186 protein-coding genes, 1 pseudogene and 2 riboswitches are annotated in these 207,329 nt (G+C 69.9%); of the genes and pseudogenes, 90 read left to right on the plus strand and 97 right to left on the minus strand.

What is annotated here, in order from left to right; genetic code table 11:
- Positions 1-138 precede the first annotated feature (138 nt).
- The 17 genes from ACWIDW_RS10120 to ACWIDW_RS10200 all read right to left on the minus strand — a co-directional run bounded on the left by ACWIDW_RS10120 (position 139) and on the right by ACWIDW_RS10200 (position 15,457).
- Positions 139-2,253, minus strand: coding sequence for an MMPL family transporter (locus ACWIDW_RS10120; RefSeq protein ID WP_454124976.1), 2,115 nt, complete (start codon positions 2,251-2,253; stop codon positions 139-141).
- 231 nt (positions 2,254-2,484) lie between these two features.
- Complete coding sequence (locus ACWIDW_RS10125; RefSeq protein ID WP_454124977.1) at positions 2,485-3,642, minus strand: flagellar hook protein FlgE; 1,158 nt, start codon at positions 3,640-3,642, stop codon at positions 2,485-2,487.
- Between the two features lie 10 nt (positions 3,643-3,652).
- A complete protein-coding gene (locus ACWIDW_RS10130) occupies positions 3,653-4,078 on the minus strand; it encodes a flagellar hook assembly protein FlgD (RefSeq protein ID WP_454124978.1) in 426 nt (141 codons plus the stop codon).
- 15 nt (positions 4,079-4,093) lie between these two features.
- Complete coding sequence (locus ACWIDW_RS10135; protein ID WP_454124980.1) at positions 4,094-5,509, minus strand: flagellar hook-length control protein FliK; 1,416 nt, start codon at positions 5,507-5,509, stop codon at positions 4,094-4,096.
- Positions 5,506-5,928, minus strand: a complete 423-nt coding sequence (locus ACWIDW_RS10140; RefSeq protein WP_454124981.1) for a hypothetical protein — start codon at positions 5,926-5,928, stop codon at positions 5,506-5,508. Before ACWIDW_RS10140 ends, ACWIDW_RS10135 begins: the two co-directional genes overlap by 4 nt.
- Positions 5,928-7,220: a FliI/YscN family ATPase gene (locus ACWIDW_RS10145; RefSeq protein ID WP_454124983.1), complete on the minus strand. Its 1,293-nt coding sequence runs from the start codon at positions 7,218-7,220 to the stop codon at positions 5,928-5,930. The genes ACWIDW_RS10140 and ACWIDW_RS10145 overlap by 1 nt, the downstream gene beginning before the upstream one ends.
- Positions 7,217-7,822 carry a FliH/SctL family protein gene (locus ACWIDW_RS10150; protein WP_454124985.1) on the minus strand — a complete coding sequence of 202 codons (606 nt, stop codon included), beginning with the start codon at positions 7,820-7,822 and terminating at the stop codon, positions 7,217-7,219. The genes ACWIDW_RS10145 and ACWIDW_RS10150 overlap by 4 nt, the downstream gene beginning before the upstream one ends.
- The gene (gene fliG, locus ACWIDW_RS10155; protein ID WP_454124987.1) at positions 7,812-8,810 is read right to left on the minus strand and encodes a flagellar motor switch protein FliG; all 999 of its coding nucleotides are present in this window, start codon (positions 8,808-8,810) and stop codon (positions 7,812-7,814) included. The genes ACWIDW_RS10150 and fliG overlap by 11 nt, the downstream gene beginning before the upstream one ends.
- Positions 8,807-10,441, minus strand: a complete 1,635-nt coding sequence (gene fliF / locus ACWIDW_RS10160; RefSeq protein ID WP_454124988.1) for a flagellar basal-body MS-ring/collar protein FliF — start codon at positions 10,439-10,441, stop codon at positions 8,807-8,809. Before fliF ends, fliG begins: the two co-directional genes overlap by 4 nt.
- On the minus strand, positions 10,441-10,743 hold the full coding sequence (fliE, locus tag ACWIDW_RS10165) for a flagellar hook-basal body complex protein FliE (protein ID WP_454124989.1): 303 nt from the start codon (positions 10,741-10,743) through the stop codon (positions 10,441-10,443). The genes fliF and fliE overlap by 1 nt, the downstream gene beginning before the upstream one ends.
- Complete coding sequence (locus ACWIDW_RS10170) at positions 10,743-11,135, minus strand: flagellar basal body rod protein FlgC (protein WP_454124991.1); 393 nt, start codon at positions 11,133-11,135, stop codon at positions 10,743-10,745. The genes fliE and ACWIDW_RS10170 overlap by 1 nt, the downstream gene beginning before the upstream one ends.
- On the minus strand, positions 11,132-11,473 hold the full coding sequence (locus tag ACWIDW_RS10175) for a flagellar basal body rod protein FlgB (protein ID WP_313355775.1): 342 nt from the start codon (positions 11,471-11,473) through the stop codon (positions 11,132-11,134). Before ACWIDW_RS10175 ends, ACWIDW_RS10170 begins: the two co-directional genes overlap by 4 nt.
- A 109-nt stretch (positions 11,474-11,582) precedes the next feature.
- A complete protein-coding gene (locus ACWIDW_RS10180; RefSeq protein WP_313355774.1) occupies positions 11,583-11,849 on the minus strand; it encodes a hypothetical protein in 267 nt (88 codons plus the stop codon).
- Positions 11,846-12,250, minus strand: coding sequence for a flagellar export chaperone FliS (gene fliS / locus ACWIDW_RS10185; protein WP_454124993.1), 405 nt, complete (start codon positions 12,248-12,250; stop codon positions 11,846-11,848). Before fliS ends, ACWIDW_RS10180 begins: the two co-directional genes overlap by 4 nt.
- A gap of 2 nt (positions 12,251-12,252) precedes the next feature.
- The gene (gene fliD / locus ACWIDW_RS10190) at positions 12,253-13,635 is read right to left on the minus strand and encodes a flagellar filament capping protein FliD (RefSeq protein WP_454124994.1); all 1,383 of its coding nucleotides are present in this window, start codon (positions 13,633-13,635) and stop codon (positions 12,253-12,255) included.
- A 69-nt stretch (positions 13,636-13,704) separates the two neighbouring features.
- On the minus strand, positions 13,705-14,562 hold the full coding sequence (locus ACWIDW_RS10195) for a flagellin N-terminal helical domain-containing protein (RefSeq protein WP_454124996.1): 858 nt from the start codon (positions 14,560-14,562) through the stop codon (positions 13,705-13,707).
- Positions 14,563-14,650: 88 nt separating this feature from the next.
- The gene (locus ACWIDW_RS10200) at positions 14,651-15,457 is read right to left on the minus strand and encodes a sigma-70 family RNA polymerase sigma factor (protein ID WP_454124998.1); all 807 of its coding nucleotides are present in this window, start codon (positions 15,455-15,457) and stop codon (positions 14,651-14,653) included.
- 192 nt (positions 15,458-15,649) lie between these two features.
- Between ACWIDW_RS10200 and flgN the strand changes: the two genes are divergently transcribed.
- The 9 genes from flgN to ACWIDW_RS10245 are packed head-to-tail and all read left to right on the plus strand — an operon-like array spanning position 15,650 to position 22,540.
- Positions 15,650-16,132, plus strand: a complete 483-nt coding sequence (gene flgN / locus ACWIDW_RS10205) for a flagellar export chaperone FlgN (protein ID WP_454124999.1) — start codon at positions 15,650-15,652, stop codon at positions 16,130-16,132.
- Between the two features lie 5 nt (positions 16,133-16,137).
- A complete protein-coding gene (gene flgK, locus ACWIDW_RS10210) occupies positions 16,138-17,547 on the plus strand; it encodes a flagellar hook-associated protein FlgK (RefSeq protein WP_454125000.1) in 1,410 nt (469 codons plus the stop codon).
- 10 nt (positions 17,548-17,557) lie between these two features.
- Positions 17,558-18,439, plus strand: coding sequence for a flagellar hook-associated protein FlgL (gene flgL, locus ACWIDW_RS10215; RefSeq protein ID WP_454125002.1), 882 nt, complete (start codon positions 17,558-17,560; stop codon positions 18,437-18,439).
- Positions 18,436-18,807 (plus strand): flagellar assembly protein FliW, encoded by a 372-nt coding sequence (locus ACWIDW_RS10220; protein WP_454125004.1) that lies wholly within the window; start codon positions 18,436-18,438, stop codon positions 18,805-18,807. The genes flgL and ACWIDW_RS10220 overlap by 4 nt, the downstream gene beginning before the upstream one ends.
- A gap of 28 nt (positions 18,808-18,835) precedes the next feature.
- A complete protein-coding gene (gene tsaB / locus ACWIDW_RS10225; RefSeq protein ID WP_454125006.1) occupies positions 18,836-19,423 on the plus strand; it encodes a tRNA (adenosine(37)-N6)-threonylcarbamoyltransferase complex dimerization subunit type 1 TsaB in 588 nt (195 codons plus the stop codon).
- The gene (gene rimI, locus ACWIDW_RS10230; RefSeq protein ID WP_454125008.1) at positions 19,420-19,947 is read left to right on the plus strand and encodes a ribosomal protein S18-alanine N-acetyltransferase; all 528 of its coding nucleotides are present in this window, start codon (positions 19,420-19,422) and stop codon (positions 19,945-19,947) included. The genes tsaB and rimI overlap by 4 nt, the downstream gene beginning before the upstream one ends.
- The gene (gene tsaD / locus ACWIDW_RS10235; RefSeq protein WP_454125010.1) at positions 19,944-21,011 is read left to right on the plus strand and encodes a tRNA (adenosine(37)-N6)-threonylcarbamoyltransferase complex transferase subunit TsaD; all 1,068 of its coding nucleotides are present in this window, start codon (positions 19,944-19,946) and stop codon (positions 21,009-21,011) included. Before rimI ends, tsaD begins: the two co-directional genes overlap by 4 nt.
- Positions 21,008-21,445, plus strand: coding sequence for a hypothetical protein (locus ACWIDW_RS10240; protein ID WP_454125012.1), 438 nt, complete (start codon positions 21,008-21,010; stop codon positions 21,443-21,445). Before tsaD ends, ACWIDW_RS10240 begins: the two co-directional genes overlap by 4 nt.
- 3 nt (positions 21,446-21,448) lie before the next feature.
- Positions 21,449-22,540: a hypothetical protein gene (locus ACWIDW_RS10245; RefSeq protein WP_454125014.1), complete on the plus strand. Its 1,092-nt coding sequence runs from the start codon at positions 21,449-21,451 to the stop codon at positions 22,538-22,540.
- Here the strand turns inward: ACWIDW_RS10245 and ACWIDW_RS10250 are convergent, their stop codons facing one another.
- On the minus strand, positions 22,541-23,722 hold the full coding sequence (locus ACWIDW_RS10250; protein WP_454125016.1) for a THUMP-like domain-containing protein: 1,182 nt from the start codon (positions 23,720-23,722) through the stop codon (positions 22,541-22,543). It lies immediately after the preceding gene.
- Between the two features lie 319 nt (positions 23,723-24,041).
- Between ACWIDW_RS10250 and groES the strand changes: the two genes are divergently transcribed.
- The 5 genes from groES (at position 24,042) to ACWIDW_RS10275 (ending at position 29,603) form a co-directional block, all read left to right on the plus strand.
- Positions 24,042-24,338, plus strand: coding sequence for a co-chaperone GroES (gene groES, locus ACWIDW_RS10255; RefSeq protein ID WP_099196502.1), 297 nt, complete (start codon positions 24,042-24,044; stop codon positions 24,336-24,338).
- A gap of 226 nt (positions 24,339-24,564) precedes the next feature.
- Positions 24,565-25,707, plus strand: coding sequence for a hypothetical protein (locus ACWIDW_RS10260; protein WP_454125018.1), 1,143 nt, complete (start codon positions 24,565-24,567; stop codon positions 25,705-25,707).
- Positions 25,708-25,800: 93 nt separating this feature from the next.
- Entirely contained in the window at positions 25,801-26,010 is a 210-nt protein-coding gene (locus ACWIDW_RS10265) for a hypothetical protein (RefSeq protein WP_454125020.1), read from the plus strand.
- Positions 26,011-26,040: 30 nt separating this feature from the next.
- Positions 26,041-27,972 (plus strand): dynamin family protein, encoded by a 1,932-nt coding sequence (locus ACWIDW_RS10270; protein ID WP_454125022.1) that lies wholly within the window; start codon positions 26,041-26,043, stop codon positions 27,970-27,972.
- Entirely contained in the window at positions 27,972-29,603 is a 1,632-nt protein-coding gene (locus tag ACWIDW_RS10275) for a dynamin family protein (RefSeq protein WP_454125023.1), read from the plus strand. The genes ACWIDW_RS10270 and ACWIDW_RS10275 overlap by 1 nt, the downstream gene beginning before the upstream one ends.
- Positions 29,604-30,066: 463 nt before the next feature.
- Here ACWIDW_RS10275 and ACWIDW_RS10280 read toward each other — a convergent pair whose 3' ends face one another.
- The 3 genes from ACWIDW_RS10280 to ACWIDW_RS10290 all read right to left on the minus strand — a co-directional run bounded on the left by ACWIDW_RS10280 (position 30,067) and on the right by ACWIDW_RS10290 (position 35,468).
- On the minus strand, positions 30,067-30,933 hold the full coding sequence (locus ACWIDW_RS10280) for an IniB N-terminal domain-containing protein (RefSeq protein WP_454125025.1): 867 nt from the start codon (positions 30,931-30,933) through the stop codon (positions 30,067-30,069).
- A 149-nt stretch (positions 30,934-31,082) separates the two neighbouring features.
- A complete protein-coding gene (locus tag ACWIDW_RS10285) occupies positions 31,083-33,608 on the minus strand; it encodes a LuxR C-terminal-related transcriptional regulator (protein ID WP_454125027.1) in 2,526 nt (841 codons plus the stop codon).
- 21 nt (positions 33,609-33,629) lie between these two features.
- Positions 33,630-35,468 carry an Hsp70 family protein gene (locus ACWIDW_RS10290; protein ID WP_454125029.1) on the minus strand — a complete coding sequence of 613 codons (1,839 nt, stop codon included), beginning with the start codon at positions 35,466-35,468 and terminating at the stop codon, positions 33,630-33,632.
- Positions 35,469-35,631: 163 nt separating this feature from the next.
- On the opposite strand from ACWIDW_RS10290, the gene rarD (ACWIDW_RS10295) reads away from it, so the two are divergent.
- Both rarD (ACWIDW_RS10295) and ACWIDW_RS10300 read left to right on the plus strand, forming a co-directional pair.
- The gene (gene rarD, locus ACWIDW_RS10295; RefSeq protein ID WP_454125031.1) at positions 35,632-36,579 is read left to right on the plus strand and encodes an EamA family transporter RarD; all 948 of its coding nucleotides are present in this window, start codon (positions 35,632-35,634) and stop codon (positions 36,577-36,579) included.
- A gap of 119 nt (positions 36,580-36,698) precedes the next feature.
- Positions 36,699-37,958, plus strand: a complete 1,260-nt coding sequence (locus ACWIDW_RS10300; RefSeq protein ID WP_454125033.1) for an ABC transporter substrate-binding protein — start codon at positions 36,699-36,701, stop codon at positions 37,956-37,958.
- Between the two features lie 117 nt (positions 37,959-38,075).
- Here the strand turns inward: ACWIDW_RS10300 and ACWIDW_RS10305 are convergent, their stop codons facing one another.
- The 4 genes from ACWIDW_RS10305 to ACWIDW_RS10320 are packed head-to-tail and all read right to left on the minus strand — an operon-like array spanning position 38,076 to position 42,201.
- A complete protein-coding gene (locus tag ACWIDW_RS10305) occupies positions 38,076-38,861 on the minus strand; it encodes an ABC transporter ATP-binding protein (protein WP_454125035.1) in 786 nt (261 codons plus the stop codon).
- Positions 38,858-39,832, minus strand: coding sequence for an ABC transporter ATP-binding protein (locus tag ACWIDW_RS10310; RefSeq protein ID WP_454125312.1), 975 nt, complete (start codon positions 39,830-39,832; stop codon positions 38,858-38,860). Before ACWIDW_RS10310 ends, ACWIDW_RS10305 begins: the two co-directional genes overlap by 4 nt.
- 40 nt (positions 39,833-39,872) lie before the next feature.
- Positions 39,873-40,850: a branched-chain amino acid ABC transporter permease gene (locus ACWIDW_RS10315; RefSeq protein ID WP_454125037.1), complete on the minus strand. Its 978-nt coding sequence runs from the start codon at positions 40,848-40,850 to the stop codon at positions 39,873-39,875.
- Position 40,851: 1 nt separating this feature from the next.
- Positions 40,852-42,201: an ABC transporter permease subunit gene (locus ACWIDW_RS10320; RefSeq protein WP_454125039.1), complete on the minus strand. Its 1,350-nt coding sequence runs from the start codon at positions 42,199-42,201 to the stop codon at positions 40,852-40,854.
- Between the two features lie 273 nt (positions 42,202-42,474).
- Here ACWIDW_RS10320 and guaB point away from each other — a divergent pair, with 273 nt between their 5' ends.
- The 4 genes from guaB (at position 42,475) to ACWIDW_RS10340 (ending at position 47,401) form a co-directional block, all read left to right on the plus strand.
- Positions 42,475-43,977 carry an IMP dehydrogenase gene (guaB, locus tag ACWIDW_RS10325; protein WP_454125041.1) on the plus strand — a complete coding sequence of 501 codons (1,503 nt, stop codon included), beginning with the start codon at positions 42,475-42,477 and terminating at the stop codon, positions 43,975-43,977.
- Positions 43,978-44,150: 173 nt separating this feature from the next.
- Positions 44,151-44,426: a DUF2277 domain-containing protein gene (locus tag ACWIDW_RS10330; RefSeq protein ID WP_454125043.1), complete on the plus strand. Its 276-nt coding sequence runs from the start codon at positions 44,151-44,153 to the stop codon at positions 44,424-44,426.
- Positions 44,427-44,603: 177 nt separating this feature from the next.
- The gene (locus ACWIDW_RS10335; RefSeq protein ID WP_454125045.1) at positions 44,604-45,959 is read left to right on the plus strand and encodes an MFS transporter; all 1,356 of its coding nucleotides are present in this window, start codon (positions 44,604-44,606) and stop codon (positions 45,957-45,959) included.
- Positions 45,956-47,401, plus strand: coding sequence for a pyridoxal phosphate-dependent decarboxylase family protein (locus ACWIDW_RS10340; protein WP_454125047.1), 1,446 nt, complete (start codon positions 45,956-45,958; stop codon positions 47,399-47,401). Before ACWIDW_RS10335 ends, ACWIDW_RS10340 begins: the two co-directional genes overlap by 4 nt.
- 666 nt (positions 47,402-48,067) lie before the next feature.
- Here ACWIDW_RS10340 and ACWIDW_RS10345 read toward each other — a convergent pair.
- Entirely contained in the window at positions 48,068-48,913 is an 846-nt protein-coding gene (locus tag ACWIDW_RS10345) for a DUF559 domain-containing protein (RefSeq protein ID WP_454125048.1), read from the minus strand.
- A 271-nt stretch (positions 48,914-49,184) separates the two neighbouring features.
- On the opposite strand from ACWIDW_RS10345, the gene ACWIDW_RS10350 reads away from it, so the two are divergent.
- The 5 genes from ACWIDW_RS10350 to guaA all read left to right on the plus strand — a co-directional run bounded on the left by ACWIDW_RS10350 (position 49,185) and on the right by guaA (position 58,017).
- Positions 49,185-50,303 carry a GuaB3 family IMP dehydrogenase-related protein gene (locus ACWIDW_RS10350; protein WP_454125313.1) on the plus strand — a complete coding sequence of 373 codons (1,119 nt, stop codon included), beginning with the start codon at positions 49,185-49,187 and terminating at the stop codon, positions 50,301-50,303.
- Positions 50,300-51,103 carry an SURF1 family protein gene (locus ACWIDW_RS10355; protein WP_454125050.1) on the plus strand — a complete coding sequence of 268 codons (804 nt, stop codon included), beginning with the start codon at positions 50,300-50,302 and terminating at the stop codon, positions 51,101-51,103. The genes ACWIDW_RS10350 and ACWIDW_RS10355 overlap by 4 nt, the downstream gene beginning before the upstream one ends.
- Before the next feature lie 158 nt (positions 51,104-51,261).
- Positions 51,262-55,872, plus strand: a complete 4,611-nt coding sequence (locus ACWIDW_RS10360) for an ExeM/NucH family extracellular endonuclease (RefSeq protein ID WP_454125051.1) — start codon at positions 51,262-51,264, stop codon at positions 55,870-55,872.
- Between the two features lie 79 nt (positions 55,873-55,951).
- Positions 55,952-56,434: a DUF3817 domain-containing protein gene (locus ACWIDW_RS10365; RefSeq protein ID WP_454125053.1), complete on the plus strand. Its 483-nt coding sequence runs from the start codon at positions 55,952-55,954 to the stop codon at positions 56,432-56,434.
- On the plus strand, positions 56,431-58,017 hold the full coding sequence (gene guaA, locus ACWIDW_RS10370) for a glutamine-hydrolyzing GMP synthase (RefSeq protein ID WP_454125055.1): 1,587 nt from the start codon (positions 56,431-56,433) through the stop codon (positions 58,015-58,017). Before ACWIDW_RS10365 ends, guaA begins: the two co-directional genes overlap by 4 nt.
- A 58-nt stretch (positions 58,018-58,075) precedes the next feature.
- On the opposite strand, the gene ACWIDW_RS10375 is transcribed toward guaA, so the two are convergent.
- From ACWIDW_RS10375 to ACWIDW_RS10385, 3 genes are all read right to left on the minus strand, one after another.
- On the minus strand, positions 58,076-58,735 hold the full coding sequence (locus ACWIDW_RS10375) for a DNA alkylation repair protein (protein ID WP_454125057.1): 660 nt from the start codon (positions 58,733-58,735) through the stop codon (positions 58,076-58,078).
- Between the two features lie 98 nt (positions 58,736-58,833).
- Positions 58,834-59,106, minus strand: coding sequence for a GlsB/YeaQ/YmgE family stress response membrane protein (locus ACWIDW_RS10380; RefSeq protein WP_454125059.1), 273 nt, complete (start codon positions 59,104-59,106; stop codon positions 58,834-58,836).
- Between the two features lie 175 nt (positions 59,107-59,281).
- Positions 59,282-60,214 carry a Bax inhibitor-1/YccA family protein gene (locus tag ACWIDW_RS10385; RefSeq protein WP_454125061.1) on the minus strand — a complete coding sequence of 311 codons (933 nt, stop codon included), beginning with the start codon at positions 60,212-60,214 and terminating at the stop codon, positions 59,282-59,284.
- Between the two features lie 87 nt (positions 60,215-60,301).
- On the opposite strand from ACWIDW_RS10385, the gene ACWIDW_RS10390 reads away from it, so the two are divergent.
- Complete coding sequence (locus tag ACWIDW_RS10390; RefSeq protein ID WP_454125062.1) at positions 60,302-61,285, plus strand: glycerophosphodiester phosphodiesterase family protein; 984 nt, start codon at positions 60,302-60,304, stop codon at positions 61,283-61,285.
- 9 nt (positions 61,286-61,294) lie between these two features.
- Here the strand turns inward: ACWIDW_RS10390 and ACWIDW_RS10395 are convergent, their stop codons facing one another.
- Positions 61,295-61,687 carry a YccF domain-containing protein gene (locus ACWIDW_RS10395; RefSeq protein ID WP_454125064.1) on the minus strand — a complete coding sequence of 131 codons (393 nt, stop codon included), beginning with the start codon at positions 61,685-61,687 and terminating at the stop codon, positions 61,295-61,297.
- A 52-nt stretch (positions 61,688-61,739) separates the two neighbouring features.
- Here ACWIDW_RS10395 and ACWIDW_RS10400 point away from each other — a divergent pair, with 52 nt between their 5' ends.
- Positions 61,740-62,711, plus strand: coding sequence for an ABC transporter ATP-binding protein (locus tag ACWIDW_RS10400; RefSeq protein ID WP_454125065.1), 972 nt, complete (start codon positions 61,740-61,742; stop codon positions 62,709-62,711).
- A complete protein-coding gene (locus ACWIDW_RS10405; protein ID WP_454125067.1) occupies positions 62,708-63,727 on the plus strand; it encodes an ABC transporter permease in 1,020 nt (339 codons plus the stop codon). The genes ACWIDW_RS10400 and ACWIDW_RS10405 overlap by 4 nt, the downstream gene beginning before the upstream one ends.
- Positions 63,728-63,755: 28 nt before the next feature.
- Here ACWIDW_RS10405 and ACWIDW_RS10410 read toward each other — a convergent pair whose 3' ends face one another.
- Positions 63,756-64,154: a pyridoxamine 5'-phosphate oxidase family protein gene (locus tag ACWIDW_RS10410; RefSeq protein WP_454125068.1), complete on the minus strand. Its 399-nt coding sequence runs from the start codon at positions 64,152-64,154 to the stop codon at positions 63,756-63,758.
- Between the two features lie 71 nt (positions 64,155-64,225).
- On the opposite strand from ACWIDW_RS10410, the gene ACWIDW_RS10415 reads away from it, so the two are divergent.
- From ACWIDW_RS10415 to ligD, 3 genes are all read left to right on the plus strand, one after another.
- Entirely contained in the window at positions 64,226-66,763 is a 2,538-nt protein-coding gene (locus ACWIDW_RS10415; protein WP_454125070.1) for an ATP-dependent helicase, read from the plus strand.
- 63 nt (positions 66,764-66,826) lie between these two features.
- Positions 66,827-67,969: an SseB family protein gene (locus ACWIDW_RS10420; RefSeq protein ID WP_454125072.1), complete on the plus strand. Its 1,143-nt coding sequence runs from the start codon at positions 66,827-66,829 to the stop codon at positions 67,967-67,969.
- A 104-nt stretch (positions 67,970-68,073) separates the two neighbouring features.
- Positions 68,074-69,135 carry a non-homologous end-joining DNA ligase gene (gene ligD / locus ACWIDW_RS10425; RefSeq protein WP_454125074.1) on the plus strand — a complete coding sequence of 354 codons (1,062 nt, stop codon included), beginning with the start codon at positions 68,074-68,076 and terminating at the stop codon, positions 69,133-69,135.
- Between the two features lie 21 nt (positions 69,136-69,156).
- Here ligD and ACWIDW_RS10430 read toward each other — a convergent pair whose 3' ends face one another.
- Positions 69,157-70,191 carry an ATP-dependent DNA ligase gene (locus ACWIDW_RS10430; RefSeq protein WP_454125076.1) on the minus strand — a complete coding sequence of 345 codons (1,035 nt, stop codon included), beginning with the start codon at positions 70,189-70,191 and terminating at the stop codon, positions 69,157-69,159.
- Positions 70,192-70,278: 87 nt separating this feature from the next.
- Here ACWIDW_RS10430 and ACWIDW_RS10435 point away from each other — a divergent pair, with 87 nt between their 5' ends.
- Positions 70,279-70,782, plus strand: coding sequence for a hypothetical protein (locus tag ACWIDW_RS10435; protein WP_454125078.1), 504 nt, complete (start codon positions 70,279-70,281; stop codon positions 70,780-70,782).
- A 14-nt stretch (positions 70,783-70,796) separates the two neighbouring features.
- On the opposite strand, the gene ACWIDW_RS10440 is transcribed toward ACWIDW_RS10435, so the two are convergent.
- Positions 70,797-71,456, minus strand: coding sequence for a TetR family transcriptional regulator (locus ACWIDW_RS10440; protein WP_454125079.1), 660 nt, complete (start codon positions 71,454-71,456; stop codon positions 70,797-70,799).
- 143 nt (positions 71,457-71,599) lie between these two features.
- Between ACWIDW_RS10440 and sucC the strand changes: the two genes are divergently transcribed.
- The 5 genes from sucC (at position 71,600) to ACWIDW_RS10465 (ending at position 76,407) form a co-directional block, all read left to right on the plus strand.
- Positions 71,600-72,766, plus strand: a complete 1,167-nt coding sequence (sucC, locus tag ACWIDW_RS10445) for an ADP-forming succinate--CoA ligase subunit beta (protein ID WP_454125080.1) — start codon at positions 71,600-71,602, stop codon at positions 72,764-72,766.
- A 32-nt stretch (positions 72,767-72,798) separates the two neighbouring features.
- A complete protein-coding gene (gene sucD, locus ACWIDW_RS10450; protein WP_454125082.1) occupies positions 72,799-73,701 on the plus strand; it encodes a succinate--CoA ligase subunit alpha in 903 nt (300 codons plus the stop codon).
- A gap of 173 nt (positions 73,702-73,874) precedes the next feature.
- Positions 73,875-74,480, plus strand: coding sequence for a hypothetical protein (locus tag ACWIDW_RS10455; protein ID WP_454125084.1), 606 nt, complete (start codon positions 73,875-73,877; stop codon positions 74,478-74,480).
- Between the two features lie 116 nt (positions 74,481-74,596).
- Positions 74,597-75,169: a copper chaperone PCu(A)C gene (locus tag ACWIDW_RS10460; RefSeq protein WP_454125086.1), complete on the plus strand. Its 573-nt coding sequence runs from the start codon at positions 74,597-74,599 to the stop codon at positions 75,167-75,169.
- Positions 75,169-76,407, plus strand: coding sequence for a Dyp-type peroxidase (locus ACWIDW_RS10465; RefSeq protein WP_454125087.1), 1,239 nt, complete (start codon positions 75,169-75,171; stop codon positions 76,405-76,407). Before ACWIDW_RS10460 ends, ACWIDW_RS10465 begins: the two co-directional genes overlap by 1 nt.
- Positions 76,408-76,506: 99 nt before the next feature.
- Here the strand turns inward: ACWIDW_RS10465 and ACWIDW_RS10470 are convergent, their stop codons facing one another.
- Both ACWIDW_RS10470 and ACWIDW_RS10475 read right to left on the minus strand, forming a co-directional pair.
- A complete protein-coding gene (locus ACWIDW_RS10470) occupies positions 76,507-77,253 on the minus strand; it encodes an SDR family NAD(P)-dependent oxidoreductase (protein ID WP_454125089.1) in 747 nt (248 codons plus the stop codon).
- 69 nt (positions 77,254-77,322) lie between these two features.
- Entirely contained in the window at positions 77,323-78,762 is a 1,440-nt protein-coding gene (locus ACWIDW_RS10475) for an NCS2 family permease (protein ID WP_454125091.1), read from the minus strand.
- A gap of 91 nt (positions 78,763-78,853) precedes the next feature.
- Between ACWIDW_RS10475 and ACWIDW_RS10480 the strand changes: the two genes are divergently transcribed.
- The 8 genes from ACWIDW_RS10480 (at position 78,854) to ACWIDW_RS10515 (ending at position 89,300) form a co-directional block, all read left to right on the plus strand.
- Positions 78,854-80,122, plus strand: coding sequence for a cell division protein PerM (locus tag ACWIDW_RS10480; RefSeq protein ID WP_454125093.1), 1,269 nt, complete (start codon positions 78,854-78,856; stop codon positions 80,120-80,122).
- Between the two features lie 4 nt (positions 80,123-80,126).
- Positions 80,127-80,708: a phosphoribosylglycinamide formyltransferase gene (gene purN, locus ACWIDW_RS10485; protein ID WP_454125094.1), complete on the plus strand. Its 582-nt coding sequence runs from the start codon at positions 80,127-80,129 to the stop codon at positions 80,706-80,708.
- A 38-nt stretch (positions 80,709-80,746) separates the two neighbouring features.
- Complete coding sequence (gene purH / locus ACWIDW_RS10490) at positions 80,747-82,354, plus strand: bifunctional phosphoribosylaminoimidazolecarboxamide formyltransferase/IMP cyclohydrolase (RefSeq protein WP_454125096.1); 1,608 nt, start codon at positions 80,747-80,749, stop codon at positions 82,352-82,354.
- A 94-nt stretch (positions 82,355-82,448) separates the two neighbouring features.
- On the plus strand, positions 82,449-83,963 hold the full coding sequence (locus ACWIDW_RS10495) for a DNA-3-methyladenine glycosylase 2 family protein (protein WP_454125098.1): 1,515 nt from the start codon (positions 82,449-82,451) through the stop codon (positions 83,961-83,963).
- Complete coding sequence (locus ACWIDW_RS10500) at positions 83,960-84,457, plus strand: methylated-DNA--[protein]-cysteine S-methyltransferase (protein ID WP_454125099.1); 498 nt, start codon at positions 83,960-83,962, stop codon at positions 84,455-84,457. Before ACWIDW_RS10495 ends, ACWIDW_RS10500 begins: the two co-directional genes overlap by 4 nt.
- 252 nt (positions 84,458-84,709) lie before the next feature.
- Positions 84,710-86,611 (plus strand): ABC transporter ATP-binding protein, encoded by a 1,902-nt coding sequence (locus ACWIDW_RS10505; protein ID WP_454125101.1) that lies wholly within the window; start codon positions 84,710-84,712, stop codon positions 86,609-86,611.
- Entirely contained in the window at positions 86,608-88,416 is a 1,809-nt protein-coding gene (locus ACWIDW_RS10510) for an ABC transporter ATP-binding protein (RefSeq protein WP_454125102.1), read from the plus strand. Before ACWIDW_RS10505 ends, ACWIDW_RS10510 begins: the two co-directional genes overlap by 4 nt.
- Positions 88,417-88,535: 119 nt before the next feature.
- Positions 88,536-89,300 (plus strand): hypothetical protein, encoded by a 765-nt coding sequence (locus tag ACWIDW_RS10515; RefSeq protein ID WP_454125104.1) that lies wholly within the window; start codon positions 88,536-88,538, stop codon positions 89,298-89,300.
- A gap of 12 nt (positions 89,301-89,312) precedes the next feature.
- Here ACWIDW_RS10515 and ACWIDW_RS10520 read toward each other — a convergent pair whose 3' ends face one another.
- Positions 89,313-89,771: a GNAT family N-acetyltransferase gene (locus tag ACWIDW_RS10520; protein ID WP_454125106.1), complete on the minus strand. Its 459-nt coding sequence runs from the start codon at positions 89,769-89,771 to the stop codon at positions 89,313-89,315.
- 128 nt (positions 89,772-89,899) lie between these two features.
- Here ACWIDW_RS10520 and ACWIDW_RS10525 point away from each other — a divergent pair, with 128 nt between their 5' ends.
- Entirely contained in the window at positions 89,900-92,116 is a 2,217-nt protein-coding gene (locus ACWIDW_RS10525; RefSeq protein WP_454125108.1) for an NADP-dependent isocitrate dehydrogenase, read from the plus strand.
- Between the two features lie 77 nt (positions 92,117-92,193).
- On the opposite strand, the gene ACWIDW_RS10530 is transcribed toward ACWIDW_RS10525, so the two are convergent.
- On the minus strand, positions 92,194-93,660 hold the full coding sequence (locus ACWIDW_RS10530; protein ID WP_454125109.1) for a L,D-transpeptidase family protein: 1,467 nt from the start codon (positions 93,658-93,660) through the stop codon (positions 92,194-92,196).
- A 175-nt stretch (positions 93,661-93,835) separates the two neighbouring features.
- Between ACWIDW_RS10530 and ACWIDW_RS10535 the strand changes: the two genes are divergently transcribed.
- Together ACWIDW_RS10535 and ACWIDW_RS10540 are read left to right on the plus strand one after the other, a co-directional pair.
- On the plus strand, positions 93,836-95,017 hold the full coding sequence (locus ACWIDW_RS10535; protein WP_454125111.1) for an ROK family protein: 1,182 nt from the start codon (positions 93,836-93,838) through the stop codon (positions 95,015-95,017).
- Between the two features lie 150 nt (positions 95,018-95,167).
- Positions 95,168-95,947 (plus strand): glucosamine-6-phosphate deaminase, encoded by a 780-nt coding sequence (locus tag ACWIDW_RS10540; RefSeq protein ID WP_454125113.1) that lies wholly within the window; start codon positions 95,168-95,170, stop codon positions 95,945-95,947.
- Positions 95,948-95,971: 24 nt separating this feature from the next.
- Here ACWIDW_RS10540 and ACWIDW_RS10545 read toward each other — a convergent pair whose 3' ends face one another.
- From ACWIDW_RS10545 to ACWIDW_RS10565, 5 genes are all read right to left on the minus strand, one after another.
- Positions 95,972-96,367, minus strand: coding sequence for an NUDIX hydrolase (locus ACWIDW_RS10545; protein WP_454125115.1), 396 nt, complete (start codon positions 96,365-96,367; stop codon positions 95,972-95,974).
- Positions 96,360-97,721, minus strand: a complete 1,362-nt coding sequence (locus tag ACWIDW_RS10550) for an FAD-binding oxidoreductase (RefSeq protein WP_454125117.1) — start codon at positions 97,719-97,721, stop codon at positions 96,360-96,362. The genes ACWIDW_RS10545 and ACWIDW_RS10550 overlap by 8 nt, the downstream gene beginning before the upstream one ends.
- Before the next feature lie 22 nt (positions 97,722-97,743).
- The gene (locus tag ACWIDW_RS10555) at positions 97,744-98,115 is read right to left on the minus strand and encodes a YrdB family protein (RefSeq protein WP_452322487.1); all 372 of its coding nucleotides are present in this window, start codon (positions 98,113-98,115) and stop codon (positions 97,744-97,746) included.
- Between the two features lie 9 nt (positions 98,116-98,124).
- On the minus strand, positions 98,125-99,765 hold the full coding sequence (locus ACWIDW_RS10560; protein ID WP_454125119.1) for a sigma-70 family RNA polymerase sigma factor: 1,641 nt from the start codon (positions 99,763-99,765) through the stop codon (positions 98,125-98,127).
- Positions 99,766-99,977: 212 nt separating this feature from the next.
- Positions 99,978-101,165 (minus strand): N-acetylglucosamine-6-phosphate deacetylase, encoded by a 1,188-nt coding sequence (locus tag ACWIDW_RS10565; RefSeq protein WP_454125120.1) that lies wholly within the window; start codon positions 101,163-101,165, stop codon positions 99,978-99,980.
- A gap of 143 nt (positions 101,166-101,308) precedes the next feature.
- Positions 101,309-101,391: riboswitch (ZMP/ZTP riboswitch) on the plus strand.
- A gap of 36 nt (positions 101,392-101,427) precedes the next feature.
- On the opposite strand from ACWIDW_RS10565, the gene glyA reads away from it, so the two are divergent.
- On the plus strand, positions 101,428-102,702 hold the full coding sequence (glyA, locus tag ACWIDW_RS10570; protein WP_454125122.1) for a serine hydroxymethyltransferase: 1,275 nt from the start codon (positions 101,428-101,430) through the stop codon (positions 102,700-102,702).
- 117 nt (positions 102,703-102,819) lie between these two features.
- Positions 102,820-103,701 carry a bifunctional methylenetetrahydrofolate dehydrogenase/methenyltetrahydrofolate cyclohydrolase gene (locus ACWIDW_RS10575; protein ID WP_454125124.1) on the plus strand — a complete coding sequence of 294 codons (882 nt, stop codon included), beginning with the start codon at positions 102,820-102,822 and terminating at the stop codon, positions 103,699-103,701.
- A 21-nt stretch (positions 103,702-103,722) separates the two neighbouring features.
- Here ACWIDW_RS10575 and ACWIDW_RS10580 read toward each other — a convergent pair whose 3' ends face one another.
- Positions 103,723-104,448, minus strand: a complete 726-nt coding sequence (locus ACWIDW_RS10580) for a DUF6882 domain-containing protein (protein WP_454125125.1) — start codon at positions 104,446-104,448, stop codon at positions 103,723-103,725.
- A 100-nt stretch (positions 104,449-104,548) separates the two neighbouring features.
- Here ACWIDW_RS10580 and ACWIDW_RS10585 point away from each other — a divergent pair, with 100 nt between their 5' ends.
- The gene (locus tag ACWIDW_RS10585) at positions 104,549-105,913 is read left to right on the plus strand and encodes a short-chain fatty acid transporter (protein ID WP_454125126.1); all 1,365 of its coding nucleotides are present in this window, start codon (positions 104,549-104,551) and stop codon (positions 105,911-105,913) included.
- A 26-nt stretch (positions 105,914-105,939) separates the two neighbouring features.
- Here ACWIDW_RS10585 and ACWIDW_RS10590 read toward each other — a convergent pair whose 3' ends face one another.
- The 7 genes from ACWIDW_RS10590 to ACWIDW_RS10620 all read right to left on the minus strand — a co-directional run bounded on the left by ACWIDW_RS10590 (position 105,940) and on the right by ACWIDW_RS10620 (position 113,769).
- A complete protein-coding gene (locus tag ACWIDW_RS10590) occupies positions 105,940-107,169 on the minus strand; it encodes an MFS transporter (protein WP_454125127.1) in 1,230 nt (409 codons plus the stop codon).
- Positions 107,170-107,221: 52 nt separating this feature from the next.
- Positions 107,222-108,025, minus strand: coding sequence for an HpcH/HpaI aldolase family protein (locus ACWIDW_RS10595; RefSeq protein WP_454125129.1), 804 nt, complete (start codon positions 108,023-108,025; stop codon positions 107,222-107,224).
- Positions 108,010-108,798: a fumarylacetoacetate hydrolase family protein gene (locus ACWIDW_RS10600; RefSeq protein WP_454125131.1), complete on the minus strand. Its 789-nt coding sequence runs from the start codon at positions 108,796-108,798 to the stop codon at positions 108,010-108,012. Before ACWIDW_RS10600 ends, ACWIDW_RS10595 begins: the two co-directional genes overlap by 16 nt.
- Positions 108,795-109,961, minus strand: coding sequence for a 3,4-dihydroxyphenylacetate 2,3-dioxygenase (hpaD, locus tag ACWIDW_RS10605; protein WP_454125133.1), 1,167 nt, complete (start codon positions 109,959-109,961; stop codon positions 108,795-108,797). The genes ACWIDW_RS10600 and hpaD overlap by 4 nt, the downstream gene beginning before the upstream one ends.
- Before the next feature lie 123 nt (positions 109,962-110,084).
- Positions 110,085-111,605, minus strand: coding sequence for a 5-carboxymethyl-2-hydroxymuconate semialdehyde dehydrogenase (gene hpaE, locus ACWIDW_RS10610; RefSeq protein WP_454125135.1), 1,521 nt, complete (start codon positions 111,603-111,605; stop codon positions 110,085-110,087).
- Positions 111,605-112,285, minus strand: a complete 681-nt coding sequence (locus tag ACWIDW_RS10615) for a GntR family transcriptional regulator (protein WP_454125137.1) — start codon at positions 112,283-112,285, stop codon at positions 111,605-111,607. Before ACWIDW_RS10615 ends, hpaE begins: the two co-directional genes overlap by 1 nt.
- Entirely contained in the window at positions 112,282-113,769 is a 1,488-nt protein-coding gene (locus ACWIDW_RS10620; protein ID WP_454125139.1) for a fumarylacetoacetate hydrolase family protein, read from the minus strand. The genes ACWIDW_RS10615 and ACWIDW_RS10620 overlap by 4 nt, the downstream gene beginning before the upstream one ends.
- Positions 113,770-113,903: 134 nt before the next feature.
- On the opposite strand from ACWIDW_RS10620, the gene ACWIDW_RS10625 reads away from it, so the two are divergent.
- From ACWIDW_RS10625 to ACWIDW_RS10650, 6 genes are all read left to right on the plus strand, one after another.
- On the plus strand, positions 113,904-115,289 hold the full coding sequence (locus ACWIDW_RS10625) for an MFS transporter (RefSeq protein WP_454125140.1): 1,386 nt from the start codon (positions 113,904-113,906) through the stop codon (positions 115,287-115,289).
- Between the two features lie 49 nt (positions 115,290-115,338).
- A complete protein-coding gene (locus ACWIDW_RS10630) occupies positions 115,339-117,195 on the plus strand; it encodes an FAD-dependent monooxygenase (RefSeq protein ID WP_454125142.1) in 1,857 nt (618 codons plus the stop codon).
- A gap of 203 nt (positions 117,196-117,398) precedes the next feature.
- A complete protein-coding gene (locus tag ACWIDW_RS10635; RefSeq protein WP_454125144.1) occupies positions 117,399-118,349 on the plus strand; it encodes an ABC transporter ATP-binding protein in 951 nt (316 codons plus the stop codon).
- Between the two features lies 1 nt (position 118,350).
- The gene (locus ACWIDW_RS10640; RefSeq protein WP_454125146.1) at positions 118,351-119,109 is read left to right on the plus strand and encodes an ABC transporter permease; all 759 of its coding nucleotides are present in this window, start codon (positions 118,351-118,353) and stop codon (positions 119,107-119,109) included.
- A 9-nt stretch (positions 119,110-119,118) separates the two neighbouring features.
- Positions 119,119-120,198: a sensor histidine kinase gene (locus tag ACWIDW_RS10645; RefSeq protein ID WP_454125148.1), complete on the plus strand. Its 1,080-nt coding sequence runs from the start codon at positions 119,119-119,121 to the stop codon at positions 120,196-120,198.
- Positions 120,192-120,812 carry a response regulator gene (locus tag ACWIDW_RS10650; protein ID WP_454125150.1) on the plus strand — a complete coding sequence of 207 codons (621 nt, stop codon included), beginning with the start codon at positions 120,192-120,194 and terminating at the stop codon, positions 120,810-120,812. Before ACWIDW_RS10645 ends, ACWIDW_RS10650 begins: the two co-directional genes overlap by 7 nt.
- A 12-nt stretch (positions 120,813-120,824) precedes the next feature.
- Here ACWIDW_RS10650 and ACWIDW_RS10655 read toward each other — a convergent pair whose 3' ends face one another.
- A complete protein-coding gene (locus ACWIDW_RS10655) occupies positions 120,825-122,516 on the minus strand; it encodes a thiamine pyrophosphate-binding protein (RefSeq protein ID WP_454125152.1) in 1,692 nt (563 codons plus the stop codon).
- Between the two features lie 240 nt (positions 122,517-122,756).
- On the opposite strand from ACWIDW_RS10655, the gene ACWIDW_RS10660 reads away from it, so the two are divergent.
- Positions 122,757-123,890 carry a YihY/virulence factor BrkB family protein gene (locus ACWIDW_RS10660; RefSeq protein WP_454125154.1) on the plus strand — a complete coding sequence of 378 codons (1,134 nt, stop codon included), beginning with the start codon at positions 122,757-122,759 and terminating at the stop codon, positions 123,888-123,890.
- 30 nt (positions 123,891-123,920) lie between these two features.
- Here ACWIDW_RS10660 and ACWIDW_RS10665 read toward each other — a convergent pair whose 3' ends face one another.
- The gene (locus ACWIDW_RS10665; RefSeq protein ID WP_313357913.1) at positions 123,921-124,736 is read right to left on the minus strand and encodes a class II glutamine amidotransferase; all 816 of its coding nucleotides are present in this window, start codon (positions 124,734-124,736) and stop codon (positions 123,921-123,923) included.
- 134 nt (positions 124,737-124,870) lie between these two features.
- On the opposite strand from ACWIDW_RS10665, the gene ACWIDW_RS10670 reads away from it, so the two are divergent.
- The gene (locus ACWIDW_RS10670) at positions 124,871-125,377 is read left to right on the plus strand and encodes a phosphoribosyltransferase (RefSeq protein ID WP_454125156.1); all 507 of its coding nucleotides are present in this window, start codon (positions 124,871-124,873) and stop codon (positions 125,375-125,377) included.
- A gap of 17 nt (positions 125,378-125,394) precedes the next feature.
- Here the strand turns inward: ACWIDW_RS10670 and ACWIDW_RS10675 are convergent, their stop codons facing one another.
- The 8 genes from ACWIDW_RS10675 to ACWIDW_RS10710 form a co-directional block, all read right to left on the minus strand.
- A complete protein-coding gene (locus ACWIDW_RS10675; protein ID WP_454125158.1) occupies positions 125,395-126,918 on the minus strand; it encodes an ATP-dependent DNA ligase in 1,524 nt (507 codons plus the stop codon).
- 205 nt (positions 126,919-127,123) lie between these two features.
- Positions 127,124-127,894, minus strand: a complete 771-nt coding sequence (locus ACWIDW_RS10680; RefSeq protein ID WP_454125159.1) for an enoyl-CoA hydratase/isomerase family protein — start codon at positions 127,892-127,894, stop codon at positions 127,124-127,126.
- 154 nt (positions 127,895-128,048) lie between these two features.
- A complete protein-coding gene (paaE, locus tag ACWIDW_RS10685) occupies positions 128,049-129,197 on the minus strand; it encodes a 1,2-phenylacetyl-CoA epoxidase subunit PaaE (protein ID WP_454125315.1) in 1,149 nt (382 codons plus the stop codon).
- A gap of 28 nt (positions 129,198-129,225) precedes the next feature.
- On the minus strand, positions 129,226-129,849 hold the full coding sequence (gene paaD, locus ACWIDW_RS10690; RefSeq protein WP_454125161.1) for a 1,2-phenylacetyl-CoA epoxidase subunit PaaD: 624 nt from the start codon (positions 129,847-129,849) through the stop codon (positions 129,226-129,228).
- On the minus strand, positions 129,843-130,688 hold the full coding sequence (gene paaC / locus ACWIDW_RS10695; protein ID WP_454125163.1) for a 1,2-phenylacetyl-CoA epoxidase subunit PaaC: 846 nt from the start codon (positions 130,686-130,688) through the stop codon (positions 129,843-129,845). The genes paaD and paaC overlap by 7 nt, the downstream gene beginning before the upstream one ends.
- On the minus strand, positions 130,685-130,993 hold the full coding sequence (gene paaB / locus ACWIDW_RS10700) for a 1,2-phenylacetyl-CoA epoxidase subunit PaaB (RefSeq protein ID WP_454125165.1): 309 nt from the start codon (positions 130,991-130,993) through the stop codon (positions 130,685-130,687). Before paaB ends, paaC begins: the two co-directional genes overlap by 4 nt.
- Entirely contained in the window at positions 130,990-132,003 is a 1,014-nt protein-coding gene (paaA, locus tag ACWIDW_RS10705) for a 1,2-phenylacetyl-CoA epoxidase subunit PaaA (protein ID WP_454125166.1), read from the minus strand. The genes paaB and paaA overlap by 4 nt, the downstream gene beginning before the upstream one ends.
- A 74-nt stretch (positions 132,004-132,077) precedes the next feature.
- Positions 132,078-132,497 carry a pilus assembly protein CpaE gene (locus ACWIDW_RS10710; RefSeq protein WP_454125168.1) on the minus strand — a complete coding sequence of 140 codons (420 nt, stop codon included), beginning with the start codon at positions 132,495-132,497 and terminating at the stop codon, positions 132,078-132,080.
- Between the two features lie 145 nt (positions 132,498-132,642).
- Here ACWIDW_RS10710 and ACWIDW_RS10715 point away from each other — a divergent pair, with 145 nt between their 5' ends.
- Positions 132,643-134,754, plus strand: coding sequence for a RecQ family ATP-dependent DNA helicase (locus ACWIDW_RS10715; RefSeq protein WP_454125170.1), 2,112 nt, complete (start codon positions 132,643-132,645; stop codon positions 134,752-134,754).
- Positions 134,755-134,811: 57 nt separating this feature from the next.
- Positions 134,812-135,264, plus strand: coding sequence for a MepB family protein (locus ACWIDW_RS10720; protein ID WP_452322518.1), 453 nt, complete (start codon positions 134,812-134,814; stop codon positions 135,262-135,264).
- Positions 135,265-135,288: 24 nt separating this feature from the next.
- Here ACWIDW_RS10720 and ACWIDW_RS10725 read toward each other — a convergent pair whose 3' ends face one another.
- Positions 135,289-136,092 (minus strand): PaaX family transcriptional regulator, encoded by an 804-nt coding sequence (locus tag ACWIDW_RS10725; RefSeq protein WP_452322519.1) that lies wholly within the window; start codon positions 136,090-136,092, stop codon positions 135,289-135,291.
- Positions 136,089-136,679 (minus strand): GNAT family N-acetyltransferase, encoded by a 591-nt coding sequence (locus tag ACWIDW_RS10730; protein ID WP_452322520.1) that lies wholly within the window; start codon positions 136,677-136,679, stop codon positions 136,089-136,091. The genes ACWIDW_RS10725 and ACWIDW_RS10730 overlap by 4 nt, the downstream gene beginning before the upstream one ends.
- 29 nt (positions 136,680-136,708) lie before the next feature.
- Between ACWIDW_RS10730 and ACWIDW_RS10735 the strand changes: the two genes are divergently transcribed.
- From ACWIDW_RS10735 to ACWIDW_RS10750, 4 genes and pseudogenes are all read left to right on the plus strand, one after another.
- Positions 136,709-137,743: an alpha/beta hydrolase family protein gene (locus ACWIDW_RS10735; RefSeq protein ID WP_454125172.1), complete on the plus strand. Its 1,035-nt coding sequence runs from the start codon at positions 136,709-136,711 to the stop codon at positions 137,741-137,743.
- 545 nt (positions 137,744-138,288) lie between these two features.
- A pseudogene (locus ACWIDW_RS10740) lies at positions 138,289-138,978 on the plus strand (DUF222 domain-containing protein); the annotation flags it as partial.
- An 85-nt stretch (positions 138,979-139,063) separates the two neighbouring features.
- Positions 139,064-139,288, plus strand: a complete 225-nt coding sequence (locus ACWIDW_RS10745; RefSeq protein WP_454125317.1) for a hypothetical protein — start codon at positions 139,064-139,066, stop codon at positions 139,286-139,288.
- Between the two features lie 133 nt (positions 139,289-139,421).
- Entirely contained in the window at positions 139,422-140,309 is an 888-nt protein-coding gene (locus tag ACWIDW_RS10750) for a hypothetical protein (protein ID WP_454125174.1), read from the plus strand.
- 11 nt (positions 140,310-140,320) lie between these two features.
- On the opposite strand, the gene ACWIDW_RS10755 is transcribed toward ACWIDW_RS10750, so the two are convergent.
- From ACWIDW_RS10755 to ACWIDW_RS10780, 6 genes are all read right to left on the minus strand, one after another.
- Positions 140,321-140,824, minus strand: coding sequence for a hypothetical protein (locus ACWIDW_RS10755; protein WP_454125176.1), 504 nt, complete (start codon positions 140,822-140,824; stop codon positions 140,321-140,323).
- 84 nt (positions 140,825-140,908) lie between these two features.
- A complete protein-coding gene (locus tag ACWIDW_RS10760; protein WP_454125177.1) occupies positions 140,909-141,577 on the minus strand; it encodes a DUF4166 domain-containing protein in 669 nt (222 codons plus the stop codon).
- A gap of 11 nt (positions 141,578-141,588) precedes the next feature.
- The gene (locus ACWIDW_RS10765) at positions 141,589-142,197 is read right to left on the minus strand and encodes an SRPBCC family protein (protein ID WP_454125179.1); all 609 of its coding nucleotides are present in this window, start codon (positions 142,195-142,197) and stop codon (positions 141,589-141,591) included.
- Positions 142,198-142,745: 548 nt separating this feature from the next.
- Positions 142,746-143,066, minus strand: a complete 321-nt coding sequence (locus ACWIDW_RS10770; protein ID WP_344820465.1) for a metal-sensitive transcriptional regulator — start codon at positions 143,064-143,066, stop codon at positions 142,746-142,748.
- A gap of 21 nt (positions 143,067-143,087) precedes the next feature.
- Positions 143,088-145,298: a heavy metal translocating P-type ATPase gene (locus tag ACWIDW_RS10775; RefSeq protein WP_454125181.1), complete on the minus strand. Its 2,211-nt coding sequence runs from the start codon at positions 145,296-145,298 to the stop codon at positions 143,088-143,090.
- A 71-nt stretch (positions 145,299-145,369) separates the two neighbouring features.
- Positions 145,370-145,630: a YHS domain-containing protein gene (locus ACWIDW_RS10780; RefSeq protein WP_344820467.1), complete on the minus strand. Its 261-nt coding sequence runs from the start codon at positions 145,628-145,630 to the stop codon at positions 145,370-145,372.
- 244 nt (positions 145,631-145,874) lie between these two features.
- Between ACWIDW_RS10780 and ACWIDW_RS10785 the strand changes: the two genes are divergently transcribed.
- The 5 genes from ACWIDW_RS10785 (at position 145,875) to ACWIDW_RS10805 (ending at position 149,671) form a co-directional block, all read left to right on the plus strand.
- A complete protein-coding gene (locus ACWIDW_RS10785) occupies positions 145,875-146,243 on the plus strand; it encodes a DUF6153 family protein (protein ID WP_425562787.1) in 369 nt (122 codons plus the stop codon).
- A gap of 91 nt (positions 146,244-146,334) precedes the next feature.
- A complete protein-coding gene (locus tag ACWIDW_RS10790; RefSeq protein WP_454125184.1) occupies positions 146,335-146,943 on the plus strand; it encodes a DUF305 domain-containing protein in 609 nt (202 codons plus the stop codon).
- A 179-nt stretch (positions 146,944-147,122) separates the two neighbouring features.
- The gene (locus tag ACWIDW_RS10795) at positions 147,123-147,929 is read left to right on the plus strand and encodes a F510_1955 family glycosylhydrolase (RefSeq protein ID WP_454125186.1); all 807 of its coding nucleotides are present in this window, start codon (positions 147,123-147,125) and stop codon (positions 147,927-147,929) included.
- 587 nt (positions 147,930-148,516) lie between these two features.
- On the plus strand, positions 148,517-148,918 hold the full coding sequence (locus ACWIDW_RS10800; RefSeq protein WP_454125188.1) for a four-helix bundle copper-binding protein: 402 nt from the start codon (positions 148,517-148,519) through the stop codon (positions 148,916-148,918).
- Positions 148,919-149,074: 156 nt separating this feature from the next.
- Positions 149,075-149,671, plus strand: coding sequence for a DUF305 domain-containing protein (locus tag ACWIDW_RS10805; RefSeq protein ID WP_337338537.1), 597 nt, complete (start codon positions 149,075-149,077; stop codon positions 149,669-149,671).
- Between the two features lie 250 nt (positions 149,672-149,921).
- On the opposite strand, the gene ACWIDW_RS10810 is transcribed toward ACWIDW_RS10805, so the two are convergent.
- Positions 149,922-150,269, minus strand: coding sequence for an ArsR/SmtB family transcription factor (locus ACWIDW_RS10810; protein ID WP_454125190.1), 348 nt, complete (start codon positions 150,267-150,269; stop codon positions 149,922-149,924).
- Between the two features lie 91 nt (positions 150,270-150,360).
- Between ACWIDW_RS10810 and ACWIDW_RS10815 the strand changes: the two genes are divergently transcribed.
- On the plus strand, positions 150,361-151,680 hold the full coding sequence (locus ACWIDW_RS10815; protein ID WP_452322608.1) for an FAD-dependent oxidoreductase: 1,320 nt from the start codon (positions 150,361-150,363) through the stop codon (positions 151,678-151,680).
- Positions 151,681-151,953: 273 nt separating this feature from the next.
- Here the strand turns inward: ACWIDW_RS10815 and ACWIDW_RS10820 are convergent, their stop codons facing one another.
- Entirely contained in the window at positions 151,954-152,349 is a 396-nt protein-coding gene (locus ACWIDW_RS10820) for an arsenate-mycothiol transferase ArsC (protein WP_452322531.1), read from the minus strand.
- A 20-nt stretch (positions 152,350-152,369) separates the two neighbouring features.
- Positions 152,370-153,044 carry an arsenate reductase/protein-tyrosine-phosphatase family protein gene (locus ACWIDW_RS10825; RefSeq protein ID WP_454125193.1) on the minus strand — a complete coding sequence of 225 codons (675 nt, stop codon included), beginning with the start codon at positions 153,042-153,044 and terminating at the stop codon, positions 152,370-152,372.
- A gap of 48 nt (positions 153,045-153,092) precedes the next feature.
- Here ACWIDW_RS10825 and ACWIDW_RS10830 point away from each other — a divergent pair, with 48 nt between their 5' ends.
- The 7 genes from ACWIDW_RS10830 to ACWIDW_RS10860 all read left to right on the plus strand — a co-directional run bounded on the left by ACWIDW_RS10830 (position 153,093) and on the right by ACWIDW_RS10860 (position 159,754).
- The gene (locus ACWIDW_RS10830) at positions 153,093-153,854 is read left to right on the plus strand and encodes an MIP/aquaporin family protein (protein WP_452322533.1); all 762 of its coding nucleotides are present in this window, start codon (positions 153,093-153,095) and stop codon (positions 153,852-153,854) included.
- 11 nt (positions 153,855-153,865) lie between these two features.
- A complete protein-coding gene (locus ACWIDW_RS10835; RefSeq protein WP_452322534.1) occupies positions 153,866-155,266 on the plus strand; it encodes an FAD-dependent oxidoreductase in 1,401 nt (466 codons plus the stop codon).
- Between the two features lie 106 nt (positions 155,267-155,372).
- Positions 155,373-155,732 (plus strand): Cd(II)/Pb(II)-sensing metalloregulatory transcriptional regulator CmtR, encoded by a 360-nt coding sequence (gene cmtR, locus ACWIDW_RS10840; protein ID WP_428907926.1) that lies wholly within the window; start codon positions 155,373-155,375, stop codon positions 155,730-155,732.
- Complete coding sequence (locus tag ACWIDW_RS10845) at positions 155,690-157,639, plus strand: heavy metal translocating P-type ATPase (protein WP_454125195.1); 1,950 nt, start codon at positions 155,690-155,692, stop codon at positions 157,637-157,639. Before cmtR ends, ACWIDW_RS10845 begins: the two co-directional genes overlap by 43 nt.
- Complete coding sequence (locus ACWIDW_RS10850) at positions 157,639-158,250, plus strand: cadmium resistance transporter (protein WP_452322536.1); 612 nt, start codon at positions 157,639-157,641, stop codon at positions 158,248-158,250. The genes ACWIDW_RS10845 and ACWIDW_RS10850 overlap by 1 nt, the downstream gene beginning before the upstream one ends.
- Complete coding sequence (locus tag ACWIDW_RS10855; protein ID WP_454125197.1) at positions 158,247-158,780, plus strand: signal peptidase II; 534 nt, start codon at positions 158,247-158,249, stop codon at positions 158,778-158,780. The genes ACWIDW_RS10850 and ACWIDW_RS10855 overlap by 4 nt, the downstream gene beginning before the upstream one ends.
- Positions 158,781-158,833: 53 nt before the next feature.
- On the plus strand, positions 158,834-159,754 hold the full coding sequence (locus tag ACWIDW_RS10860) for an arsenic resistance protein (RefSeq protein WP_452322609.1): 921 nt from the start codon (positions 158,834-158,836) through the stop codon (positions 159,752-159,754).
- A gap of 104 nt (positions 159,755-159,858) precedes the next feature.
- Here ACWIDW_RS10860 and ACWIDW_RS10865 read toward each other — a convergent pair whose 3' ends face one another.
- From ACWIDW_RS10865 to ACWIDW_RS10895, 7 genes are all read right to left on the minus strand, one after another.
- Positions 159,859-160,086, minus strand: a complete 228-nt coding sequence (locus ACWIDW_RS10865) for a hypothetical protein (protein WP_282846356.1) — start codon at positions 160,084-160,086, stop codon at positions 159,859-159,861.
- On the minus strand, positions 160,083-160,607 hold the full coding sequence (locus ACWIDW_RS10870; protein ID WP_282846354.1) for a helix-turn-helix domain-containing protein: 525 nt from the start codon (positions 160,605-160,607) through the stop codon (positions 160,083-160,085). The genes ACWIDW_RS10865 and ACWIDW_RS10870 overlap by 4 nt, the downstream gene beginning before the upstream one ends.
- A gap of 397 nt (positions 160,608-161,004) precedes the next feature.
- Positions 161,005-161,385, minus strand: coding sequence for a hydroxyphenylacetyl-CoA thioesterase PaaI (gene paaI / locus ACWIDW_RS10875; RefSeq protein WP_452322540.1), 381 nt, complete (start codon positions 161,383-161,385; stop codon positions 161,005-161,007).
- A 5-nt stretch (positions 161,386-161,390) separates the two neighbouring features.
- Positions 161,391-163,472, minus strand: a complete 2,082-nt coding sequence (gene paaZ / locus ACWIDW_RS10880; RefSeq protein WP_454125199.1) for a phenylacetic acid degradation bifunctional protein PaaZ — start codon at positions 163,470-163,472, stop codon at positions 161,391-161,393.
- Positions 163,469-164,323, minus strand: a complete 855-nt coding sequence (locus tag ACWIDW_RS10885) for a 3-hydroxyacyl-CoA dehydrogenase family protein (RefSeq protein ID WP_454125201.1) — start codon at positions 164,321-164,323, stop codon at positions 163,469-163,471. Before ACWIDW_RS10885 ends, paaZ begins: the two co-directional genes overlap by 4 nt.
- Positions 164,320-165,078, minus strand: a complete 759-nt coding sequence (locus tag ACWIDW_RS10890; RefSeq protein WP_454125203.1) for an enoyl-CoA hydratase/isomerase family protein — start codon at positions 165,076-165,078, stop codon at positions 164,320-164,322. The genes ACWIDW_RS10885 and ACWIDW_RS10890 overlap by 4 nt, the downstream gene beginning before the upstream one ends.
- Positions 165,071-166,261: a thiolase family protein gene (locus tag ACWIDW_RS10895; protein WP_454125205.1), complete on the minus strand. Its 1,191-nt coding sequence runs from the start codon at positions 166,259-166,261 to the stop codon at positions 165,071-165,073. The genes ACWIDW_RS10890 and ACWIDW_RS10895 overlap by 8 nt, the downstream gene beginning before the upstream one ends.
- A gap of 219 nt (positions 166,262-166,480) precedes the next feature.
- Between ACWIDW_RS10895 and dhaK the strand changes: the two genes are divergently transcribed.
- The 3 genes from dhaK to ptsP are packed head-to-tail and all read left to right on the plus strand — an operon-like array spanning position 166,481 to position 170,652.
- Positions 166,481-167,473, plus strand: a complete 993-nt coding sequence (gene dhaK / locus ACWIDW_RS10900) for a dihydroxyacetone kinase subunit DhaK (RefSeq protein ID WP_454125207.1) — start codon at positions 166,481-166,483, stop codon at positions 167,471-167,473.
- A 51-nt stretch (positions 167,474-167,524) separates the two neighbouring features.
- Positions 167,525-168,172 (plus strand): dihydroxyacetone kinase subunit DhaL, encoded by a 648-nt coding sequence (dhaL, locus tag ACWIDW_RS10905; protein ID WP_454125209.1) that lies wholly within the window; start codon positions 167,525-167,527, stop codon positions 168,170-168,172.
- Positions 168,169-170,652: a phosphoenolpyruvate--protein phosphotransferase gene (ptsP, locus tag ACWIDW_RS10910; protein WP_454125211.1), complete on the plus strand. Its 2,484-nt coding sequence runs from the start codon at positions 168,169-168,171 to the stop codon at positions 170,650-170,652. Before dhaL ends, ptsP begins: the two co-directional genes overlap by 4 nt.
- Before the next feature lie 58 nt (positions 170,653-170,710).
- On the opposite strand, the gene ACWIDW_RS10915 is transcribed toward ptsP, so the two are convergent.
- Genes ACWIDW_RS10915 through pdhA form a run of 3 tightly spaced genes read right to left on the minus strand, consistent with a single transcriptional unit; the run spans position 170,711 to position 174,347 of the window.
- Positions 170,711-172,129, minus strand: a complete 1,419-nt coding sequence (locus tag ACWIDW_RS10915) for a dihydrolipoamide acetyltransferase family protein (protein WP_454125213.1) — start codon at positions 172,127-172,129, stop codon at positions 170,711-170,713.
- On the minus strand, positions 172,126-173,247 hold the full coding sequence (locus tag ACWIDW_RS10920) for an alpha-ketoacid dehydrogenase subunit beta (RefSeq protein WP_454125215.1): 1,122 nt from the start codon (positions 173,245-173,247) through the stop codon (positions 172,126-172,128). Before ACWIDW_RS10920 ends, ACWIDW_RS10915 begins: the two co-directional genes overlap by 4 nt.
- Entirely contained in the window at positions 173,244-174,347 is a 1,104-nt protein-coding gene (pdhA, locus tag ACWIDW_RS10925; RefSeq protein ID WP_454125217.1) for a pyruvate dehydrogenase (acetyl-transferring) E1 component subunit alpha, read from the minus strand. The genes ACWIDW_RS10920 and pdhA overlap by 4 nt, the downstream gene beginning before the upstream one ends.
- A 153-nt stretch (positions 174,348-174,500) precedes the next feature.
- Here pdhA and ACWIDW_RS10930 point away from each other — a divergent pair, with 153 nt between their 5' ends.
- Complete coding sequence (locus ACWIDW_RS10930) at positions 174,501-174,938, plus strand: Lrp/AsnC family transcriptional regulator (RefSeq protein WP_454125219.1); 438 nt, start codon at positions 174,501-174,503, stop codon at positions 174,936-174,938.
- A 4-nt stretch (positions 174,939-174,942) separates the two neighbouring features.
- On the opposite strand, the gene ACWIDW_RS10935 is transcribed toward ACWIDW_RS10930, so the two are convergent.
- Positions 174,943-175,593 (minus strand): HAD-IA family hydrolase, encoded by a 651-nt coding sequence (locus tag ACWIDW_RS10935; RefSeq protein WP_454125221.1) that lies wholly within the window; start codon positions 175,591-175,593, stop codon positions 174,943-174,945.
- Positions 175,594-175,612: 19 nt separating this feature from the next.
- Entirely contained in the window at positions 175,613-177,019 is a 1,407-nt protein-coding gene (locus tag ACWIDW_RS10940; protein WP_454125223.1) for an amidase, read from the minus strand.
- Between the two features lie 191 nt (positions 177,020-177,210).
- Between ACWIDW_RS10940 and ACWIDW_RS10945 the strand changes: the two genes are divergently transcribed.
- Both ACWIDW_RS10945 and ACWIDW_RS10950 read left to right on the plus strand, forming a co-directional pair.
- On the plus strand, positions 177,211-178,659 hold the full coding sequence (locus tag ACWIDW_RS10945; RefSeq protein ID WP_454125224.1) for a glyceraldehyde-3-phosphate dehydrogenase: 1,449 nt from the start codon (positions 177,211-177,213) through the stop codon (positions 178,657-178,659).
- A 42-nt stretch (positions 178,660-178,701) separates the two neighbouring features.
- Positions 178,702-179,748: a winged helix DNA-binding domain-containing protein gene (locus tag ACWIDW_RS10950; protein WP_454125225.1), complete on the plus strand. Its 1,047-nt coding sequence runs from the start codon at positions 178,702-178,704 to the stop codon at positions 179,746-179,748.
- Between the two features lie 143 nt (positions 179,749-179,891).
- Here ACWIDW_RS10950 and ACWIDW_RS10955 read toward each other — a convergent pair whose 3' ends face one another.
- Positions 179,892-181,334, minus strand: a complete 1,443-nt coding sequence (locus ACWIDW_RS10955) for a helix-turn-helix domain-containing protein (protein ID WP_454125227.1) — start codon at positions 181,332-181,334, stop codon at positions 179,892-179,894.
- Between the two features lie 108 nt (positions 181,335-181,442).
- On the opposite strand from ACWIDW_RS10955, the gene ACWIDW_RS10960 reads away from it, so the two are divergent.
- Positions 181,443-183,314 (plus strand): phosphoenolpyruvate carboxykinase (GTP), encoded by a 1,872-nt coding sequence (locus ACWIDW_RS10960; RefSeq protein WP_454125229.1) that lies wholly within the window; start codon positions 181,443-181,445, stop codon positions 183,312-183,314.
- Between the two features lie 85 nt (positions 183,315-183,399).
- Here the strand turns inward: ACWIDW_RS10960 and ACWIDW_RS10965 are convergent, their stop codons facing one another.
- Positions 183,400-185,352 (minus strand): ABC transporter ATP-binding protein, encoded by a 1,953-nt coding sequence (locus ACWIDW_RS10965; RefSeq protein ID WP_454125231.1) that lies wholly within the window; start codon positions 185,350-185,352, stop codon positions 183,400-183,402.
- A gap of 91 nt (positions 185,353-185,443) precedes the next feature.
- Between ACWIDW_RS10965 and ACWIDW_RS10970 the strand changes: the two genes are divergently transcribed.
- A complete protein-coding gene (locus tag ACWIDW_RS10970) occupies positions 185,444-186,475 on the plus strand; it encodes an LD-carboxypeptidase (RefSeq protein WP_454125233.1) in 1,032 nt (343 codons plus the stop codon).
- A gap of 3 nt (positions 186,476-186,478) precedes the next feature.
- On the opposite strand, the gene ACWIDW_RS10975 is transcribed toward ACWIDW_RS10970, so the two are convergent.
- The 12 genes from ACWIDW_RS10975 to ACWIDW_RS11030 form a co-directional block, all read right to left on the minus strand.
- Entirely contained in the window at positions 186,479-187,705 is a 1,227-nt protein-coding gene (locus tag ACWIDW_RS10975) for an alpha-hydroxy acid oxidase (RefSeq protein ID WP_454125235.1), read from the minus strand.
- Positions 187,702-188,427 (minus strand): ABC transporter ATP-binding protein, encoded by a 726-nt coding sequence (locus tag ACWIDW_RS10980; RefSeq protein WP_454125237.1) that lies wholly within the window; start codon positions 188,425-188,427, stop codon positions 187,702-187,704. The genes ACWIDW_RS10975 and ACWIDW_RS10980 overlap by 4 nt, the downstream gene beginning before the upstream one ends.
- Positions 188,420-190,165 (minus strand): branched-chain amino acid ABC transporter ATP-binding protein/permease, encoded by a 1,746-nt coding sequence (locus ACWIDW_RS10985; protein WP_454125239.1) that lies wholly within the window; start codon positions 190,163-190,165, stop codon positions 188,420-188,422. Before ACWIDW_RS10985 ends, ACWIDW_RS10980 begins: the two co-directional genes overlap by 8 nt.
- A complete protein-coding gene (locus ACWIDW_RS10990; protein WP_313355210.1) occupies positions 190,165-191,043 on the minus strand; it encodes a branched-chain amino acid ABC transporter permease in 879 nt (292 codons plus the stop codon). Before ACWIDW_RS10990 ends, ACWIDW_RS10985 begins: the two co-directional genes overlap by 1 nt.
- A 21-nt stretch (positions 191,044-191,064) precedes the next feature.
- Complete coding sequence (locus ACWIDW_RS10995) at positions 191,065-192,237, minus strand: ABC transporter substrate-binding protein (protein WP_454125241.1); 1,173 nt, start codon at positions 192,235-192,237, stop codon at positions 191,065-191,067.
- Between the two features lie 143 nt (positions 192,238-192,380).
- Positions 192,381-192,737 (minus strand): Fe-S protein, encoded by a 357-nt coding sequence (locus ACWIDW_RS11000; protein WP_454125242.1) that lies wholly within the window; start codon positions 192,735-192,737, stop codon positions 192,381-192,383.
- A gap of 31 nt (positions 192,738-192,768) precedes the next feature.
- Positions 192,769-193,245: a 6,7-dimethyl-8-ribityllumazine synthase gene (gene ribH / locus ACWIDW_RS11005; protein ID WP_454125243.1), complete on the minus strand. Its 477-nt coding sequence runs from the start codon at positions 193,243-193,245 to the stop codon at positions 192,769-192,771.
- Positions 193,242-194,510: a GTP cyclohydrolase II gene (ribA, locus tag ACWIDW_RS11010; protein ID WP_454125245.1), complete on the minus strand. Its 1,269-nt coding sequence runs from the start codon at positions 194,508-194,510 to the stop codon at positions 193,242-193,244. Before ribA ends, ribH begins: the two co-directional genes overlap by 4 nt.
- Positions 194,507-195,175, minus strand: coding sequence for a riboflavin synthase (locus ACWIDW_RS11015; RefSeq protein ID WP_454125247.1), 669 nt, complete (start codon positions 195,173-195,175; stop codon positions 194,507-194,509). The genes ribA and ACWIDW_RS11015 overlap by 4 nt, the downstream gene beginning before the upstream one ends.
- On the minus strand, positions 195,175-196,317 hold the full coding sequence (ribD, locus tag ACWIDW_RS11020) for a bifunctional diaminohydroxyphosphoribosylaminopyrimidine deaminase/5-amino-6-(5-phosphoribosylamino)uracil reductase RibD (RefSeq protein WP_454125249.1): 1,143 nt from the start codon (positions 196,315-196,317) through the stop codon (positions 195,175-195,177). The genes ACWIDW_RS11015 and ribD overlap by 1 nt, the downstream gene beginning before the upstream one ends.
- A gap of 46 nt (positions 196,318-196,363) precedes the next feature.
- Positions 196,364-196,506, minus strand: a riboswitch (FMN riboswitch).
- A gap of 58 nt (positions 196,507-196,564) precedes the next feature.
- On the minus strand, positions 196,565-197,428 hold the full coding sequence (locus ACWIDW_RS11025) for an Fpg/Nei family DNA glycosylase (RefSeq protein ID WP_454125251.1): 864 nt from the start codon (positions 197,426-197,428) through the stop codon (positions 196,565-196,567).
- A 150-nt stretch (positions 197,429-197,578) separates the two neighbouring features.
- Positions 197,579-198,142, minus strand: coding sequence for a GNAT family N-acetyltransferase (locus ACWIDW_RS11030; RefSeq protein WP_454125252.1), 564 nt, complete (start codon positions 198,140-198,142; stop codon positions 197,579-197,581).
- An 85-nt stretch (positions 198,143-198,227) separates the two neighbouring features.
- Between ACWIDW_RS11030 and rarD (ACWIDW_RS11035) the strand changes: the two genes are divergently transcribed.
- The 4 genes from rarD (ACWIDW_RS11035) to cydC all read left to right on the plus strand — a co-directional run bounded on the left by rarD (ACWIDW_RS11035) (position 198,228) and on the right by cydC (position 207,050).
- Positions 198,228-199,184, plus strand: coding sequence for an EamA family transporter RarD (gene rarD, locus ACWIDW_RS11035; protein WP_454125254.1), 957 nt, complete (start codon positions 198,228-198,230; stop codon positions 199,182-199,184).
- 9 nt (positions 199,185-199,193) lie between these two features.
- Positions 199,194-202,760 carry a transcription-repair coupling factor gene (gene mfd / locus ACWIDW_RS11040; protein ID WP_454125255.1) on the plus strand — a complete coding sequence of 1,189 codons (3,567 nt, stop codon included), beginning with the start codon at positions 199,194-199,196 and terminating at the stop codon, positions 202,758-202,760.
- Positions 202,761-202,780: 20 nt separating this feature from the next.
- Complete coding sequence (locus tag ACWIDW_RS11045) at positions 202,781-203,584, plus strand: alpha/beta fold hydrolase (RefSeq protein WP_454125257.1); 804 nt, start codon at positions 202,781-202,783, stop codon at positions 203,582-203,584.
- Between the two features lie 136 nt (positions 203,585-203,720).
- Positions 203,721-207,050 carry a thiol reductant ABC exporter subunit CydC gene (cydC, locus tag ACWIDW_RS11050; protein WP_454125259.1) on the plus strand — a complete coding sequence of 1,110 codons (3,330 nt, stop codon included), beginning with the start codon at positions 203,721-203,723 and terminating at the stop codon, positions 207,048-207,050.
- The last annotated feature ends 279 nt before the right edge of the window (positions 207,051-207,329 follow it).

Genomic DNA, 207,329 nt, shown 5'->3' on the forward strand with positions numbered 1-207,329 from the left:
CCGCGGGGGGGGGGGGGCGGCGGGGGGGCGTGGCCGGGCCCCCCCCCCCCCCGCCCCCCGCCGGGGGGGGGGGCGCCGCCCCCCCCCGCGGCGCCGCCCCCCCGCCCCCGCCCCCCACGACCGGTCATCCCGGGCTCGTCACCGGGTGACAGAGGCATGCTCACGAGGCTCATGGCTCGATTCTTCCTCCGAACCGCTCGCGGGCGAAGGGACCGGACGGCTCGGCCACCAGATCCGGTCGCCGACGAGGGCGAAGATCGCGGGCACGATCACGGTGCGCACCACCAGCGTGTCGACGATCACGCCGACCCCGACGATCAGTCCGAGCTGTCCGAGGGTGACCAGGGGCAGCACGCCCAGGGCGGCGAAGACGGCTGCCAGCACGATGCCGGCGCTGGTGATCACGCCACCGGTGTGGGTGACCGCCTCGACGATGCCGCCGCGCGTGCCGTGCGTGGCCGCCTCACCGCGGGCGCGGTGCACGAGGAAGATCGTGTAGTCGACACCCAGGGCCACGAGGAACAGGAACGCGAGCAGCGGCACCTGCAGGTCGAGGGCGTGCTGACCGAGCAGCACCCGGCTCAGCCAGGCACCCGCGCCGATCGCGGCGACCGCACTGGCGAGGTTCACCAGAAGCAGCAGCACGGGCGCCACGAGCGAGCGCAGCAGCACGAGCAGCACGAGGAAGGTGACGACGAGCACGAGCGGCGCGATCAGCAGCAGATCCTGCTGGTTGCCGGCGCGGGCGTCGACGTCGGTGGCCACCGCGCCGCCCACCAGGGCATCCGCGTCGGGGACGGCGTGCACGGCGTCACGCAGCTCGGCGATCTGATCGAGGCTCTGCGTCGTGCTGGGGGCGTACTCGCTCGTGACCATCAGCTTCGTCAGCGAGCCGTCGGTGCTCTCGCCGATCGGATGCGCGCGCACCACGCCGTCGACGTCGTCGATCGCGGCGAGCACGTCGTCGGCGTGGTCGCTGTCGGTGACGATGAGGATCGGCTGCGCCTCGCCGGCGGGGAAGTGTTCGGAGAGCACCTCGAGTCCGGTGGCCGACTCGGACTGCACACGGAACTTCTCGATCTGGTCGAGTCCGACCGAGGTGCCCAGGAGGCCGGTCGCCATGACGGCCAGCAGCGCCACGCCGCCGATGAGGCTCAGCGCGGGCCGGCGCACGACCCGGGTGGCGAGGCCACGCCAGGCGCGCCCCTGGGCGCGGGTCTGACCGGGGCGCGGCACGAACGGCCAGAAGATGCCACGCCCGCACACCGCCAGCAGCGGCGGCAGCAGGAACAGCACGGCGGTCAGCGCGATGACCAGGCCGATCGCGCTCGAGACGCCGAGCCCGTGGGTGCCGGGGATGACGGCCAGCACGAGGGTGAGCAGCGCGAGCACGACCGTGACGTTCGACGCGAGGATGGCGGGCGCCGTGCGACGCCAGGCGATGCTCAGCGCGCGACGGTGGTTCTCGGTCTCGAGCAGCTCCTCGCGGTAGCGCGAGATGAGCAGCAGGGCGTAGTTCGTGCCGGCGCCGAACACCAGCACGCTGATGATGCCCGCATCGAACTGCAGGTTCCAGGCCGCACCCGCGGCGGCGGCCATGCGGCCGGCGAGACCGTCGGCGAGGGCGACGACGACCAGCGGGATCAGCCACAGCACCGGGGAGCGGTAGGTGATGATCAGCAGCACGGCGACGATGAGGATCGTCACGAGCAGCAGGGTGAAGTCCGCGCCCTCGAACGCCGATGCGACGTCGGCGCCGAAGGCCGGTCCGCCGGTGACCTGCGAGGTGAGGCCGTCGATCGGGTTGTCGGCGAGATCCGCGCGGATGTCGCCGATCACCTCCGCCGTGGCGGTGTTCGTCGCGCCGACGGTGATCGGTGCGACCAGCAGCGCGGCCTCGCCGTCTTCGCTCACGAGAGGGCCGGTGGCATCGGCATCCGTGTGCTGGTCGAGAACGGGCAGCAGATCCTTCAGGCCGGCGAGGTCGGCATCCGTGAGAGCCGCCCCGTCGTCCCGCGTGGTGACGACGAGCACCGACTGGCGGTCCGCGTTCGGGAACTCGTCCAGCAGCGCGCTGGCACGCCCGGATTCCGAGGTGGGCGGGGCCGCGGTGTTGCCTTCGGGCGCTTTGGCTGAGCCGAACGCCCCGAACAGCAGCACCATCACGAGCAGGACGAGACCGAGCGAGACCCACGCGCCACGGCGCGAGGTCAGCCGGTCGGAGAAGGAGGGGCGAACCGCAGAATCAGGCATGCTTCCACTTCACCAGCGCCGCGCGCGCGGCACATCGCGAGCAAGGGTGAAGTGCGTCTCAGCCGAAAGGATGAGACGCGCCCGGCAGAACACGCGCCAGCTGGGCCCGAACGGCCGCCTCGCGTGGGGCGAGGCAGCCATTCGGGCCCAGCCGACGGAAGGGAGGGCCGGATGCCGGATGCCGGATGCCGGACAGACAGGCGGGAGGGCCGGATGCCGGAGGCGCCGGACTCAGCGCTTCAGGTTGGTGAGCTCCTGCAGCACCTCGTCGCTCGTGGTGATGATGCGGGCGTTCGCCTGGAATCCGCGCTGCGCCACGATGAGGTTCGTGAACTCCTGCGACAGGTCGACGTTCGACATCTCCAGGGCGCCGCTGATGATGCCGCCCATGCCGTCTTGGCCGGCCTGTCCCACGGTGGCCTGGCCGGAGTTCGCGGTGGGGCGGAACTGCGACGACCCGACCTTCTCGAGCCCGCCCGGGTTGGTGAAGCCGGCGAGGGCGACGCGGGCGAGCACCCGCGATTCGCCGTTGCTGAACGTGCCCATCAGGCTGCCGTCCTCGGTGAGCGCGTACGACGAGAGCGTGCCGGCGGGGCGTCCGTTCTGCTCGGTGATGGCGACGGTGCTCACGTTGCTGAAGCCGGTGAGCTTCGTCAGGTCGACGGTGACACCGCCCGAGACGATCTCGTCGGGGCCGGTCAGCTGGCCGTTCGCGAGCGTCAGAGAGACCGTGCTGCCGCCGGACTCGACATCCCAGCCGCCGGCGGTGCGGGTGAACGTCAGCCGCAGCGTCGTGGCGTTGCCGCCCGTGTCGTAGACCTGGACGTCGCGCACGAGCTGCTCGTTCGTCGCGGTCTCGGCGGGCAGGTTGCCGGTCACCCCGGCGCGGGTCGTGCCGACGGCGGGCACGACCGCGCCGACCGGCAGGGTGATGCTGCCCAGCGCCTGGCCGCCCGTGATCACGCCGTTCTGCGCGGTCCAGCCCTGCACGAGGGCTCCGTCGGCGCTAGTGAGCCGGCCGGCCGCGTCGAACGAGAAGCCTCCGTTGCGGGTGTAGAGCGTCTCGCCCCCGGAGCGCACCATGAAGAAGCCGTCGCCGGCGATCATCAGGTCGGTCGGAACGCCCGTCGGCTGCGGGGCGCCGGACGAGAAGTTGGTGCGGATGCCGGCGAGCTGCACGCCGAGACCGACCTGGGCGGGGTTCGAGCCGCCGGCGTCGGCCCGCGGGCCCATCGAGTTCTGCACGAGCTGCGAGAGCGAGTCCTGGAATTGCACGGCGGACGACTTGAACCCGACCGTGTTGACGTTGGCGATGTTGTTGCCCGTGACGTCGAGCATGGTCTGGTGGGTGCGCAGGCCGGAGATCCCGGAGAAGAGCGAGCGGAGCATGGTGAGCCTTTCAGGAGGAGGTGAGAGTCAGTCCGGAGAGGGCGTCGAGCGGGACGTTCTTGTCGCCGATCGTGACGGAGGGGACGGAGCCGGCGAACGACACGGAGGTGACGACGCCGGTGTGCGAGACACCGTCGGCGTCGACGTACTGCGCCTCGCGGCCGATGAGCGCGGCTGCTGTGTGGCGCATACTCAGCGCGAAGCTCTCGGACGTCATCGACGTGAGCTGCGTGAGCTGCTCCATCGAGGCGAGCTGCGTGGTCTGCGCGATCATCTCGTTGGTGTTCATCGGCGAACTCGGGTCCTGGTTCGACAGCTGGGTGACCAGCAGCTTCAGGAACACCTCGGAGTCGAGGGTCTTCTTCTGGGTGACCGGGGGCGTCGTGCTGCCGGTGTGCACGCCGGTGGTGGTTGTGACGGGTTCGACGGAGGTCATCGTGCTCCTTGTCTGTCAGGCGTACACGTCGATGCGCGAATGCGACGACGAGGGGTCAGTAGGGCCGGTCGGCTGCGTCTGGCCGACGGATGCCGGACGCGGGCCCTGTCGTGGCTCGGCGGCGCCGGTGTGTGCGCGCTGCTGGTCGCCGCGCGCCTGCGCGTCTGCGCGCGTCTGCGTCTCGGAGCGCCCCGCGTCGGGTCGCGCCTGCGGGTCGGGTGACGACCCCGAGTCTCGTGCGGAGACGTCGACGGATGCCCCGGGAGCTGCGACCGACAGGTCGCGGCGCAGATCGGCGAGGATCACGCGCAGAGCGTCGCGGCCGGCGTCCGAGGGGGAGTGCAGTTCGAGACGGATGCTGCTGCCGACGATGTGCGCGCGGACGGTGACCGGTCCGAGGTTCTCGGGCGACACGGTCAGGGTGATGCTGTGCTGCCCCTGCGGCGACCGCGCCAGGGCGATCACCGGCCCGCTGAGCTGCGGCAGCAGGGCGGGGCGGGCGGAGCCTGCGGCCGGCGCCTCGGCGGCCGTCGCGGCGGGGAGAGGAGCGGATGCCGCGGTCGCCGCCGACGGGGCCGCGGCGCTCTCGGCGACAGCCGGAGTGCCGGTCGCGACCTGGGCTGCACCGCTGCCCTGCCGGGTGAGCGCTGCGCCGTAAGGTGCGGCGAGCGCAGCCGCCGACGGGTCGTGCGCGCCGGATGACGAGGCACTGAGGGTGCTCGCGGCGAGCGGGGAGCCCGGAGTGCGCGGCGCCGAGATTCCGGTGATCGCGTCGGCGTCCCCGCCGCGATCGGCCTCGCCCTGTCCCGGCTGCGGCATCGTGCCTCCGGCGGCCGTGGCGGATCCCCGGGCGGGCATGCTGCCCGCCCCGAGTGCGGCCGTGTCGGCGCTCGCCTCGCTGTCTGCGGCGGCGGTGCTCGGAGCCGCGGTGCCGGGCGCCTGGCCGGGCGCGGCCACGGCGACCGCGGCGTCTGCGCGGACGTGCTGCGCACCGCTGGATGCCGCCGCCGAGACCGCCGCATCGGCCGCAGCCGAAGCGGGCATCGGCACGCTCAGCGCGCCGTCCTCGGCGGCCGGTGCCTTCTGAGCGGTCGTGTCGCCGGCGCCGAGCAGCTGGTCGGTCGACGCGTCTGGCACCAGGATGCCGATCGGCACGCGGGCCGCGCTGACATCGGGCGAACCGAGCAGAGCGCCCATCGCGATCCGGTCCGCGGTCTGGTCGTCCGCTCGGTCGACCTGCGTATCCTTCGGCTGCGAGGTGGTCGGCTGCGAGCTCGTCGGCCGCGAGTTCGATGGCTGCGCGCGCTCGGCACCCGGTGCCTCCGCCTCTCGGACGGCTGCGGCGAAGTCCTCCGCCGACCCACCGGTCGGGCGGGGCCCGGGGGCGGCGCTGCGGGCGGGGGAGGGGGCGACCGCGATCGGCAGGCTCATGAGGTCTCCTCGGCCCCGCGACGCAGAGCGATCTCGTCGAGGTCGTGCTGCTCTGCGCGCAGCGCGTCGGCCCGCATCCGCGCCACGTGGGCTGCGGCGAGCCGATCGAGCCCGCGCACCTCGCGGCGCACCTCGCTGTGGGTCGACTGGGCGTGCTCGACGGCCTGCTGCTGCACGTGCGCCAGCGACTCGAGGTCGGCGAGCATGCTGCGACCGGCGACACGTGCCGCGGCCATCGCGGCCAGAGAGCGCACGTCGACGGCATCCGAGTCGGTCGCCGCCAGCGCGGCGCGCAGGTGACGCTCGCGCGTGCGGGTCTGGTTCTCTTCGATGACGGCGCGAGACAGCTCCTGCGCGGCCGCGCGCTCCTGGATCGACCGCACGCGCAGCAGTCCGGCGAGAGAGAACGAGCGGGTCATCACGCACCTCCGAGATCTGCGACGAGTCGTTCCAGCCGGTGCCATGCCTCGGCCGACGTGGTGATCTCGTCGAGCGGCTGGGTCAGGAAGGCCGCGATCTCGCGCTCGTGTGCGATCGCCGCATCGACCTTCGTGTTGGCCCCTGCCTGGTAGGCGCCGATGTCGATCAGGTCGTTCGCCGAGCGGCGCGCGGCGAGCACGGCCCGAAGCGTCGTGGTCATGGCGCGGCGGTCTGCCGAGGTGATCTTGCCGGCCACGCGCGACACCGACGCCAGCACGTCGATCGCGGGGTGGTGCCCCGAGAGCGCGAGGGCCCGGTCGAGCACGACGTGCCCGTCGAGGATCGAGCGCACGGCGTCGGCGATCGGCTCGTTGTGGTCGTCGCCGTCGACGAGCACGGTGTAGATGCCGGTGACCGAGCCGCCCCGGTCGGTGCCGGCCCGCTCGAGCAGACCGGCGAGGATCGAGAAGGTCGACGGCGGGTAGCCGCGGGTGGCGGGCGGCTCGCCGGCCGAGAGGCCGATCTCGCGCTGCGCCATCGCGACGCGGGTCAGCGAGTCCATCATGAGGATCGCGTGGGCGCCCTCGTCGCGGAAGCCCTCCGCGATGCGCGTCGCCGTGTACGCGGCACGGATGCGGGTCATCGCCGGCTGGTCCGAGGTCGACACGACGACGACCGAGCGTGCCAGGCCCTCCGGGCCGAGGTCGTCTTCGAGGAACTCGCGCACCTCGCGACCGCGCTCGCCGACCAGGGCGATCACCGTGGCATCCGCGTCGGTGCCGCGGGCGATCATCGACAGCAGCGACGACTTGCCCACGCCCGACCCGGCGAACAGGCCCACGCGCTGGCCGCGGCCGACGGCGATCATGGTGTCGAGCACCCGTACGCCCAGCGGCAGCTGGCTCACGATCCGGTCGCGTCCGAGGATCGACGGGGCCGCGTGATCGAGGTCGACCATGGGCGCGGCGAGCGGTCCCTTGCCGTCGATCGGACGGCCCAGGCCGTCGAGCACCCGACCCAGCAGAGCCGGTCCGATCGGCACGCGCAGGCGGCCGCCGCGGCTGCGCACGGGCATGCCGAGAGTCAGGCCCGATGTCGAGGCGAGGGGCATGCAGCTCAGTCCGTCGGGTCCGCTGGCGACGACCTCGGCCTCGACGCCGTCTCCCAGCTCGACCAGATCGCCCACCGCGCCGTGGATGCCGCGCACCTCCACCCCGAGGCCGCGCACGCGTGACACCGTGCCGACCCGCTCCGGGCGGGCGGCGTCGAGCACGCCCGCCCAGCCGCTCACGACGACACCTCGTCGAGGGCGCGCCGCGCGCGCTGCAGCGCCGCGCCGATCCGGGCGTCGACCATCCCGTCGTCGAGCACAACCACGGCATCGCCTGCGGTGAGCGTGTCGTCGACGGCGAGGGGGAGGCCGGGCGGCACAGCGGTGTGCTGGCGGAGCAGCTGCTCGTCGGCGGTGCTGAGCCGCACCTCGACCGGCCGATCACCGTCGCCGGCCGACAGGGCCCGGCGCAGAGCGCTCAGCGCGGCGAACTCCCGGTCGGCGAGCGCTTCGCCCACGATCGTCTCGGCGAGCTCCACCGCGAGCGCCGACATCCTCCGCTCGTCCGCCTGGGCGAGCGCGTCGGCGCGAGCCGACAGCGCGTCGGCCGCGGCGTCGAGAGCGGCGAGGGCGGATGCCAGGGCGCGGGCGGCCTCGGCATCCGCCTGCTCGCGCTCGGCTCGCGCGGCCGCTGCGGCGGAGGCGGCAGCGGCAGAGGCCACCCGGAAGCCCTCGGCGTGCCCGTCGGCGTAGCCGCGCTGCCGGGCCCGGCGGCGCTCGGCGTCGGCGTCGGCGTCCCGCAGGCGCGGGAACACCGCCGGGGCGAAGGCGTCAGTAGACATACTCGTCCTCGTCGGTGCGCTGCACCGAGATCTCGCCGGCGGCCTCCATGCCGCGCAGCATGTGCACGATCTCGGCGCGTGCCTCTTCGATCTGCGAGATGCGCACCGGTCCGAGGCTGCGGCTCTCGAAGTCGAGGTTCTCGCGGTTGCGCTCCGACACGTTGCGGCGGATCACCTCGGCGATGCCCTCGTTGGCGCCCTTCAGCGCCAGTGCCAGCGTGCGGATGTCGACTCCGCGCAGCACGCGCTGGGCATCGCGGTCGTCGAGGCGCACGATGTCGGCGAAGGTGAACATGCGCGAGCGGATGTCGTCGGCGAGTGAGCGGTCGCGGTTCTCGATGCTCTCGAGCAGCGCCTTCTCGATCGCCGCATCCGAGCGGTTGATGATCTCGACCAGCGGCTCGACACCGCCGAGGCGCTCGGGGGCGTCGCGTGTCGCGAGCAGACCCGTGCGCGCCTTCAGCGATTCGGCGACGATCGCGATGGCGTCCTGCGTGGCGGTGCCCATCGTCGCGATCGCGTGCGCGACGTCGGTGCGGGCGGCTTCGGGCAGGGCGGCGAGCACCGCGGCCGCGCTGTCGGTGGGCAGGTGGGCGAGCACCAGGGCGACCGTCTGCGCGAGCTCTCCGTCGAGCAGGCCGGCGACCTGTGCGGGGTCGGCCGCAGCGAGGAAGTCGAACGCCGAGTTCGTCGAGCCGACGCGGCCCAGCAGCGCGGCCGCGCGCTCGGAGCCGAACGACGCCTCGAGCAGGCTCGCCGCGATGTCGCGTCCACCGCGCCCGGGCGGCAGGTGCCCGGCCGCGATCCGCTGGAAGTCGCCGAGCGCCTGGGCGGTGGTCGTCGCGTCGAGGGTCTGCAGGCCGATGATCTCGGCCGTGATCGCCTCGGCCTCGGCCTCGGAGAGATGCCTCATCACCTCGATCGCCGCGGCGCGGTCGATGTTCATCAGCACGACGGCGGCCTTCTGCCGTCCGGTCAGGGTCTTCATACGCCCGCCCGTTCCGAGAGCAGCGTGCGCAGCAGCTCGGCGGTGCGCTCGGGGTCGCGACGGCTGAGCGTCTCGATCTCACCGCGGCGGCGCTCGAGGCTGACCTGCGCCGGCTCCGCCTCGAACTCGAGCTCGGCCAGCACCTCGGTGGCGGGAAGTGGAGCGGGATCGGGAGCGGTGAGTGGCAGCGGCACGGTCAGCGGCGACTCGAGGGACGCGGCGCCGGCGTACGCCGCCACAGACGGAGCGCGCTCTCCGAACATCGCGTCGAACTCGTCGGGCTCGCGTGCCTTGCGGCGGGCGCGCACGATCAGGAAGACGACGACGGCCAGCAGCGGCGCCGCGATGGCGACGACCGTCAGCGCCGTGCCGAGCAGGGCCATGCGCTGCTCGTCTTCGGCCGCCTTCTTCGATGCGTCGAGGGCCGCCTGAGCGGCCTTCGCATCCTGCTGGCTGAACGGCACCATCTCGACGGTCAGCTGGTCGCCGCGCGTGCGATCGATGCCGGCCGCGGCCGCGACCAGGTCGCTGAGCTGGCCCGATCCGATCTCGTCGCCCACCCCGGCGTCGACGGCGACCGACACCGACTGGCGGGTGATGGAACCCGCCGGGGTGCTGGTGGTCTGGGTGGCCTTGTTGATGAGGTTGTTGCGGGTCTCCTCGGTCACCTCGTACGTTCCCAAGCCGTTCGACGGCACGGCGATGTTGTCGGGCCCGAGCACGCCGGCGCCACCCTGTCCGCCGCTGCCGGTCTCGGTGCGCGTGTGCTCCGACGACGAGGCGCCGCCCTCGATGGGGGTGTAGGTCTCTTCGAGTCGCTCGTTGACCGACCTGTCGACCTCGGCGACCACGGTGACGGTGGCGTTTCCGGGGCCGACCACCTTGTCGAGCAGCTCCTGCACGCTCTTGGCGACGCGAGTCTCGTAGTCGCCGGCCTGACGATCGACTCCGCCGGTGGCGCCCATGCCCACCGACGACAGGGTGCGTCCGTTCTGGTCGACGACCGCGACGTTCTCGGGCTTCAGGCCGCTCACGGCCGCCGAGGTGAGATGCACGATCGCCTCGATCTGGGTCGCGTTCAGCGCCGAGCGACCGGTCTCGATGAACACCGACGCGGTCGGGTCGACGGTCTGCGAGACGAACACGCTCTCCTCGGGGATGGCGAGGCGCACCGACGCGGCCGAGACGCCCTTGAGCGACGAGATGGTCGCGGCGAGCTCGCCTTCGATGGCGCGCTTGTAGGCCACCGACTGCTGGAACTCGGAGGTGGTCACGCCGAGGTCGTCGAGCAGCGAGTAGCCCTCCGAGCTGTCGCTCGGCAGTCCGGCCGCCGCGGCGGCAAGTCGCTGGTCGTACACGTCGGCGTCGGGCACGAGCACCGTCGCCCCGCCGTCGGTCAGCTGGTACGAGACGGATGCCGATCGCAGCTGCTCGACGACCGCGTTCGCGTCCGAGGCGCTCAGTCCCGTGAACAGCGGCGACATGGTCGGGCGCGAGGCCCAGCTCAGCAGCGCCGCGATGCCGAGCGCGAGCACCGCGAGGCCGATGATCGCGATGGTGCGCTGCGCCATCGTGAAGCCGGCGATCGCCTGCCGGGCGCGCTGGAAGATGTTCGTGACCGCAGTGGGCATCAGGCCTGCATCCGCATGATCTCGTTGAACGCGTCGACGCCCTTGTTGCGCACGGCGGCGACGAGCTCGAGCGTGACGGCGGCGCGGGTCGACGCGATCATCGCCGAGTGGATGTCGTCGAGGTCACCCGTGACGGCGGCGACCTTCAGTGCGTCGGACTGCGACTGCAGGCCGCGCAGCTCGTCGACGGCGCCGGTGATGCTCGTGGCGAACGACGCGTCGCTCGTGCTGCGGGTCGGAGCCGAGGTCAGCGAGGTGGGCAGCGCGGACGAGAGGGCGTCGATGCTCGAGAGGGCGTCCATCAGCTGCGTCCGATCTGCAGTGCTGCCTCATACGCGTTGCGCACGCGGTCGACGGTGCCGGCGCTGGCCTGGTAGCCGCGCTGCGCCATGATCAGCTGGCTCATCTGGTCGCCGAGGTCGATGTCGGGGTAGCGCACGTACCCGTCGGCGTCGGCGAGCGGGTGGTCGGGCTGGTGCACGAGCCGCCCTTCGGCGCTGCCGAGCTCGGTTCCCGCGACGTACACGCCGGGGGAGTGGGGGCTGTTCTCGACGGCGATGTACCGCTCCTGGAACGCGGGGGCGGCCGGGGTGACGGCGGTGTTGATGTTGGCGATGTTGTCGCTGAGCGCGTCGAGCCACTTGCGGTGCGCGGTCAGTCCGGTGCCGGCGATGCCGATCGCGTCGAAGGTCATGACGTCCTCATCGCTGCACGCACCGACGAGAACGAGCCGTTGATCGCCTGCGTGGCGAACTGGTAGCGCAGCATCGTGTCGATGCTCGAGAGCGTCTCGGTGTCGAGGTTGACGTTGTTGCCGTTCAGGCGGGTCGGCTCGAGCGACTCGCCGACGGTGGCGGATGCCCGGCCGTGGCCGGCTCTGACGGCTTCGGACAATGCGTCCTCGAACTGCACGCGCTTAGCGTGGTAGTCGGGGGTGTTGATGTTGGCGATGTTGTCGGCGATCGCGCGCTGGCGCAGCGACAGGCCGTCGAGCGCGCTCGAGAGCGCGGACATGGTCACAGAATCGAACACGAACCGGCTTCCATCCGTCAGTGGGGTGAGGCCTATCCGTGGCCGATTCCTGCGAGCGATCCCTGCTCGTCAGGCTCTATCGACCGATCGTGCGAATGCGTTAGGCGACTCAGCCGACGACGTCGAGATACGCCGAGGCGTCGGCGGCGGCATCCGGAACCCGACGCAGCGTCACGAGCTGGTCGGCGATCGCGTCCTGATGCCGGCGGATCTCGGCGATCCGCTCCTGCTGATGCAGCAGCAGCGCGCAGGCGCGATCGGCGAACACGGCCGGCATCGGCGTCGTGGGCGGATGCCACGGCTCTGTCACATGCATGTCTTCGTAGAGCTCGCGTTCGAGGCGATCGAGCTCATCGGCCCATTCCGCGACGCTCATGCCCGGGCGGCGGCCGTCTGCTCGGCCGGCGTCATCGACTCGGCGGCGCTGTGCCAGGCGTCGCGCAGCGGGGCGACCAGCTCGGCGCAGGTGCGGGTGCGCTCGGGGTCGCGGCCGATGTTGGCGCCGATCAGGGTCTGGGTGAGGAAGGTGTACACCCCGCGCAGTCCGGCGCTGCCGTCCCACGTGTCGGTGAGCGAGGAGGTCAGCTCGGCGACGATCGACTGCGCGTGCTGCAGCTGGGTGTTCGCCTCGGCCCAGTCGCCCGTCCGCTGCGCCGCCTCGCCGCGCTCGATGTCGAGCAGCAGGCGGTCGTACAGCATGGTGAGCAGACGCTCGGGGCCTGCCGAGAGGATGGCGAGCTCGCGATACCGCTGCTGTGCCTTGAGGGCGGCGTTCATGTTCAGGATCCCTTCTGCGGCGGCGTCAGTGCCGACAGCTGCGAGGTGAGATATGACGACTGCGACTGCATGCGCGCGAGCTGCACCTCGAGCTGGGCGTAGGTGCGCTCGAGTGTGGCCTTGCGCTGCGCGAGGCGCACGTCCCACCGCTCGACCTGCTCGCCGAGCGAGTCGACCTCGTTCTGCTGACCGGTGATGCGGGCGGTGAGCAGCCCGTCGTACTTGTCGGAGTAGCTCTTCGCGACATCCTGCACGCGGGTGGCGACGCCCGAGAAGACGGCGCTGACCTGCTCGGGGTTCTCGGCGAGAGCCTTCGTGAACCGCTCCTGGTCGAACGACAGCACGCCGTTCTTGTCGATCGAGATGCCCATGCTCGAGGGCGAGATGCCGCCGACCGGGTACTGCACGGCATCCGCCAGCCCACGCCGCAGGGCGCGCACGGTGCTGTCGCCGGTGAAGACGCCGAGGGTCGTCGTCTCGCCCGAGCCGGACGGCACCGTCGCGGTCGATCCCTTGTCGATGCCACTGAGGATCTTCGCGATCTGCGCGACGAACGCCTCGTGCGCCTTCGCCTGGGCGGCGCTATCGGTCGCGACGCTGATCGTGACCGGTTCGGTCGACGCGGCGGTCACCGTCACGTCGACACCGGGGAGAAGGCCCGTGAAGGTGCCGTTCGCCGAGGTGACGACCTGCTCGGCGGTGGTGCCGGCCCACAGCCGCACCTGCGCGTCGGCTCCGGTCGAGACCGTCGCGGCGCTCGGGTCGGCCAGGATGTCGACCGCGGTGCCCGCCTGGGCTGCGGCGATGTCGCCGCGCAGCACGGTGAACGATCCGGCCGCTCCGGGATCTGCGGCGTTCAGCTGCAGGCGGTACAGGGGAGTGCCGTCGGCGGCAGACCCGGCGCTGACCGCCGTGGCCTTCACTCCGAAGCCGGCCTGCGTGATCGCCTTCGCGACGTCCTGCATCGACGTCGACGCCGCGGTGACCTCGACGCGCTCGTCCTTCGAGTTCTGGAGCGTGATGACGGGCGGCTGATCCGGCCACGCGGCGAGCGGTGCCGACACGATCGAGTGCCGCTGCGCGACGCGATCGACGACGATGTCGATGGTGCCGGGGGTGGCGTCGGCTCCCGCGGTGACGGTCACCGCGCTCGACGTCGACGTGGCGGTGAAGGCGGTCATCGCGCCGGGAAGGCTCGCGGCCTTCGCCTTGGTGGCGAGATCCTGCAGCGAGGCGTTGAGCGACTGCAGGTTCGAGATCACGACGCCCTTGTCGGCGATCTTCGACTTCAGCAGATTCTTGGGGATGGAGTGCACGTCCATCAGCGACTTGATGAGCTCGGTCGTGTTCAGGCCTGAGACGAGACCGTCGAGCGAGAGTGCCATGCCAGCCTTTCGGAGGGGGTGACCCCGGGTGAGCGTTCGGGTCGCTCACCCGGGGACGGTCGATCAGGATCAGCGCAGCAGCTGCAGCACGCCCTGGGTCGACTGGTTGGCCTGAGCCAGCATGGCGGTTCCGGCCTGCGACAGGATGTTCTTCGCCGTGAACTTGACCATCTCCGACGCCATGTCCGTCTCGCGGATGCGGCTCTCGGCAGCCGACAGGTTCTCTGCCGAGACCTTGAGGCTGTTGATCGTCGACTCGAAACGGTTCTGCGCGGCGCCGAGGCCGGCGCGCGCGGTGGAGATGCTCGTGATGTGACCGTCGAGCGCGGTGATCGTCGTGAGCGCCGCCGCCGCGTCGGCGAAGCCCGTCCCTGCGAGCGTAGTGACCGCCGCGCCGATCGTCGCCACGTCTGCGCCGGTCAGGTCCACGGCGATCTGGTCGTTGGCGGCTGCGCCACCGGCACCGACCTGGAACGTGAGCTTGCCTGCACCGTCACCCGCGGTGGCTCCCGTCAGCAGCGAGATGCCGTTGAAGTTCGTGGAGCTACCGATCCGGCTGAGCTCGGCGCCGAGGGCGGTGACCTCGGTCGCGATCGCGGCGCGCGACTTGTCATTGTTCGAGTCGTTACCGGCCTGCACCGCGAGGTCGCGCACGCGCTGCAGGATGGAGTGGGCCTCGGTCAGGGCGCCTTCTGCGGTCTGGATGACCGAGATGCCGTCCTGGGCGTTGCGGGCCGCGACGTTCAGGCCGTTGACCTGCGAGCGCAGGCCCTCGCTGATCGCCAGACCGGCTGCGTCGTCGGCAGCGCGGTTGATGCGCAGACCGCTCGAGAGCTTCTCGAGCGACTTCGACAGGTCGTTCTGCGTCGACGACAGGTTGCGGTAGGCGTTGAGCGCCGACACGTTGGTGTTGATCTGCATACCCATGATGTGTTCCTCCGTGATGGGATCCGTACGGAGCCCGTCCGTGGGCTCCACCCACACCTATCGGCGTGCGGAGGCGGGTCGTAAGTCGTCAGGTCGTGGCGACCTCTGGCGTCGCGAGAGCGCGCGCGATGCGTGCCCCGCCGCTCTCGGCGATGCGGGCGAAGAAGCCCTCGCGCACCGACGCCGAGACGCGCGACGTCGTCGGCGCCTCCTGCCCGTCGCGGTAGTACCGTTCCAGAGCATCCCGCAGCAGACGGATCGCCTCGGCGCGCTGCTGCGACACGGCGGAGTGCGAGACGCCGAGCTCTTCGGCGATCTCCTTCACCGGGCGCTCGTCGATGTACACGGCGTGCACGATCGACCGCATCCGCTCGGGCAGCGCCGCGATGGCGTGCTCGAGAACAGTGCGGCGCTCGGCGACCACGGCCGACTCCTCGGGCAGCGGCATGATCGAGGCGAGGTCCGACTCGTACACCTCGTCGAGCGTCGTCACGGTGCGCGCGGCGTCGGCGAGGGCGCCGGTCACCTCGTCGTGCGAGACGCCCATCGTCGTCGCGATCTCGGCGACGGACGCCTGACGGCCGAGCGCCGCCGACAGCGTCTCCTGCACCGCGGTGGTCTCTTTGATGCGACGACGGATGCCGCGGGTGGCCCAGTCCATCGAGCGCATCTCATCGGCGAACGCGCCGAGGATGCGCCGGCGGGCGTAGGCTCCGAACGGCACGCCCAGCGACGGGTCGAACGCGTCGGCCGCAGTCACCAGCGCGAGGGCACCGGCCGACGCCAACTCCTCGCGCGGTACGTGCGTCGCACGCGCGTGCGTCTCCGAGGCGAGGTATCCCACCAGTGGCAGGTTCTCTTCGATCAGGCGATTGCGCTCGTCAATCGTCGGCATGGCAAGGTCCTCCGTACGAATACCGGAGCAGGAAGCTGCTCCCGTATGGCCGGGTCCCCCCCCTACCATGAGATGAATGATATCCAGATGGGGAGAAATCCCCATAGTGCGATTGATAACGATCCGAGCAGTGCGGCCGATAGCTAATTCCGATCGGCCGTTCGGCCTGTCGTTCACTGGGGAAGAGGGCCAATGGGAGCCAACGAGTTGTCGATGCAGCTGTGGCGCGAGCGCGAACTGCTCGAGCTGCTGCTGTTCAAGCTCGAAGAGCAGGAGCTGCTGCTCGCCGCCGGCCGCTCACGGTGGATGCACCTCGCGACCCGCGAGATCGAGCAGGTACTCGAGGGGCTCCGCTCGGCGAGCATCGCCCGCGTGGTCGAGGCGGAGGCGCTCGCCGCAGAGTGGCACGCGCCGGAAGGCGCCGGCATCCGGCAGCTCATCGACAGTGCGCCGGTGGGGGCCTGGCGCGACGTGCTCACTGAGCACCTGAGCGCGCTGATCAGACTGGCCGATGAGATCGGCCGGCTGCGCGACGCGAACTCCGAGCAGCTGCGAGCGGTCATGCGCGCCACGCAGGAGACGATCGCCGGCCTCGGCGACGACACCGGCGAATACACCACCCACGGTGAGCGCGCCCGCGAGAACTCCGCGCGCATCATCGACACGGAGATGTGAGGAACATGTCGACTTTCAGTGGGCTGGGCACCGCAGCCAGCGCTCTCGCCGCGGCGCGTCGCGGGATGGACGTCGTGGGGCAGAACATCGCCAACCAGGCGACCGCGGGGTACACGCGCCAGCGGGTCAGCACGTCGGCGATTGCCGCGGTGGCGCAATCGGGCAGATTCAGCATGGGCGCGCTTCCCGGTCACGGCGTCTCGGTCGACGGGATCGCCCGCCTCGGCGACGCGCTTCTCGACGCACGCGTCCGCGACACGGCATCCGCGGCAGGATTCTGGTCGGCCCGCGCGCTCGCCGCGACCACCGCCGAGACCGCACTCGCCGAGCCGAGCGCGCACGGTCTCTCCGCGCGACTGACCCAGTTCTGGAACTCGTGGCAGGACCTCGGCAACACCCCTGATCAGGGCGCGGCCGCGGCGACGGTGCTGCAGTCGGCGGCTGAGCTGACGACACAGATCGCCGGGGGGTACCGCGCGGTGGCGACCCAGTGGAGCGATGGCCGGCAGGCCGCCGAGCGCTCGGTGGCGCAGATCAACACCGCTGCATCGCAGATCGCCCAGCTGAACACCGAGATCCGCGACGCGCTGAGCGCCGGCCGCTCGGCGAACGAGCTCATCGACCAGCGGGATGCCCTCGTGCAGACCACGGCCCGGCTGACCGGCGCCAGAGGCACACTCGAAGCCGACGGCACCATGACGGTGCGCATCGACGGCAACGCCCTCGTCTCCGGAGGGGATGCCCGGTCGCTGACGCTCACCGGCCCCACCGCCATCGACCAGCCCGGGGCGCTGTCGGTGTCGTGGAGCGGACCCAGCGGCTTCCCCGTGTCGATCGACGGCGGTGAGCTGGGTGGGATGCTGAGCGTGCTCGCACCCGCCAAGGACGGCGGCACCCTCGCCGGCCTCGCCGAGTCGTACAACCGGGTGGCCACCGCGCTCGCCGCGAGCGTCAACGATCAGCACCGGCTCGGCGTGACCGCCGGCGGCCAGAACGGCGGCGACTTCTTCGCGCTGTCGGCGACGGGGCCCGCGGCGCTCGGGCTCACCGTGGCGGTGCAGCAGGCATCCGACCTCGCCGTCGCGAAGCCGGGCGGCGGTCCGCTCGACGCCGGCAACGCCGACACGATCTCTCAGCTCGGCCGCAAGCCCGGCGGGCCCGACTCGATCTGGGGCGATGTCGTCGCGGCATTCGCGGTGGGCACGGCGGGCGACATCCAGCGGGCGAAGCTCTCGGACGTCGCGTCGGTCACCGCGATCGGAGCCCAGCGGTCGGTCGCCGGCGTCGACAGCGACGAGGAGACCATCAGCCTGCTGACGTACCAGACGGCTTATCAGGCTGCGGCGCGGGTGCTCACCGCGGTCGACGAATCGCTCGACGTGCTCATCAACCGCACCGGCCTCGTGGGCCGCTAGGAGGACGACCATGATCTCTCGCGTGACCGCGTCATCCATGACGCAGACGGCCATGCGCCAGCTGCAGGCGAACCTGTCGGAGCTGTCTCGTCTGCAAGAGCAGGCGAACTCGCAGAAGGCCTTCCTCGCGCCCTCCGACGATCCGAACGCGGCGGCCACCACGCTGCGCCTGCACGCCGAGCAGCGTCGCACCGAACAGCACGCCCGCAACATCGACGACGGCATCTCCTGGCTCGCCACCGCCGATTCGGCGATCAGCGCCAGCACCGCGCTGCTCGCCCGTGCCCGCAACCTCACCGTGCAGGGAGCGAACGACGGGGCGCTGGACGCGACGGCGAAGGAGGCCATCGCGGTCGAGCTCGAGGGCATCCGCGATGAGCTGCTCGCGCGGGCGAACACCACGGTGCTGGGCCGCTCGGTCTTCGCCGGCACCTCCGACACCGCCGCCTTCGACTCGAACGGCGTGTTCAGCGGACTTCCCGGCGCGGAGGTCGTCCGGCGGGTGTCCGACGACGCGTCCATCCGCGTCGACAGCGACGGCGCCGCGGTCTACGGCAGCGGAGCGGACTCCGTCTTCGCGCTGATCACGAACATCGTCGCCGACCTGCGTGGCGGACAGAACGTCGGCCCCCGGCTGAACGAGATCGATCAGCGGCGTGATGCGATGCTGAGTGTGCAGGGCTCGGTCGGCGCCCGGCAGTCGCAGATGGAGCGGGCGAAGGAGGCGACGGTGCAGGATTCGGTCTCACTCGAGGCGCGACGAGCCGCGGTCGAAGACGTCGACTCGGTCGAGGTGCTCGTGAAGCTGCAGGCGCAGGAGCTCGTCTACCGTTCGGCGCTCGCCGTCACCGGCCGTGTGCTGCAGCCCTCACTTCTGGAGTTCCTGCGATGACCGCGCTTCTCGATTTCGTCACCCCTCCGCTGGGTCTCGCCCCGCACACCCGCTTCCGGCTCGACCCGATCGACGGTGCGGAGGGACTCTTCTCGCTCGACGCGCTCGACGACGACGCACTCCGGCTCTACGTGGTCGACCCGCAGACGGTCGTGGCGGACTACTCGCCCGTCCTGACCGATGAGCACGTCGACGCCCTCGGCCTGACGGCGCCTGATGACGCGCTGCTGCTCGTCGTCGCGAGCCGCACCGCAGACGGCGTGCACGTGAATCTGCTCGCTCCCATCATCGCCAACAAGGCCACCGGCGCGACCGTCCAGGTCATCCTCGAGGGGCAGGACTACCCGCTGCGCGCCCTGCTCAGCTGATCGGCACCGCGCCGACTAATCTGAAAGGGTGATCCTCGCCGTCGACACCTCGCTCGGAACGGCCGTCGCCGTCATCGACGCCGACGGCCGCGTCGTCGCCGAGGCGGGCACCCCGGATCCGCTCGGCCACGCCGAGGTGATCGGCGATCTGCTCGCGCAGGTCGCGCGCCCCGGCATCACGCACGTCGTCGCGGGCATGGGTCCAGGCCCCTTCACCGGGCTGCGCATCGGGATCGCCGCAGCGCGCGCCTTCGCGCTCGGCCGCGGCATCCCTCTCGTCCCGATCCCCAGCCACTTCGCCATCGCCCTCGACGCGAACGCCGACGGGCCGCTCGAGGTCGTCACCGACGCCCGCCGCCGCGAGATCGCGGTGAGCGTGTTCGACGGGGTGGATGCCGACGGCATCCCGCATCTCACCGGACCGACCCGCCTCGAGAAGCGCGGCGTCGAGCGCGACGAACCGGTGCACGAGAGCACCGAGCTGTCGGCTGCGGCACTCGCCCGGGTCGGCGCCAGGGCGATCGCGGCCGGCCGCGTGCTGGCCGACGCCGAGCCGCTCTACCTCCGCTCGCCCGACGTGGTGCAGCCGGGCGCCCCGAAGCGGGTGAGCTCATGACTCTGCGCATCGCGACCCTCGACGACCTCCCCGCCATCATGGATCTCGAGCGGCGCGGCTTCCCCACCGACGCGTGGAGTGAGCAGACGATGGGCACCGAGATCTCGAGTCTGCACAACGTCTATCTCGTCGATCTCGAGGAAGAGCGCGTCGTCGGCTACGGCGGAGTGCGCGCTCTGCAGGGGGCGGCCGACTCCGACATCCAGACCATCGCTCTCGACCCGGCGGTTCGCGGCCGGGGGAGAGGGCGTGCGCTGCTGCGGGCGCTGATCGCGACCGCCGTCGAGCGCGGGGCGCGTGAGCTGTTCCTCGACGTGCGCGATGACAACGACGTCGCGCGGGCGCTGTACTCCTCGGAAGGCTTCGTCGAGCTGGGGCGGCGGCCCGGGTACTACCAGCCCGGCGACGTCGACGCGGTGGTGATGCGCCTCGACCTGCGCTCGTGGGCGGAGATCGCTGCGCGCGAAACGCAGGAGAAGGCCCGGGCCGCGAATCCGGATGCCGCAGAGGAGACGAGCGCATGACCGGCCCCTTGGTGCTCGGGATCGAGACGAGCTGCGACGAGACGGGCATCGGCATCGTGCGCGGCCGGCAGCTGCTGTCGAACACGATCGCGTCGAGCATGGACGAGCACGCCCGCTACGGCGGCGTCGTGCCGGAGGTCGCCGCCCGCGCGCACCTCGAGGCGCTGCAGCCGTCGATCGAGCGCGCGCTGGCCGAGGCCCGGGTGACGCTCGACGAGCTCGACGCGATCGCCGTGACCAGCGGCCCCGGCCTGGCCGGAGCCCTCATGGTCGGCGTCGGCGCGGCGAAGGGCCTTGCCGTCTCGCTGGGCAAGCCGCTGTACGCGGTCAACCACCTCGTCGGGCACATCGCCGCCGACATCCTCACCTCCGACGACCGCGCGACCGCGCCGCTGGAGTATCCGACCATCGCCCTGCTCGTCTCGGGCGGGCACACCTCGCTGCTGCACGTGCGCGACCTGACGACCGACGTCGAGCTGCTCGGCGAGACGGTCGACGACGCCGCGGGCGAGGCCTTCGACAAGGTCGCCCGGCTGCTCGGCTTGCCGTATCCGGGCGGGCCGCAGATCGACAGGGCGGCCGCCGACGGCGACCCGACGGCGATCCGCTTCCCGCGGGGGCTGTCGAAGGCATCCGACATGGCGAAGCACCGCTACGACTTCTCGTTCTCGGGGCTGAAGACGGCGGTCGCGCGCTGGGTCGAGCGGGCCGACTCGGCGGGCGAGCAGGTGCCGGTGGCGGATGTCGCCGCGAGCTTCCGCGAGGCGGTCATCGACGTGCTCGTCACCAAGGCGCTCGCCGCGTGCGAAGACCGCGGCGTGCCGCGATTGCTGCTGGGCGGAGGCGTGATCGCCAACCAGCGGCTGCGGGAGGTCGCCCTCGAGCGGGCCGCGGCCGCCGGTGTGGCCGTGCGCATCCCCCCGCTGTCGCTGTGCACCGACAACGGGGCCATGATCGCGGGCCTCGCGGCTGAGCTGATCGCGAACGGCCGCGGGCCGTCGGCGCTCGGGTTCGGCGCCGACTCCACGCTGCCGGTGACCGAGATCCAAGTGAGCCCGGCATGAGCGATCCGCGCATCGAGCAGCCCACCCCCGAGGTCGAGAGGCCCGACGGCGGTGCCGCGGTGCCCGGTGCGTCGAAGGGGTACGGCAGGCTGCCGACGGCGCCGGTGCCCGTCGAGCGCACCGCGGCCGCGCATCCGGATGCCGACGAGCCGACCGCGGAGTGGGAGCCGTCGACCGGGGCGACGCCCGTCGACGACGCGCGTCTGGCGCCCTGGGCGCTGGTGGCGGCGATCGTCGCGCTCGCGACGTCGATGTTTGTGGGCTGGGGCATTCCCGTCGCGATCATCGCGGTGATCGCGGCGATCATGTCGCTGCGCCGTCCGATCGAGAACCGCTCGCTGGCGTCCTGGGCGCTGGTGCTCGGTCTGTGTGCCACGCTGTTCAGCGCGGGGTGGCTGCTGTGGGCCGCGATGCAGCTCGAGAATCTAGGGTGAGTGATGCTGAACCAGGCCGAGAGCTCACGACGACGTGAGCTGCAGCGCCGGGCGTTCGCCGTGGGCGGCGGCGCGAACGACGCCGAGCTCGCCGAGCTTCGGGAACTGGATGCCCGCGCCGCCGCCGATCCGGTGGTCGCGCCGGACACGGTTCCCGCGGCTGGTGATTCCGCCTCTCCGGCGGAGCGGGGCGAGCCGGAGCCGCGCGATCACGATCGGTCGCTGAACGAGCACCCTCCGGTCGAGCACGGGCTGATCGACGCACCGCAGGACGCGGTCGGCGTGCCCGACGCGCACGAGCCGTCCGCACCCGCCGACGCCGACGCCGCACCGAGGCGCCGGCGGCCGAGCATCCCGCTGCTCGTGCTCTCGACGCTGATCGCACTTCTGCTCGGTTTCGGCGGCGGCTGGATGCTGCTGAACCGCGACCGCACCCCCGCCATGTCGGCGGAGCAGGCGAAGGCGATGGCCGAGATCGAGAAGACCGCGCGCTTCGACCCCGGCTCGATGACCTACCTCGGTGAGCAGTACGACGCCGCGCTGTGGCGCGCGACCTCGAAGGACGGTGAGGAGATCTGCCTGGCCATCCACGTCATCGACCGGAACGGCCACCAGTGCATGTCGCCGACCGATGAGGACACGCCGTTCGCCCAGCCGGTGGGCGTCTCGCTGAACCGCTCCGACGGCGACGTGCAGTGGTCGTACTGGGCGACCCTCGTGACCGACATCACCGGACGCGAAGTGCTGATCGTCCAGCGGTACGACATGGCGGCCGGCTTCGACTGGGAGGCGCAGTACACCGAGGATGAGCGGCGATATATCCGCGTGCTCGAAGCCGACGGGGTCGATCCGACTTCGCTGCAGATCCTCGGATACGACGACGACGTGCCGATCTTCCTCTCCCAGGACGGGCGCACGTGCATCCTCGTCTCCGATCCGGCGAACGATGCCGTCGCGAAGGCCTGCGATCCCTCCGACGGCGTCTACTCCCTGCAGGTCGACGACGTGAGGTACGAGATGCACGAGTCGAACTCCCGAGGTCCGACGCTGACGATCATCCGCACTCCGGGCAGCACGGGCGCGTCGGGCGGCTGATCAGACCCGATCGGCGAGGATCGCCACCCGGCCGGATGCCGTGCGGGTGAGGATCAGCGTCGCCGCCTCGGAGCCCTTCAGGGCCAGCTTCTTCCGGAACGCGGCGGGGTCGATGTCCATGCCGCGCTTCTTGATCTCGAGACGCCCGATGTCGTGCGCGCGCAGCGCCTGGTTGATCGTCTTCACGTGCGCGGGCATGGTCTCGCGCACGCGGAACGACTGCACGAACGGGGAGGTCAGCGCCGCGTCGCCGGTGAGGTACGCGATCTGCTCATCGATCATCCCCGCATCCAGCATCCGGCCCACTTCTCCGATCAGCCGCGCGCGGATCACCGCGCCGTCCGGCTCGTGCAGGTAGGCGCCGAGCGGACGCACCGGCTCGTCGGCGGCATCGGCCGCCGCCGTGATCTCGTGCGTCTCGCCGGCCTGCATCACCAGGGCGGAGCGTCGGATGCCGTCCCGCGCGAGCTCGCCGCTCCACAGCACGAGCTCGACGACGCTTCCGTCGGCGCTGACCCACTGCGCCTCGACGTCGTCGGGGATGAGGTCGCGGTCGAGGCCGGGCCCGAGCTTGATGCCGGTGGGATGGCGCCTCGCGACGTCGAAGCACCAGTCGAGCGACGGCGACCAGTCCGCGGCGGAGGTGCGCGTCGTCTCACTGTGCCCGGCCGTCCGCCGAGCGGGATCCAGCCAGACGGCCCCCTGATCAGGAACGTTGTCCTCGGCGACGCCCCGACGGACGGTCGCTCCGGGGAACGGCGCCAGGTTGTACGCGGCGATGGCCGAGGTCACCTCATCGACATCCACCGCGTCGACGGACAGTCCGGCGCCGGCGAACGCGAGGCTGTCGCCGCCGATGCCGCAGCCGAGGTCGGCGACGCGGGTGATCCCGGCGCGCCGCAGCCGCACGGCGTGCATGGTCGCGACGCTCAGGCGGGTGGCCTGCTCGAGGCCGGCCCGGGTGAACAGCATCCGGTCGGCGAATTCGTCGAACTTCGCCCGCGCCTTCACGCGCAGATGGGCCTGGCCGACCACCGCCGAGACGAGATCGGGGGAGTGGCCGGCCGCGCGCAGCCGCGACACGGATCGAGCGACGTCGGCCGATGACTCGACGGCTCCGACCTCGTCGAGCAGCGCGAGACCCTCACGCGTGAGCAGCGCGGTCAATTCGGACATCTCCACCCGCTCAGCCTACGGCGCGTGCGCTCGGCGCCGCGTGTCGGCGGCTGGGCCCAAATGGCTGCCTCGCCGCGTGCGTTGCAACCATTCGGGCCCAGCGCGCGCGGAGCGTCGTCGAGGCTCTTCGTCGGCTGGGCCCATATGGCTGCCTCGCCGCGTGGGTTGCGACCATTCGGGCCCAGTGCGCAAAGCGCGACAGGGCCTGAAGGGGCTGGCACTCGCATTGCATGAGTGCCAGACGTCGGCATACACTGGAGTTAGCACCCTCACCTCGAGAGTGCTAATGATCTTCTGAACTCAGTCACGAAAGAAGAGGTACACCGTGTCGGTTTCCATCAAGCCGCTCGAGGACCGCATCGTCATCCAGCAGGTCGAGGCAGAGCAGACCACCGCAAGCGGTCTGGTCATCCCCGACACCGCCAAGGAGAAGCCCCAGGAGGGCCAGGTCGTGGCAGTGGGCCCCGGCCGCATCGACGACAACGGCAACCGCGTTCCGCTCGACGTCGCCGTGGGTGACCGCGTGCTCTACAGCAAGTACGGCGGCACCGAGGTGAAGTTCGGCGCCGATGAGTACCTCGTGCTCTCGGCTCGCGACGTGCTCGCCGTCGTCGTCCGCTGACGCGGTTCGACACCAGCTCCCAGAGGGTCCGGATGCCATGGCATCCGGACCCTCTGTCGTACCCCCGGGCGTCTGCCGACCCCTATCGATCCCCGTGCCGACCACGCCGATGCCCCCGGCCCGCCCCTACAGCCCTCGGGGCGCCCCCCGATGCCGCGAACGGGCCGTGGTCGCACACTCGTAACACGCGCCACCTGGCACATTCACGATGAAGGGGTAATCGATCATGGCTCTCGACGGCAACGCCAACACCTCCGGATCCCAGTGGAACCTGGGTATCGCCAACTCCGGAAACACGGACGACCACAGCGACAACTCGGACAACAGCGACAACTCGGTGATGGACAACTCGGACAACTCCGACAACTCCGTCACGGACAACTCCGACAACTCGATGACCGACAACTCGGACAACAGCGACAACTCCGACAACTCGGACAACTCCGACAACAGCGACAACTCGGACAACTCCGACAACTCGGTGACCGACAACTCGGACAACAGCGACAACTCCGACAACAGCGACAACTCCGACAACTCGACCAACGACTCGTACAACGACAACTCGGACAACTCCGACAACTCGGTGACCGACAACTCGGACAACAGCGACAACTCCGACAACTCGACCAACGACTCGTACAACGACAACTCGGACAACTCCGACCACTCGTGGCGCGACAACTCGGACCACTCGGTGACCGACTCGTACAACACGCTCTACGACAACTCCGTCACCACCGGTGTGCGGCAGTTCAACACGGGCTTCGGCGACGTCAGCCTCGGAGCCGGCGGCGGTGGCATGGCAGCCATGGCGGGCACGGGGTCGCTCAGCATCGACGGAAGGACCACGCTCAACGACCAGTCGGTCAACCAGAACATCTCGGCGGGCGGCGACGTCAGCCAGCACTTCGGGCAGAGCAGCAACATCGCCTCCGGAGACGGCTCGGCTGCCGCCGGCGGTGACGCGACGGTGATGGACGTCAACACCGACATCAGCATGGGCGATGTCTGGACGGGCAACACCTGGAACACCGATTCGTTCAACGAGGACTACTCGCAGGACTGGTCGTTCACCGACTCGTTCAACGACAACTCCGACAACAGCGACAACTCGGACAACTCGGACAACTCCGACAACTCCGACAACTCGGTGGTCGACAACTCCGACAACTCGATGACGGACAACTCGCAGGACTGGTCGTTCACCGACTCGTTCAACGACGAATCCATGGTCGACAACTCGAACACCTGGACGGCCGACGACTCCTTCAACGACAACTCCACGTCCACGACGGACATGGACCTGACGCTGAACGACTCCAACGTCGACAGCCCCTTCGGGGACGCGTCCGACGTCGCCTTCTGAGCGATCGAGCGTCGCACGACCTGCCTGGCCGTCCCTCTGGTGGGCGGCCAGGCACACCAGTAAACTCCTGAGCACTCGATGGGAGTGAGAGCCATGTCTGACGAACCGGCCACCAGCCCATCGGACGACGCGCCCTGGGGAGAAGCGGGTCTTTTCGATCCCTTCGGCGCCGACGCCTTCACTCAGGAGATCGCGAACATCTCGGAATCCGATTGGCACCTGGACGCCGACGAGATATGGGGAGATCTCGACGGCGGTCAGGCCGACCCGGGAGACCTGCCCGATCCCGGGCTGTTCGCCTGATCCACATCGGGGCCGAGGGAGGGAGCGCACGTGCCGGGAGAGCATCCAGCTGGGGAGGCGAGGATCGTCGACATCATCCACGATGTCGGCGATCTCGCCGCGTCTGCGGGCCGGAGCGACCTCGCCGCCCGACTCGCGAGCACACAGCACCGCCTGGAGGACCCGGCGGTGCGCGTGATCGTCGTCGGCGAGTTCAAACAGGGCAAGAGCAAGCTGATCAACGCGCTCGTCAACGCTCCCGCGTGCCCCGTCGACGACGACGTCGCCACGAGCGTTCCCACCACGGTCGGCTACGCCGAGCAGCCCTCGGCGTGGGTGATCGAGCGGCCCTCGGGTGCGGCGGCCGAGCCGCAGCGCCGGCAGATACCGCTCGAAGACCTCGCGCAGTACGTCTCCGAGCACGGCAACCCCGGAAACGAGCGCGGCATCCTGTCGGCCGAGGTGCTGCTTCCTCGCGAGATCCTGCGCGGCGGACTCACGCTGGTCGATTCGCCGGGAGTCGGCGGCCTCGAGTCGTCGAACTCGCTGGCCACGCTCGCCGCGCTCTCGTCGGCACACGCGGTGCTGCTCGTCTCGGACGCCTCGCAGGAGTACACCGAACCGGAGGTGCAGTTCCTCCGGCACGCCATGCGCATCTCACCGAACGTCGCCGCGGTGCTCGCCAAGACCGACCTGTACCCGGAATGGCGGCGCATCGAGGAGATCGACCGCACGCACCTCAGCGGCAGTCAGGACATCCCGATCTTCTCGGTGTCGAGCGATCTGCGACTGCTGGCCGCGGAACTGCAGGATCGTACGCTGAACGACGAATCGGGCTTCCCCGCGCTCGTCGCTCATCTGCGGCGGGACGTGCTCGGCCGGGCCGAGACCATCCACGAGCGCGGGGCCGTGCACGATCTCATCTCGGTCGTCGAGCAGCTGGAGATGTCGCTGCGTGCTGAGCTCAACGCGCTGCTGAACCCCGAGGACACGCCGCGCATGATCGCCGAGCTCGAGGCGGCGAAGGCGAGAGCGGATGACTTCCGCGGGCGCTCCGCCCGGTGGCAGGTGCTGCTGACCGACGGCATCGCCGACCTCGTGGCCGACATGGAGCACGATGTGCGCGATCGACTGCGCAAGGTGCAGCGCGAGGCCGAGCACGCGATCGACGAGGGCGACCCCGGTCCGATCTGGGATCAGATCCGCGAATGGCTGGACCAGCGCGTCACCGCCGCCGTATCGGAGACCTTCGTGTGGACCGACGAGCGATCGCGCTGGCTGTCCGAGGAGGTGGCCGAGCTCTTCAGCCAGGATCAGGCCGACATCCCCGTCAGCGACGTCTCCGACATCCGCGGCGTCCTCGACCCGGTCGAGGACATCGCCGGCCTCGAAGCGGGCCAGCTCAGCGCGGGGGAGAAGATCTACATCGGCGTGCGCGGCTCGTACGGCGGCGTGCTGATGGTCGGTCTGGTCACCGGACTCGTCGGCATGGCCCTGATCAATCCGCTCTCGCTTCTGGCCGGGGTGCTCGTCGGACGCCGGGCGTACCGCGAAGACATGGGCAACAGGCTGAATCGCCGCCAGCAGGAGGCCAAGATCATCGTCCGGCGCTACATCGACGAGGTCACGTTCCAGGTGGGCAAGCAGCTCAAAGATCGTCTGCGCCTGGTGCAGCGCACCGCACGCGACCACTTCGGCGCGCTCGCAGAAGAGCTGCACAGCTCGCTGACGGATGCCCTGCAGCGGGCTCGTCAGGCGGCATCCGGGTTCACCTCCACTCGCGACCAGCGCGTTCTGGTGCTGAAGAAGCGTCTCGCCGAACTCGAGCACGTGCGCCGGAGCATCCCCGCCCTTCCGCCGGCGCCCGCGGCGATCGGTCAGCCGCCCCGGGCGGCCGCGCAGGCGATGCCGGCGGCGCACCAGCCGGTCGCCCGGTTCACCGCCGCCTCCCGGGCGAGCGTCGGCGAGAAGGCGGGGGAGTGATGCCGACAGGGGTCATCTCCGACACGGAGGAGCTGCTGCAGACCGCGCGATCCGTGTACGTCGGCGATCGCGACGCCCTCGCGCTGGTGGATCAGCTCGAGGCGCGGCTGCACGAGCCGCTGCGCCTCGCGATCGCCGGGATGGTGAAAGCGGGCAAGTCCACTCTGCTCAACGCGATGCTGGGCGAGCGGATCGCGGCGACCGACACCGCCGAATGCACTCGCGTCGTCACCTGGTACCGCTACTCGCCCACGCCCCGACTCACCATGCACCTGCGCGACGGCACGACCGCACGCATGCCCGTCCGCCGTGAGGGCGGACTGCTCGCCTTCGACCTGGGCGGGCGCACCGCGGAGGACATCGAGTGGATCGACGTGGGCTGGCCCCTCGAGGGGCTCGCCTCGCTCATCCTGATCGACACGCCGGGTATCGCGTCGCTGTCCACCGACACCTCCGCCCGCACCGCGCGCTTCCTCACCCCCGAGGATGCGCCATCGGCGGCGGATGCCGTCGTGTACCTCATGCGTCACCTGCACGGCTCGGACGTGCGGTTCCTCGAGGCTTTCCGGGACACCGCCGCCGGAGCAGGCGCGAGCGTGTGCGCACTGGCCGTGCTGTCGCGTTCAGACGAGGTGGGATCGGGCCGCATCGACTCGCTGCTCTCGGCCCGCCGGGTCGCGTTGCGCTACGAGCGCGACGGCGACCTCGGCGCGCTCGCGCTCGGAGTCGTGCCGGTCGCGGGTCTGCTCGCCGAAGGGGCGCGCACCCTGCGCGAGAGCGAGTTCATCGCACTGCGCGAGCTCGCCGGCCTCGAGCGGAGAGAGCGGGAGAGTCTGCTCGTCTCGGCCGACAGATTCGTGCGCGAGAGCCCGGCCACCGGACTCAGCGTCTCGGTGCGCGACGGGCTGCTCAGCAGGTTCGGCATCTTCGGGGTGCGTCTCGCGACCGCCGTCATCCGGGGCGGCGTGTCCACCTCGTCCGAGCTGTCGGATGCCCTGGTGCAGCAGAGCGGGCTCATCGAGCTGCAGGACGCCGTGCAGCGGCACTTCCGTCCCCGCGCGGATGTGCTCAAGGCCCGCAGCGTCGTGCTGCAGCTGCAGGCGCTCGTGCGGCGGGCGCCGAAGCCCGGCTGCGAGGAGGTGCTGGCCGGGATCGAGCGCTTCACGGCATCCGCTCACACGCTGCGCGAACTCGCGCTGCTCGCCGAGGCGAGGGCGCACGGACTGCCGCTGCCGGCTCCGCAGGCGCAGGAGGCCGAGCTCATCCTCGGCGCCGCCGGTGTCACGGCATCCGCTCGCCTCGGACTTGCGGACGACGCGTCGCCGGAGGAGATCTCGCGTCGCGTGAACGAGCAGATCGACCACTGGCGCCGCCTGAGCGCCGACCCGACCGCGGATCGGGGCGCTCACGACGTGATCAGCGCGGTGCTGCGCAGTCTCGCCGAGGTGGCGTCACAGTCCGGCGGCGCCCGGACCCTCCGGCCCGCGGCGCACGTCGACCCGTCTCGCCGACCAGGCGATGCCCTTGGGCAGGACGCTGCTGAGCAGGGCGAGGAGCACGAGGGCCGCCTGCGCCGCAAGAAGAGGCTGAAGTGGTTCTCCCTGGGAGCCCAGCGCCACCCACTCGGGTGAGAGCACGACCAGCAGGGCGAGCACGGCGAAGGTGAGCAGCTGCCACCAGCGCACCTGAGGGCGCCGCCCCATGAATGACACCAGCAGAGTGATCTGCAGAAGCAGCACGGCGATCAACGCACCGAACACCACCCAGAACACGATGTCGGCTGCCGTCTCGTACGCCTGCTCGCTGCGGCCGGCTGTGACGGTCTTCGCCGACTCGGTGATCAGCGGCAGCAGATCCTTGCGGATCACGAACAGGTACACCGCCGTGAACCCGCCGAGCGCGAAGCTGACGATCCACAGCAGCTGGCTGACCCGGATGGAGAACGGCGGGGGCACCTTCACCACCACCGGCGCCGCGTTCGGGTTCGCCAGCGGTGGGCGAGCCGGCAGATCTCGCGAGCGGTACGGCGTGAACGCTCCGGCCGCGGCATCCCGTTGCCGGGACAGCGCAGCCGGATCCGAGCGCCGCGCCGCGTCAGTCATCCTCGACCGGGATGTCGACAGGCTGGTCGTTGAGCGCTGCGCTCGCCGCGTCGGAGTCGTTCGAATCCGCAGCGCCTCCTGCGGTCATGTCGCTCTCGAGCAGGTCTGCGGGCTCGGGGACGTCGGCCGGAGGAGCAGGCGCGGGCTCCTGCACGACCACGGGGGTCTCGCCTCCCGCCTGCGCGGCGGCGTCGACGGCCGTCCCGACCGCGGCGGTCGCGGCATCCGGAACATCGGAGTCGGCGTCTGGCGTGGCGGGGTCCGCGGTGGCGGGATCGGGCAGCGGAGCCTCGTCGGGGACGTCGTCCGGTGCGACGTCGTCGTCGGGCGTCCCGTCCGTGCCGGTCTGGTTGAAGCTGCCGGTGTTGGTCTCGTTCCCGACCGACACATCGCCTATCGTCACGTCGACATCCGAATCCACGACGGTCGCGTCGCCGCCGGCGGCGACGGCGTTGTCGCCGGAGGCGACCACGGCAGCCTGATCGAACACCTGGGTGACGTCGCCGCCCTCCGTCCAGATGTTCTGATTGACCGACTGGTCGAGAATCGTCGAGCGCGCGTCGATGTTCGTCGTGTACTGCTGGATCATCCGCACGATCTCGCGCACGGCCCCGTCGCCGTGGGTGTCCACCGGCGCCGGCGGGGGTGGCGGGGGAGTCGACTGATTGATGACGTGCGGATGGTCGACGATGACCGGTCTGACCGCTGCGACGTCGGCCATGCACACGTCCTCCAGCCCGTGCCGCGCCAGCGCGGCCTCGGGCGATGCGACGAAGCCATCCGCGGCGTCGGGGTCGCGCAGCAGGCTCAGGATGAACGCGATGAGCGCGTCCGCGATGGTCTCCACTGGCGATGTCATCTGCAGCCCCTTTCGACTTCGGCCGGATCAGCCGTCGCTGCTCCCCAGCAGCCAGGGTCCCGGGCAGCCGGGAACGATCGGTGAATCGCATGCTATGCGGGGCGGAACCCGCGAGGCATCGGGGGTTGGCCCGATACCCGCATAGGGGCTCACGGGGGTTGGGTCGCGCGCCCCGCGCCCGTGTCGTTCTCGCCGAGCAGTAGGCGCAGTCGCGCGAACATCTCCGAGCGCGAGGCCGCGCCGAGACGACGGCGGATGTGCGCGATGTGGTGCTCGGCGGTGCGTGGCGAGATGAAGATCGTCTGGCCGATCTCGGCGTACGTCTTGCCCTGGAGTACGAGCCGCGCGACCTCGATCTCCCGGTCGCTGAGCACCTCCTCGGCCCCGGTGCGATCGGCGGCGTCCGCGTCGCCGCCGGTGGTCGCCTCGGGTCGTCTGGTGCCGTCGGTGGGGTGCATCTCTCGAGCGCATGCCAGCAGCTGGGCCGCGACCCTGCGGTCGGTGGTGCGGGCGGCGCCGTGACCGGCGAGCCGCGCGGCATCCCACATCAGCCCGACCCCGGCCAACTCCTCGGCCGCGGTCATCACCGCGTCCGCCGCCACGGAGCCGGCGAGCACGTCCGTCCAGACGCGGCCCGCTTTGGCCATCCCCGCCGCCACTCGGCTGTGCGGTGCGGCGGCGACGAGCGCCTTCGCGTGCGGCGTCAGCCGATCGGGTCGGCTGAGCAGGATGCCCTGCTGGATGACCGCCCAGTGCAGATGCGCCGCCCACAACGGCGGGCTGCCCAGTCTCTCGACCATCTGCAGCGCTGCGCGCACCTGCGGCTCGACGCGATCCGCGTCGCCGGCTCTCGTGCCTGCGGTGATCAGCTCTGCGATCGGATGCAGCAGGTACAGGTCGATGTCGGCGCGAAGCAGCACCGCTCTCGCGCGCTGCCAGGCGGCGTCCAGCCCGGACGCGTCCTCGTATCTGCGGGCGAGGGCGACGCGCACCGCCTGAAGCAGGAGGGCGTCGCGGGTCGCGAGCCGCGCGACGTCTGCCGCCTCGACGCGCTGAAGCAGCTCCCGCGCCTCGGCGGGATGTGCGCGCTGCACGGCGACCCAGGCGCTCCACAGCAGCAGCCGCGCGCGCGCCCAGGGACCTCCGTGGTCACCGTCGATGGCCTCCTCCAACACGGACTGCGCCGTGACCAGCCGGCCGAGGTTCAGCGCGACGACCGCCGCGACCACCGCGGGGAGCTCGCACAGGGCATCGCTGCGCCCGGTTCTCGTGTACATCTCGGACGAGCGCACCAGATCGGCCAGCGCCGACTCCGCCGCCTCCGGGCCCGTCGTCGCCTGCAGACCGCTGCGCAGCAGCGCCGCGGACACGCCCATCGCGGTGGGCAGTGCGGGCGGCATCGTCGGGGCGGGAGGGGTCGCCTCGCCGATGCCGAGGGCGGCGATGGTGGCGTTCGCGAGCGTCACCTCGTCTGCGGGCGGAACCACCTGGTGCACGCGGTGCGCCTCGCGCATCATGGCGCGCGCCGACCAGGCGGCCGCGGCGACCGCACTGACCTGGGTCGGCACGGTGTCCGCGGAGAATGCGATCGCGTGCTCGACGGCGGCCGACGCCTCGTCGAGGTCGCCGCTCGACCAGGCGGCGCCGGCGCGGCGCGCCGCGAGGGGGAGCTCCGGTGCGCCGGAGCGGATCGCCGCGGTGTAGAGCGCGGAGGCCTGTCGAGGATCCCGGGGCAGCATCCGATCCGCGGTCGAGACGAGCGCCTCGGCGACTCGCGAGTCCCGCAGGGCAGGCAGCCCGTCGGGGTCGCGAAGGGATTCGGGATGTCGGATGCACAGGTCGATGAGGCGCCGTGTCGGCAGCGCCTGCCGCACCGCGGTGCGCACGATCGGGGCGGCTTCGCCGCTGCGCACCAGCAGTCCGTGCGCGTACCCCTGCAGCACCCAGTCGTCGGGCTCGCCGGCCGCGGTGTGGATGGCGCCGGGGGCCGCGATGCACACCTCCTCGATCTTCAGTCGCAGAGCGTCGTCGATCGAGTCCAGGCGGTGCATGATCAGCTCTGCGACCGAGCCGTCCAGGCCCGCGTGATCGCGATCGTGCGCGCAGTCCCGCGAGTCGTGATGCTGCACGGCGGCCGCCGCGAGCCAGGCCACGCCGCGGGTCGTGCGCACGATGTGCTCGACGCACCGCTCGGGCAGTCGCTGTCCTCGGGCGTCGAGATGGTCGAGGATGTCGGCTCGGGTGACATGACCGAGCACGATCGCCGGCGCGTGCTGCTCGAGGCGCGCGGTGATGGCGCGCAGGGCGGGCTTCGCGGGCCAGGGACGGTGCGCGACGATGAGCGCCGCGTCCGGGTCGTCCGCACGCTCGCCCAGATGCCGCAGCTGCGTGTCCGAGAGCAGATGCGCGTCGTCGACGAGCAGGATGTGCTGCGCGGGGACATCGGCGACCTCCGGTGAGCTCTCGTGCAGCATCCGCACGTCTCGGGCCTGCCGGGTGAACAGCTCGTACAGCTGCTGCAGACCGCTCGACTTACCCGCGCCTGCCGTTCCGATCAGCGCCGCACGAGGGGTGCGGCGGCCGATCGCACCGCGGGCCGCGCCCATCTGACGGTCCCAGCTGATCGGCGGGACGACCCGATCCGGGTCGTCGAGTGTGGCAGTGGACGGGGTCATGATCGGGGCACCGGTCTCGGATCAGAGGGCAGCGGTCTCGGCTGACGGGTCGGATGCCGTCTGCGACGACTGCGTCTGCGGCTCCGGTGCCGTATCGGCGCTGGTCTCCGGGGCGGCGGTGGAGGCAGGCGTCGCGGCCGGCTCAGGGCCGGGAGCCGGTTCGGGCGTGGGCTCGGATGCCGGTTCCGGTGTGGGCTCAGGCGTCGGCTCCGGCGTGGGCTCAGGTGTCGGCTCCGGCGTGGGCTCGGGCGTGGGTTCGGGTGTCGGCTCGGGTGTCGGCTCCGGGCCCGCCGACGGTGTGGTCGGCGTCTCGGCCGGCGGCGTCGACGAGGCCGTTCCGCCGAGCGGCGTGGACGGGGCGGTCGACGAGTTCGGCCGGGTCGAGCCGTCGCGCGCGCCGGATGACGGCCGATCGACGGCCGATCCGCTGCGGGGCGCGGGCGCCGCAGGCTTGCGGGGGTCGACATCCGACGATCCGTCCGACGCGAAGGGGGCGCTCTCCTTCTTCTTCTCTGGAGTGCTCGGCTCGACGGCGGCTTTCGAGGCGGCTGCGACGGAGTATCCGGATGCCGGTCGCAGCACCGAGACCGCTCCGCCACCGGATGAGGCGTCGTCGGCGGCACCCCTGGCACTGTCCGAACCGCTGCCGAGCGGCGTCGTCGCGGCGAAGACGATGCCGGCGGCGACGATCACCGCCCCTGCGGCCAGGGTGGCCGCTGCACCGTAGGGGATGTGCACGCGCAGCGGGCGCCGGCGCACAGCCTGGCGAACAGAGGACGGTTCGGGGGCCGGCGGCACGAGGACCGCATGCTCCGCCTGCAGGCTCTCCCATGATCGGATCGCAGCGGCCATGGCAGCTGCGAGCCCCGGGTCGCAGGGAACGATGAGCGGTACATCCAGCCGTGCCGACAGCATCTCGGCGACCAGGGGGACACGTGCGCAGCCGCCGATCAGGATGACCTCATCGAGGTCGGCGACCGACAGGCGCTCGGCCTCCAGCGCCTGCTCCACCACTTCCACCGTCCGCGCGACGGGTCCCGCCGCCATGCCCTCGAGCTCGGATCGGGTGACGCGCACCGAGGCGCCCTGCCCGCCGAGCGAGACCGGCAGCGACACGTCGGAGCTGTACGAGAGCCTCTCCTTCGCGTCGATCACCGCCTGACGTGCCGCGAGCAGCTCGGAGCGCGTGCCGTCGGTCGCGGAGCTCTGCGGGAGCATCCCGAGCACGTGCTGCAGCAGGGCGGAATCGATGTCGACTCCGCCGATGTCGCTCACCTGGGGCGGGCCGAGCACCCGTCCGCCTCGCAGCAGCGTGGCCTCGAAGGCCGTGCCGCCGAGGTCGTAGACGCAGATCGTGTGCGCACGCGCATCGGTGCTCGCGTGCCGCTGCGCCACCACCGGGGCGGCAGGCACGAGGGTCACGTCCAGGTCGAGTTCGCGCAGGCTCGCCTGCATGGCATCCGCTCGATGACCCCACCACGACGTCGGATGCACGAGGACGATCGCCGCAGCGGGCGCGCCCCGCTCGGCAGCCACGGTGCCGGCGATCCACAGCACCATCCGCGCGAGCAGATCCTCGGCGCCGATGGTGAAGCCGCTCACGACGAGGGGAACCGCATCCCCGATACCGCGCGTGAATCCCTGCACGAGCCGCTCGGGCCGATCGCGTCCGTGCTGCACGGCTTCGGTGCCGAAGATCGCGTCGCCGTCCTCGGTGATGAACGCGAGCAGCGGGATGTCGGCGCGCTCGCCTTCCACCGCGAGTGGTGCCACCTGCAATTCCTCGTGCGCTGCGGCGCCGGCGATGACCGTTCTCACACTGGTCGTGCCTACGTCGAGCGCGAGTACGAACTCGCCCATCAGTACCGCCGATTTTCCCCAGTATCCATCCCTTGGATGCGGCTCACTATAGGCCGATCCTCGACCGAGCGAAAGGGTGATCTACTCGGATGGGCGGGTGGCGCGCGCGCGTCGGCCGGTCAGCGAATCGCGCCGACGGCTCGAGGCGGAATAGGGTTCTCAGGTGACCTCTGAACCGCCCGCTCGCGCTGCCGGAGTCGCGCACGCGGCACGCGGCGGGATCGCCTACACGATCGGCGCCTATCTGCTCTGGGGCGCGCTGCCGCTGTACTTCCTCGCGCTCGCTCCCACCGGACCGTGGGAGGTCGTCGCGTGGCGGGTGCTGCTGTCATTCGTGTTCTGCTGCCTGCTGCTCACGATCATGCGGGGATGGCCGGCGTTCATCGCCATCGTCCGTCAGCCGCGGCTGCTGGGTTGGACGGCCTTGGCCGGAGTGCTCATCTACGTCAACTGGCAGGCGTTCCTCATCGGCACGCTCACGGGGCACGTGATCGAGACGAGCCTCGGGTACTTCATCAACCCGATCTTCACGGTGCTGCTCGGGGTCTTCGTGCTGCGCGAGCGGGTGCGCCGGCTGCAGTGGATCGCGATCGGGGTCGCCGCGCTCGCCGTGGTCGTGATCGTGATCGCCTACCGGGCGTTCCCGTGGATCGCGCTGACCCTCACCGCGTCGTTCGGCATCTACGGGCTCGTGAAGAAGCAGATCGGTGCGGCGGTGGATGCCACGAGCGGACTCACGCTCGAGTCGTTCTGGCTGATTCCGATCGCGGTCGTCACGCTCATCGTCGTCGGACAGACCGACGGCATCACGTTCGGTCAGGTCTCGCCGCTGCACACGCTGCTCGTCGCGGGCGCCGGCATCGCCACCGCCGTGCCGCTGCTGCTGTTCGCCGCGGGCACCCGGCGGATCGACCTGAGCCTGGTCGGGATGCTGCAGTTCATCACCCCGGTCATGCAGTTCATCGTGGGCTGGGCGCTGCTCGGTGAGCCCATGCCGTTCGAGCGCTGGATCGGCTTCATCATCGTCTGGATCGCGATCGCCGTGTTCGTCGCCGACCTGCTGCTGCACGGCCGCCGCACACGCACGGCCGCGCCCGTCGACCTCGTCTGAACGGCGGCCGCCCGCGACGTGCCGATCGTTAGGCGACCGAGACAGAACCCGTGCAGGCGAACCAATAAGGTGAGATCACCCGAAGTGGAAACCCACGTTCAGTTACGCAAGGGAGCAACATGAACGCAATGAAGGGCTCGCGCTCCGCGAGGATCTTCGCGGCGGCTGCGATGGTCAGCGCCTCCGCACTGATCATCGCGGGCTGCAGCAGCACGCCCAACGACAACGACAACGGCGGCGGCGACAAGCCGGCCGGCGACCTCACCCTGAAGCTCGGATCGCTGCTGCCGCAGACCGGCTCGCTCGCGTTCCTCGGCCCGCCGATGGAGTCCGGCGTCGGCCTGGCGGTCAAGGAGATCAACGAGGCGAACGCCGGCATCAAGGTCGAGCTCACCGCCGAAGACGAGGGTGACACCGACACCAAGGCGTACGAGACCTCGATCACCAAGCTGCAGGGCGCGGGCGTGACCGCGATGATCGGCGCCGCGGCATCCGGTGTCTCGCGACTGATCCTCGACGGCAACGTCAACGCGGGCATCCTGCAGATCTCGGCGTCGAACACCGGCCCCGACTTCACCGATTGGGACGACAAGGGACTCTACTTCCGCACCGCGCCCAGCGACCTGCTGCAGGGCGAGGTGCTCGGCAACCTGATCGCCGAGGACAACCGCAAGACGCTCGGCATCATCTACCAGAACGACGCCTACGGCACCGGCCTCGACGCCGCCATCAAGGAGACGTTCGAGAACGCCGGCGGCAAGGTCGTCGCCGAGGCGTCGTACAACGTCGGCGACGCGCAGTTCGACGCCCAGGTCGAGACGATCAAGGCGCAGAACCCCGACGCCGTGGCGATCGTGTCGTTCGACCAGTTCAAGACGATCGGCCCGCTGCTGGTGAACGCCGGCATCACCGCCGACAAGTTCTACATGGTCGACGGAAACCTGTCTGACTACGGTGACGAGATGCCCGTGTCGCTCGAGGGCGCGCAGGGCACCAAGGCCGGCCCGGTTCTCGAAGACGACTTCGTCGAGCGCCTGCAGACGTACTGGACCGGCGAGGGCAACCCCGAGGTGAAGGACTTCACCTACGCCGGTGAGGCCTACGACGCAGCCGTCCTGGTGGCACTCGCGTCGCTCGCCGCCGGCTCGACCGAGGGCGCCGACATCGCTGCCAAGATGCAGGAGATCTCGGGCGGCTCGGGCGACGGCAAGAAGTGCACCTCGTTCGCCGAGTGCGCCAAGATCATCAACGACGGAGGCACCGCCGACTACGACGGCTACTCCGGCGAGGTGACCTTCGACGAGGCAGGCGACCCGCAGGGCGCCACGATCGGCATCTACAAGTACAAGGCCGACAACACCATCGAGCGCACCAACTGACACCGCTCACACGGAAGGCCCCGGATGCTCGCATCCGGGGCCTTCTTCACGCCCGAAGCGTCGGGCGGGCATGGATGAGGGGGTGGATGCCGGGCATCCACCCCCTCATCGGTCGCGTCAGGCGGCGTCCTGGCCCAGGGTGCCGAGATACAGGCCGATCACCTTCGGGTCGTTCAGCAGGTCGCGGCCGGTGCCCTCGTAGGCGTCGCGGCCCTGGTCGAGCACGTATCCGCGGTCGCAGATCTGCAGGCAGCGACGCGCGTTCTGCTCGACCATGACGGTCGTCACACCGGCTTTGTTGATGTCCGAGACACGGATGAACGCGTCGTCCTGCCGCACGGGGGAGAGGCCGGCCGAGGGCTCGTCGAGCAGCAGCACCGACGGGTCCATCATCAGCGCGCGCGACATCGCGACCATCTGGCGCTCACCACCCGACAGCGAGCCGGCCCGCTGATTCAGGCGCTTGCCCAGCTCGGCGAAGATGCCGCTGACGAATTCGAGACGCTCGGCGTAGATCTTCGGGTTCTGGTACAGGCCCATCTGAAGGTTCTCGGCGATCGTCAGCGAGGGGAAGACGTTGTTCGTCTGCGGCACGAAGGCCACACCGCGCTTGACGAGCTTGTCGGCCTTGAGACCGACGATGCTCTCGCCGTTGACCGTGATGTCGCCCTGTCGCACGTTCACCATGCCGAAGATCGCCTTGAGCAGCGTCGACTTGCCGGCGCCGTTCGGGCCGATGATGCCGATCAGCTCGCCCTGACGGGCGACGAGGTTGGCGCCGTTGAGGATGTTCACCCCGGGCAGGTAGCCCGCGTGCACGTCCTTCAGCTCGACCACCACACGGCGGTCGTCCGATGCCGGCGTGTCGTCCGATGCCGGCGTGCTCGTCGAAGGGTCGGTCATCTCTGCTCCTCTTCCGCAGCGGCGTCCAGCTCGGCTTCGGCCTCCGCCTCGATCTTCTCCCGGATGCGCGCGGCTGCGGCATCCGAGACATCGCCCGGCATCACCGGGATGCGGCCGGTGACCACTCCCAGGTCGACGTCCTGATGCGCGCCGAGGTACGCGTCGACGACGGCGGGATCGTCCATGACGGTCTCCGGCGGCCCCTCGGCGACGACGCGACCCTCGGCCATGACGATGACCCAGTCGGCGATGTGGCGCACCATGTGCATGTCGTGCTCGACGAAGAGCACGGTCATGCCCTGCTCCTTCAGATCGAGGATGTGATCCAGCAGCGACTGCGTGAGAGCCGGGTTCACGCCGGCCATCGGCTCGTCGAGCATGACCAGCTGCGGATCGCTCATCAGCGCGCGGGCCATCTCGAGCAGCTTGCGCTGCCCGCCCGACAGCGAGGCCGCGAAATCCTTCTCCTTGGCGTCGAGCTTGAAACGGCGCAGCAGCTCGCGGGCGCGCTCTTCGATCTCCGCCTCCTGCCGGCGCCAGAGCGCCGGGATCAGGCTCGTCCAGAAGCCCTCGCCGCGCTGCTTCGTGGCGCCGAGCTTCATGTTCTCGAGCACCGTCAGCAGCGACAGCGACTTGGTGAGCTGGAAGGTGCGCACCTGGCCCATCCGGGCCACCTTGAAGGAGGGGATGCCCGACAGGTTCTTCCCGTCGAAGCTCCACGTGCCGCTGTTCGGCTTGTCGAAGCCGCAGAGCAGGTTGAACAGCGTCGTCTTGCCCGCACCGTTCGGGCCGATCAGCGCGGTGATGGCGCCCCGCGGCACCTCGACGTGCTCGACGTTCACCGCGGTCAGTCCGCCGAAGTGCCGCTCGACGGCATCCACGATCAGGATCGGGTCGACCTTCGCCACGCCGGGCGCGGCCGGTCCCTTCGCCAGTCCGGTGGTCTTCGGCCGTCGGACGCTGCCGGTCACCGGTGCCGCATCGGCGCCGGGAACCTTCTCGGGGGTGTTCTCACTTGACAAAGGTCATCTCCCTCTTGTCTCCGAGGATGCCCTGCGGGCGGAAGATCACGAGCAGCATCAGCGCCACACCCACGAAGATGAACACGAGGGTCGACGCCTGGCTCGACGACATCGGCAGGATGCCGGTGCGGGCCATGCTCGGCAGCAGGTTGGCGAGGAACGCGAAGACGACCCAGAAGAGGATCGCGCCCAACGTCGGGCCGAAGACCGTCGCGGCGCCGCCGAGCAGCAGGATCGTCCACAGGAAGAAGGTCAGCGAGGTCGTGTAGCTGCCCGGCACGACGGCCGAGGGGAGCACGAAGACGATGCCGCCCGCAGCGCCGATCACGCCGCCGACCACGAGCGCCTGCATCTTGTAGGCGAACACGTTCTTGCCGAGCGAGCGCACGGCGTCCTCGTCCTCGCGGATGCCCTTGAGCACCCGGCCCCAGGGGCTGCGCATGAGCGCCCAGACCAGCAGCACGGCGACGCCCAGCAGCACCACGCCGAACACGCGGTTCCACAGGTCGTTCGCCGTGTACGTCCACGGACCGAACCCGTAGGTGCCGTCGGGGAACGGGTTCGCGTCGCGGAAGCCGCCGTTGTACTGCGCGAGCCCGTCGGCCGAGTTCGTCCACTCGTCGAAGACCTGGGTGGTGAACAGCAGACGCACGATCTCGCCCGCCGCGATGGTCGCGATGGCGAGATAGTCGGCGCGCAGGCGCAGCGTCGGGATGCCGAGCAGCACCGCGAACAGCGCTCCGCCGAGCAGGCCGATCAGCATGCCCACCCACCACGGCAGTCCGAAGCTGAGCACCGAGATCGCGTAGCCGTAGCCGCCCACCGCCATGAAAGCCGCCATGCCGAAGTTCAGCAGGCCGGCGTAGCCGAAGTGCACCGCCAGGCCGGTCGCGGCCAGCGCGTACGCGATCGTGACAGGGCTGAACAGGTAGACGGCCGTGTTGGAGAAGATGCTTCCGAAATCCATGTCAGCCCAGCCTTTCCTTGCGTCCGAGCAGACCCTGCGGCCTGACCAGCAGGATCACGATGAGCACGACGAGCGCGCTCGCGTACTTCAGGTCCGACGGGATCCACAGCGTCGACACCTCGACCGCCATGCCGACGATGAGCGAGCCGACCAGAGCGCCGAACGCGGTGCCGAGACCGCCGAGGGTGATCGCGGCGAAGATGAGCAGCAGCATCTGCATGCCCATGTCCCACTTCACGCCGGGGCGGAAGTACGCCCACAGGATGCCCGAGATGGCAGCCAGCAGACCCGACAGGATCCAGACGTAGCGGATCACCCGGTCGACGTCGATGCCCGAGGCCGCCGCCAGCTGCGGGTTGTCGGAGATGGCCCGGGTCGCCTTGCCGATGCGCGTGCGGGTGAGGAACCACGCGACGGCGAGGATGACGACGATGCTCACGCCCATCGCGACGAGGTCGATGTACGACAGCGAGACCGGGCCGAACTGGACGGGCGCGGGGCTCGAGCCGGGCAGCTGGCGGGTGCCGCCGCCGATGAGGTACTGGAACAGGTACCGCAGCGCCAGCGAGAGGCCGATGCTCACGATCATGAGCTGCACGACGCCGAGGCCGCGGCGGCGGAGCGGACGCCACAGGGCTGCATCCATTCCCCAGCCCAGCAGTCCGCCCGCGATCACCGCGGCGATGATGCCGGCCCAGAGGGGCGCCTGCCACACCGTCGTCGTCACCAGCGCGACCAGGCCGCCCCACGTCACCATCTCGGCGTGCGCGAAGTTCGACAGTCGGGTGGTGCCGTAGATGAGCGCCGCCCCCATGGATGCCAGTGCCAGCAGAAGCCCGAAGTTCAGACCGCCCACGAGGCGCGAGAGCAGCTGGTCGAGCAGCGACACCGTGATGCGCTCGCCCTCACCGAGGAACAGGTTGACGATCTTCGTGCCGGTCAGGCCGAACTCCGCCTCGAACTCGCCGCTCGTGCCGGCCACCGGCGCGACGCCGTCGGGCAGGTTCTCGGCATCGACGATCACGCCCTCCGGAAGGGTGTCCTCGTCGACCGCGATCGTGTACTTGTCCTTCTCGGGCACGTACAGTCGCCACTTGCCTTCGGCGTCGGTCTTGGTCTTGCCCTCGAAGCCGCCACCCTTCACCGACAGTCCGACGCCTTCGATCGGCTCGTCGTCGTAGGTGATGTTGCCGGCGAAGTAGAAGTCGGTGACCTCCTGGCCGTCCGGTGTCGTCTCCGCGTGCGCGGCACCGGCCGGCGCGCCGAAGACGAGGAAGGCGGCGAGCAGCGTCGCGAGCAACGCGAGCACACCGTTCCGGGGGCGCTGAAGCGCCACAGTTCTGAGTCCCACGCATCCTCCACATCGAGTGCATCGAGCGACTTCGGGTCGTCGCTCCGCTTGGACGTCGCACTGAGCGTATCCCCTCGTCGGCACCGAGCACAGCATCCGTGTCCTGATCGGAATGTCGGGAGTGTCCGCGCCAGGCGTTCTCGGTGTTCTCGGAATAACACGGGCTGCGGCGCGCTTAGAATCTATACACCGCGGGTCACGCCACCTCCGGTCGCAGACGTCCCCGCGCACTCGCCATTCGATCGCGCCTCCGGCGCAGAGGAGCACGCTTCCATGCAGCAGCACGACCCGTTCGGTTTCGTCGGACTCACCTACGATGACGTGCTTCTCCTTCCCGGGCACACCGACGTCATCCCCAGCGAGGCCGACACCTCGTCGCGGATCACGCGGCGCATCTCGGTGGCCACCCCGCTGCTCTCCAGCGCGATGGACACCGTGACCGAGGCGCGCATGGCGATCGCGATGGCGCGTGAGGGCGGGATCGGCATCCTGCATCGCAACCTGTCGATCGCTGATCAGGCGTCGCAGGTCGACCGCGTCAAGCGCAGCGAGTCGGGCATGATCACCGACCCGATCACCACGACTCCCGACGCGACGGTCGAAGAGGTCGACAACCTGTGCGCGCGCTACCGCATCTCCGGTCTGCCGGTCGTCGATGAGGCCGGGCACCTGGTGGGCATCATCACCAACCGCGACATGCGCTTCGTGTCGGGCTTCGAGCGTCAGACCACGCTCGTCAAAGACGTCATGACGAGCGAGAACCTCGTCACCGCCCCGGTCGGCGTCGCCGCCGGCGAGGTGATCGCCCTGTTCGCGAAACACCGCGTCGAGAAGCTGCCGCTGATCGACGCCGACGGGACGCTCGCCGGCCTCATCACCATCAAGGACTTCGACAAGAGCGAGAAGTACCCCCTCGCCACCAAGGACGACCAGGGTCGTCTGCGCGTGGGAGCTGCGATCGGCTTCTTCGGCGACGCGTGGGAGCGCGCCGAGGCGCTGCGGGATGCCGGAGTCGACATCCTCGTCGTCGACACGGCCAACGGCCAGTCGCAGGGCGTCATCGAGCTCGTGAAGCGGCTCAAGGCCGACACGAGCTTCGAGCACATCGACATCATCGGCGGCAACGTCGCGACCCGCGAGGGCGCGCAGGCTCTCGTGGACGCCGGGGTCGACGCCGTCAAGGTCGGCGTGGGCCCGGGCTCGATCTGCACCACGCGCGTCGTCGCCGGCGTCGGCGTGCCGCAGGTGACCGCGGTGTACGAGGCCTCGCTCGCCGCCGGCCCTGCCGGTGTGCCCGTGATCGCCGACGGCGGTCTGCAGTACTCCGGCGACATCGCGAAGGCGCTCGTCGCCGGCGCCGACGCCGTCATGCTCGGCTCGCTGCTCGCCGGCACCGACGAGTCGCCGGGCGAGATCGTCTTCCAGTCGGGCAAGCAGTTCAAGCAGTACCGCGGCATGGGCTCGCTGGGCGCGATGCAGACCCGCGGCAAGCAGACCTCGTACTCGAAGGACCGCTACTTCCAGGCCGACGTCCCCAGCGACGACAAGCTGATCCCCGAGGGCATCGAGGGGCAGGTGCCGTACCGCGGGCCGCTCTCGGCCGTCGCGTACCAGCTGATGGGCGGTCTGCGTCAGTCGATGTTCTACGTCGGCGCCCGCACCATCGACGAGCTCAAGGCCCGCGGCCGTTTCGTGCGCATCACCGCGGCCGGACTGAAGGAGTCGCACCCGCACGACGTGCAGATCGTCGTGGAGGCACCCAACTACAAGAAGTGAGCCGAAGGCGGGTCACGGCCGCGAAGCGGACTTGACGCGGTTCGGCTCGGGTTGAGCGAGCGAAGCGAGTCGAAACCTCATCCCGCGGGTCGCGGCTCGTCTGATGGAAGGGGGCGGATGCCACGGCATCCGCCCCCTTCCGCATGTGCGGACTCGGGCGTACCGTGAACGGCATGTGCCGCAGCATCCACACCCTCCACAACTTCGAGCCGGCGGCGACCGCTGACGAGGTGCACGCCGCAGCCCTGCAGTACGTGCGCAAGATCGCCGGCACGACGAAGCCCTCGAAGGCCAACCAGGAGGCCTTCGACCGCGCTGTCGCCGAGATCGCGCACGCGACCAGGCATCTGCTCGACGACCTGGTCACGACCCGGCCCCCGAAGAACCGGGAGGAGGAGGCGGCCAAGGCCCGCGCGAAGGCCGTCGCGTCCGGCCGCTACGCCGCCTGAACATCCGTTGTGACGCCGGGCCGGCTGACCGGATCCGCCACCGCCCCGGACGTAGGACATCGACCGGACGCAGGACCGGCATCCGCTTTCCGATCCTGCGCTCGCGTGTTCTCCTGCACCGGATCAGGGCGCGGTCGCGCCGGACTCGCGCCGCGGCCCACCACTAGAGTGAGCCGCATGCGCTCAGCGTCGAACACGCTCACTCGCGGACAGATCACCCGCTACGCCATCGGCTCGCTCGGCACCGGGGGATTCTCCACGCTGCCCGGCCTCGTGCTGGTCTACTACCTCACCGACTCGCTGGGCGTGACGGCGCTCGCCGCCGGCGCGATCGTCACCGGCGCCAAGGTGTGGGACGTGCTGATCGACCCGGTCATCGGCGGGCTCAGCGACACGGCACTCGCGCGCTCGGGATCGCGTCGCGGGCTCATGCTGATCGGGTCGATCGGGCTGCCGATCGCGTTCGTGCTGACCTTCGCCGTGCCCGCGGGAATCGGTCCGGTGGCGTCCGCCATCTGGGTGCTCGTCGCGTTCATGCTCGCAGCGACATGCTTCAGTCTCTTCCAGGTGCCGTACATCGCGCTGCCCGCCGAGCTGACCGACGACTATCGCGAGCGCACGCGACTGCTCACCTGGCGCGTGGTCGTGCTGACCGTGGCGATCCTGCTGTTCGGTGCGGGCGGTCCCGAGATCCGCGGCATGTTCGACGACGACCCGCTGCTCGGCTACCTCGTGATGGCGGCGGTGGCCGCCGTGCTGCTCGGCGTGGGGCTGCTCGTCGCCTCGACCGTCGCCCCCACCCGCCCGATGCTGCCGGTGTGGCCCGGCGCGTCGATCGCGATGCACTACCGCGACGGGATCGACGCGCTGCGCGAGAGTCAGCCGTTCCGTGTGCTGCTCGGCACGTTCATGCTGCAGGGACTCGCGACGGGGCTCATGCTCGCCGCGGCGCAGTTCGTGGCGCGCTGGGTGCTGGGAGATGAGGGCGCCGTGACGCCGCTGTTCGTCGCGCTGATCGCTCCGGCCCTGCTGATGGCGCCGGTGTGGAAGCTCGTCGCCGACCGCGTGGGCAAGGAGCGCGCGTTCCGGATCGCGAGCACGATGTTCCTCGCCGCCACAGTGGTGCTCGGGCTGATGGTCTGGATGCCCGGATGGTGGATCCTCGCGCCGGTCGCTCTCGCCGGCGCGGCGTACGCCGGCATGCAGACGCTGCCGATGGCGATGCTGCCCGACGTCATCGCGCATGATCGCACCGCCGGCGGCCGCGACAATCGTTCCGGCGTCTTCAGCGGCGTGTGGACGGCGGGCGAGACGACGGGGATGGCCCTCGGCGCGACCGTGCTGTCGATCGTGCTCGCGGTGACCGGCTACATCGAGACGACGGCCACGGTCGAGGTCGCGCAGCCGGGTGCGGCCGTGGCCGGGATCGCCGTGGCGTTCAGCCTGCTGCCCGCAGCGCTCATGCTGCTCAGTCTCATCGCCCTCGCCCGCTACCGGCTGCGGGAGCACGACATCATCGGGACGTCTGCGTGAGCGACATCCTCGATCGGCTGCGTCGAATGCGCGCCGCCGACGCGCCCACGCACGGGGGCCGCGTGCTGTCGTACGTGTACGACTCGGGTCTGGGTGAACTCGACGAGCTGGCCGACGCCGCCGCCCGTCTCGCGCGACCGCTGAACGGCCTCGACCCCACGGTGTTCCCGTCGATCGCAGCGATGGAGCGCGACGTGATCGGCTTCACCCGCCAGATGCTGCACGGCGGCCGATCCGTCGTCGGCACCGTCACCAGCGGCGGAACGGAGAGCTGCCTGCTCGCCGTGAAGACGGCACGCGATCTATGGCGACGCGCTCATGCCGGGTCGGTCGGCCGTCCGCGGCTCGTGGCACCGGCCACCGCGCACGCCGCGTTCATCAAGGCGGCGCAGCTGTTCGACCTCGAGTTCGACGCCGTGCCGTGCTCGCCGGACGGGGTGGTCGCGGCATCCGATCTGATCGACCGGCTCGACGACGACGTCGCCCTCGTCGTCGTGTCGGCGCCGTCGTACCCCACCGGCATGCTCGATCCGATCGCGGAGGTCGCGGCCGCGGCATCCGCTCGGGGCATCTCGTGCCATGTCGACTCCTGCTTCGGCGGATTCGTGCTGCCGTGGTGGCCGGGACTTGCCGCATGGGACTTCCGGGTGCACGGGGTCACGAGCATCTCGGCCGACCTGCACAAGTTCGGCTACGCGCCCAAGGGCGTATCGGTGCTGCTGCAGCGCGGACGGCGCCGCCACCGCGCGCAGTTCTTCGCCACGACCGGCTGGGCGGGCTATCCCGTCGTGAATCCGACTCTGCTCGGTTCGCGTTCGGCGTCTCCGCTCGCGGCGGCGTGGGCGATCACCCAGCATCTCGGAGACGACGGGTACCGGCGTCTCACGGGCTCGATCCACCGGGTCGCGCTCGCCGTCAGGGCCGCGGTCGACGGCATCACGGGTCTGCGGGTGATCGGCGACCCGTCCGGGCCGGCGATCGCGCTCGGCTCGGACGCCGCATTGCCCACGTCCGAGCGCGTGGACCCGCACCGCCTTGCCGACGCGCTGGTGGCGCATGGATGGAAGATCCAGCCGCAGCCGGGACTCGTGCAGACCAACGGGGTGCGCATCGCGCACAGCGCCCACCTCACGCTGACTCCCGTGCTCGAGCCGCAGGTGGGCGAGTTCACCCGGGCACTCGCGGAGGCCGCCGACGAGGTGCGCGGCCGGCCCGCCGCCGACCCGAAGATGATGCTGGCGGCGCTGCGAATGCTGGGTTACGGCGAGGGCGGGCGTGTTCCCGGTCCCGCCGCGGCGTGGCGGCTGCTGCGGCTCGCCGGCGCGGGGTCGGTGTCGGCGGATCAGCCGATGGCCATGCTCATGGCACTGATCGAGCGGGCTCCGCGGCCGGTGGCCGAGGCGCTGCTGACCGAGCTGCTCGCGCGCCTCTCCGAACCGTGAGGTGAGTGCCTGTCGCGCGGCGACAGGCGGCGCAGGCCTCGGCGCGGCTGCTCGGCGACGCCGCGCTGGGGTAGGCGAACACGGGCAGGTAGGCGGAAATCTGGCGGATCGGCTTACGTCGGTGTGTTCGCCTGCGTTGGATGCGTTGCGTTGGATGCGTTGGATGCGTTGGATGCGTTGGATGCGCCGGATGCGCCGGATGCGCCGGATGCGCCGGATGCGGCTGGATGCGTCGTGGCGCCGGGACGGCAGATGCAGACGGCGCACTGCTGGCGGCTGCGGCGTGCCGGTGAGTGGCCTTGCGCCGTCGTGACTCGCGCTGCGCTGGAGGTAGGCGAACCCGCGGAGGTAGGCGAAAATCCGGCGGATCGGCCTACGTCGGCGTGTTCGCCTACGTCGGATGCGTTGGATGCGTCGCGCCGTGCCGTGCCGGGATACCAGATGCGGACGGAGCACGGCCGGCTGCCGGGACGAGCAAATCGGCATCCCGTCCCCTCGCCCTCGCCCGTGCGCTGTCGCGCCGCGCCGGAGGTAGGTGAACACCGGCAGGTAGGCGGATATCCGGCGGATCGGCCTACGTCGGTGTGTTCGCCTACGTCGGATGCGCCGGGCGCCGGATGCCGCCTGCGCCGGAGGGCCTGGATGCCGGAGGCGCCGAAGGGGTGCTCAGCGGCGGGATGCCAGGTGCAGACCCTGCGCGATCGCATTCATGAGCGTCTCCATCACGTATCGCGCGTCGAACATGATCTGCTGGTAGTCGAATCGGAGCACGGTGTAGCCCAGCAGCGCGAGCCGGGCATCCTGGCGCAGATCACGCCGCCTGTCTTTGGCCTTGCTGTGGAACTCGAAGCCGTCGAGCTGCACGATGAGTCGCTCGCCGATCAGGGCATCCACCGGATGTCCGTCGATGACGACCTGCTGGCGCACCTCGACGCCGCAGGTCAGCGCGATCCGCACGAACGTCGTCTCGACGCCCGAGTCCGACAGTGCGCCGACCATCTCGAGCACCTGCGCCGGTCGCAGGGCTCCCCACTGCGTACGCTGCAGCTGCACCAGGGTCACCGACCCGGTGCGCAGCGCCGACTCCCACACGGTGGCGGCCTCGGCGGGGTCGAGGCATCTCGCGACGTGGAAGAGCACGTTCAGCAGCGGCTCCTCGGTGCTGAAGGGCGCGACCGGCAGCGGCCCCTGCGCCCAGTGCACCTGCAGGCCATCGCGCGCGTGACGGGATGCCGTCGGGGCGACCGCGACATGGGTCTTCTCGGCATCCGGAGTCCAGAACCCCTTCTCGCGCGCGGCCGTGACGCATGTGATCCGGCCGCCGGCCTGCGCGGCCGCGCGGCGCTGCGGGGTGCAGTCGGCGCTGACCAGCCACGACCGGCGCACCCGCGCAAGGGTTCCCGCGTCGATCGCCGCGCGCACCGTCCAGGCGGAGTAGCCTGCCGCGCGCACTTCCGAGCTGTGCGCGACGCCGTGCCGGTTCTCCAGCCACGTCAGCAGGGGAGTTCTCATGACGCACGAGCTTGCCTGGTCCGGGCATCCGACGCGCCGGAAACAGGGCGAATGTGGACGGAACGGATGCCGGCGGCGGTTGTGCAGGAAGAGTGGGCCTCCGGCGCACTCGGCCGAGGTAGGCGAACACGCCGACGCAGGTGAATGAACGCTCTCGACCACCGACGCTCGCGTGTTCGCCTACCTCGGGTGAGCGCGGCCGACGGCCACTCAGCGCGCCGCACCGATAAGCCGGGCCACAGGGCACCACGGGTAGGCTGGACGGGTGAGCATGGACATCGAGATCGGCCGAGGCAAGCGCGCGCGCCGCGCGTACACGTTCGACGACATCGCGGTGGTCCCATCGCGACGCACCCGCAACCCCTCCGACGTCTCGACCGCGTGGACGATCGACGCGTTCTCGTTCGACATCCCCGTGCTCGGCGCCCCGATGGACTCCGTCGTCAGCCCGGCGACCGCCATCGCGCTCGGCAGGCTCGGCGGCCTCGGTGTGCTCGACCTCGAGGGCCTGTGGACGCGCTACGACGACCCGCAGCCGCTGCTCGACGAGATCGCCGCGCTGCCCGCCGACAACGCGACGGTGCGGATGCAGCAGCTGTACTCCGAGCCGATCAAGCCGGAGCTCGTGAAGCAGCGCCTCGCCGAGATCCGCGAGGCGGGCGTCACCGTCGCGGGCTCGCTCACCCCGCAGCGCACCCAGGAACTGTACGAGACCGTCGTCGCCGCCGGCGTCGACCTGTTCGTCATCCGCGGCACGACCGTCTCGGCCGAGCACGTCTCCAGCGCCGTCGAGCCGCTCAACCTGAAGAAGTTCATCTACGACCTCGACGTGCCGGTCATCGTCGGCGGCGCCTCCACCTACACCGCCGCCCTGCACCTCATGCGCACGGGAGCGGCGGGAGTGCTCGTCGGCTTCGGCGGGGGAGCGGCATCGACCACGCGCGTGACCCTCGGCATCCACGCCCCGATGGCGACCGCCGTGTCGGACGTCGCCGCGGCCCGCCGCGACTACCTCGACGAGTCGGGCGGACGCTACGTGCACGTCATCGCCGACGGCGGCGTCGGCACGTCGGGCGACATGGTCAAGGCACTCGCGATGGGAGCGGATGCCGTGATGCTGGGTGTCGCGCTGTCGCGCGCGACGGATGCGCCCGGCCAGGGCTTTCACTGGGGCGCCGAGGCGCACCACCCCGAACTTCCCCGCGGGCGTCGCGTCGCCGTCGACCGCGTCGCCGACCTCGAGCGGATCCTGTTCGGCCCGGCCCCGGTCGCCGACGGGACCGCCAACCTCATCGGCGCGCTGCGCAAGTCGATGGCGACCACCGGGTACTCCGACCTGAAGGAGTTCCAGCGGGTCGAGGTCGTGCTCGCGCCGTACGAGCTGGGATGACCGAGCAGCAGCCCGCCGCGGCGCAGGAGTTCCCGCCCACGCTGCGCGAGGTGATGCTGCGCCGGCGCTGGATCGGCGTGCTCCTGCTCTGCCTGGTGATCGCCGGTGTCTTCGCCTGGCTCGGCCAGTGGCAGCTCGCCCGCGCGATCGACACCGATCCGCCGCCGCCCGGCGCGACCGAGCAGGTGCGACCGCTCACCGACGTGATCGAGCCGGGTCAGTACCTGCCCGAGCCGCTCGGCGGGCAGAAGGTCACCACGAGCGGCGAGTGGGTGGCCGAGGACTTCATCGTGATCTCGTCCCGGTTCAACGGCGACGACGACGAGGGGTACTGGGTCACCGGGCAGCTGCGGGTCGCCGATCGCACGTCGCTCGCCGTCGCGCTCGGCTGGGCGCCGACTCGGGAGCAGGCGGATGCCGCCGCCGACGCCCTCGCCCGCCAGGATGCCGCCGAGATCGAGCTCACGGGCCGGCTGATCGACGATGAGGGTGTCGAGCTGCCGCCGGCCGACGACATCCACGCGCTGACGCGGATGTCTCCTGCGGCGTTGCTCGGTCAGTGGCACGATGTCGAGCGGCTCGACGTGTACCGTCCGTATCTGGCATCCCTCACCGCTCCCGCCGGACTCGTCGACATCGACTCCCCGGCACCCGAGGAGAAGTCGCCGGTCAACTGGCTGAACGTCTTCTACGCGGCCGAGTGGGCGATCTTCGCCGGCTTCGCCTTCTATCTCTGGTACCGCCTGGCGAAGGATGCCTGGGAGCGTGAGGTCGAGGACTTCGAGGACGCGCGCGCCTGAGGCATCCGCGCGATGGCCGTCCGATGACGGCAGGGTGAATCCTCTTGCCCGATGTCGGAAGTCGGGCCTATGGTCACTGTCATGCGCGTGCACGTGCTCGCGCGTCTGACGGCGGATCCACAAGATCTCCGGCCAATCCAGAATGAGGAGACGCATTCATGATGCACACCCCTGCCGACCGGAACGCGGGCGTTCCGGTCGCCCATGAGAGGAAGCGGGGGCGCATCGCCGCGCTCGCGCTGACCACGGCGTTCACGATGAGCATGGGAACGCTCATCGCCGCGCCGGCCTTCGCGAATCCCGCCGGCACCGGCGTCGTGATCAACGAGGCCTACCTGTCCGGCGGCAGCGCCGGCGCCGCGTTCAAGAACAAGTTCATCGAGCTGTACAACCCGACCGACAAGGATGTCGTCCTCGACGGGATGTCACTGCAGTACCGCTCGGCTACAGCCCCCGGCCCGTCGAGCGGCGTCGTCGCGCTGAAGGGCACCATCAAGGCCGGCGGATACTTCCTCGTGCAGGCGAACAGCAACGGCACCGCCGGCGCTGCGCTGCCCACGCCCGATCAGACCAGCTCGCTGACCCCGAGCGGAACGACCGGCACGATCGCCCTCGTGCAGGGCGCCTCGGCCGTGACCCTGCCCGTCGGCAACGCCGCCGGCGCGGAGGGCATCGTCGACCTGCTCGGCTACGGCTCCTCGAACACGTTCGAGGGCACGGTCGCCGGTGCGCCGGCCGGCAACACTGACGTGAAGTCGCTGAACCGCACCGACGGCAAGGACACCGACGACAATAAGGCCGACTTCACGCTCTCCGCGACGATCACGCCCACGGGCTCCGGCGGAAGCACCGAGCCCGAGCCCCAGCCCGAACCGGAGCCCGGTCAGAAGGTCGCCATCGCCGACGTGCAGGGCACCGGCGACGTCTCCCCGTACAAGGGCAAGACCGTCACCATCGAAGGCGTCATCACCGCCGACCACCGCGCCGGCGGCTACAAGGGCATCGTCGTGCAGACCGCAGGTTCCGGCGGAGCCGACGACAAGACGCCGAACGCATCCGACGGCATCTTCGTCTTCCTCGACGGCAAGACCGTTCCCGGTGCGATCGGCGACCTCGTGTCGGTCACCGGCGTCGTCGACGAGTACTTCGGCCAGACGCAGATCGCCCCTTCGGCGGCATCCGGCGTCTCCGTCGTGACCGCGGGGGTCGGCGTACCCGCCCTCACCCCGCTGCCCACGAGCGTCGTCGGCACGGCGCGCGAGGCGTACGAGAACATGCTCGTGCTGCCCACCGGCGACTACCTCGTCGCCTCCAGCCACCAGCTGTTCAACTTCGGAACGCTGTGGCTGAACCCGGGCGAGCTCAACGTCAAGAGCACCGAGCTGAAGCGCCCCGGCGCCGAGGCGGATGCCATCGCCGCGTCGAACCGCGCCGACCGGATCCTGCTCGACGACGGATTCAACATCCAGGTGACCAACAAGGACCACCTGAACGACCAGCCGTACTTCACCAAGGACGCCGTGGTGCGAAACGGCGACGCGGTCGACTTCGGCGGCAAGGGACTCGTGCTGCAGTACGGGTTCGACGACTGGCGTCTGCAGCCGGTGAAGCCCCTCGACAGCGCATCGCCGGCGGCCGAGAAGTTCGGCTTCACGACGAAGAACCCGCGCCCCGAGGTGCCCTCCGTGGGCGGCGACGTGAAGATCGCGTCGTTCAACGTCTACAACTACTTCACCACGCTGGTCAGCGAGAACGCCGACGCGCGCGGAGCGAAGACCGCGGCCGAGTTCGCGATCCAGAAGTCGAAGATCGTCTCGGCCATCAACAGGCTGGATGCCGACGTCGTCTCGCTCATGGAGATCGAAAACTCGGTGAAGCTGGGCAAGCCGGCCGACACCGCCCTCGCCGATCTCGTCGACGGGCTGAACGCCGAAGCGGGCAGCGGCGTGTGGGCGTACGTGCCCACGCCGAAGTCACTGCAGAACGCGTCGACCACCGACTTCATCACGAACGCGATCATCTATAAGGCGAAAGAGGTGAAGACCGTCGGCGCCGCGCAGACCATCGACGACGAGACGGTGTGGGGCAACGCCCGCGAGCCGATCGCTCAGGCCTTCGACGCCCACGGTCGCACGATCATCGTGGTCGCCAACCACTTCAAGTCGAAGTCGGGCAGCGGCGCGCAGCCGGCCGACGGACAGGGATTCTTCAACGCCGACCGGGTGAAGCAGGCGCAGTCGCTGCTCGCGTTCACCGACCGGCTGAAGAGCGTCCACGGCGACGACATGCTGCTGATCGGCGACTTCAACGCCTACGGTCATGAGGACCCGATCGACGTGTTCACGTCGAAGGGCTGGGTCGACACGGTGCCCGCGCATTCGCCGGGCAGCTACACGTACACGTTCGACGGTGAGCTGGGCTCGCTCGACCACGTGATCGCCTCGCCGTCGCTCGCCCGCTCGATCATCGGTGCGGACGCGTGGACGATCAACTCGCCCGAGTGGAGCGACCGCGGTTATGCGTACGGCGCCACCGAGACGGGCACGCCGTACCGCTCGAGCGACCACGACCCGATTCTCGTCGGCGTCTCGGCGACCGAGCCGCCGGTGAGCATCGACATCGCCACGATCAACGACTTCCACGGTCGCATCGAGGCCGACGGCAAGGCGGCCGGCGCAGCCGTGCTGGCCGGTGCGGTGAAGTCGCTGCGCGCGGCCAACCCGAACACGATCTTCGCCGCGGCCGGCGACCTGATCGGCGCGTCGACGTTCACGTCGTTCATCCAGGACGACAACCCGACCATCGACGCCCTCAACGCCGCCGGCCTCGAGGTGAGCGCCGCGGGCAACCACGAGTTCGACCAGGGCTGGGCCGACCTGCGCGACCGCGTGCAGCAGCGAGCCGACTGGGAGTACATCTCGTCGAACGTGTTCCTCAAGGGCACCGATGAGACCGCCCTCGCCCCGTCGTGGGTGAAGGAGGTCGACGGCGTGCGCGTCGGCTTCGTCGGAGCTGTGACCGAAGAGCTCGACTCGCTCGTGTCGCCGGCCGGGATCGCCGACCTCGACGTGCGCGACATCGTCGACTCGGTGAACACGGCAGCGGCGAACCTGCGCGACGGCGACGACGCCAACGGCGAGGCCGACGTGATCATCCTGCTCGTGCACGAGGGGGCGACCACGGTCTCCGTCGACAGCATCACTCCCGAGTCCGCGCTGGGCAAGATCGTCTACGGCGTCGGCGACGACGTGAACGCGATCGTCTCGGCGCACACCCACCTCGCCTACAACCACGTCATCGACGGCCGTCCGGTCGTCTCGGCGGGCCAGTACGGCGAGAACATGGGCGTGATGAACCTGAAGGTCGACCCGAAGAAGAACGAGCTCATCTCGATCACGAACGAGATCCGTCCGCTGGCGGGCAACTACCAGCCGGTCGCCGAGGTGCAGGCCATCGTCGACGCCGCCAAGAAGGAAGCCGACGTGCTGGGCGCCATCAAGGTGGGCGACATCACGGCGGACTTCAACCGTGCTCGACAGGCGGACGGCAGCGAGAACCGCGGTGGCGAGTCGACGATCGGCAACTTCGTCGCCGACGTGCAGAAGTGGGCCACCGGCGCGGATCTGGCGCTGATGAACCCGGGCGGCATCCGTGCCAACCTCACCTACGCCTCGTCGAACGCGAACGATCCCGACGGCAACGTCACCTACCGTGAGGCGGCGACGGTGCAGCCGTTCGCCAACACTCTCGTCACCACCCAGCTCACCGGAGCACAGCTCAAGGCCGTGCTCGAAGAGCAGTGGCAGCCGGCGGGTGCGAGTCGTCCGTTCCTCAAGCTCGGTGTCTCGGAGGGGCTGTCGTACACGTACGATCCCACCGCGGCGCAGGGCGCGCGGATCACCTCGATCACGGTGAACGGTGCAGCCGTCGACCCGGCCGCCTCGTACACGGTCGCCGCCAACTCGTTCCTCGCCGCCGGTGGAGACAACTTCGCCACGCTGGCGAAGGGCACGAGCCCGAAGGACACCGGCAAGATCGACCTGCAATCGATGGTCGACTGGTTCGACGCCAACAAGACGGCGAGCCCCGACCTCGACCAGCGTGCCGTGGGCGCCTCGATCACGCCGGCGCCGGGCGCGGAGGGATACACGGCGGGCGATGTGGTCACCGTGTCGCTCTCGTCGCTCGCGTTCAGTGCGGGGGAGCAGGTGCCCACGACGGTCGAGCTGTCGCTCGGCGGCGTCTCGGTGGGATCGGCGGCGGTCGACTCCACCATCGTGAGCACCACCGACGAGATCGGGCGGGCGAGCATCCAGTTCACCGTCCCGGCAGGGTCGGCGGGCCAGCCGCTCGTCGCGACCCCGAACGTCGGCGCCCCGGTGACGCTGCCGTTCACGGTGGCGGCCGATGAGCCGGAGCCGGGACCGTTCGAAGGCACCATCCAGACGGGGTCGTCGAAGGTCAGCGCCGGGGGCACCCTCGCGGTGACCGGTGAGCGCTTCACGCCGGGTGAGACCGTGACCGTCGAGCTGCGACCCAAGAAGGGGCAGGCCGTGCAGGTCGGCACCGTGCAGGTCGCAGACGACGGGACGTTCTCGACGACGGTGCGCGTGCCGAAGAGCACCCAGCCGGGCAAGTACACCCTGGCCGTGATGCAGGCCGACGGCGACGCGGCCACCGCCACCGTGCACGTCAACCGTGCCGGCGGACTGGGCGGCATCATCCAGCAGATCGTCGACTGGATCTGGGGCCTGATCACCGGCTGGTGAGCACGACCCTGACAGCGGGGCCGCCGGGCACGAGTCCGGCGGCCTTCGCCGTTTCGGCGCGGCGGCTAGAATGGAGGGCATGCCCGAGCCCAGAGTCGCCAGCTTCCCGGCGATCCGCGGAGCACTGAAGTTCTACCAGATCGCCTCGATCATCACCGGCGTCATGCTGCTGCTGCTCGTGACCGAGATGGTGCTGAAGTACACGCCGATCCACCTCGAACTCTTCCTCGGCGGATCCGGTGGTCCGCTCTGGTTCGCCGACGTCGTCGAGACCGCCAGCGGGCTCGAGTCGACCGGCGACGGATTCAACGTGTCGCAGGGCATCCTCATCGCGCACGGCTGGTTCTACGTCGTCTACCTGTTCGCCTGCTTCCGCATGTGGAGCATGATGCGCTGGCCGTTCATGCGCTTCATCCTGCTCGCCCTCGGCGGCGTGATCCCCCTGCTGTCGTTCTTCATGGAGGTGCGCGTCGCGCGCGACGTGAAGGCCTATCTCGCCCAGCGTGAGGCCGCGGATCCAGCCGCGACGCCTGCGCCCACCACCACGGAAGGTGTCCGTTGACCGAGCAGACCGAGACCCAGCAGCGCCCCGCGCTGGTCGTCGACTTCGGAGCGCAGTACGCGCAGCTGATCGCCCGCCGCGTCCGCGAAGCCGGGGTGTACAGCGAGATCGTGCCGCACACCGCCACCGCGGACGAGATCGCGGCGAAGAACCCCGTCGCGCTGATCCTCTCGGGCGGTCCGTCGTCGGTGTATGAAGACGGTGCACCCAAGCTCGACCCGGCCGTGTTCGAGCTCGGCGTCCCCACGCTGGGCATCTGCTACGGCTTCCAGTACATGGCGCAGACACTCGGCGGCGAGGTCGCGCACACCGGCCTGCGTGAGTACGGCGCGACCGACGCGCACATCTCCGCCACCGACAGCACGCTGCTCGCCGGTCAGCCCGCCGAGCAGAACGTGTGGATGAGCCACGGCGACCAGGTGTCACGCGCTCCCGAGGGTTTCGAGGTGCTCGCCACCACCGAGGCCACGAAGGTCGCCGCGTTCGCGGACGAGGAGCGCAGGCTCTACGGCGTGCAGTGGCACCCCGAGGTCAAGCACTCCGACCACGGTCAGGCCATCATCGAGAACTTCCTGCACCGCGGCGCGGGTCTTCCCGCCGACTGGAACAGCGACAACGTCATCGCCGAGCAGATCGAGCGCATCCGCGAGCAGGTCGGCGACGCCCGCGTCATCTCGGCACTCTCCGGAGGTGTCGACTCCGCCGTGTCGACCGCTCTCGTGCACAAGGCCATCGGCGACCAGCTCACCGCCGTCTTCGTCGATCACGGTCTGCTGCGCAAGGGCGAGCGCGAGCAGGTCGAGAAGGACTACGTCGAGTCCACCGGCGTGCGCCTGATCACCGTCGACGCCGTCGACACCTTCCTCGGTCACCTTGCCGGGGTGACCGACCCCGAGACCAAGCGCAAGATCATCGGCCGCGAGTTCATCCGCGCGTTCGAGCAGGTGCAGCGCGACCTCGTCGAAGAGGCGAAGGCCACCGGCGGGGCGCCGGTGAAGTTCCTCGTGCAGGGCACCCTGTACCCCGACGTCGTCGAGTCGGGCGGGGGAGCGGGCACCGCGAACATCAAGTCGCACCACAACGTGGGCGGCCTGCCCGACGACCTCGACTTCGAGCTCGTCGAGCCGCTGCGCGCGCTGTTCAAGGACGAGGTCCGCGCGATCGGACGCGAGCTCGGCATCCCCGAGGCCATCGTCGGCCGCCAGCCGTTCCCGGGCCCCGGCCTCGGCATCCGGATCATCGGCGAGGTGACCCGCGAGCGTCTCGAGATCCTGCGCGACGCCGACGCGATCGCCCGCGAGGAGCTCACCCGGGCGGGCCTCGACGAGACCATCTGGCAGTGCCCGGTCGTGCTGCTCGCCGATGTGCGCTCGGTGGGCGTGCAGGGCGACGGCCGCACCTACGGCCACCCGATCGTGCTGCGTCCCGTCTCGAGCGAAGACGCGATGACGGCAGACTGGACCCGGCTGCCCTACGACGTGCTCGCGAAGATCTCGAACCGCATCACCAACGAGGTGCGCGAGGTGAACCGCGTGGTGCTCGACGTCACATCGAAGCCGCCGGCGACCATCGAGTGGGAGTGAGAGAAGGGGCCGCGAGAGCGGCCCCTTCTTCGTCTCCCGTGCGCCCTGACACGGTCGCTCAGCCGAGGTGCTTCAGCGCCTCGCGTCGCGACAGCGCAGACAGCTCCGGATGCTGCGACACGAAACTCCTGACCCAGTCCGGATCGTGCCTGCCGAGGTCGCGCAGCGCCCAGCCGATCGCCTTGCGGAGGAAGAACTGCCGATCGGCTACATTGGCGAGGATCGCGTACTCGAGCACATCGCGGTCGGTGGCGTTCCGCCGGCCGAGCTGGGAGATGATGGCCGCGCGACGCACCCACGTATCGTCATCGTCTGCCCAGACACGCATCTCGACCGCCATCCAGAGGGGATCGACGTCGAACAGCTCCCGCAGTCGATGGGCGGCCTCGTCGACCAGATCCCACCAAGCTCCGGTGCGGATCATCTCCTCGTGCACGTTCAACAGCGTCACGTCGCCGCGCAGGGGTCGCAGCGCCATGACGGCGAGCGCCGCGTAGCGCTCCTCGCGGAACTCCGCCTCGCGCCACAGGGCCAGCGCGGTCTCGAGCAGCACGGCAGCATCGGCGTCCCGACATGCAGCCCGCACCGCAGCCCGCACGGCCGGCATCCGCACACCGAGGAACGGCAGCGCGGATCTCATGTACGCCTGCTGGCCGGGAGCGAGCGCGGGGTCGGCGGCCGCGCGAAGCGCCTCCCTGATCTGCTCGACGAGTGCCATCGGACAAGAATCTCAGAGAAAGTCCGGTCCGTCATCGATCGGTGCCCGCACAGGAAAGAGGCCGCTGCCCGAAGGCAGCGGCCTCTTTCCTGGGGAGGTCAGACGCGGCGGCGGTCTCCGCGGCCGACGATCAGGCCGTAGATCAGCAGCACGATGATCGAGCCGCCGATCGCGAGCAGCCAGCTGCCGAGGTCGAAGAAGCCTTCGACACCCTTGCCGAACAGCACGCTGCCCAGCCAGCCGCCGAGCAGCGCGCCGACGACTCCGAGCAGAAGGGTGACGATCCAGCCGCCGCCCTGCTTGCCGGGAAGGATCAGCTTCGCGATCGCGCCGGCGATGAGTCCGAGGAGGAGAAAGGCGAGGAAGCCCATGATTGTCTCCGATCTGTGAGTGATACCGGGGGTTCCCGGATGAATCAACCCTGCCCGATCGCTACGAGTGTGCGTCATCCCCTTGTGCACATTCCTCGGATGCGGTAAAAGCTCGCGGACAGACAAAACGGGCCGCCCTCCGAGGAGAGCGGCCCGTTCGCGAAACAGCTGCTGATCAGTCGTTTCCGCGCAGGATCGCGAGGATGCGCAGGATCTCGACGTACAGCCAGACGACGGTCACCATGATGCCGAAGGCGCCGAGCCAGCCGTACTTGCGCGGGGCACCGTTGCGCACGCCCTGCTGGATCTGGTCGAAGTCCATCACCAGCGAGTAGGCGGCCATGAACACCACCAGCACGCCGATGATGAGGCCGAGCGGGATGCCGAAGATCTCGGCGCTGTAGAGGCCGAAAGCCTGACCGGCGGGCAGGACGCCCGTCCACATCAGCACGAGGTTGAGCACCGAGAAGACCAGGTAGCCGAGCATCGCGATCATCACGATCTTGGTCATCTTCGCGCTGGCGCGCACCTTGCCGCTGGCGAAGAGCGCGAGAGTCACGCCGACGACCGCGATGGTCGCGAGGGTGGCCTGCATGACCACGCCCGGCCAGATGATCTCGAAGTAGGCCGAGATGGCACCGACGAACAGGCCCTCGAACGCCGCGTACGCCCAGATGAGGGCGGGGCGCACCTTCTTGCGCGAGGTGAACGTGACGACCATGGCGAGCACGAAGCCGCCCAGTGCGCCGACGAGCCACGGGGTCATGTCGGCGTTGCCGCCGGAGTTGACGAAGCTCGTCGCCGTCCACACCCATCCGGCGACGGCCGTCACGAGCAGGATGGCGAAGAGACCGGCGGTCTTCCACACCGTGTCCTCGACCGTCATCCGGTCGGTCTCGAGGGCGCCGGCGGACGGCGAGGTGTACATTCCCTCCAGCTGCGCGTTGGCGGCGGCATCCATTCCCGCGTGCTGGAACGACGCGGTGCCGGCGGCTGCGCCCGGCGCGGGCGGCGGCGCGTAGGTGCCCTGAGACGAACCGGGATAGGACGCGACATTTCGCGGATCCTGCTGTTGGAACGCCGGGTTGTTGAATGCGAAATTGCTCATGGTGGCCTCTGCTCCCGAGGGATCGGTCATCTCTTTCCTCAAAGATACTCGCGGCAACCTATGGAATGGGTGCTTTACGCTGTGAGCGTGCCCAGGAGAAGACCGCTGATCATCGGGCATCGGGGCGCCCCCGGCTACCGTCCCGAGCACAGCCGATCGTCGTACGAGCTCGCCCTGGTGATGGGGGTGGATGCCGTCGAGCCCGACGTCGTCGCGACGAAGGACGGCGTGCTCGTGCTGAGGCACGAGAACGAGATCTCCGGAACCACCGACGTGGCGGATCATCCGGAGTTCGCCGGACGCCGCACCACCAAGCGCATCGACGGCGTCTCGCTCACCGGCTGGTTCACCGAGGACTTCACCTGGGCCGAGCTGTCGACGCTGCGCACCCGCGAGCGGCTGCCGAAGATCCGCCGCTCCAGCGCCACATTCGATGACGGGCAGCCCATCCTGCGCCTCACCGACCTGCTCGACCTCGTGCGCGCCGGGTCGGACGAGCACGGACGTGAGATCGGCATCGTGCTCGAGATCAAGCACGCCACCTACTTCGACAGCATCGGACTCGACCTCGCGCCGCTCATCGAGCGCGACCTGCGGGCGGGCGGCTGGGCCGACGGCGATCTGCCGCTGATCATCGAGTCGTTCGAGTCGACCATCCTGCATCGACTGCAGAAGACCGGCATCGCGGCATCCTTCATCTACCTGATCGAGGCGACCGGCGCGCCGTTCGACCTCGTCAGCGCGCGGGGCGACGACGCGCCCGACTATGCGTCCGCCGTCACGCCCGACGGTCTCGACCGGCTGGCAGGGTCAATCGACGGCATCAGCGTCAGCAAGAGGATGCTGCTGGCGTCGGGGAACACGATCGTCGCCGACGCGCATGCGCGCGGTCTGCGGGTGTTCACCTGGACGTGCCGCCCTGAGAACACGTTCCTCGACTCGCGGTTCCGCATCGGCAAGGCGAAGTCGGCGTTCGGCGACTACGAGGCCGAGTGGCGAGAGATCGCCGACACGGGCGTCGACGGGGTGTTCGTCGACCATCCCGACCTGGGACTCGCGTTCTTCGGCTGAGCCGCGAGCTCACCGCTTGAAGGCACCGCCGCGGCTGGGCACGATCTCCTTGCCGAGGGGCATGAGCGACACGGGCACGAGCTTGAAGTCGGCGATCCCCATCGGGATGCCGATGATCGTGATGCACAGCGCGATGCCGGAGAGGATGTGGCCGAGGGCGAGCCACCAGCCGGCCAGGATCACCCACACGATGTTGCCGAGGATCGATCCGAGCCCCGCCTTGGAATGATCGACCACCTGACGCCCGAACGGCCACAGCGAGTATCCGGCGATGCGGAACGACGCGATCGCCCACGGGATGGTGATGATCGGGATGCACAGCACGATGCCGGCCAGGATGTACCCCAGCCACAGCCAGAATCCGGCGAAGATGACCCAGATGATGTTGAGGATCGTGCGCATGGCCTGATTCTGTCACCTCTGCCCTGGGCTCGCTGCCCTAGGCTCGGGTCTCATGGACGGAGTGGTCGCGCAGGGGGTCAAGCGGTCGTTCGGGTCGGTGGATGCTGTGGTCGATGCCACCTTCCACGCGCTGCCCGGTCGTATCACGGGGCTGGTCGGTCCGAACGGCGCGGGTAAGACGACGCTGCTGCTCATGCTCGCGTCGCTGCTCGCCCCGGATGCCGGTCGCATCAGCATCGACGGCGTGGATCCGGTCGCCGATCCGGCGGCGGTGCGGCGGATGCTGGGCTGGATGCCTGACACCCTCGGCGCCTGGCCGTCGCTGACGGCGCGGGAGAGCATCGTCACGACGGCACGGCTGCACGACATGCCGCCGGCGGATGCCCGATCGCGCGCCGACGAGCTGCTCGCGCTCGTAGGGCTGACCAATCACGCCGGGTCGCCCGCACGGGTGCTGTCCCGCGGCCAGAAGCAGAAGCTCGGCCTCGCCCGTGCTCTCGTGCATCGTCCGCGGGTGCTGCTGCTCGACGAGCCGGCATCCGGACTCGACCCCGAGGCGCGGGTGCAGCTGCGCATGCTGCTGCGCGACCTCGCCGCGCAGGGCACGACCATCCTCATCTCCAGCCACGTGCTGTCAGAGCTCGAGGAGGTCGTCGACGACACCGTCTTCCTCGTCGCGGGCTCTGTCGTCGCCGCGGCGCCCGCCCCGGCCACGCGCACCTACCGGGTGCGGCTCGCGGTCGGCGAGGCGCCGGGGGCGGTGGCGGATGCTCTCGGCGTGCCGCGCGAGCAGGTCGGTGCCGACCGCGGCGACGCGCTGCTCGTCGTGGCCGACGACGCGGGCGCCGTCGGGGCGCTGCGCACCCTCGTGTCCGCCGGTCTGCCGGTTCTGGAGTACGGGCCCGCGCAGAGCGCCCTCGAGGCGTCGTTCCTCGCCCTCCGGCATCCGGGATCGCCGCCGGCGTCGGCACCCGCACCACCTCCGCCGCCACCGGCGGCACCGCAGGAAGGAGCCGCGTCGTGAGCGCATCCCGCATCCTCACCATCGCCCGGCTCGAGCTGACTCAGCGGCTGCGCAGCGTGGGCTGGTACGTGCTGCTCGGGATCTTCGCCGTGCTGCTGCTGGGCATCACAGCCCTGTCGTTCCTGGTCTTCTCGAACAACGAGCTGCCCGGCGCGGGCGTCTTCTCGATCATCGTCAACTTCGTGCTGCTGCTGGTGGTGCTCGTGTCGCCGACGCTCAGCGGCAACGCGATCAACGGGGATCGCGACGCGGCGACCCTCGCTCCGATCCAGGTGACCGCCGCGACCACCGGCGACATCATGCTGGGCAAGCTGCTGGCCGCCGTCGCGACCGGGTGCGCGTTCCTGGTCATCGCCGTGCCGTTCCTCGCCGCCGGGTTGATCGGCGGGGGCGTCACGCCGGGGATGTTCTTCGTCTCGGTGCTCGTGCTGCTGGCCGAGACCATCGTGGTCGCCGCGATGGGGGTGGGGCTGAGCGGGCTCATCGCGCGTCCGCTGTTCTCGATCGCCGCCACCTACCTCGTCGTCGCAGCGCTCGTGATCGGCACGCTCATCGCCTTCGGGCTGGGCGGCGCGGCGCTGCGCACCGAATACACCCAGCAGGAGCGCATGTGGGACGACTCGGGCGAGCCGATCTGCGACCAGTGGCAGGAGTACACCTACGAGCAGCCGCGGTTCGATCTGGTCTGGGGCTTCCTCGCGGCGAACCCGTTCGTCGTGCTGGCCGACGCCACGCCGACGCCGTTCGTCGACGGCTACCCGCAGGACCTGTTCGGGCAGGTGAAGTACGGCGTGCGGATGGCTCAGGTGCGGCCCGAACCGCAGCAGTGGGATCCGTGCGAGAGCGGCGGGCCGGTGGCCTCGCCGACCCCCGAGGAGCAGATGCGCGGCACGGTGCCGAGCTGGTTCGTCGGGCTCGGCATCCAGCTGGTGATCGCCGGCGGTCTCTTCGCCGGCGCCTGGTCGCGCACGCGCACGCCCGCCCGTCGGCTTCCTCCGGGAACACGCATCGCCTGAGGCGGGCCGGGCGCGCCGCCCGTGATGCTCAGTGGCGTCGGCGCACGCGTCGGCCGGAGATCGAGCTCGGCGTGAAGCGCAGCGGCAGCGACCTGTCGCCCTCGGCCCACGGGCTGCGCCGCGAGGCGCCGGGCACCGCAGCCAGCTCGTCGTCCGTCATCTCGGAGACGGTTCCGCTCAGCAGCACGCTCCAGCCGGACCCTGCGAGATCGTCGTGATGATCCACTTCGAAGGCCACCCGCAGCGTGCTCTCGGTCAGCGCGCTGAGCAGCCCGGTCGGCGCGGTCCGGATGACGACGTCATCGCCGTCGACGAGGTAGTTCACCGGGATGATCTGCACGCGGTCATCCGCGACGAAGCCGACCCGTCCCACGGTCGTCGCCCTGAGCAGCTCGCGGCAGTCCTGTTCGCTCAACTCGGTCATCATCTCGGCACCGTCCTCCCGGCTCGCTCCGAGCGTACCCCGGTGTCGGACGCCCCGAATAGACTCGAAGTGCCATGACCGACGTCCCTCTCATCGTCCCCGCATCCTCCGGCCACCGCCCCTCCGACGGCCGCGACGAGCTGCTCGCCGGACTCAATCCGCAGCAGCTCGAGGCGGTGACCCATCGCGGCAGCGCGCTGCTCATCGTCGCCGGTGCCGGGTCGGGCAAGACGAGCGTGCTGACCCGCCGAATCGCCCTGCTGCTGCGCCAGCGCGAGGCGTGGCCGAGCCAGATCCTCGCGATCACGTTCACGAACAAGGCGGCGGCCGAGATGCGCGAGCGCGTCACCGGTCTCGTGGGCGACGTCGCCCGCGGCATGTGGATCTCGACCTTCCACTCGGCGTGCGTGCGGATCCTGCGCCGCGAGGCCGAGCAGTTCGGCTTCACGAAGTCGTTCACGATCTACGACTCGGGCGACTCCCGCGCGCTGCTGAAGAGACTGGTGAAGGATCACGACGCCGATGCGTTCGGCATGACTCCCGGATCGGTGCAGTCGCGCATCTCGAAGCTGAAGAACGAGCTGACGGATGCCGAGGGCTTCGCCCGCCAGGCCAATCTCAGCGACCCCGCCGAACGGAAGTTCGCCGACGTCTTCGCCGACTACCAGCGTGCGCTGCAGAAGGCGAACGCCTTCGACTTCGACGACCTCATCGGCCAGACCGTCTACCTGTTCCGCGCCTTCCCGCACGTCGCCGATGTGTACCGCCGTCGCTTCCGGCACATCCTCGTCGACGAGTACCAGGACACGAACCACGCGCAGTACGCCCTGATCCACGAGCTGACCCGCCCGGTCTCGGGAGCGAGCGCCGAGGCGGATGCCTTCGAGATGAACGGCATGATGATCTTCGAGCCGGACCCTTCGACAGGCCCTTCGACAGGCTCAGGACAGGCCGCAGGGACCCAGGGGGCGGCTGATTCCGAGGGTGCGTCGCTGACGGTGGTCGGCGACTCCGACCAGTCCATCTACGCCTTCCGCGGCGCCGACATCCGCAACATCAGCGAGTTCGAGCGAGACTTCCCCGGCGCGAAGGTCGTGCTGCTCGAGCAGAACTACCGGTCGACGCAGAACATCCTGTCGGCGGCGAACGCCGTGATCGGCAACAACTTCGACCGCAAGGCGAAGAACCTGTGGAGCGACCGCGGCCCCGGCGAGAAGATCGTCGGCTTCACCGGCTACTCGCAGCACGACGAGGCCCAGTTCGTCGCCGACGAGGTCGAGGCGCTGCGCCGTGCGGGCATCCCGTACTCCGAGATGGCCGTCTTCTACCGCACCAACTCGCAGTCGCGTGCGCTGGAGGAGATCTTCATCCGCTCGGCCGTGCCGTACAAGATCATGGGCGGCACGAAGTTCTACGAGCGCGCCGAGATCAAGGACGCCCTCGCGTACCTCGTCGCCGTGGCGAACCCGGCCGACGAGATGGCGGTCCGTCGCATCCTGAACAAGCCTCGGCGCGGTATCGGCGACGTCACCGAGACGTCGATCGCGCGCTTCGCGGAAGAGCACGGGCTCAGCTTCCGCGACGCCCTGCGCAATGCCCCGCTGCTGGGTGTGGGCCCGAAGATCCAGGCCGCGATCATGCAGCTCGACGCGGTGCTGAACCAGGCAGCCGAGATCCTCACCCCGTCGTCGGGTGAGGTGCCGCCGGCGACCTCCGTCGCCGAAGGGCTCACCGTGCTGCTGAACGGCAGCGGCTACTTCGACATGCTGCGCGCCAGTCGCGACCCGCAAGACGAGGCGCGGCTCGAGAACCTCGACGAATTCGTCGCCGTGGCGCGCGACTTCGCGCGCAACAACCCCGACGGTGCGATCGCCGACTTCCTCACCGAAGTGGCGCTTGTGTCGGATGCCGACGACCTCGACGACGAGTCGGGAGTGGTGTCGATGATGACCATGCACACCGCCAAGGGGCTGGAGTACGACGCGGTGTTCGTGACCGGCGTCGAGGAGGACCTCATCCCGCACCGGATCTCCGCGGGCGAGCCCGGCGGGCCGCAGGAGGAGCGTCGGCTGTTCTACGTGGGTCTCACCCGGGCGCGCAAGCGGCTGCACCTGTCGCTGGCGATGACCCGCGCGCAGTTCGGCGAGGTCTCGGTCGCGATGCCCAGCCGGTTCCTGCAGGAGATCCCCGGCGATCTCATCGACTGGCGCCAGTCGCCGGGCGACGTGAACTCCCGCGGCGGGATGCAGTCGCGCGCGCTGAACGCCCGCCGGTCCGGCGGCTGGGGCGGCGGAGGAAATGGGTCCCTGCGGCCTGTCCTGAGCCCGTCGAAGGGCCTGTCGAAGGGCTCGCCGAAGCCGCTGCCCAAGGGCGGCGGGCTGAAACCGCTGGCGACGGCGATGGACCGGTTCCCGAACAAGGTCACCGGCAAGGTGCGCGACAACGGTGATCTCGAGCTGGCATCGGGCGACCGGATCCGCCACGACGACTTCGGCGAGGGTCGCGTCGAGGCAGTGACCGGCGAGGGTGCCAAGCGCATCGCGCACGTGCGTTTCGACTCGGCAGGGCAGAAGAAGCTGCTCATCAAGATCGCGCCGATCACGAAGCTCTGAGACGCCCGGAGCCCTGCGGCGCCGGGCGGCTCGCGCGCATCGCGTGCGGTTAGGCTGACTCCCATGGCCCTCTTCTCCCGCCGCAAGAAGTCCGACGACCAGTCCACCGCCCCGGCGGCACCCGCAGCCGAGGCCGAGACCGTCGACGAGCCGGCAGCCGAGGCGGCGGCCGAGCCGGTGCCCGAGGTCAGCATCTCGGTGCAGGCCTTCCGCGGGGTCGGCGCCGACGCCGGTCCCGAGGTGAGCCTGCCGACCGACAGCACGACCGAGGGCCGGCCGGAGCCTGCACGACCCTCCTCGCCCTCGGCTCAGCGCCTTCCGGGGGAGCAGCAGGACACCCCCGGCACTGAGCAGACCGCGCCGCGCCTTCCGCTCGCGCCGGCCATGCCGCCCGAGCAGACGCACACGGTCGACGGGCTCACCGACAACGTGCTGCTTCGCGAGGCGCTCGCCGAACTGCAGGAGGGGGCGACCAACGAGCAGCTGCTCGGCGTGATGCGACAGTCGCTCCAGGGTCATCTCTACCTGCGCGTGCACGGAGACGCCCGCGAGCAGATCAGCTCGGGGAAGCCGCTCTCCGTCGGGGTCATCCGCGACGGCGAGCGCTCGTTCATGCTCGCGTACAGCTCCGGCCGCGCTCTGCAGCAGTCGCTGGAGGGCGTCGAAGACGCGGCGGCGACCTCGGCGATCGCCCAGCCGTCGACAGCGGTGTACCAGCAGGTGATCGCCGGCGGCTTCACCGGCATCATCATCGACAACTCCTCCGCGCCGCATCGGGCGGTGTTCCCCACCGAGCTGCTGCAGAAGGCGGTCGAGCAGGCGGACGAGAACATGGCGGTCAAGAGCACGCTGGCCGCGCCCCGCGACGAGCAGAGCGCCGTCCGCGTCGCCGAGGCGCTCGCCCGCACCCGCTGCTGGGTCGCCGTCAACGACGGCTCGAACGGTCAGCCCGTCGGCATAGCCGAAGCCCATGCGACCGACGGACGCCGGTTTCTGCAGGTGTTCTCGCACCCACTCGAGGTCGTGGCACTCGGACGCAAGGATCAGCCGCTGCCGTTCCAGCCCGAGCAGCTGGCGAAGGTGCTCGGCGAGCACTCCGGGCTCGCGGGCGTGCTGGTCGACATCGCGGGTCCGTCGATCGCGATCGAGCGCGACGCGCTGAGCGCCGTGCTGGTGCTCGGGCTCGAAATCGGCGACGACGACTGATCGACCTGCGCCGGGCAGCACCTTCGCAGCGGCCGCGCATAGCCGCGTCGCTCGGCGGTCGCCAGCCCCTGTGCACGGCGTCGCCCGCGCTCTAGTGTCGGAGCATGGCCTCTGAGCGAGTGAAGCTGACCGTGCAGGATCCCGACGGCGAACGCGTCGTCGACCTGTCGAGCCCGAACAAGGTGGTCTGGCCCACAGATGACGGCGACGGCATCACCAAGGCGGAGTACGCCGACTACGTGCAGCAGGTGTCGGGCGCGTTTCTGACATCCACCGGCCACCGACCGGTGTCGCTCGAGCGGTTCCGCGACGGCATCCGGGGCGAGCAGTTCTTCTCGAAGAACCCGCCCAAGGGGACCCCCGACTACGTCGAGTCGGTGATGTGCACGTACAACAGCGGGCGCCGGCATCCGCAGCTCGTGCTTACCCGCCCGAGCGCGATCGTGTGGGCGGTGCAGATGAACACCGTCGTGTTCCACCCCTGGGCATCCCTCGCCGCCAACACCGACAACCCGGTCGAACTGCGCATCGACCTCGACCCGCAGCCCGGCACGGGCATCGAGCAGGCCATCCCCGCGGCGATCGAGCTGCGCGAGGTGCTGCGCGAAGCCGGGCTCGACCCGTTCATCAAGACCAGCGGCAACCGCGGCCTGCACGTGTTCAGCCCGATCGTGCCCGAGTGGGAGTTCCTCACCGTGCGCCACGCGGTGATCGCCGCCGGGCGCGAGCTCGAGCGCCGGATGCCCGATCAGGTCACGACGAACTGGTGGAAGGAGGAGCGCGGCGAGCGGATCTTCGTCGACTTCAACCAGGCGAACCGCGACCGCACCATCGCGGGCGCGTACAGCCCGCGGGCCCGGCCCAACGCGCCGGTGTCGACGCCGATCCACTGGGACGAGCTCGACGACCTCGACCCGACGCGGTTCACGGTGCGCACCGTGCCCGCGCGGCTCGCCGACATCGGCGATCCGTGGGCCGACATGCAGGACTCGCCCGGCCGGATCGACACGCTGCTCGCGTGGTGGGAGCGCGACGTCGAGAACGGGCTCGGCGAGCTGCCGTTCCCGCCCGAGTTCCCGAAGATGCCCGGTGAGCCCCCGCGCGTGCAGCCCAGCAAGAAGGTCGCCGAGAACTGGGACGAGAACGGCGAACGCGTCGACGACTGACGGCGGCCGTCCGGCCGGCGGCTACTGCAGCACGTCCGCCAGGTCGTACCCGGCGACCGTCTCGAGCTGGTCGTACGTGCACGAGCGGGCGTCACGGTCGGGCCGCCAGCGCTCGAACTGCACGGTGTGCCGGAAACGATCACCCTCGAGCTGGTCGTAGCGCACCTCGAGCACCCGCTCGGGACGCAGGCGCACGAACGTCATGTCCTTCGCACCCGTGAACCGCGAGCGCTCGCTCTCGCCGGTCACCGCGTCGCCCGCCTCGTCGCGCACGACCAGCGGGGCGAGGTCGTCGACGAGCTTGCGGCGCATGGCGTCCGTCCAGGCGGCGACGCCACCGACCTGCCGCAGGATGCCCGTGTCGTCGTACAGCCCGACCAGCAGCGACCCGACGCCCGAGCCGCTCTTGTGCACGCGGTAGCCGAGCGCGACGACGTCGGCGCTGCGGGCGTGCTTGATCTTGATCAGGGTGCGCTTGCCGGGTGCGTACGGGTCGTCGAGCGGTTTCGCGACGACGCCGTCCAGACCCGCGCCCTCGAACTCCGCCAGCCAGCGGCGGGCGAGGTCGGGATCGTCGGTGGTGCGGGTCAGATGCAACGGATGCGGGGCATCCGACAGCATCCGCTCGAGTCGCGCCCGCCGCTCGCGGAACGGATGCCGCTGCAGATCCTCCTCGCCGTCGGCGAGCAGATCGAAGGCGATGAACATCGCGGGGGTCTCGGCGGCCAGCTTCGCCACGCGCGAGGCGGCCGGGTGGATGCGCTGGCTGAGCGCCTCCCAATCGAGGCGCTGCGCGCCCGTCGGCCCGGTCGCCACGACGATCTCGCCGTCGAGCAGGCACGGCCCCGGCAGGATGCCGGCGAGCTGCTCGACGAGCTCGGGGAAGTAGCGGGTGAGCGGCTTCGCCCCGCGCGAGCCGATCTCGAGCGTGTCGCCGTCCCAGGCGACGAGCCCGCGGAAGCCGTCCCACTTCGGCTCGTACAGCAGCGGGCGCTTGGCCGGGTCGGGGATGGATGCCGCCGCCTTGGCGAGCATCGGAGCGGGGATGTCGTACATGTGCCGGTCCTCCCGGGTCGGATCAGACGAGTCTGGCACGGGATCGACCTGCGACAAGCCGGCCTTGCGGATGAGAGAATGAGAGCAATGAACGAAGTACAGGGCCCGACCCCCGCAGGAACCTCCCGTCCGTATCGATCTCTCGCGGAGGCGCTGCGCGCGCACCGGATCCCCGTCGAGAATCACGAGTTCATCGTCGCGGTGACCGAAGCCGTCGGAATCAGCAGCTACATCGATCGCGGCAGGTACATCGAGGCGATCCGCCGCACGTCCGAAGCGCCCCTGCACATCGGCCGGACGTACATCAACGGGTTCGCCGAAGACGAGCAGGTGAGCGTGGGCGGCCGGATGCTGCAGCTGCTGCCCAGCGAGGGGCGCGCGCCGTACTTCTACGTGACTCAGCCCAGCGCGCTGCCGGCCACCTCGGCGGCGAAGCGCCCGGCATCCGCCGCCCGCACCCGCGCGGCATCCCGCCCCGCGCCCGAACCGCGGGCACCCAAGGCCACGAACCTCGCCGAGCGCGACTACGGCGTGTGCGACGTGTGCTTCATGGTGAAGAACGCGTCGGGCAGGTGCGGCTGCGACGAGTGACGTCGGCCGCCGCGTCAGGACAGCTGAGCCTGCACGCGCCGTGAGATCTCGGCGACCGGCATCGACCGCGGGAACACGGCGACGACGACATCGTCGTCTGCCGGGGTGATCGCCTCGGGAAGCACACCGTAGCGGCGGCGCACATCGTCGAGGGCGTCCCGCAGCACGCTCACCTGCACGCGACTGCCGCGCAGCAGCTGGCGCAGCACGTGGTTGTGCACGGCGGTGATCAGGGCCGAGAACCCGACGGCGTCGATGGGCGCGATGCCCGGCAGGGAGTCGCGCAGGTACTCGTCGAACAGCCGCTCGTACCGGAACACCGTGACGATCTCGCGATCGCGCAGCACCGGCACCTCGCGCACGATCTCGTACCGGCGGCGGGCGAGCTCGGGATCCCGGGCGAAATGCGTGAACACGCGCTCCGACGCCTCGCACACCGCGGCCCACGGGTCGTCGTGCGGCTCGGACAGGAACTGCCGCAGCTCAGCGAGCAGGGCCTCGTGATCGATGAACACCACGTCCTCCTTGCCGCCGAACTGGCGGAAGAAGGTCGACCGCGAGACGCCCGCGGCCTTCGCGATCTGCTCGACGGACGTCTGATCGAAGCCCTGAGCGCTGAAGAGTTCGAGGGCCGCGGCGACCACGCCGGTGCTCAGATCTGCGGTTTCGTGCATGGCGAAAGCCTAGACCGCGGCGTCCGTGCACGCCGGTCGACGTCACGGGACGCCCAGATCGCGGTAGTAGGCTGGGGGACTGGTCGATGTCTCGACATCGAGAGAATCACCAGACCAGACAGCAGCCCAGTGAAGGAACCACAGTGGATCTGTACGAGTACCAGGCACGAGACGTTTTCGAGAAGTACGGAGTGCCGGTCCTCGCCGGCATCGTCGCCGACACCCCCGAGGAGGTGAGGGCGGCCGCCGAGAAGATCGGCGGTGTCGTGGTCGTCAAGGCGCAGGTCAAGACCGGTGGTCGCGGCAAGGCCGGCGGCGTCAAGGTCGCCAAGACCCCCGACGAGGCATACGAGGCAGCGAAGGCCATCCTCGGTCTCGACATCAAGGGCCACGTCGTCAAGCGAGTGATGGTCGCGCAGGGCGCGCGCATCGCGGAGGAGTTCTACTTCTCGGTGCTGCTCGACCGCGCCAACCGCTCGTACCTGTCGCTGTGCAGCGTCGAGGGCGGCATGGAGATCGAGCAGCTCGCCGTCGAGAAGCCCGAGGCTCTCGCGCGCGTCGAGGTCAACCCGCTGACCGGCATCGACAAGGCCAAGGCCGTCGAGATCGCTCGGGCGGCGAACTTCCCCGACGAGCTCGTCGAGAAGGTCGCTGACGTGTTCGTCAAGCTCTACGAGGTGTACAAGGGCGAGGACGCCACCCTCGTCGAGGTCAACCCGCTGGTGCGCACCGAAGACGGCGACATCATCGCCCTCGACGGCAAGGTCACCCTCGACGACAACGCGTCCGAGATCCGTCACCCCGAGCACGAGGCCCTCGCCGACAAGGACTCCGAGAACCCCCTCGAGGCGAAGGCCAAGGCATCCGGCCTCAACTACGTCAAGCTCGACGGACAGGTCGGCATCATCGGCAACGGCGCGGGTCTGGTCATGTCGACCCTCGACGTCGTCGCCTACGCCGGCGAGAAGCACGGCGGCGTGAAGCCGGCGAACTTCCTCGACATCGGCGGCGGCGCGTCCGCCACCGTCATGGCTGCCGGCCTCGACGTCATCCTCGGCGACGAGCAGGTCAAGAGCGTGTTCGTGAACGTCTTCGGCGGCATCACTTCCTGCGTCGCGGTCGCCGAGGGCATCGTGAAGGCCCTCGAGATCCTCGGCGACGCGGCGACCAAGCCGCTCGTCGTGCGCCTCGACGGCAACCAGGTCGAAGAGGGTCGCAAGATCCTCGCCGCAGCCAACCACCCGCTGGTCACCCTCGCCGCGACCATGGACGAGGGCGCCGACAAGGCCGCCGAGCTGGCGAACGCCTGACCCTTCGACGGGACCGGATTTAAGGAACAGACATGTCGATCTTCATCAACAAGGACTCCAAGGTCATCGTCCAGGGCATCACCGGCGGTGAGGGCACCAAGCACACCGCCCTGATGCTCAAGGCGGGCACCAACATCGTCGGCGGTGTGAACGCCCGCAAGGCCGGCACCACCGTCGCGCACACCGACAAGGACGGCAACGCCGTCGAGCTCCCCGTCTTCGGCTCGGTCGCCGAGGCCATGGAGAAGACCGGTGCCGACGTCTCGATCGCCTTCGTGCCCGGCGCCTTCACCAAGGACGCCATGGTCGAGGCCATCGACGCCGAGATCCCGCTGCTCGTCGTCATCACCGAGGGCGTGCCCGTCGGCGACAGCGCCGAGGCGTGGGCGTACGCCACCGAGAAGGGCAACAAGACCCGCATCATCGGCCCGAACTGCCCCGGCATCATCACCCCGGACGAGTCGCTGGTCGGCATCACCCCGGCGAACATCACCGGCAAGGGCCCGATCGGTCTCGTGTCGAAGTCGGGCACGCTGACCTACCAGATGATGTTCGAGCTGCGCGACCTGGGCTTCTCGACCGCCATCGGCATCGGCGGCGACCCGGTCATCGGCACGACGCACATCGACGCGCTCGCCGCGTTCGAGGCCGACCCCGAGACCAAGGCCATCGTCATGATCGGCGAGATCGGCGGCGACGCCGAAGAGCGTGCGGCCGACTACATCAAGGCCAACGTCACGAAGCCCGTCGTCGGCTACGTCGCCGGCTTCACCGCTCCCGAGGGCAAGACCATGGGCCACGCCGGCGCCATCGTCTCGGGCTCGGCGGGAACCGCGCAGGCCAAGAAGGAGGCCCTCGAGGCCGCCGGCGTCAAGGTGGGCAAGACCCCGTCCGAGACCGCCGACCTGATGCGCTCGATTGTCGAAGCGCTTTAGTCGCGAAGCGACTCCGACCGGTTGCTGAGCGAGGAGCGCAGCGACGAGTCGAAGTACGTCGAGGCTCTCTAGTCGCGACGCGCGTCCAGCACACGCACGATGGCCCCGGGATCAGATCCCGGGGCCATCGGCGTCTTCACCGACCGACGGGGCGGACATGGCAGGATTGGAGCATGCGCTCCTCGAGACTTCCGCAGCTGCTGCGCGGAACATCGTCGGCGCTGGTGGCCACCTTCACCGCACTGCTGGGTCACGTCTCGGCCGGGGGAGCGATGCCCGGCCTCCTCGGGATCGTCGTGCCGCTCGTGCTGTCGAGCATGGTCAGCGTGCTGCTCGCCGGACGCCGGCTCTCGCCGGCACGGCTGCTGCTCGCCGTCGCGGCCAGTCAGTTCCTGTTCCACGAGCTGTTCGTCCTGGGCTCCGTCACCCCCGTCGGCGGCCTCGCCGTGCACCAGCACGGGCTGCCGGCGGTGCTGCCCGGCGGTGAGGCGAGCATCGCGGCCCCGGCCGCGGGAATGTGGCTCGCTCACGTGCTCGCCGCCCTCCTGACCACGGCGGCACTGCACCGCGGTGAAGTGCTGCTGACGGGGCTCGTACGGCTCGCCGGACGGCTGACGACCTGGCTCGTGGCCGCCCTGATCGGGCGTCTGCCCGCGGTGACGCCCCGCCCCGGTCTGCGCTTTCCCGTGCGCGCCGCGGATGACGGAGCGCTCGACACGGGCATCCGCTTCACCCGTCTCCGGCCTCGTCGGGGACCCCCGCTGCCTTCCGGCATCTGAGGCGTCGTCCATCCGGATGACGCCGTCCGCGCCTGCGCGCGGACCGCGCACCCGCCACCGAGGCGGGCGTGCTTCGCCGTGCGCGCACGGCGAGAACAGATCTGAAAGGCACCACCATGCACACCACCGACCGTCGACTCACCCGCCCGGCCCTCGCCCTCGCCGCCGCGCTGCTCGTGCTCACCGGCTGCGCCCCGTCCGCCGCAGCGCCGAACCCGAGCGCGTCCGCCGTGCACGGCCCCGACACCGCCGGGCAGGCGGTGACCATCGAAGACGCGTGGGTCAAGTCGGCCGCCGACGGCATGACCGCCGGCTTCGGCATCCTGTCGAACCCCACCGACCGCGAGATCACGCTGGTCGCGGCGCACTCCGACGCCGCCCAGCGCATCGAACTGCACGAGACCGTCGCCGATTCGGCCAGCGGCGGCACCACCATGCGTCAGGTGCAGGGCGGGCTGGTGATTCCCTCCGGCGGCACCCTCGCCCTCGAGCCCGGCGGCGATCACCTCATGCTGATGGGACTGACCGCACCGCTCGAGGCCGGCCAGGAGGTGCGGTTCACGCTGACGTTCTCGGACGAGTCGACCATGTCGTTCGCCGCGGGCGTGAAGGACTTCACCGGCGCGCAGGAGCACTACGAGTCCGATCACGACGAGCACGGCGAGCACGACTCGGATCAGGGCCACTGATGATCGCGCGCATCGATCACGCCGCGCGCACCGCGCGGCCGGCCAGCCGACCCACCCGGCGGCAGCTCCTCTTCGGAGGGGCCGCCGCCGGGGCGGGGGCGCTCGTCGCCGCCGGCGTCGGGCGCCTCTCCGATCCCGCACCCGCACCGGCGGCCCCGCCCGCCCTGCACGGCCGCACCGTCGTGCCCTTCCACGGCGCGCACCAGGCCGGCATCGCCACCGACGCTCCTGCGCACGCCACGCTCATCGCGCTCACTCTGCACCCGCAGACCGACCGCGAGCGGATGCGCCGCATGATGCGCGTGCTCAGCGACGACGCCGCCCGGCTCACCGCCGGGCAGCCCGCTCTCGCCGACACCGAGCCGGAGCTCGCCCGTGAACCCGCACGGCTCACGGTGACGTTCGGGTTCGGACCGGAGTTCGTCGCACGCGCGGGCGGCAGCGCACCGGCGTGGCTGGCGCCGCTGCCGCCGTTCTCGATCGACCGGCTGCGCCCGGAGTTCACCGGAGGCGACCTGCTCATCCAGATCGCCTCCGACGACCCGATGTCGGTCGCGCACACCGCCCGGATGCTGCTGAAGGACGCCCGCAGCTTCGCCGCGGTGCACGGGGTGCAGCACGGGTTCCGGCAGGCGCACGGCACGGTGGCGCCCGGCACCACCATGCGCAACCTGTTCGGTCAGGTCGACGGCACGGCCAACCCGCGGCCCGGTGATGCCGGCTTCGACACGGTGGTGTGGAGCACCGACGGATGGCTGGCCGGAGGCACCGGGATGGTCGTACGGCGCATCAGGATGAACCTCGACACCTGGGACGAGGTCGACCGCGGGGCGCGGGAGTTCGCCGTCGGGCGTAGGCTCGACACCGGGGCGCCGCTGACCGGAGGTGAGGAGCACGATGAGCCCGACTTCGCCGCGGAGGACCGGCTGGGGTTCCCGGTGATCCACGACCTGGCGCACATCCGCCGTGCGCGCTCCGCCGACCCGGGGGAGCGGATCTTCCGCCGCGCGTACAACTACGACATCCCCTCGACCGACCCCGACTCGGTCTCGGAGTCGGGCCTGGTGTTCATCTCGTTCCAGGCGGACGTCGCCCGTCAGTTCACGCCGATGCAGGAACGGCTCGCGAAGGCGGATCTGTTGAACATCTGGACCACGCCGATCGGCAGCGCGGTGTTCGCCGTGCCGCCGGGCTGCGCACCGGACGGCTACATCGGAGAGACGCTCCTCGAGGGATGAGCGCGACCCCGCGAGCGACCCGCTAGACTGGTGACGAAGGCCTCGGGCTCCACCCCGGGGCCTTCGTCATGCTCGGCTCAGCTTGCTATGCGCGCAGGATCAGCGCACGAGCGAGCCGCCGTCGACGGGCAGCGTCACACCGGTGATGAAGCCTGCGGCGTCGGAGAGCAGGAAGGCGGTCGCCTCGGCGATGTCCTCCGAGCGGCCCAGACGCTTCATGGGCACCTCGTCGGCGTAGCGGCGTTTGGACTCCTCGGGCAGCGATGCGAGCGCGGCCGTCTCGATCGGGCCCGGTGCGACTGCGTTGATGCGGATGCCGGATGCCGCGTTCTCGGCCGCCGCCGACATCGTCAGCGACACCACGCCGTGCTTGCTGGCGCCATACGGCGTCAGCTGCGACGTGGACTGCAGGCCGGCGATCGAGGCGATGTTCACGATCGCCCCGCTGCCCTGCGCGGTCATCTGCGCGAGCTCGGCGCGCATCGACTGGAAGGTGCCGGTCAGCGTCACGGTGATGGTGTGCTGCCACTCGGCGTCGCTGACGTCCTGCAGCGGCTTGGGTGCCGCGCCCAGCCCGGCGTTGTTCACCGCCAGGTCGAGGGCGCCGAACTCGCTCACGGCACGCTGCACCAGCTCGCGCACCTGCGCGTCGTCGGCGACATCCGTGCGCTGGTACACCGCGGTGCCGCCGGCTTCGGCGATGAGCGCGACGGTCTGCTCACCAGACGCGTCGTCGACGTCGGAGACGACCACACGAGCCCCCTCGGCCGCCAGCTTGACGGCGATCGCGCGGCCGATGCCCGCACCTGCGGCGGTGACGAGGGCCACCTTGTTCTCGAACAGCATTCTGATCCCTTCACGGCGGGCGCCTGCCCGCGGTCGAGGCTACGCCTGCCGGGATCGACGACATGTGGGTCAGCTGAGCAGCATCTCCACCGGTCCGCGGGCGAAGTAGATCACGAAGCCCGCGGTGACGATCCACAGCAGCGGGCTGATCTCGCGCGCCTTGCCCGACAGCCCTCGCGCAGCGACCCAGCCGATGAAGCCCGCGCCGATGCCGTTCGCGATCGAGTACGTCATCGGCATGACCGACACGGTGAGGAAGACGCCGAACAGCGCCGAGAAGTCGGTGAGGTCGATGAACCGGATCTGGCTCATCATCAGCGCGCCGACGATGACCAGCGCGGCCGCGGCGACCTCGGTGGGCACGATCGACACCAGGGGGGTGAAGAACATCGCGATCAGGAACAGTCCGCCGGTGATGAGGTTCGCGAAGCCGGTGCGCGCGCCCTCGCCGATGCCTGCTCCCGACTCGATGAACACCGTGTTCGACGATCCCGAGGTGGCGCCTCCCACGACGGCGCCCACGCCCTCCACGATCAGGGCCGACTTCAGGCGCGGGAAGTTACCGCGCTCGTCGGCGAGATCCGCTTCTTTCGCGAGGCCGGTCATCGTGCCCATGGCGTCGAAGAAGTTCGTGAACACCAGGGTGAAGACGAGCATCAGAGCGGCGAGCGCGCCGATGCGGCCGAAGGCGCCGAACAGGTCGACCTGGCCGATCAGCGAGAGGTCGGGCAGGCTGACCAGCTGCGAGGGCAGGGCGGGCACCGAGAGCCCCCAGCCGCCGAGGTTGTCGTCGCCCTTCGCGCCGATGTGCCAGATCGCCTCGACGACGATCGCGAGCACGGTGCCCGAGACGAGCCCGATCAGGATGCCGCCCTTCACCTTCCGCGCCACGAGCACCCCCGTGAGCAGCAGCGTGATCACGAAGATGAGCGTGGGAACCGTCGCGACCGACCCGCCGATGCCCAGCGCCACGGGCGGCGACGTGCCGGCCGTCACGAACCCGGCGTTGACGAAGCCGATGAACGCGATGAACAGCCCGATGCCCACGGTGATGGCGATCTTCAGCTGCATGGGAACGGCGTCGAAGATCATGCGGCGCAGGCCCGTGGCGCTGAGCAGCACGATGATCAGGCCGTTGATGACCACCAGGCCCATGGCCTCCGGCCAGGTGACCTCGCCGACGACCGAGAACGCGAGGAACGCGTTGATGCCGAGTCCGGCGGCGAACCCGAACGGCAGGCGCGCCACGAGGCCGAACAGGATCGTCATGACCGCGGCGGTGAGGCCGGTCACCGCGCTCAGCTGCACGAAGTCGAGCTGGGATCCGGCGACGTCGGTTCCGCTGGAGAGGATGATCGGGTTCAGGATGACGATGTACGCCATCGTCACGAAGGTGACCACACCTCCGCGGATCTCGGCGGCGAAGGTCGAGCCTCGTCGGGTGATCTCGAAGAAGCGGTCGATCGCGTTGCGCGGTTCGGTGTCAGGGCGCACAGGGGCATCAGTCATCGGGGGACCTCCGAAGAGAATCTACCGGCTTCGCTGCACCGCGCGTGGCCACTGCATACGGGGCGGATGCACGTCGTAGGCTCGATCCGTCATGCAACGCCTCATCGTCGCGCTTCTCGCCGCCCTCGACGCCGCCATCGCGGTCGCCGTCGGGCTCGCCGTCGTGCTCGCACCGTTCACCCTGCTCTGGGTGCTGGCGTTCGGACTCGACGCCGACTGGGGTGCGCTCTGGCCGGTGAGCGGCACGCTGTGGCAGTTCGGACACGGGGTGCCCCTCGAGGTGGTGCTTCCGGATGCCCTGCTCTCGGCCCTCGCCATCCCGAAGGACGCCGCCCGGTTCGCGCTCTCGGTGCCGCCGCTGGCGCTGCTGGTGTTCACCCTCCTCTTCGCCGCCCGCTCGGGTCGTCGCGCCGCCGTGGCCGGCCGGTGGGTGTCGGGTGTCACCGGGGGAGTGCTCGCCTTCGCCGCGCTCTCCGTCGGCGTCGCCGTGAGCTGTCGCTCGGACGTGCTGCGCACGGCGCTGTGGGGCGCGATCCTGATCCCCGTCGCGGTCTACGCGCTCGGCGCGCTCGCCGGCGCGATCCGTCACGCGTGGGAGGAGGGCGACGACGGGCCGATCGATCGGCTCCGCGACGTCATCGATTCGTGGGGCGAGTGGGCGGCTGTGCCCGGCGAGGCGGTGCGGGGCGCCGCCGTCGCCGCCGTCGCGCTGACCGGTGCATCAGCCGTGGGCATCGCCGTGATGACCCTGCTGCGCGGCGGGGACGTCGTGGCGCTGTTCCAAGCCGCGCACGTCGACGCGCTCGGCGCAGGCATGCTCACCCTCGGGCACCTGGCCTACCTGCCGACACTGATCGTGTGGGCGGCGAGCTGGCTCGCCGGCCCCGGGTTCGCCCTCGGCGCGGGCACCGCGGTCTCGCCGGCCGGCACCGAGCTGGGCGTCGTCCCCGGCATCCCCGTGCTCGGACTGGTACCCGAGAACTCGTCGATCTGGATGCTGGTGAGCGTGCTCGTGCCGATCACCTGCGGCGCTGTGGCGGGCTGGATGGTGCGCTCGCGGCTGGTCTGGGAGAACACCGCCGACGGATACGGCCCCCGCGCCGCGATCGCCGTGGCCATCGCGGCTCTGACGGCCGGCACGACCGCGCTGGCCGCGGCGCTGGCATCCGGCTCGATCGGCCCCGGCCGACTCGCCCAGGCCGGACCCGCGCCCGGAGCCTTCGCGTTCGCGATCGGCATCGAGGTGCTCATCGGCGCCGGCATCCTGCTGCTCGCACCGCGGCATCGCGACGAGCTCGCCGAAGAGCGCATCGACCGGTGGAACGAGGAGATGGCGGGGCTCACCGCCCCGGTAGACTGACCGGGTGCTGACGCTCGCCGTACTCATCTCCGGTACCGGCTCGAACCTTCGAGCCCTGCTCGAGGCGGCGAGTCACCCCGATTTCCCGGCCAGGGTCATCGCCGTCGGGGCCGACCGCGACGCCGCCGGGCTCGCGCACGCCGAGGAGTTCGGCATCCCCACCTTCACCGTGCCCTACACCGCGTACGCCAGTCGCGAGGAGTGGGGCAGGGAGCTGGCTGCGCAGCTGGATGCCTGGCAGCCCGACCTCATCGTGCTCAGCGGACTGATGCGCCTGCTGCCGCCGGCCGTCGTCGAGCGCTACGCGCCCAACATCATCAACACGCATCCCGCCTACCTGCCCGAGTTCCCCGGGGCGCACGGCGTGCGCGACGCGCTCGCCGCCGGCGTCAGCGAGACCGGGGCGAGCATCATCGTCATCGACGACGGCATCGACAGCGGACCGATCCTCGCCCAGGAGCGCGTGCCGGTGCTGCCGGGCGACACCGAGACCACCCTGCACGAACGCATCAAGCCCGTCGAGCGACGGCTGCTGATCGATGCCGTCCAGCGCATCGCCACCGGAGAGCTGACGCTCTCCCGCTGACACCCACACACGACCTCGCCCGAACGAAGGAGCACCCCATGGCCGGCCCCAGCCTCGACCCCTCGCTGTACCGCGATCGCGACCTCGTGCAGGTCAAGCGCGCCCTGGTCTCGGTGAGCGACAAGTCGGGTCTCGTCGAACTCGCCGAGGCGCTGACCGAGGCGGGCATCGAGATCGTCTCGACCGGCTCGACCGCGCAGACCATCCGGGACGCCGGGCACGAGGTCACCGACGTGGCGTCCGTCACCGGGGTCGCCGAGATGCTCGACGGCAGGGTCAAGACGCTGCACCCGAAGGTGCACGGCGGTCTGCTGGCCGACCTGCGCCTCGAGGACCACGAGCGTCAGCTCGAAGACCTCGGCATCGAGCCGTTCGAGCTCGTCGTGGTCAACCTGTACCCATTCGTCGAGACCGTGGCATCCGGCGCCGAGCCCGACGCCATCGTCGAGCAGATCGACATCGGCGGGCCGGCCATGGTCCGCGCCGCGGCGAAGAACCACGCGAACGTCGCGATCGTCGTCTCGCCCGAGTCGTATCCCGCGATCATCGAGGCGATCGCCGAGGGCGGCACCACGCTCGCGCACCGGCGCGAACTCGCCGCGCGCGCCTTCGCGCACACGGCCAACTACGACTCGGCCGTCGCGCAGTGGTTCTCGGAGCGCACCCTCGCCGAGAGCGGCGACCTGCCGGCGCACCTCACCGTGAAGGCCGAACGCCTGGCCACCCTGCGCTACGGCGAGAACGCGCACCAGCGCGGCGCGATCTACACCCGCGCCGGCGGGCACGGCATCGCCCAGGCGACCCAGCTGCAGGGCAAGGAGATGTCGTACAACAACTACGTCGACGCCGACGCGGCGCTGCGCGCCGCGTACGACATGGTGCAGCCGGCCGTGGCGATCATCAAGCACGCCAACCCGTGCGGCATCGCGACGACCGCGCGCAACGCGCTCGACCCGATCGCCAGCGCGCACCTGCGCGCCCACGAGTGCGACCCCGTGTCGGCCTACGGCGGAGTGATCGCCGCCAACGGCACCGTGACCTTGAAGATGGCCGAGAACCTGAAGGACATCTTCACCGAGGTCATCGTGGCCCCCTCGTTCGAGCCGGCCGCGCTCGAGGTGTTCAAGGCGAAGAAAAACCTGCGTCTGCTGCAGCTGCCCGCCGACTGGCGTCAGGAGCGGATGGACGTGCGTCTCGTCTCGGGCGGTCTGCTGCTGCAGGATGCCGACCGCTTCCCCGACGACATCGTCTCGGTCGCGACGAACTGGGAGCTCGTCTCGGGCGAGCGCCCCGACGATGTCGAGATGGAGAACCTCATCTTCGCGTGGAAGGCGTGCCGCGCGGTGAAGTCGAACGCGATCGTGCTGGCCAAGGACAACGCGACGGTGGGCGTGGGCATGGGGCAGGTCAACCGGGTCGACTCGTGCCGCCTCGCCGTGGAGCGCGCGGGAGCGCGCGCCGCGGGCTCGGTCGCCGCATCCGACGCGTTCTTCCCCTTCGCCGACGGCGCGCAGGTGCTCATCGATGCGGGTATCACCGCGATCGTGCAGCCGGGCGGCTCGGTGCGCGACGAAGAGGTGGTCGACGCTGCCCGCAAGGCCGGCGTGACGATGTTCTTCACCGGAGAGCGTCACTTCTTCCACTGATCCCCACGACGCGCTCCGGCACCATCCGGCGGGGGTGCACTGTCGTGTCCGATTTCCGCCAGCCGGGCGCCCGCGGACGTGACAGCATGAAGGCATGAGCTTCACGGCAGAGCACGACGAGCGCTACCGCGCGATCAGCGCACGCGACACCCGTTTCGACGGGCAGTTCGTCACGGCTGTGCGCTCGACCCGCATCTACTGCCGTCCGAGCTGTCCCGCCCGCACCCCGAAGCCCGAGAACGTCACCTTCTATCCCACCAGCGCCGCGGCGCACGAGGCCGGATACCGGGCCTGCAAGCGCTGCCTGCCGGAGGCTGCGCCGGGCTCTCCGGCCTGGGACATGCGCGGAGACGCGGCCGCCCGCGCGATGCGCCTGATCACCTCAGGCGTGGTCGAGCGGGAGGGGGTGCCCGGCCTCGCCCGCCGCCTCGGCTACTCGGCGAGGCACCTCACGCGGCTGCTGACCACCGAGCTGGGCGCCGGCCCGCTCGCCCTCGCCAGGGCGCACCGCGCCCACACCGCGCGCATGCTGCTCGTCGGCACCGCCATGCCGGTCTCGGAGGTCGCGTTCTCGGCCGGGTTCTCGAGCATCCGCCAGTGCAACGACACCATCCGCGAGGTCTTCGAGATGACCCCGGGAGAGCTCCGCGCGACGCGCCGCTCGTCCGCCCGCAGGGTGCACGGCGCTGCGGCCGACGACGCGACGCAGGGCGTCATCGACCTGCTGCTGCCGCACCGCGCCCCGATCGACACGTCGGACCTGTTCGCCTGGATGGCCGCGCGCGCCCTGCCCGGGGTGGAGAGCGCCACGGCGACGTCGTTCGGCCGGCACCTGCGGATGCCCGGCGGCCCCGCGCATCTCGAGATCCGGCAGACGCCCGAGGGGCAGCTGCGCCTGCGCGCGAAGGTCACCCGCCTCGCCGACCTCACGCCGCTCGTCGCGACCGCCCGTCGGCTGTTCGACCTCGACGCCGACCCGCAGGCGGTGGACGACGCGCTCTCGGCGCACCCCGAACTGGCACCGCTCGTCGCCGCCGTGCCCGGCATCCGCGTGCCGGGCGCAGCCGATCCGCACGAGATGCTCATCCGCGCCATGGTGGGACAGCAGATCACCGTCGCGGCGGCGCGCACCGCTCTGACCGCACTCGCCGAGCAGCTGGGCGAGCGCACGCCCGACGGCGGGCTGCTGTTCCCCACGATGGCGGCGATCGCCGAGCACGGCGCCGAGGTGCTGCGCGGGCCCGCCGCGCGCATCCGGGCGATCACCGGCGCCGCAGCGGCCCTCGCCGACGGAACGCTCACCCTGACCGTCGGCGACGACGCCGCAGCGCAGCGCGCTGCGCTGCTGGCGATGCCCGGCATCGGTCCGTGGACCGCCGACTACGTGCGGATGCGGGTGATCGGCGACCCCGACGTCTTCCTGCCCGGCGACGTGGCCGTGCGGGCCGGGGCCGTGGCGTCCGGGCTGCCCGGCGATCCGGCGTCCCTCACCGCGTGGGCGGCGCGCACGGCGCCCTGGCGCAGCTACCTCACCGCTCATCTGTGGCGCGCCGTGCCTGCCCGGCCCCCGCGTCGCTTCCCGCGCTCAGCACCCAAGGAGAAGCCATGACCGCGCTCATCCAGACCGTCCCGACCCCCGACGGACCCCTCACGATACTCGTCGACGAGGCGCAGCGGGTGCTCGCCTCGGGCTGGACCGACGACCAGGCCGCGATCATCGCCCGCGTGCACCCGGCGCTGCGGCCGGCTTCGGTCGTCGAAGGTGAGACGGATGCCGCGCCCGCGGCGCGCGCGTACTACGCGGGCGACCTGCACGCCATCGACGAGGTGGTCGTCCGTCAGCGCGGCACTGCCCTGCAGTCCGCCGGCTGGGAGGCGCTGCGCCGCATCGAACCCGGCCGCCCGCTCAGCTACAGCGAGTTCGCCGTCGAGCTCGGCAGCCCGCAGGCCGTGCGCGCGGCGGCGTCGATCTGCGCGCGCAACGCACCCGCTCTGTTCGTGCCCTGCCACCGCGTGCTGCGTTCGGACGGGACGCTGGGCGGCTTCGCGTGGGGGCTGCCGGTGAAGCACAGCCTGCTCGCCCGCGAGCGCGGCGAGATCTGATCGGCGGCGCGCTCTTGCGCGCGGCGACCCCGCCGCAATAGGCTCGAAGGCTGTCGCGCCGACCGGGCGATGAAGCCGAGCCAGGAGGACACCATGATCACGACGACTCTCACGTCCCTCCTCCGTTCGCGCGCACTGCGCCTGCGCGACTGAGCACGCGACGCGCGACCCCGGTCGCCTGCGTCGCCCTCGCACCGGATGCCACGGCATCCGCCTCACCTTCGTCACCCACTCGCCACGCAACCGAGAGTCATGTCTGTCAGCTCGTCATCGTCGTCCCTGTCCACGTTCGCCGCGCTCTGGCGACTGAAGCCCTTCGTGCAGCCGATCCTCGGCCGTCTCATCGGCGGCGCGCTCAGTGCGCTCGCCGCCGCCGTGATCGCCCTGATGATCCCGATCGTCCTCGAGCAGGTCGTGAAGAAGTTCGATCTGGGAGCGGCCGCCGACGGCTCGGTCGGGTTCATCCTCGTCGGCGCGTTCGGCGTGCTGGCACTCTCCCTCGGCGAGGCGGTGATGGTGTGGCTGCGCCGCTGGTTCGTGCTGACCCCGGCCACCGAGGTCGAGTACCAGATGCGCTCGGAGCTGTACTCGCGACTGCAGGCCCTTCCTGTCGCCTTCCACGACCGCTGGCAGTCGGGCCAGCTGCTCAGCCGCATGATGCAGGACATCAACATCATCCGGCGGTGGCTGGCGTTCGGGCTGATCCTGCTGGTCGTCAACATCCTCACCATCGCGATCGGCGCGGTGCTGCTGTTCCGCTGGCACTGGCTGCTCGGCGCGATCTTCCTCGTCACCGGCGTGCCGATGTGGATCCAGGGGTATCTGTTCGAGAAGCGCTACGGAGCCCTCGCCAGGCGCAGCCAGGACCAGGCGGGTGACCTGGCCACCAGCGTCGAGGAGAGCGTGCACGGCATCCGCGTGCTCAAGGCGTTCGGCCGGGGCAAGCACGCGCTCGTGCGGTTCAGCCGGCAGGCCGAGACCCTGCGCGAGACCGAGCTGCGCAAGGGTCGCGCGATCGCCGAGATCTGGTTCTGGCTCGACCTCATGCCGCAGATCGCGTTCGGGCTCAGCCTCATCGCGGGCATCTGGCTGATCGTGCAGGGGCAGATCGACGTGCCGCAGCTGTTCGCGTTCTTCGCGATGGCCGCCGTGCTGCGCTGGCCGATCGAGTCGATCGGCTTCCTGTTCTCGTTCATGCTCGACGCGCGCACCGCGACCGACCGCGTGTTCGAGATCTACCAGGAGACGAACACCATCACCGACCCCGCGCAGCCGGTGCGGCTCGAGGAGCCCCGCGGCGAACTGGCCTTCGAGGGCGCCCGGTTCCGCTACCAGGACGCCGGTGAGCACGAACGAGACCTGCTCGACGGGATCGACCTCGTGCTGCGACCGGGCGAGACCATGGCGCTGGTCGGACTCACCGGGTCGGGCAAGACCACCCTGACCACGCTGCCGGCCCGCCTGTACGACGTGACGGGCGGTCGGGTCACCCTCGATGGCGTCGACGTGCGCGACCTCGAGCTGTCCGAGCTGCGCCGCCACGTGGCGATGGCGTTCGAGGACGCGACGCTGTTCTCGGCATCCGTGCGCGAGAACGTGCTGCTCGGGCGCGCCGATCTCGACATCCACGGCGCCGAGGGGGAGCGCGTGCTGCGCGAGGCGCTGGACGTCGCCCAGGCCGGGTTCGTCGACACGCTGCCCGACGGCGTCGAGACGGTCATCGGCGAAGAGGGGCTGAGCCTGTCGGGCGGGCAGCGTCAGCGCCTGGCCCTGGCTCGTGCCGTCGCCGCAGACCCGAAGGTGCTCGTGCTCGACGATCCGCTGTCGGCTCTCGACGTCGACACCGAGGCCCTCGTCGAAGAGGCCCTGCGTCACGTGCTCGCCGAGACGACCGCGCTGATCGTGGCCCATCGGCCGTCGACGGTCGCACTCGCCGACCGGGTCGCGCTGCTCGAGCGGGGACGCATCACCGCGGTCGGGACCCACTCCGAGCTGCTGCGCACCAGCACGCACTACCGGCACGTCATCTCGAGTCTCGAGGCCGAGCAGGCGGCGCGCACCGGCGCGATCGACATCATCACCGACGCTTCGGCAGGCTCAGCGGCCCAGCTCGACGCAGCGACCCAGCTCGACGAAGACGAGGTGCAGGCATGAGCATCGCAGGAACCCAGGGCGAAGACCGCTCCGACTACACGAAGGCCGAGAGCCGCGCGATCCGGCAGCGGTCGCTGCGCCTGCTCGGCTCGCTCATCGCCCCGCTGCGGCTGCGCATCGTCATCGCCGCGCTCGTGCTCGTCGTCTCGACGGCGCTGCAGGTGGCAGGTCCCATCCTCATCGGCATCGCGCTGGACAGCGCCCTGCCGCAGCTGCTGCAGACCGCCGACTGGATGCCGGCGATCACCGTGACCATCGTCTATCTCGTCGCCGGCATCCTGGGCTCGGCGCTGATCGGACTGTACGTCGTGCTCGCCGCCCGCATCACCCAGGCGGTGCTGCTCGATCTGCGCAAGCGGATATTCCTGCACACCCAGCGCCTCAGCCTGGAGTTCCACGAGTCGTACACCTCCGGCCGGATCATCTCCCGCCAGACGAGCGACCTGGATTCCATCCGGGAGCTGCTCGAGGGCGGTCTGAACAACCTCGTCTCAGGCCTGCTGTTCGGGCTGTTCACGTTCATCGCGCTGGTGATCGCCGACTGGCAGTCCGGTGTGATCCTGCTGCTGGCCGGCATCCCGCTGGCCATGCTGATGCGCTGGTTCTACAGCCGCTCGCAGGCGGTCTACCGCGAGTCGCGGGTGATCAGCGCGAAGGTGATCGTGCAGTTCGTCGAGACGATGACCGGCATCCGCGCCGTCAAGTCGTTCCGCAAGGAGCCGCGCAACGACGCGGCCTTCCGCGCGGTGGCCGGCGACTACCGCGACGTCAACCGGCGCTCGATGGTGCTGTTCGGCGCGTTCGAGCCGGGGCTGATGGGCATCGCGGCACTCACCCTCGCAGCCGTGGTGCTGTGGGGCGGTCTGCGCGTCGCCGACGGCGTGCTGGGCGTCGGCGTGCTGCTCGCGACCGTGCTGTACGTGCGCAACTTCTTCGCGCCGATGCAGGAGATCGCGATGTTCCTGAACTCCTACCAGTCGGCCACCGCCGCGCTCGAGAAGGTGTCCGGCGTGCTCGACGAGCAGCCGACCGTGCCCGATCCGGACAAGCCGGTCGACCTGTGGGAGTCGCGCGGCGCGATCCGCTTCGACGACGTCACCTTCGCGTACAACGACGACAGGACGATCCTGCCGGACTTCTCACTCGACATCCCGTCGGGCCAGACCATCGCTCTCGTGGGAACGACGGGGGCGGGCAAGTCGACGCTGGCCAAGCTCGTCTCGCGCTTCTACGACCCGACCGCCGGGCGGGTGACGCTCGACGGCGTCGACCTGCGGATGCTGCACCCGAAGGATCTGCGCCGCGCGATCGTGATGGTCACTCAGGAGGCGTACCTGTTCAGCGGCACGGTCGCCGACAACATCGCGCTCGGCCGGCCCGACGCGACGTTCGAACAGATCCGCGCCGCCGCACGTGCTGTGGGCGCCGACGGGTTCATCTCGTCGCTGCCCGACGGGTACAACACCGACGTCAACAAGCGCGGCGGCCGCGTGTCGGCCGGGCAGCGTCAGCTGATCTCGTTCGCGCGGGCGTTCCTCGCCGATCCCGCGGTGCTGATCCTCGACGAGGCCACGGCGTCGCTCGACATCCCGTCCGAGCGGCTCATCCAGGAGGCGCTGCAGACCCTGCTCGCCGACCGCACGGCGATCATCATCGCGCACCGGCTCTCGACGGTCGCGATCGCCGATCGCGTGCTGGTGATGGAACACGGCCGGATCATCGAGGACGACACTCCGGCCGCGTTGATCGGCGGCTCGGGCAAGTTCGCGCAGCTGCATGCGGCCTGGCAGCAGACGCTGGTCTGAGGATCGGCTGGCCTGGCAGCGGGGCGTCGGCTTGAGAACAGGCTCGCCCTGACAGAAGATGCTGAGGCGCATAATGGTTGTCCTGGCAGCAGACGCCGGTCTGAGAATAGGTTGAGCACGTGGATCCGATCCTGCTCCTGGCCGCCGAGTGGTGGTGGGTTGCTCCGGCCGCCGCCGGAGCGGGAGCGACCGGGTACGCGGTGGTGCGAAGGCGGGGGACGGTGAACGGCAGACGACTCGGCTACGACGCGGCCCGGCTCGAGTTCCGGCGCGCGCAGCTCGATGCGCGGGCAGCGACCGACGCTGCCCGCATCGCCAGGGCCGATCTTGCGAGGGTCGCCGCCGACAGGGCGGCAGACCGGGCGGATGCCTCGGCGGTGGCATCCGCACGCCGTGCGCTGCGCGATGCACAGCTGGCGGCGCGCGCCGCCGCCGCCCGCGTGAAGGCGAGTCGGGTGCGGGTCTCGACCGAGCGGTCGGCGATGGCGACCGGCGGTGCTCTGCCGCTGGCGCGGTTGCGCGGCCGGCACGACGCGCTGCTCGCACGCTGGATGCAGTACGAGACCGACCCTGCGCGGGCCATCGCCTTTCCGCAGATGACTGACGGCCGTCAGCCGGCGACGGCGGCGTTCCTCGTCGCGCTGCAGCGAGCGCGTGATGCCAGGCCGGCGGCCGACTCGCGGGTGAGTGCGGAGGAGTTCGGCGCGTACCGCATGGCTGTGGAGGACCTGGAGCGCGCCTTCGACATCGCCGAGCGGGCAGCCCGCGGCGAGCGGGTGGAGCCCGAGCTGCCGGATGCCCTGTGGGACGCCGCTCGCACGATCGCGATCCGCACGTCGGACTCGGTCATCGCCTGGACGACGAGAAAGCGCCGACGTCCCTGAGCGGACGACTCGTCAGCTGTCGACGCGGATCTGCGCGATGACCTCGGAGTACTCCGTCTCGCCGATGGGCTCGAACCCCACGCGGCGGAAGAACGCCTCCGGACCGCCCTCGCCGGCCTCGTAGATGACGTTCACGTGGTCGACGCCGCGGGCGCGGGCCTCGTCGACCAGTGCCTGCACGGCGAAGCTGCCGACGCCGCGGCGCTGGTCGTCTGCGTCGACGTTGATGCGCCAGAGCACGCTGCGGAAGTGCTCGTCCGGGGTGTCGGCGTCGAAGCTGGCGCTCACGAACCCGACGACCTGATCGCCGTCGAGCACGACACGCTGCCATGCCGTCTGAGGGTTCACCACCGTGGCGGCGATGCCGTACGACACCGGAGCGAGGAACTGCTCCTGGCCCGGACGCAGCGACAGCTTGTTCACGGCGACGATCGTCGCAGCGGAGAGTTCTTCTACGCGCAGTTCCGTCATGACCCCAGGCTAGCGCGTCCCCCGCGATCCGTGGCAGAACGCCGTCGCCGACCGTGACCAGGGCTCGCAGAGAAGACTCGGGTATCTTGGTATCGAGATAAATCTGCCCCCGCGAACGGAGATCCCCGGTGACCGACGACGCCATCATCTACACCTACACAGACGAGGCGCCGGCTCTGGCCACCGCCTCGTTCCTGCCCATCATCAAGGCCTACACCGGCCAGGCGGGCATCGAGGTGGAGACCCGCGACATCTCGCTGGCGGGTCGCATCCTCGCCGCCTTCCCCCAGAAGCTCACGCCCGAGCAGCAGGTGGGCGACGCGCTCGCCGAGCTCGGCGGCCTCGCCACGCTGCCCGAGGCGAACATCATCAAGCTGCCGAACATCTCGGCATCCATCCCTCAGCTCAAGGCGGCCATCGCGGAGCTGCAGGAGAAGGGCTTCGACGTCCCGGACTACCCCGACGAGCCGCAGTCGCTCGACGAGAAGGATGTCCGCGCCCGCTACGACAAGATCAAGGGCTCGGCGGTGAACCCCGTGCTGCGCGAGGGCAACAGCGACCGCCGTGCCCCGCTCGCGGTGAAGAACTACGCCAAGAAGCACCCGCACCGCAACAAGCCGTTCGCCGAGGGCTCGAAGACCCGCGTCGCCACCATGGGCCACGACGACTTCAAGAGCAACGAGCGGTCGTGGGTGGCCGCCCACGACGACGTGCTGAGCTTCCAGCACGTGGCCGCCGACGGCACCATCACCGTGCTGAAGGAGGGCCTCAAGGTCCTTCCGCGCGAGATCATCGACGCCACGTTCCTGTCGGCGGCGCACCTCGACGCCTTCCTCGCCGAGACCCTCGAGCAGGCCAAGGCCGACGACGTGCTCTACTCCGTGCACCTCAAGGCGACCATGATGAAGGTCAGCGACCCGATCATCTTCGGCCACGTGGTGAAGGCGTTCTTCAAGGACGTCTTCGCGCAGTACGGCGACCAGCTCGCTGCAGCCGGCCTCAGCGCCAACGACGGGCTCGGCTCGATCCTCGCCGGACTGTCGACTCTCGCCGGCGGCGACGAGATCGCGGCGGCTTTCGAGCGCGCGATCGAGAACGGTCCGCGCCTGTCGTACGTCAACTCCGACAAGGGCATCACCAACCTGCACGTGCCCAGCGACGTGATCGTCGACGCGTCCATGCCCGCCCTGGTGCGCAACGGCGGCAAGCTGTGGGGCAAGGACGGCGGCGAGGCCGACACCATCGCGGTCATCCCCGACTCGTCGTACGCGGGCGTCTATCAGGCCGTGATCGACGACGTCATCGCCAACGGGCCGCTCGACCCGGCCACGATCGGCACCGTGCCGAACGTCGGCCTGATGGCACAGGCGGCCGAGGAATACGGCAGCCACGACAAGACCTTCGAGATCGCCTCGGACGGCATCGTGCAGGTGCTCGACAGCGAGGGCACCGTGCTCATCGAGCACACGGTCAGCGCCGGCGACATCTGGCGCGCGACGCAGACCAAGCACATCCCCGTGATGGACTGGGTCAAGCTGGCCGTCACCCGCGCCCGCGCGACGGGCGCCCCCGCGGTGTTCTGGCTCGACGCGAACCGCTCGCACGACGCGCAGATCATCGCCAAGGTGCATCAGGGTCTCGCCACGCTCGACACCACGGGCCTGACGATCACGATCCTCGCGCCCGAGGAAGCGACCCGGTACACGCTGGCGCGCATGCGCCACGGGCTCGACACGATCTCGGTGACGGGCAACGTGCTGCGTGACTACCTGACCGACCTGTTCCCGATCCTCGAGGTCGGCACGAGCGCGAAGATGCTCAGCATCGTGCCGCTGCTGGCCGGCGGAGGACTGTTCGAGACCGGTGCGGGCGGCTCGGCGCCGAAGCATGTGCAGCAGCTGGTCGGTGAGAACTACCTGCGCTGGGATTCGCTGGGTGAGTTCTTCGCCCTGGCCGCCTCGCTCGAGCACTTCGCCGACCGCACGGGCAACGAGAAGGCGCGGATCCTCGCCGAGACGCTGGATGCCGCGACCGGCACCTTCCTCGAGGAGGACCGCTCGCCCGGGCGGGCACTCGGCACGATCGACAACCGCGGCAGCCACTTCTACCTCGGCCTGTACTGGGCGCAGGAGCTGGCGAAGCAGACGAAGGACGCCGAGCTGGCGGCCGCGTTCGCGCCGATCGCCGAGACGCTCGCCGCGAACGAGCAGACGATCGTCGGCGAGCTGAACGCCGTGCAGGGGCAGCCGGTCGACATCGGCGGCTACTACCGTCCGGATGCGGCGAAGGTGGATGCGGCGATGCGCCCGTCGGCGACGCTGAACGGCGTGATCGACGCGCTCTGACGCGGAATGCAGAAGAGGCCGGATGCTCAGCATCCGGCCTCTTCCGTCTCTGCAGGCGCCGCGGGGCGCCGGACGGATCAGTCGTGCACCCAGACCTCGGTGCCCTTGGTGGCGAACTCCCACACGTAGCGGGCCGCGTCGATGCTCATGTTCACGCAGCCGTGGCTCATCGGCCGGCCGAAGTTGGAGTGCCAGTAGGTGCCGTGCAGCGCCTCATCGCCGTTGTAATAGGTGATGTAGGGCACATTCTCGGTGACGTACTTGCTGCCGTCGGCGTTGCTGCCGCGCATGTCCTGCGTGCGCAGCTGCGCGTACACACGGAAGCGGCCCTTGTCTGTGGGGGTGCCGCTCGTGCCGGTGGAGACCGCCCACGACTTCACGAGCTTCTCGTTCTCGTAGAGGTAGGTGCGCTGCTCGCTGAGGTCGACCTCGACGCGGCGGAACAGGCTGGTCGATTCGAACGGGGTCGCCGTGACGGGAAGGGCGAAGGTCGCGTCGCCGCCACTGAGCTCCTTGGCGAAGTCGGACGCGGTCTTCGAGGTGTCGCCGAGCACGCGTCCTTCCTTGCCCTCGGTGAGCGCCTTGAGAACCTCGCCGCCGGAGTCGACGATGTTGGTCGCGTTGACGGTGTCGCGGTTCACCTGTGCGGGAAGGGCGTCGACTGCCGGCTGGATCTTCGCCGGATCCGCCGAGATCGTCAGCTCGCCTTCGACCGCGTCGACGGTGAGCCACGATGCGACGACCTCCGGCGCGACCGGCACCGTGCGCTCGTCGCCGACGTAGAAGCCCGCCTCGGCCAGCATGCCGTTGAGCTTCTCGACGGCGGCGGCGGCCTTGCGGTCGGTGATCAGCGGCGGCACCTCAGCCGGGTCGGCGGAGTAGTCGAACGAGGTCTTGCCCGCGGCGACCGCGTCGGTGAACGCCGAGGCGAGCTCGTCGACCGACACGCCCGTGCCGGGCTCGGCCGGGGTGGCGGTGTATGCCTGGGCGGTCGGGTCGAAGACGACCGTCGCGTCGGTGGCGGGGGTGTAGCTCGACGGGACGGCGGCGCGCAGCGCGCTGTCTGCGGTCTCGGGGTCGAGTGCGACGTCGGCGGTGATCGGCTCGCCCATCCAGGAGCCGAGGTTCCACATCGGGCGCTCGGCGTAGGCCTGGTCGATCAGGGCGGCGGCATCGACGCGGGCGCCGAGGTCGGCGCCGTCCAGGCGCGTGCCCTCTCCGGCACCGGTCAGCTGCACCTCGGTGGATGCCATGCGGGTGCTGACCGCTTCGGCCGCCAACCCCGGAGTCATGAAGCCGACCGGGACGCCGGCCACCGTCGTGCCCGGTGCGATGAGCATCAGCGATGCGGCGCCGGCGGCGAGCGCGACGACGCCCGCGCTCAGGCCGATCCACAGTCCGAGTCGACGCTTCTTCGGAGCCGGCTCCATCGGCGCCCACTGCATGTCGGGGGTGTCTGACGACGGCGGCTGAGCCTTCGTCTCGGCATCTGACGAGACGGCGTTCGACTGGCCTGTGCCGGGTCCGGAGATCAGATCGGTCACGGACTCACCCCCCTAAGTGCTGCGCGACATGTCTTTTCATGGTACGGGACGGGTGATAACAGAGAGGCAACGGCTGCAGGGGATGGCGCCGGTGACAGTAACGTTTGAGTAAAGCGGGGCATCCCACCAGGGATTCCTCTTGCGCCGACGCGGTTCGTAAGGTGTGCTCACAAATGTGAACTCCTCCCTCGATCGCCGTCCGGACGCGCCGGCGCACGCCGTCCTCAGCGGGTCGTTCCGCGGTGGCGGAGGCCTGCGGGCGACCGGCAAGGTGCTGCCCGAGCAGGCGAGGTCGCACAACCGCTCACTCGTGCTGCAGACGCTGTACCACCGCGGCGAGATGAGCCGTGCCGACCTCTCCCGCGAGACCGGCCTGACCCGCGTCACCATCTCCGACCTGGTGGGGGAGTGCATCGCCGACGGCGTCATCCGTGAGATCGGGGTGCGCGAGGCGGCCGGTCCCGGCAAGCCGCCGATCGTCATCGACATCGATCGCCACGGTCACCAGATCATCGGCGTCGACCTGTCGGGGGTCGACCGCTTCGAGGGCGCCGTGCTGAACCTCGACGGGGAGGTGCTGCGGCGTCGCACGGCGCCGCTCCCCGCCGAGGTGGGCGCCGACCAGGCCTACGCAGCCGTCGAGCAGCTCGTGCGCGACCTCGTCGCGGATGCGGATCAGCCCGTGCTCGGAATCGGCGTCGGCAGCCCCGGCATCGTGCGCCCCGACGGAACCGTGTTCAACGCTCCGAATCTCGGCTGGAGCGACCTTCCGCTCGAGCAGCGGCTGCACGACGCGTTCGCCCTGCCGGTGCTGGTGCGCAACGACGCGAACGCGGCCGTGCTCGCCGAGTACACCTTCGGCGCTGCGCGAAGCGACCTGATGCTCGTCCGGATCGGTCGCGGCGTCGGGGCAGGGCTCATCGCCGGGGGCCAGGCGGTGATCGGCGGCCGCTTCGCCGCCGGCGAGATCGGCCACGTCGTCACCGGCACCGACGACGGGCCGCTGTGCGCGTGCGGCAACCACGGATGCCTCGAAGCGTGGGTCAACGGGCCGCAGCTGCAGAGCACGATCGACGCCGACCCCGCACGTCGCGCGGAGATCGTCGCCCGCGCCGGCGCGCGCCTGGGCATCGCGCTCGCCCCCATCGTCGCCGCGCTCGACCTCTCGCAGGTCGTGCTCGCCGGCCCCCACGAGCTGCTCTCGGGCGACTTCGTCGACGCCGCGACGCGCACGCTGCACCAGCGCACGCTCGACGGCGTGTTCGCCGACGTCGAGATCCGGCTCACCCAGCAGGAGGACATCGTGCTCAGGGGCGCTGCGGTGATTGTCCTCTCGGCGCAGCTGGGCGTCTCGTGATCGCGTCGGGTCACCGTTTCTGCAGACGCTGCGGCTCGATGAGAGAATCGAGATGCTGCCCGCCGATTCCCCGGTCGCGGCGATCGGCGCCGCGCTGCTGAGCTCTGCGCTCGCCGAGATCGACCCCCTTCGTGAAGGAGATGCCCGTTCATGGCTGAAGTCGTGATCCTCGAGAACAAGGCCGCCGCCGGTGCGCTTGTCGCGGATGAGATCGTCCGTCTCATCGACGAGGTGAAGAACCCGGTGCTCGGACTCGCGACGGGCTCGACCCCGCTGCCGGTCTACGAGGCGCTGCGCGAGCGCCTGGCCGGGCACGACGTGTCGCACGTGCGCGGCTTCGCTCTCGACGAGTACGTCGGACTCGACGCCGCGCATCCCGAGAGCTATCGCTCGGTGATCACCCGCGAGGTGATCGAGCCGCTCGGACTCGACCCCGAGCTGATCCGCGTGCCCAACGGCGACCTCGAGACCATCCGCCATGCGGGCGATGACTACGAGCGCGACATCATCGAGGCCGGCGGCGTCGATCTTCAGTTGCTGGGCATCGGCACCGACGGGCACATCGGCTTCAACGAGCCGGGTTCGTCATTCGCCTCGACCACCCGTCTCAAGACGCTCACCGAGCGGACCCGAGAGGACAACGCGCGCTTCTTCGACTCGCGCGACGAGGTTCCCCGGCACTGCATCACGCAGGGACTCGGCACCATCCTGCGCGCACGTCACCTGGTGCTGCTCGCCTTCGGCGAGTCGAAGGCACGGGCCGTCGCCGCCGCTCTCGAGGGGCCGGTCAGCGCGATCCTGCCGGCATCGGCCATCCAGCTGCACCCGCATGTGACCGTCGTGCTCGACGAGGCTGCCGCCTCGCAGCTCGCGCTGACCGACTACTACCGGTACAGCTACGACAACAAGCCGTCCTGGCAGGGCATCTGACGCGAGCTGCTGCCGGTCGCCGGGTCACGCCCAGGCGATCGGCAGCAGGTGCTCGGTGCTGAGCGGCGCGAGCGGAACGCTCGTCCAGTCGCCCGGCTCGAGCCAGCGCAGCTCGGCGAGCTCGGCCTGCACGATCACGTCGTCCGCTCGCGCGCGCAGCGCGAACGCGTCGGCGATCACACGATGGTCGGGTTCGTTCGCCGCCGCCGAGACGAACGTCCCCAGCGGGGTGAGGTCGGCCTCGCCCACGCGCAGCGACAGCTCCTCGTCCAGTTCGCGGATGAGCGTCTGAGCGGCGCTCTCACCGGCTTCCGGCTTGCCGCCCGGCTGCATGAACCTCGTGGTGCCGTGCTTGCGCACGACGAGCGCGCGGCCGCGGTCGTCGACGATAACGGCGGCGCTGACCCGGATGTCAGGCATCCGCGAACACCTTGCCGGGGTTGAGGATGCCCTGCGGGTCGAACACGCGCAGGATCTGCTTCTGGATCTGCCACTGATCGTCGCCGAGCTCCTCGGCGAGCCAGCGGCTCTTCAGGATGCCGACCCCGTGCTCGCCCGTGAGCGTGCCGCCGAGGCGGATCGCGGCACGGAACAGCTCGTCGGCCGCCGCCCAGATGCGCGGCGGCACCGTGTCGCCCTGGAAGATGAAGTTCGGATGCAGGTTGCCGTCGCCGGCGTGCGCCACGGTCGGGATGCTGACGCCGAACTCCTGTTCGATGCGGGCGATCTCGTCGAACATCGCCGCCATCGCGCTGCGGGGCACCGCGACATCCTCGATCAGGGTGGTGCCGAGGGCCGCCATGGCCGGATGCATCGAGCGGCGCACCGCGAGAAGCCGTTCGCCCTCGACCGGGTCGTCGGACAGCACGACCGCGCCACCGGCCTCGCGCAGCACGCTCGCGATGCGCTCGGCCTCGTCGCGCGCCGCCGGCCCGTCGGTCTGGATCGTCAGGTGCGCTGCGCCGGATGCGGGGGCGGGCAGCCGCAGCAGCGCGTGCACGGCGGCGAGGCAGGCGGCATCCATCAGCTCCATGATCGCCGGCTGCACACCCGCCGCGGTGACGGCCGCCGAGCCCGCGGCCGCGTCGCGCACGGTGGGGAACGACGCGGTGATCGTGCACACCGTGCCCTCGACGAGGCGGCGCAGCTTGAGAGTGGCGCCGACGATGACGCCGAGCCTGCCCTCCGAGCCGATCACGAGCGAGGTGAGGTCGAGCCCGGTGACGCCTTTCACCGTGCGGTGCCCCAGCCGCAGCAGCCGGCCGTCGGCGAGCACGATGTCGACGCCCAGCACCGCGTCGCGCACGACGCCGTACTTCGCGCAGAGAAGTCCGCCCGCGCCGGTCGCGATGTTGCCGCCGACCGTCGAGATCTCGCGACTGGCGGGGTCCGGCGGCCACCACAGGTCGTGGGTGGCCAGCTGTGCGTTCAGGTCGGCGTTCAGGATGCCCGGTTCGACCACGGCGAGCAGATCGTCGGGGCGCACCTCGACGATGCGATCCATCCGCACGGTCGACAGCACGATCTCTCCCGGGCCGGCGTTCGCCGCACCGGCGAGCCCGGTTCCCGCGCCGCGCACCACCACGGGGGTGCTCGTGGCCGACGCGACGCGCATGACGCGCTGCACGTCGTCGACCGAGCGGACGTGCACGACGGCGATCGGCGCGCCCGACGAGCGGTGTCCGCTGCGGTCCGCGCGGGCGTCGTCGAGGGCGGGAGCGGAGGTGTCGACGATGTCACCGAGCTCGCGGGTGAGGCGCTCGAGAACGGTCATGCTCGTGCTCGCTGCACGACGATCAGCCCAGCGCTCGTCGACCGGCGATGATGCCCGAGGTGACGGCGACGACCGCGAACGCGATCCCCGCCCAGGCCTGACCCATCGACCACCACGCCAGCGTGACCCCGACGTAGATGAAGACCTCGACCAGTGCGCGCAGGAACGGGTGCAGGCGCAGCACAGGACGCGGCGAGAGGAAGAGCGCCCAGATCAGCAGGGTGGCCACCGGCGCCCCGATGCCCACGACGATGTTCCACGGCAGGGGCCACGCGCCGAAGCCCCACAGCGCGAGAGAGACGAGAGCGGCGATCAGCACCAGAACGCGGACGATGTCGAGAGCGGTGATCGCCGGACGGTGGACGCCCGGCTCGGCGGCGGAGTTCTGGGACATGATCCCAGTCTATTCGGCGGTCCCCGAGAGCGGATTCTCGCCGGCCGGTGCCACTTCGTCCCGGGGGAGGGCCGGGTCATCGCCACGGACGGCCTGATCAGCCGGCGCCGTTCCGCCGGAGTTCTCGTCGCCGGTCGCCGGCTCATCACCGGTGACCGGTCCGTCGCCTGTTGCCGAGCCGTCGCCTGCTGCCGGACCGTCGCCAGCTGCCGAGTCGTCGCCCGGTGCTGACTCGTCGCCCGGTGCTGACCCGTCGCCCGGGGTGGGCGTCGGATCGGGTGTCGGAGTCGGATCCGGTGTCGGCGTCGGGGTGGGCTTCGGCGTCGGGGTGGGCTCGGGCGCGGGGGTCGGCGTCGGATCGGGTTGAGGCGACGGCGACACGGTCGGGGTCGCCGCGGGCGTGACCGGCTCCGCGGCCGCCACCGGCGCCGGAGCGACAGCACGCGGCACCGTCGGGGCATGAGGGATGGGCGCAGGGGGAGTACGCGGTGCGGGGCGGGACCGCTCCTCATCGAGGCGCATCATCGTCGACTGATCGGCGTTCATGGATTCGTCGGGCTCGACCGCGGACGCGATCGACGACGAGGCCGGGTCGGCGGCATTCGGTCGTGAGGTCGAGGGGGCGCCCGAGATCAAGGTCGGCACCACGGCCGCGGCGGCGACGACTCCCGCCACCAGCAGGGCCACCGACCCCGCTCCGATGACGGCCCCGATGCCGAGAACGGAACCCGACGCGCCGACGTGCGCCGCTGCCGCGCCGTCCGGCGTCACCTCATCGGATGCCGCGGCGGTGCCGTCGATGACGCTGCGCGGCATGGCGGCCGGCGCCGACGGCCGCATGCCCGATCGATCGGAACCGGAGCGGATCGAAGCGAGGTACGCGCTGCCGGCGGTGAGGCCGAGCACCAGCGGAAGCAGCACGAGCGGCAGGTGATCGGCGACGTGCTGCGCTTGCGTCGCCACGATCGAGCAGCGCGAGCACGATTCGAGGTGATCGTCGACGCGGCGCAGGGCGCGGGCGCTGAGATTGCCGCGTGCGTGAGCGCCGAGGTTCTCGATCGTCCAATGGCAGTCGGAGCCCTGTCCGGCGCTGCGCTGATGCGCTTGGAACCAGGCCTCGCGCAGCCCGTCGCGGGCTCGGAAGCTCAGCTGAGCGACGCCACCGGCGCCCATCCCGAGCAGTGGCGCGATATCGGACGGCGTCATCCGCTCGACCTCGGTGTACCAGAGCACCTCCTGCCAGCGCCCCGGCAGCGAGCGGAAGGCCTGCGCGATCAGCCTGCGGTCGAGCGTCTCGTCGGCCGATCCGGCAGTGGACTCGGGAACTGATCCGGGCTCGGCCTCGGCGCCCGTCGCGTCGTGATGCCCGGCATCCCACGCCGCAGCCGTGTTGCGGATGCTGGTGAACAGGTACGCGCGGAACGAGCCGTTGGGTCCGCCACCCTTGAGAACGGCCTGGTGGATGCGGGCGTAGGCCTCTTCCACGAGGTCGCCCGGGTCGATCGATGCGGACACGGACCGGGCGACCGCCATGCCGGAGGCGTGGTGGCGGCGCCACAGCTCGCCGAAGGCGTCGGCATCTCCCGATCGGGTGCGCAGCACGAGGTCGACGTCGGCGACCGCCTGCGTGCTCGTGTCACGGATCGCCATCGTCTGTCCTCCCCCCGCCGCGGGAACGTTCCCACAAGAAGGACGCGTGGGTGTCGCCTGGTCACGCGTCCTCGTTCATTCTGACCCCAAACGCGCTCGCGGGCCACCCCCTGTGGAGAACCTGCAAGAGCGCTCCCACGGTCGCGCGGGGGTGTTTGTCGCGACCGCCCAACGCGCTGTGCGCAGGGCCGCGGCCGAGGCGGGCCCCGGTCTCACCGGCGTGACGCGTCTCCGACCCAGACGCGCGCCACGTCGTACTGCGCGCTCAGCAGCACGGCATCCGCGACCATTCCCGGGCGCAGCGCGCCCAGCGATCCGTCGTGGCCGATCGCTCGGGCGGGCGTGGCGGTCAGCGCCTGAACGGCGTCGCCCAGTGGAACCCCCGCCTGCACCGCGCGGCGGAGCGCGACGTCCTGGGTGAGCGTCGACCCCGCGATGGAGCCCGTGCCGTCGGTGCGCGCCATGCCGTCCTTCACGGTGACCTTCACGGCGCCGAGGTCGTAGTGCCCGTCGGCGCTGCCGGCCGCGGCCATGGCATCCGTGATCAGAGCGACTCGTCCCGGCGCGATGTCGAACAGCATCTTGATGACCGCCGGCGACAGGTGGAAGTTGTCGGCGATGCCCTCGAGCACGACCCGGTGGTCGGCCGCGGCGGTCAGCACCGGTCCCGGTGCGCGGTGGTGGATGCCGTTCATCGCGTTGAACGCGTGGGTGAGGATCGTCGCCCCGGCATCGAACGCCTGGCGTGCGATCTCGGCGTCGGCGTCGGTGTGCCCGACGGCCGCCGCGGCTCCCGCGGCGACGACGAGGCGCACCGCCTCGAGCCCGCCGGGCAGCTCGGGGGCGATGGTCACCTGCCTGACGGTGCCGCGGCCGGCCTCGAGCAGTCGGGTCACCTCGGCCGACTGCGGATGCCGCAGCAGCGACGGCTCGTGCGCCCCCTGATGTCCGGGATCGAGGAAGGGGCCCTCGAGGTGACTGCCGAGGATGTCGTCGTCGGTCTCGACGAGGTCGGCGATCGACGCCACCTGGGCGGCCAGGTCGTCGACCGCCGCTGTGACGAGCGAGATCACCGCGCGCGTGGTGCCGTGGCTGCGATGCATGGCGCGGCCGCGGCGGATGGCCTCGATGCCGTCGTCGTACGCGACGCCGGCGCCGCCGTGCCCGTGGATGTCGATGAAGCCGGGCGTGAGCACGGCATCCGGTCCCGCGACGGCGGTCGCGTCGATCACGTCGTCGGCGGGCGCCCAGTCGTCGCCGGTGCCGCGCGCCGCGACCCGGCCCTGCTCGAAGCGCACCCAGCCGTCGTCGGTGATGCTGCCGTCGCCGTCGACGATCCGCGCGGAATGCACGACGCAGGACCCGCGGAAGTCGGTGGTGATCGCGTGCTCCAGGGTCATCGTCTGCTCCAGAATCTGTGGGGTGCCCGGCCGCCGGTGTCGCGGATGCCCGGGAAGGACCATGAATCGAATGTATCCCGGCCGGGGAATGTGACGCGGCAGACGCCGATGCGCTGGGGTCCGGCGAGGTCGATCCGCTAAGCTTCTTGCGTCGCGACTGGCGTCTGGGTGGGTCACCACCGGGGAGCGGCCTCATAGGAATCGACCGCGCGCCTGGGCCGATGAGGAACACCCCTAATTCCCGTGTGAACAGGAGACCGTCATGACCGACCGCTACTTCAACGCCCCGCTCGCCGAGGTCGACCCCGAGATCGCCGAGGTCCTCGATCGCGAGCTGAAGCGCCAGCAGACCTTCCTCGAGATGATCGCATCCGAGAACTTCGTGCCGGTGTCGGTGCTGCAGTCGCAGGGGTCGGTGCTCACCAACAAGTACGCCGAGGGCTACCCGGGTCGTCGCTACTACGGCGGCTGCGAAGAGGTCGACGTGGCCGAAGAGCTCGCGATCGCGCGCGCCAAGGAGCTCTTCGGCGCGGAGTTCGCGAACGTGCAGCCGCACTCCGGCGCCACCGCGAACGCCGCCGTGCTGCACGCGATCGCCCGCCCCGGCGACACGCTGCTCGGCCTCTCGCTCGACCAGGGCGGTCACCTGACCCACGGCATGAAGATCAACTTCTCGGGCCGGCTGTACGACATCGTCGCCTACGGCGTGAACCCCGAGACGTCGACGATCGACATGGACGAGGTGCGCCGCCTGGCCCTCGAGCACAAGCCGAAGGTCATCATCGCCGGCTGGTCGGCCTACCCGCGCACCCTCGACTTCGCCGCGTTCCGCGCGATCGCCGACGAGGTCGGCGCCCTGCTCTGGGTCGACATGGCGCACTTCGCCGGTCTCGTCGCCGCGGGCCTGCACCCGAACCCGGTGCCGCACGCGCACGTCGTGTCGTCGACCGTGCACAAGACCATCGGCGGACCCCGCTCGGGCTTCATCCTCACCAATGACGCCGACATCGCGAAGAAGATCAACTCGGCCGTGTTCCCCGGTCAGCAGGGCGGCCCGCTCATGCACGTGATCGCCGCCAAGGCGACCGCGTTCAAGATCGCCGGCACCCCGGAGTTCAAGGAGCGTCAGGAGCGCGTGCTGCGCGGCGCCGCGATCATCGCCGAGCGCCTCTCGCAGCAGGACGTGAAGGACGCCGGCATCGCGGTGCGCTCGGGCGGCACCGACGTGCACCTCGTGCTCGTCGACCTGCGTGACGCCAAGATCGACGGCAAGCAGGCCGAGGACCTGCTGCACGAGATCCACATCACCGTGAACCGCAACGCCGTGCCCGACGACCCGCGCCCGCCGATGATCACCTCGGGCCTGCGCATCGGCACCCCCGCGCTCGCGACCCGCGGCTTCGGCGACGCCGAGTTCACCGAGGTTGCCGACGTGATCGCCCTGGCGCTGCAGCCCGGGGCCGATGTCGAGGCGCTGCGCGCCCGCGTCGACGCCCTGGCATCCGCCTTCCCGCTGTACCCCGACCTGCAGCAGTAGGCCGCACGCCCTCCCTCGTTCTCACCCTCCTCGTCGAGACTTGCGTTCCAGCACGAGACAGCACGCTCTGCGCCATGTCTCGTGCTGGAACGCAAGTCTCGCGGAAAGAAGGCAGACATGACCGCGAAGATCCTCGACGGGAAGGCGGCCGCCGCCGCCATCAGGGCTGAGCTGACCGAGCGCGTGGCGGCGCTGCGCGAGCGGGGCGTCGTGCCCGGCATCGCGACGGTGCTGGTCGGCGCCGACCCGGCCTCGCAGCTGTACGTCGGCATGAAGCACAAGCAGTCCGAGGCCATCGGGATGAACTCCATCCAGCGCGAGCTGCCGGCCGATGCCACGCAGGCCGAGGTCGAGGCGCTGATCGACGAGCTCAACGCCGACGACAGCTGCCACGGGTACATCGTGCAGCTGCCGCTGCCGAAGCACCTCGACACCGACGCGGTCCTCGAGCGCATCGACCCGGCGAAGGATGCCGACGGCCTGCACCCGACCAACCTCGGCCGGCTCGTGCTCAACGTCAACGGACCGATCCACACCCCGCTGCCGTGCACGCCGCGCGGCGTGATCGAGCTGCTGCTGCGCAACGACTACGACCTGAGCGGCAAGCACGTGGTCGTCGTCGGGCGCGGCGTGACCATCGGACGCCCGATGGGGCTGCTGCTCACCCGTCGCGCCGTCAACGCCACGGTCACGCAGGTGCACACCGGCACGCCCGACATGTCGCCGTACCTGCGCCAGGCCGACGTGATCGTCGCCGGTGCCGGGGTCAAGCACCTCATCAGGGCGGAGGATGTGAAGCCGGGCGCTGCGGTTCTCGACGTCGGCGTCACCCGCGAGGACGACCCCGAGACGGGCAGGTCGAAGGTCTACGGCGACGTGCACCCTGACGTCGCCGAGGTCGCCGGCTGGATCTCGCCGAACCCCGGCGGCGTCGGCCCGATGACCGTCGCGCTGCTCATGACGAACGTGGTCGAGGCCGCGGAGCGCGCCGCCGGCTGATCCGACGACGCGGGGTCGGGGTCAGGCGGTCGCCGCGAGACGACCGCGGATGCCGCTGATGCGCGCATACTCGTCGAAGTCGAAGGTCGCCGTTCCCGTGGCATCCGTCACCTCGGCCGCCGAGAACGCGTCGTCGGCCCACTCCAGCCGCCACCCGGCGAGGCGGGCGAGATCCCACACCGACGACCGCGGGTCGCTCAGCTCGAGATCACCCATCACGCGGGGGAGCGCGGCGAGAGCCGCGGCGACGGTGAGCGGCGGCAGCGGCATATCGAGCAGCAGCACCGCTCTGGATCCGCCGCCGAACGGCGCGGAGTAGTACGGCGAGCGGCCCGTGATCTCGACCGCGGCCCCGCCGGTGACGTGCGCGACGTCGGCGATCCACGCATCGACGTCCTCGCCGACGTCGTCGGGGAACGGAACCTCGCCCCGGGTCAGCTCGGCGATGCCGTGCTGCTCGCCGTATGCGCGCAGTGCATCGGTGATGCCGCTGCGGTCACCCTGCGGCAGCGCCCACGACCACATCAGCGTGCGCGGCCCCGGCGCGATCGACACGAGCAGGTGCGGCACCGCCTCGAGCGTGCGCGCGGGCTCGTCGTGCGCCGAGAACGCGAACGTGCCGGCGGAGAGATCGGCATCCCAGCGGTGCTCGCCCAGCGACTCTGTCGCCGAGGCGAGCTGATCCTGCCGGAGGGCGGTGAACAGGGCGGCGCGGTCGGCCAGCGCGCGAAGCGTCTCGAAGCTCATCGCACCAGTCTGGCCGTGGATGCTATGACCTGCCGAAGCGTCTTCTGCGAGGTGGCTATGGTCGAAGACGAGAGCATTCCGAGACGAAGGAGTTTCCGCCATGCCCACGACGCAGGCAAGACCCGAGAAGCGCAGCATCATGCGCCCCGTGAACAGGTTCCTCGAGAGGTGGGTGCCCTCGGCGCTGACCTTCGCGATCGTGCTGACGCTGATCGTCGCGGTGCTCGCGATGACGCTCACGCAGACCAGCCCGGTCGACGTGGTGAAGGGCTGGGGTGACGGGCTGGCGGGGCTGCTGGCCTTCATGACCCAGATGTGCCTGATCCTGCTGCTCGGGTACATGCTCGCCAACACCCGCCCGGTGCAGAAGCTGCTGCGTGCGCTCGCCCGCGTGCCCGGCAACGCCGCGATGGCGTACGTCTTCGTGTTCGTCGTCGCCGCGGTGGCGAGTCTGATCACCTGGGGCCTCGGACTGATCGTGGGCACGCTGCTCGCCCGCGAGATCGCCGTGCAGGCGCGTGAGCGGGGCATGAAGGTGCACTTCCCGCTGCTGGTCGCCGCCGGCTACTCGGGCTTCGTCGTCTGGCACATGGGGTACTCGGGCTCGGGCCCGCTGACGGCGGCGACCCCCGGATCGTTCCTGGAGTCGAGCCTCGGCGGAGAGGTGATCCCCGTCTCCCAGACGACCTTCTCGACCTGGAACATGCTGGCCGCGCTCGGCGTGATCGTCGTGTGCGGGCTGCTGTTCTTCGTCATCCGGCCGCGCATGGGCGACCCGGTGTACGAGCTGCCGGTGCACGTCGGCTCGGAGGCGGCCGACGAGATCGACGACGAGGTCGTGACCCCCGCCGACCGCATCGACGCGTCGCGCATCCTGACGCTCGTGCTGGGACTCGCCCTCGTCGCCTACCTGATCGTGCACTTCGTGCAGGGCGGCACTCTGACGCTCGACGTCGTGAACTGGTCGTTCCTCGCGCTGATCCTGCTGCTGGTGCGCAACCCGTTCGAGCTCATCCACCTCACGAAGCGGGCGGCCTCGAACGTGGGTGAGATCCTGCTGCAGTTCCCGCTGTACGCCGGCATCCTCGGGATCATGGCGAGCTCGGGCCTGATCAAGCTGTTCTCGGATGCCTTCGTCTCGATCGCCACGCCGACCACCTTCGGCGTGCTCGCGCTGCTCTCGGCCGGCATCGTGAACTTCTTCGTGCCGTCCGGCGGCGGGCAGTTCGCCGTGCAGGGGCCGATCATGCTCGATGCGGCGAACCAGCTCGGCGTCGACCCGTCGATCGCGATCATGGCGGTGGCGTACGGCGACCAGTGGACGAACATGATCCAGCCGTTCTGGGCGCTGCCGGTGCTCGCCATCGCGGGGCTGAAGATGCGCGACATCCTCGGGTACACGTTCGTGACGCTGCTCGGCTCGGGCGTCGTGATGGCCGCCGTGCTGCTGCTGGTCAGTCTCTGACGCGCCGTGAGGAGGCGGCCGCGGGCTCAGCCCCGCACGGTCGCCGCCTCGACGCGGCCCATCCGCCACACGCTCGGCACCGCGACCGTCGCCAGCGCGATCACCGCGTACAGGATGCCCGAGGTGATCAGCACGGTCGCGGGGTCGGCGTGCGTGATCAGCCAACCGTAGACGAGCGTGCCGATCGGCATGACGACGAAGCTGCCGAGCATGTCGTAGCTCGAGACGCGACTGAGCTTGTCGAGCGGGATGTTCTCCATCATCGCGACGTTCCACCCCGTGCTGAAGACCTCGGCACCGGCGCCGGCGAGGAACGCCGCGATCGCGACGAGCACGACCGCCGGATGCACCCCCAGCATCGTCAGCGGGATCGCGAACAGGCTCATGCCCAGCATCCCGAAGCGCAGCGGCCGCCTCAGCGGGAACCACATCAGCACCAGGGTCATCAGCAGCACGCCGAGCCCCTCCGCACTGACCACCCAGCCCCAGCCGGCGATGCCGAGCCGCTCGTCGTTCTTCGCGATGTAGGGCCCGACGACACCCCACGCGCCGACGTGGATGGCGTTCATGATCATGAACGCGAGCACGACGGCGACCAGCCACGACCGGCTCCAGAACTCCGTCCACCCCTCGCGCAGGTCGGCGAACAGCGAGAAGCCGCCGTCGCCGACCGGCGGTGGCAACCGCACCAGGGCCAGGATCGGGATGGCGAGCAGCCAGCCCGCCATCTGCACGAGCATCGCCCAGGCGGGGCCGACCGTGGTCACGAGGATCCCGGCGATCACCGGTCCGCCGATCGTGACGGCCGATCGCACGAACGAGAGCATGGCGTTGGCCTGCTGCAGGTTCTCGGGGCTGGTCAGCTGCGGGATGATGCCCTGCATCGCCGGCATGACGAACGCGGTCGAGGCGCCGTTCACCGCAGCCAGCGCGGCGACCGCGGGGATGCTCGCCGTGCCGGTGAACAGCAGCGCGGCGATCGTGCCGATGGAGAGGATGTCGAGCACGTAGCAGACCTGGATCACCATCGCCCGGGGGAGGCGGTCGGCCACCACCCCGCCGAACAGCAGGAAGACGACGTTCGCCACCGTGAACGCGGTGAGCACGAGCGACAGACTGAGCGGGTCGTTGTCGATCTCGAGCACGGCGAAGGCGAGGGCGATCGACGACATCGACCCGGTCACCATCGTGATGGCCCTGGCGAGGAAGAACCAGCGGAAGTTGCGGTCGGTCATCGCCGCGAGCCCGCGGCTCACCGGGGTCTCCGCCGATTCTGCATCCGTTCATCCTGACACGGGCGGGTCCGCGTCAGTACTGATCGGTCCCGTCGGTTCCGGATGCCGGGATGAAGCGCGCCGCGAGCGCCTCGGTGCCGCGGGCGAGGATCGTCACGTCGGCGCTCGCGGAGAGGAAGTGCGCTCCCGCGGCGAGGTAGGCGTCGGCGCCGGCGGGGTCGAACGCGTTCACGCCCACCTTCTTGCCGGCAGCGCTCACCGCCTCGAAGACGCGCTGCACGGCGGCGAGCACGTCGGGGTGCGCCTGCTGACCGGGGAGGCCCATCGAGGCCGCGAGGTCGGCGGGACCGACGAGCACCCCGTCGACCCCGTCGACGGCGGCGATCTCGGCCGCCGCGTCCACGGCATCCGCCGATTCGATCTGCACGAACAGCGAGATCGTCTCCGACGCGTTCGGCACGTACTCGGGCACCCGGCCCCAGCGGCCGCTGCGGGCGAGGGCCGAGCCGACGCCGCGCACACCCTCGGGCGGGTAGCGCACGGCGGCGACCGCCGCCTGCGCCTCGGCCGCCGAGCCGACCATCGGCACCAGCAGGTTCTGCGCGCCGGTGTCGAGCACCTGCTTGATGATCACGGCGTCGTTCACCGGCACCCGCACGAGGGTGGGCACCCGGTACGCGGCGATCACCTGCAGCTGCTGCTGCACCGAGAGCACCGTGTTCGGGCCGTGCTCCATGTCGATGAGCAGCCAGTCGATGCCGGAACCCGCGCAGATCTCGGCGTTCAGCGTGGTGCCGGTGCTCAGCCACATGCCGATCAGCGGGCGGTCCGCGGCGGCCAGCGCGTCACGGAAGGTGGGCTCTAGACGAAGCGGCATGCGATCGTTCCCATCTCGCGGTAGTCGCACAGCACCTCGTCGCCGCGCTCGACCCACATGGGTCTGGTGAACGATCCTGCCAGGATGATCTCGCCCGCCTCGAGCCGCGCGCCGTGCTGGTGAAACTTGTTCGCCAGCCACGCGACGCCGGTCGCCGGATGCCCGAGCACACCGGCTGCGACGCCGGTCTCCTCGATCTGGCCGTTCTTCGACAGCACGCCGGGCACCCAGCGCAGGTCGATCTCGTCGGGCCGCATGTGCACGTCACCGAGCACCATCGCGCCGTACGCGGCGTTGTCGCTGATGGTGTCGACGATCGTGCGGCCTTCGAGCTCGATGTGCGAGTTGAGCACCTCGAGCGCGGGCACAGCGTAGTCGATCGCCGCGAGCGCGTCGTCGAGCGTGCAGTCCGGGCCCTCGAGCGGCGTCTTCAGCACGAACGCGAGCTCGACCTCGATGCGCACGTTCGAGAACGCGTCGAACGGGATCTCGGCGCCCGAGCGGTAGACGGTGTCGTCGAACATCACGCCGTAGTCGGGCTCGGTGATCCCCGTCGCCTGCTGCATGGCCTTCGAGGTCAGCCCGATCTTGCGGCCGACCAGGCGGCGTCCGGCGGCGAGCTGCGAGTCGCGCCAGACACCCTGGATCGCGTACGAGTCCTCGATCGTGGCATCCGGATACCGGGCGGTGATGCGCGGCATCACGCCGCGCGTGCGCTCGGCCTCGGCCAGCTCGGCCGCGAGGGCGGCGATCGTCTCAGCGGGGAGGGTCACAGCTGGTGTCCGAGCTTGTACTCGCCCTGCTTCCACTCGGGCATCGACTTCTCGCCCTCGTCGGGGCGGGTGTACGAGAAGCCGTCGGCGCCGATGGTGACGGCCATCTCGCTCGAGTCGGTGCGGGCGCGCACGGGCTGCGGGTCGCCGTCGAGGTCGAGCACGAGCGACGCATCGGTGTACCAGCTGGGCACGACGGGGTTGCCCCACCAGTCGCGGCGCTGGTTGTCGTGCACGTCCCACGTCACGACCGGGTTGTCGGGGTCTCCGGTGTAGTAGTCCTGCGTGTACACCTCGACGCGGTGCCCGTCGGGGTCGCGCAGATACAGGTAGAACGCGTTGCTGACGCCGTGGCGGCCGGGGCCGCGCTCGATGGCGTCCGAGCGTCGCAGCGCGCCGAGCTTGTCGCAGATCGCGAGGATGTTGTGCTTCTCGTGCGTCGCGAAGCACACGTGGTGCATGCGCGGTCCGTCGCCGCCGGTCATCGCGGTGTCGTGCACGGTGGGCTTACGGCGCATCCACGCCGCGTACACGGTGCCCTCGCCGTCCTGGATGTCCTCGGTCACGCGGAAGCCGAGGTCCTGCATGTAGCGCACGGCGCGCGGCACGTCGGGGGTGACCTGGTTGAAGTGGTCGAGCCGAACCAGCTCGCCGGGGATGTGCAGGTCGTAGCGCCACGACATCCGCTCGACGTGCTCGCTCTGGTGGAAGAACTCGTACGGGAAGCCGAGCGGGTCGACGACGCGCACCGAATCGCCGATGCCCTTCACGAACCCGTCCGCCTTGCGGCGCACGTCGCAGCCGAGCTCGGTGTAGAACTCCACGGCGCGGTCGAGGTCTTCGGGCGTGCGCACGCGGTACGAGAATGCCGCGACCGCGGCGATCTCGCCCTTGCGCAGCACGAGGTTGTGGTGGATGAACTCCTCGGTGGAGCGCAGGTAGATGGCGCTGTCGTCCTCTTCGGTGACGTACAGCCCGAGGATGTCGACGTAGAACTCGCGCGAGGCGGCGAGGTCGGTCACGACGAGCTCCATGTACGCGCAGCGGAGGATGTCGGGTGGGCTCGCGACGGGGGTCGCGATCGGGTCGTCGGTGTGGATGGGCGCCTCCTGGCTCACGTAGAAGCCGGAGGAGGTGAGCGTCTTTCCTGCGTGGTTCGTCATGTCAGCGTCCTTGCTTGTTCAGAAGAGACTGGGTCCGCGGTTGGGCCCCTGAGCCTGTCGAAGGGTCCAGGGTCCCAGAGATGGGTCCCTGCCCTTCGACAGGCTCAGGGTCCCAGAGAGGGGTCAGCGCGGGTCGGGGTCGTCGAGGTCCTGCCTGCCGAAGGCGGGGTTGTGCGGCTCGCCGAGGGTGATGTGCACGCTCTGCTGATCGGTGTAGAAGTCGATCGAGCGGTACCCGCCCTCATGGCCGAGTCCGGATGCCTTGACGCCGCCGAACGGGGTGCGCAGGTCCCGCACGTTGTTGGAGTTCAGCCACACCATGCCGGCCTCGACGGCCCCGGCGAAGTTGTGTGCGCGCTTGAGGTCGTTCGTCCAGATGTAGGCGGCCAGGCCGTAACGGGTGTTGTTCGCGAGCGCCAGCGCCTCCTCCTCGGTGTCGAAGGGGGTGATGGCGACGACGGGGCCGAAGATCTCCTCCTGGAAGATCCGGGCATCCGGTGCCACGTCCGCGAACGCGGTCGGCGCGACGTAGTTGCCGGTCGGAAAGCCTTCCGGGCGACCGCCGCCGGCGATCAGACGTCCCTCGGTCTTGCCGATCTCGACGTAGCTCATCACCTTCTCGTAGTGCTCGGGGTGCACCAGCGCGCCGACCTCGGTGGTCGGGTCGTGCGGGTGGCCGACCTTGACGCGCTTCGCGATCGCGGCGAACCGCTTGACGAACTCGTCGTAGACGCCGCGCTGCACGAGGATGCGGCTGCCCGCGGTGCAGCGCTCGCCGTTGAGTGAGAACACGCCGAAGACGCAGGCATCCACCGCGGTGTCGAGGTCGGCGTCGTCGAAGACGACGGCGGGGCTCTTGCCGCCGAGTTCCATCGACAGCCCCTTCAGAAAGGGCGCCGCGTTGCCGAAGATGATCTGCCCGGTGCGGCTCTCGCCGGTGAACGAGATGAGCGGCACGTCGGGGTGCTTGACGAGCGCGTCGCCGGCGTCTTCGCCGAGGCCGTTGACGAGGTTGAACACGCCCTGCGGCAGGCCCGCCTCTTCGAAGATGCCGGCCCACAGCGACGCCGACAGGGGAGTGAACTCGGCGGGCTTGAGCACCACGGTGTTGCCGGTGGCGAGCGCCGGACCGAGCTTCCACGATTCGAGCATGAACGGGGTGTTCCACGGCGTGATGAGGCCCGCGACACCGATCGGCTTGCGGTTGACGTAGTTCATCTGCTTGCCGGGAACCTTGAAGGCGTCGTCGGCCTGCGCGACGATGAGGTCGGCGAAGAACCGGAAGTTCTCGGCAGCGCGGCGGGCCTGGCCGAGGGCCTGCGTGATGGGCAGACCCGAGTCGAACGACTCGAGCTCGGCCAGGCGCGCGTCGCGCGATTCGACGATGTCGGCGATGCGGTGCAGCACGCGCGAGCGCTCGCGCGGCAGCATGCGCGGCCAGGGGCCCTCGGTGAAGGCGCGCCGGGCGGCCGCGACGGCACGGTCGATGTCGGCCTTCTTGCCGGCGGCGGCGTGCACGTACGTCTCGTTGGTGACGGGGTTGAGCACCGCGAAGGTGTCGCCGTCGATCGAGTCTGTGAACTCGCCGTCGATGTAGTGCTGGATCTTCGAGGGGAGGTCGGCGGGGGTGTAGACGTCGGTCATCATCGTCCTTCTTCGCTGGTGTGGGAGTGCCGGGCAGCCAGGAATGCGTCCCGGGTGCGCCAGCGGTGGTTTCGTGCGGACAGCTCGATCTCGAGCGGCTCGGCGCCGTCGCGGATCAGCTGCAGGATCTGCTCGTGCTCTTCGACGGAGTGCCGTGCCCGGCCCGGCACGTAGGCGAAGGTGGAGTCCCGGATGCCCGAGAGCCGACCCCACCCGCGGTGCACGAGGTCGAGGATGTGCGGGTTCGGGCAGGGTTCGAACAGCACCGAGTGGAATTGCTGGTTCAGCTGCGTGAAGCGGTGGGCGTCGAAGTGATCGAGCAGCTCGCGCATCTGCTCGTCGATCTGCTCGGCTCGGACGAGCGCCTCCTCGTCGAGCAGGGGAGCGGACAGCGCGGTCGCCGAGCCCTCGACCAGACCGAGGGTCTGCATGGTGTGCGCGTACTCGTCCTCGTCGATCAGCGACACGTGCGCGCCCACATTGCGCTCGAAGGTCACGAAGCCCTCGGCCTCTAGGCGGCGGATCGCCTCGCGCACCGGCACGACGCTCATCTGCAGCTCGCGGGCGATGGCACCGAGCACGAGGCGGTAGCCGGGGCCGTAAGCGTACGAGGCGATTCGCGAGCGAAGCCAGGTGTAGGCCTGCTCGGACTTGCTGCCCTCGCGCACGAGCGTGCTCATCGGCTTGCCTCGTACTTCGCGCGCCACTCGGCGTTCATCGGGAACAGCCCGTCGACCGGGGTGCCCGCGGCGACCTGCTCGGCGATCCAGGCGTCCTCGTCCTCCTGCGCGAGAGCCGCATCGGCGACCTCTTCCGCGAGGTGCGCGGGGATGACGATCACGCCGTCGCCGTCGCCGACGATGACGTCGCCGGGCTGGACGGTCGCCCCGCCGCAGCCGATCGTGACGTCGAACTCCCAGGGTACGTGCTTGCGGCCGAGCACCGAGGGGTGCGCGCCCTTCGAGAACACCGGCAGCCCGATCTCGGCTACTGCGTCGAAGTCGCGCACGCCGCCATCGGTGACCACGCCGGCGGCACCGCGGGTGCGGGCACGCAGCGCGAGGATGTCACCGAGGGTGCCGGTGGTCTCGTCGCCGCGGGCCTCGATCACGATGATCTCGCCCTCGCCGACCGCGTCGAATGCGCGCTTCTGGGCGTTGTACCCACCGCCATGGCTCTTGAAGAGGTCTTCGCGGGCCGGCACGAAGCGCAGGGTCTTGGCGGTGCCGACGATCTTGGCGCCTGGCAGGTTGGCGGAGAGGCCGTCGATGAAGCAGGAGTGCAGGCCGCGCTTGCGCAGCTGACTCGACAGCCCCGCGGTGGGGGCGACCTCGAGCTTGGCGCGCAGCTCGGCCGACAGGCCCGGCTGGGTCCCTGAGCCGGTCCCCTCCTGGGTCCCTGAGCCCGTCGAAGGGCCGGCCGGCAGCCCTGCCAGCTCACGTGAACCCCATGCCTCGGCCCGCTGCAGATCGTCGACCGCCGGCATCGAACCGAGCGCGGGGTCGAACTCGACCTCGCCCTGCGTGACCGTGGTGCGCAGGCGTCCCGATGAGGGGGCGCCAGGGGCATCCGGGGCGTCCACCTCGATCTCGACCACGTCGCCCGGCACGATCACGCTCGAACCCGCCGGCGTGCCGGTGAGAATGATGTCGCCCGGCTCGAGCGTGAAGTGCTGCGAGAGGTCGGCGACCAGCTGGGGGAGGGGGAAGAGCAGGCCGGCGGTCGTGTCGTCCTGGGCGAGCTCGCCGTTCACCCACGCGCGCACCCGCAGGGCGGCCGGATCCACCGATGCCGCGTCGATGAGCTCGGGTCCGACGGGGGTGTAGCCGTCGCCGCCCTTGGAGCGGACGTTCGAGCCCTTGTCGTTGGCGCGCAGGTCGTAGAGGCCGAGATCGTTCGACGCGGTGACGGATGCCACATGCGCCCACGCCTCGTCGAGCGAGACCCGGCGGGCGGCGGTGCCGATGATCAGGGCGATCTCACCCTCGAAGGCGAGCAGCTCGGTGCCGGCGGGGCGCTCGACCACGCCGTCGGTGCCGGCGAGGGAGCTGGCCGGCTTGAAGAAGTACGACGGGGCAGCGGGGCGCCGGCCGCGCTGGTCGGCGCGTGAGACGTAGTTGAGGTGGACCGCGATGATCTTGCCTGCTCGGGCGAGCTCGGTCATGGGGCGCCTCCTCGCGCTGGTGCGGCATCTCGGATGATGCCTTGTGCGTCGTATTCGAAATCGTATATGATCGCTCCACCGGTGGCAAGCACTTCTCATCAGCCGCCGCCCGACAACGACGTCCAAGGAGAATCATGAGCGACGAGCTCGGTCGACCCGGATTCACGCCGACAGGCACCATCGCCAGCCATAAGGATCGCCGCCGCGTGGTGTTCGCGACGGTCGTCGGCACCACCGTCGAGTGGTACGACTTCTTCATCTACGCCTTCGCTGCGGCCACGGTGTTCGCGGCGCTGTTCTTCGAGCCGATGGGCAAGGAGTTCGCGCAGATCGTGGCGTTCTTCACCGTCGGCGTCAGCTTCCTCTTCCGACCTCTCGGCGCCTTCCTCGCCGGACACTTCGGCGACAAGATCGGTCGTCGGCCGATGCTCGTGATCACCCTGCTCGTGATGGGCGGCGCCACCACACTGGTGGGTCTGCTGCCCACGCACGCCGCCATCGGCGTCTGGGCGCCGATCCTGCTCATCCTGCTGCGCGTGCTGCAGGGCATCTCGGCAGGCGGCGAGTGGGGCGGAGCCGTGCTGATGGCCGTCGAGCACGCGCCCAAGGCCAAGCGCGGCCTCTTCGGCGCCTCGCCGCAGATCGGCGTGCCGATCGGCCTGCTGCTGGCGTCGATGATGCTGGCACTGATGGCGCAGATCGCACCAGGAGAAGCGTTCCTCTCCTGGGGATGGCGGGTGCCCTTCCTGCTGTCGATCGTGCTGATCGGCGTCGGCTACTGGGTGCGCCGTCACGTGTCGGAGAGTCCGGTGTTCACCGAGATCGCCGAGCGCAAGGAGGAGACGAAGATGCCGATCGTGCAGCTGCTTCGTCACCACCTGCCGCTGGTGATCGTCGCCGCCCTCGTCTTCGCCGGCAACAATGCGGTCGGCTACATGACCACGGGCGGTTACATGCAGCGCTACGCGACCGCGTCACCCGGCCCGATCGAACTCGACACGTCCGCGGTGTTCTGGGTGGTCGCGCTCTCGGGCGTCACCTGGCTCATCTCGACGTGGTTCGCCGGGTGGTTCTCCGACAGGATCGGTCGGCGCAGCACCTACATCGTGGGGTGGGTGCTGCAGCTGATCGGTGTGCTCCTGCTGTTCCCGCTCACGAACATCGGCACCGTGGCATCCCTGGCCTGGGCGCTGGTGATCCTCACCGTCGGCCTCGGGCTCACCTACGGTCCGCAGGCGGCGCTGTACGCGGAGCTGTTCCCGGCATCCATCCGATTCTCGGGAGTGTCGATCTCGTACGCGATCGGCGCCATCCTCGGCGGCGCGTTCTCGCCGATGATCGCGCAGGCGATCTTCCAGGCCACCGGACAGACGACCGGCATCACCTGGTACCTCGCGGGAATGACCGTGATCGGCCTGATCGCCACCCTGCTGCTGCGGGACCGCACCGGGATCCCGCTCGGGCCCGAGCACGAGGCCGAGCAGGCCAAGAGTCCGATCTACGGCCTGTCGAAGGCCTGAGTACCCTGGGGGCGGATGCCGGCGGCATCCGCCCCGCGAAGGAGCGAAGATGCAGTTCCACCACCACGGCTATGTCTCTCACGATCCGCGGGTGCTGCCCGCCGCGGGCCTGGGCGTCGATCGAGCGGCCGCTCTTCCCGACGAGGTCGACGTGCTCATCGTCGGATCGGGACCGGCGGGCATGCTGCTGGCGGCACAGATGTCGCAGTACCCGAACGTGAACACGCGCATCATCGAGAAGCGCGACGGCCGGCTCGTGCTGGGCCAGGCCGACGGCATTCAACCGCGCAGCGTCGAGACCTTCCAGGCGTTCGGCTTCGCTGAGCGGATCGTCGCCGAGGCCTACAACATCGGCTGGATGAACTTCTGGGGCCCCGACCCCGAGAATCCCCAGAACATCATCCGCACTGCACGAACCGCCGACTACGCGTACGACATCTGCGAGTTCCCGCACCTCATCGTCAACCAGGCGCGGGTGCTCGACTACTTCGCCGAGGCGGCCGCCGACGGTCCCGGCCGCATCGTGCCCGACTACGGCGTCGCCTTCCTCGGCCTCACCGTGCACGACGCGGGCGAGCATCCGGTCGAGGTGCGTGTCGACGACGACGGCACCGAGCGCACCATCCGCGCGAAGTACGTCGTCGGATGCGACGGCGCGCGCAGCGGCGTGCGCACGGCGATCGGGCGCATGCACGTCGGCGACATGGCGGCGCATGCCTGGGGCGTGATGGACGTGCTGGTGAACACCGACTTCCCCGACTGGCGCACCAAGTGCGCGATCAACGCCGAGGCGGGCAACATCCTGCACATCCCGCGGGAGGGCGGCTACCTCAGCCGGATGTACATCGACCTCGGCGCGGTCGCCGCCGACGACGACCACCGGGTGCGCCAGACGCCGATCGAGGAGATCATCCGCAGGGCGAACGAGATCCTGCATCCGTACTCGCTCGACGTCAAGGACGTCGCCTGGCACAGCGTGTACGAGGTCGGCCACCGCGTCACCGACGGCTTCGACGACGTCATCGACGGATCGGGACGCACCCCGCGTGTCTTCCTCACCGGTGACGCGTGCCACACGCACAGCGCGAAGGCGGGCCAGGGCATGAACGTGTCGATGCAGGACGGCTTCAACCTCGGCTGGAAGCTGGGATCGGTGCTCACCGGCCGCAGTCCCGAGACGCTGCTGGCCACCTACGGCGCTGAGCGCCGGCCGGTCGCGCAGCAGCTGATCGACTTCGATCGCGAGTGGTCGAGCCTGATGGCACGCAAACCCGAGGAGATCAGCGACCCGCAGGAGCTGGCGACCTTCTACCTCGGCACGGCCGAGTTCCCCTCCGGCTTCATGACTCAGTACACCGCGTCGATGATCATCGGCACCGACCGGTACCAGGCGCTCGCCGCAGGCTTCCCGCTCGGCAAGCGCTTCAAGTCGGCCGAGGTGACGCGTGTCTGCGACGGCAACGTCATCCATCTCGGGCATCACGCCAGGGCCGACGGCCGCTGGCGCGTCTACGCCTTCGGCGACGCCTCGGGCGAAGGCCTGCGCGCCTGGGCGGCGCAGGCGGCGCCGGTCTTCGCACGCTTCACCCCGGTGGATGCCGACGTCGACGCGGTCTTTGACGTGAAGGCCGTCTACCAGGGCTCGTACGAAGACGAAGAGGTGACGACCGCGCCCGAGCTGTTCGCGCCGAAGACCGGGCCGCTCGGCCTGACCGACTGGGAGAAGGTGTACGCGTCGGCTCCCAGCAAGTGGAACGACACCGACATCTTCGAGGCGCGGCAGCTCTCGCGCGACGGCGTCGTGGTCGTCGTGCGCCCCGACCAGTACGTGGCGGCGATCCTGCCGCTGGACGCGATCGACGAGCTGACCGCGTTCTTCGACGGGGCGCTGCTGCCGGCATCCTGAACCTGGTCTGAGCTGCGGAACGCAGGACGTCACGCGAAACGCAGGAGCCGATCTCGAATCCGCTCCTGCGTTTCGTGCGTTCTCATGTGTTTCGCGCGTGACGGGATGCGGAGGATGTCGGCCATCCGTACATGACAGGTGTCACGCGGAAGGCGTGACAGCGCCCTCCGGCGTCCGGCTGCGCGCAGCGGGAGAGTGGAGGCATGACCACAGCGACAGCCACGGCAGAACCCGATGCGACGACCGCCGATGCACCCGCCATCGTCCTGGCTGGCGTGCGCCGCCACTACGGCACGGGCGACCGCCGCGTCGATGCGGTCGCCGGCCTGGACCTCACCGTGAACCGCGGAGAGATCATGGCCCTTCTCGGGCCCAACGGCGCAGGTAAGACCACCACCCTCGACATGCTGCTCGGGCTGACGCCGCCGAGCGAGGGTCGGGTGACGGTGCTCGGGCAGACGCCGGCGCGAGCGACGGCATCCGGCGCGATCGCCGCCGTTCTGCAGACCGGTGGGCTGCTCTCCGACCTGTCGGTGCGTGAGACCGTCGAGGTCATCGCGTCGCTGCACGGACGCGAGGCGCTCGGTCGCGTGACGGAGACGCTCGAGCGGGCGGATCTGCGAATGCTCGCCCGTCGCCGCGTGTCCAAGTGCTCGGGAGGCGAGCAGCAGCGCGTCAAGTTCGCGCTGGCCCTGGTCGCGGATCCGGGCATCCTCGTGCTCGACGAGCCGACCGCGGGCATGGACGTCACCGCTCGCCGTCGTTTCTGGGACGTCATGCGGGCGGATGCCGATGCCGGCCGCACCATCGTCTTCGCCACGCACTACCTCGAAGAGGCGGAGCAGTTCGCCCGCCGCACGGTCGTGATGAATCGCGGCCGCATCGTCGCTGACGCTCCGACCGATCGGCTGCGTGCCAGCCTGGGCGCTCGAACCCTCGCCGCGACGCTGCCACCAGAGGGCGTGCGGGCGATCCTCGACATCCTGCAAGCCCGTCCCGATGTCACGGACCTGCGCGTCGACGCCGGCCGCGTCAGCCTGCGCGCAGCCGACTCGGATGCCGTGGCATCTGCTCTTCTCACCTCAGGGGCGCACGATCTGGAGATCGTCGCACCCACCCTCGAGTCCGCCTTCACCACCTTGACGGAGAACTGACATGACCACCATCTCACCCACCATGCTGCGGATCGAGGCGCTGCGTCAGCTGCGCAACCCGTACACCCTCGCGTTCACGCTGGCGATGCCAGTCGCCATGTACCTGCTCTTCGGCGCAGGCAGCGACGTCGGGCACCTGCCCGCAGGGCACGGGAACGTCGCGTTTTACATCATGGTCTCGATGGGCGCCTACGGCACCGCTGTTGCGATGAGCTCGCTCTCGTCGCTCGCCGCCGCTGAGGCCAAGCAGGGGTGGGGCCGCCAGCTCGCCATGACGCCGCTCGGCACCGCAGGCTACGCGCTGGCGAAGCTCGTCAACGCGCTCACCTTCGCCGTGCTCGCCCTCGTCGCCGTCTTCGTGGCGGGCGTCGCCACCGGCGCGCAGGCCGACGACATGTGGCGGTGGGCGGCGGCAGCGGGGATCGTCCTCGGGCTGGGAGTGACGTTCGGCTTGTACGGGCTCGGGGTGGGGCTGTTCTTCAACAGCGACTCGGCCGCTGCTCTGGCGTCGATCTCGATGACGTTCTTCGGCTTCCTCGGCAACGTGTTCATGCCGCTCGACGGCGTCATGCTCGAGATCGCCCGCTTCACCCCGATGTACGGCTTCGCCGCGCTGGCGCGCTGGCCGCTCACCGACGGCACCCTCACGACAGGCCAGACGGACCCGCTGTGGATGCTTGTGCTCAACATCGGCGCATGGACGGCGTTCTTCGTCCTGCTCGTGGTGGCCGGAGCGAAGCGCTCGCGTGCCCGTCGATAGGCTCGAGCGGTGACCACGCACGCCGCGACGAACCCCTGGGAGCGCTTCGGGTGGATGATGGCCGTCGTCTGGCTGGTCTTCCTGGTCTATCCGGTCATGGCGCTGCTGCGCTCCGACGCCGCGCCGCACTGGATCAGCATCGGCTGGTTCGCGATCGTCGCGTTCGCCGTGCTCTACGTCGTGGGCTTCATCCGTGGGATGTCAGACGGCACCGCCGTTGGAGACGCCCCTCGATCCGGGCAGTGGGTCATCTTCAGTGCACTGATCGTCTGCGCGCTGGTCTCGGTGCCCGCCGAGGGCGGTTCGGCGCTGAGCTTCCTGCCGTTCATCATGTCCTTCGCGTCATACGGGCTCACACGCCTCTGGCACTGGATCACCACCATCGCCTCCCTGGCGGTGACCACTGCGACCGTGCTGCTCGCGCCAAACGGGCGCAGCTACGCCTCGGTGCTCGCCATCATCGCGATGGTCGGGGTGGTGAACACCGTCTCGACCTGGCTCATCATCCGCTCGGCGCAGGCTGAGGCACTGGGACGGGAGCTGGCGACCAGTGAGGGCAGAGAGGCGGTGGCGCGTGACGTGCACGACCTGATCGGACATTCCCTCACGGTGGTGCGGCTCAAGGCCCAGCTCGCTCGCCGGCTGATCGAGTCCGACCCGGATCGCGCGAAGGCCGAGCTGGAGGCGATCGAAGAGCTCACCGCCGAGGCCATCGCCGGCGTGCGCTCCACTGTCGCGGGTGCCCGCATCGCCGCACTCGCCGACCAGCTGGCCGCGAGCCGAGAGGCCCTGCGCGCGGCCGACATCGAGGTGCGCGTCAGCGGCGAACCCGACGTGCTGTCCCCGTCGCAGGCGCTCACCTCCGGGTGGATCCTGCGTGAGGCGACCACCAACGTGCTGCGGCATGCTCGTGCGAGCGTGGTGAACGTGCGCATCGCCCCCGGTCGATTCGAGGTGCACGACGACGGAGTGGGCTCCGGCGGCAGGGAGGGCAATGGGGTGCGCGGGATGCGCGAGCGAGCAGCCGCGGCCGGAGCCGCGATCGCCGTGCGTTCGGACGCCGGCACCCACGTGGAGGTGACGTGGTGAGCGCCGAGGCCATCCGCCTGCTTCTCGTCGACGACCAGGCGCTGATCCGTGGTGCCATGGCCGCCCTGCTCGAACTCGAAGGAGACATGACGGTTCTCGGCACCGGGGCGGACGGCACGGATGCCGTACATCTCGCAGCCGAGCTGCGACCGGATGTCTGCCTGATGGACATCCAGATGCCGGGGCTCGACGGGATCGACGCGACGCGCGCCGTGCGCGCCGCCTGCCCGGACACCCGGGTGCTGATCGTCACGACATTCGCGCGCCCGGGCTATCTGCGCTCGGCGCTGGATGCCGGTGCCGCCGGGTTCGTCGCCAAGGACGCCCCGGCCGAGCAGCTCGCCGAGGCCGTGCGCCGGGTGCATGCGGGATTCCGGGTGCTCGACCCCTCTCTCGCTGAGCAGAGCCTGTTCGAGGGCGCCAACCCGCTCAGCGAGCGCGAGCGCCAGGTGCTGAGGCTCGCCGCCGACGGACGGACAGCGGGGCGCATCGCCGAGGAGGTCTTCCTGTCGCCGGGCACCGTTCGCAACGTGCTCTCCTCGGCGATCGGCAAGACCGGGGCATCTAACCGCGCCCAGGCCGTGCGGTCGGCTCAGGACAAGGGTTGGATCTGAGACGATGCCGGGTCAGGAGTTCACCCGGATGATCTCCTCCTGGTACGGCGCGATGACCTTGCCCGAGATGCGCAGGTCGAGCACGAGGAAGCGGCGTTCGGCCGGATCTTCGGACGCCCATGTGCGCAGGCGGTCGAGGTCGGCGAGCGTGCGCACGACGACGCCCTCGGCGCCGACCGCGGCCGCGAAGGCGGCGAAGTCGACCTCGGGGATGAGCATCGGCGCCTCGGCGAGACCCTTCAGCCCGTACAGGTTGACCTCGGCGCCGTAGGCCGCATCGTTCCAGATCACCGCGACGCCCCGGCCTGAGGCGGCGCGCACTGCGGATTCGAGGTCGGCGATCGCCATCAGGCCGCCGCCGTCGCCCGAGGTGAGCACGATCGTCTGCTCGGGGCGGGCGCGGGTGGCGCCGACGACGCTCGGCCAGCCCTGCCCGATCGACTGGAAGGCGGTGCCGACCATCATCATCCGATCGGGAGCGGTGACCGACCAGTACATGTTCGCCCAGCCGATGAAGTGCCCGCCGTCGGAGACGACGACGCGGTCGTCCGGCAGCAGCTCGGCGATGCGGCGTGCGGCGGAGCGCGGGTCGAGCCGCCCGTCAGGGGCGAGCTCACCGCCGTCCGCGTACGAGCGGGCGGCCTCGACGTCGACCGTCTCGCGCCAAGGGGTGCGCCCGTCGCCCGCCGTCGCGTCGGCCGTGCCCGCCGCCGAACCGGATGCCGGGGCGTGGAGCCGCTCGACGAGCGCCTCAGCCGCAAGACGCGCGTCGGCACGCACGTAGCCGCCGACGTGCGCGTGCGTCGCCGCCGGCGTCACGTCGATCTGGAAGACCTTCGTTCCGGGGGCGAACAGCTCGCCGAAGCGCATCGTGAACTGGTTGAGCGAGGCGCCGAACACGACGGCGACGTCGGCGTCGCGGATCAGCTGCATGGCGCCCTCGGCGCCGAACCCGCCGGTCACGCCGAGATCGTAGCGGGCGTCGGGGAAGACACCGCGGCCCAGAGCGGTGGATGCCGTGAGCGCGCCGGTCGCATCCGCAAGAGCACCGAGGGCGTCGCTCGCGCCGGCCAGCCAGGCGCCGCGGCCGGCGAGCAGGAACGGGCGCTGGGCGGAGCGCAGCGCGTGAGCGATCTCACCGAGCATCCCCTCGGCGAACTCGCCTCGCGGGGCGAGCGGTGCCGGAACGCGCGGCTCAGGAGCCGCGGCGACGGGGCCCGCCTCGAGTGCGGCGACGTCGTAGGGGATGGCGAGCACGACGGGCACGCGGTACGTGAGGGCGTGCTCGATCGCGATGACCGTGGTCGCGGCGGCATCCGCGTGTCCGGTCGTATAGGTGCGCGCGCCGACGGCCGATGCCATCGCGATCTGATCGACATCCCACGGGCGGGGGCCCGAGGTCGGCTCATCGCCCACGACGAGCACGAGCGGCACGTGCGCCTGCACGGCCTCGGCCAGCGCCGTCAGGGTGTTCGTGAACCCGGCGCCGTACGTCGACGTCGCCGCGGCGATGCGGCCGGAGGCGCGGAAGTGGGCGTCAGCGGCCACCACGGCACCCTGCTCGTGGCGCACCGCGGTGAAGACGGCGTCGGTCTGCTTCTCGATCGCGTCGAGGAAGTACGCGTTGCCGTTGCCCATCACGCCGAAGACGTGGTCGATGTGCTGAGCGAGGGTGAGGGCGACCTGGGCGGAGACGGTGGGCATGCGGAAGCGCCTTTCAAGACAGGAACGGAGGGATCCGTATGTGTCTCGCGCCTCCCGCTGCATCGCGGAGTGCTTCGTGCCCCTTTTTCGAGCACCGGCCTGAGAGGCCGGACTCTTCCGATAGTAGCGCCGCGGCAATATAGCTCGCGCAGCTATCCCGGTCGAGGCGGTAGTGCGAATCGGTCATCCGGTAGAGAGTGGACGCTCCGAACGCGACCGCACAGCATCACGGAGGGCACCATGTCGGGAAATCTCGAGCAGCCGGCATCGCAGGGCGACGCGCAGAGCAGCACCGCGAAAGAGCGGCAGGCGCCGCAGCCCGACGACGCGCGCAAACCGCAGACCCCGCCCGAGATCGACAAACCCTCGTGGAGGTACGCGCTCACACGCGCCTTCTCGGAGTTCCTGCGCGACCGGTGCACCACGCTCGCCGCTGCGCTGACGTACTACAGCGTCCTGGCGATCTTCCCCGCACTGCTTGCCGTCGTCTCGCTGGTGGGGCTGTTCGGCCAGGCCGACGAGACCACCGACCTCCTGCTCAGCGTGCTCGGACGCGTGGCCGACGACTCGGTCGTTCAGGTGCTGCGTCCGCCGATCGAGCAGCTCGCTCAGTCGAACACCGCGGGCTTCGCGCTCATCATCGGTCTGGCCGGCGCCATCTGGTCAGCGTCAGGGTATGTCAGCGCCTTCTCGCAGGCGATGAACACCATCTACGAGATCGATGAGGGTCGCCCGTTCTGGAAGCTGCGCCCGATGGTGCTGCTGCTCACCGTCATCCTGCTGATCATCGCGGTGGCGATCGTGCTGCTGGTGATCGTCTCCGGACCGATCGCCGAGGCGATCGGCGAGACGATCGGGCTCGGTGAGGTGGCGCTCACCGTGTGGAGCATCGCCAAGTGGCCGGTCATCGTGCTGCTCGCCGTTCTGGCTCTCGCGATCCTGTACTACGGCAGCCCCAACGTCAAGCAGCCGAAGTTCCGCTGGATGAGCCTTGGCGCGTTCGTCGCGCTGCTGATCATGGTGATCGCGTCACTCGGATTCTTCTTCTACGTGATCAACTTCAGCAACTACCAGAAGACGTACGGCAGCATCGCGGGCGTCATCATCTTGCTGCTGTGGCTCTGGATCGTGAACCTGTCGCTGCTGTTCGGCGCGGAGTTCGACGCCGAGATGGAGCGCGGTCGTCAGCTGCAGGCCGGCATCGAGGCGGAGGAGAGCATCCAGCTGCCGCCGCGCGACGACAGGCAGAGCAAGAAGATGCAGGAGAAGGAGCAGAAGACCATCGAAGAGGGGCGCGAGCTGCGACTGCGCGCGGAGAACGACTCCCACGACGATGACGACGACCGGCGCGAGGAGGACGCGTCGAAGCGCTGATCGCAGGTCGTCGATCGAAGCGGCGGGAGTCTAGCCGTGCAGGGCGTGCTCTGCGGCGAGGTCGAGGGTCGACACCGAGCGGTCGTCGAGCCGGATCGCGGTGACCGATTCGGCCGGAAGGGGAGTCCAGCCGGCGCCTGCGACGCCGGTCGAGCCGACCGCGATCGTGCCGTCGGGGGCTTCGCGCCAGCGCAGCGCGAAGTAGTCCTCGTTGTGCTCACTGGGCAGGACACCGGCCAGCGGGGCGAGGCGGGAGAGATCGTGATCGGTGAGGATGCTGGTGGCGCTGGCGTGCACGACGACGAGCTGCTCTTCGTCGAGCACCAGCGCGTTCAGGCTGGCGAGCGGGAACAGCTCTCGCAGCATCGTCGCGACGCGCGTCGTCGCCTGGTGCAGGCCGAGTCCTTCGGCGACTTTCTCGCGGATGAGCGCGAAGTACATCTCGCTGTCGGTGGTGCCGGTGAGCGTCGCGATGCTCTCGGGGGAGAGCAGGGATCTCAGCTGGTCGAGCGGTTTGATGGAGCCGTTGTGTGCGAAAGTGATGCCGTCGGCCGTGAAGGGGTGCGCGTTGCAGTCGAGCACGGGCAGCCCGGCTGTGGCCCATCGCAGGTGCACGATCGCCGAGCGGCACTCGGCATCCATCGCCTGCTCGAACGCCCCATCGCCGATCGCGGATCGCGCCGAGCGGTGCGCGACGGGCGACTGCCCGGGCGCGCTCACGCCCGCCCAGCCCCAGCCGTCGCCGTGCAGGCGCGCCAACGAGAGCAGGCTCTCCATGCCGTCTCGGCCCAGCTCGCGGCGGGCAGCGGAGCGATCAGATGAGACGAAGGCGAACAGGCGGCACATGACGGAAAGACCTCGGAAATCGGGATGAGGGATGCGGCGGGCGACGCGATCCCTCCTTCGTTTCTACCTCATCCCTGGTGAAGCGGGGCGGAATCCCGTCGTCTGGTACGCCATCCGTGTAACAGAATGGACGGATGACTGAGGCGATCGAGCGCGAGACGCTCACCTGGGACGGATTCGGCGACGCGACACGCGAGCTCGCACGAGAGATCATCGACAGCGCCTTCGTGCCCGAGGTCGTCGTCGCGATCGCCCGCGGCGGCCTGCTGCCCGCCGGTGCCATCGCCTACGGCCTGGGCGTGAAGAACTGCGGTGCGATCAACATGGAGTTCTACACGGGGATCGGCACGGTACTCGATGCCCCCGAGGTGCTGCCGCCCGAGCTCGACATGGAGTACCTCGACGGCCGGCGCGTGCTGCTCGTCGATGACGTCGCCGACTCGGGGCGCACGCTCGCGCTCGCGGTGCAGCTGCTGAAGGAGAAGGGCGCCGACGTGCGCTCGGTGACCATCTACACCAAGCCGTCGACGATCATCCAGCCGGACTTCGCGTGGAAGGACACGGATCGCTGGATCGATTTCCCGTGGTCGGCGAAGGGCTCGGTCGTCGAGGAGGATCAGGGGCTGCCAGCGTCGGCGTGATGCGTTTCGACGCGCGCTCAGCCGCGCAGCAGTGATCTCAGCGACTGGATCGTGTCGGCCTCGCCGGCGTTCTTGTCGGTGCGGTAACCCTTCACGCGCGCGAAGCGCAGGGCGATGCCGCCCGGATACCGGGGTGAGCGCTGCACGCCGTCGATCGCGATCTCGACGACAGTCTCCGGACGCAGGAAGACCGTGCTCGCGGTGCGGCGTGTCTCGAGCGAGGGGAAGTTCTCGGTCTGCCAGCGCAGCAGCTCGTCGGTGAGACCCTTGAACGTCTTGCCGACCATGACGAACGCGCCCGGCTCACCGAACTCGCCGTCGGGATCGCGCGCGCCGAGGTGCAGGTTCGACAGCATCCCGGTGCGCCGCCCCGATCCCCACTCGACGCCGAGAACCACCAGGTCGTAGGTGAGCACGGGCTTCACCTTCACCCACGACTTGCCGCGGCGCCCCGCGGTGTAGGTCGAGTCGACCGCCTTGACCAGCACGCCCTCGTGGCCGGCGGCGAGAGCCTCGCGCGACAGCCGCTCGGCCTCATCGGCATCGTCGGTGACGACGCCCGGCATCCGCCAGTCGCCGGCCACGCGCTCGAGCTCGGCCAGCCGCGCGCTCAGGGGCTCGTCGATGAGGTCGCGGCCGTCGACGTGCAGGATGTCGAAGAACCACGGGCGCAGTGCGAGCTCGCGTGCGACGTCGGCGCCGAAGCGCGACATCGTCTCCTGGAACGGCCGCGGCCCGCCGTCCTCATCGAGTGAGAGCGTCTCGCCGTCGAGGATCACATCGGTCGCGGGCAGCGAGCGCACGATCTCGACCAGCTCGGGCACGCGATGCGTGACGTCGGCGAGGCTGCGGGTGTAGACGCCGACGTCATCGCCGTGCCGGTGCACCTGGATGCGCGCACCGTCGAGCTTGTACTCCACCGACGCGCGGCCGGTGATCTCCAGCGCCGCCGTCGGTGTGGCCGCGGTGGAAGCGAGCATCGGCATCACCGGTCGCCCGACGGCCAGCCCGACCGCCTCGAGATCGCCCTCGTCGCCGGTCAGCGCGATGACGGCCGTCTCGCCGAGATCACCGGAGAGCATCGCCGCGCGCCGCACCGACGCCACCGGCCGATCCGCGGCGCGGGCGATCGCGTCGAGCAGCACGCCGCTGAGGGCTCCGGTGCGCAGCTCGCCCATCATCGCGCGTGACAGCAGATCCCATTCCGCCGCCGTGCACCGTGCGGCGAGCTGCTGCAGCACGCTCTGCCGCGCGGCCGTCGATCCGGTGCCCGACGTCGCGGCCAGGGCATCCAGCGCCTGATCGACATCGCTGATGGTGAGCGTCGGCGCCTCTGCGTGCGAAATATCGAGCCCGCTCAGGGTGCGCCAGCCGACGCCCAGCCGACCCTGCCGAGGCGCGGCGAGCAGCAGCCCGATCAGCGGGCGCAGCTCGTCGGGCGCAGCTGCCGCGAGCAGCCGCGCGAGCGCGTCGATCTTAGCCAGGCGGGAAGATGTGGCGGTGACCTCGTCGGTCGTCGCGAGCAGCTCGGAGAGCATCATCCCGGCATCCTCGCACCGGCCGCCGACATGAATGCATGGGGTTGCGCGTATCGGCGTTTCCCGTCCGTCGGGCTAGGCGCGGGATGGAGAACGCCGGTGGGGGGATGCCGGGTACCGGCGTTTCCCATCTCTTCAGCGAACGAGGGATGGAGAACGCCGGTGGCGGATGCCGGGTACCGGTGTTTTCCGTCTCCGACGAGCCGGATCAGCGCCCGCGGAACTCGGGCGTCCGCTTCTGCTGGAACGCGGCGAAGCCCTCGCGGTAGTCGTCGGTGTCGCACAGCGCGGCCTGCGCGGCGTTCTCGATGTCGATCGAGTCCCAGAGCGCCAGCCGCTCGTCGCGGATGCGCGCGATCAGGCGCTTGCTGGCCAGGAACGCCGCGGTCGCACCGCGGGCGGCGGCGCGGGCGGCATCATCGGTCGCCGTCTGCACCGCGTCGTCGGGGAAGACGCGCGAGAAGAGACCGGATGCCACCACCTCGGCGCCCGACATGAGGCGTCCGGTGTAGATGAGATCGAGGGTCTTGTGGGCGCCGAGCCGCTCGGCGAACAGGGCGTGACCGCCCGAGTCGAGCGTCGCGCCGAGGGCGGCGAACGGCGAGCCGATCTTCGCGGACTCGGCGACGTAGACCACATCGGTGGCGATGAGCAGGCCGAGGCCGACACCCAGGCACGCTCCGTGGGCGACGGCGAAGGTCGGGGCGGGGAACGCCGCCATGCGCTTGAGCAGCGGGGTGACGATGCCGCCGAGGTAGCCGATGACGTCGTCGTCGCGCGGGTCGACCCCCGAGATGTCACGGCCGGCGCAGAACGCCCGGCCCTCACCGCGCAGCACGAGCGCGCGCACACCCGCGCCCTCGGCCTCGTCGTACGCCGCGCTCAACTCGCGCAGGGCCGATTCGTCGAGCGCGTTCAGACGCTCGGGCGCGTTCAGCGTGACCCGCGCGATGTCGTCGCCGATGTGGATGTCGATCATGTGCGCTCCCTAACGTTGGGTCCCTGAGCCTGTCGAAGGGCCCTGAGCCACCTTGGGCCCCTGAGCTTGTCGAAGGGCCTGACCCTCCGTGGGTCCCTGAGCCTGTCGAAGGGCCCGACCCCATCCAAGGGCCTCGGCCCGTCGCACGGAAGACTCAGACGTCATAGTCCACCACGAGGCGGTCGCTGGTGGGGTGCGACTGGCAGGTCAGCACGTACCCGCGCTCGAGCTCGTCGGGTTCGAGCGCGTAGTTCTCGGTCATGGTCACGGCGCCCTCGAGCACACGCGCGCGGCAGGTGCCGCACACCCCTCCCGAGCAGGCGAACGGGGCATCGGGGCGCACGCGCAGCGCCGCGTTCAGCACCGACTCGTGCGCGTCGACCGGACTCTCGACGGTCGACGACACCCCGTCGAGATTGATCTCGATCCGCACCGTCTTCTCGCCCTGGCGAACCTGCACCCGGCGCGGTCCGCGCTCGGCCGGGGCGTCGCCGGTGGTGAACAACTCGAAGCGCACGTGCTCACGCGGAACGCCGATGTCGGCGAGCACCTCTCGGCACAGGTCGACGAGCGCGAACGGCCCGCACAGGAACCACTCGTCGACGGTCGAGGGCAGGATCAGCGAATCCAGGATGGTGCGCAGCTTCTGCTCGTCGATGCGGCCCGAGAGCAGGGGCGCCGTGCGCTGCTCGCGAGAGAGCACGTGATGCAGCACGAGTCGGGTCGGGTAGCGGTCTTTGAGGTCGGCGAGATCCTCGAGGAACATCACGTCGCTGGTCGACCGGTTCGTGTACAGCAGCGTGAACCGGGTGGTGCCGGATGCCGTGAGCAGGGTGCGCGCGAGGGCCATCATCGGCGTGATGCCCGAGCCCGCGGCGATGCCGACGACGTGCGTGCCTTCCAGCTCGTCGAGGCCCGAGGTGAAGGTGCCCTGCGGGCTCATCACGTCGATCTGGAATCCTGGGGTCAGCTCGGTCTGCGCCCACGTCGAGAACAGGCCGCCCTCGTCGCGCTTGACCGCGACGCTGAGGCTGGTCGCGCCGTCGCGCACTGGTGAGGGCGGCCGGCACAGGGAGTACGAGCGGCGCACTTCGGTGTCGTCGAGCTGCACGCGCAGCGCGACGTACTGCCCGGGCAGGTAGGCGTACTCGTCGGCGAGGTCGGCCGGCACGGTGAAGGTCACCTCGATGGCGTCGTCGGTGAGTCGGCGCACATCCGACACGGCGAGGGTGTGGAATCGGACGCGATGGCGGTCACCCGCGACGTGCGGGGCATCCTCATCGTGAGCGGCGGCGGCGGGCATCCGGAACAGCGGCATCAGATCGCCTCCATCAGATCACCTTGAAGTGGTCGAACGGCTCGAGGCACGTGCGGCACTCGAACAGGGCTTTGCACGAGGTCGAGCCGAAGCGCGACACCTCGCGGGTGTCGAGCGATCCGCACCGTGGGCACTTCACCGCGAGGCGCACGGGGATGGGCCCCTCGTTTCTGGGCCCCTGAGCCTGTCGAAGGGCCGCCCGTCCCGACGGCGGAGCGATGCCGTACTCCACGAGCTTGCGCTTGCCGTCCTCGCTCATCCAGTCGCTCGTCCAGGCGGGGGAGAGCACGAGGCGCACCTCGACGTCGGCGAAGCCCTCGGCGGTCAGCGCGAGCATGATGTCGTCGCGAATGGCATCCATCGCCGGGCATCCGGAGTAGGTGGGCGTGATGTCGACGACGACGCGCTCGCCGTCGACCCGCACGTCGCGCAGCACTCCGAGATCGGCGATCGTGAGAACGGGGATCTCGGGATCGGCGACTGCGGCCGCGACGTCCCGCGCGCGAATGGCGCGGTCAGTGGGGCCCTGATCCTGCCCGGGTTCCCGGCCCTCCCCGGGTTGCTGGACCCCCCTGGAGCCCTGAGCCTGTCGCTTGTGCTGAGCGAGCGCTGGCGAGTCGAAGTGAAGGGTCACCATGTCGCCCCCGGATGCCGCCGCGCGAGCACCTGCATCTCTGCGAGCAGGTGACCGAATGGGGTGGCGTGCGAGCCGCGGCGGCCGCCGGCGCGGGATGCCTTCGCATCGGGCGTCATCAGGCCGGACTCGGCGAAGACGGTGTCGATCACGGCGTCGAAACCCGGACGCAGCGTCGAGGGCCGCACGGCGACTCCATCGAGACGGTCGATCAGCGGCTCATCACGAAACAGCTCGTCGACGTACGGCCACACGTCGTTCAGCGCACGGATCATCTTCTCGCGCGACAGGTCCGTGCCACCGGCCAGGCGCAGCACCCACTGCACGGCGTGGTCGCGGTGGTAATCGACCTCCTTCAACGACTTCGCGGCGATCGCGGCGAAGGTCTCATCGGCCGATCCGCGCAGCGCCGCGTACAGCTCGTACATGTACGTCGACACGACCAGCTGGCGGGCGATCGTCTGCGCGAAGTCGCCGTTGGGTTGCTCGACCAGCCACGAGCTGCGGAACTCCGGCTCGTCGCGGAAGTACGCCAGATCGTCTTCGCTGCGTCCGTCCCACGAGCCGGCGTAGCGCATCAGCGACCGTGCGTGCCCCAGCAGGTCAAGCGCGATGTTACCGAGGGCGACGTCCTCCTCGAGCTCCGGGGCGCGCGAGATCCACGCGCCGAGCTGCTGCGAGAGGATCAGCGCGTCATCGCCCAGCCAGAGGGCGTACTCGGCGACGTCGGCCGACGGGGCACGATTCTCACCGCCGGTGAGCTCGGATGCCAGCTGCCGCTGCTCGACGGAGACGTGGCCGTGGCCACCGTGACTGGGTCCCTGAGCTTGTCGAAGGGTCACAGGTGCGGCACCCCCTCCGACGCCGTGTAATACACGGCGTGCCGGTAGTTCTTGCCTTCGGATGTCTCGAAGTAGGCGTCCTTGGCATCCGGATCGCTGGTGGTGATGGCCTCCGCCGGAACCACCCAGATCGACACTCCCTCGCCGCGGCGCGTGTAGAGGTCGCGGGCGTTGCGCACGGCCATCTCGGCATCCGGAGCCAGCAGCGACCCGACGTGCACGTGGCTGAGCCCGCGGTTCGCGCGCACGAAGACCTCCCAGAGGGGCCAGGCGGTCTGGGGTGCTGAGCTTGTCGACGCGGTCATGATGCACGCCCTTCGGCAGGCTCAGGGGCCCAAGCAGGCTCAGGGGCCCAGGGTGTCGCCTGCTTGCGGGCGTACTCGGCGGCGGCCTCGCGCACCCACGCGCCCTCGTCGTGTGCGGTGCGACGACGCTCGAGCCGTTCGGCGTTGCACGGGCCGTTGCCCTTCAGCACCTCGAAGAACTCGTCCCAGTCGATCTCACCCATGTCGTACTGCTGGGTCTCGTCGTTCCACTTCAGATCGGGATCGGGCAGCGTGATCCCGAGGATCTCGGCCTGCGGCACGAGCATCCCGACGAAACGCTGACGCAGGTCGTCGTTCGAGAAGCGCTTGATCTTCCACTTCATCGACTGGGCGGAGTTCGGCGACTGGTCGTCGGGCGGGCCGAACATGGCCAGGCTCGGCCAATACCACCGGTTCACGGCATCCTGCGCCATCTCGCGCTGCTCGTCCGTGCCCTGCATCAGAGTGAGCAGGATCTCGAATCCCTGCCGCTGGTGGAACGACTCCTCTTTGCAGATCCGCACCATCGCCCGCCCGTACGGGCCGTACGAGGCGCGGCACAGCGGCACCTGGTTGACGATGGCGGCGCCGTCGACGAGCCACCCGATCGCTCCCATGTCGGCCCAGGTGGGGGTGGGGTAGTTGAAGATCGACGAGTACTTCGCCTTGCCGTCGATGAGCTGGCGCATCATCTCCTCGCGCGTGGTGCCGAGGGTCTGCGCGGCGGAGTAGAGGTAGAGCCCGTGGCCGGCCTCGTCCTGCACCTTCGCCATCAGGATGGCCTTGCGCTTCAGGCTGGGTGCGCGGGTGATCCAGTTGCCCTCGGGCTGCATCCCGATGATCTCGGAGTGCGCGTGCTGTGAGATCTGCCGGATCAGCGTCTTGCGGTACGCGTCGGGCATCCAGTCGCGCGGTTCGATGCGCTGCTCGTTCGCCACGAGCTCGTCGAAGCGCTGCTCTTCGTCGGAGGGTGCGTCGTGCACGAGGGAGAGGTCTGCGGGGCTGGTCATCATCGACTCCATCGGTTTACTGACCGTTCGTTTGGTAATTCTCGCATGCGCGAGTCGGACGATCAAGGGAGTCGTCAGTGCGCGCGGCGCAGCAGGGCGAGTAGGGCTCGACCGTAGGCGTCGGCGGGCTCGGGATGCTCGAAGCGCATCCGCTCCCCGGCGATCTCGATCTCGACGACGAACGCGTCGGTCAGGCGCTGCAGTGTGCGGAAGGTGCCGCGCAGCAGCTCTCGCAGCTGATCCTCGCGGGGGAGCCAGACGGCCTCCGACAGCTGCACGGAGTCGAGCGCCCACTCGGTGGTGCCGTTGAAGGCCAGATCGGTGCCCGATGGAGTCGCGCGCGCCTCGATCGTCATCTCGCTGACGGTGAAGATGTCGGCCTCGGCCTCCAGCTCGATCTCCTCGGGCAGGTCGAGGGCGAAGCGATCGCCGCTGGCCGGATGCCAGATGAGACCCGTCTCGCGCAGGGCGACTGCCAGTTCGCGGCTGATCATGCCTCTACGGTAGGCGACCGCGGATGCCCAGGGCGGTGTCGGCGGTCTTGGCGGTGTTGACGGGACCGCGGTGGTGTCTGCGGGGTGCGGCGACAGTCTCGGCTGCAGCGCGGTGGTGTCGGCGGGGTGCGGCAGAGTGGAGGGCATGACCTCCACGACCTCGACCGACATCCACGATGCCGCGCTCGCCGCGCTGCGTGAGCTGGTCGGGCGTCCCGACGCGACGTTCCACGACGGGCAGTACGAGGCGATCGAGGCTCTCGTCGCCGATCACCGCCGCGCGCTCGTCGTGCAGCGCACCGGATGGGGCAAGTCGGCGGTGTACTTCGTCGCCACTCTCCTGCTGCGTCGGCAGGGGGCGGGACCGACGGTGCTCGTCTCGCCGCTGCTCGCGCTGATGCGCGACCAGATCGCGGCGGCCGAACGCGCCGGGGTGCGGGCCGTGGCGATCAACTCGACCAACCCGCACGAGTGGGCCGATGTGATCGCGCGGCTCGACCGCGACGAGGTCGACGTGCTGCTCGTCTCGCCCGAGCGGCTGAACAACCCCGCCTTCCGCGAGAACCAGCTGCCGGCGCTGGTGCGCCGGATCGGCATGCTGGTCGTCGACGAGGCGCACTGCATCAGCGACTGGGGGCACGACTTCCGGCCGGACTACCGGCGCCTGCGCGAGCTGATCGCCGAGATGCCCACGGGCGTCCCGGTGCTGGCGACGACGGCGACGGCCAACAGTCGGGTGGTCGCCGACGTCGCCGAGCAGCTCGATGGCACGTCGCCGGCGGATGCCGGAGTTCTGACCATCCGTGGGCCGCTGGCGCGGGCATCCCTCCGCCTCGGCGTGCTGCAGCTGCCCGGGTCGGCGCAGCGGCTGGCCTGGCTGCTCAGCCACCTGAACGATCTGCCGGGCTCGGGCATCATCTACGCGCTCACGGTGTCGGCCGCGGTCGACACGGCCCGACTGCTGCGCGAGCAGGGGCACGCGGTGCGCGCCTACACCGGGCAGACGGATGCCGACGAGCGCGAGGAATCCGAGGGGATGCTCAAGCGCAACGAGGTCAAGGCGCTCGTCGCGACCAGCGCGCTGGGCATGGGCTTCGACAAGCCCGATCTCGGCTTCGTCGTGCACCTCGGCGCCCCGTCGTCACCGGTCGCGTACTACCAGCAGGTCGGGCGTGCCGGGCGCGCGAGCGACAGCGCCGACGTTCTGCTGCTGCCGGGCGTCGAGGATCGCGACATCTGGCACTACTTCGCCACCGCGTCGATGCCCGATCGCGAGCGCGCCGAGCGCGTGATCGCGGCGCTGGGCGATCAGCCGCTGTCGACTCCGGCGCTCGAGGCGATCGTCGACATCCGCCGCACGCCTCTCGAGCTGCTGCTGAAGGTGCTCGATGTCGACGGCGCGGTGCGGCGCGTGCAGGGCGGGTGGGTCGCCACCGGTCAGCCGTGGGTGTACGACGCCGAGCGGTACGAGCGCATCGCCGCCGAGCGCCGGGCCGAGCAGCAGCACATGCTCGACTACCAGCAGACCGACGGCTGTCGGATGGAGTTCCTGCAGCGTTCGCTCGACGACGACACGGCCGCGCCGTGCGGTCGGTGCGACAACTGCGCCGGGCCGTGGTTTCCGGCCGAGATCGGCCCGGATGCGGGAGCAGCGGCATCCGGTGCACTCGACCGCGTCGGCGTGCCGATCGAGCAGCGCCGGCAGTGGCCCACCGGCGGTGACCGGGTGGGTGTTCCGGTGAAGGGGCGCATTCCCGCCGACGAGCAGGCGGGGGAGGGGCGCGCACTCGCGAGGCTCACCGACCTCGGCTGGGGAGGGACCCTGCGGCAGCTGTTCGCCGCCGGGACTCCGGATGCCGAGGTGAGCCCTCAGGTGCTCGAGGCGTGCGTGCGGGTGCTGGCGGGGTGGGGCTGGGAGCGGCGCCCCGTGGCCGTCGTCGCGATGCCGTCGCGGTCGAAGCCTCTGCTCGTCGACTCGCTCGCTCGCGGCATCGCCGGCATCGGCAGGCTGCCGTACATCGGCGCGCTCGGCTTCGCGAACGGCGGGCCGAGTGGCGAACCGGGCGGTAACAGCGTGTTCCGTCTCGCCGGGCTCTGGGAGCGTTTCAGTGCCGAGGGGCTCGCGGTGCCGGACGGGCCGGTGCTGCTCGTCGATGACCAGGCCGACAGCCGCTGGACGCTCACCGTCGCGGCGCGCGAGCTGCGCCGGGCCGGCGCCGGCGATGTGCTGCCCTTCGTGCTGGCGCTGCGGGGCTGAGCGTCGCCTTGAGCAGCGCGGTCCCGGCGTGAGGGTGGATGCGGATAGCTTGTTGCGGTGACCTTCACCGCGCTCAAGAGGTATGCGACCACTCTGGCGGTGGCTGTCTTCGTCACCCCTGAATTGCAGAACACCGACTACGAGTCGGGCTTGGCGCGGATCGGCGACGAGGTGTGGCACGTGCGCACAGCGAGGACCACACCGAAAAAGCCGGGAGCGTTTCTCGCTTTCTGGCAGCGAGACCCTGACGGCAGGACAGCGCCGTTCGGCGACGACGATGTCGCAGCGGGCCTACTCGTCTTCGTGCAGCATGAGAGCAGGAACGGTGTGTTCCGCTTCAGCGCCGCGCACCTCAGGGAACTGGGCATCACCGCGGGCAGGCGGCCAGGCAAACGCGGGTTCCGCGTGTATCCGAGCTGGAGCAGTGATCTGAATGTGCAGGCAATGGCCGCGCAGCGCGCTCAGGCGTCGGCCTTTCACGAATATCATCCGCAAAGCCGGCCTGAATAGCGCGCCCCGTCGGGTCGACGACAGCTACGGACGTGCTGTCAGAGGCCACCATCCGTCGTAGACCGGGCTCTGGCACTCCTCGCGCAGCGCTTCCCACCGGCGGGCCCAATCTCTGCGTGTCCGGGACGGTGGCCATGGCGTGCGTCGCAGCTCGAGGGGGAGCAGCGGATCCTCTCGAATGGCGAGCTCCAGGGCGTCGGCGAGCAGGAGCAGGCGCACGACGGCCGGCAGGCTGGGATCTGAGATGCGCCGGAGGAGCGTTTCGTCGAGTGTCGCGTAGGCGGCGAGGGTGGGCTCGCTGGGCCACAGTGCCTGCGCGATCGTTCGAGCGTCGGTCGTGCCTCGCACATTCAAGTCCCCGGTGGTCGCTGCCGACAGATAGGGCAGCGCCTCGTCTGGGAGTTCTGCGATCAGGTCGTGTGGGCTGACGTGGAGACCTGTCGAGATAGCGACGGCGCCGAGCTCGTGCAGCCCGCGGCGCAAGGCGTCGCGAGCTGCACGCTCACGTTCGGGGACTGACACGGCGATCAACCGCCACCGGCCGTCCCAGGGCGCGTTCCCAGCGTCCTGGGCGAACGCAAGAGCCAGGCTCCGTCGATCACGCTCCAGTCGCTGTCGCCCGGTGCTCGTCAGGCCGATCGTCCCTGCCCGACCCCGCCCTGTCTGCTCGATATCGCCGCTGGCGACCATGCGACGCAGCGCCAGCCGGACGGGCTGATCCTGAAGGCCAGCAAGGTTGGCCGTGTCATAGACGAGCTTCAGCGGCGCGCGTCCGGTCGGGGGGAGGAAGGCTTCGATGACGGTCCTCGGAGAGACCTGCCGCGTCATCGTCCGACCTCGAGCTCCATGGCCGTGTATCCGTCGAACCCGTATACAGGCGACAGGAGGCCGAGAGCCCCGCGCCCGACGGGTGTGAAGCCCTGGCGTTCGTAGAGGGCCCGAGCCCGGCGGTTGCGATCGATCACCGAGAGATTGACCGTTCTCGCCCCCATGCGACGGGCCTTGTCAGCGGCTGCGCTCAACAGCGAAGACCCGATACCACGTCCACGAACAGCTTGGTCGACGCAGATGCCGTCGAGCACCAGAGCGCCAGGACGTTCCGAGTGCGAGAGCAGCGATAAGACGAGACTGGCCCGCAATGCCGCGGGGACTGAGAGCGATCTTCTGAGTCGCGACCATCCGAGGTCTGCGGACCCCGTGCCGTCTGCGTGGAAGCCGCAGACTCCCACAACGGCACCATGTTCTCTGGCGATGAGCATGTTCGTGTCGCGAAGAGCGCCTTCGATGACGCGCCGCCCGGTGGCCGCATCGATGAACCCCGCACCCAGCTTGCGCCCGAAAGCCTCCCAGTACAGGGTCGCGACGCGTGGGCGCTCCTCTTCGGTGAACCCTTCCGCAACGATCGCTTCTCCCATGCCACAAATATATCCCATATGCTACGACCGTGCGCATCACGAAACGTAAGCGGATCACGTTCGCTCTTCTCGGCCTCTTCGGCGCTGTGGCGGTAGTCATCGGTACTGCTGTCGTGGGCAATAGCTATCGCTTCGAACAGACGGCGGTGACGATACCCGGCCCTGAGGGAAGCCTCTCCGGGGTTCTGACGCTGCCACCGGAAGGGTCGCCTCGAGGTCTCGTGGTGATGGTTCACGGGGACGGGCCGGTCGAGGCGACGCAGGACGGTCTCTACTCGCCGTGGTTCGAGGGAGCGGCGGATGCCGGGTTCGCGACCCTCTCATGGAGCAAGCCTGGCGTGGCGGACTCGGACGGAGACTGGCTCTCGCAGTCGATGAAGGATCGGGCGAGCGAGGTCTCCGCGGCCATCGACTGGGCTCATGCACAAGCCGGCGTCCCGACCGGAACGATCGTGCTGTGGGGAGCGAGCCAGGCCGGCTGGGTCCTTCCTGAAGTCACTCGCATCCGCGATGACATCGACGCCGTCGTCGCCGTGGGCACGGCGATCGAATGGCTTCGGCAGGGTCGCTTCAACCTCGTCGCTGAACTGGAGCACGACGGAGCGAGCGAGGAGGAGCGAGAGGAGGCGATCGCGGCAAGCGACCAGACGCGCGCTCTCCTCGAGCGGGGTGCGTCGTACGAGGAATATCTTTCATCATCATCATCAGCGCGCGCGGACCCTATGACAGAGGCGCGGTGGAAGTTCGTCCAGCGAAACGTCGACTCGGACGCGACTGCTGACCTCGCCGCCTCAGCCGCTCGCGGCATCCCTGTGCACCTCATGGTGGGCATGCACGACCGCAACGTCGACGTCATTGAGACTGAGGAGACGTACCGATCGATCTTCGGATCGTCCCTGAGCGTGACTCACATCGACGGAGCTCACTCCCTGGCCAGACCCGTGATGGAAGAGAATGACCTCGTCGGTTTCTTCACTGGCGCTGTCTGGCCCCGCGCTCTCCTCGCGCCTGCGGCCATCGATGACTACAGGTCATTTCTCTCCAGCATCCCGTCATCTGAGTAGATGACTCTGGCTGCGCGACACCGAGACTTCTCCTTCCGAAAGCGTCCACTGATCTGGGGATAACCACCCCGGTGAATGTCGGTGGCCCTCGTCAGAATGGAGGTATGAACAGCCCCGCCGATGCTCTCGCTCAGGTCGCCGCCGACCTGCGCGATCTGCTGTCGGGCGACGCGCTAGCGGGGCTGTCGGATGCGGAGCGCGCGGAAGCGCTTGCCGGGCTCGGGGAGATATCGCGGCTGGCGGATGCCGGCATCGTCGAGACCGTCGCCACCTCCGATGTGGACTTCGGGCATCGTTTCGGATGCCGGGGCATGAACGAGATGCTCCGTCGGGCAGCGCTGGTTGATGCTCCGACCGCGGCGCGGATCATCCGGGCGGCGGAGGCCGTGCAGCGCGAGACCAGTCTCGTGTCGGGGGAGCGGATGCCGGCCCGCTGGCCCGCCATGCGCGAGGCGCTGCTCGACGGTGCCGTCGGTGTCGCCGGTCTGCTGGCTTCCGTTGCCCCGCTGGAGCGCGGACGGGATCGAATCACTGTCGAGCAGCGGATGTGGGCTGACGCCAATCTGGCGGCGTTCGCCCGCGGTGACGAGCTCCCCGGTGACCTCGACGATGCCGACCACGGTGATCGCCGGCAGGCGCCGCGAGCATCGGCGGAAGACCTGAAGCAGTTCGCGGCCGCCCTGGCCATCGCCCTCGATCCGGACGGCGCCGAGCCGTCAGACGAGCGTGCGCAGACGCGCCGAGGGTTCACGATCGGTCGGGAGCGCGACGGGCTCCATCCGGTGAGGGGAAACCTCACCCCCGAGCTGGCCGCGCAGTGGCAGCTCATCGATGACGCGTACAACAACCCGAAGGTCGGCGGTGCTCCCGACACGGGCGTCCGGTTCACCTTCGACGACGACCCGTGCAACGATGACGAGTTCAACAGCGACCTCCGCAAGGTGATCGATTCGCGCACTCCCGCGCAGAAGAGGCACGATGCGCTCGCCGCCGCTCTCGGGATCGCCGCTCGGCACAGCGAGATGCCCTCACTCGGCGGTGCGGCCCCGACTCTGGTCGTGCACGTCGACGCCGCCGATCTGGCGGCCGGCACCGGCTGGGCGACCCTGCCGGGATCCGAGAGCGCCGTTCCGCTGCACGTCGCGACCCACACCGCGTGCACCGGAGCCGTGCAGCGCGTGCTGTTCGACGAGGGTCGTGGGCATCAGCACCACCGACCGCGTATTCACCGTTCATCAGCGGCGCGCCATCGTCGCCCGAGATCAGGAATGTCTGATTCCCGGATGCCATGTCCCCGCGACCTGGTGCGAGATCCACCACGTGGTCGAGCACGCCCGGGGCGGCCCGACGCATACGGACAACGGCGTGCCGCTCTGCTGGTGGCACCATCGATCTCTCGGGCAGTCCGGGTGGGAGATCCGCATGAACAGCGGACTTCCGCAGATCCGCGGCCCCGCCTGGTGGGACCCCGAACAGAGATGGCGCACCCCACGACTCTCCGCCCTGCACTCGCGACGACGGCGCACCGCGGTGCTGCGGGAGTAAGCATCAGCTGGGCAGAGCCAGCGACAGATACGATCCCGCTGTGAAGCGCTATCGGATGTCGGGTTCTCTCATAGCGGCTGCGCTCGTCGTACTCCTCACATCCTGCGCTCCATCGCCCCCTGCAGATGCGTGGGTGATCACTCCGATCGAGTACGACAATGCGATGGACGGCGACGTCGAGACCGACATGATCGACGTGACCTACCCGATGTCGCACATCGCTGTCGACACGGCCGGCGGGTTCTGGACGGAGTCGTCTGGGTCGTGGCTGCATATCGACGAGGACGACGAGACGATCCGTCGGTTCAACCTCGAGGGAGAGAAGGGCTTCCTGCGTGTTCGGGGCATGTCTGCGATCGACTCGCTCACGCTCGTCGTCTCCGGTCACATGTATGAAGATCCAGACGGAGGGCTATGGCTCTTCGACACCGCTGCGATGGCCTGGACGCCGATCGACGCTGATGCGGATGTCGTCGGCGATGTCGCCGTACTCGACGACACCATCTTCTACGTCGAGTATCTCTTCAGCGACAGCGGCGACGCGCGTTTCGTCGTTCGACGGCTGGACGAGGCGATCGTCGATCCAGCGGTCACCCCGCCACTCGAGATGAGGCATCACGAAGACGTGAAGCTGTCTGTCACGCCCGACTTGTCGATCATCGCCAACACAGGGTCTCGATTGATCGCGATCGATGAGACGGGCGAGCGCTCGCACTTCGCGAAGTTCGCAGAGGGGACACCAGTGATGGCGACGAACCCGGCCGGAGCCCGCGCATGGAGCACCACGCCGCGAGTCGCTGAGGAGCCATGGCACGTGCAGGGCGGCTCCGCCGACGCGCACCAGGTCGTCGAACGTGATGCGTTGTGCGACCTGCGGAGTATTGAGACGAGTGACGGAAAGGTCTCGCCCCCGCTCTGCGACATCCGAGCTATGGGATGGGTCGACGCGGAAACGTTGATCGTGTCCGCGGGTACTGAAGGCGCGAGCATCCTCGCGAAGATCCGCCCCCCGGTGCAGTGATCTGCTGCGCGTCAGGTCGCTTGGCTGCACTGGCTCGTGGACTTCAGCGTGATGCGCGCTTCACCATCGGATGCGCTGGCAACGATATTGATGATCGTCAGATCCCGGGCCACGAGGCGGATACCGAGATTGTCGCGGGAATCGAGTGTCCGGATGCGCACGACCCAGCCGTCTTCCTCAGGAAAGACCTCGCTGAGGCCAGCCACCCAGGCGACGCGATCGAGGTCAGGGTCGATGCGGAGGGTGCGTCGGACCGTGGCCTGATCGCCGAGGTCTTCCAGCGGACAGGGCTCTTCGACGACCTCTGCCGAACGATCGAGCACGCTGCTCGTGGCGAGCGACCCTTCAACACGGTCGAAGTACGATTCGATCTTCGCCGCTGCCGCTTCAGCCGTCGGCGGCCTCGGGTCGGGCAGCGCGAGGGTTAGGACCCACATGGCGACCACCAGCACGCCGACCCCGATCGCCATCAGAAGCAGCTGCCTCTTCGGGCTGCGTCGGGATCGGCCGGGCATCCCGCGATGCTATCCAACCGTCGATGCAGACGTCTCCTCGGCGCCTCCGCGAGGGAGCCGCACTGAACCGCTCCCGCTGAAGCGTCAGAGGCGTCGCTCGTGTCGTCGTGGCTTCAGGCGGTCCGGGGCATCGGTCGCGGGCGGGAACTCGCACGTGAACCAGCCCTCGTAGCCGAAGAGGAAGCCGAAGAGTCGGTTCCGCACCTCGAGCGAGATGTGGAAGGCGCCCCTGGCGTCGTCGTAGCGCTCGTGCAGTTCCGCGCGACCCGAGAACAGCATCGGGAATCGGAACGCGATGGGCCCCTCGTAGAAGCGCTGCTCATTCGATCGCAGAACGAGGCCGCCATGCGCGTCGACTTCGAGGTGCAGATCGACGGCCAGGTGCTGATGCGTGCCGAGGTAGTCCACGATCGTCCTGCGGTCAGGGTCGAGCACCATCGTCGCGTCGAACCGCGCCGGCCGTCGTCGCGCGCGATACTCACGAACGAACGTCACGGTCTCTCGACCGTACGGGTCGAGGTATGGATAGTTCTCGATGACGAATGGCACGTTCGTGCCGGTGTCTGCGACGAGGATGTGGCGCAGTCGACCGATCAGCAGAAACGGAACCGTCCACCACGGGCCTCTGCGGACGCGGCTCATGGTCCCGCGCCCGACGCATCCGTAGCCGTTCGCCACCGAGACCCCGAACCGTCGCTGCAGCATGGGATGCAGACGTGCGAAGGCTTCGTCTCCGAGCGCTGTCCGAAACATCGGGGTACCGTTCACGAGACGCTCACCCTCTGCAGCGTCTGCGGAGCATCAGCCATCGCGCCGTCACGTGGTGGGACGGTGCGACACCGCGAGGCGCGGGGTCTGTCCGAACGCCAGAACCGCACGACCGACAGCAGAGGCCACCGATTCGGTTCTTCGCCGCGCTCGGCCCAGATGCGCAGCCGGTCGAAGCTCCATGCGGTCATCCAGAGGATCACCGGCCGCATCACCAGATCGGCGAATCTGCCCCAGCCGGCCTGATAGTCGTATCCGGTGATGAATTGCACGCCCTCCGCCGTCGGCACGTAGCGCCAATACCCGCGACCGCAGCGCAACGGCGATAGGCGGTCGTCGGTCGAGAACGCGAGCGCTGACGTGCGGATGCCATCGCGGCGGGTCTTCTCTCCGAGGGAGATGCCCTCGCCCCGGATCACGTGCAGTGGCAGGGCCCGTTCGTACCGGAACCGCGACCGGCCCGCCGAATCGGAGCCGGTCGGCTCGATCCTGCTGAAGCGCAGGTCCCATCGCGGGTGGAGGTCGGGATCCTGCGTCAGCGCCCAGATCGTCTCAATATCGGCTCGGATGAGCACCTCGACATACAACGCCTGCGACCGACGCATACTCGACCCCCGACTGCTGTTCGCCGACACTCTGACACTCGACGCTACACGGGACGTCAGTCGAGGTCGGGCCGGATGCCGCGGAACTCCATGTGTTTGCACCTTCGGGCGAGTTCACGGCGCTCTACGACGACATCATCGAGCTCCTTGAAACAAAATATGGGCAAAGCACATGGGGGTCACTCGCAGGACGACGTGACCGAGGACGCCGAGTACCGCGACACACTCGATCGGTTGCGCCAAGAGGCAGAGATCGCGAGGCGCTTTTTTGAGACCTCCGCCGCCTGGGCGGGCGTGGTTCGCGTCTCTTGAGCGGCCGCCGCAAACGATCGTTTACGGCGCGGTCCAGATATCGGGCTCGGAACGGTCGCCACAAACGCTCGTCATAAGCACCAAACGGCAAGGGTTTCCGGCTGATCCTGTGAAGACGCGCTGAGCGCCTTACGCGCGTGGCAAGGCGACGGCAGCTTTCTCGTAACCCATGGGATACGAGACCGACCTTGCGGTTCGGAACAGTGTCAGCGATCAATCGACGTTGGCGAGGCGACTCAGCGAACGAGGCGGGCGATCGCCTGAGACGCTTCCCGGACCTTCTCTTCGGCGATGTCGCTGCCGGCGCGAGCTGCATCTGCCACACAGTGGCGCAGGTGGTCTTCGAGGAGCCCGACGGCAACGCTCTGCAAGGCGCTGGTCAGTGCGGAGATCTGAGTGAGGATGTCAATGCAGTACTTCTCGTCCTCGACCATGCGGTGGATGCCGCGTGATTGTCCTTCGATGCGCTTGAGGCGAGCAAGGTAGCGGGCTTTGTCCGTGATGTACCCGTGCTCTGCGTGGTTGCAGGATGTTGTAGCGACGGCGGTATCAGTCATCTGGATCTCCGGCGGTTGTGGTCAGCGGTTCAGGATGACGCGGGTCGTGGTGTCGGGGCGGAGGTCGAGTCGGCGCAGCAGTTGGGCGTTGAGAGCGACGACGATGGTGGATAGTGACATGAGAATCGCTCCGACCGACATCGGGAGCACGAATCCGATGGGGGCGAGGACGCCGGCGGCGAGGGGGACGGAGATGATGTTGTATCCGGCAGCCCACCAGAGATTCTGCTTCATCTTCCGGTACGAAGCCCGTGACAGTTCGATCACGGAGAGTGCCGAGCGGGGGTCGTCGCTTGCGAGGATGACACCAGCCGACGCGATCGCGACATCTGTGCCTGCACCGATCGCCAGCCCAACGTCGGCCTGCGCGAGGGCAGGGGCGTCGTTGACGCCGTCGCCGACCATTGCGACCTTACGGCCCTCGTTCTGGAGTTGTTGGACCTTTGCGGCCTTGTCCTCCGGGCGTACTCCGGCGAAGACGCGGTCGATGCCGAGGTCTTGCGCGACAGCCCGAGCCACGGCATCCGCATCGCCGGTGATCATCACGACCTGCACGCCGAGCGCGTGAAGGGCGTCGACGGCTTCCCGGGACTCCGAACGCACCTCGTCGGCGAGCTTCAGGGCTCCGACGACGCGCCCGTCCTGGATGACATGGAGGATGATCGCGCCATCCGCACGCCACTGATCGGCGACCGGAAGCTCATCGGCGTTCTCCTCGGACAGCAGATGAGGTCCCCCGACTCGGATGATCTTCCCCTCAACGGTCGCCGTAACGCCCACAGCAGGTGACGAGGTGAACTCGACGCTTCGGGGGACGGTGAGCTTCCTGTCGGCGGCCGCGCGGACGATGGCCTTCGCGAGCGGGTGCTCGCTGTCGGCCTCTGCGGCGGCCGCCAGCGCGAGCACCCGGTCAGGGTCGGCGCCATCGGCAACGGAGACCTCGGAGACGACGGGCTCGCCCTTGGTGAGGGTGCCGGTCTTGTCGAACAGCACTGTATCGACGGTGCGCATGCTCTCGAGAGCGAGCCGGTCCTTGACGAGCACGCCGCCCCGGGCGGCGCGCTCGGTGGCGATGGAGACGACCAGCGGGATGGCCAGGCCCAGGGCGTGCGGGCACGCGATGACGAGCACCGTGATCGTGCGGATGACAGCAGCGTCAGGCAAGCCGACCAACGTCCAGACGATCGCGGTGATCGCCGCAGCACCCAGGGCGAACCAGAACAGCCATCCGGCGGCGGTGTCAGCGAGGCGCTGAGCACGAGAAGACGAGCTTTGCGCTTCAGTGACGAGACGTTGGATGCCGGCGAGGGTCGTGTCGTCGCCGGTCGCGGTGATCTCGACGCGAAGCCCGGAATCGGTGGCAACGGTGCCGGCTGTGACGTGGTCGCCGCTGCCGCGTTCCACGGTGCGGGACTCGCCCGTGACCATGGACTCGTCCATCGAAGCCCGTCCGTCGACGATGCGCCCGTCCGCGGGGACGCTACCACCCGGCCGTACGATGACGACGTCACCGACGACGAGATCGGACGGTGAGACCGTGACGACCTGGTCATTCTCGACGCGCTCTGCCTCATCCGGGAGAAGAGCGGCGAGTGAGTCCAGGGCGGAAGTCGTCTGGGCGAGGGAGCGCATCTCGATCCAGTGCCCGAGAAGCATGATGACAATGAGGAGGGCGAGCTCCCACCAGAAGTCGAGTTCGTGATGGAGCACCCCGAGCGTCGCGCCCCAGGAGGCGGCGAACGCGACGGTGATCGCGAGGCCAATGAGCAGCATCATGCCGGGCTTGCGAGCGCGGAGCTCGCTGACTGCACCGACGAGGAACGGCTTTCCACCCCACGCGTACATGACAGTGCCCAGCACCGGGGATACCCATGACAGACCCGGAATATCGGGGAGGGTGTAGCCCAGGATCATCGAGAACATGCCCGACAACGCGACCGTGGGGACAGCGAGGACGAGCATGATCCAGAACAGGCGACGGAACTGCCCGACGTGGTCGCCATGGCCTGCATGACCGCCGTGTCCAGCGTGGGTGTTGTGACCGGAGGGCGCGTTGTCGCTTCCGTGGTCCCTATGACTGTGCGCGGCCGCGTCTGACTGCGGTGCACGCGCCATTGCTTGATGTCCCGCGTGCGCATCGTGGTCAGTTTCGGTCGTCACTGCGGGGGTCGACGCCGCGTGGTCGTGGTGTGCGTGGGTGTGCTCTGCGCCGTCGTTACGCGGGTGGCTCATGGGCCTATCCTCCTCGGAATTGAGAACCGTGGGGCCGACTTGTGTGGCGTGCCTCGCACGGTGAAACAGTGTCAGGCAGCAGCGGTGGCGTACTTAGCCGGGTCGGCGTCGAACGCGGGCCCGCATCCGGCGCAGCAGAAGTAGTACCGGGTGCCGTCGTAATCTCGGTACAGGCCGGCAACTTCTGCATCCGCCTTGATGACGGTGCTGCCTACCATCACAGGACATTCGGCGAGATCCTCCGCGGGCGGGGTGAGGAGATCCTTGCGTCCTTCGGCGTCGACGGAACCGTGGCTGTTGCGGCTGCAGCAGGATCCAGTGGAGTCGGACATGTTTTGTTCCTCTTTCTCTCAAACACCGGAGTCCGGCGGCGGTATGCCTAACGATATACCCCCTAGGGGTATTCCGCACTAGGATGTACATGGCGGCGCTGAAGGATCAGGGCGGGTGGCCGCATAGATCGTGGTGTTAGCATCCTGGACGGAATGGAGGAGGCCGAGCATGCACGTCGCAGTTCGTGGCGCACGTCCGCAGCTGTCGTTGCGCGCGTTGTTGATGCTCGGCGGGGCCACGCTGATGGTTATCGTCGGCTTGCTGGCGATGCATACCTTCACCTCCGAACCTGCGGGACACGGATCCGTCGGACTCACCCACTCCGCAGCTGGGGAGGAGCACGCCACCGCAGCGGCGTCAACCGTCGCGAGCGAGTCCACCGCGTGTGAGGGTGCGTGTCATGTGAGCACCGGACATGGGCAGGGTCACAACGAGATGCTGACTGCGTGCGTGCTGGCGTTGCTTGCCGGTCTGCTTCTCCTCCTCCCTCCGATATTGATTCATCGTCACGGGCTGCCCCCTCACCGTGGTGTAAGCCTGGTGAGGTGGGAAGCGATCGGGATCCCTCCCCGGGCACCCTCGCTGACGATCCTTTCGATAAGTCGCACCTGAGTAGTCGCCGCCGACCCTGATAGGTCGGATTCCTGGCGCCGTCTGGCGCCATCATTTGCGAACCCTCACACGACGTATCGAAGGAACAACCATGAATAAGAAGATTCCCGTTGCTGTCAGTACGGGTGTACTGACCCTTGCACTGGTTCTCACCGGCTGCGCTGACAACACCACGGCACCGTCCAGCGAATCCACCTCCCCGTCTCAGTCGTCGTCGACTTCGGCAGCGAACGAGGCTGACGAGATGTTCGTCACGATGATGATCCCTCATCACGAGCAGGCGATCGAGATGGCCGACATGCTGCTCGCTAAAGACGGTGCCGACGCACGCGTGGTGGAACTTGCCGAGGAGATCAAGGCGGCGCAGGGCCCCGAGGTCGACAAGATGCTCGGATGGCTCGAAGACTGGGGTGTGGAGTATGACCCCGACTCCATGGGAGGCATGGATCACGGTTCGATGGGCGGTGACGACAGCATGATGTCCGAAGAGGACATGACCATGTTGGAGAGCGCGGATGCTGTCGAGGCGAACAGCCTGTTCCTGGAGCAGATGATCGTGCACCACGAAGGTGCCGTCGACATGGCGCAGACGGCGCTTGATGATGCGCAGAACCCGGACGTCCTCGAGCTCGCGCAACAGGTGATCGACGACCAGACGGCGGAGATCGCCACGATGCAGGAACTCCTCGGCCAGCTGTAGGAATCCTCCGGGCGGGCCGGTATCCGATCGTCCCGCCCGGATCTGTGTCATCCGTGCTGCCCCATTGCGGCAGCAGTCAGACGTCGGCGTGCTCTTGCTGCGCGTCGTGAAGCCAGGCCCGCTTGAGGCCACTAACGGAAACCATCATGAAACGCTCACTCCTTCTCGCAACCGTCACTGTGACCGTCCTGGCGACTGTCGCCACCGGATGCACCGCGACACCGCTCGGCAACCCGGACTCAGCTCCCCGCATCGACCACATCCACGGCATCGCTGAAGATCCCCGGGGCGATGATCTGCTGGTGGCCACGCACAACGGAATCTTCACTCTCACACCCGATGGGGATATCTCCGGCCCGATCGGCGGTCACGCCTTCGACGCCATGGGATTCACGGTCTCGGGAGACGCGCTGTTCGCCTCCGGGCATCCCGGCGAAGAGACCCCGGCCGAACTCGGATCGCCCAACCTCGGCATCATCCGCAGCGACGACTACGGGAACACGTGGTCGCCTATTGCTCTCAACGGAACCACCGACTTCCACATCCTCACCGCGGCCCCGGACGGCACCCTCTACGGCGTCCCCTCTAGCCAAGTGAACCTGCTCACCAGCACAGACGAGGGCAACAACTGGACGGAGCGTGCGTCCCTCGGCGCCGCTGATCTCGCGGTCACCGAATCCGGTTTATACGCTGCAGCCGAAGAAGGCGTTCTCTTCAGCAGCGACGGCGGTAACACATTCACTCCAGTCGACGGAACACCTGTGCTCTACGCGCTGGAGGCTCGCACTGACGGCACTCTTCTCGGCGCAGGCACCGATGGCGTCCTGTGGACAGAGGATGAAAATGGAACCTGGCATCAGCTCGAATCGCTCCAAGGCGCCGTTCAAGCCCTCACTGTCATCGACGACCGCGTCATCCTCGTCGATGACCGGGGCATCGTTGAAGTCTCACCGGACAGCACCACTGTGCTGAGTCCCGCCCAATAACGCGGCCCGTGCCCAAGGATTCCTCGTGAAAGCGCCCAAGAACCCCTTTCGGAACCTCGTGTTGTTCGTCATCGTGGCGACGATCGCCGTTGTCCTCCTCGCCGCTGCTAGTTTTCTCGCGATTGGAGCGATCTTCTGATGACCCCCACCGGCCCCAGATCACCCTTCGACCCGCTACACCATCTGACGGCCGTGCACTCGTCCTCACCCGGCGCGCCTTCGCCTCGCAGTCCCGCGGAGCGGACGCATCGAAGGCTCGTGCGTCTTGGATATATGCTCTTGATCTGCGGTCCAGCCCTCGCGCTCGCGCATCTGATCAATGATGCCCAATCGACCGACGTCGCTTGGTGGACGTACACGATCGCCAGCTTTGACATCGCCGTAATCATGGTCATTGCCGCCCTGGCTCTGATCCTTCGAACTCCACCCAGTCACGCTGCAGAAACGGAATAATCGTCACCGCACAGCAATCGCTGCGACGATGATCTGCCGCTGAACTACCATGCCCTCCCGGGGTATTCAACGGGGTCCTCGGGAGCGAGGTGCGGTCGTAGTTTGAAGACTCCACAATGACGAGAGGAGCCACTATGACTGTCGCGGCGGAAATGCTCCGCACCTACCCGAAGGACCTTGGTCAGGCTGACCGGAAGGTGCTGGTGGAGTGTATCGAGGCGTGCGTTGAGTGCGCGCAATCATGCACCGCATGCGCCGACGCGTGCCTGAGCGAGCAAATGGTTGCCGAGCTGACGAAGTGCATCCGCACGAACCTGGACTGCGCCGACCTCTGCGAAACCACCGGACGCATCCTGTCCAGGCACACCGGGTACGACGCCAACCTCACCCGCGCGACCCTCGAAGCGTGCCGCACGGCATGCGCGAGCTGCGCCGACGAGTGCGAGAAGCACACGATGCACGAACACTGCACGGTGTGTGCTGCGGCCTGCCGGCGATGCGAAGACGCCTGCGCCGCGCTCCTCGCAACGCTCTGAATAGCCACCTCGACGGCGTCGTGCAGTTCTTCGCTACCCGCATCAATCCAGTGATGCCCGTTGACCGAGCCGAAGCAGACTAGCGAGCGCTCTTGCGCCACACGTCGTCATCAATCGCGCTACCGCGCAACGAGCTGAGACGAACAGGTGAGGCATATGTCGAAGGACACGCACGAAACAAGTGGACGACAAGCGGGGACGAAAAAGCACGGATCGCTGACGATGTACTTGCGATTCGCGGCGATGATTCTCACCGGCATGGTCGTGATGTATTGGACGATGTTCGCTGGAGTGTGGGAATGGGGGCACATACGCTTCAGCGAAAGCCGCGTCTTCATGGCGCTCACTATGGGCGGCGCCATGGGGCTGGTCATGCTGGCCTGGATGCTCAACATGTACAAGCACAGGAAAGCGAACATTGCGGTCATCATCGTCAGCGTTCTCCTCCTCGGAGGAGGCATCGCCCTCGACCGCAGCCAGATCACCGTCGACGACACCGCGTACATGCGCGCAATGATTCCGCATCACTCGCTCGCGATCACCCGATCCGAGCGAGCACAGCTGCAGGATGTCCGCGTCTGCGAACTTGCGGTTGAAATCAGTGAAGCGCAGCGCCGGGAGATCCTCGAAATGGACTGGCTCATCGCCGACATCGAAAGCAACGGACTCGCGCTGACGGCCGAGGACGCGCAAGACCGACCCGTTCCAGACTTCGAACGGGCAGCCGACCGCCAGTGCTCGGACGACGGATGACGATTGGTAGCGATAATCGGCCGATCATGGCTTGTGCTCCGAGAGCCTGCCGGAAACGATCGTTTACGGCGCGGTCGCGGCGCGGGCGCCTGGGGGGCCACCGCTAACGTTTACCGCAACCCCGATACGGCAGGCGTTTCCGGCGTGTCTCATCTCCCGCTGCCCGAAGTGTCGCGCAACAAGTTGACGGCTCTACTGGTGACCGGGCGTAATCAAGACCGGCGTATTCGGAGGAACCTGCGCGGCTGTTTCACGAGCTCAGCGAGCGGGATGCCTGTTCGAGTGTGTCGGTGACGACTCGGTAGTACGCCCAGCGCCCTCGCTGTTCGCGGGTTGTCAGGCCGGCATCGACGAGCAGCTTCATGTGATGCGAGACGGTGGGTTGGGACAGTCCCACGGGGTCGGTGAGGTCGCAGATGCAGGCCTCGCCGCCGTCGGATGCCGCGATGAGCGAGAGTAGCCGCACGCGCGTCGGGTCACCCAACGCTTTGAACGTGTGGGCGATCCGCTCAGCTTCATCGGCCGTGAGCACCCCGCCGGTAACCGGCGAGCAGCAGACCGCCACATCGGTCGGCAGGAGAGTGAGAGGGGAGGGCATGATCGAATCCTCTCACGTCGTATTGACATTTGTCGATGCATCGACAAGTCTCGATGCATCGAGGTTTGTCGATACGTATTGGAGAAGGCTGATGGAGAGCACGTTGCCCGTCGTTGTTATCGGTGCTGGTCCGCAGGGGCTGGCCGCGGCTGCGCATCTGGTGGAGCGCGATGTCCCGGTCGTGGTGTTGGAAGCAGGCGACGGCCCTGCCGCGGCTGTGCGCGAGTGGGGGCACGTGCGGTTGTTCTCTGAGTGGCCGGAACTGGTTGATGCGGCCGGGGCTCGCATTCTCGAGCCCACTGGCTGGACCGCCCCCACGACGGGATATCCCACAGGGGAGCAGTGGATTAGCGGGTATCTCGCACCCCTCGCCGCCGAGTTGGGCGAGCGCATCCGCTTCGGTTCGCGAGTCGTCGGAGTGTCTCGCCTTGGGCGTGACCGACTTGTCGACGCGGGTCGTGGAGAGCAGCCGTTCACCGTGCACGTGCAGCCCGTGGAAGGCGACGAGTATCGGTTGCAGGCTCGGGCGGTCATCGATGCGTCGGGCACGTGGGCTACTCCGAACCCCGCTGGTGCTGACGGCCTGCCCGCACTCGGAGAACAGGCCTCCGCGGATCTGCTGTCGTACCGCATTCCCGACTTCCGCGATCGTGAGCAGTTCGGTGGCAAGCACACCGTGGTCATCGGGTCCGGCCACTCAGCGGTCACCGCCGTGTTGGCGCTGGGGCAGATGGCGCGCCGCGACCCGAACACGACAGTGACCTGGGCGCTGCGGCGTGCTGCCGCGGGCAACGCTTTCGGAGGCGGCGAGGCCGACGAGCTGCCCGCTCGCGGCGCGCTCGGCATCAGGGCTGAGGAGTTCGTCGACGCCGGCCTGGTTTCTCTCGTCACGGGGTTCCGCGTGGAGCGTGTCACCCGCGACGGTGAGCGGCCGGTGCTGGTCGCCGAAGACGGCCGCACCCTCACCGCCGATCGGGTGGTGGTCTTGACCGGTTTCCGCCCGGATCTATCGTTCCTGTCGGAGCTGCGTCTGGAGCTGGACGCGACGTTGCAAGCTCCGGTGCGTATCGCCGCGGAAGTGGATCCCAACGTGCACTCGTGTGGCTCCGTCGCCGCCACGGGCGCGGTCGACCTGGCTCAGCCAGAACCGGACTTCTACTTGGTCGGCGCCAAATCGTATGGCCGAGCACCCACCTTCCTCGCTCTGACCGGGTATGAGCAGGTCCGCAGTGTCGTCGCTGAGCTGGCCGGCGATCACGAGGCCGCGCGCCGAGTCGAGCTTGTGCTGCCGGACACGGGAGTGTGCGGTGGGGCGGGACTGTTTGACGCATCCGGGGCATCGCTGGGCGGTTCGTGCTGCGCGCCGCCCGCTCAGGTCCTCCAGATCGGCCGCATGCCGGCATCCGTCTGACGAGAGGGAGTCGACGATGGACCCGCATTTCGCTTTCGAGGTCTACAAGCGGAGGGAAATCGGACTAACGCGGCGGCTGGAGTTTCAGCGTGTGGCGCGGGAGAGAATCGACGCAATACACGGGACTCCGCGGGAAGGCTGGCGCTCCCGCGTGCAGCGATGGTGGAAGGTGTCGTTGTTCGGCCGCGTGGCTCGCCCATCGCCCGTCGCATGCTGCGCCACCGCGGTCGCCTGCTGAGCAGCCGCGCCGGGGCCGGGTTCGTACGGCGCTTCTCAGGTGAGAATCGCCGTACGAATCTTCTCGGCCACCGCTTCGCGCAGCGGGCGAACAGCGTCAGCGTCCCACGATTCCGGGTTGGGGAACGACCACTCCAGAAGTTCCCCGCGAGGCGTCGACGGCAGGGTGAGCCCGGGCTTCATCAGGACCACGACGTCGGCGGCGTCCAGGTCGTCGACGGTGACGGCGCGCGGCACGCGATCGGTGATGTTCATTCCGAGTTCTGCGACAGTGGCGGCCACGGCCGGATTCACTTCATCGGCGGGGGAGAGGCCCGCCGACGTCGCGGTGAAACGGTCGCCGGCCAGGTGCTCCAGGAGCGCTGCGCCGAGCTGCGAGCGGCCGGCGTTGTGCTGGCAGATGAAAAGGACGGTTGGGGGAGCGTCAGTCACAGGTTCTCTTCCGGGTTGGGTCAGCTGGCGGCGAGACGGGGAGCGAGTTCCGCGATGCGGCGCTCCAGCTCGTCGTATGCGGTATCGAAGGCGTCATCGGTGCCGATCCGCACGGGGTCGGGGATCGACCAGTGCAGGTGCCCCGTGACGCCGAGTTCTTCGTGAGCGTTATCGCACACCGTCACCACGAAATCCGAATCGGTCAGTACCGAAGTTAGGGCGCGCGGTGACTCCGTTGGCAGCGCGAGGGCGTGGCGCTCGGCTGTGGCAACCGCGCCCGGATCTATCCGCTCGGCTGGGTGCGTTCCTCCCGATGATGCCGGGATGCTGCTGCGGGTAGACCACAATGCCGCAGCAAGCTGCGACCGGGCGGAGTTCGCCGTACAGACGAATACGATGCGATCTGCGCGCTCCACTCGGCCGGGGGTGAGCCCGCGAAGTGCGGTTTCGGTTAGGCGAACGTAGCTGCGCCGTTTGTCAGCCTCCGAGCGGGAACGCGAGACCATCCCCACGGACTCCAGCACATTCAAATGGTGTGTGACGAGGTTGGAGGGAAGGCCCAACGTCACCCCGATTTCGGTGGGGGAGAGGTCGCCCAGCGTGAGACGGTCGACGATCCGCAAGCGAGATGGGTCACCCAGCGCGGCGTGCTTCGCCGCCCGAGCCTCCACCTGATAAGTTCGTTCAGTGTTCATTGTTTCAATCTTGACTGAACTACCCCTCTCGGGTCAAGATAAGCCGACATGAACATTGCTACCCGCTCCCCGTCCGAGCCCGCGCGACCTCACATGCTGCGCCGAGCTGCTGCCGAGTTCCTTGGAACCGGCCTGCTCGTCACGATCGTTGTGGGTTCCGGCATCGCTGCGCAGCGCCTCTCACCGGATGACGTCGGCCTCCAACTGCTGGAGAACAGCCTGACCACCGCGCTCGGTCTGACAGTCCTGATCCTCACGCTGGGCCCCGTATCTGGCGCGCACTTCAACCCCGTGGTGTCGATTGCGGATTGGCTGCTCGGACGCCGCGCCCGGACGGGACTCCCGCTGCGCGACCTCGCCCCGTACGTGCTCGCGCAAGTTCTCGGCGGGATCGCCGGAACGTTCTTGGCGGGAGTGATGTTCGACGCCACCCCCGCGCTCTCATCGAACGACCGCGCGACCGGTGGACACCTGGTCGGGGAGGTGGTCGCCACGGCGGGACTGGTGCTGTTGATCTTCGCGCTCGCGCGCACGGGCAAGGGATCGACCACGGCGGCCGCAGTCGGTGCGTACATCGGCGCGGCGTACTGGTTCACAAGCTCTACCTCGTTCGCGAATCCCGCGGTGACGATCGCCCGCACGTTCACCGACACCTTTGCCGGCATCGCACCCGCCTCTGTCGCGCCGTTCATCACTGCACAGCTCGTCGGAGCCGCGGTCGGCCTCGCTGTGCTGCTCGCCCTCTACCCGACTGCCTCCCGCACGGCCGGCGACGTCGTGGTCCCTCAGCAACTCGAAAACCAGCCCTGAAAGGCATCCTCATGCATCTTGTAGCGATCGGCGGAAGCGACGCCGGAATCTCCACCGCCCTCCGCGCCCGCGAACTCGACCCGTCCGTCGACGTCACCGTCGTCGTGGCCGACGCCTACCCGAACTTCTCGATCTGCGGCATCCCGTACTACTTCTCCCGCGAAGTGCAGCCCTGGCAGTCCCTCGCCCACCGCACCCACGCGGACCTCGAAGCCACCGGCATGAACCTCCGACTGGACACCCTCGCCACGGGCATCGACGTCTACGGCCGACGACTCACGGTCCGCGACGCGAACGGCAGCGAATCAACGATCGCCTACGACGAACTCATGGTCGGCACCGGAGCATCCCCGTCAACCGCCGGCATCGCAGGTCTTGACCAGCTCGGCCCCGACGACGGCGTGCACCTGTTGCACTCAATGGGCGACACGTTCGCGCTCGAGAAGTACCTCGACGAACATCAGCCCGAGACGGCAATCATCGTCGGAGCTGGCTACGTCGGCCTCGAAATGGCCGAAGCGCTCACTGTGCGGGGCCTTCAGGTCACCCAGCTGCAGCGCGGCCCCGAAGTCCTCTCCACCCTCGATCCCGAACTCGGCTCCCTCGTCCACGACGAACTCACCCGACACGGCGTCGACGTCCTCACCGGCACGCGCGTCGAGGCCGTCACTCGTGAAGCCGGACGAATTGCCGTGGTCGGAAACCGCGAAGGTGAAGCGTTCTCCCGCACCGCTGATGTGGTGCTCGTCGTCGTCGGCGTGCGACCCAACACCAGCCTTCTCGCCGCAGCCGGCGCAACCATGGGAGCGGGCGGCGCTGTCGTCGTCGACGAGCGGATGCGTACCGGCCTGCCGAACGTGTGGGCGGCCGGCGACGGGGTGGTCACCCATCACCGCCTGCTCGGCGTCACATACCTTCCTCTCGGCACCACGGCGCATAAGCAGGGACGCGTCGCGGGGGAGAACGCGATCGGTGGGGATACACGGTTCGCCGGGAGCCTCGGCACTCAGGTCGTGAAGGTCTTCGACGTCGTGGCCGCACGCACGGGGCTTCGTGACCACGAAGCGACAGCCGCCGGTTTTGCCCCGCACAGTCACACCGCGATCGCGGACGACCACAAGCAGTACTACCCGGGCGCCACGCCCATCAGTATCCGCATCACCGGAGACACCAACGACGGCCGTCTGCTCGGCGCGCAGCTCGTCGGCACCCGCGGCGCGGTAATCTCTAAGCGCGTCGACACCTACGCCACAGCTCTGCACCACGGCATGACCGTCGCAACGATGAGTGACCTCGACCTCTCCTACACGCCCCCGCTCGGCTCCCCCTGGGACGCTGTGCAGGTCGCAACCCAGGCGTGGGAGCGGGAAACGCGGCGGTCGGCATCGGCGCTGCGTCAGCCTGCTGCCTAGGATCGCTCTGGAGGGGGGCACTCCGGTCCACCGAACGACGCTAGAAGCCCCCCAGTCCTCTTTCGAGCTTTGGCGATTGGTCACCGGTGACTGTATAGTTCAGCGTGTGCTGACTATTGCTTCCCGTATCGATGTAATGAACCGGCTTGGCCGGGCGATGGCTGATCCGACGCGCTCACGGATCCTGATGACCCTGCTCGAAGGGCCCAGTTATCCGGCCGTCCTCTCGCGCGATCTGGTACTCACCCGTTCGAACGTGTCGAATCACCTGACGTGCCTGCGCGATTGCGGAATCGTCGTCGCTGAGCCAGAGGGCCGCCAGACTCGTTACGAGATCGCCGACCCGCATCTCGCCGCAGCGCTCGTCGCGCTCGTAGACGTGACGCTGGCTGTGGATGAGCACGCGCCGTGCGTGGACACTGCATGCACGGTGGCTGGTTGCTGTGCGACAGGGGCGAACGCGTGAGCGCGGCATGTGGCTGCGAGCACGAGCCTGCCAGCATGGCGGAGGAGGAGATCGAAGAGGCCGAGCGACCCTGGTGGAGAGACCGCGGAATTATGGTGCCGGTTCTCTCCGGAGTCGCATTCCTGGCCGGCCTGATCTTGGAGTGGTCCGGCCAGGAGATCCCGGCGCTAGTGCTGTTCTGGGTCGGCCTGCTGCTGGGTGCCTCGACGTTTACGCCGGGCGCGGTTCGAAAGCTGTTCAAGGGCAAGCTCGGCATCGGTCTACTGATGACGATCAGCGCCATCGGTGCAGTCATCCTCGGCTACGTGGAGGAGGCCGCAGCTCTCGCGTTCTTGTACTCGATCGCTGAGGCGCTCGAGGACAAGGCGATGGACCGCGCCCGCGGCGGGCTCCGCGCACTGCTCAAGCTCGTGCCGGAGACGGCAACCGTGCTGCAGGGCGGCACCACCGTGCAGGTGCAGGCAAGAGAGCTGACGGTCGGCCAAATCATGGTGGTCCGCGCGGGCGAGCGGATCGCCACCGATGGGGTCGTGCGTTCTGGTCGCTCCAGCCTGGACACCTCAGCGATCACCGGGGAATCGATCCCGGTCGAGGTGGAGCCCGGCGATGCAGTGTCGGCCGGTGCGATCAACAGCGCCGGCGCACTGGAGATCGAGACGACGGCTGCTGGCACCGACAACTCGCTCACGACGATCGTGGAGCTGGTAGAGAGAGCACAGACCGAGAAGGGCGAGCGTGCTCGTCTCGCGGACAGGATCGCCCGCCCGCTCGTTCCCGGTGTTCTGATCCTCGCGGCACTCGTCGCGATCATCGGGTCGCTGCTGGGCGATCCGGAGGTGTGGATCACTCGCGCGCTCGTCGTGCTAGTCGCCGCTTCTCCGTGTGCACTCGCGATCTCGGTGCCGCTGACGGTCGTCGCGGCGATCGGTGCGGCGAGCAGGTTCGGCGTGATCATCAAGTCCGGCGCCGTTTTCGAGCGCTTCGGCACCGTCCGACACGTTGCCCTCGACAAGACCGGCACCCTCACCCGCAACGAACCGGCGGTCACCGCCGTGCTCACGGCGAACGGCGTGACCGAGACCCAGGCACTGGCCTGGGCGGCCGCGTTGGAGCAGCACAGCACCCATCCTCTCGCCTCAGCGATCACTGCCGCGGCGCCGGGGACTCCAGCAGCTGCAGATGTGACTGAGCAGGCCGGGCACGGCATCGATGGCACCGTCGACGGATCGCGAATCACCGTCGGCAGTCCCCGCTGGTTGGACGCCGGCGAGCTCGCGGAGCGGGTCGCGGAGTTGGAAGAGCAGGGCATGACGGTCGTGATCGTGCATCGTGACGGGACGCCGGTCGCCGCGATCGGCGTCCGTGACGAACTGCGCCCAGAAGTCCCCGAGGTGGTCGGAACGCTCACCGGTCAGGGCGTCGGCGTGACGATGCTCACCGGTGACAACGCCCGGACTGCTCGCGCGCTTGCTGCGCAGGCCGGGATCAGTGACGTGCGAGCCGAGCTGCGTCCCGAGGACAAGGCGGCCGCGATCGCAGAACTGTCGAAGGCAGGGCCGGTCGCGATGATCGGTGACGGAATCAACGATGCCCCGGCCCTCGCCGGCGCGGACATCGGCATCGCGATGGGAGCGACCGGCTCTGACGCAGCGATCGAATCCGCCGACGTGGCCTTCACCGGCCATGATCTGCGTCTCATCCCGCGCGCGTTCGACCACGCCCGCCGAGGTCGACGGATCATCAACCAGAACATCATCCTGTCGCTGCTGATCATCACCGCACTGCTCCCGCTCGCGCTCTTCGGCGTGCTGGGGCTCGCAGCCGTCGTCCTGGTCCACGAGGTCGCCGAGGTCATCGTTATCCTCAACGGCCTGCGCGCCGCCCGCACTCCGCGAGTGAAGAGCTGATGCTCGCGACCATCGGATCAGCGATCGGCCTGTTCGCTGCGACCAACATCGACGACATTGTCGTTCTCACCGTGCTGTTCCTCGCCTCCAGCCGAGGAAAGCCGCGACCGTGGCAGATCGTCGCAGGCCAGTACCTCGGGTTCATCACCCTCGTCGTGATCAGCGTGATCGCCGCGCTCGGCCTCACCATCGTCCCGGACGAATGGGTGGGCTTCCTCGGGCTGATCCCGCTCGGCATCGGCATCTGGACGCTCGTGCGCGGCTTGCGTCGCAACGGCGATGACGATGACGATGACGATGCCAAGATCACCGCGGTCGGACTCTGGGGCGTCGCCGGGATCACGATCGCCAACGGGGCCGACAACATCTCCCTCTACACGCCGATCTTCCGCACCAGCGCCCCCGGCGACGTCGCGATCATGATTGTCGTGTTCCTGATCCTCGTCGCGGTCTGGTGTGCGGCCGGTCGGCTGATCGGTACCAACAAGGCTGTCACCGAGGGGCTGGAGCGTGTCGAGCACTGGCTCGTACCGGCCGTGTTCATCGGTCTGGGCTTGTTCATTCTGATCGAATCTGGGGTCATTGTCCGTCTGATCGAGGTGCTCGCATGACCTCCTCCCAGAATGAGGCTCACCCGCCCGCTGTCCGCAAGCTGTCGTCGACGCGGCGGTGGCAGCTCACTGGTGGAGCGCTCTTGATCGCCGTGGTTGTCGTGCTGATTGATCAGGGAACCAAGGTGTGGGCCGAAGCGACCCTCACCGAGCGTGAGCGCATCCCGCTGATCGGTGACCTGCTGGGTTTCCAGCTCGCCTATAACCCGGGAGCGGCGTTCTCGTTCGGCGAAGGCTTCACCTGGGTGTTCGCGCTGCTCGCTGTTGCCGCCACGGTCACAGCGATCGTGTTCGCGTTCCGAGCGCGACGGCTGGGGTGGGCCATCGTCGTCGGTGCGCTCGGTGGAGCTGCCGCCTCACACGCAGGCGACCGCCTTTTCCGCGATCCCGGGTTCGCCCGGGGTCACGTCGTGGATTTCCTCGCCTACGGGAACTGGTTCATCGGGAACGTCGCTGACATCGTGATCTTCGCCGCAGCGATCACCGGAGCACTTTTCATGATCCGTGCAGGCGATGAGAGCACCGAGTGAGATCGCTTGTCCGGTGGTGGGACACCCATCAACTCGCCCTCTACATCGGCGCAATCGCCGTGGGGGCCGCCATCGGGCTGATAACGCCGCAGGCCGCTCCGAGCCTCGAGCACTCGATCGAACCCGCGCTGATGCTGCTGTTGTTCGCCACATTCCTCGGCGTCCCGCTCATCGAGGTGAAACGCGCGTTCCGTGACATCAGGTTTCTCGGCGCGGTGCTGGTGGCGAACTTCGTCATCGTGCCGATGCTCGCCTGGGGCCTATCGCGCTTCGTGGTCGACGATCGCGGGCTGCTGCTCGGGGTGCTGCTCGTCCTGCTGACCCCGTGCATCGATTACGTCATCGTGTTCGCAGGCCTCGCAGGCGGCGCTAGCGCACGACTGCTCGCAGCCGCACCGCTGCTGATGTTGCTCCAGATCCTGCTTCTACCGGTGTTCCTGTTCCTCTTCGCAGGCGGCGCAGTGCTCGATGTGGTCGACATGGGCCCGTTCATCCGGGCATTCCTGTTGCTGATCGTGGTCCCCCTCTCCGCCGCAGCGGTTGTGCAGGCTGTTGCGCGTCGTCACCGGGGAGGCCGGTTCATAGAGAAGATCATGGCGGGCGCGATGGTGCCGCTGATGATGGTGACGCTCGCTGTGGTGATCGGTTCCCAGATCGCTGCCGTTGGATCGCAGATCACCGCGCTCCTGCGAGTCGTACCGCTCTACATCGCATTCGTCGTCCTCGCCGTCGCGATCGGGAAGCTCGCCAGCCAGGTCGCACGAATAGACGTCTCCGCCACCCGCGCGGTGATGTTCTCCGCCGCCACTCGCAACTCGCTCGTCGTCCTACCGCTCGCTCTCGCTCTCCCTGCCTCGATGAGCATTGCCCCGCTCGCGGTGGTCACCCAGACCCTTGTCGAGCTGGTCGCGATGATCATCCTCGTCCGCCTGGCTCCCCTCCTCGCGCGCGAACCACGGCCCAGCCTCGCCTAGCCGCAGCACTGGACAATAGATCAGAGCGGTCGTCCCACCGAAAACGATCGTTTTCGGCAGACGATCGCAGGACAGCGAGGAACGACGCTTGGACGGCCGAGCCGTCAACGAAAGCGACTCGCGACTTCCGCCTCTTGCCGAAGCCGATCGAGTGCGTCGCGGTACTCGGAGTCCTCAGTCACATCGTCCTGCGAGAGAACTTCCCACGTGCTCTGCTCATACTTCGTTTCGAGAAGCTCGATGATGTCGTCGTACAGCGCCGTGAACGTCTCAGGGGGTGCAAACACCGTGACGGATAACTCCGCGAGTGTGAACCCGTCCAGCGCCGTCACGATACCCGCTCGGCACTCGCGGTGATCTTGTCCAAGGGTGCTCGCCGTTGCTCCCGAAGATTCCGCTTGCTACGGGAGAGCGGATAGCGGGCGTCAAGGCGGGGTTCGAGGAAAAGCCGGCCGAGGGCGATGAAGATCAGTAGTCCGCCCGCCCAATACGCGAGGAAAAGCACAAGCCCTGATGCACCCATCGTGAAGCTCAAAACGGTCAGAACTATTCCGATGCCGACATAGAGCCACCTCCACGCCGCGACCGTGCGGTCGCGCGCACTCTGCTGTTCGGTAGTGCGCGAATCAAACGCTTCCACACGAGTGCCGAAGCCCTCGTCGTCGATGCTGGTGAAGAGCTCACTCACCGAAACGCGCAGGGCATCGGCAACGAGAGACAAAGTCTCGAGGCTCGCTTCATTGCCCGCTTCTAAGCGCTGAATTGTCCGCAACCCGACGCCGCTCTCGGTGGCGAGCCGCTCCTGAGTCCAACCGGCGGTCTGCCGAAGGTCCGCGATTCGTGTTGTGTTCATGGAACTCATACTCGCCGTTCGCTCCCGCCTTCACCACGTCACGGGCCCGCCAGCAAGCCGCCAAGCTCCCGCCACGCGGCCGCCACCGCGATCGATTCGCGATTCGCGGTTCAACTGGCTCGGTCTCTTCCGCCAGAAGCCTCTGCCGAAACCCACTTACGGCCACCGTTTGTGGAGGGCGCTCCGGCGAACCTTCGCTGGCCGCGCCGCAAACGATCGTTTCCGGCAGGGTCGACGACCTCCTTGGGCAACGGCACGACACGCCGCAAAACGACCCGCCGAAACCCCCTGCCGAAACCGGATCGGCCGAAACCCGCCGCGCAGCGTTTTCGGCAGCAGACGGGAAGGCCAAGATCCCGCACGGCTGCCGCAGCGTCACCGCGGCTCAGAGCAGCTCTCAACCGATGACGCGATTGGTGGTCGTCGAGCGCCCGCGAAACTCCGCGACCACGTCATCCGTCTCATCGCGCACGGTCACGTCGTACAGCCCGGTTCGTCCGCTGACCGTGCGCCGCACGGCGGTGGCCCGCAGCGTCTGACCGGACGTCGTCGACTTCAGGAAAGTGATCTCGGCGCCGGCGGCGACGGTCACCGGCTCGTCTTCGTTGCAGGCGATCGCGAAAGCCGTGTCGGCGAGCGAGAAGACCAGCCCGCCGTGCGTGATCGCGAACCCGTTGAGCATGTCGTCGCGCACGAGCATCGACACCACGGCACGACCCGGCTCGTCGACCTCGACCACCATGCCGAGCATCGCCGACGCCGCGTCGCGGCGCATCATCTCCCTCACGCAGTCACGACCTCGGCGGCGTGCTCCTTCCGCACTAGGGTCAGCACGTCGTAGGTCGCGACGATGTCGTCGCGCTGATTGCGGATCACCGCATCCCAGCGCACCTCGCCGTACTGGTCCGTCTCGCGCGGCGTGATCTGCTTCGCCGTCAGCTCGACCCGGATGCTGTCACCCGGCGACACCGGAGTGACGAAGCGCAGATTCTCGAGGCCGTAGTTCGCCAGCACCGGCCCCGGCTCGGGATCGACGAACAATCCCGCCGCCCACGACACGAGCAGGTAGCCGTGTGCCACGCGCCCGGGAAAGAACGGGTTGGCCGCCGCAGACTCCTCGTCCATGTGCGCGTAGAACGTGTCACCGGTGAAATGCGCGAACGTCTCGATGTCGTCGAGCGTCACCTCTCGGGAATCCGACGCGATCTGGTCGCCGATCCGCAGCTCGGCGAGCGACTTGCGGAACGGATGCCGATCGCCGGCGCTCGTCGCCGCGCCCGCGTGCCACACCCCGGTCAGCGCCGTGAGCATCTCGGGCGACCCCTGCACCGCCGTGCGCTGCATGTGGTGCAGCACGGCGCGGATGCCGCCGAGCTCCTCACCGCCGCCGGCGCGACCGGGACCGCCGTGCACGAGCCCCGGCAGGGGTGAGCCGTGCCCGGTCGAAGACCGGGCGTCATCGCGGTCGAGCAGCAGCATCCGGCCGTTGAACGGGGCGATGCGCGTCGCGAGCTCGATCGCCTGAGCCGGGTCGTGCGTGGCGATGCTGGTGACCAGCGACCCGCCGCCGCGGGCGACGAGATCGGCGGCTTCGGCGGTCGTGGAGTAGGTGAGCAGTGACGACACTGGACCGAACGCCTCGACGTCGTGCACCGCATCGGCGCTCGCGTCGTCGAAGCGCAGCAGCAGCGGCGCCACGAAGGCGCCGTCCGGCGCCGGGCCCGTCGAGCCGTCGGCGTGCCGCACAGAGGGGGTGTCGGTCGAGCCGATGACGACCCGGCCGCCGGCATCGTGCAGCTTCTGCACCTGGCGCAGCACCTCGTCGCGCTGCGCTGCCGACGCGAGCGGACCCATCGTCACGCCTTCGGCGCGCGGGTCGCCGAGCACCGTCTTCTCCGCGATCCGCGCCCGTACGGCCTCGATCACATCGTCCGCTGCCGCCGCCGGGACGATCGCACGGCGGATCGCCGTGCACTTCTGGCCCGCCTTGCTGGTCATCTCCACGACGAGCTGGCGCACGTACGCGTCGAACTCGGGGGTGCCGGTTACCGCATCCGTGCCGAGTACCGAGGCGTTGATCGAGTCGGTCTCGGCGGTGAAGCGCACCCCGCCGGTCTGCACGGCCGCATGCTGCCGCAGCTTCTCGGCGGTCGACGCGCTGCCGGTGAACCCGACCAGATCGCCGAGCCGCAGGTGCTCGAACAGGTCGGGCACGCTGCCGCTGATCAGCTGCAGCGACCCCTCGGGCAGCAGCCGCGACTCGACGAGGATGCGCACCATCGCCTCGGCGAGATACCCGGTCGGCGTCGCAGGCTTCACCACCGTCGGCATACCGGCGAGGAACGCCGGGGCAAGCTTCTCGAGCGACCCCCACACGGGAAAGTTGAACGCGTTGATCTGCACCGCGACGCCGGGCAGCGTCGTGTAGACGTGGCGGCCGAGGAAGCTGCCGTCTTTCGAGAGCGGCTCCACCGGGCCGTCGACGTGCACGCGGCTGTTGGGCAGCTCGCGCCGGCCCTTGCCCGAATACGAGAACAACACGCCGATGCCGCCGTCGATGTCGACCCACGAGTCGGCCATCGTCGCCCCTGTGCGCGCCGAGAGCGCGTACAGCTCGTCTTTGCGTTCGGTCAGCGCCAGGGCGAACTGCTTGAGCAGCAGCGCCCGCTGGTGGAAGGTCAGCTCGGCCAGGCTCGCGTGGCCGGTGGTGCGGGCGTATTCGAGGGCGCCCGCGAGATCGAGACCCTCGGTCGAGACCCGGGTGATGATCTCGCCGGTCGACGCGTCGCGCACGTCGACAGGCATCGCGGGGGCACCCGGCGTCCACCACTCGCCCCTGATGTAGCTCGGCAGAAAATCGGTCATCTCTCCTCGTTCCACACGTAGAACCCCTCGCCGCTCTTGCGGCCCAGCTTTCCGGCATCCACCATCTGCCGCAGCAGTCGCGGCGGCTCGAACCGCGGCCCGAGCTCTCGGGCCAGCTCCTCGGCGATGCCGAGGCGCACGTCGAGGCCGACGACATCGGTGGTGCGCAGCGGACCCATCGGATGCCGATACCCCAGCTCCATGGCCGCGTCGATGTCAACGGCGTCGCCGACGCCCTCCTCGAGCATCCGGATCGCCTCCAGCCCCAGCAGCACACCGAGCCGACTCGACGCGAAACCGGGGGAGTCGCGGATCACCACCGGCGTCTTGCGCAGCGTCGCGACCCACTCGCGCGCGGCGTCGACGACGACACGATCGGTGCGCGACCCTACGACGATCTCGACGAGCTGCGACGCCGGCACGGGATTGAAGAAGTGCAGCCCGAGGAACCGCTCGGGCCGGGTGAGGGGTGCCGCGAGCTCGTCGATCGAGATCGACGACGTGTTCGTGGTGAGCACCGCCTCGGGCGCGACGATCTGCTCGATGCGCGCGAGCGCCTCGGCTTTCAGCGTGCGATCCTCGGGTACGGCCTCGATCACGAGGCCAGCGCTCAGGAACGTGGCGGGGTCGGTGTGCACGGCGAATGATTCCATCAGCGGTCGTGGCTCGATGAGGTCGCCGCGGCGCACGGAGTTCTCGATGCTGGCCAGCACGCGGGTGCGCGCGGCCTCGGCGGACTGCTCGTCGCGCTCGACGAGCCGCACTCGCGCCCCGGCGAGCAGGAACGCGTGCGCGATGCCGGCGCCCATACGCCCGCCGCCGAGCACGCCGACGGTTCCGGGAACGCTCATCGGCTCTCCTTCTCTGGACGCTGTGACCGGCGCTCGAGAAACGCGGTCATGCGCCGGCGCTTCTCGTCGCTGTCGAACAGCTCGGCCTGCAGTTCGACCTCGATCGCCGGATGCCGGTCGACGGGCGCGAGCAGGGCGCGCTTTGTGAGCTCGGTCGCCCGCGCGCCGTTCGCGCAGATGCGGTCGGCGACGGCATGCGCCGCGCCCAGCAGCTCGTCGGCCTCGTGCAGCGACGACAGCAGCCCCCACGCGAGAGCCTCGTCGGCGTCGATGATCCGGCCGGTGAGCAGCAGCTCGCTCGCGCGGGCGTGGCCGACGATCTCGGGCAGCCGCCACGTCGCCCCGGCAGCGGCGATGATGCCGAGCCCCGTCTCGGGGTTGCCGATGCGCACGCGCGGCGTGCCGATGCGGATGTCGGCGGCGTAGGCGAGCTCGGCACCGCCGCCCAGTGCGTAGCCGTCGACGGCGGCGATGACCGGCATCGGCAGCTCGCGGATGCGCCGGAAGACGGTCGAGTTGATGCCGCGCCGCGCGTCGTCGGCGGTGCGGTCGCGCAGCTGACCGATGTCTGCCCCCGCTGCGAAGACGCCGTCGGCGCCGGTGAGAATGAGCACCCTGGGTGTCGTCTCGAGCTCGGCGCACACGGCGTGCAGCTCGTCGACCATCGTCTGGTCGATCGCGTTGCGCACGGCCGGGCGATCGAGCGTCACGACCGTCCGATCGCCACTCGTCTCGACCCGCAGCGCGTCAGCCATCGACGCGCTCCACGATCATCGCGGTGCCCTGACCGACGCCGACGCACATCGTCGCGAGCCCGTACCGCGCGCCCTCGCGCTCCAGGCGGCCGAGCAGCGTGACCAGCAGACGCGAGCCGCTGGAGCCGAGCGGATGCCCGAGGGCGATCGCCCCGCCGTCGGCGTTGACGATCTCTGGGTCGAGGCCGAGGCGGCGGATGCACGCCAGCGACTGCGACGCGAACGCCTCGTTCAGCTCGACCGCGCCGAGATCCGCGACGGTGAGGCCGGCCCTCTGAAGCGCCTTCTCGGTCGCGGGCACGGGCCCGAGGCCCATGATCTCGGGCGCGAGAGCGGCCGTCGCCGAGGCGACGACGCGCGCCCGAGGGCGCAGGCCGTGCCGGGCGATGGCATCCGCGCCCGCCACGACGATGGCGGAGGCGCCGTCGTTGAGCGAGCTGGCGTTGCCGGCGGTGACCACCTCGCCGCCGGCGACGACCGGCCGCAGCGCGCCCAGCGCCTCGAGCGAGGTGTCGCGGCGCGGGCCCTCGTCGGTGTCGACGATGCCGCGGCCGGTGTCGACCGGTACGATCTCGGGCGCCAGGCGGCCGGCGTCGATGGCCGCGAGGGCTCGCTCGTGGCTGCGCAGGGCGAACGCATCGGCATCCGCCCGGCTGATCCCGTCGGCGCGCGCGACCTCCTCCGCCGTCTCGGGCATCGAGTACGTCGCCTTGTCGCGGGCCCGCAGCCGCGGGTTTGCGAACCGCCACCCGATCGACGTGTCGTACGCCTCGCCCGGCTTGCCCCACGCGCGCTCGGGCTTGGCCTGCACCCACGGGGCGCGGGTCATCGACTCGACACCGCCCGCGACCATCAGTCCGGCGTCCCCCGCGCGGATCGCCTGCGACGCCAGCGCGATCGCCGTCATCCCCGACGCGCACAGGCGATTGACCGTGAGGCCCGGAACGCTGTCGGGCAGACCTGCCAGCAGCACCGCCATCCGGGCGACGTTGCGGTTGTCCTCACCGGCCTGATTCGCCGCCCCCAGGATGACCTCGTCGATGGCATCCGCAGGCACCCCGGCCCGGGAGACGGCCTCTGCGACGACGAGCGCGGCGAGGTCGTCGGGGCGGATGCCGGAGAGGGCGCCGCCGTACCGGCCCACCGGGGTGCGCACGCCGCCGACGAGATAGGCCTCGGACATCGTCATCCTCTCCGTCGCGGCGGTCGGATCCATTACAGACCGATCGTTCAGGAATACGATTCCAGATCGCGTGACCGTTGGCAACCGCCACGCCACCGAGCCGTTTCTGCGGCGCTTCGGGATCGACCTTGACAACGGCAGGGGCGCCGAGCAGATTCGACCATGACGGAGCACGTTCCCGTGCTGGCACCGCCCCTGAGGATCGAAGGAGATCACAGCATGAAGAAGCTCATCAACAAGCCCGAGGACGTGCTCGTCGAATCGCTGCGGGGAGTCGCCGTCGCGCACCCCGAGCTCTCGGTCGACCTCGAGACGCACGTCATCACCCGCGCGACCCCGAAGGAGCAGGGCAAGGTCGCCGTGGTCTCGGGCGGCGGGTCGGGACACGAGCCGCTGCACGGCGGATACGTCGGAGTCGGGATGCTGGATGCCGCCGTCGCCGGAGAGGTGTTCACCTCGCCGACGCCCGACCGCGTGCAGGCCGCCACGAAGGCCGTCGATCGAGGTGCTGGCGTGCTGCACATCGTGAAGAACTACACCGGCGACGTGCTGAACTTCGAGATGGCGGCGGAGCTCGCCGAGATGGAGGGCATCGAGGTCGGCACGGTGGTGGTCGACGACGACGTCGCCGTGCAGGACTCGCTCTACACGGCCGGACGCCGCGGGGTGGGGCTGACCGTGCTGCTGGAGAAGATCGTGGGCGCCGCCGCCGAGGAGGGGCAGGATCTCGCCGCGGTCGTCGCGCTCGCGCAGAAGGTCAACGGACAGGGCCGGTCAATGGGCATGGCCCTCACCAGCTGCACCGTGCCGGCGGCGGGCAAGCCCACCTTCGACCTGCCCGACGATCAGATGGAGATCGGCATCGGCATCCACGGCGAACCCGGTCGGCACCGCGAGCCGCTGGCCCCGGCATCCGACATCGCCCGGCAGCTCGTCGAGCCGATCCTCGCCGACCTCGACGTCGCAGGACCCGCGATCGTCATGCTCAACGGCATGGGAGCGACCCCGCAGATCGAGCTGTACCTGATGTACGCCGAGGTCGCCGCGCTGCTCGAGAAGGCCGGCGTGCAGATCGTGCGCAACCTCGTCGGCAACTACATCACCTCGCTCGACATGGCCGGCTGCTCGGTGACGGTGCTGAAGGCCGATGACGAGATCCTGCGGCTGTGGGATGCGCCGGTCGTCACCCCCGGCCTGCGCTGGGGCGCCTGACCCGCGCCCGTCGCCGACCACCCGACACCGCCTCGCCACCCAGGAGCACGCATGACATCGACGATCGACACCGCCACCCTGCACGACTGGATCTCGCGCTTCGCCGCGGCCATGAACGACAAGCGCGACTGGCTCACCGAGCTCGACTCGGCCATCGGCGACGCCGACCACGGCGCGAACATGTCCCGCGGCATGACCGCGGTCGTCGACAAGCTCGGCGCCAGTGCGCCCGAGACGATCGACGAGCTGCTCAAGGGCGTGGGCATGACGCTGGTCAGCTCGGTGGGCGGCGCGAGCGGGCCGCTGTACGGCACCTTCTTCCTGCGCATGGGCGTGACGGCGGGGGCCGTGTCGAGCCTCGACGCCGCAGCGCTCGCGGGCGCGCTGCGCGCCGGGGTGGACGGCGTCGTGGCCCGCGGCAAGCCCGAGGCCGGAGACAAGACGATGTACGACGCGATGGCACCCGCCCTCGAGGCGCTCGACGCGGCCCTCGGCGACGGGGCGGACCTCAGGGCGGCGCTGTCTGCCGCTGCGGATGCCGCGGCCGCCGGACGCGACGCCACCCTGCCGCTCGTCGCCCGCAAGGGCCGCGCGAGCTATCTGGGCGACCGCAGCGCCGGGCACCTCGACCCCGGCGCCGCGTCGACGGCGATCCTGTTCGAGACGCTCGCTGCGGCCGTGCAGGGCGACGACGGATGATCGGCGTCGTCGCCGTCTCGCACAGCGCTCGGCTCGGGGAGGCGGCGCTCGAGCTCGCCCTGCAGATGGTGCACGGCGGCGGCGTGCCGGTGCGCGTGGCCGCCGGCGCGGGCACGGACGGCGACGGGGCGCCGATCCTCGGAACGGATGCCGTGGCCGTGGCCGCCGCGATCGACGAGCTGGCCGCGGAATGCGACGGCGTGCTCGTGCTCATGGACCTCGGCTCGGCGGTGATGAGCGCAGAGCTCGCCCTCGAGTTCCGAACCAGCGACGTGCCGGTGCGCCTGGCGCCGGCACCTTTCGTGGAGGGACTGCTGGCTGCCGTCGTCGCGGCCGCCGCCGGGGGCTTGCTCGACGCGGTCGCCGCCGAGGCCGCGGCGGCGCTGGACGCGAAGGCCGGTCAGCTGCAGACGGATGCTCCGGTCGAGACCACGTCGGCTGATGCTGCTGCAGCGTCGACGCCCGACGAAGCCCGCCTCACCCGCCGGGTGCGGGTGCGCAACCCGCTCGGCATCCACGCCCGGCCGGCGGCCCTCATCGCGTCGGCGGCCGCCGGAGCCGACGTGCGCCTGCGCCGGCTGCCCGATGGGCCGGACGCGGCGGCGGGAAGCCTCAGCCGGCTGCTCGTGCTCGGCGCGCGTCAGGGCGACGAGATCGAGCTGTCCGCCACGGACGGCCGGGTGCTCGCCGCGCTCGCCGCGCTCTTCGACGACGGGTTCGGCGAGGGCGTCGACGGCGATCACCTCGACGCGGGCGCAGCGCCCGCCCCGCATGGCACCGCACCCGGTGCGCCGTCGGCGCCTGCCCAGCCCGCGCCGCCGGTCGCACCGGGAACGGTGCTGCGCGGACGCGGCGTGAGCCCGGGACTCGCCGCGGCGTCCGTCGTCACTCTCGCGCCGCCGGTGCCCGAGCCCGACGCCGCGGCGGTCATCGCCGCGGACGACAGAGAGGCCGAGGCATCCGGCATCCGTCGGGCGTCCCGCGCCGTCGCCGACGACCTGAGCTCGCGCGCCGCCGCGACATCGGGCGAGGCGCGCGACATCCTCGAGGCGTCCAGCATGCTGGCATCCGACCCCGAACTCGTCGCTGAGGCGTCGGCACTCGTTCGCGACGCCGGCCGCAGCGCTGCCCGCGCGATCTGGGAGGTCACCACGGCGCAGCAGGACGCGCTCGCGGCACTGGGCGGCCGCACCGCCGAGCGCGTGGCCGATCTGCGCGACATCCGCGACCGCATCATCGCCGAGCTGCTCGGCCTCGCCGTTCCGGGCGTGCCGCAGCTCGACGAGCCGTTCGTGCTCGTCGCGCACGACCTGGCCCCGGCCGACACCGCCGCGCTGCAGGGCGGACGGTGCGTGGCGCTGGTCACCGAACAGGGCGGTCCGACCTCGCACACCGCGATCATCGCCCGCTCGCTCGGCCTGCCCGCCGTGGTGGGCGTCGCCGGTGCGACAGGCCTCGCCGCCGGCACGGTGGTGCTCGTAGACGGCGATCACGGCACCGTCGAGATCGACCCCGGGCGGGAGCGGATCGACGCCGCGACCCGCGCAGCGGCCGTCGCACCGTTCGACGGAACCGGGCGGCTGGCCGACGGATCGCCGCTTCCGCTGCTCGCCAATGTGGGTGGAGCGGCGGATGCCCGCGCCGCGGCCGCGGCCGGCGCCGAGGGCGTCGGACTGTTCCGCACGGAGTTCTGCTTCCTCGATCGCACCGACGCGCCCTCGATCGCTGAGCAGGTGACGGCGTATCGGGGTGTGCTGGCGGCCTTCGCCGGCCGCAAGGTGGTCGTGCGCACGCTCGATGCGGGCAGCGACAAGCCGTTGCCGTTCGCGAACGCCGACGACGAGCAGAACCCCGCGCTCGGGGTGCGCGGGCTGCGCATCGCACGGCGCTCGCCTCAGCTGCTCGACGATCAGCTGCGGGCTCTGGCCGAGGCCGCGGCAGCGGAGTCCGCGCACGTCGAGGTGATGGCGCCCATGGTCGCCACCGTCGACGAGGCCGACGACTTCGCCACGAGAGCCAGGGCTGCGGGGCTCGAGCGGGTGGGCGTGATGATCGAGACGCCGTCGGCCGCCCTGCTCGCTGCGGAGCTGTTCGAGGTCGTCGACTTCGTCAGCCTCGGCACGAACGACCTCGCGCAGTACACGCTCGCGGCCGATCGGCTGCTGGGCGAGCTGGGTGACCTCAACGACCCGTGGCAGCCGGCCGTGCTGCGGCTGATCGGCGCCGTCGGCGCAGCGGGCCGCACGGCTCAGCGCGCGGTCGGGGTGTGCGGCGAGGCGGGGGCGGATCCCGCACTCGCCCCCGTGCTCGTCGGACTCGGCGTCACCAGCCTGTCGATGACGTCACGCTCGCTCGGCCGGGTCGCCGCCGCGCTCGCCGCCGTGACCCGGGAGCAGTGCCGCGCCGCCGCCGAGGCGGCACTGGCCGCGCCGACCGCGGCCGACGCCCGTTCGGCGGCCGCCGCGGCTCTCGCGCGCTGACCGCGCCGGCGCGCCGGCACCGGTGCGCACTATCGCGCCGGTGCGCGCGCTGACCGGCTCAGAGCCGGCCGAATGCGCGCAGCGGATGCTCGATCAGCTCGACCAGCCGGCGCAGGAACCCGGCCGCATAGCCGCCGTCGCAGACCCGGTGGTCGAAGACCAGCGACAGCTGCGTGATGCGCCGGGCGATGATCTGCCCGTCGACGACCCACGGCCGCTCGATCATGCGCCCGATCCCGAGGATCGCGACCTCGGGGTGGTTGATGATCGCCGCCGACCCGTCGACGCCGAGGCTGCCGTAGTTGTTCAGGGTGAACGTCGACCCGCGCAGCCGCTCGGCCGGCATGCGGCCCGACCGTGCGGTGGCTGCGAGCTCGCGCAGCTGCGCGTCGAGTTCGTCGATGCTCAGCTCGTGCGCGCGGGCGATCACGGGCACCATCAGGCCGCGTTCGGTGTCGGCGGCGACACCGAGGTTGACACCCTCGAAGGACACGATCTCGCCGGCGTCGTCGCTGAGACGCGAGGCCAGCAACGGGTACTCCGCGAGCGCCATCAACGTGAACCGGGCCACGAGGGCGGTGAGCGAAGGGGCCCGTTCGCCCTCCGGCGCCATGCGCGAGCGGGCCTGCCACAGGTCGGTGGCGTCGACGTCGACCCAGACGGTGGCCTCGGGGATCTCGGCGCGGCTGCGGCTCAGCGTCGCGCCGATCGCCTTGCGCATCGGCGAGAGCCGATCGCGCGATGCCACGGCGAGGCCGTCGACGGTCGCGCTGGCGGCCGTCGTCGAGCGGGTTCCGGATGCGTGCGGCCGGCGAGCTTCGACGCTCTGCTCGCCGTCGAGCATCGACGCCGCTCGCAGCACGTCGGCGCGCGTGACCGCGCCGTCGGCTCCCGTCGGCTCGATTCGCCGCACGTCGACGCCGAGATCGCGAGCCAGGCGCCGCACGATGGGGGAGCGCACCGCCACCGTGCGCGGCGCGGGCTCCGCCTGACCCGTCGACGCGGCGGGAGCAGCAGGGGAGGCGGCTGCGGACGGCCGGGATGCCCGCGCGCGGCGACGGCCCGACGAGACGCGTTCGGTGGTGCCGTAGCCGATCAGGACGTTGCCCGAACCTGCGCGCTCCTCGGAACGATAGGTCTCCTTCTCGACATCCGGAGCTGCCGTCGTCGCAGGCTGGCCGCCCTCAGCATCCGAAGCTGCCGCCTCCGCAGTCGATTCGTCGCCAACCCCGTCTGCCACCTCGAGCACCGGCGCGCCCACGGCGATCACGTCGCCGGCCTCGCCGTGCAGCGCCGTGATCACGCCCGCGAACGGCGACGGCAGCTCGACGATGCTCTTCGCCGTCTCGACCTCGGCGATCGCTTGGTCGGTGGTGATCGTGTCGCCGACCTTCACCAGCCACTGCACGAGACCCGCCTCGGTGAGCCCCTCGCCGAGATCCGGTAGGCGGAACACGCGTGCTGTCGCGGTCGTCATCGTGCCGCCTCCTCATCGTCGGGGTAGAGCGAGTCGATGGCATCCAGCACCCGGTCGGCGTCGGGCAGGTACCAGTGCTCGAGCTTCGGCGGGGCGTACGGGGTGTCGAAGCCGGTCACTCGCCGCACCGGGGCCTCGAGGTGCTCGAAGCAGCGCTCGAAGACGCGCGCCTGGATCTCGCTCGCGACGCTCGCGTAGCCGGGCGCCTCGGCGACGACGACCGCGCGCCCGGTCGCGCGCACGGCTGCCGTCACCGTGGCATCGTCGAACGGCGACAGCGAGCGCACGTCGATGACCTGCACGCTGCGGCCCTCTTCCGCGGCGATCTCGGCAGCCTCGAGCGCGACCGGCACCATCGCGGCGTAGGCGAGCACCGTCACGTCGGTGCCCTCCCTGAGGATGCGGGCGGTGCCGAGCTCGGCGGTGATCGAGGTGTCGACCTCGCCCTTCGTCCAGTACAGCTTCTTCGGCTCGAGGAAGATCACCGGATCGGGCGAGGCGATCGCCGCGCGGAGCAGCGAATAGGCATCCTGCGGGGTCGACGGTGCGATCACCGTGAGGCCCGGGGTGTGCGCGTAGTAGGCCTCCGACGAGTCGCAGTGGTGCTCGACACCGCCGATGCCGCCGCCGAAGGGGATGCGGATGACGAGCGGCATCCGCATCGATCCGCGGGTGCGGTTGCCGAACTTCGCGACCTGACTGACGATCTGCTCGAACGCCGGCAGCGCGAACGCGTCGAACTGCATCTCGACGACCGGCCGCATGCCGTTCATCGCCATGCCGACCGCCGTGCCCACGATGCCCGCCTCGGCGAGCGGGGTGTCGAAGCAGCGGTCGTCGCCGAAGCGCTCCGCGAGCCCGTCGGTGATGCGGAAGACGCCGCCGAGCGCACCGACGTCCTCGCCGTACACGACGACGGCCGGGTCGTCCTGGATGGCGTCGGCCAGCGCTCGGTTGAGTGCGGCGGCCATGGTCATCGTGCCGACGACGTGAGGTGTGGCCTGATCGGCGCGGAGGTCGGATGCGAGGGCGGTGTCCTGAGCCGGGCCCACACGCCCCGGAGGCTCGGGGCGACGCGAAGCGGCGTCTGGAGCGGGGCGTGGGGAGCGAAGGGTCATGGCCGCACTCCCGTCTGAATCAGGGCATCCCGTTCGATCTCGCTCTGCAGCATCCGCCACTGCTCCGCGAGCTGGGGCGACCGCTCGGCGGTGACGAAGCGGAACAGATCCTCCGGGTCGAGGTCAGCGTCGGCGTTCAGCGCGGTGCGCAGCTCTGCGGCGATGCTCTCTGCGTCGGCCGCGATGCGCTGCTCGTCATCGTCCGACAGCGCGCCCTGCGCGGCCAGGTGCGCGCGCAGCCGGGTCAGCGGGTCGCGGTCGATCCACGCCTGCACCTCTGCCCGCTCGCGGTAGCGCGTGTCGTCGTCGGCATTGGTATGCGCCTGCATGCGATAGGTGTGCGCCTCGACCAGCGAGGGGCCGCCCCCGCTGCGGGCGCGCCCGACAGCCTCGCCGAGCACCGCGAGCAGGGCGGCGACGTCGTTGCCGTCGACGCGCTCGCCGGGCATCCCGTAGCCGATCGCCTTGTGCGCGAGCGAGGGTGCCGCGCTCTGGCGTGCGAGCGGCACCGAGATGGCGAACTCGTTGTTCTGCACGAAGAAGACGACGGGAGCGTGGAACACGGCGGCGAAGTTCATCGCCTCGTGGAAGTCGCCCTCGCTGGTGGCGCCGTCGCCGCACAGGGCGAGCACGACGGTGTCCTCGCCGCGGTGCCGTGCCGCCTGCGCGAAGCCGACCGCGTGCAGCAGCTGCGTGGCCAGCGGCGTGGCCTGCGGGGCGACGTGGTGCTCGGCGGGGTCGTATCCGCTGTGCCAGTCGCCGGCGAGCAGCACCATCGCATCGGCGGGAGACACGCCCCGGCCGATGATCGCGACGGCATCGCGGTAGGTGGGGAAGAGCCAGTCGCGCTCGTCGAGCACGAGCGCGGCGGCGACCTGGCACGCCTCCTGCCCGTGCGACGACGGGTACACCGCCAGCCGGCCCTGGCGCACCAGCGCGCTGGCCTGATCGTTGATGCGGCGACCCTCGACGAGCGCGCGGTAGGCGTCGCGCAGCCGGTCGGTGTCGCACGCGGTGTAGTGCGGATCGTCGACGCCGTCGCCGTGCGGATCGATCAGACGCACGGGGGTGTCGCGGGGGAGCAGGTCGTCTCGCATCATCCGGTTCGCCTTCCTTGCCGAACGTGGTGCCCTCAGGATGCCCGCGACCCGTCAGCCGTCCAACCTATTCGCCGGATTCCCGAACGATTGGTCACTTATGCCGGATGCTGGTGTCAGACTGTCAGCATCCACTGACGGAACGGACGGTGCTCAATGGCCGAGCTCGATGCCACAGATCACGCGATCCTCGCCGAGCTGCGCCGCGACGCCCGGGCGTCGATGACGCACATCGCCGACACCGTGCACATCTCCCGAGCCGGGGTGCACGCGCGCATCAAGCGGCTCACCGAGCAGGGCGTCATCGCCGGCTACACGGTGCGCACCGATCCCGTGCAGCTCGGGCACCATGCATCCGCCTACGTCATGCTCGCCATCGAGCAGGCGAGCTGGCAGGAGGTGCAGGCGCGGCTGCGCGCGATCCCCGAGGTCGAGCACATGGCCCTCGTGGGCGGCGACTTCGACGTGATCCTGCTCGTGCGAGCGAGCGACGCCCGCGACCTGCGTCGCGTCGTGCTGGAAGACATCCAGGCGATCCCGTCGATCCGCTCGACCCGCACGACGCTGATCTTCGAGGACTTCACCCGGGAGTGATCGCTCAGCCGATCGTGAGCCGCAGGCCGTCCGCATCGGCGGTCACGCTCACCCGGGTCAGGTCGTCGACGGCGTGCGTCGCCCCGAACGCCGCGGCGTGCGCGCCGACACCGATCACCCGCATCCCCGCCGCCAACCCGGCCTGCACCCCGGCCTCGGAGTCCTCGAACACGACGCAGTCCGCCGGGTCGATGCCCAGCTGCGCGGCCGCGGCCAGAAACCCCTCGGGGTGCGGCTTCGAATCGGTCACGCTCTCGGCAGTGATGGCGAGAGCGGGCACGGTGAGACCGGCCGCCTGCATCCGGGCCGTCATCAGCGGCACGTTCGCCGAGGTGACGATCGCGTGCGGCAGCTCGCGCAGCGCGGCGAGGAAGGCCGCAGCGCCCGCGATCTCGACCACGCCGTCGACGTCGGCGCTCTCGCGCGCGAGCATCTCCTGATTCTCGACGAGGTTGATGGCATGGTCGCGTTCGGGAAGCAGCAGGGCCATGCTCTGGTGGCCCTGGCGGCCGTGCACGGTCTGCAGCACGACATCCGGGTCGATCCCGTGCGGTTCCGCCCACTCCAGCCACAGCCGCTCGACGACCGCGGTCGAGTCGACGAGGGTGCCGTCCATGTCGAGCAGGACGGCGCGGGCGTGCAGGATCGTGGGCATGTGCCCAGCGTAGGCCGAGTCAGCGATGCCAGATCGACGGTCGCGGCATCGGCCCGGCCAGACGCTCCAGCTCCGCGGCGAGCGAGATGATCGCGGCCTCACCGCCGGGCCGGCCGATCAGCTGCACGCTGACCGGATGCCCCAACGCGTCGGTGGTGACCGGGACGACGATCGCGGGAAGGCCCGCCACGTTGACGAAGCTGCTGTACGGCGCGTAGCGGACCTGCTGCGAGAACCCGCGCGCCGGGTCGTCGCGGTCGAACCAGCCGACGGGCTGCGGCGGCAGGGCCAGCGCGGGAGTGAGCACGGCGTCGAACGGATCGAAGGCGGTGATCGTCTGCTGCTCGAAGGCGGATGCCGCAGCGAGCGCCTGCAGCACCTCGGAGCCGGTCAGCCGGCGCCCCTCGCGCACGAGCCAGGCGGTGATCGGCTCGACGAGCTGCAGCTCCGCATCGGTGAGGTCCATCCGGGCCGCACTCGTGCGCCAGAGCGTCGTGAACAGCTCGGCGTAACCGTGGGGACGCCAGGCGAATCCGTCGACCCCGTGCCCGGCATCCGCCAGCAGCGCCGACGCGACCTCGACAGCGCGCGCGGCATCGGCATCGAGGCGGATGTCGTCGGCGTCGTCCCACGGCGAGACCGTGGTCACGCCGATCCGGGCGGGAGACGACGGCCTCGCGTCGGCGGCCAGAAACGACCCGGAGCCGGGGGCCCGCGTCGCGAAGCGATGCGGCCGGCCGGCGCACTGCACGTCGAGCAGCAGCGCGGCATCCGCCACCGAACGCGCGAGCGGACCGGCGACCGGAAGCCCGCCCGGGCTGTCGAGCCCCGAGGCGAACGGCACGCGCCCGCGCGACGGCTTGATGCCGACGATGCCCACCGTCGCCGCGGGGATGCGGATCGAGCCGCCGCCGTCAGAACCCGGCGCGAGCGGCAGCAGACCCGCGGCGACCGCGGCGGCCGCACCGCCGCTGGAGCCGCCCGCCCCGTTCGCGGTGTTCCACGGGTCTCGCGTGGGCGGGCCGATCAGCGTCTCGGTGTACCCGGTCAGCCCGAATTCGGGCGTGCTGGTCTTGCCCAGGCTGATCCCGCCGGCCTCGTCGAGCACGGCCGCCTGATCCGCGGTCTCGGTCGGAACGTGATCGCGGTGCAGCCGAGAGCCGAACCGCGTGGGCACGCCGGCTCGCGCCACGAGGTCCTTGTCGGCGAAGGGCAGCCCCCACAGGGCGCCGGCCGGCTCGGCATCCGTCAGCGCGGCGGCGCGGGCGCGGGCAGCCTCGTCGGTGACCTCGACGAACGCGCCGACCTGCGGGTCGTATCGCGCGATGCGCGCCAGGTAGTGGGCGACGAGATCCGACGGCGAGAACGTCCCGGCTCGCAGCCCGGCGAGCTGCTCGATCGCGGTCAGATCATGCAGCTCGGTCATGACCCCGAGCCTATGCCGCCGCACGTGTTAAGAATCCGGTTTCATGACTCCCCGGCAGTCTGCCGGGTTCTGCACACCGGAATCGTCCTGTCGCACCGGATGCCGCGCTCTAGCCTGGATGAGGCGGATCCGCCCCCTCATTCACCGCAGCGCCCGACCCGGTGGCGCTCGAGCAGCACGCAAGGACGCACATGGACGATGTCGTGACACACCGCGACGACTGGAAGGTCAAGGAAGAGCTGGCAGAGCGGATGATCCCGCTCATCGGCGGACTCAACAGGGAGCGCGATGTCGTGACGTCGCTGCACGGGCACCGTCTGCTCGGGCTGTCGACGACGGGCATCCTCGAGGTGCACGAGCGGGTCGCGCAGCTCGGCCACCGGCAGATCGCCCTCACCGACACGCTCGCCGTGCTCGAGGCGCTGCGCGAGCTGGCTCCCGGCGCCTCGTCGCTGGACGTGGCGCGTCTGATCGAGGACCACGCCGAGACCGGCGGCGACCTCGACGAGTTCCTGCGCAGCACGCTCGCGCCCGCGCTCGGTGCCGAGCTCTCCGATCCCGTCGACGTGGTGCTCTACGGCTTCGGCCGGATCGGCCGACTGCTGGCGCGCATCATCATCGCGCACACCGGCGGGGGCAGCGGTCTGCGCCTGCGCGCGATCGTCGTGCGCCGCGGATCCGACAACGACATCGTCAAGCGCGCCTCGCTGCTGCTGCGCGACTCGGTGCACGGCCGCTTCGCCGGCACCGTCACGGTCGACGAGGAGAACTCGCAGATCATCGCCAACGGCAACCGCATCCAGGTGATCTACTCCGACGACCCCGCCACCGTCGACTACACCGCGTACGGCATCAACGACGCGATCATCGTCGACAACACCGGCCGCTGGCGCGACGAGGAGGGCCTCAGCCGGCACCTGCAGGCGAAGGGCGCCGCCCGCGTGCTGCTCACCGCCCCCGGCAAGGGCGAGCTGAAGAACATCGTGCACGGCATCAACGACGCGACGATCGAGGCGGGCGACCGCATCCTGTCCGCAGCATCCTGCACGACCAACGCGATCACCCCGGTGCTCGCCGCGATCGACGAGGCGTACGGCATCGTCCGCGGACACGTCGAGACCGTGCACTCGTTCACGAACGACCAGAACCTCATCGACAACTTCCACAAGGGCGATCGCCGCGGCCGCTCTGCGGTGCTGAACATGGTGATCACCGAGACCGGCGCGGCCAAGGCCGTCTCCCGGGCCCTGCCGCAGCTGGCCGGCAAGCTCACCGGCTCGGCGATCCGCGTGCCCACCCCCGACGTGTCGCTCGCCGTGCTGCACCTGACCCTTGAGAACCCGGCCACGAAGGACGAGCTCAACGACTACCTGCGCCGCGCATCGCTGCACTCGAAGCTGCGTCAGCAGATCGACTACGTCGAGAGCCCCGAGGTCGTCTCGACGGATTTCGTCGGCTCGCACCGCGCCGGCATCGTCGACGGCCTCGCGACGATCGCGAACGATCGCGACGTCGTGCTGTACGTCTGGTACGACAACGAGTACGGCTACTCGTGCCAGGTCGTGCGCGTGCTCGAGGTGATGGCCGGAACGCACCCCGTGGTGCTGCCCGCGCGTCGCGAGGTGACGCTGCACGCCTGATCGCCGCTGGCGGGTGTCGGAGGCCGCGTGGATCATGGAGACATGGATCCCCGCGGCCTTCGCGCTGCTCGCCTGCGCTCGCACCGGCTGACCGCGCCCGCAGCGACCGTCGCCGATGCGGCGCGGCACATGCTCGCGGTGCAGAGCCAGGACTTGCTGGCGGGCCGGTGGGCGCTCGGCGTGCGCACGTCGGGCTCTCCGACGCTGGATGCCGTCGACGCGGCCTTCGCGAGTGGAGAGCTGGTGCGCGCCTGGACGATGCGCGGCACGCTGCACATCATCCCGGCGCGTGACCTGGCCTGGGTGCTGTCGGTCACGGCCGCCCGGCAGCGGCAGCAGGCCGCCGGACGCCGGCGGGCGCTGGGCATCGACGACGGGATGCTGGATGCCGCATGGCGCGCCGTGGGCCCGTCGGTGCGAGACGGCGGATGCACGAGAGCCGACGCCTTCGCGCTGATGCAGAGCGTCGGCATCGACCCGACCGGGCAGCGTGGCATTCATGTGCTCTTCGCGCTCACCATCGCGGGCCTGATCTGCCAGGGCCCGATCGACGGAGCCGGGGCGGTCTCCCGCGAGCAGCGCTTCATCGCCACGGCCGAGTGGATCCGCGAGTCGGCGCAGCCCGGTGATCCGCTCGCCGAGCTCTTCGTCCGCTACATCGACGGGCACGGGCCGGCGGGTGCGCGCGACTTCGCGTGGTGGTCGGGGCTGACGCTCGGGCTGGCCCGAGACGCCGTCGAGCGGGCGGCCACCCGCGTGCGAGAGATCGACGACGGGATGTTCGTCGCTCTGCGCGCTCCGAGACGGACTCTCGACGACACGATCGCCGTCGCCCTGCCCGCGTTCGACGAGTACTACATCTCGTACGCCGATCGCTCGCTCGTGTGCGATCCAGTCCGGGTCGAGGCCGTCGGTCCCGGGAAGAACGGGATGGTGCGTCCCACCGTCGTCGAGCACGGACGGGTGGTCGGCGTCTGGTCGCACGCCGACGCGACGCGGAGCGCGCAGGTCGGGCTGTTCGACCCCAGCGCGGACGGCGCGGCCGCGGCATCCGCCCTCGCCCGCTTCGCGCGGTTCGTCGGCGACTGAGCCGCGACCCGCCCGGCCGGTCGGTTCGTCGGCCGGTCGGGAATCTCAGGCCGGATGCCGTGGCCGCGGCGTGGTGGGGAGTGACACGCGGCGCTCAGGCCGGATCGTCTGAGAGTTCCGACGCCGACGACCCCGGGCTCAGCTCACTCGCCGGCGTGACGGTCGAGGAACGCGTACACCTCGCTGTCATCGACGCCGGGGAAGGCGCCGCGCGGCAGCGGACGGAACATGTGGGTGTGCACGCGCGCACTCGGCCACGCGCGGCCCTCCCAGCGCCGCGACACCGCGGGCGCTGCCCGGCGGCAGCACGACTCGTCGGGGCAGGTCGACTGCGCACGGTGCTGCGTCTCGCGGCCGCGCCACCACCGCGCGTCGTCGAACGGCACGCCGACCGTGACCGAGAACCCGCCGTCGGTAGACGAGCCGGTCTGCGTGGCGCACCAGAACGTGCCCGACGGGGTGTCGGTGTACTGGTAGTGCTCGGTGGTGCGGTTGCGCTGCTCGAACGCGGCGCGCGCCCCGAACCGGCGGCAGGCCGGCTGGCCCTCCACCGCGCCGGTGACATCCATCGGCAGCGGCAGACCGTCGTTCTCGTAGACGCGGGTGATCGCGCCGTTCTCGTCGACGCGCAGGAAGTGCAGGCGCATGTCGAGGTGGTGCGTCATGAGGTTCGTCATGCGCATGCCGGCCGCCTCGTGTGTGACGCCGAACGCGTCGCGGAAGTCCTCGACGGCGAGGTTGCGGTCCTTCTTCGCCTGCTGCAGGAACGCGACGCCCGCCGTCTCGGGGATCAGGCAGCACGCGGCGAAGTAGTTGATCTCGAGTCGCTGCTGCAGGAAGTCGGCATAGTCGGTCGGGGGAGTGTGGCCCAGGATGCGGTGAGCCATCGCCTGCAGCGCCATCGAGCGCAGGCCGTGCCCGCCGGGGATCGACGCGGGCGGCAGGTAGATGCGGCCGTGCTCGACGTCGGTGATCGAGCGGGTGGAGTGCGGCAGGTCGTCGGCGTAGATGAGCTCGAAGCCCAGCTTCGCCGCCATCAAGGTCACGGTGCGGTGCGTCAGCGCACCCGAGACGTGACCGGCGGCCTTCAGGTGCTTCTCGGCGAGGGCCTCGATGTCGGGCAGGTAGTTGTCGCGCGCGCGCATCGTCAGACGCATCTCGGTGTTCGCGCGACGCGCCTCCTCGGGAGTGGCGATCGCCTCGGTCTCGCGGCGGTGCAGCTCGCGGTGCAGTCCCAGGATGGCTTCGATGGTCTCGTCGCTCATCGTCTTCGACACGCGCACCGCGGCGATGCCCAGCTGGCGGAAGATCGGGCTCGACTGCGCCCGCTCGAGCTCGATCTCGAGCGCCGCCCGCCGGTTCGGCGGCTCACCGGAGATGAGATCGGCGACATCGGTGCCGCACGCCTCGGCGATGGCCTGCAGCAGCGACAGCTTCGGCTCGCGCTTGCCGTTCTCGATGAGGCTCAGCTGCGACCCCGCGATGCCGACCTTCGCACCCAGGTCGTCGAGGGTGAGATTCCGCGCCGTGCGGTGGTGCCGGATGCGATGTCCGAGGGTGCTGAGTTCGAGTCCGCTGGTCGCCATTCCTTGAGCATATCCGAAAAAAGAGGCGTTCTTTCAACTCGCCAGCACGGCAAACACGTCGAAACCTCGCGCACCATGGAATCAACGCACTTGCTTGAAGGAGCTCTCATGGCACTCGCCGACACGTTCACCTCTCGCGCCGACTCCCGAGCAGCGACGCGCGGCGCCGGCGCCGCGCCCACCTACGACACCCCCGCCATGGCCGAGCTGCGCGCGTGGGTCGACGGGATCGCCGCACTCACCCAGCCCGAGCGGGTGCACTGGGTCGACGGATCCCGCGCCGAGAACGACGCGCTGCTGCACGAGCTCGTCGACGAGGGCAAGCTCATCAAGCTCAACCCCGAATGGAGGCCCGGGTCGTACCTCGCCCGCTCGCACCCCAGCGACGTGGCGCGCACCGAGGGCCGCACCTTCATCGCCTCCGAGCGCGAGCGCGACGCCGGCCCGACGAACAACTGGGCTGACCCCGTCGAGATGCGCGAGAAGCTCGACGGCCTGTTCGCCGGATCGATGCGCGGCCGCACGATGTACGTCATCCCGTTCTCGATGGGGCCGGTCGGCGGCAAGCTCTCGCACATCGGCGTGCAGATCACCGACAGCGCCTACGCCGTGGCATCCATCGGCATCATGACCCGCGTCGGCGACGCGGTCACCCGCCAGATCGCCGACGGCGCCCCGTGGGTCAAGACGGTGCACTCCGTCGGCGCCCCGCTCGAGCCCGGTCAGGCCGACGTCGAATGGCCGTGCAACGACGAGAAGTACATCGTGCACTTCCCCGAGACGCTCGAGGTCTACTCGTACGGCTCGGGCTACGGCGGCAACGCGATCCTTGCGAAGAAGTGCTTCGCACTGCGCATCGCGTCGGTCATCGCCCGCGACGAGGGCTGGCTCGCCGAGCACATGCTGCTCATCCGCGTGATCGACCCGAACGGCAAGGCGCATCACATCGCCGCCGCATTCCCGTCGGCCTGCGGCAAGACGAACCTCGCCATGCTGCGTCCCACCATCCCGGGGTGGTCGGTCGAGACGCTCGGCGACGACATCGTCTGGATCCGCCCCGGCGACGACGGCCGCATGTACGCCATGAACCCCGAGGCCGGATTCTTCGGCGTCGCTCCCGGAACGGGGGAGTCGACCAACGTCACCGCCGTCGAGACGCTGTGGGGCAACACGATCTTCACCAACGTCGCGCTGCGTCCCGACGGCGACGTGTGGTGGGAGGGTCTCACCGATACCCCGCCCGCGCGGCTCACCGACTGGCAGGGCAACCCGTGGACACCGGACTCCGGCCGGCCCGCCGCGCACCCCAACTCGCGCTTCACGGTGTCGGCCGCGCAGTGCCCGCAGATCGCCGAGGACTGGGAGAACCCCGACGGCGTGCCGCTCGACGTGATCCTGTTCGGCGGCCGCCGTGCGACCAACGTGCCGCTCGTCGTCGAGGCGACCGACTGGAGCCACGGCGTCTTCATCGGCTCGACCATCTCGTCGGAGCGCACCGCGGCCGCCGAGGGCACCGTGGGCGAACTGCGCCGCGACCCGTTCGCGATGCTGCCGTTCTGCGGTTACAACATGGGCGACTACTTCGCGCACTGGCTGAAGGTCGGTCGGTCGCTGCGCTTCGATCGTGCACCGCGCATCTTCCAGGTGAACTGGTTCCGCCGCGGTGACGACGGCCGGTTCCTGTGGCCGGGCTTCGGCGACAACTCGCGCGTGATCGACTGGATCATCCGTCGCATCTCGGGCGAGGTCACCGCCGTCGAGAGCCCGATCGGTCGCCTGCCGCGGCGTGAGGACCTCAACCTCGAGGGGCTCGAGATCACCGACGCCGATCTCGACGAGCTCTTCGACGTCGACATCGACGCCTGGCTCGCCGAGGCGGACTCCACCGAGGAGTTCTACGCGATGTTCGGCGACGCGCTGCCGCCGGCGCTGCGCAGCGAGCTGGAAGCACTGCGGTACCGGCTCAACGCCGCTCGGTGAGGGCTCGCGCATCTTCCCCGGGGTCCGTCGCCCCGTCCGTGGAGGACGTGGTCGCCGCGGCGGATGCCGCCCGGCATCCGTGCGATCAGACCAGCAGCTGATGCCGGGCGAGGTCGCGGTACAGCGGAGTGGACTCGAGCAGCTCGGCGTGCGTGCCCTGCCCGGCGACCACGCCGTTCTGCAGCACCACGATCAGGTCGCTGTCGACCACGGTCGACAGGCGGTGCGCGATCACGAGCAGGGTGCGGTCGGCGGCGGCCGCGTCGATGGCCTCGCGCATCCGCTGCTCGTTGACACCGTCGAGTGACGAGGTCGATTCGTCGAGCAGCAGGATCGGCGCCTCGGTCAGCAGAGCGCGTGCGATGGCGAGACGCTGACGCTCGCCGCCCGAGAGCATCACGCCGTCCTCGCCGACCGGGGCCTCAAGTCCCAGGGGGCTGCGCTCGAGCACGTCGCCGAGGTTCACCGAGCGCAGCACGCGCTCGCAGTCGGCATCCGAGGCATCCGGCGCGGCGAGTCGCAGGTTCTCGCCCAGCGTGCCGGCGAGGGTCGGGGCGTCCTGCTCGACGTACCCGAACTGCGCCCGCAGCTGCTCGCGCGGGTACGTGCGCACGTCGTGCCCGGCCAGGCGGATCGATCCGCCCGTCGGGTCGTAGAAGCGCTCGATGAGCGAGAGGATCGTGCTCTTGCCCGCGCCGCTCGGCCCGACCAGGGCGACGCGCGCGCCGCGAGGCACGGCGAACGAGACGCCCTTCAGCACGTCTCGGTCAGCAGGATCACGGGTCGCTGAGCCTTCGTGGGTCGCTGAGCCTGTATGGGTCCCTGAGCCTGTATGGGTCCCTGAGCCTGTCGAAGGGCTGTCGGAGGGGCGCTCCAGGTGCGCGTCGACGAGCAGATTCTGCGCCTCTCTGGCCGCCGCCTCCCGGGCGGCGACGACGGCGTCGGGGTAGCGGAAGCGCACGTCGCGGAACTCGATCGCGGGGGCCCCGACCACCGCGGCGGACGCGGCAGCGGGGTCCGGCTCGTCGTGCTGCGTCTCGGTCGGCAGGTCGAGCACCTCCTGGATGCGGCCGAGGGCGCCGAGCGCCTGGTTCACCGAGGTGATCGCCCCGAACGCCTGCCCGAGCGGCATCACCAGCATGAACAGGAACATGATGAAGGTCACCAGCGACGCGATCGAGAGAGCGCCGGATGCCACGCGCAGCCCGCCCACGCCGAGCACGACCAGCAGCGACAGCTGCAGGGCGACGCCCGCGACGGGCACGACCATCGACGAGACCCTCGCGATGCGCACGCCGAGGCCGTACGCCTCGTGAGCGAGGTTCTCGACGGAGGCGGTCTCGCGCTCGGTGGCGCCGGACGCCCGCACGGTGCGGATCGACGAGATGCCCCGCTCGACTCCGGATGCCAGTTCGCCGACCTTCTGCTGCTGCGCGGCCGACGCGGTGCGGATGCGGCCGGAGAGCAGCACGACCACGACCACCGAGACGCCGATCACGACGACGATGAGCAGCAGCAGGAGCGGGTCGATGATGAGCATGGCGATGAGCGCGCCGACGAACAGGATCGCGCCGCCGACGGCATCCGCGAGGCCCTGGGTGAGCACCGCGTAGAGCAGCGTCGTGTCGGTCCCGACGCGCGAGACGAGATCGCCGGTGCGCCGCGCGTCGAACTCGCTGATCGGCAGGTGCAGGATGCGTGAGATGAGCTTGCGGCGACTGGAGTACACCACCGCGGTGCCGGTGCGCTGCAGCAGGTAGTGCTGGTATCCCGAGATGACCGATGCGGCGATCACCAAGCCGATCAGCAGCCAGACCAGCGCGCCGAGGGCCTGCGCCTGCTGCACGCGGGCGATCAGCTGCCCGACGAGCAGCGGCTGTGCGAGCGAGGCGGCCGCGCCGACGATGCTGAGCACCGCGACGACGGCGAGCACCTTCTTGTGCTCGAGGAGGAAGGGGAGAAGCTGACGGAACGTGGCGCGCGGGCCGTCCTGCTGCGCACGACGTCCGCGTTGGCGTGCGGGCGCCGTGCGAGACATGGGGACCTTCTTCGGGGTGGGGGCTGATCCATTGTGGGCCGCGCGGCTTATGTGTGGCCTGGTGGCTCGCGGGGCAGGGGAGGATGGAGGCATGCTGCTTGCTCCGAAAGCCCGCCCCGGTGACCGCATCGCCGTCCTCTCGCCCGCGTTCGCCGCCCCCGCGGCGGGACCCGAGGTGCACGAGCAGGCGATGCGACGTCTGCGGGAGCTGACCGGCCTCGTTCCCGTCGAGTACCCGACGACCAGGCAGCTCGACGCGAGCCCGGAGGCGCGGGCCGCCGATGCGAATGCGGCGTTCGCCGACCCGGGCATCCGGGCGATCATCGCGACGATCGGCGGCAGCGACCAGATCCTCGTGACGCCGTACCTCGACCCGGCGCTCGTCGCAGCCGACCCGAAGCCGTTCCTCGGATACAGCGACAACACGAACATCCTGAACTGGCTGTGGCGGCACGGCGTGGCCGGGTTCTACGGCGGCTCGACGCAGGTGCACCTCGGGCCGGGGCCGGCGGTCGACGAGGTGCATCTGCGTTCCCTGCGCGCCGCGCTGCTCGACAGCGGTGAGATCGAGATCACCGAGCCGGGGGAGTCGGAGGACTTCGGGCGCCACTGGGACGACCCGGCGGCTCTGACCGAGTACGGCGACCGCGAACCCACCGAGCCCTGGACGTGGGCGGGCCCCGCGGCGAGCGTGACAGGCCGCACGTGGGGCGGGTGCCTCGAGGTGGTCGATCAGCTGGCCCTCGCCGACCGCCTGCCGTCGCTCGACGAGCTGACCGGCACGATCCTGCTGCTCGAGACGAGCGAGCGGCTCACCCCGCCCGCTCGCGTCGCCGAGCAGCTGCGCGGTTACGGCGAGCGCGGACTGCTGGGGGCGGTCGCGGGCGTGCTGTTCGCCCGACCGCCCGTGAGCTCGTTCGACGTGCAGCCGACCCACGCCGAGCAGTCCGCCCTGCGTGCCGCTCAGCGCGACGTCGTGCTCGAGCTGGTCGGCAGGTACAACCCGGATGCCGTGGTCTGCGTCGGCGTGCCCTTCGGGCACACGCGTCCGCAGTGGATCCTGCCCTACGGCGGGGAGATGACCCTCGACGGCGGCGGGCGGACGATCACCGCCGCCTTCTGAGGCTCAGCTCAGCGTCACGCGTCCGCGCAGCTCGCGCACGGTCGAGACTCCTGTCAGCTGCATGGTTCGCACAGCCTCGGCGCGCATGATCTGCAGCATCCGGTCCACCCCGCGCTCGCCGCCGGCCATCAGGCCGTAGAGGTAGGCGCGACCGACCATGCAGGCGTCCGCGCCGAGCGCGACAGCGGCGAGCACATCGGCACCGGAGAGGATGCCGGTGTCGAGGAAGATCTCGGCGCGGTCGCCGACGGCGGCTGCGATGTCGGGGAGCAGCCGGAGGGGAGTGGGCGCGCGGTCGAGCTGACGACCGCCGTGGTTCGACACGACGAGCGCGTCGGCGCCGGCATCCACCACCCGCTGCGCATCGGCGACCGACTGGATGCCCTTGACCACGAGCGTGCCCGCCCACTGCTCACGCAGCCAGGCGAGGTCGTCGATCTTGAGCGACGGGTCGAACATCCTGCCGACGAGCTCGGCGACCGTGCCGTCGAACGAGCGCAGGCTGGCGAACTCGATCGGGTCGGTGGTGAGCACGTTGAACCACCACTCGGGATGCCACGCCATGTCCCACATGGTCTTCAGGTTCAGCGTCGGCGGAATGGTCAGACCGTTGCGCGCATCGCGAAGCCGGTTGCCCGCGACCGGGGTGTCGACCGTGAGCACGAGGGTGTCGTAACCGGCGCGGCGCACATCATCGACCAGCCGACGTGTGCTGTCGCGGTCCTTCCAGAGGTACAGCTGGAACCAGTTGTGCCCGCCGGGCACGGCCTGCTGCAGCTCGGCCGGCGAGGTGGTGCCCATGGTCGAGAGCGTGTAGGGGACACCAGCCCGAGCCGCCGCCCGCGCGACGGCGATCTCACCCTCGTGCTGCATCATGCGGGTGAAACCGGTCGGGGCCATGATGAGCGGGAACGAAGCCGGCGAGCCGAGGATCGTCGTCGACGTGTCGACCTCGGCGACGTCGTGCAGCACCCGCGGCTCGAACTCGACGCTCGCGAACGCCCGGCGTGCGCGAGCGATGCTCACCTCGTCCTCGGCGGCGCCGTGCACGTAGTCGAACACCGAGCGGGGCGTGGTGCGCCGGGCGATGCGCGCGAGATCCTTCACCGTCAGCGCCTGCGCCAAGCGCCGATCGACACGGTTGCGCACCGGACGCCGGAAGCCGAGCAGCGGCGCGACCGCACCCCAGGTGGGGATGCGGCGTGCGATCCGCCGGTCGGGGAGTGTCACTGCGTCGACCGGCCCGTGCCGAGGTACGCCTGGATGATGTCGTCATCGGCGAGCAGTGCGTCGGATGTCCCGGAGCGCACGATCTCACCGTTCTGCAGGATGTGACCCTCCTGGGCGGCCTGCAGGGCTCGGCGGGCGTTCTGCTCGACGAGCAGCACGGTCGTGCCTCCGGCGAGCACCTCGTCGATGACGGCGAACACCTCGTTGACGATCTTCGGCGCGAGTCCCATCGATGGCTCATCCATGAGCATGAGCTTCGGTCGCGCCAGCATGGCCCTGGCGATCGCCAGCATCTGCTGCTCGCCGCCCGACAGCGACCCGGCCGCCAGCTTGCGACGCTCGCCCAGCACGGGGAAGCGCTGGTACATGTCGTCGATGCCCGCGCTCGCACCGGCACCGTAAAACTTCGCGCCCATCTGCAGGTTCTCGGCGATCGTCATGGTGCTGAGGATCTGACGGCCCTCCGGCACCTGCACCAGACCGCGCGGCACCAGCTTGTGCGACTTGGTCTTGGTGATGTCGGCGCCGTCGAACAGGATCTGCCCGCCTGAGGGGCGCACGAGTCCCGAGATGGCGTTGATGATCGACGACTTGCCCGCGCCGTTGGCGCCGACCAGCGTCACCAGAGACCCGGCGGCTACATCGAACGTGACGCCGCGCACGGCGTGCACGCGTCCGTACGAGACAGACAGGTTCCTCACGCTCAGCAGCGGCTCAGCCATGGTTCTCCTCCTCGGAGGCCGGCGCGGCCGGTGCGGTCGGCGTGGGCGGGGTCGCCGCGGGATGCTCGGCGTCTTCGTCGGCGGCGCCGAGGTACGCCTCGATGACCCGCTCGTCGGCGGCGATCTCGGCCGGAGTGCCGTCGGCCAGCACCTCGCCGAAGTTGAGCACGACGATGTGGTCGCAGGTGTCGAGCACCATGCCGACGTTGTGCTCGATGAAGATGATCGTCAGACCGTCCTCGGTCAGCGAGCGGATCAGCGTCGACAGTCCCTCGGCCTCGACGTGGTTCATGCCGGCAGCCGGCTCGTCGAGGATCAGCAGGGACGGGTCGGCGGCCAGGGCCCTGGCGATCTCGAGACGGCGCTGATCACCGTACGACAGGCTCTTCGCCGTGTCGTCCGCCTTGTCGAGCAGGCCGACGCGCTGCAGACAGCGCGCGGCGTGCGTGAGAGCGAGCCGCTCGTCGCGACGGGCGGAAGGCAGCCAGAGCAGGCGCCGCAGGAACGTCGGCTTCGCGACGAGGTGCGCGCCGATCAGCACGTTCTCGAGGGCCGTGAGCCGGTTGAACAGCTTGGAGTGCTGGAACGTGCGGGTGACGCCGGCCGCGGCGATGCGGTGCACGGGTGTGCGCCCGACCTGCACGCCGAGCACGGTTGCCGTGCCGGCCGAGGGCGGGATCAGGCCGCTGATCATGTTGACCAGCGTCGTCTTCCCGGCACCGTTCGGTCCTATCAGACCGACCACGTCGCCGCTGCGCACCGTCAGGTCGACGCCGCGCACGGCGTGCACGCCGCCGTACTCCTTCGACAGCCCCTTCAGCTCCGCGACGATCTCGCCCTTGGCGGGGTGCGTGCGGCCGGGCATCGGCTCGGCGGTGTCAAGAGTCGACACATCGATGCGCTGGCGACGACGCGGGATGAGGCTGGCGATGCCGCCCGGCAGGTACAGGATCACGAGAAGCAGCAGCAGGCCCGAGATGAACGGACGGATCCACCCCGCGTCGATGCCCACCATGCGCTGCAGCTCGGGCAGCAGCGTCTGGAACCCGCTGCCCAGGATCGGACCGAGGAAGTTCGCGGTGCCGCCGACGACGGCGGTGACCAGCCCGTCGATGGCCTTCTCGAACGCGAAGTCCTCCGGCGCGATGAGGCGCAGGTAGTACGCCCACATCACGCCGTACAGACCTGCCAGCACACCGGCGGCGACGAACGCGCTCAGGCGGTGCCCGCCGACGTTGATGCCGATGGAGCGGGCGGCGAGCTCGTCCTCGCGAATGGCCTCGAGTGCCCGTCCGTAGCGCGAGCGGGCCTGACGCCAGAACCAGTACGCCACGACCAGCAGCACGATCCAGGCGATCAGCGGCGTCATCACCTTCGGCACCGCCATGCCCTGAGCACCGCCGGTCCACTCGGCGTTCAGGATGAAGATGCGGATCGCCTCAGCGAAGCCGAGCGTCGCGATCGCGAGGAACACCCCGCGCAGCCGCATCGTCGGCAGTCCCAGGACGACAGCGGCGAGGGCGCCGACGAGCATGCCGACGACCATCGCGAACAGCAGCGTGGGAATCGGTCCCCACGTCGTGGGGGGAGGGGTGATCGTGGCCGCGGTGAAGGCCGCCAGGCCGGCGAAGCCCGCCTGCGCGAGGCTCAGCTGGCCCGCCACGAGCACGGCGTAGAACGAGAACGCGAAGACGCCGTTGAGGGCGATGAAGACGAGGGTCGACTCGGTGAACAGCATCAGACCTCACGCACCTTGCGCTTGCCGAACAGTCCCTGCGGACGCACGAGAAGGATGACGAAGAGCAGAGCGAACGCGATCAGGTCGCGCCAGCTCGAGCCGACGTACTGAATCGCGAAGACCTCGGCGATGCCCAGCACCAGACCGCCGATCAGCGCTCCCGGCAGCGAGCCCATGCCGCCGACGATGATCACCGCGAGGCCCTTCAGCTCGATCGCGCTGCCCATGCCCAGCTGAGCGCTGTTCACGCTGAGGGCGAAGAGCACGCCGGCGACCGCGCCGAGCGCCGTCGAGATCGCGAACGTGATCGCGGTGACCCGGTCGACGTCGACACCGAGAACCCGGGCCGCACCCGGGTTCTCGGCGACGGCGCGCATCGAACGGCCGAGCGATGAACGGCTGACCAGCAGGGTCAGCGCGATCATGAGCCCGAGCGACACTGCGACGATGACGATCTGCAGCATGCTGGCGGTGACCCCGCCGAACTCGATCGCGTCATCCGGCACGGTGCCCGCCGGGAAGCGCCGGGTGTTCGGGCCGAAGACCGCCTGGAGCAGGGCGATCAGCATCCCGCCCATCGCGATCGACGAGATCAGCCCGGCGAAGTGCGCGTCGGGCCGGTCCTTCAGCGGGCGGAAGGCGATCCGCTCGATGAGCAGACCCATGATGGCGCCGAACGCGAACACGATCACGAGCACCACGCCGAAGGGCAGGTCGAACGACTCGGTGAGCCAGATTCCCACGAATGCCGAGGCGGCGAACGCGGCGGGATGGGCCAGGTTCAGTCGGTCGAGGATGCCGAACACCAGCGTGAAGCCGATGGCGAACAGGGCATAGATCGATCCGAGGAACAGGCCGTTCAGCAACTGCTGCTGCATGACGGTTCTTCGCTTCGCAGGTCAGTTCAGGACGGCGAACTTGCCGTCCTTCACGATCTGGACGACGGCAGGGTGCTCAGCGTCGCGGTCCTTGTTGATGCTGATCGCCCCGAGCGGGGTGGCGAGGTCCTTGACCTCGCTCAGACCCTTCTGCACGTCGGCGCGCTCCGCCGAGCAGCCGGCACGGACTGCGTGGTCGATGATCAGCATGCCGGTGTAGGCCTGAGCGGCGAACTGGTCGGGACCCGCGCCGTACTTCTCCTCGAAAGCCTTCATGAAGGCGGTGTTCTCGGGGCTGTCGGACGCGGAGTTCCAGGCGGCACCCACGATGACACCCTCGGCGGCGTCGCCGGCGTCCTTCATCAGAGCCGGGTTGTTGAAGCCGTTGCCGCCGATGATCGGGTGGTCGATGCCGAGTTCACGCGCCTGGGTGACCAGCGGAATGGCCGCTTCGATCAGCGCTGAGACGACGATGGCATCCGGCTTCTTCTCCTTGGCGGCCGTGAGGAGGCTGCGGAAATCCGTGTCCTTCACCGAGAACTTCAGCGTCTCGATCACGTCGACACCCTCGTCCTTCAGAGCCGATTCCATGACCTTGAAGCCCGACTCGGTGAACGCGTCATCGTTGCTGTACATGACGACGACCTTCTTCAGGCCGAGGCTCTCTTTGGCGGCCTTGATGGTCTGCGGAATGACCTGCGCCTCGGTGAGCGAGTCGCGGAAGATGAAGTCGCCCTGCTCGGTGATGCCGGTGGCGGTGTTCGAGATCGCGAGAACCGGCATACCGGCCTCCTGGGCGATGGGCTGCGCCTGGAACGCGGTGTTCGAGAGCGTGGGGCCGATGACGACGCTCTCACCGCCCGACACGAAGCCCTCGAACACGCTGATCGCCTGACGCGGATCGGTGCCGTCGTCCTCGACCTTGAGCTCGTACTCGACGCCGTCCTTCTTGTTGAGGTCTGCGACAGCGAGCTCGAGGCCCTTCTGCTGCGACTCCCCGTAGCTCGCGGCGGCACCCGTGAGGCTGAGCGCGGCGCCCACGGGAACCGCGCCCTCGATGACGCAGGAGTCGCCGCTGCCCGAGCCCTTCTGACCTTCGGCGGAGCCGCTGCCGCCGCCGTCGGTGCTGCTGCACCCGGCGAGAACCAGAGCGGAGGCGGACAGGATGACGGCTGTGCGGAGTGCGTTACGCATGGGAATCCAATCGACGGGCGCGGTGATTGCAGATCGCCGACGGAGACACGGACTTCGTGCGACCGGGTGCGCGCACCATCATCCTCGAGGTGCGCGCTGTGGCGACCTCTCGATCATATGCCGGGTCGCGCACCGCTTCCGGCTCACCAGATGACGGCGATGCCCGCGTTCACCAGGGTCAGCACGCCGATGCCCCAGAACATCGCCGACGGCACGTGGCCGCTCTTGCGCTGGCGGGCCTGGCCGATGCCGAGGAAGGCGCCGATGATCAGCAGGATGACGAGCTTGGTGCCGATCTTGGCGTAGTTCATCTCCGCGCCGTCGGGCAGGCCCCACGGAGCTGCGAGGGCAAGCCCGGCGACGGCGGCGATGGTGAAGCCGATGTGCATCAGCTTCACGATCTCGCGCTTGCCGCCGAACGCCTGCACCGCCCACGCGCCGAAGAGCACGGCGAAGCCGATGAGGTGGGCGAACAGAACGATGTGGCGCAGGGTCTCCATGGCCCCAGGCTACCCGGTATGTCGCGGCCGGTCAGCCTCGCAGCGCGCGGATCACCAGCGCCGTGCGCAGAGCGGCGTCCGCAGCTTCGGCGCCCTTGTCCTCCTTCGAACCCTCGAGGCCCGCTCGATCGAGGCCCTGCTGCTCGTCGTCGAGGGTGAGCACCCCGAAGCCGACCGGCTTGCCGGCATCCAGCGCGACCCGGCTGAGCCCGTCGGTGGTGGCCGACGACACGTACTCGAAGTGCGGCGTTCCGCCGCGGATGATCACGCCGAGCGCGACCACGGCATCCGCTCCGCCCGCGAAAGCCGCCTGGGCGGCGACCGCCAGCTCGAACGACCCGGGCACGCGCACAAGGGTGTGCGCGGCGCCGGCCTCGTCGAGCACGCGCTGCGCGCCCGCGATGAGGCCGTTCGAGATCGTCTCGTGCCAGGTGCCGGCGATCACGACGACACGCAGTCCGCTGCCGTCGATCGGGGTGGTCGGGGTGGGGGCTCCTGCGCCGCTCATGCGTCGTCCTTTCCGAGGGCGTGGGCGAGTTCGTCCGCGCCGATGATGTGACCCATGCGATCGCGCTTGGTCTCGAGATACTGGTGGTTGTTGGGGCCGACGCCGACGATCAGCGGCACCTGCTCGACGACGTCGAGGCCGAGGGCCTTCAGCTTCTCGACCTTGTCGGTGTTGTTGGTGAGCAGGCGCACCTTCGAGACACCCAGGTCGGTGAGGATGCCGGCAGCCGCCGCGTACTCGCGCGCGTCTGCGGGCAGGCCCAGGGCGAGGTTGGCGTCGACCGTGTCGAGGCCCTCCTCCTGCAGCGCGTAGGCGCGCAGCTTGTTGATCAGCCCGATGCCCCGGCCCTCGTGACCGCGCATGTAGACGACGACGCCGCCCTCCTCGTCGATGCGGTCGAGGGCGGCCTGCAGCTGCGGGCCGCACTCGCACTTCTGCGACCCGAACGCCTCGCCGGTGAGGCACTCCGAGTGCACACGCACCAGCGCGGTCTCGCCCGGTGTGCCCGACACGATGGCGATGTGGTCGGTGCCGCTGATGCGGTCTTTGTACGCCAGGAAGCGGAAGGTGCCGTGCTCCGTCGGCACATGGGCGTCCGCGCGCAGGCTGACCCGGCGGCCGGTGCGCTGCGCGAGACAGTCGGCCTCGTCGCGCGGGTCGACCTCGTTCAGGTGCGCGATGAGCTGCTCGATCGTGATCACGGGCACCCCCTCGCGCGCGCCCAGCTCGAGCAGCGCCGGCAGGCGCATCATGCTGCCGTCGTCGGCGACGACCTCGGCGATCGCGCCCACCGGCTGCAGGCCGGCGAGCCGCATCAGCTCGACGGCCGCCTCGGTGTGCCCGCCGCGTTCGCGCACGCCGCCGTCGACGGCGCGCAACGGCAGGATGTGGCCGGGTCGGATGAGGCTGGTGGGAACGGATGCCGGGTTCGCCAGCACATTTAGGGTCAGCGCGCGGTCGTGGGCGCTGATGCCCGTGGTGATGCCCTCGGCGGCGTCGACGCTCACGGTGTACGCCGTGGTGCGGGCGTCTTCGTTGGTCTCGACCATGGGCGGCAGGTTCAGGTGGTCAGCGAGATCTGCGGGCATCGGGGCGCAGATGAGGCCCGAGGTCCAGCGCACCATCCAGGCCATCGTCTCGGCGGTGGCGAGCTCGGCGGAGATGATGATGTCACCCTCGTTCTCGCGGTTCTCATCGTCGGCGACGATGATCGGCTTGCCGGCGCGCAGCGCGGCGAGGGCGTCGGAGAGCGGGGACAGGCTCATCGCGAGCCTCCTTCCGGGGCGGAGCGGAACGCGAGCAGGCGCTGCACATGACGGGCGAGGATGTCGGTCTCGAGGTTGACGATGTCGCTGGGCTCGAGGGCGCCGAGGGTCGTGGCTTCGAGCGTCTCGGGGATGAGAGACACCTCGAACCAGTGCTCACCGGTCTGGGTCCCTGAGCCGTCGTGGGCCCCTGAGCCTGTCGAAGGGCCCGCGCTCACCGCGCTCACCGTCAGCGAGGTTCCGTCGACGCTGATCGAGCCCTTGTCGACGACCAGCGGTGCGAGCTCGGCGGGCAGGCTGATGCGCAGCACGCTCCACTGAGCGCCGGGGCGCACATCGAGCACGGTGCCGACGCCGTCGACGTGCCCCTGCACGATGTGGCCGCCCAGACGTGCGCCGACCGGCATGGCCTTCTCGATGTTCACCCGCGAGCCGACCTGCACGGCGCCCAGCGCCGACACGTCGAGGGTCTGCTTCATGACGTCGGCGTCGAATGTCGTCTCGGTCGACGCCACGACGGTCAGGCACACGCCGCTGACGGCGATCGACTCGCCGTGCACGGCATCCGCTGCCGCCTTCGGTGCGAGCACCGTGAGCCGCCATCCGTCGCCCGATGCCGAGATCGCGGCGATCTCGCCGACCTCCTCGATGATTCCGGTGAACATCAGCTTCCTTCCTGTCCCGCGGCGTGGTCCGTGGCGGGGTGTGCGATGGCGAGCAGGTCGGCCCCTCCCGCGACGTGGGCCGTGGCGGGGTGTGCGATGGCGAGCAGGTCGTCCCCTCCCGCGACGGGGCCCGTGGCGGGGTGTGCGATGGCGAGCAGGTCGGCGCCGAGCGGCATCCACTGCTCTACCTGCAGGCGCAGGGCGTCGCCGATCGAGGCGACGCCGATGTCGGTGAGTGCGAGCCGCTCGCCGCCGAGCAGCACGGGCGCGATGTACGCGAGCACGGTGTCGGCGAATCCGGCGCTGATGAACGCGCTCGCCAGCGTCGGTCCGCCTTCGACGAAGACGCGCTGCACTCCGCGGTCGCGCAGGTCGGCGAGCACGGCGGGCAGGTCGCGGGTGTCGTAGAACAGCGGCGGGCGCGGATGCCGATGCACGGCGGCCTGCGGGGGAGTCGCTCGTGAGCCGATCACGACGGGGATCGGCTGGTGCGAATAAAGCGCATCGCCGTCGCGCGCGGTGAGCGCGGGATCGTCGGCGAGCAGGGTTCCGGTGCCGACGACGATCGCGTCGGCCCGCGACCGGCGTCGGTGCACGTCGGCGCGCGCGTCGGGTCCGGTGATCCACTGGCTGCTGCCGTCGGATGCCGCGGCCCTGCCGTCCAGGCTCTGCGCCCACTTCACGGTGACGTGCGGCCGGCCGAGCCGCTGCACGGTCAGCCAGTCGTCGATGAGGCGGCGTGCGGCATCCGCCTGCTCGCCGCCGACCACCTCGACACCCGCCGCGCGGAGTCGATCCGCGCCGCCGCTGGAGACATCGCCCGGGTCGTCAAGCGCGTAGACGACGCGCGCGACGCCCGCGTCGATCAGGGCCTGCGCGCAGGGTCCCGTGCGTCCGGTGTGGTTGCACGGCTCGAGCGTGACGACGGCGGTGGCACCGGATGCCTGTTCCGGGGTGAGCTGTGAGAGCGCGTCGACCTCGGCATGCGGGGTTCCCGCACCGCGGTGCCAGCCGTCGGCGATCACGTCGCCTGCGGGGGAGAGGATGACGGCGCCCACCTGAGGATTCAGACCGCGCGGACCCCTGCCCGCGAGCGCGAGGGCGCGATGCATCGCATCGCGTTCGGCCTCGGTCACTGCCATCGGTCATCCTTCTCTGGGTGCCCGGGGTCTGCAGCGCACGCGTGCGCCACGTGCTGCCTCTCTTCCGGACTAGCGAGCGGATGCTCGCATCACCGTCGGTTCCGGATTTCCACCGGATCGGCGCCTGTCGCCAGGCGTTCGCGGACTGTCACCGCCGGTTCGGATTCCCACCGACCCCGGAGCACGTTGATGCTCTGAGTCTACTCAACGTGCATCAGGGGGATTCATTCCCCGTGATGAGCCGGCGTCACTTCAGCAGCCGTGACAGTCGACGGTCGGCAAGCACCTTGCCGCCGGTCTGGCAGGTGGGGCAGTACTCCATCGACCGGTCGGCGAAGAACACGCTGCGCACGGTGTCGCCGCACACCGGACACGTCTCGCCACGACGGGCGTGCACCTGCATGCCCCGCCGCTTGGCGTCCTTCAGGTCCGCGGGCGGCTTGCCGGCCGCCTCGGCGATCGCCTCGCGCAGCGTCTGCTGCATCGCGTCGTACAGCCGGTCGACCTCGGCCTCGTCGAGGTTCGCGGCCGGCGCGTAGGGCGACATCTTCGCCGCGTGCAGGATCTCGTCGCTGTACGCGTTGCCGATGCCGGCGATCAGACCCTGGTCGCGCAGCAGCCCCTTGATCTGTGTGCGGTGACCGGTGAGCAGGGCGGCCAACGCGTCGCGGGTGAAGGCGGGATCGAGCGGGTCGGGGCCGAGCCGGGCGATGCCGGGCACGTCGTTCGGGTGACGCGCGACGTAGACGGCGAGCGACTTCTTCGTGCCCGCCTCGGTGAGGTCGAATCCGCTGCCGTCGTCGAGTGCGACGCGCACCGCGATCGGGCTGCGACCCGGCTTGATGAGCGTGGTCGGCAGCTCGTCGTACCAGCGCAGCCATCCCGCTTTCGCGAGATGGAAGATGAGGTGCAGGTCGTCGCCCAGGGCCAGATCGATGAACTTGCCGTGCCGCGAAGCGGCCGTGATCCGGGCATCCTGCAGCGCCGTCACCGGCGGATCGAAGGTCTTCAGCGCCGCGATCGCCGCCACGCTGACGCGCGTGACGGTGCGCCCCACCGCGCGCGCGGCGAGGAAGTCGACCAGTCCCTGTACCTCCGGCATCTCGGGCATGCCGTCATCCTGTCACGCACGCGGACTGCCGAGGTCGGAAATCTCAGACGATCCGGGCCGCGGCCGGCGCGCCGGCCGCTGGCGCGCCGTGCGCCCGGCATCCGGTCTGAGACCTCCGATGTGACCCGGCCGGATGCCGGTGCTCTCAGCTCACAGCACCGGCCACGCGACCGGCGAGCGGTCGTCGGATGCGAGCAGACCGGCGATCCAGCCGTCGTCTCGGCCCCGTGGGCTGGTGAGTCCCTGGCGCAGCAGGCCCTCGTAGCGGAAGCCGAGCGAGCGCGCCGTGCGGGCAGACGGAATGTTGCCGGCCACCGCGCGCCAGCTGAGCCGCACGAGGCCCAGCTCGTCGAAGGCGAAGTCGATCACGGTGCGCGCGGCTTCGACCATCACGCCTTGACCTCGGAAGGCCGCGACGCCCCAGAACCCGATCTCCGCCTCGCCGCCGTGCGGGTGATCGGTGATCCGGTGCAGGCCGATCATGCCGGCCAGCACGCTGTCCTTGCGGATCGCCCACACCGTCTCCGCGCGGTCCGCCCACCACGCCGCGACGAGCTCGACGAAATCGGCCGCGTGCTGCCGGGTGTACGGAGTCGGCACCGTGGTCCAGCGGGGCACCTCCGGGTCCTGACAGGCGGCGGTGATCGCGTCGACGTCGGCTTCGGTCGGAATGCTCAGCACGAGCCGCTCGGTGCGAATGATGACAGGGTCCACCCGGCAACGTTATCCGCAGCCGGTCGGCGTCGATATCCTGGAACGAGGGGTGCCCGCGGTCGGCGGTGCGCAGAAGGAGGCGGACGTGGCGGTGCAGCACACATCGCCGCGCGGCGTACTCGCCTCGGTGCTCGCCTCGATGCTGTTCGGCGGGATCTTCTTCCTCGCCGGCGTGCTGAGCTCGTCCGCCGAGGTGGTCTTCGCCTGGCGGGTGCTCGTGACCTTCGCCTGCTACGCGCTCGCGCTGCTGCATCCGCTCGCACGCGAGCAGCTGCGCCTGCTCGGACGGCGACTGCGTGCGCGGTGGTGGATGCCGCTGCTGCTGGTGTGTCTCGCCGCGATCATCGGCTTCCAGCTGTGGCTGTTCATGTGGGCGCCGATGCACGGGCACGCCCTCGACACCTCGCTCGGCTACCTGCTGCTGCCGATCTGCCTCGTGCTCGGCGGGCGCTTCCTGCTGGGCGCCCCGGTGAGCCGGATGCAGTGGCTGGTCGTCTCTCTCGCCGCCGTCGCCGTTGCGGTGAAGATCGCCGCCACCCCGCAGCTGTCGTGGGTGACGCTCGCGATCTGCCTGCCGTACACCGTCTACTTCGTGGTGCGCCAGCGCTTCGGGCTCGACGGCCCGATCGTGTTCGGCGCCGAATCGCTGCTCATGGTGCCGCTCGCGGTGCTCTTCCTCGCCACCGCGGCGCCCGGCGTGATCTCGGCCGCCGAGCTGTCGGGCCTGGTCGGCATCGGACTGGCCAGCGCGGCGGCGATGTCGCTGTACCTCGCGGCGGCGACCCTGCTGCCGCTGCCGGTGTTCGGGCTGCTCAGCTACGTCGAGCCCGTGCTGCTCGTCGGCGTCGCGCTGCTGCTGGGCGAGCGGATGCAGGGGGCGGACGGCCTCGTCTACGTCATCCTCGCCGTCGCCCTCGCTGTGCTGGCGGTGGAGGGCTTCCGCGGGTCGCGGCGCAGTCGCCGGGGGCGCGGCGACCTGCCGCTGCCGAGCGATCCCGGTGCGCCGGGAGTCGGCGAGCCCGACGCCGACCGTCGCGACTAGAATCGTCCGGTGACTGTTCCGGGGATTCTGCGCGCCTTGGAAGAGGCGAACCTGTACCGTGACGCCCTCACCTGGGCGCAGACCGATGCCGAGATCTCGGCGGTCGACGGGCTCGACGCCCCGATCATCGCAGGGCTGCTGCGCAAGCGCGCATCGTCGGGCAAGCCGGCATCCGCCCTCGTCGTCACCCCAACCGGCCGCCGCGCCGAATCGGTCGCCGCGGCGCTCGCCGCCTACCTGGGCGACACCGAGATCCTCACCTTCCCGGCGTGGGAGACGCTGCCGCACGAGCGGCTGAGCCCCAGCCCCGACACAGTCGGCAAGCGGCTCGACACCCTGCGCCGCGTCGTCACCTGGACGGGCGAGAAGCCGCTCGTCGTCGTCGCCTCGGTGCGCGCCGCCCTGCAGCCGCTCGCCGCGAACCTCGGCGACGCGGCTCCGCTCGAGCTGCGCGTCGGCGGGCGCGGCATCGAGCTGGAGCATGCCGTCGAGCAGCTCGTCGAGCGCGCGTACTCGAGAGTCGATATGGTCTCCCGCCGCGGCGAGTTCGCGGTGCGCGGCGGCATCCTCGATGTCTTCCCACCCACCGCCGATCACCCGCTGCGCGTGGAGTTCTTCGGTGACGAGGTCGACCAGATCCGTGCCTTCTCGGTCGCCGACCAGCGCTCTCTGCCCGGCGATGTCGACGCTGTCTCCCTCGCCGCGAGCCGTGAGCTGCTGCTCACCGCCGACGTGCGCGAGCGCGCGGGCGAGCTGATCGCCCGGTTCCCGGCGATGTCGGCGATGCTCGAGAAGATGTCGCAGGGCATCCCGGTCGAGGGCATGGAATCGCTGCTGCCCGTCGTCGCGGGTCCCCTCGTGACACTCGCCGAGTACCTGCCCGAGAGGTCGGCCATCGCGGTCGTCGACCCCGAGCGTGCCAGCTCTCGCGCGCACAACCTCGGCGAGACGAATCGTGAGTTCCTCGAGGCGGCGTGGAGCGCGGCCACGTCGGGTGCATCGGCCCCCATAGATACTTCGACAGGGCTCAGCACAGGCCTCGGCGCGGGCGACTTCATCAGCCTCGCGCGCATGCGCGAGATCGTCCACGAGCGCGACGGCGTGTGGTGGCGGGTGACGCCGTTCGCCACCGACGACGACGCCGCCGAGCATCTGGACTCGTCGGTCATCCCGTCGTTCCACGGCAACGTCGACGGTGCGATCTCGTTCGTCGAGGCGCGGCTCGGTGAGGGATGGCGCGTCGTCATCATCTCGTCGGGGCAGGGCCTGGTCGAGCGGGCGCGCGACGTGCTCAGCGACCGCGGCCTCGCCGCGCGCATCGTCGGCGACCTCGTCGACGAGCCGGAGGGCGGGGTGGCGACTCTGGTCGCAGGCTCGGTCGAGTCGGGTTTCCAGGTGCCGGATGCCCGGATCGCCGTGCTCACCGACAACGAGTTCTACGGCCGCACGATCGGCGGCGACCAGCGCATGGTCAAGAAGCTGGCCTCGCGGCGACGCAACGTCGTCGATCCGCTGCAGCTGAAGCCGGGCGATTTCGTCGTGCATTCCACCCACGGCATCGGGCGCTTCGTCGAGATGACCAAGCGGGAGGTGTCGTCGGGCGGGCGCCATGCCGTCAAGACCACCCGCGAGTATCTCGTGCTCGAGTACGCGCCCGCGAAGCGCGGCTACCCGGGCGACAAGCTGTTCGTGCCCACCGATCAGCTCGACCTGCTCTCGAAGTACGTCGGCGGTGAGGCGCCCACCCTGTCGAAGATGGGCGGCAGCGACTGGGCGGCCGCCAAGGGCAAGGCGCGGCGGGCCGTGCGCGACATCGCCGTCGAGCTGGTCAAGCTGTACTCGGCGCGGATGAGCTCGAAAGGGCACGCGTTCGGGCCCGACACACCCTGGCAGCGCGAGTTGGAGGAGGCGTTCCCGTTCGCCGAGACCCAGGACCAGCTGCAGACCATCGAAGAGATCAAGGCCGACATGGAGCGGCCCATCCCGATGGACCGCCTGCTCTCGGGCGACGTCGGCTTCGGCAAGACCGAGGTGGCCGTGCGCGCCGCATTCAAGGCGATCCAAGAGGGCAAGCAGGTCGCGATGCTCGTTCCGACGACCTTGCTCGTCAAGCAGCACTTCGAGACGTTCACCGAGCGCTTCGCCGGGTTCCCGGTGCAGGTGCGCGCGCTGTCGCGGTTCCAGACCGACAAAGAGGCGCGGCTCACCCTGCAGGGACTCCTCGACGGGTCGGTCGACATGGTCATCGGCACGCACCGCATCCTCACCGACCAGGTCATTTTCAAGGACCTCGGGCTGATGATCATCGACGAGGAGCAGCGCTTCGGCGTCGAGCACAAGGACGCGCTGAAGAAGATGAAGACGAACGTCGACATCCTCGCGATGAGCGCCACGCCCATCCCGCGCACGCTCGAGATGGCGGTCACGGGCATCCGCGAGATGTCGACGCTGCAGACGCCGCCGGAGGACAGGCATCCGATCCTCTCGTTCGTCGGCCCGCGCAGCGACAAGCAGATCGCCGCGGCGATCCGCCGCGAGATCCTGCGCGAGGGTCAGGTGTTCTTCGTGCACAACCGGGTGCAGTCGATCCAGCGGGTCGCCTCGGAACTCGCCGAGCTGGTGCCCGAGGCGCGGATCGCCGTGGCGCACGGGCGGATGGGCGAGCATCAGCTCGAGCAGGTGGTCGACGACTTCTGGGAGCGCAAGTACGACGTGCTCGTCTCGACCACCATCATCGAGACCGGCCTCGACATCGCGAACGCCAACACGATCATCATCGACCGCGCCGACAAGTACGGACTGTCGCAGCTGCACCAGCTGCGCGGGCGGGTCGGCCGCGCTCGTGAGCGGGCATACGCGTACTTCTTCTACGACGAGATGAAGCCGCTGAGCGAGACCGCCGCCGACCGGCTGCAGACCATCGCCGTAAACAACGACCTCGGATCGGGCATGCAGGTCGCCTTGAAGGACCTCGAGCTGCGCGGCGCGGGCAACCTGCTCGGCGCCGAGCAGGCCGGCCACATCGCCGGCGTCGGGTTCGACCTCTATCTGCGCATGATCGGCGAGGCGGTGGCGACGTTCCGCGGCGAGGACACCGACTCCGAGATCGAGCTGCGTCTCGAGCTGCCGGTCGATGCCCGCATCCCCGAGCACTACATCGACAGCGAGCGGCTGCGCCTCGAGGCGTATCAGAAGCTGTCGTCGGCGGCCACGGTGTCGGCCGCAGACGATGCGATCGACCTCGTCGTCGAAGAGCTCGTCGACCGGTACGGGGCGTTCCCCGACGAGGTCATCACGCTGGTGAAGGTCGCGCGGCTGCGCCGGCGCGCCGCACGGGCCGGGCTGTCGGACGTCGTCGCCATGGGCTCGAACCTGCGCATCGCCCCGGCTCGCTTCGAGGATTCGATGAAGGTGCGCCTGCAGCGGCTGTACCCGAAGGCGAAGCTGGTCGGCGGGGGAGAGGCGCTGGTCGTGCCGATGCCGACGGATTCCGACCTGATCGAATGGGTCGGCAACCTCTTCACCGCGATGTTCCCCGAGCCGGCGAAGGCCGAGACCGAGGCTGCGGGCGTCTGATCCGCGGGTAGGTTCGAGGCATGGCGGCACTCGATCGGACACTCGAACAGCCAGGGGCGCGACTGCGGTTCCACGATACGGGCGGGACGGGCGTGCCGGTGGTGCTCACCCACGGCGCCGGCATGGATCACACATCGTTCCTGCCGCAGGCCGAGGCGATCCGGAATGCCGGTGACCGGGTGATCCTGTGGGACATGCGCGGCCACGGCGAGTCAGCCCTCGCGCCCGGCACACGGTTCAGCGCGACCGACGCGCTCGACGACCTCGCGGCGCTGCTCGACGCCTGCGGCGTCGACCGGGCGATCCTGATCGGGCACTCACTGGGCGGAAATCTCGCTCAAGAGTTCGCGAAGCGGCATCCGGATCGGGTCGCGGGTCTCGTCGTCATCGGCTCCACGTGGAACGCCGGACCGCTGAGCGCCATGGAGCGGTTCGGGCTACGCCTCGCGGCGCCGACGCTGGCCGTGATCCCGGCCTCTCGGCTGCCGCGCATGATGGCGCAGGTTTCGGCCGTGCATGCGGAGGTGGTCGACGGGATCGAGCGGGTCTTCGCGCGGATGCCGAAGCCGATGTTCATCGATGTCTGGCGAGCCACCGTCTCGTTCGTGGATCCGGATTCCGGATACCGCACCCCTGTGCCGCTGGGCCTCATCCGCGGTGCAGCCGATCGCACGGGCAACATCGCCACGGCGATGCCGCGCTGGGCCGCGCACGAGGGCGTGCAGGAGCATGCCATCCGCGGGGCCGGGCATGTGGTGATGCTCGATGCCCCTCAGTCGACGAGCGATGCGCTGCTCGCGGTGCTCGAGGGCATGCGGCGCTGACCCCCGGTGCGCTTCGCGCGGCTATGCGCACTCGGTGCGGAGGATTACTCGGCTCCGGTGCGCGCGAAGCGTACGCGCGCTCCGGTCTGCAGGGCGGAGGCTGCGCGCCCACTTCTACCTCTTGTAGAATCTTGGGGTGAGCGCAGACCGAGACCCCTGGGTGCTGGAGGTGTCGCGCCCGCAGCAGCCGTCGCGACGCCCCGACCTGTCGTCGGTGCCGAAGCGGGCGCTGTATGCGCTCGGGCTGCTCGCAGCCGGGCGCGCACTCGGCCTCGTGCTCATCGCCGAGGCGGTCGCGCGCGGAATCGCCGGGCTGGCGGCATCCGGTCTCACACCCGAGGCCACCCGCGCCATCCTCATCCTCGGTGTGGCGGGAGCGCTGCTGCGGGCCGGAGCGGAATGGGGCACCTCCGTCGTCTCGCGACGCGTCGCCACCGACGTCAAACGCGACCTGCGCACGCGGCTGTGGCAGCGCATCGCCGACGGCGATCGTGCCGGTGGCGGCACCGCCGTGCTCGCCGCCGACGGACTCGACGACCTCGACGACTACTTCATCCAATCGCTGCCCTCCCTCATCGGTGCGGCGATCATCCCGCTGCTGGTCGGGCTGCGCATCCTCGGCGCCGACTGGCTCAGCGCCCTCATCATCGTGATCACCGTCCCGCTCGTGCCGCTGTTCATGATCCTGATCGGCAAGCACACCCAGCAGCGCACAGACGCGGCGCTCAGCGCGCTCACCCGCCTTGCCGACCACCTCACCGAGCTCGCGCGCGGCCTGCCCGTGCTCGTGGGTCTCGGCCGGGTCGACGAGCAGACACGGGCGCTCGACGGCATCCAGCGCCGCTACCGCCAGCGCACCGAGGAGACGTTGCGCTGGGCCTTCCTGTCGGCCCTGGCCCTCGAGCTCATCGCCACCATCTCGGTCGCGGTCGTCGCCGTGTTCCTCGGTCTGCGACTGCTGAACGGCACCATGGCGCTCGAGCCCGCCCTCATCGCGCTGATCCTCGCACCGGAGTGCTTCACCGCTCTGCGCGATGTCGGCACGGCTTTCCACGCCTCGCAGGACGGACTCTCCGCGCTCGAGCGGGCGAAGGCGATGCTCGGCGCGCCGTCCCGCCGCGACCCGCGCCTCGACCCGGCCGGTCCGGTTCGCGTCGACGCGCTGACGGTCACCTATCCCGGTCGGCAGGCACCCGCGCTGTGCGCGGTGACGGCCGAGATCTCGGGAGTGACGGCGATCACCGGCCCGAGCGGCGCGGGCAAGTCGACGCTGCTCGGTGCGCTCGCGGGTGTGCTTCCCGCCGAGGCGGCGGTCTCGGGTGCGGTGCGCGGAGTGGATCCGGATGCCGTGGCCTGGGCGCCACAGGCTCCGGCTTTCGCCGCGACACCGCGGGAGGAGCTCGCGCTGTACGGCGCCGGGCCCGCCGCGCTCGACGAGCTGGGACTGGAGCGCCTGGCCGACGCGGCGGTCGCCGAGCTCAGCCCGGGCGAGCAGCGCCGGCTGGCGGTCGCGCGGGCTCTCGCGCGAGTGGATGCCGGCGCCCGCCTCCTCATTCTCGACGAGCCGACCGCGCACCTCGACCCCGTCGCGGCTGAGCTCGTGCGCGCGGCCGTGCGACGCCGCGCCGGGCAGTGCACGGTCGTGCTCGCCAGTCACGAGCCCGAGACCCTGGCGCTGGCCGACCGTTTCGTGTCCGTGGCCGAACAGGCGGCTGAGGACGCCGGCGGCGGCGCCCGTGCACACGAGCATCCGGCATCTGACGAACGGCTCGAGCCGCGGCAGCCGTCTGAATCGCCTTCCCCCTCAGGTGCTGAGCCGCCGACCGGGCAGCGAACCCTCACCCTCGCCTCTCTGCTGCGCCCGCACGCCTGGCTGTGGGCGGCGTCGATGGCGCTCTCCGCGCTCGCTGCCGGGCTCGCCGTCGCGCTCACCGCCGTCTCGGGGTGGCTGATCGTGCGCGCCAGCGTCGAGGAGTACATCATGTACCTGCTCGTGGCCATCGTCGGCGTGCGCGCGTTCGGCATCGGCCGCGCGGTCGGGCGATACGCCGATCGACTGGTCACGCACCGCGCCACGTTCCTCGTGGTCGACGCGCTGCGCCTGCGGCTCTGGCGCGCGATCGCGGCCCGAGGCGCCGGATCCCGCCGCCTGCTCGAGGGCGGCGCGCCGCTCGACTACCTCGTCACGCTCACCGACGACCTGCGCGATCAGCTGCCGCGCGTCGTCCCGCCCCTCGGCGCCGGCCTGCTCGTGCTCGCGGGCACCGTCGTCACGGCCGCGTTCGTCACCCCGCACCTCACCGTGCTGGTCGCCGCGGTGCTGATCGTCGCCGTCGTCCTCGCCTCGTCGCTCGCCCTGCTCAGCGAACGAGGCGCCTCCGCCGATCGCGTCGCAGCACGCTCGGACATCGTGCGCTCCACCGCCGTCCTCGCCTCCGCCGCCGACGATCTGCGCGGCAACGGAGTGGCCGACGGCGCTCTTCGGCAGCTCGACGCACACGCTCGGCGGCTCGCGTCGGCCGAGAGACGCGCCGCATGGTCGGCAGGGCTCGGCGCTGCCGTCGTCACCATCGCGACCACGATGCTCGCCGTTCTCGTGCCGGTGCTCTCGTCCGAGCTGCCCGCCGAGTCGGCCTCGGTCGTCGCCCTGCTGTCGCTCGCCCTGTTCGAGCCGCTCGCCGCCTTCGTCGTCGCGATGCACCGCCTTCCGGTGCTGCAGAGCGTGCTGCGCCGCCTCGACGTGGTGCTGCGGCCCGCGACCACGCCGCAGTGGGGGACGACCGTGCCGGATGCCGTCACTCGCCTCGCCCTCGAGGCGGTGACGGTCCGCTACCCGGGCGCAGCTGCTCCCGCCGTGTCGGACGTCTCCGCCGATGTCGCTCGCGGTGGCTGGCTCGTGCTGGACGGGCCGTCCGGTTCGGGCAAGTCGACGCTGCTTTCGGCGGTGATGGGTGCTCTGCCCGTGGCATCCGGAGCGATCACCGCCGACGGGCGACCGATCACCGCTTTCGACGAGCGCTCCTGGCGCGACCGGGTCGCCTGGTGCCCGCAGGATGCGTACGTCTTCGATTCGACGCTGCGCGGCAACCTGCTTCTCGCGCGCGATCGCGACGACGCACCCGATGACGAGGCGCTGCGTGACGTGCTCGGGCAGGCGGGTCTCGCCGGCCTGCTCGACGCGCTCGACGGCGATCTCGACGCGCGTGTGGGCCCGGGCGGTTCAGCCCTGTCGGGAGGAGAGCGTCAGCGGCTCGCCGTCGCGCGGGCCCTGCTCACTCGCGCCGAGATCCTCCTGCTCGACGAGCCGACCGCGCATCTCGATCGGCCGACCGCCGCGGCGATGATGGCTGATGTGCGCCGCGCCACCGACGACCGGATCGTCATGCTCGTCTCGCACCGGAGCGCTGACCGCCATGAGGGTGACGCGGTCGTGCGACTCGGGACCCACGCCGTGCCCGTCGGGTGAGCCGCCGCCGCACCGGATGAGGGGGCGCCCGTGCACCGTGCGTCGCTCGCCCTGCTCGCCCTTGCGCTGGCCGCGCGCACTCGTCGGGTGCAGGAGAACACGCGGAGGCAGGCTCGATTCGGCGGATTTCTCCTGTGCTCGGGTGTTCGCCTGCGCTCGCGAGGCGAGGCGCGGCGAGAGGCTTGGCGGCCGTGCGGGCGAGCGGCCGAGCGGCCGCGCGGCCGCCCCCCGGGGGGGGCAGTCGGGGGGGCCGCGGGACCAGTTGCGCACCCCCGCAGA

This window comes from Microbacterium sp. NPDC055312 (assembly GCF_053645675.1).

Coding starts and splice junctions, on each gene's coding strand:
- paaI (WP_452322540.1), bottom strand. CDS start 161,385: ATGATGCGCCGCGACGCGGCGTCGGCGATGCTCGGCATGGTGGTCGAG.
- ACWIDW_RS10140 (WP_454124981.1), bottom strand. CDS start 5,928: ATGACCCGCTCGTTCTCTCTCGCCGGACTGCTGCGCGTGCGGTCGATC.
- dhaK (WP_454125207.1), top strand. CDS start 166,481: ATGAAGAAGCTCATCAACAAGCCCGAGGACGTGCTCGTCGAATCGCTG.
- ACWIDW_RS10220 (WP_454125004.1), top strand. CDS start 18,436: ATGACCGCGCTTCTCGATTTCGTCACCCCTCCGCTGGGTCTCGCCCCG.
- ACWIDW_RS10615 (WP_454125137.1), bottom strand. CDS start 112,285: ATGAGCACGCTCGTGCGCGAGGGCAGCAAGTCCGAGCAGGCCTACACC.
- ACWIDW_RS10195 (WP_454124996.1), bottom strand. CDS start 14,562: ATGGGTATGCAGATCAACACCAACGTGTCGGCGCTCAACGCCTACCGC.
- paaD (WP_454125161.1), bottom strand. CDS start 129,849: ATGGTGACCCTTCACTTCGACTCGCCAGCGCTCGCTCAGCACAAGCGA.
- ACWIDW_RS10520 (WP_454125106.1), bottom strand. CDS start 89,771: ATGACGGAACTGCGCGTAGAAGAACTCTCCGCTGCGACGATCGTCGCC.
- ribA (WP_454125245.1), bottom strand. CDS start 194,510: ATGAGCCTGTCCCCGCTCTCCGACGCCCTCGCCGCGCTGCGCGCCGGC.
- ribH (WP_454125243.1), bottom strand. CDS start 193,245: ATGAGCGGCGCAGGAGCCCCCACCCCGACCACCCCGATCGACGGCAGC.
- ACWIDW_RS10180 (WP_313355774.1), bottom strand. CDS start 11,849: ATGAGCGTCGCGGAATGGGCCGATGAGCTCGATCGCCTCGAACGCGAG.
- ACWIDW_RS10710 (WP_454125168.1), bottom strand. CDS start 132,497: ATGATCAGCCGCGAACTGGCAGTCGCCCTGCGCGAGACGGGTCTCATC.
- ACWIDW_RS11025 (WP_454125251.1), bottom strand. CDS start 197,428: ATGCCCGAGATGCCGGAGGTACAGGGACTGGTCGACTTCCTCGCCGCG.
- hpaD (WP_454125133.1), bottom strand. CDS start 109,961: ATGACGAACCACGCAGGAAAGACGCTCACCTCCTCCGGCTTCTACGTG.
- ACWIDW_RS10775 (WP_454125181.1), bottom strand. CDS start 145,298: ATGAGCCACCCGCGTAACGACGGCGCAGAGCACACCCACGCACACCAC.
- ACWIDW_RS10955 (WP_454125227.1), bottom strand. CDS start 181,334: ATGGCGACCAGCGGACTCGAACTCAGCACCCTCGGACATCGCATCCGG.
- ACWIDW_RS10365 (WP_454125053.1), top strand. CDS start 55,952: ATGCCCGAGCCCAGAGTCGCCAGCTTCCCGGCGATCCGCGGAGCACTG.
- ACWIDW_RS10555 (WP_452322487.1), bottom strand. CDS start 98,115: ATGTCCCAGAACTCCGCCGCCGAGCCGGGCGTCCACCGTCCGGCGATC.
- ACWIDW_RS10170 (WP_454124991.1), bottom strand. CDS start 11,135: ATGACCTTCGACGCGATCGGCATCGCCGGCACCGGACTGACCGCGCAC.
- ACWIDW_RS10260 (WP_454125018.1), top strand. CDS start 24,565: ATGGCTCTCGACGGCAACGCCAACACCTCCGGATCCCAGTGGAACCTG.
- ACWIDW_RS10930 (WP_454125219.1), top strand. CDS start 174,501: ATGGCCGAGCTCGATGCCACAGATCACGCGATCCTCGCCGAGCTGCGC.
- ACWIDW_RS10575 (WP_454125124.1), top strand. CDS start 102,820: ATGACCGCGAAGATCCTCGACGGGAAGGCGGCCGCCGCCGCCATCAGG.
- ACWIDW_RS10470 (WP_454125089.1), bottom strand. CDS start 77,253: ATGCTGTTCGAGAACAAGGTGGCCCTCGTCACCGCCGCAGGTGCGGGC.
- ACWIDW_RS10240 (WP_454125012.1), top strand. CDS start 21,008: ATGAGCGATCCGCGCATCGAGCAGCCCACCCCCGAGGTCGAGAGGCCC.
- ACWIDW_RS10560 (WP_454125119.1), bottom strand. CDS start 99,765: ATGGCGATCCGTGACACGAGCACGCAGGCGGTCGCCGACGTCGACCTC.
- ACWIDW_RS10540 (WP_454125113.1), top strand. CDS start 95,168: ATGGCTGAAGTCGTGATCCTCGAGAACAAGGCCGCCGCCGGTGCGCTT.
- ACWIDW_RS10945 (WP_454125224.1), top strand. CDS start 177,211: ATGGACGATGTCGTGACACACCGCGACGACTGGAAGGTCAAGGAAGAG.
- ACWIDW_RS10755 (WP_454125176.1), bottom strand. CDS start 140,824: ATGCCCGGCCGATCCCGACGCAGCCCGAAGAGGCAGCTGCTTCTGATG.
- ACWIDW_RS10965 (WP_454125231.1), bottom strand. CDS start 185,352: ATGTCTCGCACGGCGCCCGCACGCCAACGCGGACGTCGTGCGCAGCAG.
- purH (WP_454125096.1), top strand. CDS start 80,747: ATGGCCGGCCCCAGCCTCGACCCCTCGCTGTACCGCGATCGCGACCTC.
- ACWIDW_RS10760 (WP_454125177.1), bottom strand. CDS start 141,577: ATGTTTCGGACAGCGCTCGGAGACGAAGCCTTCGCACGTCTGCATCCC.
- ACWIDW_RS10800 (WP_454125188.1), top strand. CDS start 148,517: ATGACTGTCGCGGCGGAAATGCTCCGCACCTACCCGAAGGACCTTGGT.
- ACWIDW_RS10550 (WP_454125117.1), bottom strand. CDS start 97,721: ATGACCGTTCTCGAGCGCCTCACCCGCGAGCTCGGTGACATCGTCGAC.
- ACWIDW_RS10825 (WP_454125193.1), bottom strand. CDS start 153,044: ATGAACACTGAACGAACTTATCAGGTGGAGGCTCGGGCGGCGAAGCAC.
- ACWIDW_RS10290 (WP_454125029.1), bottom strand. CDS start 35,468: ATGGGCGAGTTCGTACTCGCGCTCGACGTAGGCACGACCAGTGTGAGA.
- ACWIDW_RS10815 (WP_452322608.1), top strand. CDS start 150,361: ATGGAGAGCACGTTGCCCGTCGTTGTTATCGGTGCTGGTCCGCAGGGG.
- ACWIDW_RS11045 (WP_454125257.1), top strand. CDS start 202,781: ATGGCGGCACTCGATCGGACACTCGAACAGCCAGGGGCGCGACTGCGG.
- ACWIDW_RS10495 (WP_454125098.1), top strand. CDS start 82,449: ATGAGCTTCACGGCAGAGCACGACGAGCGCTACCGCGCGATCAGCGCA.
- ACWIDW_RS10675 (WP_454125158.1), bottom strand. CDS start 126,918: ATGATGCTCTCCGAGCTGCTCGCGACGACCGACGAGGTCACCGCCACA.
- ACWIDW_RS10150 (WP_454124985.1), bottom strand. CDS start 7,822: ATGTCTACTGACGCCTTCGCCCCGGCGGTGTTCCCGCGCCTGCGGGAC.
- ACWIDW_RS10135 (WP_454124980.1), bottom strand. CDS start 5,509: ATGAGCCTGCCGATCGCGGTCGCCCCCTCCCCCGCCCGCAGCGCCGCC.
- ACWIDW_RS10995 (WP_454125241.1), bottom strand. CDS start 192,237: ATGCGTAACGCACTCCGCACAGCCGTCATCCTGTCCGCCTCCGCTCTG.
- ACWIDW_RS10670 (WP_454125156.1), top strand. CDS start 124,871: ATGACTGAGGCGATCGAGCGCGAGACGCTCACCTGGGACGGATTCGGC.
- ACWIDW_RS10265 (WP_454125020.1), top strand. CDS start 25,801: ATGTCTGACGAACCGGCCACCAGCCCATCGGACGACGCGCCCTGGGGA.
- guaB (WP_454125041.1), top strand. CDS start 42,475: ATGCAGCAGCACGACCCGTTCGGTTTCGTCGGACTCACCTACGATGAC.
- pdhA (WP_454125217.1), bottom strand. CDS start 174,347: ATGATGCGAGACGACCTGCTCCCCCGCGACACCCCCGTGCGTCTGATC.
- flgN (WP_454124999.1), top strand. CDS start 15,650: ATGGGAGCCAACGAGTTGTCGATGCAGCTGTGGCGCGAGCGCGAACTG.
- ACWIDW_RS10330 (WP_454125043.1), top strand. CDS start 44,151: ATGTGCCGCAGCATCCACACCCTCCACAACTTCGAGCCGGCGGCGACC.
- ACWIDW_RS10410 (WP_454125068.1), bottom strand. CDS start 64,154: ATGATGACCGAGTTGAGCGAACAGGACTGCCGCGAGCTGCTCAGGGCG.
- ACWIDW_RS10725 (WP_452322519.1), bottom strand. CDS start 136,092: ATGACGCGGCAGGTCTCTCCGAGGACCGTCATCGAAGCCTTCCTCCCC.
- ACWIDW_RS10335 (WP_454125045.1), top strand. CDS start 44,604: ATGCGCTCAGCGTCGAACACGCTCACTCGCGGACAGATCACCCGCTAC.
- ligD (WP_454125074.1), top strand. CDS start 68,074: ATGGCCTCTGAGCGAGTGAAGCTGACCGTGCAGGATCCCGACGGCGAA.
- ACWIDW_RS10465 (WP_454125087.1), top strand. CDS start 75,169: ATGATCGCGCGCATCGATCACGCCGCGCGCACCGCGCGGCCGGCCAGC.
- glyA (WP_454125122.1), top strand. CDS start 101,428: ATGACCGACCGCTACTTCAACGCCCCGCTCGCCGAGGTCGACCCCGAG.
- ACWIDW_RS10620 (WP_454125139.1), bottom strand. CDS start 113,769: ATGACCGAGCTCGCCCGAGCAGGCAAGATCATCGCGGTCCACCTCAAC.
- ACWIDW_RS10460 (WP_454125086.1), top strand. CDS start 74,597: ATGCACACCACCGACCGTCGACTCACCCGCCCGGCCCTCGCCCTCGCC.
- fliG (WP_454124987.1), bottom strand. CDS start 8,810: ATGAAGACCCTGACCGGACGGCAGAAGGCCGCCGTCGTGCTGATGAAC.
- ACWIDW_RS10665 (WP_313357913.1), bottom strand. CDS start 124,736: ATGTGCCGCCTGTTCGCCTTCGTCTCATCTGATCGCTCCGCTGCCCGC.
- ACWIDW_RS10500 (WP_454125099.1), top strand. CDS start 83,960: ATGACCGCGCTCATCCAGACCGTCCCGACCCCCGACGGACCCCTCACG.
- ACWIDW_RS10780 (WP_344820467.1), bottom strand. CDS start 145,630: ATGTCCGACTCCACTGGATCCTGCTGCAGCCGCAACAGCCACGGTTCC.
- ACWIDW_RS10885 (WP_454125201.1), bottom strand. CDS start 164,323: ATGAGCGTTCCCGGAACCGTCGGCGTGCTCGGCGGCGGGCGTATGGGC.
- paaB (WP_454125165.1), bottom strand. CDS start 130,993: ATGACCGCGTCGACAAGCTCAGCACCCCAGACCGCCTGGCCCCTCTGG.
- ACWIDW_RS10785 (WP_425562787.1), top strand. CDS start 145,875: ATGGTTATCGTCGGCTTGCTGGCGATGCATACCTTCACCTCCGAACCT.
- flgL (WP_454125002.1), top strand. CDS start 17,558: ATGATCTCTCGCGTGACCGCGTCATCCATGACGCAGACGGCCATGCGC.
- ACWIDW_RS10805 (WP_337338537.1), top strand. CDS start 149,075: ATGTCGAAGGACACGCACGAAACAAGTGGACGACAAGCGGGGACGAAA.
- ACWIDW_RS10960 (WP_454125229.1), top strand. CDS start 181,443: ATGGCACTCGCCGACACGTTCACCTCTCGCGCCGACTCCCGAGCAGCG.
- ACWIDW_RS10505 (WP_454125101.1), top strand. CDS start 84,710: ATGTCTGTCAGCTCGTCATCGTCGTCCCTGTCCACGTTCGCCGCGCTC.
- ACWIDW_RS10855 (WP_454125197.1), top strand. CDS start 158,247: ATGACCTCCTCCCAGAATGAGGCTCACCCGCCCGCTGTCCGCAAGCTG.
- paaZ (WP_454125199.1), bottom strand. CDS start 163,472: ATGACCGATTTTCTGCCGAGCTACATCAGGGGCGAGTGGTGGACGCCG.
- sucD (WP_454125082.1), top strand. CDS start 72,799: ATGTCGATCTTCATCAACAAGGACTCCAAGGTCATCGTCCAGGGCATC.
- ACWIDW_RS10770 (WP_344820465.1), bottom strand. CDS start 143,066: ATGACTGATACCGCCGTCGCTACAACATCCTGCAACCACGCAGAGCAC.
- ACWIDW_RS10830 (WP_452322533.1), top strand. CDS start 153,093: ATGAACATTGCTACCCGCTCCCCGTCCGAGCCCGCGCGACCTCACATG.
- ACWIDW_RS10950 (WP_454125225.1), top strand. CDS start 178,702: ATGGATCCCCGCGGCCTTCGCGCTGCTCGCCTGCGCTCGCACCGGCTG.
- ACWIDW_RS10920 (WP_454125215.1), bottom strand. CDS start 173,247: ATGACCCTTCGCTCCCCACGCCCCGCTCCAGACGCCGCTTCGCGTCGC.
- ACWIDW_RS10275 (WP_454125023.1), top strand. CDS start 27,972: ATGCCGACAGGGGTCATCTCCGACACGGAGGAGCTGCTGCAGACCGCG.
- ACWIDW_RS10395 (WP_454125064.1), bottom strand. CDS start 61,687: ATGCGCACGATCCTCAACATCATCTGGGTCATCTTCGCCGGATTCTGG.
- ACWIDW_RS10915 (WP_454125213.1), bottom strand. CDS start 172,129: ATGACGACCGCGACAGCACGCGTGTTCCGCCTACCGGATCTCGGCGAG.
- fliF (WP_454124988.1), bottom strand. CDS start 10,441: ATGCCCACTGCGGTCACGAACATCTTCCAGCGCGCCCGGCAGGCGATC.
- ACWIDW_RS10625 (WP_454125140.1), top strand. CDS start 113,904: ATGAGCGACGAGCTCGGTCGACCCGGATTCACGCCGACAGGCACCATC.
- tsaD (WP_454125010.1), top strand. CDS start 19,944: ATGACCGGCCCCTTGGTGCTCGGGATCGAGACGAGCTGCGACGAGACG.
- ACWIDW_RS10300 (WP_454125033.1), top strand. CDS start 36,699: ATGAACGCAATGAAGGGCTCGCGCTCCGCGAGGATCTTCGCGGCGGCT.
- ACWIDW_RS10635 (WP_454125144.1), top strand. CDS start 117,399: ATGACCACAGCGACAGCCACGGCAGAACCCGATGCGACGACCGCCGAT.
- ACWIDW_RS10845 (WP_454125195.1), top strand. CDS start 155,690: ATGCACGGTGGCTGGTTGCTGTGCGACAGGGGCGAACGCGTGAGCGCG.
- ribD (WP_454125249.1), bottom strand. CDS start 196,317: ATGGCAGTGACCGAGGCCGAACGCGATGCGATGCATCGCGCCCTCGCG.
- ACWIDW_RS10345 (WP_454125048.1), bottom strand. CDS start 48,913: ATGAGAACTCCCCTGCTGACGTGGCTGGAGAACCGGCACGGCGTCGCG.
- ACWIDW_RS10430 (WP_454125076.1), bottom strand. CDS start 70,191: ATGTACGACATCCCCGCTCCGATGCTCGCCAAGGCGGCGGCATCCATC.
- ACWIDW_RS10480 (WP_454125093.1), top strand. CDS start 78,854: ATGCAACGCCTCATCGTCGCGCTTCTCGCCGCCCTCGACGCCGCCATC.
- ACWIDW_RS10580 (WP_454125125.1), bottom strand. CDS start 104,448: ATGAGCTTCGAGACGCTTCGCGCGCTGGCCGACCGCGCCGCCCTGTTC.
- ptsP (WP_454125211.1), top strand. CDS start 168,169: ATGATCGGCGTCGTCGCCGTCTCGCACAGCGCTCGGCTCGGGGAGGCG.
- dhaL (WP_454125209.1), top strand. CDS start 167,525: ATGACATCGACGATCGACACCGCCACCCTGCACGACTGGATCTCGCGC.
- ACWIDW_RS10655 (WP_454125152.1), bottom strand. CDS start 122,516: ATGCCCACCGTCTCCGCCCAGGTCGCCCTCACCCTCGCTCAGCACATC.
- ACWIDW_RS10360 (WP_454125051.1), top strand. CDS start 51,262: ATGATGCACACCCCTGCCGACCGGAACGCGGGCGTTCCGGTCGCCCAT.
- hpaE (WP_454125135.1), bottom strand. CDS start 111,605: ATGACCGACGTCTACACCCCCGCCGACCTCCCCTCGAAGATCCAGCAC.
- ACWIDW_RS10585 (WP_454125126.1), top strand. CDS start 104,549: ATGCCCACGACGCAGGCAAGACCCGAGAAGCGCAGCATCATGCGCCCC.
- ACWIDW_RS10435 (WP_454125078.1), top strand. CDS start 70,279: ATGAACGAAGTACAGGGCCCGACCCCCGCAGGAACCTCCCGTCCGTAT.
- paaE (WP_454125315.1), bottom strand. CDS start 129,197: ATGCCCGCCGCCGCCGCTCACGATGAGGATGCCCCGCACGTCGCGGGT.
- ACWIDW_RS10935 (WP_454125221.1), bottom strand. CDS start 175,593: ATGCCCACGATCCTGCACGCCCGCGCCGTCCTGCTCGACATGGACGGC.
- ACWIDW_RS10440 (WP_454125079.1), bottom strand. CDS start 71,456: ATGCACGAAACCGCAGATCTGAGCACCGGCGTGGTCGCCGCGGCCCTC.
- ACWIDW_RS10130 (WP_454124978.1), bottom strand. CDS start 4,078: ATGACCTCCGTCGAACCCGTCACAACCACCACCGGCGTGCACACCGGC.
- ACWIDW_RS11000 (WP_454125242.1), bottom strand. CDS start 192,737: ATGGAGACCCTGCGCCACATCGTTCTGTTCGCCCACCTCATCGGCTTC.
- ACWIDW_RS10120 (WP_454124976.1), bottom strand. CDS start 2,253: ATGCCTGATTCTGCGGTTCGCCCCTCCTTCTCCGACCGGCTGACCTCG.
- paaA (WP_454125166.1), bottom strand. CDS start 132,003: ATGACCAGCCCCGCAGACCTCTCCCTCGTGCACGACGCACCCTCCGAC.
- ACWIDW_RS10565 (WP_454125120.1), bottom strand. CDS start 101,165: ATGACCCTGGAGCACGCGATCACCACCGACTTCCGCGGGTCCTGCGTC.
- ACWIDW_RS10790 (WP_454125184.1), top strand. CDS start 146,335: ATGAATAAGAAGATTCCCGTTGCTGTCAGTACGGGTGTACTGACCCTT.
- ACWIDW_RS10315 (WP_454125037.1), bottom strand. CDS start 40,850: ATGGATTTCGGAAGCATCTTCTCCAACACGGCCGTCTACCTGTTCAGC.
- ACWIDW_RS10245 (WP_454125014.1), top strand. CDS start 21,449: ATGCTGAACCAGGCCGAGAGCTCACGACGACGTGAGCTGCAGCGCCGG.
- ACWIDW_RS10510 (WP_454125102.1), top strand. CDS start 86,608: ATGAGCATCGCAGGAACCCAGGGCGAAGACCGCTCCGACTACACGAAG.
- ACWIDW_RS10980 (WP_454125237.1), bottom strand. CDS start 188,427: ATGGCTGAGCCGCTGCTGAGCGTGAGGAACCTGTCTGTCTCGTACGGA.
- ACWIDW_RS10385 (WP_454125061.1), bottom strand. CDS start 60,214: ATGAGCAATTTCGCATTCAACAACCCGGCGTTCCAACAGCAGGATCCG.
- ACWIDW_RS10850 (WP_452322536.1), top strand. CDS start 157,639: ATGCTCGCGACCATCGGATCAGCGATCGGCCTGTTCGCTGCGACCAAC.
- fliD (WP_454124994.1), bottom strand. CDS start 13,635: ATGGCACTCTCGCTCGACGGTCTCGTCTCAGGCCTGAACACGACCGAG.
- ACWIDW_RS10380 (WP_454125059.1), bottom strand. CDS start 59,106: ATGGGCTTCCTCGCCTTTCTCCTCCTCGGACTCATCGCCGGCGCGATC.
- ACWIDW_RS10455 (WP_454125084.1), top strand. CDS start 73,875: ATGCGCTCCTCGAGACTTCCGCAGCTGCTGCGCGGAACATCGTCGGCG.
- ACWIDW_RS10890 (WP_454125203.1), bottom strand. CDS start 165,078: ATGGCTGACGCGCTGCGGGTCGAGACGAGTGGCGATCGGACGGTCGTG.
- ACWIDW_RS10680 (WP_454125159.1), bottom strand. CDS start 127,894: ATGATCGACATCCACATCGGCGACGACATCGCGCGGGTCACGCTGAAC.
- ACWIDW_RS10985 (WP_454125239.1), bottom strand. CDS start 190,165: ATGCTGTTCACCGAGTCGACCCTCGTCTTCATCGCCCTCAACGGCGTC.
- flgK (WP_454125000.1), top strand. CDS start 16,138: ATGTCGACTTTCAGTGGGCTGGGCACCGCAGCCAGCGCTCTCGCCGCG.
- ACWIDW_RS10715 (WP_454125170.1), top strand. CDS start 132,643: ATGACCTCCACGACCTCGACCGACATCCACGATGCCGCGCTCGCCGCG.
- ACWIDW_RS10375 (WP_454125057.1), bottom strand. CDS start 58,735: ATGGCACTCGTCGAGCAGATCAGGGAGGCGCTTCGCGCGGCCGCCGAC.
- ACWIDW_RS10640 (WP_454125146.1), top strand. CDS start 118,351: ATGACCACCATCTCACCCACCATGCTGCGGATCGAGGCGCTGCGTCAG.
- ACWIDW_RS10940 (WP_454125223.1), bottom strand. CDS start 177,019: ATGACCGAGCTGCATGATCTGACCGCGATCGAGCAGCTCGCCGGGCTG.
- ACWIDW_RS10990 (WP_313355210.1), bottom strand. CDS start 191,043: ATGCAGCAGCAGTTGCTGAACGGCCTGTTCCTCGGATCGATCTATGCC.
- ACWIDW_RS10475 (WP_454125091.1), bottom strand. CDS start 78,762: ATGACTGATGCCCCTGTGCGCCCTGACACCGAACCGCGCAACGCGATC.
- ACWIDW_RS10415 (WP_454125070.1), top strand. CDS start 64,226: ATGACCGACGTCCCTCTCATCGTCCCCGCATCCTCCGGCCACCGCCCC.
- ACWIDW_RS10595 (WP_454125129.1), bottom strand. CDS start 108,025: ATGCCGCTTCGTCTAGAGCCCACCTTCCGTGACGCGCTGGCCGCCGCG.
- ACWIDW_RS10350 (WP_454125313.1), top strand. CDS start 49,185: ATGGACATCGAGATCGGCCGAGGCAAGCGCGCGCGCCGCGCGTACACG.
- ACWIDW_RS10765 (WP_454125179.1), bottom strand. CDS start 142,197: ATGCGTCGGTCGCAGGCGTTGTATGTCGAGGTGCTCATCCGAGCCGAT.
- ACWIDW_RS10730 (WP_452322520.1), bottom strand. CDS start 136,679: ATGGGAGAAGCGATCGTTGCGGAAGGGTTCACCGAAGAGGAGCGCCCA.
- ACWIDW_RS10125 (WP_454124977.1), bottom strand. CDS start 3,642: ATGCTCCGCTCGCTCTTCTCCGGGATCTCCGGCCTGCGCACCCACCAG.
- ACWIDW_RS10545 (WP_454125115.1), bottom strand. CDS start 96,367: ATGCCTGACATCCGGGTCAGCGCCGCCGTTATCGTCGACGACCGCGGC.
- ACWIDW_RS10200 (WP_454124998.1), bottom strand. CDS start 15,457: ATGCCGACGATTGACGAGCGCAATCGCCTGATCGAAGAGAACCTGCCA.
- ACWIDW_RS10355 (WP_454125050.1), top strand. CDS start 50,300: ATGACCGAGCAGCAGCCCGCCGCGGCGCAGGAGTTCCCGCCCACGCTG.
- ACWIDW_RS10895 (WP_454125205.1), bottom strand. CDS start 166,261: ATGTCCGAGGCCTATCTCGTCGGCGGCGTGCGCACCCCGGTGGGCCGG.
- ACWIDW_RS10280 (WP_454125025.1), bottom strand. CDS start 30,933: ATGACATCGCCAGTGGAGACCATCGCGGACGCGCTCATCGCGTTCATC.
- ACWIDW_RS10420 (WP_454125072.1), top strand. CDS start 66,827: ATGGCCCTCTTCTCCCGCCGCAAGAAGTCCGACGACCAGTCCACCGCC.
- ACWIDW_RS11015 (WP_454125247.1), bottom strand. CDS start 195,175: ATGTTCACCGGAATCATCGAGGAGGTCGGCGAGATCGCCGCGATCTCG.
- fliS (WP_454124993.1), bottom strand. CDS start 12,250: ATGAACGCCGCCCTCAAGGCACAGCAGCGGTATCGCGAGCTCGCCATC.
- ACWIDW_RS10660 (WP_454125154.1), top strand. CDS start 122,757: ATGTCGGGAAATCTCGAGCAGCCGGCATCGCAGGGCGACGCGCAGAGC.
- fliE (WP_454124989.1), bottom strand. CDS start 10,743: ATGGACGCCCTCTCGAGCATCGACGCCCTCTCGTCCGCGCTGCCCACC.
- ACWIDW_RS10970 (WP_454125233.1), top strand. CDS start 185,444: ATGCTGCTTGCTCCGAAAGCCCGCCCCGGTGACCGCATCGCCGTCCTC.
- rimI (WP_454125008.1), top strand. CDS start 19,420: ATGACTCTGCGCATCGCGACCCTCGACGACCTCCCCGCCATCATGGAT.
- ACWIDW_RS10305 (WP_454125035.1), bottom strand. CDS start 38,861: ATGACCGACCCTTCGACGAGCACGCCGGCATCGGACGACACGCCGGCA.
- ACWIDW_RS10400 (WP_454125065.1), top strand. CDS start 61,740: ATGGACGGAGTGGTCGCGCAGGGGGTCAAGCGGTCGTTCGGGTCGGTG.
- ACWIDW_RS10870 (WP_282846354.1), bottom strand. CDS start 160,607: ATGAACACAACACGAATCGCGGACCTTCGGCAGACCGCCGGTTGGACT.
- ACWIDW_RS10835 (WP_452322534.1), top strand. CDS start 153,866: ATGCATCTTGTAGCGATCGGCGGAAGCGACGCCGGAATCTCCACCGCC.
- ACWIDW_RS10630 (WP_454125142.1), top strand. CDS start 115,339: ATGCAGTTCCACCACCACGGCTATGTCTCTCACGATCCGCGGGTGCTG.
- ACWIDW_RS10285 (WP_454125027.1), bottom strand. CDS start 33,608: ATGACCCCGTCCACTGCCACACTCGACGACCCGGATCGGGTCGTCCCG.
- ACWIDW_RS10810 (WP_454125190.1), bottom strand. CDS start 150,269: ATGCCCTCCCCTCTCACTCTCCTGCCGACCGATGTGGCGGTCTGCTGC.